Source organism: Flagellimonas iocasae (genome assembly GCF_042682725.1).
Lineage (GTDB): Bacteria > Bacteroidota > Bacteroidia > Flavobacteriales > Flavobacteriaceae > Flagellimonas > Flagellimonas iocasae.
Map to the genome: position 1 here is coordinate 690,945 of NZ_JBHUHU010000001.1, position 230,686 is coordinate 921,630.

At 41.1% G+C, this 230,686-nt stretch carries 198 protein-coding genes and 3 tRNA genes (2 of these 201 only partly in view); 94 read left to right on the forward strand and 107 right to left on the reverse strand.

What is annotated here, in order from left to right; translation table 11 throughout:
- The 7 genes from ACFSJE_RS03110 to ACFSJE_RS03140 all read left to right on the forward strand — a co-directional run.
- Positions 1 to 16, forward strand: partial view of a circularly permuted type 2 ATP-grasp protein gene (locus ACFSJE_RS03110; protein ID WP_379829518.1) — the final stretch only. It extends 1,439 nt beyond the left edge of the window; only the last 16 of its 1,455 coding nucleotides appear in the window; its start codon lies off the left edge, out of view; the stop codon is at positions 14 to 16.
- A gap of 7 nt (positions 17 to 23) precedes the next feature.
- On the forward strand, positions 24 to 971 hold the full coding sequence (locus ACFSJE_RS03115) for an alpha-E domain-containing protein (RefSeq protein ID WP_379829519.1): 948 nt from the start codon (positions 24 to 26) through the stop codon (positions 969 to 971).
- Between the two features lie 38 nt (positions 972 to 1,009).
- The gene (locus ACFSJE_RS03120) at positions 1,010 to 1,876 is read left to right on the forward strand and encodes a transglutaminase-like domain-containing protein (RefSeq protein WP_379829520.1); all 867 of its coding nucleotides are present in this window, start codon (positions 1,010 to 1,012) and stop codon (positions 1,874 to 1,876) included.
- Between the two features lie 48 nt (positions 1,877 to 1,924).
- Positions 1,925 to 3,023, forward strand: a protein-coding gene (prfB, locus tag ACFSJE_RS03125; protein ID WP_379829521.1) for a peptide chain release factor 2 whose coding sequence is annotated in 2 segments (ribosomal slippage) — positions 1,925 to 1,987 and positions 1,989 to 3,023 — 1,098 coding nt in all. Because the reading frame shifts where the segments join, the coding sequence is not laid out codon by codon here.
- A gap of 65 nt (positions 3,024 to 3,088) precedes the next feature.
- Positions 3,089 to 3,430: an arsenate reductase (glutaredoxin) gene (arsC, locus tag ACFSJE_RS03130; protein ID WP_379829522.1), complete on the forward strand. Its 342-nt coding sequence runs from the start codon at positions 3,089 to 3,091 to the stop codon at positions 3,428 to 3,430.
- 24 nt (positions 3,431 to 3,454) lie between these two features.
- Positions 3,455 to 3,928: a hypothetical protein gene (locus tag ACFSJE_RS03135; RefSeq protein ID WP_379829523.1), complete on the forward strand. Its 474-nt coding sequence runs from the start codon at positions 3,455 to 3,457 to the stop codon at positions 3,926 to 3,928.
- 101 nt (positions 3,929 to 4,029) lie between these two features.
- Positions 4,030 to 6,531: a TonB-dependent receptor gene (locus ACFSJE_RS03140; RefSeq protein WP_379829524.1), complete on the forward strand. Its 2,502-nt coding sequence runs from the start codon at positions 4,030 to 4,032 to the stop codon at positions 6,529 to 6,531.
- Between the two features lie 55 nt (positions 6,532 to 6,586).
- On the opposite strand, the gene ACFSJE_RS03145 is transcribed toward ACFSJE_RS03140, so the two are convergent.
- Positions 6,587 to 6,760: a hypothetical protein gene (locus tag ACFSJE_RS03145; protein ID WP_379829525.1), complete on the reverse strand. Its 174-nt coding sequence runs from the start codon at positions 6,758 to 6,760 to the stop codon at positions 6,587 to 6,589.
- 137 nt (positions 6,761 to 6,897) lie between these two features.
- Between ACFSJE_RS03145 and fumC the strand changes: the two genes are divergently transcribed.
- A complete protein-coding gene (gene fumC, locus ACFSJE_RS03150) occupies positions 6,898 to 8,295 on the forward strand; it encodes a class II fumarate hydratase (RefSeq protein ID WP_379829526.1) in 1,398 nt (465 codons plus the stop codon).
- A gap of 74 nt (positions 8,296 to 8,369) precedes the next feature.
- Here fumC and ACFSJE_RS03155 read toward each other — a convergent pair whose 3' ends face one another.
- The gene (locus ACFSJE_RS03155; protein WP_379829527.1) at positions 8,370 to 9,257 is read right to left on the reverse strand and encodes a hypothetical protein; all 888 of its coding nucleotides are present in this window, start codon (positions 9,255 to 9,257) and stop codon (positions 8,370 to 8,372) included.
- Between the two features lie 167 nt (positions 9,258 to 9,424).
- Between ACFSJE_RS03155 and ACFSJE_RS03160 the strand changes: the two genes are divergently transcribed.
- Both ACFSJE_RS03160 and ACFSJE_RS03165 read left to right on the forward strand, forming a co-directional pair.
- Entirely contained in the window at positions 9,425 to 10,225 is an 801-nt protein-coding gene (locus ACFSJE_RS03160; RefSeq protein ID WP_379829528.1) for an MBL fold metallo-hydrolase, read from the forward strand.
- A gap of 67 nt (positions 10,226 to 10,292) precedes the next feature.
- Positions 10,293 to 11,000, forward strand: coding sequence for a hypothetical protein (locus ACFSJE_RS03165; protein ID WP_379829529.1), 708 nt, complete (start codon positions 10,293 to 10,295; stop codon positions 10,998 to 11,000).
- Positions 11,001 to 11,008: 8 nt separating this feature from the next.
- On the opposite strand, the gene ettA is transcribed toward ACFSJE_RS03165, so the two are convergent.
- From ettA to ACFSJE_RS03180, 3 genes are all read right to left on the reverse strand, one after another.
- Complete coding sequence (ettA, locus tag ACFSJE_RS03170) at positions 11,009 to 12,700, reverse strand: energy-dependent translational throttle protein EttA (protein ID WP_379829530.1); 1,692 nt, start codon at positions 12,698 to 12,700, stop codon at positions 11,009 to 11,011.
- Positions 12,701 to 12,733: 33 nt separating this feature from the next.
- Complete coding sequence (locus ACFSJE_RS03175) at positions 12,734 to 12,910, reverse strand: CAL67264 family membrane protein (RefSeq protein ID WP_231562643.1); 177 nt, start codon at positions 12,908 to 12,910, stop codon at positions 12,734 to 12,736.
- 71 nt (positions 12,911 to 12,981) lie between these two features.
- On the reverse strand, positions 12,982 to 13,965 hold the full coding sequence (locus tag ACFSJE_RS03180) for a Gfo/Idh/MocA family protein (protein ID WP_379829531.1): 984 nt from the start codon (positions 13,963 to 13,965) through the stop codon (positions 12,982 to 12,984).
- 66 nt (positions 13,966 to 14,031) lie between these two features.
- On the opposite strand from ACFSJE_RS03180, the gene ACFSJE_RS03185 reads away from it, so the two are divergent.
- A complete protein-coding gene (locus ACFSJE_RS03185; RefSeq protein WP_379829532.1) occupies positions 14,032 to 15,660 on the forward strand; it encodes an acyl-CoA carboxylase subunit beta in 1,629 nt (542 codons plus the stop codon).
- A gap of 11 nt (positions 15,661 to 15,671) precedes the next feature.
- Here the strand turns inward: ACFSJE_RS03185 and ACFSJE_RS03190 are convergent, their stop codons facing one another.
- The 7 genes from ACFSJE_RS03190 to ACFSJE_RS03220 all read right to left on the reverse strand — a co-directional run bounded on the left by ACFSJE_RS03190 (position 15,672) and on the right by ACFSJE_RS03220 (position 24,678).
- On the reverse strand, positions 15,672 to 16,049 hold the full coding sequence (locus tag ACFSJE_RS03190) for a hypothetical protein (protein WP_379829533.1): 378 nt from the start codon (positions 16,047 to 16,049) through the stop codon (positions 15,672 to 15,674).
- Positions 16,050 to 16,198: 149 nt separating this feature from the next.
- Entirely contained in the window at positions 16,199 to 18,364 is a 2,166-nt protein-coding gene (locus tag ACFSJE_RS03195) for a TonB-dependent receptor plug domain-containing protein (protein ID WP_379829534.1), read from the reverse strand.
- Positions 18,365 to 18,366: 2 nt separating this feature from the next.
- The gene (locus ACFSJE_RS03200; protein WP_379829535.1) at positions 18,367 to 20,118 is read right to left on the reverse strand and encodes a carboxypeptidase-like regulatory domain-containing protein; all 1,752 of its coding nucleotides are present in this window, start codon (positions 20,116 to 20,118) and stop codon (positions 18,367 to 18,369) included.
- Positions 20,119 to 20,266: 148 nt separating this feature from the next.
- Positions 20,267 to 21,613 carry a M24 family metallopeptidase gene (locus ACFSJE_RS03205; protein ID WP_379829536.1) on the reverse strand — a complete coding sequence of 449 codons (1,347 nt, stop codon included), beginning with the start codon at positions 21,611 to 21,613 and terminating at the stop codon, positions 20,267 to 20,269.
- A gap of 32 nt (positions 21,614 to 21,645) precedes the next feature.
- Complete coding sequence (locus tag ACFSJE_RS03210; protein ID WP_379829537.1) at positions 21,646 to 22,719, reverse strand: AMP-binding protein; 1,074 nt, start codon at positions 22,717 to 22,719, stop codon at positions 21,646 to 21,648.
- Positions 22,697 to 23,635: a CPBP family intramembrane glutamic endopeptidase gene (locus ACFSJE_RS03215; protein WP_379829538.1), complete on the reverse strand. Its 939-nt coding sequence runs from the start codon at positions 23,633 to 23,635 to the stop codon at positions 22,697 to 22,699. The genes ACFSJE_RS03210 and ACFSJE_RS03215 overlap by 23 nt, the downstream gene beginning before the upstream one ends.
- Complete coding sequence (locus ACFSJE_RS03220) at positions 23,626 to 24,678, reverse strand: o-succinylbenzoate synthase (RefSeq protein ID WP_379829539.1); 1,053 nt, start codon at positions 24,676 to 24,678, stop codon at positions 23,626 to 23,628. Before ACFSJE_RS03220 ends, ACFSJE_RS03215 begins: the two co-directional genes overlap by 10 nt.
- Positions 24,679 to 24,724: 46 nt before the next feature.
- Here ACFSJE_RS03220 and ACFSJE_RS03225 point away from each other — a divergent pair, with 46 nt between their 5' ends.
- Complete coding sequence (locus ACFSJE_RS03225) at positions 24,725 to 25,519, forward strand: SDR family oxidoreductase (protein WP_379829540.1); 795 nt, start codon at positions 24,725 to 24,727, stop codon at positions 25,517 to 25,519.
- Between the two features lies 1 nt (position 25,520).
- Here the strand turns inward: ACFSJE_RS03225 and ACFSJE_RS03230 are convergent, their stop codons facing one another.
- The 9 genes from ACFSJE_RS03230 to ACFSJE_RS03270 all read right to left on the reverse strand — a co-directional run bounded on the left by ACFSJE_RS03230 (position 25,521) and on the right by ACFSJE_RS03270 (position 35,023).
- Positions 25,521 to 27,482 (reverse strand): sensor histidine kinase, encoded by a 1,962-nt coding sequence (locus ACFSJE_RS03230; RefSeq protein WP_379829541.1) that lies wholly within the window; start codon positions 27,480 to 27,482, stop codon positions 25,521 to 25,523.
- Positions 27,483 to 28,011: 529 nt separating this feature from the next.
- Positions 28,012 to 28,767, reverse strand: a complete 756-nt coding sequence (locus ACFSJE_RS03235; protein WP_379829542.1) for a LytR/AlgR family response regulator transcription factor — start codon at positions 28,765 to 28,767, stop codon at positions 28,012 to 28,014.
- A gap of 33 nt (positions 28,768 to 28,800) precedes the next feature.
- On the reverse strand, positions 28,801 to 29,709 hold the full coding sequence (gene menA / locus ACFSJE_RS03240; protein WP_379829543.1) for a 1,4-dihydroxy-2-naphthoate octaprenyltransferase: 909 nt from the start codon (positions 29,707 to 29,709) through the stop codon (positions 28,801 to 28,803).
- A gap of 2 nt (positions 29,710 to 29,711) precedes the next feature.
- The gene (locus tag ACFSJE_RS03245) at positions 29,712 to 30,317 is read right to left on the reverse strand and encodes an SPOR domain-containing protein (protein WP_379829544.1); all 606 of its coding nucleotides are present in this window, start codon (positions 30,315 to 30,317) and stop codon (positions 29,712 to 29,714) included.
- Positions 30,318 to 30,480: 163 nt separating this feature from the next.
- Positions 30,481 to 31,311, reverse strand: coding sequence for a CvfB family protein (locus tag ACFSJE_RS03250; RefSeq protein ID WP_379829545.1), 831 nt, complete (start codon positions 31,309 to 31,311; stop codon positions 30,481 to 30,483).
- Between the two features lie 77 nt (positions 31,312 to 31,388).
- Positions 31,389 to 31,730, reverse strand: coding sequence for a DUF2853 family protein (locus ACFSJE_RS03255; RefSeq protein WP_379829546.1), 342 nt, complete (start codon positions 31,728 to 31,730; stop codon positions 31,389 to 31,391).
- A gap of 37 nt (positions 31,731 to 31,767) precedes the next feature.
- Positions 31,768 to 33,504 (reverse strand): 2-succinyl-5-enolpyruvyl-6-hydroxy-3-cyclohexene-1-carboxylic-acid synthase, encoded by a 1,737-nt coding sequence (gene menD, locus ACFSJE_RS03260; RefSeq protein WP_379829547.1) that lies wholly within the window; start codon positions 33,502 to 33,504, stop codon positions 31,768 to 31,770.
- 54 nt (positions 33,505 to 33,558) lie between these two features.
- Positions 33,559 to 34,620, reverse strand: a complete 1,062-nt coding sequence (locus ACFSJE_RS03265) for a chorismate-binding protein (RefSeq protein ID WP_379829548.1) — start codon at positions 34,618 to 34,620, stop codon at positions 33,559 to 33,561.
- Positions 34,601 to 35,023 (reverse strand): PaaI family thioesterase, encoded by a 423-nt coding sequence (locus tag ACFSJE_RS03270; RefSeq protein ID WP_379829549.1) that lies wholly within the window; start codon positions 35,021 to 35,023, stop codon positions 34,601 to 34,603. The genes ACFSJE_RS03265 and ACFSJE_RS03270 overlap by 20 nt, the downstream gene beginning before the upstream one ends.
- Positions 35,024 to 35,084: 61 nt before the next feature.
- On the opposite strand from ACFSJE_RS03270, the gene ACFSJE_RS03275 reads away from it, so the two are divergent.
- A complete protein-coding gene (locus tag ACFSJE_RS03275; protein WP_379829550.1) occupies positions 35,085 to 35,729 on the forward strand; it encodes an alpha/beta hydrolase in 645 nt (214 codons plus the stop codon).
- Positions 35,730 to 35,731: 2 nt separating this feature from the next.
- Here the strand turns inward: ACFSJE_RS03275 and ACFSJE_RS03280 are convergent, their stop codons facing one another.
- The 3 genes from ACFSJE_RS03280 to ACFSJE_RS03290 form a co-directional block, all read right to left on the reverse strand.
- The gene (locus tag ACFSJE_RS03280; protein ID WP_379829551.1) at positions 35,732 to 36,667 is read right to left on the reverse strand and encodes a hypothetical protein; all 936 of its coding nucleotides are present in this window, start codon (positions 36,665 to 36,667) and stop codon (positions 35,732 to 35,734) included.
- A gap of 86 nt (positions 36,668 to 36,753) precedes the next feature.
- Positions 36,754 to 38,010, reverse strand: coding sequence for an NAD(P)/FAD-dependent oxidoreductase (locus ACFSJE_RS03285; protein ID WP_379829552.1), 1,257 nt, complete (start codon positions 38,008 to 38,010; stop codon positions 36,754 to 36,756).
- Positions 38,011 to 38,236: 226 nt separating this feature from the next.
- Complete coding sequence (locus ACFSJE_RS03290; protein ID WP_379829553.1) at positions 38,237 to 39,163, reverse strand: dihydrodipicolinate synthase family protein; 927 nt, start codon at positions 39,161 to 39,163, stop codon at positions 38,237 to 38,239.
- Positions 39,164 to 39,274: 111 nt separating this feature from the next.
- Between ACFSJE_RS03290 and ACFSJE_RS03295 the strand changes: the two genes are divergently transcribed.
- Both ACFSJE_RS03295 and ACFSJE_RS03300 read left to right on the forward strand, forming a co-directional pair.
- Positions 39,275 to 40,831: a M28 family peptidase gene (locus ACFSJE_RS03295; protein WP_379829554.1), complete on the forward strand. Its 1,557-nt coding sequence runs from the start codon at positions 39,275 to 39,277 to the stop codon at positions 40,829 to 40,831.
- A gap of 208 nt (positions 40,832 to 41,039) precedes the next feature.
- A complete protein-coding gene (locus ACFSJE_RS03300; protein ID WP_379829555.1) occupies positions 41,040 to 42,428 on the forward strand; it encodes a putative metal-binding motif-containing protein in 1,389 nt (462 codons plus the stop codon).
- Positions 42,429 to 42,678: 250 nt separating this feature from the next.
- On the opposite strand, the gene ACFSJE_RS03305 is transcribed toward ACFSJE_RS03300, so the two are convergent.
- Positions 42,679 to 42,754: transfer RNA gene (locus ACFSJE_RS03305), tRNA-His, on the reverse strand.
- Positions 42,755 to 43,136: 382 nt separating this feature from the next.
- Between ACFSJE_RS03305 and ACFSJE_RS03310 the strand changes: the two genes are divergently transcribed.
- Positions 43,137 to 45,158 (forward strand): tetratricopeptide repeat-containing sensor histidine kinase, encoded by a 2,022-nt coding sequence (locus ACFSJE_RS03310; protein ID WP_379829556.1) that lies wholly within the window; start codon positions 43,137 to 43,139, stop codon positions 45,156 to 45,158.
- Here the strand turns inward: ACFSJE_RS03310 and bshB1 are convergent, their stop codons facing one another.
- The 4 genes from bshB1 to ACFSJE_RS03330 form a co-directional block, all read right to left on the reverse strand.
- Positions 45,159 to 45,881 carry a bacillithiol biosynthesis deacetylase BshB1 gene (gene bshB1, locus ACFSJE_RS03315; protein ID WP_379829557.1) on the reverse strand — a complete coding sequence of 241 codons (723 nt, stop codon included), beginning with the start codon at positions 45,879 to 45,881 and terminating at the stop codon, positions 45,159 to 45,161.
- An 8-nt stretch (positions 45,882 to 45,889) separates the two neighbouring features.
- Positions 45,890 to 47,056 carry a trans-sulfuration enzyme family protein gene (locus tag ACFSJE_RS03320; protein WP_379829558.1) on the reverse strand — a complete coding sequence of 389 codons (1,167 nt, stop codon included), beginning with the start codon at positions 47,054 to 47,056 and terminating at the stop codon, positions 45,890 to 45,892.
- 36 nt (positions 47,057 to 47,092) lie between these two features.
- The gene (locus tag ACFSJE_RS03325) at positions 47,093 to 48,505 is read right to left on the reverse strand and encodes an MATE family efflux transporter (protein ID WP_379829559.1); all 1,413 of its coding nucleotides are present in this window, start codon (positions 48,503 to 48,505) and stop codon (positions 47,093 to 47,095) included.
- 171 nt (positions 48,506 to 48,676) lie between these two features.
- Positions 48,677 to 51,841 carry a cytochrome c biogenesis protein gene (locus ACFSJE_RS03330; RefSeq protein WP_379829560.1) on the reverse strand — a complete coding sequence of 1,055 codons (3,165 nt, stop codon included), beginning with the start codon at positions 51,839 to 51,841 and terminating at the stop codon, positions 48,677 to 48,679.
- A 137-nt stretch (positions 51,842 to 51,978) separates the two neighbouring features.
- Here ACFSJE_RS03330 and ACFSJE_RS03335 point away from each other — a divergent pair, with 137 nt between their 5' ends.
- The 6 genes from ACFSJE_RS03335 (at position 51,979) to ACFSJE_RS03360 (ending at position 59,289) form a co-directional block, all read left to right on the forward strand.
- Positions 51,979 to 52,740: a Rossmann-like and DUF2520 domain-containing protein gene (locus tag ACFSJE_RS03335; RefSeq protein WP_379829561.1), complete on the forward strand. Its 762-nt coding sequence runs from the start codon at positions 51,979 to 51,981 to the stop codon at positions 52,738 to 52,740.
- Positions 52,724 to 53,251, forward strand: coding sequence for a KdsC family phosphatase (locus ACFSJE_RS03340; RefSeq protein ID WP_379829562.1), 528 nt, complete (start codon positions 52,724 to 52,726; stop codon positions 53,249 to 53,251). The genes ACFSJE_RS03335 and ACFSJE_RS03340 overlap by 17 nt, the downstream gene beginning before the upstream one ends.
- Positions 53,244 to 53,840, forward strand: a complete 597-nt coding sequence (locus ACFSJE_RS03345; RefSeq protein WP_379829563.1) for a Maf family nucleotide pyrophosphatase — start codon at positions 53,244 to 53,246, stop codon at positions 53,838 to 53,840. The genes ACFSJE_RS03340 and ACFSJE_RS03345 overlap by 8 nt, the downstream gene beginning before the upstream one ends.
- 34 nt (positions 53,841 to 53,874) lie before the next feature.
- Positions 53,875 to 54,831: a septum formation inhibitor Maf gene (locus ACFSJE_RS03350; RefSeq protein ID WP_379829564.1), complete on the forward strand. Its 957-nt coding sequence runs from the start codon at positions 53,875 to 53,877 to the stop codon at positions 54,829 to 54,831.
- A gap of 104 nt (positions 54,832 to 54,935) precedes the next feature.
- Complete coding sequence (locus tag ACFSJE_RS03355; RefSeq protein WP_379829565.1) at positions 54,936 to 57,467, forward strand: PIG-L family deacetylase; 2,532 nt, start codon at positions 54,936 to 54,938, stop codon at positions 57,465 to 57,467.
- A 109-nt stretch (positions 57,468 to 57,576) separates the two neighbouring features.
- Positions 57,577 to 59,289 carry a sodium:solute symporter family protein gene (locus ACFSJE_RS03360; RefSeq protein ID WP_379829566.1) on the forward strand — a complete coding sequence of 571 codons (1,713 nt, stop codon included), beginning with the start codon at positions 57,577 to 57,579 and terminating at the stop codon, positions 59,287 to 59,289.
- Between the two features lie 51 nt (positions 59,290 to 59,340).
- Here the strand turns inward: ACFSJE_RS03360 and ACFSJE_RS03365 are convergent, their stop codons facing one another.
- Positions 59,341 to 60,189: a DUF2911 domain-containing protein gene (locus tag ACFSJE_RS03365; protein WP_379829567.1), complete on the reverse strand. Its 849-nt coding sequence runs from the start codon at positions 60,187 to 60,189 to the stop codon at positions 59,341 to 59,343.
- Between the two features lie 191 nt (positions 60,190 to 60,380).
- On the opposite strand from ACFSJE_RS03365, the gene ACFSJE_RS03370 reads away from it, so the two are divergent.
- The 12 genes from ACFSJE_RS03370 (at position 60,381) to ACFSJE_RS03425 (ending at position 70,665) form a co-directional block, all read left to right on the forward strand.
- Complete coding sequence (locus tag ACFSJE_RS03370) at positions 60,381 to 60,878, forward strand: SRPBCC family protein (protein WP_379829568.1); 498 nt, start codon at positions 60,381 to 60,383, stop codon at positions 60,876 to 60,878.
- A 1-nt stretch (position 60,879) separates the two neighbouring features.
- Complete coding sequence (locus ACFSJE_RS03375; RefSeq protein ID WP_379829569.1) at positions 60,880 to 61,572, forward strand: SDR family NAD(P)-dependent oxidoreductase; 693 nt, start codon at positions 60,880 to 60,882, stop codon at positions 61,570 to 61,572.
- A complete protein-coding gene (locus ACFSJE_RS03380) occupies positions 61,569 to 62,882 on the forward strand; it encodes a cryptochrome/photolyase family protein (protein ID WP_379829570.1) in 1,314 nt (437 codons plus the stop codon). The genes ACFSJE_RS03375 and ACFSJE_RS03380 overlap by 4 nt, the downstream gene beginning before the upstream one ends.
- Before the next feature lie 98 nt (positions 62,883 to 62,980).
- A complete protein-coding gene (locus tag ACFSJE_RS03385) occupies positions 62,981 to 64,414 on the forward strand; it encodes an amidohydrolase (protein WP_379829571.1) in 1,434 nt (477 codons plus the stop codon).
- Positions 64,415 to 64,420: 6 nt separating this feature from the next.
- Positions 64,421 to 65,308, forward strand: a complete 888-nt coding sequence (locus ACFSJE_RS03390) for a VOC family protein (RefSeq protein WP_379829572.1) — start codon at positions 64,421 to 64,423, stop codon at positions 65,306 to 65,308.
- Between the two features lie 2 nt (positions 65,309 to 65,310).
- Positions 65,311 to 66,318 (forward strand): pirin family protein, encoded by a 1,008-nt coding sequence (locus ACFSJE_RS03395; RefSeq protein ID WP_379829573.1) that lies wholly within the window; start codon positions 65,311 to 65,313, stop codon positions 66,316 to 66,318.
- A 17-nt stretch (positions 66,319 to 66,335) separates the two neighbouring features.
- Entirely contained in the window at positions 66,336 to 67,103 is a 768-nt protein-coding gene (locus ACFSJE_RS03400; RefSeq protein ID WP_379829574.1) for an NAD(P)-binding domain-containing protein, read from the forward strand.
- Between the two features lie 210 nt (positions 67,104 to 67,313).
- Entirely contained in the window at positions 67,314 to 68,213 is a 900-nt protein-coding gene (locus tag ACFSJE_RS03405) for a tetratricopeptide repeat protein (protein WP_379829575.1), read from the forward strand.
- A complete protein-coding gene (locus ACFSJE_RS03410; protein ID WP_379829576.1) occupies positions 68,179 to 69,288 on the forward strand; it encodes a sensor histidine kinase in 1,110 nt (369 codons plus the stop codon). Before ACFSJE_RS03405 ends, ACFSJE_RS03410 begins: the two co-directional genes overlap by 35 nt.
- 114 nt (positions 69,289 to 69,402) lie before the next feature.
- Entirely contained in the window at positions 69,403 to 69,747 is a 345-nt protein-coding gene (locus tag ACFSJE_RS03415) for a metalloregulator ArsR/SmtB family transcription factor (protein WP_379829577.1), read from the forward strand.
- Positions 69,728 to 70,177: an SRPBCC family protein gene (locus ACFSJE_RS03420; RefSeq protein ID WP_379829578.1), complete on the forward strand. Its 450-nt coding sequence runs from the start codon at positions 69,728 to 69,730 to the stop codon at positions 70,175 to 70,177. The genes ACFSJE_RS03415 and ACFSJE_RS03420 overlap by 20 nt, the downstream gene beginning before the upstream one ends.
- Complete coding sequence (locus tag ACFSJE_RS03425; protein WP_379829579.1) at positions 70,177 to 70,665, forward strand: SRPBCC family protein; 489 nt, start codon at positions 70,177 to 70,179, stop codon at positions 70,663 to 70,665. The genes ACFSJE_RS03420 and ACFSJE_RS03425 overlap by 1 nt, the downstream gene beginning before the upstream one ends.
- Here ACFSJE_RS03425 and murA read toward each other — a convergent pair.
- The 3 genes from murA to ACFSJE_RS03440 all read right to left on the reverse strand — a co-directional run bounded on the left by murA (position 70,662) and on the right by ACFSJE_RS03440 (position 73,007).
- The gene (gene murA / locus ACFSJE_RS03430; RefSeq protein WP_379829580.1) at positions 70,662 to 71,969 is read right to left on the reverse strand and encodes a UDP-N-acetylglucosamine 1-carboxyvinyltransferase; all 1,308 of its coding nucleotides are present in this window, start codon (positions 71,967 to 71,969) and stop codon (positions 70,662 to 70,664) included. The two genes, ACFSJE_RS03425 and murA, sit on opposite strands and share 4 nt — an antisense overlap.
- 15 nt (positions 71,970 to 71,984) lie before the next feature.
- Positions 71,985 to 72,635, reverse strand: coding sequence for a DUF4290 domain-containing protein (locus ACFSJE_RS03435; protein ID WP_379829581.1), 651 nt, complete (start codon positions 72,633 to 72,635; stop codon positions 71,985 to 71,987).
- A gap of 84 nt (positions 72,636 to 72,719) precedes the next feature.
- Positions 72,720 to 73,007, reverse strand: a complete 288-nt coding sequence (locus tag ACFSJE_RS03440; protein WP_379829582.1) for a DUF493 family protein — start codon at positions 73,005 to 73,007, stop codon at positions 72,720 to 72,722.
- 87 nt (positions 73,008 to 73,094) lie between these two features.
- Here ACFSJE_RS03440 and ACFSJE_RS03445 point away from each other — a divergent pair, with 87 nt between their 5' ends.
- The 5 genes from ACFSJE_RS03445 to ACFSJE_RS03465 all read left to right on the forward strand — a co-directional run bounded on the left by ACFSJE_RS03445 (position 73,095) and on the right by ACFSJE_RS03465 (position 77,632).
- On the forward strand, positions 73,095 to 73,658 hold the full coding sequence (locus ACFSJE_RS03445; protein WP_379829583.1) for an AAA family ATPase: 564 nt from the start codon (positions 73,095 to 73,097) through the stop codon (positions 73,656 to 73,658).
- The gene (locus ACFSJE_RS03450) at positions 73,658 to 75,553 is read left to right on the forward strand and encodes a RecQ family ATP-dependent DNA helicase (protein ID WP_379829584.1); all 1,896 of its coding nucleotides are present in this window, start codon (positions 73,658 to 73,660) and stop codon (positions 75,551 to 75,553) included. Before ACFSJE_RS03445 ends, ACFSJE_RS03450 begins: the two co-directional genes overlap by 1 nt.
- Entirely contained in the window at positions 75,531 to 76,496 is a 966-nt protein-coding gene (fmt, locus tag ACFSJE_RS03455; RefSeq protein ID WP_379829585.1) for a methionyl-tRNA formyltransferase, read from the forward strand. Before ACFSJE_RS03450 ends, fmt begins: the two co-directional genes overlap by 23 nt.
- A 177-nt stretch (positions 76,497 to 76,673) precedes the next feature.
- Entirely contained in the window at positions 76,674 to 76,946 is a 273-nt protein-coding gene (locus tag ACFSJE_RS03460) for an HU family DNA-binding protein (protein WP_207098436.1), read from the forward strand.
- 125 nt (positions 76,947 to 77,071) lie between these two features.
- The gene (locus ACFSJE_RS03465; protein WP_379829586.1) at positions 77,072 to 77,632 is read left to right on the forward strand and encodes a YqgE/AlgH family protein; all 561 of its coding nucleotides are present in this window, start codon (positions 77,072 to 77,074) and stop codon (positions 77,630 to 77,632) included.
- Here ACFSJE_RS03465 and ACFSJE_RS03470 read toward each other — a convergent pair.
- Together ACFSJE_RS03470 and ACFSJE_RS03475 are read right to left on the reverse strand one after the other, a co-directional pair.
- Positions 77,629 to 78,477 (reverse strand): aminotransferase class IV, encoded by an 849-nt coding sequence (locus ACFSJE_RS03470; RefSeq protein ID WP_379829587.1) that lies wholly within the window; start codon positions 78,475 to 78,477, stop codon positions 77,629 to 77,631. The two genes, ACFSJE_RS03465 and ACFSJE_RS03470, sit on opposite strands and share 4 nt — an antisense overlap.
- Before the next feature lie 55 nt (positions 78,478 to 78,532).
- Positions 78,533 to 78,916, reverse strand: coding sequence for an START-like domain-containing protein (locus tag ACFSJE_RS03475; protein WP_379829588.1), 384 nt, complete (start codon positions 78,914 to 78,916; stop codon positions 78,533 to 78,535).
- 138 nt (positions 78,917 to 79,054) lie between these two features.
- Between ACFSJE_RS03475 and ACFSJE_RS03480 the strand changes: the two genes are divergently transcribed.
- Positions 79,055 to 79,128: transfer RNA gene (locus ACFSJE_RS03480), tRNA-Met, on the forward strand.
- Positions 79,129 to 79,193: 65 nt separating this feature from the next.
- Here the strand turns inward: ACFSJE_RS03480 and acs are convergent.
- The 5 genes from acs to ACFSJE_RS03505 form a co-directional block, all read right to left on the reverse strand.
- Positions 79,194 to 81,101 carry an acetate--CoA ligase gene (gene acs, locus ACFSJE_RS03485; protein ID WP_379829589.1) on the reverse strand — a complete coding sequence of 636 codons (1,908 nt, stop codon included), beginning with the start codon at positions 81,099 to 81,101 and terminating at the stop codon, positions 79,194 to 79,196.
- 63 nt (positions 81,102 to 81,164) lie between these two features.
- Positions 81,165 to 82,880, reverse strand: coding sequence for a sodium:solute symporter family protein (locus ACFSJE_RS03490; protein ID WP_379829590.1), 1,716 nt, complete (start codon positions 82,878 to 82,880; stop codon positions 81,165 to 81,167).
- A gap of 20 nt (positions 82,881 to 82,900) precedes the next feature.
- A complete protein-coding gene (locus tag ACFSJE_RS03495) occupies positions 82,901 to 83,158 on the reverse strand; it encodes a DUF4212 domain-containing protein (RefSeq protein ID WP_379829591.1) in 258 nt (85 codons plus the stop codon).
- Positions 83,159 to 83,231: 73 nt separating this feature from the next.
- Complete coding sequence (locus ACFSJE_RS03500) at positions 83,232 to 84,191, reverse strand: phosphoribosylaminoimidazolesuccinocarboxamide synthase (RefSeq protein WP_379829592.1); 960 nt, start codon at positions 84,189 to 84,191, stop codon at positions 83,232 to 83,234.
- Position 84,192: 1 nt separating this feature from the next.
- Complete coding sequence (locus ACFSJE_RS03505) at positions 84,193 to 85,149, reverse strand: PhoH family protein (protein WP_036384373.1); 957 nt, start codon at positions 85,147 to 85,149, stop codon at positions 84,193 to 84,195.
- Positions 85,150 to 85,270: 121 nt separating this feature from the next.
- Between ACFSJE_RS03505 and ACFSJE_RS03510 the strand changes: the two genes are divergently transcribed.
- The 7 genes from ACFSJE_RS03510 (at position 85,271) to ACFSJE_RS03540 (ending at position 92,289) form a co-directional block, all read left to right on the forward strand.
- Positions 85,271 to 86,101 (forward strand): SAM hydrolase/SAM-dependent halogenase family protein, encoded by an 831-nt coding sequence (locus ACFSJE_RS03510; protein WP_379829593.1) that lies wholly within the window; start codon positions 85,271 to 85,273, stop codon positions 86,099 to 86,101.
- Entirely contained in the window at positions 86,102 to 86,404 is a 303-nt protein-coding gene (locus ACFSJE_RS03515) for a putative quinol monooxygenase (protein ID WP_379829594.1), read from the forward strand.
- The gene (gene gldF / locus ACFSJE_RS03520) at positions 86,404 to 87,135 is read left to right on the forward strand and encodes a gliding motility-associated ABC transporter permease subunit GldF (RefSeq protein ID WP_379829595.1); all 732 of its coding nucleotides are present in this window, start codon (positions 86,404 to 86,406) and stop codon (positions 87,133 to 87,135) included. The genes ACFSJE_RS03515 and gldF overlap by 1 nt, the downstream gene beginning before the upstream one ends.
- A complete protein-coding gene (gene gldG / locus ACFSJE_RS03525) occupies positions 87,132 to 88,796 on the forward strand; it encodes a gliding motility-associated ABC transporter substrate-binding protein GldG (RefSeq protein ID WP_379829596.1) in 1,665 nt (554 codons plus the stop codon). Before gldF ends, gldG begins: the two co-directional genes overlap by 4 nt.
- Positions 88,797 to 88,915: 119 nt before the next feature.
- Positions 88,916 to 90,034, forward strand: a complete 1,119-nt coding sequence (dnaN, locus tag ACFSJE_RS03530) for a DNA polymerase III subunit beta (protein WP_379829597.1) — start codon at positions 88,916 to 88,918, stop codon at positions 90,032 to 90,034.
- A gap of 153 nt (positions 90,035 to 90,187) precedes the next feature.
- The gene (locus tag ACFSJE_RS03535; protein WP_379829598.1) at positions 90,188 to 91,303 is read left to right on the forward strand and encodes a hypothetical protein; all 1,116 of its coding nucleotides are present in this window, start codon (positions 90,188 to 90,190) and stop codon (positions 91,301 to 91,303) included.
- Between the two features lie 68 nt (positions 91,304 to 91,371).
- The gene (locus ACFSJE_RS03540; RefSeq protein ID WP_379829599.1) at positions 91,372 to 92,289 is read left to right on the forward strand and encodes a GNAT family N-acetyltransferase; all 918 of its coding nucleotides are present in this window, start codon (positions 91,372 to 91,374) and stop codon (positions 92,287 to 92,289) included.
- Here the strand turns inward: ACFSJE_RS03540 and ACFSJE_RS03545 are convergent.
- Positions 92,266 to 92,628, reverse strand: a complete 363-nt coding sequence (locus ACFSJE_RS03545; RefSeq protein WP_379829600.1) for a DUF4870 domain-containing protein — start codon at positions 92,626 to 92,628, stop codon at positions 92,266 to 92,268. The genes ACFSJE_RS03540 and ACFSJE_RS03545 overlap by 24 nt on opposite strands.
- Before the next feature lie 87 nt (positions 92,629 to 92,715).
- Between ACFSJE_RS03545 and mnmE the strand changes: the two genes are divergently transcribed.
- The gene (gene mnmE, locus ACFSJE_RS03550; protein ID WP_379829601.1) at positions 92,716 to 94,086 is read left to right on the forward strand and encodes a tRNA uridine-5-carboxymethylaminomethyl(34) synthesis GTPase MnmE; all 1,371 of its coding nucleotides are present in this window, start codon (positions 92,716 to 92,718) and stop codon (positions 94,084 to 94,086) included.
- A 1-nt stretch (position 94,087) separates the two neighbouring features.
- Here mnmE and ACFSJE_RS03555 read toward each other — a convergent pair whose 3' ends face one another.
- The 8 genes from ACFSJE_RS03555 to ACFSJE_RS03590 form a co-directional block, all read right to left on the reverse strand.
- A complete protein-coding gene (locus tag ACFSJE_RS03555; RefSeq protein WP_379829602.1) occupies positions 94,088 to 94,720 on the reverse strand; it encodes a hypothetical protein in 633 nt (210 codons plus the stop codon).
- A gap of 120 nt (positions 94,721 to 94,840) precedes the next feature.
- Positions 94,841 to 95,185: a hypothetical protein gene (locus tag ACFSJE_RS03560; RefSeq protein ID WP_379829603.1), complete on the reverse strand. Its 345-nt coding sequence runs from the start codon at positions 95,183 to 95,185 to the stop codon at positions 94,841 to 94,843.
- A gap of 36 nt (positions 95,186 to 95,221) precedes the next feature.
- Complete coding sequence (locus ACFSJE_RS03565; RefSeq protein ID WP_379829604.1) at positions 95,222 to 95,641, reverse strand: GreA/GreB family elongation factor; 420 nt, start codon at positions 95,639 to 95,641, stop codon at positions 95,222 to 95,224.
- 214 nt (positions 95,642 to 95,855) lie between these two features.
- Positions 95,856 to 97,175 (reverse strand): sigma-54-dependent transcriptional regulator, encoded by a 1,320-nt coding sequence (locus ACFSJE_RS03570; RefSeq protein WP_379829605.1) that lies wholly within the window; start codon positions 97,173 to 97,175, stop codon positions 95,856 to 95,858.
- 6 nt (positions 97,176 to 97,181) lie between these two features.
- The gene (locus ACFSJE_RS03575; RefSeq protein WP_379829606.1) at positions 97,182 to 98,276 is read right to left on the reverse strand and encodes a sensor histidine kinase; all 1,095 of its coding nucleotides are present in this window, start codon (positions 98,274 to 98,276) and stop codon (positions 97,182 to 97,184) included.
- A gap of 77 nt (positions 98,277 to 98,353) precedes the next feature.
- Entirely contained in the window at positions 98,354 to 98,587 is a 234-nt protein-coding gene (locus ACFSJE_RS03580; RefSeq protein ID WP_379829607.1) for a hypothetical protein, read from the reverse strand.
- 77 nt (positions 98,588 to 98,664) lie between these two features.
- Positions 98,665 to 99,366, reverse strand: a complete 702-nt coding sequence (locus ACFSJE_RS03585; RefSeq protein WP_379829608.1) for a response regulator transcription factor — start codon at positions 99,364 to 99,366, stop codon at positions 98,665 to 98,667.
- Entirely contained in the window at positions 99,356 to 100,633 is a 1,278-nt protein-coding gene (locus ACFSJE_RS03590; RefSeq protein ID WP_379829609.1) for a sensor histidine kinase, read from the reverse strand. Before ACFSJE_RS03590 ends, ACFSJE_RS03585 begins: the two co-directional genes overlap by 11 nt.
- Positions 100,634 to 100,931: 298 nt before the next feature.
- Here ACFSJE_RS03590 and ACFSJE_RS03595 point away from each other — a divergent pair, with 298 nt between their 5' ends.
- The gene (locus ACFSJE_RS03595; RefSeq protein WP_379829610.1) at positions 100,932 to 101,678 is read left to right on the forward strand and encodes a tyrosine-protein phosphatase; all 747 of its coding nucleotides are present in this window, start codon (positions 100,932 to 100,934) and stop codon (positions 101,676 to 101,678) included.
- Here ACFSJE_RS03595 and ACFSJE_RS03600 read toward each other — a convergent pair whose 3' ends face one another.
- From ACFSJE_RS03600 to ACFSJE_RS03615, 4 genes are read right to left on the reverse strand one after another with little or no spacing between them, the layout of a single operon-like run.
- Positions 101,679 to 104,051: a GumC family protein gene (locus ACFSJE_RS03600; protein WP_379829611.1), complete on the reverse strand. Its 2,373-nt coding sequence runs from the start codon at positions 104,049 to 104,051 to the stop codon at positions 101,679 to 101,681.
- 54 nt (positions 104,052 to 104,105) lie between these two features.
- Positions 104,106 to 104,873, reverse strand: a complete 768-nt coding sequence (locus ACFSJE_RS03605; protein ID WP_379829612.1) for a polysaccharide biosynthesis/export family protein — start codon at positions 104,871 to 104,873, stop codon at positions 104,106 to 104,108.
- 12 nt (positions 104,874 to 104,885) lie between these two features.
- Complete coding sequence (locus tag ACFSJE_RS03610) at positions 104,886 to 106,835, reverse strand: polysaccharide biosynthesis protein (protein ID WP_379829613.1); 1,950 nt, start codon at positions 106,833 to 106,835, stop codon at positions 104,886 to 104,888.
- Entirely contained in the window at positions 106,832 to 107,965 is a 1,134-nt protein-coding gene (locus ACFSJE_RS03615; protein ID WP_379829614.1) for a DegT/DnrJ/EryC1/StrS family aminotransferase, read from the reverse strand. The genes ACFSJE_RS03610 and ACFSJE_RS03615 overlap by 4 nt, the downstream gene beginning before the upstream one ends.
- Positions 107,966 to 108,348: 383 nt before the next feature.
- Here ACFSJE_RS03615 and ACFSJE_RS03620 point away from each other — a divergent pair, with 383 nt between their 5' ends.
- The 19 genes from ACFSJE_RS03620 (at position 108,349) to ACFSJE_RS03710 (ending at position 129,855) form a co-directional block, all read left to right on the forward strand.
- The gene (locus tag ACFSJE_RS03620; protein WP_379829615.1) at positions 108,349 to 109,446 is read left to right on the forward strand and encodes an acyltransferase family protein; all 1,098 of its coding nucleotides are present in this window, start codon (positions 108,349 to 108,351) and stop codon (positions 109,444 to 109,446) included.
- A 1-nt stretch (position 109,447) separates the two neighbouring features.
- Positions 109,448 to 110,473 carry an NAD-dependent epimerase gene (locus ACFSJE_RS03625; protein ID WP_379829616.1) on the forward strand — a complete coding sequence of 342 codons (1,026 nt, stop codon included), beginning with the start codon at positions 109,448 to 109,450 and terminating at the stop codon, positions 110,471 to 110,473.
- Between the two features lie 385 nt (positions 110,474 to 110,858).
- Positions 110,859 to 112,190 carry a UDP-glucose dehydrogenase family protein gene (locus tag ACFSJE_RS03630; protein ID WP_379829617.1) on the forward strand — a complete coding sequence of 444 codons (1,332 nt, stop codon included), beginning with the start codon at positions 110,859 to 110,861 and terminating at the stop codon, positions 112,188 to 112,190.
- A 118-nt stretch (positions 112,191 to 112,308) separates the two neighbouring features.
- On the forward strand, positions 112,309 to 113,640 hold the full coding sequence (gene murJ / locus ACFSJE_RS03635) for a murein biosynthesis integral membrane protein MurJ (RefSeq protein ID WP_379829618.1): 1,332 nt from the start codon (positions 112,309 to 112,311) through the stop codon (positions 113,638 to 113,640).
- Complete coding sequence (locus tag ACFSJE_RS03640) at positions 113,633 to 114,526, forward strand: glycosyltransferase family 2 protein (protein ID WP_379829619.1); 894 nt, start codon at positions 113,633 to 113,635, stop codon at positions 114,524 to 114,526. Before murJ ends, ACFSJE_RS03640 begins: the two co-directional genes overlap by 8 nt.
- Positions 114,523 to 115,617: an O-antigen ligase family protein gene (locus tag ACFSJE_RS03645; RefSeq protein ID WP_379829620.1), complete on the forward strand. Its 1,095-nt coding sequence runs from the start codon at positions 114,523 to 114,525 to the stop codon at positions 115,615 to 115,617. The genes ACFSJE_RS03640 and ACFSJE_RS03645 overlap by 4 nt, the downstream gene beginning before the upstream one ends.
- A complete protein-coding gene (locus tag ACFSJE_RS03650) occupies positions 115,607 to 116,686 on the forward strand; it encodes a glycosyltransferase family 4 protein (RefSeq protein ID WP_379829621.1) in 1,080 nt (359 codons plus the stop codon). Before ACFSJE_RS03645 ends, ACFSJE_RS03650 begins: the two co-directional genes overlap by 11 nt.
- 143 nt (positions 116,687 to 116,829) lie before the next feature.
- Positions 116,830 to 118,272 (forward strand): MBOAT family O-acyltransferase, encoded by a 1,443-nt coding sequence (locus tag ACFSJE_RS03655; RefSeq protein WP_379829622.1) that lies wholly within the window; start codon positions 116,830 to 116,832, stop codon positions 118,270 to 118,272.
- 5 nt (positions 118,273 to 118,277) lie between these two features.
- Positions 118,278 to 119,243 carry a hypothetical protein gene (locus ACFSJE_RS03660; RefSeq protein WP_379829623.1) on the forward strand — a complete coding sequence of 322 codons (966 nt, stop codon included), beginning with the start codon at positions 118,278 to 118,280 and terminating at the stop codon, positions 119,241 to 119,243.
- Positions 119,244 to 119,720: 477 nt separating this feature from the next.
- Positions 119,721 to 121,625 (forward strand): Ig-like domain-containing protein, encoded by a 1,905-nt coding sequence (locus ACFSJE_RS03665; protein ID WP_379829624.1) that lies wholly within the window; start codon positions 119,721 to 119,723, stop codon positions 121,623 to 121,625.
- A 234-nt stretch (positions 121,626 to 121,859) separates the two neighbouring features.
- Positions 121,860 to 122,402 (forward strand): acyltransferase, encoded by a 543-nt coding sequence (locus ACFSJE_RS03670; protein ID WP_379829625.1) that lies wholly within the window; start codon positions 121,860 to 121,862, stop codon positions 122,400 to 122,402.
- 78 nt (positions 122,403 to 122,480) lie between these two features.
- On the forward strand, positions 122,481 to 123,068 hold the full coding sequence (locus ACFSJE_RS03675) for a serine O-acetyltransferase (protein ID WP_379829626.1): 588 nt from the start codon (positions 122,481 to 122,483) through the stop codon (positions 123,066 to 123,068).
- Between the two features lie 137 nt (positions 123,069 to 123,205).
- Positions 123,206 to 124,282, forward strand: coding sequence for a glycosyltransferase (locus tag ACFSJE_RS03680; protein WP_379829627.1), 1,077 nt, complete (start codon positions 123,206 to 123,208; stop codon positions 124,280 to 124,282).
- A gap of 2 nt (positions 124,283 to 124,284) precedes the next feature.
- Positions 124,285 to 125,376: a glycosyltransferase gene (locus ACFSJE_RS03685; protein ID WP_379829628.1), complete on the forward strand. Its 1,092-nt coding sequence runs from the start codon at positions 124,285 to 124,287 to the stop codon at positions 125,374 to 125,376.
- Positions 125,377 to 125,444: 68 nt separating this feature from the next.
- Positions 125,445 to 126,578 (forward strand): glycosyltransferase family 4 protein, encoded by a 1,134-nt coding sequence (locus tag ACFSJE_RS03690; protein ID WP_379829629.1) that lies wholly within the window; start codon positions 125,445 to 125,447, stop codon positions 126,576 to 126,578.
- A gap of 179 nt (positions 126,579 to 126,757) precedes the next feature.
- Positions 126,758 to 127,369, forward strand: coding sequence for a sugar transferase (locus tag ACFSJE_RS03695; protein ID WP_379829630.1), 612 nt, complete (start codon positions 126,758 to 126,760; stop codon positions 127,367 to 127,369).
- Positions 127,370 to 127,394: 25 nt separating this feature from the next.
- Positions 127,395 to 128,279, forward strand: a complete 885-nt coding sequence (locus tag ACFSJE_RS03700; protein ID WP_379829631.1) for a 1-aminocyclopropane-1-carboxylate deaminase/D-cysteine desulfhydrase — start codon at positions 127,395 to 127,397, stop codon at positions 128,277 to 128,279.
- Between the two features lie 9 nt (positions 128,280 to 128,288).
- Positions 128,289 to 129,302, forward strand: a complete 1,014-nt coding sequence (locus ACFSJE_RS03705) for a hypothetical protein (RefSeq protein ID WP_379829632.1) — start codon at positions 128,289 to 128,291, stop codon at positions 129,300 to 129,302.
- A 97-nt stretch (positions 129,303 to 129,399) separates the two neighbouring features.
- Positions 129,400 to 129,855 carry a GNAT family N-acetyltransferase gene (locus tag ACFSJE_RS03710; RefSeq protein WP_379829633.1) on the forward strand — a complete coding sequence of 152 codons (456 nt, stop codon included), beginning with the start codon at positions 129,400 to 129,402 and terminating at the stop codon, positions 129,853 to 129,855.
- Positions 129,856 to 129,862: 7 nt separating this feature from the next.
- On the opposite strand, the gene ACFSJE_RS03715 is transcribed toward ACFSJE_RS03710, so the two are convergent.
- Complete coding sequence (locus tag ACFSJE_RS03715; protein ID WP_379829634.1) at positions 129,863 to 130,198, reverse strand: hypothetical protein; 336 nt, start codon at positions 130,196 to 130,198, stop codon at positions 129,863 to 129,865.
- 213 nt (positions 130,199 to 130,411) lie between these two features.
- Between ACFSJE_RS03715 and ACFSJE_RS03720 the strand changes: the two genes are divergently transcribed.
- Together ACFSJE_RS03720 and ACFSJE_RS03725 are read left to right on the forward strand one after the other, a co-directional pair.
- Positions 130,412 to 132,649 carry a TonB-dependent receptor gene (locus tag ACFSJE_RS03720; RefSeq protein WP_379829635.1) on the forward strand — a complete coding sequence of 746 codons (2,238 nt, stop codon included), beginning with the start codon at positions 130,412 to 130,414 and terminating at the stop codon, positions 132,647 to 132,649.
- A 12-nt stretch (positions 132,650 to 132,661) separates the two neighbouring features.
- Positions 132,662 to 133,036: a heavy-metal-associated domain-containing protein gene (locus ACFSJE_RS03725; RefSeq protein ID WP_379829636.1), complete on the forward strand. Its 375-nt coding sequence runs from the start codon at positions 132,662 to 132,664 to the stop codon at positions 133,034 to 133,036.
- A 71-nt stretch (positions 133,037 to 133,107) separates the two neighbouring features.
- Here ACFSJE_RS03725 and ACFSJE_RS03730 read toward each other — a convergent pair whose 3' ends face one another.
- Together ACFSJE_RS03730 and ACFSJE_RS03735 are read right to left on the reverse strand one after the other, a co-directional pair.
- Complete coding sequence (locus ACFSJE_RS03730) at positions 133,108 to 134,496, reverse strand: tyrosinase family protein (RefSeq protein WP_379829637.1); 1,389 nt, start codon at positions 134,494 to 134,496, stop codon at positions 133,108 to 133,110.
- A gap of 92 nt (positions 134,497 to 134,588) precedes the next feature.
- Positions 134,589 to 136,685: a fibronectin type III domain-containing protein gene (locus ACFSJE_RS03735; protein WP_379829638.1), complete on the reverse strand. Its 2,097-nt coding sequence runs from the start codon at positions 136,683 to 136,685 to the stop codon at positions 134,589 to 134,591.
- 511 nt (positions 136,686 to 137,196) lie between these two features.
- On the opposite strand from ACFSJE_RS03735, the gene ACFSJE_RS03740 reads away from it, so the two are divergent.
- Together ACFSJE_RS03740 and ACFSJE_RS03745 are read left to right on the forward strand one after the other, a co-directional pair.
- Positions 137,197 to 137,841 carry an acetyltransferase gene (locus tag ACFSJE_RS03740; RefSeq protein WP_379829639.1) on the forward strand — a complete coding sequence of 215 codons (645 nt, stop codon included), beginning with the start codon at positions 137,197 to 137,199 and terminating at the stop codon, positions 137,839 to 137,841.
- Positions 137,842 to 138,096: 255 nt separating this feature from the next.
- Positions 138,097 to 139,125: an ATP-grasp domain-containing protein gene (locus ACFSJE_RS03745; RefSeq protein ID WP_379829640.1), complete on the forward strand. Its 1,029-nt coding sequence runs from the start codon at positions 138,097 to 138,099 to the stop codon at positions 139,123 to 139,125.
- A 73-nt stretch (positions 139,126 to 139,198) separates the two neighbouring features.
- On the opposite strand, the gene ACFSJE_RS03750 is transcribed toward ACFSJE_RS03745, so the two are convergent.
- From ACFSJE_RS03750 to ACFSJE_RS03790, 9 genes are all read right to left on the reverse strand, one after another.
- A complete protein-coding gene (locus ACFSJE_RS03750) occupies positions 139,199 to 140,368 on the reverse strand; it encodes an OmpA family protein (protein ID WP_379829641.1) in 1,170 nt (389 codons plus the stop codon).
- A gap of 108 nt (positions 140,369 to 140,476) precedes the next feature.
- Positions 140,477 to 140,869, reverse strand: coding sequence for a hypothetical protein (locus ACFSJE_RS03755; RefSeq protein ID WP_379829642.1), 393 nt, complete (start codon positions 140,867 to 140,869; stop codon positions 140,477 to 140,479).
- A 66-nt stretch (positions 140,870 to 140,935) separates the two neighbouring features.
- The gene (gene bshA, locus ACFSJE_RS03760) at positions 140,936 to 142,078 is read right to left on the reverse strand and encodes an N-acetyl-alpha-D-glucosaminyl L-malate synthase BshA (RefSeq protein ID WP_379829643.1); all 1,143 of its coding nucleotides are present in this window, start codon (positions 142,076 to 142,078) and stop codon (positions 140,936 to 140,938) included.
- Between the two features lie 29 nt (positions 142,079 to 142,107).
- Entirely contained in the window at positions 142,108 to 145,020 is a 2,913-nt protein-coding gene (locus ACFSJE_RS03765; RefSeq protein WP_379829644.1) for a glycoside hydrolase family 3 N-terminal domain-containing protein, read from the reverse strand.
- Between the two features lie 91 nt (positions 145,021 to 145,111).
- Positions 145,112 to 145,594 carry an ABC transporter ATPase gene (locus ACFSJE_RS03770; protein WP_379829645.1) on the reverse strand — a complete coding sequence of 161 codons (483 nt, stop codon included), beginning with the start codon at positions 145,592 to 145,594 and terminating at the stop codon, positions 145,112 to 145,114.
- Positions 145,595 to 145,671: 77 nt separating this feature from the next.
- Complete coding sequence (locus tag ACFSJE_RS03775) at positions 145,672 to 146,463, reverse strand: (Fe-S)-binding protein (RefSeq protein WP_379829646.1); 792 nt, start codon at positions 146,461 to 146,463, stop codon at positions 145,672 to 145,674.
- A gap of 10 nt (positions 146,464 to 146,473) precedes the next feature.
- Positions 146,474 to 147,796: a 4Fe-4S dicluster domain-containing protein gene (locus tag ACFSJE_RS03780; RefSeq protein WP_379829647.1), complete on the reverse strand. Its 1,323-nt coding sequence runs from the start codon at positions 147,794 to 147,796 to the stop codon at positions 146,474 to 146,476.
- 6 nt (positions 147,797 to 147,802) lie between these two features.
- Complete coding sequence (locus ACFSJE_RS03785; protein ID WP_379829648.1) at positions 147,803 to 148,774, reverse strand: MlaD family protein; 972 nt, start codon at positions 148,772 to 148,774, stop codon at positions 147,803 to 147,805.
- 65 nt (positions 148,775 to 148,839) lie between these two features.
- A complete protein-coding gene (locus tag ACFSJE_RS03790; protein WP_379829649.1) occupies positions 148,840 to 150,075 on the reverse strand; it encodes an N-acetylmuramoyl-L-alanine amidase family protein in 1,236 nt (411 codons plus the stop codon).
- 234 nt (positions 150,076 to 150,309) lie between these two features.
- Between ACFSJE_RS03790 and ACFSJE_RS03795 the strand changes: the two genes are divergently transcribed.
- Both ACFSJE_RS03795 and ACFSJE_RS03800 read left to right on the forward strand, forming a co-directional pair.
- Positions 150,310 to 152,898: a putative LPS assembly protein LptD gene (locus ACFSJE_RS03795; protein WP_379829650.1), complete on the forward strand. Its 2,589-nt coding sequence runs from the start codon at positions 150,310 to 150,312 to the stop codon at positions 152,896 to 152,898.
- A gap of 36 nt (positions 152,899 to 152,934) precedes the next feature.
- A complete protein-coding gene (locus ACFSJE_RS03800; RefSeq protein WP_379829651.1) occupies positions 152,935 to 153,315 on the forward strand; it encodes a RidA family protein in 381 nt (126 codons plus the stop codon).
- Here the strand turns inward: ACFSJE_RS03800 and ACFSJE_RS03805 are convergent.
- The 4 genes from ACFSJE_RS03805 to ACFSJE_RS03820 form a co-directional block, all read right to left on the reverse strand.
- Positions 153,308 to 154,159, reverse strand: a complete 852-nt coding sequence (locus tag ACFSJE_RS03805; RefSeq protein ID WP_379829652.1) for an N-acetylglucosamine kinase — start codon at positions 154,157 to 154,159, stop codon at positions 153,308 to 153,310. The genes ACFSJE_RS03800 and ACFSJE_RS03805 overlap by 8 nt on opposite strands.
- Positions 154,160 to 154,229: 70 nt before the next feature.
- Entirely contained in the window at positions 154,230 to 155,231 is a 1,002-nt protein-coding gene (gap, locus tag ACFSJE_RS03810; RefSeq protein ID WP_379829653.1) for a type I glyceraldehyde-3-phosphate dehydrogenase, read from the reverse strand.
- 24 nt (positions 155,232 to 155,255) lie between these two features.
- Complete coding sequence (pfkA, locus tag ACFSJE_RS03815) at positions 155,256 to 156,242, reverse strand: 6-phosphofructokinase (RefSeq protein WP_379829654.1); 987 nt, start codon at positions 156,240 to 156,242, stop codon at positions 155,256 to 155,258.
- A 134-nt stretch (positions 156,243 to 156,376) separates the two neighbouring features.
- On the reverse strand, positions 156,377 to 160,813 hold the full coding sequence (locus tag ACFSJE_RS03820) for a translocation/assembly module TamB domain-containing protein (RefSeq protein ID WP_379829655.1): 4,437 nt from the start codon (positions 160,811 to 160,813) through the stop codon (positions 156,377 to 156,379).
- Positions 160,814 to 160,914: 101 nt separating this feature from the next.
- Between ACFSJE_RS03820 and tsaD the strand changes: the two genes are divergently transcribed.
- The 6 genes from tsaD to ACFSJE_RS03850 all read left to right on the forward strand — a co-directional run bounded on the left by tsaD (position 160,915) and on the right by ACFSJE_RS03850 (position 166,033).
- Positions 160,915 to 161,943 (forward strand): tRNA (adenosine(37)-N6)-threonylcarbamoyltransferase complex transferase subunit TsaD, encoded by a 1,029-nt coding sequence (tsaD, locus tag ACFSJE_RS03825; RefSeq protein WP_379829656.1) that lies wholly within the window; start codon positions 160,915 to 160,917, stop codon positions 161,941 to 161,943.
- 47 nt (positions 161,944 to 161,990) lie between these two features.
- Positions 161,991 to 162,320, forward strand: a complete 330-nt coding sequence (locus ACFSJE_RS03830; RefSeq protein ID WP_379829657.1) for a TfoX/Sxy family protein — start codon at positions 161,991 to 161,993, stop codon at positions 162,318 to 162,320.
- Positions 162,321 to 163,025, forward strand: coding sequence for a 16S rRNA (uracil(1498)-N(3))-methyltransferase (locus tag ACFSJE_RS03835; RefSeq protein ID WP_379829658.1), 705 nt, complete (start codon positions 162,321 to 162,323; stop codon positions 163,023 to 163,025).
- Between the two features lie 64 nt (positions 163,026 to 163,089).
- The gene (locus tag ACFSJE_RS03840) at positions 163,090 to 163,740 is read left to right on the forward strand and encodes a DUF4159 domain-containing protein (protein WP_379830037.1); all 651 of its coding nucleotides are present in this window, start codon (positions 163,090 to 163,092) and stop codon (positions 163,738 to 163,740) included.
- 3 nt (positions 163,741 to 163,743) lie between these two features.
- Positions 163,744 to 164,844: an AI-2E family transporter gene (locus tag ACFSJE_RS03845; RefSeq protein WP_379829659.1), complete on the forward strand. Its 1,101-nt coding sequence runs from the start codon at positions 163,744 to 163,746 to the stop codon at positions 164,842 to 164,844.
- 73 nt (positions 164,845 to 164,917) lie between these two features.
- Positions 164,918 to 166,033 carry a THUMP-like domain-containing protein gene (locus ACFSJE_RS03850; RefSeq protein ID WP_379829660.1) on the forward strand — a complete coding sequence of 372 codons (1,116 nt, stop codon included), beginning with the start codon at positions 164,918 to 164,920 and terminating at the stop codon, positions 166,031 to 166,033.
- Between the two features lies 1 nt (position 166,034).
- Here the strand turns inward: ACFSJE_RS03850 and ACFSJE_RS03855 are convergent, their stop codons facing one another.
- The 6 genes from ACFSJE_RS03855 to ACFSJE_RS03880 all read right to left on the reverse strand — a co-directional run bounded on the left by ACFSJE_RS03855 (position 166,035) and on the right by ACFSJE_RS03880 (position 169,750).
- Positions 166,035 to 166,934: an alpha/beta hydrolase gene (locus ACFSJE_RS03855; protein WP_379829661.1), complete on the reverse strand. Its 900-nt coding sequence runs from the start codon at positions 166,932 to 166,934 to the stop codon at positions 166,035 to 166,037.
- A gap of 45 nt (positions 166,935 to 166,979) precedes the next feature.
- A complete protein-coding gene (locus tag ACFSJE_RS03860) occupies positions 166,980 to 167,687 on the reverse strand; it encodes a M15 family metallopeptidase (RefSeq protein WP_379829662.1) in 708 nt (235 codons plus the stop codon).
- 5 nt (positions 167,688 to 167,692) lie between these two features.
- Complete coding sequence (locus ACFSJE_RS03865) at positions 167,693 to 168,421, reverse strand: carboxylesterase family protein (protein ID WP_379829663.1); 729 nt, start codon at positions 168,419 to 168,421, stop codon at positions 167,693 to 167,695.
- An 8-nt stretch (positions 168,422 to 168,429) separates the two neighbouring features.
- Positions 168,430 to 168,951 carry a 5' nucleotidase, NT5C type gene (locus tag ACFSJE_RS03870; RefSeq protein ID WP_379829664.1) on the reverse strand — a complete coding sequence of 174 codons (522 nt, stop codon included), beginning with the start codon at positions 168,949 to 168,951 and terminating at the stop codon, positions 168,430 to 168,432.
- A 66-nt stretch (positions 168,952 to 169,017) separates the two neighbouring features.
- Positions 169,018 to 169,236, reverse strand: a complete 219-nt coding sequence (locus ACFSJE_RS03875) for a hypothetical protein (protein ID WP_379829665.1) — start codon at positions 169,234 to 169,236, stop codon at positions 169,018 to 169,020.
- Between the two features lie 13 nt (positions 169,237 to 169,249).
- Entirely contained in the window at positions 169,250 to 169,750 is a 501-nt protein-coding gene (locus ACFSJE_RS03880; protein WP_379829666.1) for a DinB family protein, read from the reverse strand.
- 219 nt (positions 169,751 to 169,969) lie between these two features.
- Here ACFSJE_RS03880 and ACFSJE_RS03885 point away from each other — a divergent pair, with 219 nt between their 5' ends.
- The 6 genes from ACFSJE_RS03885 to ACFSJE_RS03910 all read left to right on the forward strand — a co-directional run bounded on the left by ACFSJE_RS03885 (position 169,970) and on the right by ACFSJE_RS03910 (position 177,607).
- The gene (locus tag ACFSJE_RS03885) at positions 169,970 to 170,932 is read left to right on the forward strand and encodes a helix-turn-helix transcriptional regulator (protein WP_379830038.1); all 963 of its coding nucleotides are present in this window, start codon (positions 169,970 to 169,972) and stop codon (positions 170,930 to 170,932) included.
- A 192-nt stretch (positions 170,933 to 171,124) separates the two neighbouring features.
- Positions 171,125 to 172,003, forward strand: a complete 879-nt coding sequence (locus tag ACFSJE_RS03890) for an aminotransferase class IV (protein WP_379829667.1) — start codon at positions 171,125 to 171,127, stop codon at positions 172,001 to 172,003.
- Positions 172,004 to 172,013: 10 nt separating this feature from the next.
- Positions 172,014 to 173,597 carry an N-acyl-D-amino-acid deacylase family protein gene (locus ACFSJE_RS03895; protein WP_379829668.1) on the forward strand — a complete coding sequence of 528 codons (1,584 nt, stop codon included), beginning with the start codon at positions 172,014 to 172,016 and terminating at the stop codon, positions 173,595 to 173,597.
- Positions 173,598 to 173,607: 10 nt separating this feature from the next.
- Positions 173,608 to 174,906 carry a M20/M25/M40 family metallo-hydrolase gene (locus ACFSJE_RS03900; protein ID WP_379829669.1) on the forward strand — a complete coding sequence of 433 codons (1,299 nt, stop codon included), beginning with the start codon at positions 173,608 to 173,610 and terminating at the stop codon, positions 174,904 to 174,906.
- Positions 174,907 to 174,909: 3 nt separating this feature from the next.
- Positions 174,910 to 176,535 (forward strand): serine hydrolase domain-containing protein, encoded by a 1,626-nt coding sequence (locus tag ACFSJE_RS03905; protein WP_379829670.1) that lies wholly within the window; start codon positions 174,910 to 174,912, stop codon positions 176,533 to 176,535.
- A 1-nt stretch (position 176,536) separates the two neighbouring features.
- On the forward strand, positions 176,537 to 177,607 hold the full coding sequence (locus tag ACFSJE_RS03910; RefSeq protein WP_379829671.1) for a serine hydrolase domain-containing protein: 1,071 nt from the start codon (positions 176,537 to 176,539) through the stop codon (positions 177,605 to 177,607).
- Between the two features lie 42 nt (positions 177,608 to 177,649).
- Here the strand turns inward: ACFSJE_RS03910 and ACFSJE_RS03915 are convergent, their stop codons facing one another.
- The 5 genes from ACFSJE_RS03915 to ACFSJE_RS03935 form a co-directional block, all read right to left on the reverse strand.
- A complete protein-coding gene (locus ACFSJE_RS03915) occupies positions 177,650 to 179,461 on the reverse strand; it encodes a sodium:solute symporter family protein (RefSeq protein WP_379829672.1) in 1,812 nt (603 codons plus the stop codon).
- Positions 179,462 to 179,653: 192 nt separating this feature from the next.
- Positions 179,654 to 181,363, reverse strand: coding sequence for a SusD/RagB family nutrient-binding outer membrane lipoprotein (locus ACFSJE_RS03920; protein ID WP_379829673.1), 1,710 nt, complete (start codon positions 181,361 to 181,363; stop codon positions 179,654 to 179,656).
- 10 nt (positions 181,364 to 181,373) lie between these two features.
- The gene (locus ACFSJE_RS03925; protein ID WP_379829674.1) at positions 181,374 to 184,469 is read right to left on the reverse strand and encodes a SusC/RagA family TonB-linked outer membrane protein; all 3,096 of its coding nucleotides are present in this window, start codon (positions 184,467 to 184,469) and stop codon (positions 181,374 to 181,376) included.
- Positions 184,470 to 184,769: 300 nt separating this feature from the next.
- On the reverse strand, positions 184,770 to 185,177 hold the full coding sequence (locus ACFSJE_RS03930; protein WP_379829675.1) for a hypothetical protein: 408 nt from the start codon (positions 185,175 to 185,177) through the stop codon (positions 184,770 to 184,772).
- A 6-nt stretch (positions 185,178 to 185,183) separates the two neighbouring features.
- A complete protein-coding gene (locus tag ACFSJE_RS03935; RefSeq protein ID WP_379829676.1) occupies positions 185,184 to 186,254 on the reverse strand; it encodes a carbohydrate-binding family 9-like protein in 1,071 nt (356 codons plus the stop codon).
- 191 nt (positions 186,255 to 186,445) lie between these two features.
- On the opposite strand from ACFSJE_RS03935, the gene ACFSJE_RS03940 reads away from it, so the two are divergent.
- Positions 186,446 to 187,528: a sensor histidine kinase gene (locus tag ACFSJE_RS03940; RefSeq protein ID WP_379829677.1), complete on the forward strand. Its 1,083-nt coding sequence runs from the start codon at positions 186,446 to 186,448 to the stop codon at positions 187,526 to 187,528.
- Positions 187,525 to 188,256, forward strand: coding sequence for a LytR/AlgR family response regulator transcription factor (locus tag ACFSJE_RS03945; RefSeq protein ID WP_379829678.1), 732 nt, complete (start codon positions 187,525 to 187,527; stop codon positions 188,254 to 188,256). The genes ACFSJE_RS03940 and ACFSJE_RS03945 overlap by 4 nt, the downstream gene beginning before the upstream one ends.
- 49 nt (positions 188,257 to 188,305) lie before the next feature.
- On the opposite strand, the gene ACFSJE_RS03950 is transcribed toward ACFSJE_RS03945, so the two are convergent.
- Together ACFSJE_RS03950 and ACFSJE_RS03955 are read right to left on the reverse strand one after the other, a co-directional pair.
- Entirely contained in the window at positions 188,306 to 189,019 is a 714-nt protein-coding gene (locus ACFSJE_RS03950) for a gluconate 2-dehydrogenase subunit 3 family protein (protein WP_379829679.1), read from the reverse strand.
- Positions 189,020 to 189,022: 3 nt separating this feature from the next.
- The gene (locus tag ACFSJE_RS03955; protein WP_379829680.1) at positions 189,023 to 190,744 is read right to left on the reverse strand and encodes a GMC family oxidoreductase; all 1,722 of its coding nucleotides are present in this window, start codon (positions 190,742 to 190,744) and stop codon (positions 189,023 to 189,025) included.
- 552 nt (positions 190,745 to 191,296) lie between these two features.
- On the opposite strand from ACFSJE_RS03955, the gene ACFSJE_RS03960 reads away from it, so the two are divergent.
- Positions 191,297 to 193,168: a fasciclin domain-containing protein gene (locus ACFSJE_RS03960; protein WP_379829681.1), complete on the forward strand. Its 1,872-nt coding sequence runs from the start codon at positions 191,297 to 191,299 to the stop codon at positions 193,166 to 193,168.
- An 84-nt stretch (positions 193,169 to 193,252) separates the two neighbouring features.
- Here ACFSJE_RS03960 and ACFSJE_RS03965 read toward each other — a convergent pair whose 3' ends face one another.
- The 9 genes from ACFSJE_RS03965 to ACFSJE_RS04005 all read right to left on the reverse strand — a co-directional run bounded on the left by ACFSJE_RS03965 (position 193,253) and on the right by ACFSJE_RS04005 (position 203,911).
- The gene (locus tag ACFSJE_RS03965; protein WP_379829682.1) at positions 193,253 to 194,731 is read right to left on the reverse strand and encodes a cryptochrome/photolyase family protein; all 1,479 of its coding nucleotides are present in this window, start codon (positions 194,729 to 194,731) and stop codon (positions 193,253 to 193,255) included.
- Entirely contained in the window at positions 194,728 to 196,146 is a 1,419-nt protein-coding gene (locus ACFSJE_RS03970) for an SDR family oxidoreductase (protein ID WP_379829683.1), read from the reverse strand. Before ACFSJE_RS03970 ends, ACFSJE_RS03965 begins: the two co-directional genes overlap by 4 nt.
- Positions 196,147 to 196,159: 13 nt before the next feature.
- Positions 196,160 to 196,777 carry a flavin reductase family protein gene (locus tag ACFSJE_RS03975; protein ID WP_379829684.1) on the reverse strand — a complete coding sequence of 206 codons (618 nt, stop codon included), beginning with the start codon at positions 196,775 to 196,777 and terminating at the stop codon, positions 196,160 to 196,162.
- Complete coding sequence (locus tag ACFSJE_RS03980) at positions 196,774 to 198,084, reverse strand: ABC1 kinase family protein (RefSeq protein ID WP_379829685.1); 1,311 nt, start codon at positions 198,082 to 198,084, stop codon at positions 196,774 to 196,776. The genes ACFSJE_RS03975 and ACFSJE_RS03980 overlap by 4 nt, the downstream gene beginning before the upstream one ends.
- A complete protein-coding gene (locus ACFSJE_RS03985) occupies positions 198,085 to 198,741 on the reverse strand; it encodes a TetR/AcrR family transcriptional regulator (protein WP_379829686.1) in 657 nt (218 codons plus the stop codon). It lies immediately after the preceding gene.
- Positions 198,742 to 198,816: 75 nt separating this feature from the next.
- A complete protein-coding gene (locus tag ACFSJE_RS03990; RefSeq protein ID WP_379829687.1) occupies positions 198,817 to 200,229 on the reverse strand; it encodes a TolC family protein in 1,413 nt (470 codons plus the stop codon).
- Positions 200,213 to 201,562 (reverse strand): HlyD family secretion protein, encoded by a 1,350-nt coding sequence (locus tag ACFSJE_RS03995; RefSeq protein WP_379829688.1) that lies wholly within the window; start codon positions 201,560 to 201,562, stop codon positions 200,213 to 200,215. Before ACFSJE_RS03995 ends, ACFSJE_RS03990 begins: the two co-directional genes overlap by 17 nt.
- Positions 201,563 to 201,567: 5 nt before the next feature.
- Positions 201,568 to 203,232 (reverse strand): peptidase domain-containing ABC transporter, encoded by a 1,665-nt coding sequence (locus tag ACFSJE_RS04000; protein ID WP_379829689.1) that lies wholly within the window; start codon positions 203,230 to 203,232, stop codon positions 201,568 to 201,570.
- Positions 203,225 to 203,911 (reverse strand): TetR/AcrR family transcriptional regulator, encoded by a 687-nt coding sequence (locus tag ACFSJE_RS04005; protein WP_379829690.1) that lies wholly within the window; start codon positions 203,909 to 203,911, stop codon positions 203,225 to 203,227. The genes ACFSJE_RS04000 and ACFSJE_RS04005 overlap by 8 nt, the downstream gene beginning before the upstream one ends.
- Positions 203,912 to 204,264: 353 nt before the next feature.
- Between ACFSJE_RS04005 and ACFSJE_RS04010 the strand changes: the two genes are divergently transcribed.
- The gene (locus ACFSJE_RS04010) at positions 204,265 to 205,335 is read left to right on the forward strand and encodes a PAS domain-containing sensor histidine kinase (protein ID WP_379829691.1); all 1,071 of its coding nucleotides are present in this window, start codon (positions 204,265 to 204,267) and stop codon (positions 205,333 to 205,335) included.
- A gap of 37 nt (positions 205,336 to 205,372) precedes the next feature.
- On the opposite strand, the gene ACFSJE_RS04015 is transcribed toward ACFSJE_RS04010, so the two are convergent.
- Positions 205,373 to 206,137 carry an exodeoxyribonuclease III gene (locus ACFSJE_RS04015; protein WP_379829692.1) on the reverse strand — a complete coding sequence of 255 codons (765 nt, stop codon included), beginning with the start codon at positions 206,135 to 206,137 and terminating at the stop codon, positions 205,373 to 205,375.
- A gap of 281 nt (positions 206,138 to 206,418) precedes the next feature.
- Here ACFSJE_RS04015 and ACFSJE_RS04020 point away from each other — a divergent pair, with 281 nt between their 5' ends.
- The gene (locus ACFSJE_RS04020) at positions 206,419 to 206,745 is read left to right on the forward strand and encodes a DMT family transporter (RefSeq protein WP_379829693.1); all 327 of its coding nucleotides are present in this window, start codon (positions 206,419 to 206,421) and stop codon (positions 206,743 to 206,745) included.
- Positions 206,746 to 206,795: 50 nt separating this feature from the next.
- On the opposite strand, the gene ACFSJE_RS04025 is transcribed toward ACFSJE_RS04020, so the two are convergent.
- Together ACFSJE_RS04025 and ACFSJE_RS04030 are read right to left on the reverse strand one after the other, a co-directional pair.
- Positions 206,796 to 207,779, reverse strand: a complete 984-nt coding sequence (locus ACFSJE_RS04025; RefSeq protein WP_379829694.1) for a glycoside hydrolase family 43 protein — start codon at positions 207,777 to 207,779, stop codon at positions 206,796 to 206,798.
- Entirely contained in the window at positions 207,776 to 209,368 is a 1,593-nt protein-coding gene (locus ACFSJE_RS04030; RefSeq protein WP_379829695.1) for a glycoside hydrolase, read from the reverse strand. The genes ACFSJE_RS04025 and ACFSJE_RS04030 overlap by 4 nt, the downstream gene beginning before the upstream one ends.
- A 355-nt stretch (positions 209,369 to 209,723) precedes the next feature.
- Here ACFSJE_RS04030 and ACFSJE_RS04035 point away from each other — a divergent pair, with 355 nt between their 5' ends.
- On the forward strand, positions 209,724 to 210,476 hold the full coding sequence (locus ACFSJE_RS04035; RefSeq protein WP_379829696.1) for a 3-keto-disaccharide hydrolase: 753 nt from the start codon (positions 209,724 to 209,726) through the stop codon (positions 210,474 to 210,476).
- Between the two features lie 104 nt (positions 210,477 to 210,580).
- Here the strand turns inward: ACFSJE_RS04035 and can are convergent, their stop codons facing one another.
- From can to ACFSJE_RS04060, 5 genes are all read right to left on the reverse strand, one after another.
- Positions 210,581 to 211,225, reverse strand: a complete 645-nt coding sequence (gene can, locus ACFSJE_RS04040) for a carbonate dehydratase (RefSeq protein WP_379829697.1) — start codon at positions 211,223 to 211,225, stop codon at positions 210,581 to 210,583.
- A gap of 536 nt (positions 211,226 to 211,761) precedes the next feature.
- Positions 211,762 to 212,418 carry a response regulator gene (locus ACFSJE_RS04045; protein WP_379829698.1) on the reverse strand — a complete coding sequence of 219 codons (657 nt, stop codon included), beginning with the start codon at positions 212,416 to 212,418 and terminating at the stop codon, positions 211,762 to 211,764.
- A gap of 26 nt (positions 212,419 to 212,444) precedes the next feature.
- Entirely contained in the window at positions 212,445 to 214,403 is a 1,959-nt protein-coding gene (locus tag ACFSJE_RS04050; protein ID WP_379829699.1) for a tetratricopeptide repeat-containing sensor histidine kinase, read from the reverse strand.
- 69 nt (positions 214,404 to 214,472) lie between these two features.
- Positions 214,473 to 215,483 carry a hypothetical protein gene (locus ACFSJE_RS04055; protein WP_379829700.1) on the reverse strand — a complete coding sequence of 337 codons (1,011 nt, stop codon included), beginning with the start codon at positions 215,481 to 215,483 and terminating at the stop codon, positions 214,473 to 214,475.
- A 445-nt stretch (positions 215,484 to 215,928) separates the two neighbouring features.
- On the reverse strand, positions 215,929 to 216,939 hold the full coding sequence (locus ACFSJE_RS04060) for a hypothetical protein (RefSeq protein ID WP_379829701.1): 1,011 nt from the start codon (positions 216,937 to 216,939) through the stop codon (positions 215,929 to 215,931).
- Here ACFSJE_RS04060 and ACFSJE_RS04065 point away from each other — a divergent pair.
- Positions 216,938 to 218,722, forward strand: a complete 1,785-nt coding sequence (locus ACFSJE_RS04065) for an MORN repeat-containing protein (RefSeq protein ID WP_379829702.1) — start codon at positions 216,938 to 216,940, stop codon at positions 218,720 to 218,722. The genes ACFSJE_RS04060 and ACFSJE_RS04065 overlap by 2 nt on opposite strands.
- Before the next feature lie 690 nt (positions 218,723 to 219,412).
- Here the strand turns inward: ACFSJE_RS04065 and ACFSJE_RS04070 are convergent.
- The 8 genes from ACFSJE_RS04070 to ACFSJE_RS04105 all read right to left on the reverse strand — a co-directional run bounded on the left by ACFSJE_RS04070 (position 219,413) and on the right by ACFSJE_RS04105 (position 229,111).
- On the reverse strand, positions 219,413 to 220,684 hold the full coding sequence (locus ACFSJE_RS04070; RefSeq protein WP_379829703.1) for a site-specific integrase: 1,272 nt from the start codon (positions 220,682 to 220,684) through the stop codon (positions 219,413 to 219,415).
- 231 nt (positions 220,685 to 220,915) lie between these two features.
- Positions 220,916 to 220,989 (reverse strand) — tRNA-Arg (locus ACFSJE_RS04075).
- Between the two features lie 123 nt (positions 220,990 to 221,112).
- Positions 221,113 to 222,240, reverse strand: a complete 1,128-nt coding sequence (locus tag ACFSJE_RS04080; protein WP_379829704.1) for a hypothetical protein — start codon at positions 222,238 to 222,240, stop codon at positions 221,113 to 221,115.
- A gap of 8 nt (positions 222,241 to 222,248) precedes the next feature.
- Positions 222,249 to 225,428 (reverse strand): PVC-type heme-binding CxxCH protein, encoded by a 3,180-nt coding sequence (locus ACFSJE_RS04085; RefSeq protein WP_379829705.1) that lies wholly within the window; start codon positions 225,426 to 225,428, stop codon positions 222,249 to 222,251.
- A gap of 67 nt (positions 225,429 to 225,495) precedes the next feature.
- A complete protein-coding gene (locus tag ACFSJE_RS04090; protein WP_379829706.1) occupies positions 225,496 to 226,374 on the reverse strand; it encodes a sugar phosphate isomerase/epimerase family protein in 879 nt (292 codons plus the stop codon).
- Positions 226,375 to 226,528: 154 nt separating this feature from the next.
- A complete protein-coding gene (locus ACFSJE_RS04095; protein ID WP_379829707.1) occupies positions 226,529 to 227,128 on the reverse strand; it encodes a YceI family protein in 600 nt (199 codons plus the stop codon).
- Positions 227,129 to 227,211: 83 nt separating this feature from the next.
- Positions 227,212 to 228,474: a hypothetical protein gene (locus ACFSJE_RS04100; protein ID WP_379829708.1), complete on the reverse strand. Its 1,263-nt coding sequence runs from the start codon at positions 228,472 to 228,474 to the stop codon at positions 227,212 to 227,214.
- A gap of 34 nt (positions 228,475 to 228,508) precedes the next feature.
- On the reverse strand, positions 228,509 to 229,111 hold the full coding sequence (locus tag ACFSJE_RS04105) for a YceI family protein (RefSeq protein WP_379829709.1): 603 nt from the start codon (positions 229,109 to 229,111) through the stop codon (positions 228,509 to 228,511).
- A gap of 345 nt (positions 229,112 to 229,456) precedes the next feature.
- Between ACFSJE_RS04105 and ppdK the strand changes: the two genes are divergently transcribed.
- Positions 229,457 to 230,686: the beginning of a pyruvate, phosphate dikinase gene (gene ppdK, locus ACFSJE_RS04110; protein ID WP_379829710.1), read on the forward strand. It continues 1,497 nt past the right edge of the window; the window shows 1,230 of its 2,727 coding nt (coding positions 1-1,230); it begins with the start codon at positions 229,457 to 229,459; its stop codon lies off the right edge, out of view.

Consider the following 230,686-nt stretch of genomic DNA (forward strand, 5'->3'; position numbering starts at 1 on the left):
GGTTTTAAAACATTAAGAACACTATGCTTGCACGAGTAGCCAATAATTTATTCTGGATGGGAAGGTATATTGAACGGGCGGAACATGTGGCCCGTTTTATGAACGTGAATTATTTTTCATCCTTGGATGCACCCAACCAATTGTCACAATCCAGACAGTTTGTACTTAGGTCCATATTATTTATGGTGGGTGACCCCGTCTCTGATGATTCCCTAAAATTGAAAGAGGAAGAAGTACTCTTCAATGTTGGGTTAAACGCGGAAAAAAATTATTCCATCATCAGCAGTATCAAGTTTGCCCGGGAAAATGCCAATAGCTCCCGAGATTTGATTTCAACAGAACTCTACGAAAGCCTCAATAAGTTTTATCACTTTGTGATGAACTATTCCACGGATACCTTCGTTAAAACCAACCTCTATGATTTTACCGTCAACATTACTGAAATGACTGCTGTACTCCGTGGTAAAATAAGGGGAACCCTTTTGCATGATGAGGTGTATGCTATTATTATGATGGGGGTAAACATCGAAAGGGCCATACAGATTACCCGTATCATCAATACCAAATATAATGATGCCCTAATGGCCAAAGGTAGCTACGGAGACCCCATTGGCAATAGTTTTGAGTGGACCACCCTGCTCAAATGTGCCGAATCCTATGATATGATGCGTCGCCTTTATAAAAAATCACCGAACAGTACTTCTACCCTAGAGTTCTTAATCCTCAATGGAAGATGCCCTCGTTCCTTTATGAACTGCATCAATCAAGTGTACAAACATATTTTGGAAATCGATAAAAAGGTGGAATACGCCAAAAGCTCCACTGCATTCATGGTGGGAAAAGTACGTGCGGAATTTGAGTTTAAACAGATTGAAGAGGTACAAGAAGACATTCAGGGCAACTTGGATTTGATTCTTAATAAAATGTTCAAAATTAGTGAGAACATGGAGAAAGAATTCTTCAACTACTAGGGCAATTTGACTAACTTGGTCCGATTGAAATGTTGCCCATGTTCTATGAATATGAAATAGATTACGACACTCAGAATTCCTACGAAAAAGGGTTGAGTGAGGCCTTTTGGCAATTCTTGGTGGTACCAGAAGAGAATGATACCCAAGAGCTTACCTATTGGCATTTTGAGAATGATTTAGGAGAACGCAACAGCGTTTCGGTAAATGGTCTTGGCTTTACAACGGTTCAAGTTCGATCTAAAAAGGAGATTGACCATATTGAATTCAATGCACATTTTAAGTTGGTAAAAAAGGAAATCAACCCGTTTGATTTTGAACTTCCCTTGGACCCGGCAGAAGATTTTGAGACACTCCGAAACCTCGATTTTAGAATTGACCATGAACCCTTCCTCAGAAATACGCGACTGACCCACCTTCCCGAACAATATGCATCCATTTATGTGTTTGATGAAAAAATAAGTCTATTTGAAAATCTCCAGGCGTTGAACCAATGGGTGTTCAATAAAATATTTTTCAAACCGGGCGTGACCGACGTACATACCCCAATGGAAGAAATCATTGAAAAAAGACATGGGGTTTGTCAAGACTTTACCCACCTTTTCTGTGCTATCGCCAAAAAGAATGGCGTTCCGGCTCGTTACGTCTCAGGCTATCTGCACCAAGGCAGCGGATTTTTTGGTGATTCCCAAATGCATGCTTGGGTAGAGGCTTTCGTTCCCAATGCCGGATGGATAGGTTTTGATCCCACCAACAATTTATTGGCCAACCACAACCACATCAAAGTGTGTCACGGAAAGGATTACACTGATTGTGCCCCATTAAAAGGAGTGGTCTACACCCTTGGAAAAAATGAGACCAAGTATACTGTACTGGTCAAAGCGGCACAACAACAGCAACAACAATAGATTATAGAATGTGGTGAAAGAAACTTACTTTTGCCCAAAATTGAATACATGGTAACCACAGATCGACAAAAAGATCTTATTGAGCGCCTTGGTGCGTTAAGGAGGTATCTTTGACATTGATACCAAGCTCATCGAAATAGAAAACGAGGAAGAAAAAACCCTCGAACCTAATTTTTGGGACAATCCCCAAGAGGCCCAAAAGCAAATGCAATCCCTAAAATCCAAGAAAAAGTGGGTGGAAGATTACGAATCCGCCAAAACTTTGGTAGGCGATCTTGAGGTGTTATTGGAATTTCAGCAGGCGGGAGAGATTTCCGAGGATGAAGTTGCTCAACAGTACAAAAAAGCCATTGAAGCCATTGAAAACTTGGAATTCAAAAATATGCTTTCCGATGAAGGTGACGAGCTTACCGCAGTGCTTCAGATAACCGCTGGCGCTGGTGGAACGGAAAGTTGCGACTGGGCATCAATGCTCATGCGGATGTATATCATGTGGAGTGAGAAAAACGGCTACAAGGTAAAAGAACTCAACTACCAGGAAGGCGATGTGGCCGGTATAAAGACTGTGACACTGGAAATTGAGGGTGAATATGCCTTCGGGTGGCTGAAAGGTGAGAACGGGGTACATCGACTGGTGCGCATCTCTCCTTTTGACAGTAATGCCAAGCGCCATACCTCGTTTGCATCGGTATATGTGTATCCATTGGTGGATGATACCATTGAAATTGAAGTGAATCCATCTGATATTGAAATCACCACAGCACGTTCCAGTGGAGCTGGGGGTCAGAATGTGAACAAGGTGGAAACCAAGGTTCAGCTGGTCCACAAGCCCACGGGTATTCAGATTTCCTGTTCCGATTCGCGTTCGCAGCATGACAACCGGGCAACGGCGATGAAAATGTTGAAGTCGCAATTGTACGAAATTGAACTTCGGAAAAAACAAGAGGCACGGGCCGAAATAGAGTCCTCAAAAATGAAGATTGAATGGGGTTCACAAATCCGTAACTACGTGATGCATCCCTATAAATTGGTAAAAGATGTGCGCACCGGAGAAGAAACCGGGAACGTAGATGCCGTAATGGATGGAGAAATCAATCCATTTTTAAAGGCCTATCTCATGATGATGGGGCAAAAGGAGGAGGAATAGCTGGTTTTGGAATGGGTTTCGGGATAAAGGATGAAAGGTAAAGGAGAATAAAGAACAAATAGACCATGATTAAAATATACCACAATCCAAGATGTAGAAAATCGAGGGAAGGGCTGGAAGTCCTTGAGCAATCCGGGCAGGACTTTGAAATTGTAAAGTATCTGGAAGATATTCCCACCGAGGAAGAGCTGAAGACCTTAATAGGGTATTTGGGCATTACTCCAGAGGAATTGGTCAGGAAGAATGAAGCTATTTGGAAGGAGCAATACAAAGGAAAATCGCTCTCGGATGATGAAATTATCACGGCCATGGTGGAAAACCCTAAATTAATAGAACGCCCCATCATTGTAAAAGATAAAAAGGCCGTAATTGGCAGACCCTCGGAAAAAATCAATATCTTGCTATAGTATTACGAACATATTCATTTGGCTATGAAAAGTTTACAGACTGTTATTTTCTTGACCTTTTTAATGGTGTTTTTATCCGCTGGGGAACTGGCGGCCCAATATGGTTATGGATCTCCATATGGATATGGAAATCGATATGGTAGAAGACAAAGTACCATCCCACAAGCTCAGGAAACCCCTAAAGAAGTAACACCGCCTACCGCTGAGGAAGTGGTGGATCAACAAATGCCTTCCATTACAGAAGAATTGGGACTTAATCCATTTGAAGAAGCTGTGGTTCGTACAACCTTGGTGCAGTCCGTTCAACAACGTATAGAGCTTCAAATTTTAGGGTTGGAACCTTTAAAGATGAAGGAGGAATATGAGAAAATTGAGAAGAAACAAAACGAAGAACTTAAAGCCGGACTTCCGGAAGATAAGTACAATGCCTTTCTAGAGCTTCAGGAAAACAGGTTTAAGCCTGAAAAGAAGAAGAAAAAGAAAAAGAAAAAAGATTAACAAATCATTAAGGTCATTCACGGGATCAAGTCTGTTGTTGACGGATATAATTTTCGCTACTACTTAAATTCCTTTCAACTTTGCTAGTCTAAAACCAAACTATGCAAAGAATCATTTTACCGTTGTTACTGTTGGCCTTCCTTTCAGCGAATGCCCAAACGCGGCAGAGTCAAAACTCTATTACCATTTCCGGAACTGTAATTGATCAAGATTCCGGACAACCCTTGGAATACGCAACCTTTGTTTTGCAGGAGGTAGAAAATCCAGATAAAGTCACAGGTGGTATTACTGATTTGGATGGGAAATTTGAGATTGAAACCACTCCAGGGAGATATAATATTAGAGTTGAATACATTTCTTATAAAACCTATTCCTTAACCAATCAAAACTATACCTCTTCCACTAATTTGGGACCTATTGTTTTGGCAACTGACGTATCCCAGCTTCAAGAAGTTGAGGTTGTTGGGGAGAAAACCACAGTTGAGGTTCGGTTGGACAAAAAAGTATATAATATTGGGAAAGACCTTACCACCAGCGGTGGAAACGTTAGTGATGCCTTGAACAATATTCCCTCGGTAAATGTTGATGTTGAAGGTGCCATCAGCTTAAGAGGAAACGAGAATGTTCGTATCCTTATCAATGGTAAGCCATCAGCCTTGGCAGGATTTGGGTCTACCGATATTTTGAGACAATTGCCCGCCGATGCTATTGAAAAGGTAGAGGTAATCACCAGTCCATCAGCTCGTTATGATGCTGAAGGAACCGCGGGTATTTTGAACATTGTTTTGAAAAAGGAAAAGACCTTGGGAATCAATGGTTCGGTGAATTTAACCGGAGGACATCCTTTTAATGCCAGGGCAACCACCAATTTCAACCTGCGAACCGAGAAATTCAACATCTTCAACACCCTAGGATATTATCATAGAGAATCTCCAGGGAATGGATTTAGCGACAACACCTATTCCCAAGGTGAATTTGACCGAATTATCGAAGATCGTGAAACCAGCCGTAACAATGACGGTTTCAACCTTAATATCGGGATGGAATATTTCCTCACGGAAAAATCGTCTATTACAGGTAGTTTCTTCTATCGATACAACAAAGGAGACGATCTAACGGAAAACGATAACCAACGATTTACCGATGCTGCTTTGGCCAGCAGAACCTTTAGGACGGAAAATCAAGGTGAAGATGGCAATAGCCGACAGTTCTCCTTCAACTATACCAATAATATTAATGATGATGGGCACAAATTGACTGCTGATTTTCAGTATTCCTTTGATGATGAATCTACATTTACGGTGATCCAAGAGAACAATATTGTACCCAATACGGATTTGTTGGCATTAGAGAATATTTATGAAGCTGAAAAACAAGATGATATATTGGCGCAAGTGGATTATGTATTGCCCATGGGTGATGCCCAATTTGAAGCTGGTTATCGCGGAACGTTTCAAAAAGAGATCAATGATTATCAGTTAGATCAATTTAACCAAGACACAAACCAATTCGAGACCAACATTGATTTGACCAATACCTTTACCTATCACGAGAATGTGAATGCGCTATATACGCAGTACGGTAATAAATTCGGTAAATTTTCATTCTTGGCAGGTTTGCGATTGGAAAATACGGAGATGAGGGGTGGTGTTGACTCTGATATCGATAGTGAAGCGTTACAAGAAATCCTTGGTGATGATGTTGATCTTAATTTTGACAAAAACTACCTTGGATTGTTCCCTACAATCAACTTGATTTATGAGTTTAAGGGAAATCAGAATGTATCCCTTGGATATAACCGAAGAATCAACAGGCCTAGAGGGTGGTTCATTAACCCATTCCCTTCTAGATCCAGTAGAACCAACGTATTTCAAGGGAATCCCGACTTGGACCCAGCCTTTGCCAATGCATTTGATCTTGGCTATTTAAAGCGATGGGATAAACTGACCTTTACGTCATCCATCTATTATCAAAGAGAGACCAACTCCTTTGAGCGTGTTCAAGAGGAAACGGGAGAGGTTACCTCCGATGGTATCCGTATCATCCGATCTATTCCGATCAACCTTTCCACCAATGAACGAATTGGTGCCGAAGCAGGTATGCTTTACAACCCTGTAAAATGGTTGCGTTTAAATGGTAGTTTCAACTTCTTTAGGTTTAGCACTGATGGAGAATTTAATGGGGTAGATTATAGTGCGGACAATTCAAGCTGGTTTGCTAGATTCAGTTCCAAGTTTACGTTACCCGCAAAAATCGATTTCCAAGCCAACTCCTTTTACATGGGCCCAAGGCAAAATGCACAAACGGATACAAAGGGTATGTTCTCTTTGAACTTGGCCATGAGCAAGGATATTTTCAAGGAAAAGGGAACATTGTCTTTAAACGTGAGCGATGTATTCAATTCCAGAAAACGTCAATCCTATACTGAGACAGCTTTCTTTACTTCGGACAGTGAGTTCCAGTGGAGGGTAAGACAAATCAATCTTTCATTCATCTACCGATTCAACCAGCCTAAAGAGCGAAGACAGCGTGGAGGCGACCGTCAGAATGGTGGCGACGATATGGAAATGGAAGAAGGACAGTTCCAAGGAGGAAAAGGATAATTGATAGAAAGGAAAATATAGGACAAAAAAAAGAAGCCAAATTGGCTTCTTTTTTTTATTCTTCAAGCTCAGCTCGTCTGGCCTCGCGTCTTTCTTTAAACATTTCACGAAGGTTGCCGATCAACCAATATGGCACTACAAAGGTCAATAAGAAAATCATCAACCAAAAACCAATGGTTAAAATCGTTAAAAAAGCTAAAAAACCTAAATATTGGTCAAATTCGAACATTGTACTTTCCTTTTGTTTAACAAAGATACTTCCTTCTCTTTAAAAAATACAAATCTGAATCTAAAAAAGTGTATTTGCCGCTAACAACTACCATATAATTTTGTGAACAATTACCTTTGTAGTATAAATTTTGAAAAATGAGTTTTAGGATTGAAAAAGACACCATGGGCGAAGTTCAAGTGCCCGCGGACAAATATTGGGGAGCCCAAACAGAACGTTCCCGTAACAATTTTAAGATTGGCCCATCAGCTTCCATGCCTTTGGATGTGGTCTACGGATTTGCGTATTTGAAGAAGGCCGCAGCCTTTGCCAACCATGAACTTGGCGTGCTTGCTGTGGAAAAAAGGGATTTGATAGCCCAAGTATGTGATGAAATCCTCGCTGGGAAACTCGATGATCAATTTCCATTGGTTATCTGGCAAACCGGTTCTGGAACGCAAAGCAACATGAACGTCAATGAGGTGATTGCCAACCGAGCACATGAAATTGCCGGAAAAAAAATCGGTGAGGGTGAAAAGACCATCCAACCCAATGATGATGTCAATAAAAGTCAATCTTCCAACGATACGTTCCCAACGGGAATGCACATTGCCGCTTACAAAAAAATTGTGGAGGTTACTATTCCAGGGGTGGAACAACTCAAAAACACGTTGGCAGCAAAATCCAAAGAGTTTAAGGATGTGGTTAAAATTGGCCGTACCCACTTAATGGATGCCACTCCCCTCACCTTGGGACAGGAATTTTCTGGATACGTGGCCCAGTTGGAGCATGGTCTTAAAGCCGTAAAAAATACGTTGGCCCACTTGAGCGAGCTTGCTCTAGGTGGTACTGCGGTAGGGACCGGACTCAACACCCCAAAGGGTTACGATGTTTTGGTGGCCAAATACATTGCGGAGTTTACAGGACTTCCGTTTGTGACGGCCCAAAATAAGTTTGAAGCACTTGCATCACATGATGCCATTGTGGAAAGTCATGGTGCTTTGAAACAATTGGCGGTTTCTTTGAATAAAATCGCGAATGATATTCGGATGATGGCATCTGGCCCACGCTCTGGTATTGGTGAAATCATTATTCCGGCCAATGAGCCTGGAAGTTCTATTATGCCCGGTAAAGTAAATCCAACCCAATGTGAGGCCATGACCATGGTTTGTGCCCAAGTAATGGGGAACGATGTGGCGGTTAGCGTTGGTGGCACTCAAGGTCATTATGAACTGAATGTATTTAAACCATTGATGGCCGCCAATATTTTGCAATCAGCTGAGTTGCTAGGAAATGCTTGTGTAAGTTTTGATGAGCATTGTGCCGTGGGTATTGAGCCGAATCACGAAGTAATCAAACGGTTATTGAACAATTCATTGATGTTGGTCACCGCGCTGAATACCAAAATTGGGTATTACAAAGCTGCTGAAATTGCCAATACCGCCCATAAAAATGGAACTACATTACGTGAAGAAGCCATTAATTTGGGCTATGTTACCCCCGAAGAATATGATGCTTGGGTGAAACCCGAGGATATGGTGGGAAGCCTTAAATAATTTAATCGAGAATTCAATCCATAAAAAAAGCCCGGTCAACAGACCGGGCTTCTTCGTTATATGGATAGTGTGAATTATTTCAATTCGAATTTAGAAGTACCCAACAATTTTAGATTGTTGTCATACACATTTACCATGTAGTTTCCTTTTTGGAATTCGTCCACTGGCTTGTTGATGTAATCACATACGTCCAAAGAACTGTTTTCATAGTAGAAATTGGTTCCTTTGCTGTAGGTGATGGAAGCACCTTCTTCAGTTGTTTTAGTGAAGCTGTCACCCAATACATTTCCTTGAGGACCAAGTACTTCAATAAAGAACTCTCTATCACCAGCCTCAGCGATTACGTTATCGGCAATGGTAAAGCAAACTTTGAATTTATCAGTAGCTCTCGCTCTGGAAGTAGATACCAATTTTCCGCTATTTCTTTCTCTAACAGCATCAACACTGATAGTGGAAAGGTTAAGAGCTGAACCTCTTTCAACGGCATCAGCCAATTGTGTGTTCTGTACGATCAAAGAGTCGTTGAAAACGGTTTGTTTCTCCAATTCAGTAAAAGTACTGTCTCTTTGCATGGCCAACAGGCTGTTGGATTGAGTCAAAGAATCTACTTGCTTCAATAGTTTTTCTCTTTCAGCTTTCAATACACTTACTTGTCTTCTGTATCTGGAAAGAGAAGCGATATCAGCTTTCATACCTTGTACAGAGTCGATGTACTTTGCAATGTTGTCTCTAGCGGCAACCAATTCTTCATTGGTAGCGTTGCTTTCCAAAATAGCTTTGTCGTACTCAGACTTCAAGTTGTTCAAATCTTCAACTACCAACTCTTTTTCTTGTGTTAGAGCCTGAGTAGTTTTTTTCTTGTCTTGATAAAGGCTTACGGTATAAATGATAGTTCCCAAAAGAACCACACCCAATAAACCAGCGATCACCTTCAAACTGTTGTTATTTTTTGTTTCAGTCATAACTTTTTGTATTAATTGATTCTCGTTTAGGTTTTTTAATCAATCGTGTTTGGTTTATATACGCTTTAGATCATCATTTGGATTATTTGGGTTGAAATAATATCGAAAAAAATCTTCATTCTGCCCGATATGCCTTAATTTTAAAAGGATTTAAAAAAGAGGACACTATGAAAAAAAATATAATTTTTATTGCAAGCGCGCTGTTGATATGCTTTGTTTCATGCAAGGAAAAGGGAAAAAAGCAGGAAGAAACTTCCATGGCTCCCGAAGATGAGGCAGTGGTTGTGGATACCCCACCTGCTGCTGCCATAATTCCAATCGAACATGCCACTGCAATCATAAATTGGAATGCAAACACCATATATATAGACCCAGTAGGTGGAAAATCTGCTTTTGAAGGTCAACAAAAACCGGATATTATTTTTATCACCGACATTCATGGCGATCATTTTAATCCCGAAACTTTAAATGAGCTGGATTTGGAAGGTGTTGAAATCTTTGCGCCCGATGCCGTGAAACAGCAAATGGACGAAGAGCTAGCTTCCAAAACAACCATTATAGCGAATGGTGAGAGCAAAGAAATAGCTGGTTTTACCGTAGAAGCAATTCCTATGTACAATCTGCGTGAAGAAGCCAAGGATTTTCATGTAAAAGGCAGAGGTAATGGGTATGTGTTCACTTTAGGTGATGAACGTATCTACTTTTCTGGGGATACAGAGGATATTCCTGAGATGCGTGCCTTGGAAAATATTGATAAAGCCTTCGTCTGCATGAACCTACCTTACACCATGACAGTTGAAAGCGCCGCCGATGCTGTTTTGGAATTTCAGCCCAAACAAGTTTATCCCTATCATTTTAGAGGAAGACCCGATGTGAGCGATGTGGCAAAATTCAAGCAATTGGTCAATGAGGGAAATCCCGACATAGAAGTGGTGCAATTGGATTGGTATCCCAATGATGATTTTTAATCATGTAAAATAAAGTCCTTATATTGCCGTTAAGGTAACAGACTATAACCAATTCAAATACTTAATCATGGCTCCCAAATCCCGTGTTTTAGTACTTGTGGCTTTTCTTTTTGCCATAAATGCTACTTTCTCCCAAGATTGCGATAACTATTATTCCAAAGTGACGTACGCGCTCAACCATTGTAAAAAAGCAATGGAGGCCACCAATTTTGAACATCAAATGTATTATGCCGAGCGTGCTTTGACCGCCATGGAAAAGGCTGATGAATTCAAAGGTGACTGCGATTGTAAAAAAGCGTACGACAAATCATTTGATACAAAGCAAACTTTGGACAAGGCCATTGAACCCGCAGATTGGGAAGCAGGCCGATTTTTCACCAAAAAAGCTTTAGGTCAAATCCATGAGATAATCACGTTTTTAGATGAGTGCACCATAGGTGCTTCCTCATCGATTACCATTGCGGATAGTGGTGCCACTACTTTGGAGCATCAGGCCCATGCCGATGAGAATACAACCGAGGACAACACTGTTACGGTTAGTGACAATTCCATGGAGCTTGAAATGATCAAGGTTTTTGAAAAGCATGCTACCGATAAATTAAGCACTGCTGAAAAAGCTGTTGCCCAATTGGTGGAACTTTCCAAAACCATCGGAGCAAATATTGATGGAGACGCAGTTGAACCCAACAGTCTCGCATCACACCAACAAGCCTATTTGGAAAAGGCAAAAAAAATACTTGAGGAGGGCATCAAAAATCTCGGAGGAGAAGAATAGTTCCTCAATTACCGAATCAATTTTTTATACTTGATGCGCTTGGGCATGATATCCGTTCCCAAGCGTTTCTTTTTGTTTTCCTCGTAATCTGAGAAAGAACCTTCAAAGAAATAAACCTGAGAATCTCCTTCAAATGCCAAGATGTGGGTACAAATTCTATCCAAGAACCATCTGTCGTGGGAAATGATTACCGCACAACCCGCAAAGTTTTCCAAACCTTCTTCCAAGGCACGAAGTGTATTTACATCTAAATCGTTGGTTGGCTCATCCAGCAACAATACGTTTCCTTCTTCCTTTAAGGTCATGGCCAAATGAAGTCGGTTACGCTCCCCGCCGGAAAGCATATTCACCTTTTTGTTCTGTTCACTTCCGGAAAAATTAAATCGACTTAGATAGGCCCTGGAATTCACTTGCTTCCCTCCCATCATCACCAATTCTTGTCCATCACTGAAGTTTTCCCAAATCGATTTTTCTGGGTCGATGTTGGAGTGACTTTGGTCTACATAAGCCAATTTGGCTGTATCACCTACAACAAATTCTCCTTTGTCTGGGGTTTCCTCACCCATGATCATTCGGAAAATGGTGGTCTTACCCGCCCCGTTGGGACCGATAATACCCACGATGCCTGCTTGCGGCAATTTGAAGTTCAGCTCCTCATATAGCAATTTATCGCCATACGCTTTGCTGACCCCTTTCGCTTCGATGACATTCGTGCCCAGTCTTGGTCCATTTGGAATGTATATCTCCAACTTCTCTTCCAATTGCTTTTGGTCTTGGCTAAGTAACTTGTCGTAATTGTTTAAACGGGCCCTTTGTTTGGTCTGTCGTCCTTTAGCCCCTTGTCGAACCCATTCCAACTCTCGTTCCAACGTTTTCTGACGCTTGGAAGCTTGTTTGCTCTCTTGGGCCAAACGTTTGGCTTTTTGATCCAACCAGCTAGAATAATTTCCTTTCCATGGGATACCTTCACCTCTATCCAATTCCAAAATCCAGCCCGCTACATTGTCCAAGAAATAACGGTCGTGCGTTACGGCAATTACGGTTCCTTTATATTGCGCTAAATGATGTTCCAACCAATGAACGGATTCGGCATCCAAGTGGTTGGTGGGCTCATCCAACAATAACACGTCCGGTTCTTGCAATAATAATCGGCATAAAGCCACTCGTCTACGTTCCCCGCCAGAGAGCACTCCAATTTTCTTATCGGATTCAGGGGTACGAAGGGCATCCATAGCGATTTCCAATTTCGTATCCAGTTCCCAGGCGTTGGAGGCATCAATCTGATCTTGAAGTGCCGCTTGCTTGTCCATCAACTTTTGCATCTTGTCCGCATCCTCATAGACTTCGGGCAGACCGAACATATCATTGATTTTGTTGTATTCATCCAGAATGGCGACAGTTTCCGCAACACCTTCCCGAACCACTTCCATTACGGTCTTGTTTTCATCCAATTGCGGTTCTTGCTCCAAATAACCTACCGTGTAGCCTGGGGAGAAAACCACATCCCCCTGATAGTTCTTATCGACACCTGCGATAATCTTCAACAAGGTGGATTTACCAGAACCATTGAGACCCAAAATCCCAATTTTGGCGCCATAAAAGAAACTTAAGTAAATGTTTTTGAGTACAGGGGTATTGGCCGTTTTAAAGGTCTTGGTAACCCCAGACATTGAAAAAATGACTTTCTTATCGTCTGACATGTAGTTGTTCTTTAAATTGAAAAAAGGGGGAATCTAAACCCGACCCTTGAGTGCATTGAATACCCAAGCCACGGCAAAAAAACCGATACCTACTGCACCAAAGCCGTAACCTGCAACCTCGTCATATTTGAAAGCTCCAAGAGCTATCATTCCTATTCCTACAAAAATCATGATCCAAGTGGCCCAAGCGAGCACTGTGTTTTTGTTCATTCCCATATATATCGTTCAGAAGAGCCTCAAATATCGTAAAAAATGAAATAATCCAAAGCCTTGAGCCCGGTTTATCCCTCAAAAGGAAAGGTAATTCCGCATTTTTCACGAATTGTATCCAACAATTCTGCTATATCCAAGCTGTTTTGATGTGACCAAAGGTCACTCTGAAGTTTTTTGGCCTTCAAGCATTGGTGTACTTCTTCAATCTCATACACAAAACCATTCCCTTGACGCGGTAGTGCAAATTCTTGGGTTTCACCGTCCTTTTCCAATCTACAATCATCAGCTTCGTGCCATCTGGGATGGATGAAAATTTCACCTTTGCTTCCTGAAATTTCAGCCTCCATTTTGGATTTGCTGGTCAACCCACTATATAAAACCGCCTGTGCATTTTCATAATGGAACAACATGGACGTTTGCAATTCCGTTCCATTGTCATGAAAATTTGATTTGGCCATAATTTCTGTTGGCATTCCCAAAATCAAATACGCCAAAAAGATGGGATAGATTCCTATATCAAGCAGTGAGCCGGATGCCAAGTTGGGATTCAACAGCCTGGAATCCAAACCCCGGTCCAAAGCATAAAAGGCAAAATCCGCATGAAGATAGCCTACTTCCCCAATAGTGCCATCATCCACTAGTTGCTTTGCTTTTTGAACCGATGGATTGAATCGGGACCAAAGTCCCTCCATCATAAAAACTTGATTCGCTTTGGCAGCGGCCACAATTTCCTCCACTTCTGCCCTGCTTACCCCCAAAGGTTTTTCACAAAGCACATGCTTTCCTGCATTTAGCGCTTGTATCGCAACATCTTTATGGAAATTATGGGGCGTGGCCACATAGACAATGTCAACTGCATCCGAATTAAAAAGCTCGTCGTAGCTTCCAAAAGCATTTGGAATATTGAATCTATCCGCGAACTGCTGCGCTCTTTCCAAATTTCGGGAAGCCACCGCAGCCACTTCCGCATCGGGCATTAACTTTAAATCTTCGGTGAAATCTGTGGCAATTTTTCCAGGGCCCACGATACCCCATTTAATTTTTGTGTCCATATTCCATCAAAAGTAATGATTATAACTCCTTATCTTTAACCGATAGCAAGAAATTGAAAGACACCTATGGATATCAACTTCAACAAAAATGAAGACCATAATAAATTAATGCTTTCCGAGCTTCGGAAAAGACTAGCCACGGTGAAACTCGGTGGCGGTAAAAAACGCATTGAAAAGCATCATGAAAAGGGTAAAATGACCGCCCGTGAACGGATTGATTATCTGCTGGATGCCAAATTGCCATCCATTGAAATCGGGGCGTTCGCTGGTGATGGCATGTATGAGGAGCACGGTGGTTGTCCTTCAGGAGGTGTTGTGGTAAAGGTAGGGTATGTCAAAGGAAAACAATGTGTTGTAGTTGCCAATGATGCCACGGTAAAAGCCGGGGCTTGGTTCCCTATCACTGGAAAAAAGAATTTAAGAGCGCAGGAAATTTCCATCGAAAACAAACTACCCATAATTTATTTGGTGGATAGCGCAGGGGTCTATCTGCCCATGCAGGATGAGATTTTCCCGGACAAAGAGCATTTTGGCCGAATATTTCGAAACAATGCGGTGATGAGCAGCATGGGCATCACCCAAATTGCTGCTGTGATGGGGAGCTGTGTGGCCGGTGGTGCCTACTTACCCATCATGAGTGATGAAGCCCTGATTGTGGACAAAACTGGAAGCATTTTTTTGGCAGGAAGTTATTTGGTGAAGGCGGCTATTGGAGAGAATATAGATAATGAAACCTTGGGCGGGGCCACGACCCATTCCGAAATCAGTGGCGTGACGGATTACAAGGCGAAGGATGATAAGGATGCCTTGGATAAAATCAAGAATATTGTTGATAAGATTGGAGATTTTGAAAAGGCGGGTTACAACCGTTCTGAAGCTAAAGCTCCTGCTGAAAGCCCCGAAGACATATATGGTATTCTCCCGGCTTCCAGAACAGACCAATATGATATGTTGGAAATCATTAAGCGTTTGGTAGACAATTCTGATTTTGAACAATACAAGGAAGGCTACGGCAAAACCATTTTAACGGGTTACGCCCGCATTGATGGTTGGGCTGTGGGAATTGTGGCCAATCAGCGGAAAGTAGTGAAAACCAAAAGCGGTGAAATGCAGTTTGGCGGCGTCATCTATTCCGATTCCGCAGATAAGGCCACCCGATTTATCGCCAATTGCAACCAAAAAAAGATTCCGTTGGTGTTCTTGCAAGACGTGACTGGTTTTATGGTGGGAAGCAAAAGTGAACATGGTGGTATTATTAAAGATGGGGCCAAAATGGTGAATGCGGTAAGCAATTCCGTGGTGCCAAAATTCACGATTGTTATCGGAAACAGCTACGGCGCCGGAAACTATGCCATGTGTGGAAAGGCGTATGACCCTAGATTGATTGTAGCTTGGCCAAGTGCCGAACTGGCAGTGATGAGTGGAAATTCCGCCGCAAAGGTGTTATTACAGATTGAAAAAGCCTCGTTGGAAAAAAGTGGTCAGCCTATTGATGCAGAAAAAGAAAAAGAGCTATTTGATAAAATCAAACAGCGATATGACGACCAGATATCACCTTATTATGCCGCCGCGCGCCTTTGGACCGATGCCATTATAGACCCTTTGGATACCCGAAAGTGGATATCTATGGGTATTGAAGCTGCCAATCATGCGCCTAGCGATAGAAAATTCAATATGGGGGTGCTGCAAGTTTAGATATTGCAGCCCTACTTTTTTCTTTTGTACTTTTCTTCGAGAAAGGCTCCTACGGCTTCACAATCATCAGTTTCATAAAGAAATACGTCTATCACGTTACCTTTTTCATCAACCTGAAACAAGGACCAAAACGGATTGCCATCATAGGATTCTATGTAACAAGAGTAGTCTTCTTCGGTGAGCTCCCCATTTCTAATCATTACATTGGGGTCATATAAATCCAGAACATGATTAAAACAATCCTCCATGTCTTCCAAGCTGATTGGGCCTTCAAAGATTTCATGGTTACTTTCCAACAGGGCATAAATATTAAGTTCCCATTCGCCAACGGTTCTGGCTTGTTTTCTTAGTAAAAAAGCATGGGTGCAAATTTCCTCAATAGTCTTCATTTGGAATACAATTAGTTTTGAAATAAGCCCAAAACTAAGAGATGGCTACAATGTTAATGCTAGGAATTGATGAATGGCCCATATGAATTGTTGGTTGCGGACCTAAAATAAAAAAATGCTGATTCGAAGAAACAGATACGTTAGATATGCTATTCTACTTTAAAACGAGCCAATTGTTGTTCGTCCCCCGGTTCTTGAAGTCGTATCATAAACTCCTCACTGCTTTGATTGGGTTTTCCAAAATTGTACTGCACTGTACACTTTAAAAAAGTAGCCGCTTCGTTTTTTGAGGTTCGATTCCCTAAATAAGTGGCATTCAATATCCATTCACCTTTGGTGTCGGCTCCCACAATTTCAAATTGTTCGCTTGAATTTCCATTTTGAAGCTCATCCATAATCCGATTTCGGTCGCCAACTTCAGTATGCTCCCATGTGAAAAATCGCTTCTGTGGATTCACAAATTGAACTGAAAACTCAGCGTCGGGTACATTCCAATCTAGAATGAGTCGTGCATTATAGGTGAGATTGTTCCTGTACTTCGCATCTACTTTTTCAATATTCAATTTGGCTGCATGCTTATTGACCATATTCCGAAGTTCCGTGCCCACCACCTTTTCCATTGAACCAAAATTCAACTGCGAGTTTGCCTCTCCCGTGAGCATTGCGTTAAGCATGTTTAAAGCTTCCTGAAGATTTCTAGCATTTTTTTGGGCTAAGGCCACATCAAAATAGGATTGTACTTTGTTGGGAAACAACTCCAGCATTTTATCTGCAGCATTGGTGGCCAATCTATGGTTCTCCTGCTCCATACATTTTAGATACATGGCGCGAATGGCTTCATATGAAGGGTTCTCCTCTTCCAAAACATTGGATAAGATGCGTTCGGCCAATTCTGGGCTTGAACCCAAAAAGAAATTGGACACATCCAAAAAATATTCAGGCGTATCGCTGTAAGCATCTCTCTGATTCAGGTAGATGTCATACGCCTCTCTCACATTTTTACCCTTTTTGAGTTCTTTGAGATAAGGTGTTACCAAAGCCTTATTGTCCACTTTAACCTTTTCCTCATAGACATTGTTCTTCAAGCGTGCCATGTCCATTTTTTCTCCTGTCTCCTTTGCGTAGGTTGCGGTTTTTGAGGTAATCAACAACACCCCATTTACACCGAGACTACCGTATTTATTTGTTGCTGCCAATCCTTTTAGCACGGTAATGTCCGCTATGTTTTCTGGATTGATGAAATCAGAACTGAAGACCGTCCCGCTCTTGGAATCGGATTGCCTCAGAGGTACCCCATCAATCACAATTAATCCATAAACATTGCCCAAAAGTGTGTTTCTAGGCCGCATGGTGACTTGGCTTAAATCATCATTCTGCCCTAGGTTGACCCCGGAGAATTTACCCTGTATGGCCATGTCTGGTGTAGTGGCGGCATCCGAAATATCATCACTGGAAATGGACTGGACTGCATACCCCACTTTATCTTTATTCTCCTCACCGTAGCCTGTGGTTATGGTTTCCGCGGGTTCCTTCTTGGTATCGCTTACCACCACTTCCTGAAGCTGAATTCCTTGGTCTTCCAATGAAAAGTTTAGGGTATTTGTTTCTCCCAGCACCTGCTTTTCCATTTTGTTCCCATACATCACCACCAAGGTGTCTCCTACCCTGGCATTTATATTGAAATCACCCTTTGCATTGGATTTCACCCTATCACTCCCATTCCCTTGAACATAAATCTCAGCACCTTCCAGACCTGTCACACCTTCGTAAATGGTCCCTGAATATTGAATTAGGTTATTCATTTGGGCATTGGCCTTCTGTTTTTCATTGAAGTCTACCAGATTCCCATTGTTAACGATGGATAGAAGATTAAGGCTGGCTTTATCAAAACTGGTGCTGCTATTAATGATATAAACCGCTCCATTAAAGTTAGGAGTGCTGCTGCCAAGATTCTGCTTTCCATCCGTGAAAAGCAGAATCTCCCCAGTATGGGCATAATTGCTGAGCGATTCATAGGAAGTAGCTCCATCATATAAAATGCCTTGAAGTTTTTCTTTGATAGCTGACCAATTCCCAGAATTGACCTGATATTCCTCCTTTGACAGCACCTTGTCACTAAACGTTATCAAATTTACTTTGGCGTTTTGGGTTGTTTTAAAGTAGGTGTCCAGAAAGTAAAAATCCTTGTCGAAGTTTCTATCTTGCATGGAAAGTGAGGCATCCCAACAAATGGAAACATTCTTGTAGTCTTGTGCATTAATGCTGATTGCAAGCAACAAGCAAAACAAAGTGACAGCATATTTCAGGAATTTCATCATTAAAAAGTTGCTATTGAGCTTCCATTTTTAATCTGGAAGAGTGATTGATTAACATTTTTGGCGGTCAACTTAAAAACCTTGACTTCCTTAGTTTGACTCTTGGTGCCATAGTTGTAAAAGACCGTTGCCTTCAGATAAGTGGGTGTTAAACTCTTATTTCCGAAATAAGTCGCATTCACAGACCAATGGCCGGTAATAGGCCTGTAAATAAGGTATTCCTGAGTTGCAAAACCATGGATTTTCTCTTCCATAATCCTTTCCGATTCGACCAATTGTGTGTGCTCCCATCGCTGGTACTGGTTTTCTGGCCCTACTAACTGAAGTTCAAATTCGGCCTCGCTATTGTTCCATTCAAAGAGCAATCGCATTCCGTCAAAGTCATTGTCCTCGGTCTTTACAATGGCCGTATTCCCTGTGATGGCCCCGTGGGTTGCCAGTAAATTTCCAAAGTCCCGATTGATAATTTCTGAAAACGTATCCGAGGCACTTATAAGTGAATCTTCCACCAAATGGTTGTACCGCGCATATAAGAAAGCCGAACTTTCAATGGCACCAATATCCTCATAGCTCTGGGCCAAATCTAAATAGGATTGGCCGTAATGGGGCCTCAGAATAAATACCTGCTTATAGATTTCATTGGCCCATTGCTGTTGCTCTTGCTCCTCTAAAATATAGGCGAAGGCTTTGAGTATCATAGGGTCCATTTTGAACTTTTGCTCTATTTCATCTCCTATTTGCTGTGCTATTTGAGTGTCTTTAAATTTAGTTGAGAAAATGGAAAACGCATCCAAATAGAAATAAGGAGATGACCCATATTTGACTTGTAATGCCTTATAGGCAGTCAATGCTTCGGAAATATTTTTCTTGGATGACAATTCGGCAACATATTGTGGTGTGGGTATCTTGGAAATGGGAACCGTACTTCCTTCCTCAAAATAATTATCGCGTCGACGGGCCAAATCGTAAGGCTTGTCTGTTCCAGGCTCGGATGGACTATAATTGGCCGTTTTGGTATTTATGACGATAACACCCCCTGCAGCTCCGGTGCCATATTTGGACGCTCCAGCCAAAGAACCCATCACCGCAATACGCTTTATATCGTTGAGTTGAATGAATAGAGGCGCTTCAATATATATATTCCCATCAACTTCATAAATTGGCTGCTGCCCTAAAAGTCGCTTCATGGAAGATAGGTAGACTACTGGTGTGGCATACGTATGTTCACGAATTACAATCATTCCTGGCACCTTGCTTTGAAGCACACTTATAAAATCAACTGCAGCAAGGTTAAATTTATCTCCATCAAATACTTTCAAAGAATACCCAACTCTATCCTTATCCAAAATACCAAACCGGGTTTTGATTAAATTCTTGTTGGAATTGTATTCCAAAAACAAATCCTTTTGTGATTTACGTTTGTTTTTGCTTTCGGTGACCACTACTTCGTCCAATTTCTGGATATTGTCATATAAGGTAATGTTGAGCACTTCGGTTACATCTTCCACAATGATTTCCATGGATTGTTTCCCAACGTAACTATAAACAAGAGTTTCACCTTCATTGGCATAGATTTCATAGCTACCATTCAATTTGGAAAAAGTGCCCCTATCGGTTCCCTTAACGATAATACTCACTTGTGATAAAGGTTCCACGCCATCTGTAACGATTCCATGAATCTTTTTTATCTGGGTCTGTGAAAAAGCCAAAACGGAGAATACCAGAAAAACTGACAATGCGATTTTGCGTATCATAATGGTCGTGTTTAGGTTCTTTCCTACAAGGTAGTGATTAATTGTAAACAATTTATTACCATGAAGTTAAGTTGCCAAACATCGCATTAAAGCTAATATAACAAAACCATTTAATCCATATTGATGTGTCAGAGGGGTTATAAAACGACTAATACCCTTGCTGCGGTTTTATTCGAGGAATCAACAACAATTCCGTTTGTCTTCCATTGATATACCGAAAACCATTTTCTCCCAAAAAACCGGGTTCTTCCAGCATAATTCGGATGTCTCGTTTCCATTCTGGAATGTTCACCGTGGTATTCAGCTCGATGGCATAAGAGGTGTTTGGATTAATCGGGTAATTGTCGTGGTCATCCTTGCGAAGACCTCCCTGGGCGTCCCACATACCAATGGTAGTTCCGGCGGAATGTCCGTACATTCCTAAAGGATGGGTATAAATTGACGGCCTTAATCCAACATCTTTTGCTTCTTGAAGTGACCTTGCCAAAATTTCATTGCCTGTTCCACCAATGACCATATTCTTGGTCAAGAAATCCTGTACCCGGTTGCCATCGTAAAGGGCATTCACTAAAAAAGAAGGTGCTTCGGTTTCCTCAGGTTTAAGTACATAGGCCAACTCTTGGCAATCGGTATTGAGACGGAGATAGGTGATTCCAAAATCGCAATGCAGTAAATCCCCAGGCATGATAATCATATCATCTGGTCGCCCTGAAAATGAATACAAATGACTCACCAATTCTTCACTGGTACGCTGAATATCAACCGTAGGATGGAACCACGTTTCAAGCCCCAAATCGGTAACTTTCTGCCGCATCCACCATTCCACCTCTGTAGTAGTTGTAATTCCGGGGGTTATCACCTTTTCAGAAAAAGCTTCTTCAATTACAGCGTGGGTGATATCCACCAATTGGTCGAAAATTATCATTTCCCGTTCGGTTCGGGTTTCAATCCAACCAACAGCCAATTGTTCAGCCGAAATCACTTTTGCTTGCTGCTTTTTGGGAAGATTGGCCATGAATTCATCATAATCGGTCTTGTCCAAACCATCAGCGATGTTGTGATCCTTTGAAAAATTGAGGGCTATTTTCTTGGGATTTCGTTCTTCTATAAGCTGTACTAATCGTTTCCACTGGTTAGGCTCTTTTTCCTTGTCCCATGCTGAAACTATGCTCTTGCCAATACTGTAGCGAGCGACCGCTAACTTTTCGATAGTATTTTTTTCTTTATTTCGATAAAACAGAAGTATGGTCCTTCTTCTGGCATTAAGCCATGTGGCCGGAAGCATGGTGCGCAGCACAGGGTCTTCATTATACTCCCTTGAAATGAGCACCCACATATCGATATCGGTATCATCCATAAGTTTTGGTAGCAACACATTGAAGCGTTCTTCCAAAATTTCGTCCACTACTCGAGCGCGTTCTACTTCGGGGAGGATTTGTTGGGCTTGGGTATAGAAAACAGTAAGAAGAGTAAAGGAAAGTATCAGTTTTTTCATAAGGGTTGATTTATCCCGTCAAAATACGAAACTTACTGAATTTGTTCCATGATTTTTTTGCGATGTACTTTTCCACTTTTGGTTTCGGAGAAGGATTTGAGAGCATAAACCGCTTTGGGAATTTCGTACTTATGGACTTCTGGTAATTCTTTTATGTTGTTGAGGAGTTCTTGCGCATCTACTTGAGCTTTTTCAATGACGAGAACCAATTTTTGCCCTAATTTTTCATCTGGAACTCCAGCAACAAAAAATCGCGTATGAATTAAATGGGACAACTTCTTCTCAATCTCTTCTGGTATCAGTTTAATTCCTCCAGAGTTAATAATGGAATCGAACCGTCCCAACCATCTAAATTGATTTTTGCTGACCAACTCCACCAAATCATTGGTCACAATCTTTTCATCTGAAATTTGGGGAGCGTCAATAACCAAGCAACTTCTATCATCAATAGTTAGACTGACATTGGGGAGGGCTTCAAAGCAGTTGGAGACATTGTCTTGTATTTTTTTGACGGCAATGTGGGTAATGGTCTCTGTCATCCCATAGGTCTCAAAAGCATTTACAGCAAGCTCACTCAACCTACTACGTAAATTTGAATCCACCGGTGCCCCACCAATAATCAACGTTCGCACTTTATGCAGCTGTTCCAAGGAGTTTTGCACTTGTAAGGGAACCATAGCCACAAAATCATAGGTTGAATCACCATGAGCCATAGGAGTAGATGACGGCTCAACGTAATCCAATTGCAAACCCAGAACCATGGCTCGGACCAACATCATTTTTCCCGCAATACTTGTGCAAGGCAAACATAAAAGCGCAGATTGATTCGGTTTTAATTGAAAGTATTCGCCAGTAGCAAACGCTGAATTGGCCATGTGCTCCTTTTGCAATACGATTTTCTTTGGTTTTCCTGTGGACCCTGAGGTGAGCACCTCCAAGGTGGGACTGTTTGATGTCCAATCCAATAGAAAATCGCCAATGGCTACTTCAAAAGGCTCTCCTTCTTTGACCAAACTATACCCAATTTCCCTAAGGTCTTCCAAATCATAGGAAGCACCATTGAGCTTGAATTGGGGATGAATGTTATGCCAAATTGGATGCTCCATCTTCTAGGGCAACAAATTCTTCTTTGGTCATTACTTTTCCGAACAATCGGTCCTTCCAGTTTTTCCAGCCATATTTTTTGGAGAAAAAGAGCAAAAGCAATGGGAAAATCACAAAAACGGGGATGACCGCATCCCATCCTAGTGTTGGCTCAGAAATGTCCTTGTAAATGGAATTGGTCTGAAACGCCGTCCAATCGGCGGTAACCAGCAAAGCTGTAATTAAATTATTGGCAGCATGAAACCCTAGTGCCAATTCCAATCCTTCATCCATAAGGGTTAAAATTCCCAAGAAGAAACCCGTTCCAATGTAGTAGATGAGAATTCCAAAACCCAATTTTTCCACTTCGGGGTTGGCTATGTGCATCAAGCCAAACAAAGTTGATGTCACAACCAAGGGTACCCAACGGTTTTTGGCCAAAATGCCCAATCCCTGCATCATGTGCCCGCGAAAAAGATATTCTTCAAAACTGGTTTGCAATGGAATCAGTACCACAGCGATAATGGCGAGAGGAATAAATTTCACCAAATCAAAGTTCCACACATAGTGTTCTGGAGAAAAATAAATATCAACCCCCACTAGAATAACAGTAACGATACTCCAAAGGGCAAAAGAGAAGAAAATACGCCGCCAGTCGACTTTCTTTCGGGAAGTGGTCAATGATGTGATGGATTGTTTGTGAACGATATACGTCCAGCCCAATACCACAAAAAAGCCAACGGCCAAAGGCACCAAAAGAATAATCAATACCAAATTGGAGCCAAATTGAGCGATGATTTGCTCCATGGTATCCTCCACACTCACAGGAGAGTTTACGGTGGCAGCATAGTTGGCAATCATAAATAAGATGAATGCCGTTGGGATGATAAAATACTTCCACAGTCCGATTTCGCCTTTATACCCTTGTTCTATATACATAAATCTTTAATTAAGTTCTCTTGCCAATTCTTATTTGTTTGGTAACTCAGTTCACCATTGGAAACCTCCAACGGACTCTCAAAATTGTTGGTGTATAGACTTCCCGTGCCCAAGCCTTGCGGCATGGAACTGTTCAACGTGTATGTCCATTGTGCAATGGCATTTAATCCAATATTGCTCTCCAAAGCACTGGTTATCCACCAGCCAATATTGTGGTTATCTGCCAAACGTATCCATTCATCGCACCCACTATATCCGCCCACCAAACTTGGCTTTAAGATAATATATTGTGGCTTTATGGTTTGTAGCAATCGCTCCTTTTCTGTTACAGAAAAAATGCCAATCAACTCTTCATCCAAGGCAATGGGTAAGGGTGTGTTTCGACATAGCTCCGCCATACTTTCCCACTGATGGGGTTTTATGGGCTGTTCAATCGAGTGCAATTGAAATGCCGATAGTTGCTCCAGCTTTTTCATCGCATCATCTGGAGAAAATGCACCGTTGGCATCCACCCGAAGTTCAATTTCGGTTGGGGTGAAGTTCGTTCGGATAGCCTTTAAAATGGAAAGTTCCGTTTCAAAATCGATGGCTCCAATCTTCATTTTAATGCATTGGAACCCATCCTTGAGCTTTTGCTCCAATTGGGAGAGCATAAAGGTCTCGTCTCCCATCCAAATTAACCCGTTTATTGCAATGGGTGCTTCCTTTTGAGTGAAGTCTGATGGGAACAATTCAAACGGATTTTTGGAATTCAAGGATAAAAATGCCTGTTCCATTCCAAATTGAATGGAGGGAAACTCCATCAATTCCTTTAGTAGGATTTTCTGTCCCAAGTGAATGTTCTCGCAGACCCATTTTAGCTTTTCCTCATATTGGGGCACGTCATCCACGCTTAAACCTCTCAAAATGCCACACTCCCCTATTCCATAACGGTTTTCATCGGAAAGAATCAAAAACAAAGTTTCCTTCTGAGTCAGAACACCACGTGAAGTTCCACTGGGAATCTTAAAATCTAGGATGTACTTTTTATAGGTAGCTTTCATTCAATGCATTCAAATTTAACTATATTTTGAATCTAAAATGGAACCCATGGCAAGTATCAACGGAAAAACAATTTGGGTAACCGGGGCCTCTTCTGGTATTGGACTAGCTTTAGTGAAGGAACTCAGCAAGTACTCCTGCAACCTTATTATCTCTTCCCGAAGGGAAAATGCGTTGGAACAGGTAAAAATGGCTTGTCAGAATCCGGAAAATGTGGCTGTTCTTCCCATGGATCTCCAGAATCATGCTCAAATGGAAGCAGTATCACAAAAAGCCATCGCCTTTTTTGGCGCGGTGGATATCCTAGTGAACAATGCTGGGGTGAGTCAGCGTTCCCTGATTTTGGATACTGATTTTGAGGTCTACAAAAAACTCATGGATATCAACTATTTGGGAACTGTGACCTTGTCCAAGGCCATTTTACCTCATTTTATTGCAAATAAAAGTGGCCACTTTGTTACCGTGACAAGTCTTATGGGGAAATTTGGTTCTCCTTATCGCTCTGGTTATTGCGGGGCCAAGCATGCCCTGCATGGTTTTTTTGATGTTCTGCGGATGGAACATGAAAAGGATAATGTTAAGGTTACTATGATATGCCCAGGTTTTGTGCAGACCAATGTGGCCAAAAATGCATTGACCGGAAATGGTGCTCCGCAACAGGAGGATGACGTAGCCACTCAAAATGGAATCACGGCTGAAGTAGCTGCAACAAAAATCATCAAAGCCATCAAAAAAGATAAATTTGAAGCTTATGTAGGTGGTAAGGAGGTAAAAGGAGTTTATCTAAAGCGTTTCTTTCCGAAGCTGTTGCACAAAGTGGTCCTGAAAAGCCAAGTGCGGTAACCTAACTGAAATTGAACCAAAAACGCACGCCTTCGGATTGTTTTTCAATGTTCAATTTGGATTGAAGCTGGTTTACCAATCGGTTCATCAAACGGATTCCCATGGAAGAATGGGTGCGCTCCTCCGTATCTTCAGGTAGCCCCACACCGTTATCAGTATATTCAAAATAGCCTTGGTCACCATTCTTACGCAAATGGATATAAATTTTTCCATTTTCATCATTGTCCGGAAATGCATATTTAAATGAATTGGAGACCAATTCGTTCAATATCAATCCAAAAGGAATGGCGCGGTCAATATCAAGTTCGGTTCCTTCGGCATCAATGGTAATACTGATGTTGTGCCCCCCTTTTTTGTATACAGATTGCACACTGTTGATGAGACTCTCAATGTATCCCTGCATTTCAATGACGGATAGGTCATCATTTTGATACAGCTTTTGGTGAATCAAAGCCATGGCCTTCACTCTACTTTTTCCTTCTTCCAAAGCCTCAATGGCAGCCTTACTACGGGTATTCTTGGTTTGAAGGCTAAGCAAGCTGGACACCATCTGCAGGTTGTTCTTCACCCTGTGGTGAATTTCTTTAAGCAAGGAATCCTTCTCTGTCAGGGCATTCTCAATGATGTGTTTTTGCTCTGCGATCAAACGTTGGTTTTTGATACTCTTCAAGTAGGCATACACCAAACCAGCGAAACCAAGCAATGTGAAAATCAAGGAGATGAATACCAGATTGATGCGTTCATCCTTGGCTTTCATTTCGCTACGGGCCAACTCATTGATGCGTTTTTGTTCCTCAATCAAACGCTGCGAATTCTCCAAATCTTCATTGGCCACAATGGTCACCAATTGTTGTTTTATGATGGAAGATTGCTTTTGCGCCATGGAATCCTTGATACGCTCATTGCGTTTGTAGTACATGGCAGAATTCTTGTAGTTTTCTACTCTATCATAGTACGCGGCCAGCAAACTGTTTCGCTTTATTACTTGAAGAATTCCAATATTATCATATTCGATATCCAGATTTCGCTTTGCAGCCAAGAATCGGTCTAATTGCAAATTGGCATCTGCCAAATAGAGGGTGTTTTCCACCATCTCGCTTTTATGGCTGTTTTTGGAGGAGGTATCCAAAACTTCTATACTACTTTCCAAAAGTGGAATAGCCTGTTCGTATTCACCCAACATTACGTGGCACTTTCCAATATTTCCTTCAATTTCGGCCTTGAGTAAATCACTTTCAAAAATTTCATCTTCACTTTTTTGAATGGAGATGTCGTTGAGATAAACGTCCAAATAGGCTTTTGCTTTCTTTAATTCGCTCAAAGCGGTTGGGGCGGAATTATCAAGGCGAAGATAGTTCCCGACCTTACTGTGATATTTTGCAAGTCCATAGGAATCATTATCAGCAATGGTGGGCTTTACCTCCATGATATATTGATTCCGAGCCACCCTGTACAGTCCTAGGTTGCTATAGATATCATAGAAAGAGACATTATCTGTAATGCCCATTTCCTTTTTCTGCTTTCGGATTTCGATTTGCTTGTCAAAAAGCTGTAGGTTGGCATAATTGTCATCCAGTACATCTAACATGGCCACTTGTGTTTCGCGATCCAAAGAATCCTTAACGGCATAGAGCTCTTTGGCCAAGGTGGTACTTTTATCGTACTCCCCTAAGTCATTATAAATCTGAGCCTGCATAATTTGATACAAGCGAAGTGCAGTGGTATCTTCTGTCTTTTGGGCATTGGCCAGATAAATTTTAATGGTATCCAACCAATCGTAAGCGGAGTTTTGATTGTAACGGTCAATAGAGTTGAAAAAAACATTGAACCGTTCTTTAGGTGCGTTGGTGTTTTCGAATTCCTTCAACACGCTCTGTTCATCATCCAACAAGGATTGCGCAGAACCGCTATATAGAAAAACAAAGCAAAATGCAGTGAATAAAAATCTTACGTAACGTCCCATTAATTTACTATATATAGTACTTCAAGAAATTCCTGAACTTCTATAGTATTGTTTGTGCCCTTTATTTCTATTCCCCGTAAGATGATTTCTGCGCTGGATGGATGAAATGATTCCACCAATGGAATCAACGTATGGGGTATATAAAAAACGTTAGTTTGCCGCCAAAATTAAATGCAAAGGCACAGACTTGTTCAGTATTGTTGTGAAACTGCCGATTTCTGTTGTGAAAAGTATCTAGGTGTATGTTAACGCACCTTTTATCGATGTTTTGTGCATTTCATGGATTTGGGAACCCCATAAAATCAAAAAAGGCCTTGCGATTAAACAAGACCCTTTTACGAGAACACTATATGAAAATGAAAAAATTACTTTCTTAATTATTAACACTGCTAAAGTAGATCAGACCTCCAACAGTGAAAAAACATTGTTGTGAACTCCTTAAAAGTTGTGGTAATCCCCAATGAAAAGATTGTGGCATAAAAAAAGCGCCCTAAATGGCGCTTCTTAAATACGTATTGTGCTTTGCAAATCAACTGTTCATCGACGAAAGGATGAACTCCTTGAAATCCTTTGAAATTGGAATCAGGTTATTGTTGATCATAATATCTTTTGAGTTGATGGCATCAATATGGTCCACATTAACAATATAGGATTTGTGGGCGCGGTAGAACTTGTTCTTCGGTAATTTTTCCAAATAATCCTTGAGCGGCGAACGAACCAAAAACTTCTTATCTGCCGTATTGACTTCCAGATACACATTATCCGCTTTGATGAATTGAATATCCGTGAACTGAATTCTGTAGTACAGGTGTTGCTTTTTTACAAAGATGGAATCTTTCAATACGGAGTTTGAGGTAAAGCTCTCCCCTTCTTCTCCATCTTCGTCCCTAATTTCACTTTTCTTATTGTAATTGAAATTGGAAAGTGCAATCTCTATGGACGTATACAAATCTTGCTGCTCAAACGGTTTTACCAAATACCCATCAGGCTTTACGGTTTTTGCATTTTCCACTGTTGCTCTATCGGAGTTGGAGGTCACAAAAATGAAAGGAATATTATAGGCTTCCCTGATGTGCTTTCCTAAATCGATTCCGGTCTTGTCAGAGGCTAGGATGATATCAATCAACACCAAGTCTACATGATTGTTTTTTAATACCTCCACAGCTTGCTCGTAAACAATGACATTGTCCACGATCTCATAGCCGATCTCCTCCAACATGGACTGCATATCATCAGCGATGATCACATTGTCCTCTACAATTAAAATTTTAATCGGTTGTTCCAAGTTCCTTCAAGTTTATTTGGTTGTCTACCAAAATTACAAAAAATTATTAATAGCAATATAGAACAATATCGCGAGTGCAAAGGTGCTGAGAGCCAATTTTTTAAGTTCTCCATCCAGATTCCTTGGTTCTTGGGTTTTCATTACCGTTACCAAATGAATTAAAATGGGAACAAAAGCCAACATAAAATACGTTTTGACCAAACTGATGTTTTCCAATAAGATATAGGAGGTAAAACAGAGCAACGCAACGGAAATCAGAGCAAAATGATAGCGTTTTCCATTCGAAAATCCCATTTTTACCACTAAGGTGTTTTTACCGGATTTTTTATCGGAGACCACGTCCCGTAAGTTATTCAGGTTGAGTACGCCAACGCACAGCAACCCTATGGAAACGGCCGGCAACAACGAAACCCAATCTAATTCTTTGGTGTACAGGAACATGCTTCCCAAAACCCCTAGCAGTCCGAAGAACAAAAAGACGAAAACATCCCCTAACCCCATGTAACCATACGCATTGGAGCCAATGGTATATTTTAAGGCGGCCCAAATACTCAAGGATCCTAATAATAAAAATAAAATAACGTGTAGTAAATTCTCCGTGCCGAAAGCCAAATAAATAAGGGCCATGGCCAGCGCCATGGAAATAAGAATGGAAACAATGATGCCCTTTTTTAAGACAGGTCGGGAAAGTAACCCACTCTGTAATGCTCTTGATGGGCCAATCCTATCTTCATTGTCAGTTCCTTTTACCCCATCACCATAATCATTGGCAAAGTTGGAGGTAACCTGAAACCCAATGGTGGTCAATAAGGCCAACACGAAAATACCCAACTCAAAAAAGCCCTGCTTTCTGGCCAAAGCAGTACCTACAATAATTCCTGATAATGAAAGAGGAAGTGTGCGCAGTCTAGCGGCCTGTATCCAGACCTTAATTTTTCCCAAGATTAATAAGGGTCTTCTATTTGAATTCGTTTTCCGTCTTGATAGGAAGCCACAAAAGCATCCTTAAAGCCCATTTGCACCAATTGCTTTCGGAATGATTGTGCCTCATCCAAAGTCTCAAAGTTACCTAAAGAATAGGCATAGAATGGATTTGTCTTTACAAAAAGGGTGTTGGTCAATGCTTCAGAAGCTAACGTGACATTATTATCCACAAAGGACTTCACTTGGACGGAGTAGATTTTTTCCTTATCAATAAATGCTTTGGCGAGATAAAATTCACGCACTAAGCTAAGTTCTTCGTTTTGCTCCTTAAGATTATCAATTCGGGTTTTAATGGCATCCAAACTGTCAATGGACACCAACAAATGATTATTCTGATTATTCTCAAAAGAATTCTTGCTGCTCAGCCCAGCGGTAAAGGAAGTGATGGCCAAAACACCAATTACGAAAAGACCCGTAATGCCCAATAAAACATTGCGTTGCAACCTTATTTTTCTGAGGTCCTTGTTCTTGTATTTGATTTGGTCTAAAAGTCGTTCGTTGATAATTTGGGCTTTATCTATATCCTTGTGAAGGTCCAACAAGTCACTTTCTTCAATAAAAGGCATACGCTAAGTGGTTATAAATTCTTACAGCCTGCTAAAAGCATAACTGTCAATAAGTTAAATTGATATTATACAAATGTAAAATTTTTGCGTAAAGAAAAAAACTTCCAAGTGTCAAAATACCCCTTCAATAAGAACTATTCAAAAGACTGCAAAATCGGATAACCTAAATTAAATAAATGCCATCATCCTGAATATTAATCTTTCGCTGGCGATACAATATTCCAACTCCTTTTTTAAACGCCTTCTTACTTAAATGGAGTTCCTTTTGAATTTCCTCTGGTGCTGATTTATCATGCAAGGGCAAAAAACCATTGTTCTCGTGCAACTTATCAAAAATTAGCTTTGCTGTCGGCTCCAACATTTTGGCTCCAATCGGCTGCAGGGAAATGTCAATCTTTTTGTCTTCCCGCACATTTTTCACATATCCTTTTAGCCTACTTCCCGTAAAAACCGGTTTAAAGAGGTCGCTGTCAAAAATGAGCCCCTTGTATTTGTTGTCCACAATCACCTCCCATCCCAAAGGGGTTTTTCGGGCTACTAAAATGTCCACTTCGTCATTGACCTCGTAGGCTGCGTCTTCATTGGACAAAAATTTGTTTGTTCGACTAGACCCTACCAATCGGAAGGATTCTTCATCGAGATAACAATGCACAATGTACTTCTTGCCCTCTTCCATGCGTTGGGCCTGTTCCCGAAACGGAACCAAAAGATGTTTTTCCAGCCCCCAATCCATAAAAGCTCCAAAATCCGCAACTTCAGCTACCTTAAGATGGGCAAAACCATTCCGAACAATGTAGGGTTTCAATGTAGTGGCAATGGGGCGCTCATTGTTATCGAGATAGCAAAACACGTCCATTTCGGCATCAATCTGAAAATCATCGGGCACATACTTATTAGGCAATAGGACTTCGGTGCCTTCGTCATCGCCCAAAAAAAGACCAACGCTGGTGCTGCGCAATACTTTTAAGGTGTTATAATCTCCCAGTTTTATCATAGTACAAAGGTAGACTGAAAATGCGGGTATAAAAAAAGCCGTCCTAAAGGACAGCCCTGTTCTGTTGTAAGAATCTATTAATTATAAATGGATTCTTTACCAAAATATTTGGTGAGCATATAGTAAATCACAGCGCGGTACTTGTTCTTATCGGAACGTCCATACCCATCAATTACACTGTTGATTGCGACCATTAGTGCAGGGGTATCTGCCAGTCCCAATTTTTTGATCAAGAAATTGTTCTTTACCGTTTCCAATTCCTTTTCATCGGAACCAGAAACCCGGGATGCATCTAAATTATAGATGGCCGGTCCAAGTCCGACAGCTACCTTGGTGATAAGGTCCATATCTGGGGTTTCGCCAAACTTGCTTTGAATGTCCTCCGCATACTTGGTGATTAATTCGTCTCTTTTACTCATGATTGATTAGTGTTGTTTTATGATTTATACCTTGGTTCTAAGATATGAAATCGAAGTACCCAAGCAAAATTTTATTGTTCACCAAACGTGGTGTAGTGATTTCTAATATTTTGGGCTTAAGCGAAATAGCGTAAAATCCCTCCATTTCTTTGGTCAGTTCTTCCTCGTTTTCTGCGGTACGATGTTCAAATCCGTACATCGCTGCCAAATGTTCTGCCGTAAAGGAATGCTGGGTCTCGAAAAAGGTGGAAAATTCATCCGTATCTTCCTTGCCCGGAAGGATTCTAAAAATTCCTCCTCCAGAATTGTTAATGAGAATTATTCTAAAATCAGTTCGAAGGTGGGCATTCCACAACCCATTACTGTCATAAAAGAAACTCAGGTCGCCCGTGATCAATAATGTGGGTTCCTCAGCATGGATAGATGCACCCACCGCTGTGGATGTACTGCCATCAATTCCGCTGGTGCCCCGGTTACAAAAAACCTTCAGAGAAGCATCCATCGGGAATAATTGCGCATAACGAACAGTGGAACTGTTGGCCAAATGCACCTGATACCCTTTGGGTATGTACCGCAATACTTCATCAAAAACTTTGAAATCCGAAAATGGAATTTCCTTCAAGTATGCCGCTCTTCCGACCTCATATTTTTTCTTGACCTCCTGCCATCCGATTTTGTAAGCACTCTTTTGTGTGTCAGAAGGCAAAACAGCCTTGAAAAAATCATTTGGGGAAGCCTTAACATGTTTTGAAAGACAAAAGAACGTGTCGTATGCCTTTTTCGGGTCGATGTGCCAATGCTCTTTAGGCTGATACTTCCGCAGGAATGCTTTTATTTTTTTGGAAACAATCAGACCTCCAAAAGTGACCAATAGTTCCGGTTGAAGCGCTTTGAACAATGCATCTCTATTCTCGGATTTTTCAATTGGTGCGATAATGCTATCAATGCTCGGGAAAAATTCAGGATGGTGCATGTTAGAGGTCGTTTCGGTAAAAACCAATGTGTTTCCATCTTGGGCCAAGGCCTCTAAAACCTCAGTTTCCAATTCATTGGGTTGTTTAACTCCCACCAAAATCATTTTTCGACCATTGTTCTTCCAAATCGATGCATAGTGGGACCAATCCTCTTGATTGGAATCTACCGGAACATCCATTTTCTTTCCGGAAACTTGAAGAACCGGTTCTTCCACCACCCCATACAAGGGTTCTTCAAAAGGAATGTTGATATGCACTGGTGTGTTTTTCCAACGCGCAATTTGGAGGGCATTTACCAACTCCCTTTCATTATATGCTTGAATCTCCTCTTGCGTTTCAGTAAAAAGTGATTTACCCCATTTTGATACGGTTTCGGCTGCATGCGAAATGTCCTGTTTCAAATTGGCCGAGTATCCAATGTGCTTTTCCAAAACATTAGCCTGACGAATCGTTTGTCCATCCCCAATATCGATACGGTACGTGGGTCTATCCGCCGAAACCACAATCAAGGGGATATCACTATAAAATGCTTCGGCCACCGCTGGGTAATAGTTCAAAAGGGCACTTCCGGATGTGCAGACCACGGCCACCGGCTCTCTCAATTGCTGGGCCATACCCATGGCAAAAAAGGCCGCACAGCGCTCATCTACAACACTGTAACAATTAAAAAAGGGATTCTTGGTAAAGCTAATGGTCAAAGGAGCGTTCCGCGAACCTGGGGAAATTACTATATGCTTCACTCCTCTGGACTTAAAGTACAGGACCAATGTCTGCGCCGAGGGAATATCCGAGTACATCATGGACCACAAAAATACATCTGAATTGCGTATTCCCCTAAATTCCGAAGCACCAAATTATAAGATGTTGAGCATGGTCTTGCTTTTGTTCTGGGTCTCAACCCATTCACTTTCAGGCTGCGAAGCTGAAGTGATTCCGCCTCCTACAAATAAAGTAGCTTTGCTATGCTGCAATTCCATGCAACGAAGATTGACGAAAAGTGAGGCCTCCCCTACCTCATTCAAGTTTAACTCACCCAAAAAGCCAGTGTAAAAACGTCGCTGGTAATTTTCATTTTCCAGGATGAAGGATTTCGCGGCTTGGGTTGGAATGCCGCATACTGCCGGGGTAGGATGCAATGCAGTGATTACTTTTTTTATCCCATTGCCACTGGATAAGGTTCCGGTGACCTCGGACCGCAAATGCCACAAATTTCCAGCTCTGATGGATTCTGCCTCTCCGATATGAAGCTCTTCCATGGCAGGTCCCAATCGTTCTTGAATGTAGTCGGAAACCATACGTTGTTCTTCGATTTCCTTTGTACCCCACTGTGGTTTTTCATCGCCATTAAACGGTAAGGTGGCCGCCAAGGACATGGTTTTTAATTGCCTGTCTTTGATTTCCACCAAGGTCTCCGGGGTTGCACCACACCATGTTCCTATTTTTGGATGATGGAAGATGTAGCAAAACGCGTTGGGATAATTGTTCAGAAGGTTTTGGAATATTTCTACGGGGGATGACGAGGCGTCAACTTCAAGTTTTCGGGACAGTACTACTTTTTTGAGATGGCCCTTTTCTATCTCGGAAATACCTTTTTTCACCAAATTGATATGGGCTTCTTTTCCGCTAGCAGAAAACTCAACTGTGGTACTTTCAGTTTTGACTCCTATTTGAAAAGTGGCCGAAAGGACTTCATCCGGTTGAATCAAAATGGCATTCTCCTTCAAATCGAATGGGGCAAAAACAAAACCTTTACCTTCAAAATCCATCGTTTTGTGCAGCACATCATTCCCTTGAAAAACAGCGGTCACCTGTTTCTGCTTTGGTTTTCGGTACACCGCAAATGGCAAGTCATTTTCCAAACTTGCCTCAATCTTCCTAAAAATGTTCTGGAACTCCTTATTTTCTTGGTAAGGCAATGGTAGTCAATTTACAGTTGGAAATCAGTTTACCTTCCTCGTCCGTTATTTTTATCTCCCAAAGTTGGGTGGTTCTGCCTTTGTGTAGCATGGATGCTCTTGCATAAACAAAACCTTCTTTAATGGATTTTACATGATTGGCGGAAATCTCGATTCCCCGCACAAAAAATTCCTTCGCATTTAAAAAGATATAGGAAGCGGCACTGCCCACACTTTCGGCCAAGGCTACGGAAGCTCCACCGTGCAGTACGCCATCGGGTTGATGCACCTTGGGCGTAACGGGCATACGGGCCAACAAAAAATTCTCCCCTACATCTATATAGGTAATATCCAAGGTTTCCATCAACGTCCCTTTGCAAATTTCGTTGCAAACGGATAGAATCTTTTCTTTATGGGCTTCCATCCTTCTATTTTTTGTAAAATTACACAAAGCTAAAGCAATCGAACAACCTAGAAAGGACTTTATGACCCCAATTGAAAAGTCGGCTACCTACTCGACTCAAAACACCTATCTCACCAAAAATCCCATTACCCAGAAAACTAAGAATGTATGGTTGGTTTTCCATGGAATTGGGTATTTGAGCCGCTACTTCGCCACGTATTTTGAACGCCTGGACCCAGATGAGAACCATATCATTGTACCCCAAGCGCCGTCAAAATACTATTTGAAAAACGAGTACAAATATGTTGGAGCCAGTTGGTTGACCAAGGAGAACACCCCGATGGAAATTGAAAATGTACTCAACTACATTGATGCAGTCTTCGAGGCAGAGGAAATTCCATCGCATTTGAACCTCATTCTATTTGGATTTTCGCAAGGGGTTTCTGTTGCAACACGATGGTTGGTCCACCGAAAAATACAAGTGAAAGGTTTATTTCTTTACGCAGGAGGAATTCCCAATGAATTAGAAAAGAAAGATTTTGAGTTCTTGGACCTGGAAAATACAACTGTGAAAATCATTTATGGAGACGAGGATGAGTTTTTGACACCCGACCGTTTAGTATCTGAAAAGGTGAAGATTGATTCCTTATTTCATGGGAAAGCCGAAATCATAACTTTTAAAGGAGGACATGAGGTAAAGCCGGAGATTATCAGCAACTTAATTTAAGCTTACTTCTTTCTCCCTTCATTTGGTTCGGTAGTATGGTCCTCTTCCGGATAATATTTGATGACACGAGTAGTGTATTCGTTAGCGGGAGTAATGATTTTCTTTACCCAGTTTTTTTCTTCGTGGCTGTCAAACTGAAAAATATAGTTCTCCGCCGATTCTGTAGTCACTGTTTTGGTGACGACTTTATCCAACACCCCGTTGGCATAGTGGTAAAATAATTTTTTCTGGGAAACGAACTCCTTCTCTTCAATATCATATTGAAAATATTCACTGGTCACCAGTTTTTCTGCTGAGTTGAAAACCTCCTCGGTGGCAATATTAGGCTCGCCATCAATATATTCCTTGGTCAATATCACTTTAAGCGTTCCCTTGGGCCCTTTGCGCTCCGAGGTTCTTATGGTCTTTTCAAGAATACCATTGGTAAAAGTACTGGTCGTAAGCTCATTTTTGTACGGCGTATATTCAAAAGTGGTCTCATCAACGCCGTCGGAATTGGAGGTGATGATTTTGCTCAACCTGCCTTCATCATCATACATGTACTCTTGTTGTTCCAAAAACTCCTTGTCATATGAAATGATTTTCTCCAAGACCTTTCTTTGGGGCACCGTGTCAATCTCATAGAAATTGGCCATAGATGTGGATGCATCCAACACATTGTTCTTGTAACTCTCCATGCGACGCTCCACCAGTTCCCCATTATCGTATTTGTAATAAGTGATGTCTTGGTCGGTATCATTGTATTGGGTGGTGGTCTTGGTCAGAATTCCTTCTTTATTGAACTCAAAGGACTCCCGTCCATAATCGGTAATGACCAAACATGTTTTCACCTTTCCATTTAAATCAAAATCCTGCACCGTAAATATCTGAACCTCTTGGGAATGTATTCCAGTGGTAAGTAAAAAAGAAAGTAAGAAAAGGGCAGTGTAGTTTTTCATCATACTGTAAAATTAAACGGAATTAAGGCAACTAAAAAATTTACTGCACACACCATGCCGAATTTAACTTAAAGAAAACAAGGCAATTAAAACTTTCGGTCTGGATTAAAAGGTGATAAATCCATGGAAGTTTGCTTGCCCGAAATCAACTCCGTAATCATTTTTCCGGTTGCTGGTCCCAAACTCCATCCCATCATGGCATGCCCTGTGGCAATGGTAAGGTTTTTAAATCCTTTGGGTCTACCAATGTAAGGTAATCCGTCGGGGGATACAGGGCGCAATCCGCATTGGGCGTTATCCTTGTCTTCTTTTGAAATCTTTAAACCTTTGTAAAAGTTCTCCGCACCTTTAGCAATTGCTTCTACCCTCTCCTTTCGGATGATGTCATTAATTCCAGAAAATTCCATGGTACCGGCGAAGCGGGTAAAACCTTGCATTGGCGTTACCGCCATTTTGGCCTCCATTAAAATGGCAGGCATGGAAATTTGGGTGGGAGCCTCCACATTGATGCGATATCCTTTTCCTGCCTGAAGCGGAAGTTTAATATCAATCTTCTTAGAAAGGTTTGATGTCCAAGAACCTGCCGCAAAAACCACTTCATCTGCCTTGTAGCTGGCTTTATTGGTTGTTATTTCGGTAACAAAACTACTTTCCCAGTTTAAGTCCAGAACCTCTTCGCCTTTATGAATGCTCACCCCTACCTTGGAAAGATATTCCAACAGTTTTGCCATGATTTGCGGCGGAGTGGTATGCCGATCACATTGATAATGAATGGCCCCTACGGCATTAAACTCGACGTTGGGTTCGATTTTTTTGAGGGCATCAGCATCCAAATGACAAGCTTCCAATCCCATTTCTTGGGCTTTTTCCATCACCTCAAGTTCATGGTCCCTTGCTTTTTCGGTTTGATAGACCATCAACAGCCCTTTGTCGTCCAGATGAAAATCACCAAGGTCGCCCGAAGCTTTCATGTCTTCATACAGCCTTCTGCTCAACAAGTTAATGTCCCTAATGATGGGCATGGCCCGCTCCACCTTGGCTTTTGTGGATGATTTTTTAAAATACCAGGCCCATTTCATGAAATCTACATCCAATCTGGGTTTCATATAAAATGGACTGGCAGAATTGAACATGTATCGGATTCCCTGTGAAATCATTCCCGGAGATGCCAAAGGAACAATATGGCTTGGCGTTAAATAACCGGCGTTGACAAATGATGCTCCCGAAGTGATATCGGATTTGTCCAAAACGGTAACTTTATGACCTTCTTTTTGTAAAAAATAGGCAGTTGAAAGTCCTATGATTCCACCGCCTACTACAATCACATTTTTATTTTTACCCATATTCCCAAACTTAAACCCTCGAAAGAAAAATTAATTATTTCTCTTTTTTCAAAAAAGGGAAGGTGTTCAATTTTCCAGCAAATTTAGAATCAAAATAATTTCTACAAATAGAAGTGCCCTCTTATTTTAGCGGTATGGGTAAAAATTTATGCTTTAGGCATTTTAAGGTAGCCCAAGCGCTCTTTATACTAGTATTTCAGTGCTTTTTTGAGAAGAATAAAACCAGCTATACGTTTACCTTGACGTTGACCAAATCCAGAATTGTATGTCTGGTGCGCATACCTTCATCGATAATGGCCATTACACGCTCCCTTTCTTTTCCTTGAAGGGGAAGTCTAGGCAAACGAACGTTTTCTGTGCCAATTCCAGTGGCTACTTCTGCCAATTTAATGTTCTGAACGAGCTGTGGACTAATATCCAACTCCAACAAAGGCATGAACCATCTGTAGATTGCCTTGGCTTCTTTTATTTTGCCAGCTTTGACCAATTCATAAATAGCTACTGTTTCCCTTGGGAAAGCACACACAAGACCGGCAACCCAGCCATCGGCTCCCATGAGCATACTTTCCATGGCAAGAGTATCCACACCACATAAAATACGTAGTCTATCCCCAAATCTGTTGCGCATGCGGGTAACATTAGTAATATCGCGGGCAGAATCTTTAACAGCTTGAATATTATCATGGACCAAAAGTTCTTCGAACATATCCAGCGTAACTTCAATTTTGTAATCCACAGGGTTGTTATAGATCATCATGGGCAGTGAAGTACTCTGAGCCACGGCTTTAAAATAGGCCACAGTTTCATAGTCGGTGGCCTTATATCGCATCGGCGGAAGAATCATCAGTCCTTTTGCCCCATATTTCTCTGCTTGTTCAGCAGCAAGAATCGCTCCTTTGGTGGTTTGCTCCGCAATATTGATTACCACGGGGATTTTACCATCCACCAAATCTACGGTGTGCTGTACTAAGATTTGTTTTTCATCTTGGGTAAGGGTACTGGCTTCCCCTAAGGTTCCTCCCAAAATAATGGCGTGCACACCAGCCTCTAACTGGGCGTTGATGTTTGTGGAGAACATGTCCAAATCCAATTGGTCGTCTTCAGTAAATTTAGTTGTTACTGCCGGCATAACTCCAGCCCAATTCATTTTCATGGATGATCGATTTATTAATAAGTGCGTAATATACACAAACAGATGAAAAGTTAATCCGATCTTTATTAATCTTTTGAGTATTTTTGGGGAATTTTGAAAAAATATTCCATTATGAACAAATTCACCCTGCTTGCTTTGGGTTTTCTAGTTGCCTGTAATTCATCACAAAAAACCGTATCAGAAGCCCCAATATCTGCGGAACAAGCAGACCCGGTCCCTTACGCAAACACCATCACCCAAGAAGAATTAAAGGAACACCTATATACCTACGCCTCTGACGAATTTGAAGGAAGGGAAACTGGAGAGCCTGGTCAAAAAAAGGCAGTGGAATATATTAAAAACGAATATGAGGCTTTGGGGATTCCGGCTGCTAAGCCAGATGGTGACTATTTTCAGGAAGTACCTTTGGAAGTAGCCAAAGTCCCCATGGGAAATATCACCATAAATAATAAAGCCTTTGAAATTGGCGAAGATGTATTGGCCTTTACCGCAGCCAATGGAAAGTTTGACCAAGTCACCTATGTTGGGTATGGCATTGAAGAAGGTGATTATTCCGATTATGGTGGGTTAAATGTTACCGGAAAAGTGGTGCTCATCACATCTGGGGAGCCAATGAACCAAAACGGGAATTACATACTTTCTGGAACTAGCGAAAAATCCGATTGGAGCAATATGTCCGAAGCCATGCAGAAAAAGGGAACTCTCGCCATGGAAAAAGGTGCTAAGGGAATTTTGTACTACGACTCACAAAACTATCCACGATACAAAGGGTATTTTGAGTTTATGAAGAACAATGACAGCGGAAAGATGGAACTGGCCGAGCATAGCGATGAAGGTTTTGTGGTTATTTTGGATGAAGCCGCGGCGGAAGCGCTAATAAAAGATATTGAAGAAGACCATACACCGAAGGAAATTTCGGTTGACCTAGAATTTAATATTGCCAGCGGGAGCAACAAAATAAGCTCTGAGAACGTGGTCGCCTTTTTAAAAGGAACCGAAAAACCCAATGAGTATTTGGTGATTTCATCCCATTTGGATCATGTAGGCGTAAATGCCAACGGAGAAATCCATAATGGCGCCGATGACGACGGTTCTGGAACAGTGGCCCTTCTTGAAATTGCCGAAGCGTTCAAGAAAGCTGCCGATGCTGGCCACGGCCCAAAACGTTCCATTGTGTTCCTTCATGTTACGGGAGAGGAGAAAGGATTGTTGGGTTCACGTTACTACACCGATGTAGACCCTATTTTTCCATTATCCCAGACCGTGGCGGACCTTAATATAGATATGATTGGTCGTATCGACCCAAAACGTAAAGGGGACCGAAACTACGTTTACCTAATCGGTTCTGACAAATTGAGTTCTGATCTTCATAATCTTTCAGAGGAAATCAATGCAAAGTATGCAAACATTGAATTGGACTATACCTACAATGATGAAAACGACCCCAACCGATTTTATTACCGTAGCGACCATTACAATTTTGCGAAAAACAACATTCCCATCATTTTTTATTTTAACGGTACCCATGCAGATTACCATCGCCCAAGCGACACACCCGATAAAATTAACTATGACCTTTTGGAAAACCGCACGCGCTTAATATTCTATACAGCGTGGGAGGTTGCCAATAGACCCAACAAGGTTTTGGTGGACAAGCTGGCCAAGTAATCCGCAGAACCGCTCAGATATAAAAAGCTCTTCAGATGAAGGGCTTTTTTCTTTAGAAATTGTCAGAGATTATAGTCGTTTTCTATATCTCAATTGCCTCATATGGGCTACCCATCAACCCAAATACCACTTCCATCAAATAGGCTCAAATTACCCCTTAGCAGGCCTCTACTTTTACGGAGTATTAACCTCTTTAAAAGTAAATCTGATGAGAAAGAATAATTTTTTTGGACTATTGACCATGGTTATGGGCTTTGGTTTTTTGGTAATGGTATCCTGTAGCAAAGACGACAGTTGTGAAAACAGAACCTGTTATCTTGATAAGGATCTCGACAATTTTGGAGCCGGAGCCGGAACAACAGCCTGTAAACCTCCTTCGTCCGCCTCTGGACAATATGTTCTTAAAAACGGAGATGCCAATGACGAGGACCCCAATGTCAACCCAGGATGTACATTGGTTTTTTATATTGATGATGATGGTGACGGTTTTCCATCATCCGAACCCTTCTATTTTTGTGAAAACCCCGATCCCACCAAGTACACAGACGAAGCTGATACCTTTGACTGTAACGACAATGACACCAGCCTAAACCCAGATGTCTTTATCACCTATTACCCAGATACGGATGGTGATGGATTCGGAGACCCAAATGGAACAACAATGGTGGTTCAAGGGTGTAAACCTGCTCCAGCAAACCATGTGACCAATAGTGATGATTGCGACGATACTGATCCCAATCGTAACCCTGAGGCGGCACAAATTACCTATTATTATGATGGCGACAAGGACGGCTATGGAATAGAAGATGAGTTTGATGTGCGTGATGCCTGTGACCCAGCACCAGAGAACTTCACTTGGTCCTTGCAAGCAGGGGATTGTAATGATAATGATGACACCATTCATCCTGGTGCTGAGGAAATTTCCGATTTTGATGGCATTGACAGTAATTGCGATGGTATAGAAGAAGCGATTCTTTGGGGTGGAGAACCTAAGCTCTTTAGCAAAGCTGCCAATGCAGATTGGGTGGGAGACCCCCAAGCCCAAGATATAATCACCGAAAATGTAGTTTTCACGCGTTCCACTAAAGGATTTGTCACCAATATAGCTTGGTGGCAAAATGAAATTGGGCAAACCCCAACTGAAGATGAAGATTTGGAATGGGAAAGTAAAGGTAGGAAATTCCTTGGTGATCCAGTGGCAAACGTAGGGGAAGCATTGCCCAGTGGTGGTCCTAATGGAGTACGTTGGGCCATTTTGTCTGATGGTGGCGACACCGAGGCTTGGAGTAATTTTGACATGTATGGTACCTTAGGTGATCCTACTAACTTCTATAGTTTTAATAACATCATTGCCATGTGCAGTTTATTGAATTTAAATGAGGGCATTGATCAAGTAACAGATGCTTTTGGAATTATAGGGGTTGCCGAAGATTATCCAGACTATGGAGCTGGTATTAGTCCTGAAAGTTTGGTAGAGGTCAGGTTAGGTGTATGGCTGGTAGAAGAAAACATCTATTTTACCCTTAGGTTCACTGAACTGAGTGATTTTAATTCAGGTGGTGTTATGTCCTACTCTAGATCTACTCCCGATAATTAATCCTACAATCAAAACCAACCTAAGCAAGAGCCCTGGAGAAATCTGGGGCTTTTTTATGGTTCGGAACTAGCATAAACAAAAAATCCCGAACCTTTCAGTTCGGGATTACTTTTGGGTGGAAGACCTGCCTGACGGCAGGCAGGCCGGGTTCACCTCGGCTTCGCTCAGCACAGGCTTCTCACCCTAGTTAACGATATAAAAACAAAAAATCCCGACCAAAAGCTTGACCGGGATTCTTATATAAAATTCTGGGTGGAAGACCGGGTTCGAACCGGCGACCTCTGGAACCACAATCCAGCGCTCTAACCAGCTGAGCTACAACCACCATGTAGCAAAACCTTAACAAAAAGAACAATCGCTAAATTTTGTTCAGGCGGGTGCAAAAATACTTCTTTGTATTGATTCAACCAAAAGATTTTACCACTTCCCTAACTGTAGGGCAACTTTTTTTTCAATCATTTGTTTTTTGTAGTTTTCTAAAACACAAGCAACCTATTTTGGTCATTCGCCGTTTCGTATAAATTATCGACGAAATACCAGTTTTGTCAGACAAAACACACATTTATTTGCTTTTCACAACATTTAATTCCACAGAGACCACTACAAAACTATTTTTACCACTAGTTATTTTAGCGCTTTATGCCTCAACAAAAAGCATGTCCATTACCCCTTAGAATTGTGCTGGGAAAGTTAGCCTTATTCCTTTGTATGATTTTTATTTTCACTCCGGTAAAAGCGCAACTTACCAAAAAGGACAGTCTTACTTTCAAATTAAAGCGATTAGAGTCCACTAACCGATTCAATCCAAAAGATACAACCCATATCAATTTATTGATTGATTTGGCCAAATCATACCATTATATTAATAATGACAGCCTATACTCCATCGCCGAGCGGGCGCTTTCCTTAAGTAAAGCCACAGCTTATCAGCGCGGAGAGGTTCAGGCCATGAGCGCTTTGGGAAGCTATTTTTATGATACCGGCGACCGAAAACGGTCCATGCCTATTTATGAGAAGGCCCTTGCCCTTGCAATTGAAATCGATGACAAAGAAACGGAATTGAACATCATAAACGCCCTGGCCCAAAACTATAGCTTTGAAGGCAACTATGCCGAAGCACTGAATCTCAACCTGCAAGGTATTGATATAGCGAAGCAGATAAATAGTGATGAAATGCTCTCCATTCTCAATGAGAACATTGCAAGCTTATATGCCGAACAAAAAGATTTTAAAAACGCACTTATTTTCTATGATACTGTTCAGAAAATCAATCGTAAAATAGGTGATGAAATCATCCATGCTGAAACTCAGAGCAACATGGCGTCATTGTACAAGGATGCAAAAAACTTTAAGTACGCTATGTTCAATATCAACCAGAGCATCAATACGTTTGAAGCAAATAAAATATACGACTGGTTGGCCTATGCTTTTGAAGTGAAAGGGGATATCTATCTTGAGCAGGAAAAATATCAATGGGCTTTATATTGGTATGATCAAAGTAACATGCTCTTTAAACACGAAATTGAGGATGACCGCATCCGCATTCAATTGTTGAATGGTATGGCCAAGGTCTATTTGGGTCTGGAGCGGGACAGTCTCTCGATGGTTCACGCCAAAGAGGGATTGGAACTATCCAAAAAAATAAAATCCCTACAAGGTCAAATTGACTGTTCAGAAACGTTGTATAAACTTTATAAGAAGAAGGAAGACCCTGTAGCGGCCCTCTCCTATCTGGAAACCTTCAAAAAACTATCTGACTCTTTATTTAAGGACAAAAACAAGCAGAGCTTGTCGCTATTGGAGACCAAATTGCATTATGAGCAAGAAAAGCAAGAGCTCATCGAATCCAACCAAATTGCATTGGCCAAGCAACGGAACTACATCTACTTTTCCATCATTATCCTGTTTATTCTCAGCATCATCATTTTTGTGATTCGACGCAGCGTAAATACCCAGAAAAAACTGAACAAAGAACTTCAGGAAAAATCTGCCGCTGTAAGTGAGCGTGAGGCGCAGCTGGACGAAATCAATAAAACAAAGACCAAACTTTTCTCCATTATAGGACATGACCTACGGGGGCCTATTGGTGCTTTGCAAGGATTGTTAAAATTGTTTACTGATGGTGAAATCAGTAAAAACGAATTCATCTCCTTTATCCCCAAATTAAAGGCAGATGTGGAAAATATTTCATTTACACTCAATAACCTACTTTCATGGGGCCAAAACCAATTGAATGGGGTCGTTACCAAGCCCAAAAGAATTTCTCTGGATAAGCTAGTGGAGAACAACATTCAACTTTTAGCGGAACTGGCCTATAGCAAGTCCATAAAAGTAATTAATCAATTACCCGAAAACACTCAAATTTGGGCCGACCAAAACCAAATTGATATTGTGGTTCGGAACTTATTGAGCAATGCCATCAAGTTCACCCCGGACAATGGATTGATCACTATTGAGGCCAAAGAAAAGGATGGCAAATGGCAGGTTACCGTTCGTGATACCGGAATAGGCATGAATAAGGAAATTCAAAAGAAAATCTTCCAAGATTCAACCAACATTACCACCTACGGCACCAATAATGAGAAAGGTACTGGCCTAGGACTATCCTTGTGCAAGGAAATGGTCTTAAAGAACAAAGGTGAAATTTGGGTGGAAAGTATTCCTCGCAAGGGCACCTCGTTCTTCTTTACGCTTCCAAAAGCGGAAAGCAAGTATCAAAAGGCGGGTTAATCAGATTAGGTCGTCCAGATTATCCACAGCAACATAGCGTTCCACGTTGAAACCCTCTGCGTGCTCCACACCTACCAGTCTTCCTAAATCCCTAGCGCGATAAATGACACTATCTGTAAAGTTTTTGCTACTGATGGGCGTTTCAGGTTCTTTACTCTTGGGATCATAGAATTGTGAGCCATACGCGAGAATGGCTTCTGTCTTTTTTTCAATAAATCCGGAAACATCCATAACAAAGTCCGGTTCCAGATTTTTCCATTGAATAAAATGATACACTCGCTTTGGTCGCCAAGGTTGCTGCCACTCATCATCCCCATCCAACTGGGTGTCAATTTTCACCAATCCACTTAAAAAACAGGCATCGCTCACCAATTTGCTCCCTTTTCCATGATCGATATGTCTATCATCCACAGCATTGCAAATAACAACTTCAGGGCGATATTTTCGGACCATTTTAATGATTTCCATTTGATGCCACTTGTCATTGACGAAAAACCCATCGGCGAATTCCATGTTCTCCCGAACTTCAACCCCAAGAATTTTGGCTGCATTTGCCGCTTCTTTATCTCTAATTTCGGCGGACCCACGAGTACCCAATTCACCACGAGTCAAATCGATGATTCCCACTTTTTTTCCTCTGGAAACTTCTTTGGCTATGGTACCTCCGGCTCCCAATTCGGCATCATCAGGATGTGCCCCAAATACTAAAATGTCTAATTTCATAAGTTTAACTATGCGGAGACGGTCAATGCTTTGACTTTGGCAATGGACTGTTCTATGTCCTCAATTAAATCCTCAATCTCTTCTATTCCCAAAGAAAACCGAATCAAATAATCCTTTATACCCTGCTTTTCACGGTCTTCTGGACTCATGAGTGCATGTGATGTGGTCACCGGTGAAATCATGGTGCTTTCCACCCCAGCCAAACTCATTACCGGTTTTATCAATTTTAGGTGTTTAAAGAACAGGGAAGTATCCACATTGGGCAAATCAAAAGAAAGCATTCCCCCAAACCCGTTCATTTGGGATTTGGCCAGTTCATGATCGGGATGGGTTTCCAAACCAGGATAATACACCTGCTCAACTTCGGCATGTTTGGCAAGATATTCCGCCATTTTCATAGCATTTTCATTCTGTGCCTTAACTCGAATGGCCATCGTTTTAATGCTTCGCTCCAAGAGCCAAACGGTGTACTCGCTCAAACTTCCGCCAAAACAGATAGCGGATTGAAAAACAATATCGATATGCTCTTGAGATGCAGTCACCACACCTGCACAAATATCTGAATGTCCGCCCATGTATTTGGTGGCACTGTGCAAGACCACATCCACTCCAAAATCTATAGGATTCTGGTTGATGGGACTGGCAAACGTATTGTCTATCATGGAAACAATGCCTTTATTTTTGGCCAATTGGGCCACCCCGGCGATATCGGTAATGGTCAACAATGGGTTTGATGGTGTTTCTATATAAATTACCTTGGTGTTAGGTCGAATTTCCTTTTCAAAATCCTCCACGTTCCATCCATCCGTAAAAGAATAGTCAATCCCATATTTGTTCAATTGGGTCACAGCAAAATGATAGGTACCCCCGTACATGGTCTGCTGTAAGACAATATGGTCGCCTGCCTGCAAAAAAGCCATCAATGCCGTACTGATGGCGGCCATCCCGCTACCAAAAATCAAAGCGGCCTCGGCATGTTCCAAGGCCGCCAGTTTTTTGCACAATGCCTCCTGGTTGGGAGTATTGTAATATCTGGGATATCGTTTTATATCAACATCATCAAAAGCGTAAGCCGTGGACATATATAAAGGTGAAACAACCCCTTTAAATTGCTTGTCCTCCAAATCGCCTTCGTGGGTGCACAGGGTGTTCAGCCCTTTTTTGTTGGAATCCATTGCTGTTGTTTTAGAGTGTTAAAGATACGAAACCCGTTATACTTGAACCTGTTTCCAATTTCCTTTTTTGAACCAAACCATAGCGATAATGGCCAGTAGCACTTCGGCGAGGGTAATGGCGATGAAAACACCTTTTGCACCCCAACCCAAAACCATAGCGGCGATGTACGCCAGTGGTAATTGGAACAACCAGAAGGAAATCAGATTGATCTTGGTCGGGGTTTTGGTATCCCCAGCTCCATTGAAGGCTTGGCTTACCACCATGCCGTAGGCATAAAAGATATAACCAGCCGCAATGACCTGTAAACAGAGTGCCCCATTTTCCACCACACTGGGTGTGGTATTGAACCACGAGACGATGCTTTTTGCAAAAATGAGGTATACCAAGGAAACCGTACCCATAAAAATGGCATTGTACTTTCCAGTTTTCCAAACGGATATTTCTGCCCTTTCTGGTTGTTGCGCACCCAAATTCTGTCCCACCAAGGTGGCCGCGGCATTACTCATTCCCCAAGAAGGCATTAGCGTAAACATCATCACACGAATGGCAATGGTATATCCTGCCAATACTTCGCTACCAAATTCGGACATGATACGCATCAGGAAAACCCAGCTTGAGGTTCCAATCAAGAACTGGGCTATTCCACCCATGGAGACCCGAATGAGGTTGTGCATCACTTTAAGGTTCAAGACCAAATCTTGCCACATCAATTTGATTTTACCCCATCCGAAGAACAACATCCCCAATTGAAAAAGCACTGCAGAGCCTCTACCTATATTAGTTGCAATGGCAGCTCCCGTAACACCGTATTCAGGAATGGGTCCCAATCCAAAGATGAAAATGGGGTCTAAAATAATGTTGAGTCCATTTGACAGCACCAGTGTCCACATGGCAATCGATGCATTTCCAGCACCCCTAAAAATGGCATTGATAAGGAACAGCAACATAATGGTGATGTTCCCGCCAATCAAGAATTGGGTATAACCGTATCCTTCTGCAATTAAATCAGGTTCACCACCCATAAGGGCTAAAATGTCCTTCGCGAAAATTATTCCCACGATTCCAAGTACAATGGAGACAAGCACGCCCAAACTTATCGCTTGCACAGCAGCTTCTTTTGCACCTTGAACGTCCTTTGCCCCAATTCTTCGGGCAACAACCGCGGTAGCGGCCATACTTAAACCGATGGCCAATGCATAAACTAGGGTTATCACCGATTCCGTTAAACCGATGGTAGCCACCGCATTCACGCTTACTTTGGAGACATAAGCAATATCCACCAAGGCAAAAATGGATTCCATCAGCATTTCCAAAATCATGGGGATGGAAAGCATAAAGATGGCCTTACGAATACTTCCAGATGTAAATTCTGTTTCCTTACCGCATACAGCTATCCAGAAATAATTGACTAGTTTTTTGAATGATAATGTATTGTTAGATTGTGTCATTTTAAAAGAATTATGTGTAAAACAAAGAGGTAATGTCAACAGACCGAAAAAGAGTTTCGGTTACTTTTTTGGCGTAAAGCCAATGGTGACATCTATAGCGTACATAATTCTTATAACTTCATGATGAGGCAAATATGCAACTTTTTTTTGAAGTGTAAAGTAAAAATTTAATTATTTGGCATAGTGGACTTTATACCTCCAGAAACTGATTCCGCCCAAAATGAATACACCCAAAACGGTATACCAAACAAAACTTGGGGTGATTACTTGATCTCCGCTGGCATAACTGTGCAATCCCACCAAATAAAAATTAACACCAAAATAGGTCATCATAATACTGGCAAAAGCAAGGATACTGGCAAAATTATAGCTCCATTTGCCTCGGAGACCGGGAACCAAACGCATGTGCAGTACAAAAGCGTAAATCATAATGGAAATTAAAGCCCAGGTTTCCTTGGGGTCCCATCCCCAATAACGGCCCCAGCTCTCATTGGCCCATTGGCCGCCCAAAAAGTTACCTATGGTAAGCATCACCAATCCGGCGGTAAGGGCCAGTTCGTTGATTACCGTGAGTTCCTTAATATTTAGATCCATTCGTTTCTTGTTCTTTTCGGTTGTGAGTACCATCAACAATAAGGCGACAACACCCAAAATCATCCCTACGGTAAGTGGACCGTAACTGCCCACAATAACCGCAACGTGAATCATCAACCAATAACTATCAAGGACGGGTTGTAAATTGGCAATGGCTGGATCCACCCAACTTTGGTGGGCAACCCACAAGAGCATGGACGTCACAAAAGCACTTGATGCAATAGTCAATTCACTCTTACGGCCAAGGGCCAATCCAATGCCCATGGTGGCCCAAGCCACATAAAGAATACTTTCATAGGCATCACTCCAAGGAGCGTGCCCTGAAATATACCAACGCAGCACCAAACCAATAGTATGCCAAATAAAGAAAAGGACAATGGTACCTTTCAGCAGGTAGGCACCGGCTTTTAGAACCTCACGATCCTTAAAGATTCGAAAAATCAGAACGATGAACAGGAGCAATCCAACCAGGGCGTAATACTTGAACAAACGGTTGAACAAATCCAATTTGTTGTAGATAATTTCGGTTTTAACCTTGTTGTCCGAAGGCAAAACCTCTGCCCCATGATTATGTTGGTTCTGTTTGAAAGCACTCAACAACTGATCAGGTTGCGAATAATCTCCGGTTGCGATAGAACTTTGCAAGGTCCCCAAATAATATGGCATGGCATTCCGAACAAAATTGGAGTACAGTGAATCTTGAATCTGATATTGCCCAGACCGATACTCCACCGCGGATACCCACTTGTTGTTCTCATCATTCAATAAAGGAAAAATCTTCACAACTTGGCCACTCAATGCGATGTCCAACAAACTCAACCGCTCACCTACTTTTTTAAAGTCTTTTTCAAATTTATTGGTATTGGTCTTGGATGTTGCCTTTTCTAAAAATGGTCGAAGCTTATAATTTCCATCGGCATCAAAAAAATCCGTTGCCTTTACAAATTTTGTGCCTTGGGGAACGCCAATAACCTTACGAATACTATCATTCCCCTTATCACCCAAAGCAATAATGTCCGCAGTATACCAAACCCCAGGGTTCAACATCATGGAAAGTAATACTTGATTGGCGGAAAGGTCTTGGTAGGTATCGTCCCCGCTGAGTTTTCGCAATAATTCAGAAGCGAAGGTATTTACAGGTTTCATTCGGCCGCTTTCATCTTGAAGGACCAGCGTTCCAAACTTTTCGGCGTGTTCCTTGGCAACTGTCGTTGCTTGAATTACAGAATCTATCTGCGCCTGAGTGGGTGACGAAGAATGTTCATGCACCTCTTCTTGGGCATTGGCCGATACTAGGGCAAAGAAAAGTGCTACGCTGGTCAAAGCGGCTTTCTTTTCCTTTATTTTTTCAAGCATTTGCTGCAAATCCCTGAAACGGGTTTTTCCGAAGAACATAATGCCCATCAACCCAATATAGAGTAAAAAATATCCGATATAAGTAATCCAGGTACCCCATTGATCATGGTTGACGGAAAGGACGGTTCCTTTTTCATCCGGATGAAAACTGGATTGGAAGAATCGGTATCCCCTGTGGTCCAATACATGGTTCATATAAATATCATAGTCGAACATACGGTCATCCTCCACGGTAATCTTACTCATAAAAGAGGCATAACCTGTTTCTGTACCGGGATATTTTTCAGCAATAAAATCGTTCAGTTTGATGGAAAATGGAAGTTCGTACACCTTTGAACCGTAGCTGAGTGAGAAATCCAATCCACCAACTTGAATCTTATCCGAAAAATTTGAAGTTCCCTGACCTCCCAACAACTTTACTTCCTTTGTTTCTCCATTTGCGGAAAGTGAAACTACTAGGGCATCCAAGGTATTATCCGTAATTTCTTCATTTGGGACCTTTACAATCCCATAACTTCCTTTCACCAATGGCTCTGGAACCACAAACTGCATTCCCGCCATTTTGTAGAGTGCTCGTAATTGCAGCGTCTGCAAGCTGTCTTGCTGCACTTCACCCTGAAACTGGTCCGCCATCCGCATAAAATTACCATCGAACGGAGATTTTATCTGATACCCTGTGCTATCTGAATGGAAAATATTGACCGCACCATCGGTCTCCTTGTTCAGTGCAAAAAGTATGTTGTGAATGCTGGCCACTTGACCATTTTCCAAGTAATGCTCATGACGTTGACCATTCCCAGCCTCAACAATTTGAAGGTATTCTTTTCCATTTTCATCGGGAATCAACCCCTCCTCTGCCCCATGGATAAAATCCACATAGGAAATGGTAAACGGTTGCCCGTTAAAATCCGATTTCCATGGCAGGCTGGAACGAGAACCTTCTGGGGTAACAATAAGATCATCCTCCAACACCCTCCGTTTCGTTTCACCATTAATATCACCATCAATAAAAGCGGTCAAAAAAGTCTTGTCTGAATAGAATTGATTTTCTGTTGCGCCTTCGCGAATGGGCATCATTCCTTCATAGCTGATGTATCGGGTAACAAAAGCCCCAACGATGATCAAAATCCAAGATAGGTGAAGAATAAGCACAGGCCACTTTTTCCAACTCAACAATTGGTATCGGAAAATATTTCCGAAGAAATTGATCATAAAAAAGACCATGATGGCCTCAAACCAAGTGGTGTTGTAAATGTAAATTCTGGCGGTTTCCGTGCTGTACCAAGTTTCCACAAAGGTTCCCATGGCCATTGCTGCTGCAAAAACCAAAAAAAGAACGGCCATAAGTCTAGTTGAGAAAAGGGTCTTTTTAAGAATGTCAATCATTGAATTCCGATGTGCTATTCAGCATGCAAAAGTACGGCCTTTTTATAACTTCCTTGTTTTCAAACCAAACAAAAAATCCAACAGATTTGTTAATTCTTATGGTTATGCATCATCCGCCAATTTTGTAGTTTTGCGACATGCTTTCCATCATTATTCTCGGAACTGGAACCGTAGCCAAGCACCTTGCGGGAGCACTCGACAAGGCTGAAGGGGTTCAGCTGACCCAAGTTGTGGGCAGAAATCAGAATCAACTTCAGTGGTTTTCCAACCTAGCCTCCACCTCGACTAATTTTTTGGAGATTGAAGAAGCCGATGTTTATCTGATTGCCGTAAAAGATGATGCCATTGTTGACGTTTCAAAATATCTTGTTGAAAAAAAGGGCATTGTGGCCCATGTCTCTGGTGCCACACCAATGGATTATCTTCCCATGGAAAATCGAGCTGTTTTTTATCCCATGCAAAGTTTTACCGAAGGTAGACCGTTGAACTTTAAAACCATCCCTTTTTGCATCGAAGCGAATTGGGAAGCGTCTGCTAAAACCCTGAAAATAGTGGCGAGCCGACTTTCCGATAATGTATACGACATTGACTCCCAACAGCGGAAAAAATTGCATCTTGCAGCTATGTACGTGAACAATTTCTCCAATTATCTTTATGGTGTTGGTGAAAAGCTTTGCTTGGAGGATGGGATTCCTTTTGATTTACTAAAACCCCTGATTTTGGAAACGGCTCAAAAGATTCAGGTGATGTCACCCAAAGAAGCGCAGACTGGTCCCGCAAGAAGAGGGGATGAAAAAACCATGCAAGCCCATTTGAACCTTTTGCATGATGAAAAACAAATAGAAATTTATACGCTGTTCAGCGAAGCCATAAAAAAGGTCTATGAAGAAAAATTATAAAGAGCTCTTAAGCAATATCACCACTTTTGTTTTTGATGTTGACGGTGTTTTTACCGATGGTTCCGTGTTAGTGACCACCACTGGGGAACTGCTTCGTAAAATGAGCGTTAAGGACGGATATGCCATTAAAACAGCCATTCTTAAGGGGTATAGGGTTTGCATTATCACCGGAGGCACCAATGAGGGGGTCAAGGAACGCTTAAAAGGTCTTGGAGTTACCGATTTTTATATGGGTGCCCATCACAAAAAGGAACCCCTGCAGGAGTACTTAGATATATATGGTATTGATCCTGAAACAGTTTTGTATATGGGCGATGACGTTCCTGATATCCCACCGATGAAAATGGTGGCTTTGGCCACTTCTCCTCAAAATGCGGTGCAAGAAGTCAAGGCCATTTCGGATTACGTTTCCCATAAAAACGGTGGTGATGGTTGCGTTCGTGATATAGTGGAGCAAGTGCTGAAGGTACGCGGCGATTGGAACGATAATTTCAGTGCCAAAAATGACTAACCCGCTTCAAGAGAAACTTAACGGATACAAACTTATACTAGGTTCGGGCTCGCCCAGACGGAAAATGTTCTTGGAAGAAATGGGACTGGATTTTGAGGTTCGACCCAAATCTGTGGACGAAGTCTATCCTGACCATTTACAAGGAAAAGAAATTTCAGACTATTTGGCCGAATTGAAAGCAACGCCGTTTAAAAGTGAGCTGAAGCCCAAAGAAATTGTAATCACATCAGATACCGTGGTGTGGCATAAAGGTGCATCACTGGCCAAGGCCGCAAATGCCCAAGAGGCTTTTGATATGTTGAGAACATTGAGCGGTGATTGGCATGAAGTCATCACCTCGGTCTGTTTTACAAGTTTAGATGCCCAAAAAGTAGTGAACTCTACGACCCATGTCAAGTTCATGGACTTCACGGATGATGAACTCAACTATTACATCCAAAAATGTGCTCCTTTTGATAAGGCCGGTGCGTATGGCATCCAAGAATGGATAGGAATGATTGGCATTTCTGAAATAAAAGGTTCGTACGCCAATGTAGTTGGCTTACCCACTCATCTGGTTTACAAAACGTTAATGGATATGGTTTCCTGAGTTGCGATACGTAACTTTACGGAAATCCAGTTTTATGAAAAAGAGATACGTTCATGGCTTTAGGAGCCTTTTCCTGTCATTATTTCTGTTGCTATTGTTGTCGTGTGGCGAAAAAACCAAATCCAACAGCACGGAAATGGCGATGGACCATTCAAAAGAAGCAGCGGTAACAACCAGTCCAAAAAAGCCCCTTTCCGAAGATTTTAAAGCGTATTGGTACGCAGGGGATGCCGAAATCACATCGTACCAATTGGAGCAAGCCCGTTATGGTGAAATGCGTGACGGTCATGCCGTTTTAATCTACGTAACAGAACCATTCTTGCCGGAGATACAGGTTAAAGCCGACCAAAGCAATCCTGATAATGTTTCGGTTTTAAAATTGAATGCTACCAAAAAGTTCTTGACCGGAATCTACCCCTACTCCATTATGAGCAGCACCTTCTATCCCGTTTATGACAACCAACATGCCCTAAAGACCAGTTTGTCCGTACAAGAATGGTGTGGTCATGTGTATTCCCAAATCAACAATAGGGACCAGTTTGAGTTTACCTCTCATTCCTATTTTGAAGGTGAAGCGGACCAAAATTTCAAACTGGACAAACAAATTTTGGAAAATGAACTTTGGACCAAGGTTCGGATTCATCCGGAGGATTTGCCCACAGCAAATCTTTTTGTAATACCTTCTCTGGAGTATCTGCGATTGGCCCACAAAGAACTCAAAGCCTATGAAGCCACGGCTTCAATTTCCACAGAAAATGGAATTACCACTTACATCTTAACATACCCCACTTTGGAACGAATTTTGAGGCTTAATTTCGAATCAAACTTTCCCTATTCCATCGAGAGCTGGTCGGAAGAATTCAAGAGCGGTTTCGGTCAAAATGCAAAAACATTGACCACCAAGGCTACAAAAATAAAGTCATTGAAAACCGCATATTGGGGACAGCACGACAATGATGATTTGATTTTAAGGGATAGTTTGGGATTATAAAACGTTCTATTTGACAAGGAGAAACCCTGTTAAAGATGTTCTAAATTGATTATTCACTGATTTATATCTTTCTATATTTGGCACAACCACTAAAACAACCAACTATGCGATACTTTTGGGTTTGCACGCTGACCTTATTGAGCACATTTTCAACTCTTTCCGCCCAACAACCCAAAAAACCCTCGTCCACAGAAATTTATCACAATCTCCAAAAACTCAATTTTTTGGGCACCGCACTGTATGTTGCAGCTCACCCTGATGATGAGAACACGAGATTGATTTCCTATTTGTCCAACCATGATAAGGCCCACACCGTTTACCTTTCCATGACCCGTGGTGATGGAGGACAAAACCTCATCGGTTCTGAATTGCGGGAACTTTTAGGAGTTCTTCGTACCGAGGAACTGTTGGCAGCCCGAAGCATTGATGGTGGCGAACAACGCTTTACCCGCGCCAATGATTTTGGATACTCAAAACATCCTAAGGAGACCCTAAAAATTTGGGACAAAGAAGAAGTGTTGGGTGATGTTATATGGGCCATTCGAAATATAAAACCTGATGTTATCATCAACCGATTTGACCATAGGTCACCTGGTTCCACGCACGGACACCACACCTCATCTGCCATGCTGAGCATGGAAGCTTTTGACATGGCCAATGACCCCAATGCTTATCCAGACCAATTGAATCTAACTTCCACCTGGCAACCGAAACGCATATTTTTCAATACCTCCTGGTGGTTTTATGGCAGTCCCGAGAATTTTGAAAAGGCTGATAAGTCCAACATGATAAAGATGGATATTGGTTCGTATTATCCACTTTTGGGACTTTCCAATAATGAAATAGCCTCTTTGGCCAGCAGCCAACATTTGTGTCAAGGTTTTGGACGATTGAGCCAACGGGGTTCTGAAGATGAATATGTAGAGTTTTTAAAAGGCGATAAACCCAATAGCAATTATCTATTTGATGGTATTGATACTTCTTGGTCCCGAGTGAAAGGCGGTGATGCCGTCGGCGCAATTTTATATGAAATTGAAAAAAAATTTGATTTTAGAAATCCATCCAAACATATTCCACAGTTGGTAAAGGCATACCAACTTTTACAGCAAATAGAGGATGAGCACTGGAAAACGTTAAAATCCAAAGAACTCAAAGACCTTATTCAATCTTGCGCCGGATTATATTTGGAAGCGAATGCTGCTTCGGCCTCCACTACTCCAGGCAGTGCTGCAAAAGTAAATATTGAGGTCCTGAACAGAAGTTCACAGAACATCACCCTGAAAAAAATTCAATTAGCAGGTGCTACAGGTTCTTTAGCACCCAATGAGCTATTGGCAGACAATGCGGACAAAACTTTTTCAATTGACTTTACCGTTCCCGAAAACGCAAATTATTCCAGTCCATACTGGCTAAATGAACCCGGCACTTTGGGCATGTACAAGGTTGATGACCAAACCTTGATTGGTAAACCGGAGACTCCAGCTGTTTTTCATGCCAAGTTCATCTTAGATTTTAATGGCACAGAAATCGAATTTGAGAAACCTGTAATTCACCGCTTTTCTAAACCCGACAGAGGGGAATTATATGAGCCGTTTGCTGTTCTGCCCGTAGCAACATCCAAAATTGATGAAAAAGTCTTGATTTTCGCTGATGCATTAACCAAAGATATTCAAGTTAAAATTCGCGCAGGTAAAAGCAATGTGTCCGGAACGGTTTCCTTGAACCATCCAATAGGTTGGACCGTTTCCCCCCAGAATTTTCCATTTTCCATTGCACAGCAAGGACAGGAGCAGATTGTAACTTTTAAAGTAACCCCTCCATCAGTGGAAAGTGAAGGAAGCATTACCCCAATTATCACAGTAGGCACTAAAACCTATGGTAAGGAACTCGTGGAAATCAATTACGACCATATTCCCAAACAATCTATTTTACTGCCTTCCGAAGCTAAGGTGGTTCGCATGGACATTCAGAAATCTGGGGAACATATTGGCTACATTATGGGTGCCGGTGACAAAGTTCCCGAAAGTTTGGAGCAAATTGGCTATCAGGTGCACACCATCGACCCAAATGATATCCAAGAAGGGGAACTGGACAAGTATGACGCCATTGTGGTTGGAATTCGGGCGTACAATGTTGTAGATGCCCTAAAATTCAAACAACCCATTCTTTTGAACTATGTGAAAAATGGGGGCAACATGATTGTACAATATAACACTGCCGGAAGATGGGCAGAACAATTCAAAAATATTGCGCCTTATGATTTAACGATTTCCCGGGATCGCGTAACCGATGAAACGGCTGAAGTGAATATTATAGCGCCCAACAATCCTTTGGTGAGTTATCCCAACGCCATCAAAGAAAGTGATTTTGATGGATGGGTTCAGGAAAGAGGACTCTATTATCCAAGCGAGTGGAGTGCAGAATTCACTCCTGTACTATCCATGCATGATGAAGATGATGAGCCATCAAAAGGAAGTCTTTTAGTAGCACCTTATGGAGAAGGTCATTATATTTACACCGGGCTGAGTTTTTTCAGGGAACTCCCAGCCGGAGTTTCGGGAGCCTACAAACTTTTTGCAAATATGCTTTCCATTGGAAAAGATGACGTAAAAAAAGAAAGTAATGTCAAAGGATAACATGAATACCAAAATCGAATGGAAAAAGGAATACACCATTGTGATCCTTTTAAATGCCATTTACGTTTTGGCCTTTTACCTCATCATGATATTAAATAACTAAACCTTAATGGGCTTATTAGATTGGATCATTCTTGGGAGCACACTGCTGTTCATTGTTGGATTTGGCGTTTGGAAAACCCGCGGGAGCAAAAACGTTGATGACTATGTCCGCAGTGGGAACGACGCCAAGTGGTGGACCATTGGGCTTTCAGTTATGGCCACACAGGCCAGTGCCATAACCTTTTTATCTACACCGGGCCAGGCTTTTCATGATGGAATGGGTTTTGTGCAGTTTTATTTTGGACTGCCGCTTGCCATGATCGTCATCTGTATGGTTTTTATCCCCATCTACAAAAAACTCAACGTGTTCACCGCCTATGAAATGCTTGAGGACCGTTTCGATTTAAAGACCCGTAGTCTCACTGCAATCTTATTTTTGGTACAACGTGGACTTGCTGCCGGTATTACCATTTTTGCTCCTTCCATCATTTTGTCCGCTGTTTTGGGATGGGATTTACGCACGTTGAACATTATCATTGGAATTTTAGTGATCATTTACACCGTTTCTGGTGGTACCAAAGCGGTAAGTGTCACGCAAAAGCAGCAGATGTTCATTATAATGACCGGAATGTTCTTTGCTTTTTTCTTTATTCTGGGGTCGCTCCCTACGGGAGTTTCCTTTGGTGAAGCATTGAAAATTGCTGGTGCCAACAACAAATTACAGATTCTGGATTTTACGCTGGATACGGATAACCGCTATACTTTTTGGAGCGGTATCACCGGAGGTTTCTTTTTGGCTTTGGCGTATTTTGGAACAGACCAAAGTCAAGTGCAACGGTATCTTTCTGGAAAATCCGTGCGTGAAAGTCAATTGGGGCTTATTTTCAATGGTATTCTTAAGATTCCGATGCAATTCTTCATTCTATTGGTTGGAGCGATGGTATTTGTGTTCTATCAATACAATGCGTCCCCATTGAATTTTAACCCTGCCGCAACCCAAGCTGTAATGGAATCGGAATATGTGGAGGATTACAAAGCTTTGGAAAAAGACCATATGGAGCTGGAAATGAAAAAAAAAATAGCCCAAAATGCGTTTTCAGCGGCCCTTAAACTAAAGGAATACAATGCCATAGAACAAGCTAAACAGGATATCATCAAAATAAATCAGCGGGAAAGCGCAAGCAGGGAGGCGGCTAGAGAACTTATTGCCAAAGCTGATACCGTTGTGGAAACCAATGATAAGGACTATGTCTTTATCCATTTCATCCTGAACAATCTCCCTGTTGGACTTATTGGATTGTTGTTGGCTGTGATTCTATCCGCAGCAATGTCCTCCACGGCATCTGAATTGAATGCGCTTGGTACTATTACCGCACTTGATTTGTACAAAAGGAACAATAAAAAGGATAATGACGATAAACACTACCTGCTTGCCGCTAAAGGATTTACATTGCTTTGGGGAGTCATTGCCATTATCATCGCCTGTGTGGCCAACCTCTTTGACAATCTCATTCAGTTAGTCAATATCATTGGTTCCATTTTTTATGGCAACGTTTTAGGCATTTTCCTCTTGGCTTTCTTTTTTAAGTTTGTAAGGGGAAATGCTGTTTTTGTTTCGGCTATTGTCACCCAAATCATTGTGATTATTGGCTGGTATTTGGATTGGATGTCCTATTTGTGGTTGAATGCCTTTGGATGTGTTCTCGTAATTCTATTGGCCATAATCACACAAATGTTTGATAATTTCTTGGGCAACTCCCATCCTGAGATTGAATCATAAAAAAAGCCCACTAAAAAGTGGGCTCCTTATTCTGATATGATTTCTAGTCTTTTATTGACCTTCCCATTCTTTCAGGGAATCTTTGTTCATTTTAACGTAATCCATATTACCAGCTTCTTGAGCCAATACCATGGATTTTTTGGCTGCTTCAATAGCACCTTTGGTGTCTCCCACTTTGGCATAGATCAAGGATTGCAGACGTAGCATCCAAAAAGCTTGGTCATTCATGGAAACCGCCTTATCTATCCATTCCTTGGCTTTGCCGATATTCATGCCTTCTTGGTAATAATACTGGGCGGCTGCAAAATAATCATTCACTGAAATTTCAGAACCCGACATGGTCTTATCAATGCTAGCAGTGGCCTTAGCAACCGTAGGAACTACAAACTTAACCCCAACATATGTTTTCTCCCACATCAACCCTAAAGTTCCACCATCGTTATACAAGTCATCAATGGTGATGGTGAACGTTTCAATCGGCATTGGTATTGGGTATACTTCAACCTTAACAGTGGCAGCTACTTTAGAGGCATCCCATTCTGCTGGCAACCCTCCATTTTCAGTGTCGGTGTAAAAAATAACCTCCCAAACGGCTTCATTAGGTCGAGTATAAATGGCATAAGTCCCTGCCTTAAGGTCTTTGCCTTCTACCTTTACGTCATCACTGAAGGTAATTTTGGTATTCATATTGGCACCTGTCCTCCAAATGGCATCATACGGAACCAAATCTCCAAAAATAGTTCGTCCTTTCATGGAAGGACGGGAATACTCCACAGTTACTTCGGTCAATCCAACGGTCTGCTTTAAAACAGATGAAGGGCTAGGTGCAGGCGTCTGAATCTGCGCTTCCAAAGACATGGTAAGCATCGCTACAAACGTAAATAATACAAGTTTTTTCATAGGAAATAGTGTTTAAGATGTTAGCGAAACAAAGCTAACGAGAATGAAAATTAGATATGTTAATATATTCTTAAAAAGATTCAATTTAAGGGTCAGCTACTGTGGTAAACCAATGTTTAAAGTATTAATATATTGTTTAACTTATTTTAAATATAATTAAACATTTTGTATTTTTGAACAAATTAAAAAGAATGAGATTGTATCAACTTCGTGCCAAACAAGTACTACCGCTATCCAAAAAAGAAGCATGGGAATTTTTATCCAATCCCAAAAATTTAAAGACCATTACTCCCCCACACATGGGGTTTCATATCCTATCCGGAGGTGATAAACCCATGTACGCCGGTCAGATTATTCAATATGTGGTGAAACCTTTTCCGTTTGTATCCACAAAATGGGTCACTGAAATCACACACGTCATCCAAGATGAATATTTTGTGGATGAACAACGATTCGGACCTTATGCCCTTTGGCATCACAAGCATTTCATTAAGGAAACTGCACAAGGCTTGGAAATGGAAGATATTATTGATTACAAACTACCCTTCGGTTTTCTTGGTAGGCTGATGCATCCCATCATAGTTAAACCCCAACTCAAAAAAATATTTGAATATCGGAAAGTGAAATTGGAATCACTTTTTGGTACCGTACCGAGAAACGAAACCACACTAGAATTAAAATCCATTTAAATTGAAAAATATCTTGCTTATTGGCGGTTCACACGGTATTGGTTATGAGATTGCCAAACAACTTTCAACATCAAACAATGTATTCGTGGCGTCAAGGACCGCAGAAAAGTTGTCCGATATAAATGTAAACCATATTCCATTTGATGCCTTGACGGAGGATATTTCGGAAAAAAATCTGCCCAATGAAATCCATGGTCTTGTGTTTTGTCCGGGAAGCATCAACCTAAAGCCTTTAAAAATGTTGGATATCAAGGATTTTCAGGAGGATATGGACATCAACTTCTTTTCCTTGGTGAAAGTGGTCAAATCTGTGATTGGCAGCATGTCCGAAGGTGCCAGTTTGGTTTTTTTCAGTACCGTTGCCGTTGATTCAGGCATGGCATACCATACCAGTATCTCAGCAGCCAAAGGAGCTATAGAAGGGTTTGCAAAAGCATTGGCGGCCGAATATGCCCCAAAGATTCGGGTGAACGTGATTGCGCCGTCATTGGTTGACACCCCATTGGCTTCTCGCTTATTGAGTAATGATAAGAAGAAGGAACAAATGAACGACCGACATCCCCTAAAACGAATTGGAAATGCAAAAGACATTGCCAACATGGCCACATTTTTGCTAAATTCTGAAAACTCTTGGATCACTGGACAGGTGATTCGGGTTGATGGCGGAATGTCTACTCTAAATTCAAATTCGTGAAGGATAAAATTTCCATTTTTTGGTTTCGACGTGACCTTCGGTTGGAAGACAATGTAGGGCTCTATCAATCGCTTCAGAGTGAATTCCCGGTTTTGCTCATTTTCATATTCGATCCAGAGATTTTGGACAAATTGCCGAAGGATGATGCTCGGGTGTCATTTATCCATCAGCAAATTCAAAAAATTCAAGATGAACTCAAAAACAAGTTCAAAAGTGGGGTGGCCCAATTCTTTGATAATCCAATTTCCGTCTATAAAACGTTGTTGGAGCGGTATGAAATTAAGGCGGTTTTCACCAATCATGATTACGAGCCGTATGCCCTGAAAAGGGATAATCAAGTTCAGGATTTACTGAAAGAACACGATATTCCCTTTAAAACCTTCAAGGACCAGGTAATTTTTGAAAAGGATGAGGTCGTTAAGGCCGATGGTGACCCTTATGTGGTCTACACGCCTTACATGAGACAATGGAAGGAAAAATTCAATCCATCCATTCACTTGGTGGAGTATGAAATTCAATCACGTCTCGAAAAAGGACTTTATAAAAATTCCGATGTACCAACTCTTGAATTAAGTGATATCGGATTTGAGCCTTCCAAAATCAATGTTCCTGATTACAATGTCTCCCCTAACCTTATCAGCAACTATGAAGCCACCCGAAATTATCCCGCAAAGGAAAAAGGGACTTCAAGATTAGGGCCGCATCTTCGTTTTGGAACGGTTTCCATCCGCAAGATGGTCAAAAAAGCCATTTCGGAAAAAAATGAGACATTTTGGAATGAACTCATTTGGCGCGAATTCTTTATGCAAATCCTATGGCATTTTCCAGATACCGTCCACAAAGCCTTTAAACCCAAATATGACCGAATTGAATGGCGCAACAATGAAAAGGAATTTGAACTTTGGAAATCGGGAAAAACAGGATACGCCCTAGTAGATGCCGGCATGCGGGAACTCAACGCCACTGGATATATGCACAATCGGGTTCGGATGTTGGTGGCCAGCTTTCTCTGTAAACATTTGTTGATTGATTGGCGCTGGGGCGAAGCTTACTTTGCAGAAAAATTGTTGGACTATGAAATGGCCAGCAATGTTGGGAACTGGCAATGGGCCGCTGGCAGTGGTGTGGATGCGGCACCTTATTTTAGAATCTTCAACCCAATGACTCAAGTGGATAAGTTTGATAATGACAAAGCGTATATCAATCAATGGGTGCCTGAATTACAGGAACTTACCTATCCTGAAAAAATGGTGGACCACAAACAGGCCCGCGAACGCTGCCTAAAAGTCTACAAACAGGCCGTTGGTTAATGCATTTTCAGTATTTTTAATACCCGTTTGACCGTTCTCCGTTTTTCCAACATGCCAGAAGCGTCAAACAACTATCTAACTAACTCAAATATTTTAAAATGAAAAAAATTACAATCGTTTTGCTGTTGGGTTTACTTTCCATCAACCTGACCGCACAAAAATTAAGCAAGGACAAAAAATCCGTCATCGCTTCCGTAGAAAACCATAAGGAGAATCTGATTATGCTCAGTGACTCTATTTGGGCGTTGGCCGAAACTGCTTTTGATGAATCGAAATCCGCAGAACTTTTAGCGGACTATGCTGAAAAAAACGGAATGACCGTTACCCGAGGCGTGGCCAACATTCCAACGGCTTTTACAGCCACGTACGGTTCGGGGAAACCTGTAATCAGTGTTTTAGGAGAGTTTGATGCTCTTCCGGGTCTTTCCCAAAAAGCGGTTCCTACCAAAGACCCTCGGATTGAGGGTGCACCCGGTCATGGTTGCGGTCACAACATGTTCGGCGCAGCCAGTTTGGGAGCTGCCATCGCCATTAAAGAGCAAATTGAGGCTGGAACCATCAAAGGAACGGTGAAATTTTTGGGGACTCCGGCCGAAGAAAAATACTTTGCCAAAGTATGGATGGTTGAGGCAGGACTTTGGGATGATGTGGATGTAAACGTAAGCTGGCATCCAGGAGCCAATATTGAGGCCGATGTACAAAGTGGGCTTTCTTTGGTTGATTTTATCGTTGAGTTCTACGGCCAGGCGGCGCACGCTTCAGCCGACCCATGGAATGGACGCAGTGCTTCCGATGCATTGGAACTGTATACCACTGGTATCAATTACTATCGCGAGCATATTAAACCCACCTCTCGAATCCATTACCACATTCAAGATGGAGGTCAGGTGGTTAACGTGGTTCCCGATTATTCCCGCATTTGGGTCCGAGTTCGGGATCCCAAGCGTAAGGTCATGCTCCCAACCTACGAACGAGTAAAAGCAATGGCTGAGGGTGCAGCCATCATGGCCAATGTCGATTATAAAATTACTTTGGTATCAGGTATCTACGAGGTATTGGTCAACCGTGCTGGAGGTGAAATCATGCAGAAAAATTTACAGCTATTGGGGCCTATCACCTATACCGATGAAGAAATTGCCTATGGCAAATCCATCCAAAAAGCTACGGGAAAACCGGAAGTGGGCATGGATAGCGAAGTGAATCCACTGAAAGAAACCGAAGAGCTTCCCGGAGGTGGTTCCACCGATGTGGGTGATGTGAGTTGGAACGTGCCCAACATCAACTTGAGCGTGACCGTAGCGCCAAAAGATACGCCTTGGCATTCTTGGGCCGTTGTGGCCTGTGGAAGTATGAGCATTGGCCATAAGGGACTTGTGTATGCCTCCAAAGCTATGGCCATGACCATGCTGGACCTTTTTGAGGACCCCAAAGCGGTTGAAAAAGTAAAAGAAGAGTTCAAAACCCGAAAAGGGGATGAAAAATACGAACCCATGATTGACGGTCCACCGCCAATCCAAGGAATCGGAGGGTAACAAAATATGATAAGAACAAGAATACTAACGATAAGCCTGCTCCTTGCAGGCTTTTTCAACCTGCAGGCACAAAACAACCTTTCAGTGTTTGAACCTCTTTTGGGAAAAACATGGAAGGCAGAAGGTACTTGGGGGGATGGTTCCAAATTTAAGCAGGAGACCATATTCAAGTATAGCTTGGACAGTACTCTGATTTTGGCCGAATCCAAAGGATTCACCAATCAGGAGCAAACCAAATACGGTCCGCGGAACCATGGTATTCGAAAATTTGATGCAGAAAGCAATTCCCTGAAATTTTGGGAGTTTGATGTTTTTGGAGGCGTTACCACAGGGACGATATCCACTAAAGAAAAGGACATAATTTACACCTATGAGTATGGCGGTTCAACCATTACGGATTATTGGAAATATGTAAATGCAAACACTTATTCCTACACGGTGGGCAGCTATGAAAATGGGACGTGGAATCAGACCTATTTGCAAACTGAGTTCAAGGCCGAAAAAACGGATTTTGGTTTTCAGTACGACCATTATTCCATTGTGGTGACCAAGCTGATTGAAACCGGTGATTTTTATCGAGATATTTTAGGGCTAACGGAAATTCCGCACCCAGACCGAGCTCCCGGTTTCCGTTGGTTCCAGATTGAAGACAACGCCCAGTTGCACCTTATCAAGAAAGACATTGCTGATTTCAGCAAAAACAAAAGCATGCATCTTTGCTTGGCCATCCAAGATTTGGAAGGACTCATAGAACATTTGATGGCCAACAATATCGATTTTTACGATTGGCCCGGCATCAAAAATTCTATTACCAACCGATCGGATGGTGTAAAACAAATCTATATTCAAGACCCCGAAGGGTATTGGATTGAAATTAATACAGCAACACATTAATTATGAGCAACCCCATACTACAAACTTTTCCATTAGGCTTTCCTTGGCAGACCCAAGACCCTTTTTTATTCTGCGTGTATCATTTGGACCACTTCCCAAAGGGAAATGGAGAAATGGGCCCAGACCCTGCCCTACTTAAAGGTAAAAGTCTGGGAAATGATTTTAACCCCAATCAACCATGGCGGATGTACCATGGCCAGACCATTCCTGGGTTCCCGTATCATCCACACCGTGGATTTGAAACCATCACCATTGTGAACAAAGGCTATTGTGACCATTCTGATTCCTTAGGCGCTGCCGGAAGATTTGGTGAAGGCGATGTGCAATGGATGACCGCTGGGCGCGGCGTGCAGCACTCCGAGATGTTTCCCCTACTCCACGATGATGTCGAAAATCCAATGGAGCTTTTCCAAATATGGCTGAACCTTCCTAAATCCGGTAAGTTTGTAGAGCCCCATTTTAAAATGCTATGGCATGAGGACATTCCCGTGATTAATGAAGGGAACGCACAAATAAAAGTAGTTGCCGGAAATTATAAAGGAACCCAAGCTAATGCCCCCGCTCCAGATTCTTGGGCGGCCAATCCAGAAAATGAAGTCGCCGTGTGGAACATTCATGTTGATGCTAATTCAGAATACACTTTGCCCAAAGCCAATTCAGAGGTCACCCGAACACTTTATTTTTATCAAGGCTCTGAAATTTTCTTTGAGGATGGAAAAATCATCCCAAATTTTGGGATTGAATTGGACCCATCCCAAGAAGTCACCTTTAAGGTAGGTGATGAAAAAGCTCATTTCTTATTGCTCCAGGGAAAACCCATCCAAGAGCCCGTGGCCAAGTATGGCCCCTTTGTCATGAATACAGAACAAGAAATACAACAGGCCATGGAAGAATATAGACTTACCCAATTTGGTGGCTGGCCTTGGCCCTATCCAGACAATGTACACGATAAAGATAGGGGACGATTTGCCCTTTACCCTGATGGTAAACTGGTCGAAAAGGATAAGTAAACTTCAAAAATAATTTCATGAGATTAGGATTTTTAGGAATCGGAAGAATTGCAACTTCCGTGATAAAAGGATTATGCACTTCAAGCATTGAAGATGTCACCATACATATTTCTCCACGAAATGAAGAAAACTCCAAATCTTTGGCGGCCGCTTTTCCCAACGTCCATAGGTTGGAAAGTAACCAAGAGGTTTTGGACAATTCCGATTATATTTTTATTGCCCTTCCTGCAAGTAATGCGGTGGAAGTACTGAAAGGGTTAAAGTTTAGGAATGACCACAACGTAGTTTCCTTCATTGCCTTTTTAAAATATGATGCATTGGCCCATGCTGTTGAACCGGCCAAAAAAGTTGGTCGTGCCATTCCCCTACCTACAGTAGAAAAACACAACTGTCCAATCCCTGTTTTTAAATCAGATAAAACAGTCGTGCAGATTTTGGAGCATATTGGCAAACCCATAGTGATTGAGGACGAAACCGAACTACATGCAATTTGGACACTGACCGGGCTAATTGCCCCCTTCTTTGACCTGTGCGGAACACTAAGTGATTGGGCAAAAACCAAGGGGGTTAACCCTGAGGTGGCAAATCCATACATTTTGGATATGTACTGTTCATTAGCCTCACCATCACCACAGGGTGGAACACCAAATTTCGATGGGTTAAAGGAAGAGGCTACCACTCCAAAAGGCATGAACGAGCAAGCTTTGAAGATGATTCAGAGTGAAGAAGCCCATGAAGTTTATCGAAATGCCCTAGAAGCCATTATGTCCAGATTTGATGATTGATGCATCACTTTTTTAATTTCCCATCCATTAAAAAAATAAAATGTAATCAGAGTTAAAAGCGCATTTTTAGCATAAGGATGTAAGAAGTTCAAACATCAAAATAAGGGTAAATCGTTGTTTTACCTTGTTTTTTCCTGAAATTGGGCAATATCCAATACCTGACATAACAATTTCACTAGGTTTACCTTAACTTATAGGTAAAATAGAGCCATGAAATTGCTCCGTTCATTCCCCTTCTTGTTCCTATTTGGCATCTTGGCCTTTTCGACTTCCCACGCCCAAACAAAAAAGATTGACAGTCTTCAAAATCTTTTAAAAACGGCGACCGACACCACAGAAGTTAATTTAATGAACATGCTTGGTGTAAATTTAAGATCGTTCGACAAGGAAAAAGCGCTGGATTGTTTTGAAGAAAGCGTAGAAAAATCCCAAGATATCGGATATGTTCAAGGCGAAATCCAAGGATTGTATTCCATTGCCCTCACCCATGGCATGACGGGTGGCTATGCTGAATCTTTGGATTATTTAAATAGGTGTCTTGTTTTGGCGAAAGAACATAATGACTATGAGAGAATTAATTTTATCTACAACTCCATGGGCATTGTATATAAACGCATTGGCGATTACCCTAGGAGTCAAAGTTATTATTTAAAGCGCATTCAATTGGTGGATTCCCTTCAATTGGATCAGGATCTATCCTCTCCTTACCTCAACCTAGGTGTTATTTATAGTTTAATGGGGGAATATGACAAAGCTGAAGATAGTTATGATATGGCCTTGAAAGCCTACAACGGACCCAATCGTGAGTCTATTGAGAATAATGTACTGTACAATTTAGGGGAAATAGATTTTGAAAAAGGAAACTATGAGGCCGCTCTGGAGAAGCTTTTACGAGCAACAACTTATTTAGAAAAGGTAAGCAACAATATTGATTTATGTACACTTTATTTAAACATCGGAAAGTGCTATCAAGAATTGAGTCAATGGGAATTGGCACAAGATTACTATGTGAGATCATTGGCACTTGCCGAGCAGCTTTCCATTAATCAAGAAATAGCAAGAATCCAATACGAACTTGCCAATCTTATGGCAAAGCAAAAAAAAATATAAAGAGGCCATTGCATATTCCAATCAAAGTCTGGAAGCATTGGATAGTTTAAGCGGTTATAAACTTAAACACGATACACATGAAACGGCTTTTAAAATATATAACGAGATTGGACAGCCCAAAAAGGCCATTTATCATCTGGAGCAAACAATGGCCTATGGCGATAGCCTTTTGAACGAAACCAAGGTAAAGGAAATCCAAAACCTTCAAATACAGCATGATGTATTTCTGAAAGATCGTGAGATTCAACAGAATCAACTGCGGTTAGAGCTTCTGAATGCCCGAGTCTCCTTGAACAACAAACGGTTGATTTATCTTGTGATCATTACCGTTTTACTCATTTTTTCCGCAGTCTTGCTCTTCTTTCGATACCAGAGTAAAAGAAAATCCAACATTGTGCTTCAGCAAAAAAATGAGTTGATATCCAACCAAAAAGTACTCATTGAGGAAATGAACAACCAACTGGAGAAAAAAATGCTTCGGGCCCAAATGAATCCGCACTTTATTTTCAATTCGTTGAGTTCAATTCGGTATCTGGTAAGTACGAATGATAAAAAAGCCGCATTGACCTATTTGAACAAATTTTCCAAGCTGTTACGACAAATTTTAGAGACCTCGGTCAATGTCAGTTTGGTGCTTCATGAAGAGATTGAACTCCTCAAAATCTATGTGGAATTGGAAGCCCTCCGGTTTGATAATTCTTTTAGCTACACCTTCAACATTGATGAAAATCTGGACCTTTATCAGTATGAAGTTCCCATGCTCCTTGTTCAGCCTTACATCGAAAATGCCATTCTGCATGGACTCCTACCCAATGAGGGACCAAAAAAGTTGTCAGTATCGTTCAAGGACGAAAAGGATTATATTGTGTGCATCATTGAAGATAATGGGGTTGGAATTGGAAAAACCAAAAAGGAGACAAAAAAAGAAAGAATATCAAGAGGCATGTCAATAACCGCCCAACGCATTGATGCGCTTAAAAATTTTTCCAGCCAGAAGTTGGTCACAGTGGAAGATTTAAACAGCAATGGACAATCCGGTACCAGGGTGACCATTTTAATTCCAAAGGACCACTAGCCCACTCTTTTTTTAACTCAAGGTAAAACTTTAAGATTTAAAAATATTTGCGTAGTCAAATGACTTCATATATATTTGTAGCCATATAGCTTCATATTTGCATAACTTTTCATGATGAAATTAAGACGAGACCCTTTTCAGGCCATTGCCGACCCCACACGGAGGGCCATATTGGTAATGCTAGCTTCCCAAACCATGACAGCCGGTGATATTGCCGAAAATTTCGATGCTGCCCGTCCTACCATTTCCAAACATTTGCGTATCCTCAATGAATGTGATTTGGTCACATCCAAACAGGATGGACGCGAAATACACTACAATCTAAAGGTGGATAAAATCAAGGAAATTGATTTGTGGTTGGCACAGTTCAAAAAGATATGGGAAGATCGTTTCGACAACTTGGACAGGTATTTAGAAAAACTTCAAAAAGAAAGAAACAATGGAAAAAACGGAAAATAGACAACTATCCATCACTAGAACGTTAAATGCTCCCATTGATTTAGTTTGGGAGGTGTGGTCAAAACCAGAGCACATTGCGCAATGGTGGGGACCCAGCGGATTCACGAATACGATTGACAAAATGGATTTTAAAAACGGTGGTGAATGGAATTTTATGATGCACGGGCCGGATGGCAAGAATTATCCGAACAGAAGTGTTTTTACCGAAATTGTTCCTATGAAAAAGATTGTCTATGAACATTACAACCCTCACTTTACGGCTACCATCCTGTTTGAAGCCATGGAAGAAAAAACGACAATAAATTGGACGGTGGTGTTCGATACCCAAGAAATGCTTCAGACCGTGATCAAAGCCCACAATGCGGATAAAGGTCTGGAACAGAACCTGGAAAAACTTGCACTCTATTTAGCTAAACAAAAAACAATTTGATGAGAACCAATCTATTATTTGATTTTACGGTTGATAAGGAAAATAAGACTGTACATGTAATACGCCAATTCGCGGCAACCAACACAGATGTGTGGAATGCCTTTACCCAACCCGAAATTTTAGATCAATGGTGGGCGCCGCAACCTTGGGTTTCCAAAACCAAATCCATGGATTTTAGGGTTGGTGGGAGACGACTTTACGCAATGTGTGGCCCAGAGGGTGAGGAGCATTGGGCGTTGGCCGACTATACCTCCATCACTCCACAGGCCAACTTTCAACATTTGGATGCTTTCTGCGATGCTTATGGAAATATCAATACGAAATTTCCGCGTTCGGCATGGAATGTTGACTTTATTGCGCAAACGGATTCCACTTTAGTGGACATTCAAATAAAGCACGAGAAACTATCTGATTTGGAAAAAATCATAGAAATGGGATTCAAGGAAGGATTTACCATTGCCTTGAACAGTTTGGACTACCTATTCTAGACCCGAACAATGTTGGCCCCGATAGCCCGCAAACGCTCGTCTATGTTTTCGTAGCCACGATCTATCTGTTCAATATTGTGAATGGTTGAAGTTCCCTTTGCAGATAAGGCGGCTATCAGCAAGGAAACTCCTGCCCTGATATCTGGTGATACCATAGTGGTGGCCTTTAAGGTAGATTTAAAATCGTGGCCTATTACGGTTGCTCTATGGGGATCGCACAGAATAATTTTTGCTCCCATGTCAATCAATTTATCCACGAAGAAAAGTCTGCTTTCAAACATTTTTTGATGGATGAGCACCTCTCCCCTTGCCTGCGTAGCCACAACAAGGATAATACTCAATAAATCCGGCGTTAGTCCGGGCCATGGTGCGTCTGCAATGGTAAGGATGGACCCGTCAATAAAATTTTGGATTTGATACCCTTTTTCGTGCTTTGGGATGAAAATATCGTCATCCTTTCGTTCCACGGTGATTCCCAGCTTTCGGAATACATTCGGGATAAGACCCAAATCATCCCAGCTTACATTTTTAATCGTCAGCTCGCTTTGGGTCATGGCTGCCAATCCAATCCAGCTGCCAATCTCAATCATATCGGGCAACATGGTGTGCTCTGTCCCACCCAAACGCTCAACCCCTTCAATGGTCAACAAATTGGAACCAATTCCGGTTATCTTAGCACCCATTCGGTTCAGCATTTTACACAGCTGCTGCAAATAGGGCTCACAAGCTGCATTGTAGATGGTGGTTGTACCTTCGGCCAAAACTGCGGCCATTACAATATTGGCAGTACCGGTAACAGAGGCTTCGTCCAAAAGCATATAAGTGCCTTTGAGTTTGTTGGCCTCAACTCCGTAAAAATGTTCTTCGCGATTGTATCTAAACTTGGCGCCGAGCTTAATAAATCCCTCAAAATGGGTATCCAAACGGCGTCTTCCGATTTTGTCGCCTCCCGGTTTTGGGATATAGCCTTTTCCAAATCGGGCTAAAAGTGGACCCACCAACATAATGGAACCACGCAATCCTCTACCATCTTCTTTGAATTTGGTGGATTGCAAATATTCCAAGTTGATGTCGTCCGCCTTGAACGTATAGGACCCCTTCCCTTTCTTCTGAATCTTTACACCCAAATCCTCGAGTAGGGAAATGAGTTTGTTGACATCCAGAATGTCCGGAATATTGTTTATGGTGATTTTTTCTTCGGATAGCAATACGGCACAAAGAATCTGAAGTGCCTCATTCTTTGCCCCTTGGGGTGTAATCTCACCGTGCAGTTGGTGTCCACCCTCTATTCGAAATGTTCCCATGGATTGTTCTGGAATTTAGTAGCGTTTTTTTCTGCCTCGTTTTCCTTTTTGACCGTTGTTATTGGTACTTCGGTTGGACTTGGATTGTCTGTTTTTTAGGAATTGACCACTTTCCGTTAGGTTTTCACCATCGGTGGCCAAATCAATCTGACCATCACTCAACTCTTTCAAGTGACCAAAAATTACAGCATCCTCAACGGTATCCTTGTTCCATGTCAAGTAGCACTTTTTCATGTGATTGGCAATGGCGTATTCCAATCCAGAACGCATGTCTCCTTTTTCCCATTTTACGGCTACATCGACCATACGCTTAATGTTGTTTCCGTAAAAACGGTATTTGGGATGGTTCTGTGGATATTCCAAGGGTTCAGGACGCTGTTGCAACACCTCTTTGGAGGTGATCGGGAACGGAGAGTCCACATCCAATTTAAAATCGGACATAATGAACAACTGGTCCCATAGCTTATGCTGAAAATCGGGAACGTCCCTTAAATGCGGCTGAAGATTTCCCATAACGCTAATGATGGCCTGGGCCTCTTTATTGCGCTCTTCCCTGTCCGCTATGGAAACTGCATGATCCACCATTTTTTGAAAATGACGACCATACTCAGGAATAATGAGCTGAGTGCGCTCCGTATTATATTCTAGGTTTTCTACTGTATTCAAACTAAATAATTTAATGAAATTCTATTATTGGGAAGTCTATCCGATAACGCTTGCAAAATAATAAAATTATAGCAATCTATGGGTTTAGAGGGAAATTACCCCTTCCACAACGGCAACTTCCTTGTATTTTGTGATCACTTCATCCGGATTCTGAAGATGAACGGTTATGGAAAGACTGGTATATGTGCCCTTTTTTGATTGTTTGGACTCGATTACCGCACCCGTATTGTCAAAAATATCGTGAATCTGGGAAATGCGTGCCTCGTCTGTAGGAACAATAAATTTATACAGATAATTGGATGGCCATGTAGTGTTCTCCAACAACTGTTCTTTGAGCCTTGCGTAAAACTCATCTGCACTCTCCTTCTCCATTCCTATTTTTTTACAAATATATGGCTTACGCCGCAATTTTTTTTCCTTGGGCCTATTTCATTACTTTGTAGTATTAAATTAAATTGCTTGGGCAAGAACAAAGTAGTCATTACTGGGGCTCCGGGAACCGGAAAAACATCCATTGTAAATGGATTGGAAAGTATGGGTTTTCATTGTTTCCATGAAATTATACGGGATATGACCTCCAAGGCCAAACAAGAAGGTGATTCCGTTGAATTTATTTCCAACCCGCTTGTTTTTGTTGATGATGCTATGCAGTTCAACAAAGATTTGCTGTATGGAAGGGCCCAACATTACAAGGACTCTCTGGATATTCAAGTCCCCATCAGTTTTTTTGATAGAGGCATTCCCGATGTCCTCGCCTATATGGACTTTTTTGGACAAGAATACGGGAGTGAATTTATAAATGCCTGTACAGACCATCGGTATGATACGGTCTTTATTGTGCCACCATGGGAAGAAATTTATGTTTCCGATGGTGAAAGATTCGAAACGTATGAGGAGGCCGAAAGCATCCATCATGCATTGATGAACACGTATACCCAATTTGGCTACCACCCCATCTCAGTGCCAAAAGATGTAATCCAGAAACGGATTGACTTTATTTTGGAAACACTTAATCAACTTTAGTGCGGAAGGAAACCAAAGCTATTTTAAAGGAATTCTGGGGCCACGACGATTTTAGGGGGTCTCAAAAAACCATTATCGACACTGTACTTTCGGGGAAGGATGTTCTGGCATTGATGCCCACCGGTGGGGGGAAATCCATTTGCTATCAAGTGCCGGCACTTTCCATGGAAGGGCTTTGTATTGTGGTATCACCGCTGGTGGCATTGATTCAGGACCAAGTGAGCCAATTAAAGTCCAGAGGCATCAAGGCAATTGCTCTCACTGGTGGCATTCCTTTTCATGAACTTAATGACCTTTTGGACAATTGTCTCTATGGAAATTATAAGTTTTTGTATCTCTCTCCAGAGCGATTGCAGCAATCCTTGATTCAGGAACGGATACAGGAGATGGATGTGAACCTTATCGCTATTGATGAGGCGCACTGTATTTCGCAATGGGGCAATGATTTTAGGCCTGCCTATCTGCAGTGTTCCATTTTAAAGGAACTTTTGCCAAACATACCGATGATGGCACTCACGGCAACAGCCACACCCAAGGTGGTGGATGACATCGTCCAAAATCTGAAATTAGAGGATGTCAGTATCTATAAGGACTCTTTTTCGCGTTCCAATATTGTATTCAAGGTAAAACGAACTGAGGATAAGCTTTATCAGCTCAGAAAATATATGGACAAAATTCCGGGAAGTTCCATCGTATATGTGCGCTCTAGGAAGATGTCCGTCTCACTTTCAGAGTATTTGAACAAGAACGGTTTTAAGGCTTCTTTTTTCCATGGAGGGATTTCAAAATCTGAAAAAGAGGAAAAACTTCAGGATTGGCTGAAGGGTAAAGTCAGTGTGATGGTGGCCACCAATGCCTTTGGAATGGGGGTCGACAAGCCCGATGTACGTTTGGTGGTGCATTATCAGATTCCGGATAGTTTGGAAAGCTATTTTCAAGAAGCGGGCAGGGCCGGAAGGGATGGCAAACCATCCACCGCCATTATTTTGACTACCAAGGAAGACCAAGAACTGGCGAAACAACAATTCTTGTCCAACCTGCCCGATGTCACCTTTATTAAAAAGGTATATTCCAAACTCAACAACTTTTTTCAAATATCCTATGGCGAATCGATTGAGGAACCGATGTCCTTTAAATTCAATGTGTTCTGTAAACGATACGAATTCCACCCGAACATGGCCTTTAATGCACTTCGTATTTTGGACCAAAACTCGGTGATTGCCCTATCGGAGAACTTTCAAGAAAAAACCTCCCTGCAGTTCGTTGCTTCCAAGGCTGGAATTTTTGAATATCTCGACAAAAACCGGAAAACAGCGCCCATCATTCAAACCATATTGCGGACGTATGGCGGAATTACGGAGTACGAGACCAAAATCAATCTTCATTTGCTTTCAAAAAAGACTGTGGAGAGTGAAAAGTCCCTCAAAAAAATATTGAAGCAACTTCACAAAGACGGAATTGCTGAATACAAGAACACCACCAGCGATTTGGAGATCACCTTTTTGGTTCCTCGGGAAGATGACCACACTATAAACCCTTTCGCCAAAAAAGTACAGGATTTTAATCAAGTGAAGCAAAACAACATGGCGGCCATGTTGGGCTACATTAAAAATACGGATGTTTGCCGAAGTGTCTATTTATTGAAATATTTTGGCGAAAACACAGCGGAAAAGTGCGGCACATGCGATATTTGCACCAAGAAGGAAAAAAAGGGCTCTCCTGTTAAACTGGAAGAGCGAATCATTGGTCTTTTGAAGATAAGTCCAAGCACTTCCAGAAAGTTGGAAAAGGCAACCGGAGCGGATGAAAAGACCCTTTTAAAAGCCTTGCAACAGCTGCTTGAAGATGAAGTGGTGGAACTAAACCAAATAAATGAGTACATCCTTAAAGAGTAACCCCTTGCGAATTGTATTTATGGGCACCCCAGATTTCGCCGTGGCGAGTCTTAAAGCCCTCGTGGAAGCTGATTTTGATGTGGTAGGTGTTATCACCGCACCAGATAGACCCGCGGGAAGAGGTAGAAAAGTGCAGGAATCTGCGGTAAAACAGTTTGCAGAAGCCCATCAACTAAAGGTATTGCAACCCACCAACCTTAAGGATGAAGGTTTTTTGGAAGAACTCAAAAGTCTTAACGCCAACTTGAATGTGGTTGTCGCCTTCCGAATGTTACCCAAAGTCGTTTGGCAAATGCCAGAATATGGCACATTTAACCTGCATGCCTCCCTCCTTCCACAATACCGTGGCGCGGCTCCCATCAATTGGGCCATTATTAACGGAGAGACTGAGACCGGAGTCACAACTTTCTTTATAGATGAAGAAATCGATACGGGCAGTATCATTCTCCAAAAGACGGAACAAATAGCAGATGAGGACAATGTAGGTACGCTACACGACCGTTTGATGGAACTCGGCGGAGCACTTGTGGTGGAAACCTGTCGACAAATCGCTTCGGGTAAAATATCTAGCACACCTCAAAAACATTTTGAAGACCTAAAGCCAGCTCCAAAAATCCATAAAGACACGTGCCAAATTGACTGGGACGCTTCTTTGGATGATATCCATAATTTAATAAGAGGATTGAGCCCTTACCCCACGGCATGGAGTTACTTTGTAAATCACGGTAAGGAGGAGAACATCAAAATTTATAGGGCCAAAAAAGAAGTTGTACATCACAATCATCAAATTGGAAAATTGATTGCCGATAAAAAAACTTTGAAGGTTGCCGTCTCAGAAGGGTATCTCCATTTATTGGAAATTCAATTACCTGGCAAACGAAAAATGGAAACTTCGGCGGTTTTAAATGGTCTAGACTTGGATGAAAATGTACACCTCCGCTAATCCCTTGCTATGCTTGGGCTAGCTAAAAGATGTGGTTTTTTTCCGACTTTATCAACAAACACTTCAAGTTATTAACAAAAACCCCTATTTCCCTAGGTTTTACTTGCGTTAATAGCAAATCCATATAAATTTGTTCAGCATTAAAATTATTTTAACAACAATTAATTTAATTCCATTATGAACAAAACAGAATTAATCGATGCTATGGCAGCTGATGCTGGCATCACTAAGGCAGCAGCCAAAAAAGCATTGGAATCTTTCTTGGGAAATGTAGAGGGATCACTTAAAAAAGGGAACAGAGTTTCTCTAGTAGGTTTTGGTTCTTGGTCAGTTTCCAAAAGAAGCGCCAGAGAAGGTAGAAACCCTCAGACTGGACAGACCATCAAAATCGCCGCTAAGAACGTTGTAAAGTTCAAAGCTGGTGCAGAATTGAGCGGTGCTGTTAACTAATCAATTATTTTTTTAATATACGAAAGCACTTCCCACAAGGAAGTGCTTTTTTTATTTTAACAATGCTTTAGGTTTTTGGAAAAATTGTATATTATACAACGATTAGAGGTAATACTTGTATGAAAATGGTAAGCCATAAGCCCAAAAAAGGCAAGTTACTTGTTGCGGAACCTTCCCTTACGGGTGATGTTTCATTCAATAGGTCTGTGGTGTTGCTCGCAGAGCACAACCATGAAGGGTCTGTGGGGTTCATCCTCAACAAACCGTTGGACTATACCATTTGCGACCTTATTTCCGAAATCACCATTCCTTTCAAAGTATTTAATGGCGGGCCTGTGGAACAGGATAACCTTTACTTTATCCATAAAGTTCCTGAGCTGATTCATGACAGCATTGAGATTTCTGATGGAATTTTTTGGGGAGGCAATTTTGACAAAACCGTGGAGCTCATCAACAATGGTGTCATCACCGAACAGGATATCCGCTTCTTTTTGGGATACTCTGGATGGGGTTCCCAGCAGTTGGACCAAGAACTCAATTCCAAATCTTGGGTCGTCATCAAAAATGAATATGAAAGCGGTATTCTGGAGAAATCCTCTAGCGCTTTTTGGAAAGAAAAAATGGTGGAACTGGGCGGCGATTATTTACTGTGGTCCAATTCGCCAGAAAATCCATCCCTTAATTAACTGCCCATTCTGGCTTTTGCATTCAATTTACCCACTAGTTTTTTCGCAATAACATTGGCAAACGTTTTCTTCCGGTATTTGCTGATGGGCTGAATTCCTGTGATGCTGTTGGTAATGAACAGCTCATCCGCTTTTTGAAGCTCAAAGGGTGAAATGGATTCTTCCAACAGTTGAAACTCTTCCGTAGCTTGAATCACTTCCATTAATTTCTTCCGAATGATGCCATTTAAAGAACCATCGCTTAAAGGTGGAGTTTTTATGGTATTGCCTGTCACCAAAAAGAGATTTCCGTTGATGGTTTCCACCACCTCTTTATCCGTATTCACCAAAAGGCAGTTGGCATAACCATTCTCTTTGGCGTAAACGCTGGCGACTACATTTAAAATCTTGTTGGTCGTTTTAAGGTTGGACAGCATGTCCTTATTTACGTAGTAATCTTTGAAGAGCTCCACTTCATAATCTGCCTCATCAATGGTATAAAATGGAGAATCCAAAAGACTGGTTTCAATGCAATAGGAAATCTCATTGGTTTCGGGGGCATACAAACCACCTTCATTTCTGAAAACAGTCAACCGCACCCTAACGGCTTTATCCGTAGCTTGATTTGCCGCAATGGTCCTTTTGATTTCTTCCTCTAGAAATTCCAAAGTGAATTCCATGGGAATTTCCATTCGAAGGATACGCATGGAGGCCATCAGTCTAAAATAATGGTCCTCCCAAAAGAATAGGGTCCCGTTTACACACCGAAGTGTTTCAAAAAGGGCATCCCCGTATTTTAAACCTCGATTGGTGTAGGTGAAAATTTTTTGGTCTTCTGGAAAGAGTGAGCCATTAAAATTGATCATAAAAAAGTCCCGATTTTTATCGGGACCAAAGATACGGTATAGTTGAGAATCCGTTCTAGGTAGATCCCAAGACTTGCTTTAAATCTGAAATTTGGTTTTGCCAAAGCATTTTGGCCTCATCGACTTCATCATCTTCAGCAAAATCGGTGATAAAGAGGGAAACATCTTTGGTAATTTCATCCACTATAATGCGCATTTCAAAAAACGAATCATCCTCGTTATCAACCCAAGTGAATTTAACAAACTCATCACTTTTTCGTTTTAACATTTTGGCTTTTTCCTCAGCCCCATCCCAAATAAAAGTGAAGACTTCACTACGTGAATTCACATTATCGGCATACCATTCAGATAGTCCAGAAGGGGTAGAAATATATTGGTAAAGCAACTGTGGAGAAGCTTGGATAACAAACTCAATTTCAAATTTTACCTTATCACTCATTATAGCGCGCAATTAATCCTTTTCAACAATTGATATAATTTGGGAAGATAAAAAAATAAATATCAAATAATAAATTAATCCTGAATTTTGATTCAGCAAAAATTAAACTCTATATTTGCACCCGCTAAAACGAATCATGGCGAGGTAGCTCAGCTGGTTAGAGCGTCGGATTCATAACCCGGAGGCCGAGGGTTCAAGTCCCTCTCTCGCTACAAAAAAAGACCATTTTGTGAAATGGTCTTTTTCTTTTTATAGCTACCGCTTAAGATACTGAAATCTATAAACTTTCCTCTATAATTTGTTCCACTACTTCTGGGTTTAGAAGGGTTGAAATATCCCCTAAATTATCAGTTTCCTTGGAAGCAATTTTACGAAGTATTCGGCGCATAATTTTACCACTACGCGTCTTAGGCAGTCCGGGTACAAATTGAATCTTATCTAACTTGGCAATGGGGCCAATATGCTCCGTGATCATTTGGTTGATTTCCTTTTTGAGGTTATCACGGTCTCGGGACTCCCCTGTTTCCTTCAGAATGACATAACCATACAAGGCATTTCCTTTTACGTCATGAGGGAATCCAACAATAGCAGATTCTGCCACTGCTGGGTGCTCGTTGATGGCATCCTCAATCGGTGCTGTACCTAGATTATGTCCGGAAACAATGATGACATCATCTACCCTACCTGTGATTCGGTAATAGCCCACTTCGTCTCGTAATGCACCGTCTCCCGTGAAATACTTTCCTTCAAAAGCGGAAAAATAGGTGTCCTTATACCGTTGATGGTCTCCCCAAATGGTTCGCGCTATGGAAGGCCAAGGAAACTTGATGCACAACCGCCCATCTACTTGATTACCCTTGATTTCCTTTCCGTTTTCATCCATTAAGGCAGGTTGAACCCCTGGCATAGGCAAGGTGGCGTAGGTAGGCTTTGTTGGAGTAGAAAAAGGAATGGGTGAAATCAAAATACCACCTGTTTCGGTTTGCCACCAAGTATCCACAATGGGACATTTTTTTTCTCCCACATGGTCATTATACCAGTGCCAAGCCTCTTCGTTGATAGGTTCTCCCACCGTTCCCAATACTTTTAGGCTAGAAAGATCATATTTGGTCACAAAATCCAGATTTTCCTTGGCCAAAGCACGAATAGCGGTAGGCGCCGTATAAAATTGGGTGACTTTGTGTTTTTGTACCACTTCCCAAAACCGCCCAAAATCGGGATACGAAGGAACACCTTCAAACATTACGGTGGTAGCACCATTGGCCAACGGTCCGTACACAATATAGGAATGACCGGTAATCCAACCGATATCGGCAGTACACCAGTAAATGTCTTCTTCTCGGTATTGGAATACATTTTTAAAGGTATAGGCGGTGTAGACCATGTATCCTGCGGTGGTATGCATCATTCCCTTAGGTCGACCTGTAGAACCTGATGTGTATAAAATGAACAATGGGTCTTCGGCTTCCATAATTTCTGGAACACAATCGGAATACGCTTTATCCAATAAAGGGGCTAGCCAATGGTCCCGACCTTCCATCATATCAATTTTCTCTCCGGTGCGTTTGGCAACCAAAACACTTGCAATACCAGGGCACTGTTTTAGTGCTTCATCAACAATACCTTTCAAATCGATGGTCTTGCTACCTCGGTATGAACCATCCGAAGTAATCACCATTTTCGCATCACAATCATTGATTCTAGTGGCCAATGCTGTTGATGAGAATCCTGCAAATACTACGGAATGGATTGCTCCGATTCGAGCACAAGCCAATACCGAAACAGCCAATTCTGGAATCATGGGCAGATAAATCACCACCCTGTCCCCTTTTTCTATGCCTTTCTCCTTGAGTACGTTAGCAAACTTGCAGACTCTCTCATGCAGTTCATTGTAGGTAATGTGTTGTGCTTCTTCTTTAGGATCATTAGGTTCAAAAAGGATGGCGGTTTTATCTCCACGACTTCTTAAATGACGGTCGATACAGTTTTCGGTAATATTGAGCTGGGCTCCATCAAACCATTTGACCTCAGGTTTGGTAAAATCCCACTCCAACACCGAATTCCATCTTTTTCGCCAGTAAAAGTGCTCTTCTGCGACTTCTTCCCAGAACGCTTCTGGATTTCTTACGGATTTACGATAGACCTGAAAATACTCCTCCAAATGTTTAATATGGTAATTACTCATTGGGTTTAATCAATTTTTAGTGAGCCTTAAATTTATGAAAAAGGGGGCAATTAATTTAGGATATCAATGCTCAATAGCATCGCCTGCCCCGCTTGGAATACGGATATTTTCAACGATTTCCTGCACATCTTCCGGAGGATCAGGGGTAAAGGTGTTCACCGCTATGGCCACAATAAAGTTCACGACCATTGCTATAGATCCAAATCCTTCTGGTGAAATGCCAAACCACCAATCATCCTGTAAACCGGCAATGGCTTCTTGTCCTCCATCAAAAATTCCAAATTTAAATTTCAACATATAGAAAAGCATGAGACAGAGTCCTACCACCATTCCTGATATAGCTCCTTGGCTGTTCATCTTTTTATAAAAGATGCCCAAGATAATGGCAGGGAAAAACGATGCCGCCGCCAGACCAAAGGCAAGTGCTACCACCGCGGCTACAAAACCTGGTGGGTTGATTCCAAAATATCCTGCAACAACCACAGCTACTGCAGCTGAAATTCTCGCCGCCCAAAGCTCTCCTTTTTCGGAAAGACCCGGATTAAGGACATTTTTAATTAAATCATGGGATACGGACGCAGAAATAACCAATAACAATCCTGCTGCGGTTGACAAGGCAGCCGCCAATCCACCTGCAGCTATCAAGCCGATTACCCAAGCAGGCAAATCCGATATTTCTGGATTAGCCAATACCATGATATCCCGGTCAACCGTGAGTTCGTTCACTTCTGGTGCGGCCACATATTGGATTTTACCATCGCCGTTTTTATCCTCATGGGCAATGAGTCCGGTAGTTTCCCATCGGCTGAACCATTCAGGCATTTCATCATATTCTTTCCCGCTTACAGTTTCAATTAGGTTTGTTCTTGCGAAAACAGCCACCGCTGGCGCCGTAGTATACAGAATGGCAATAAATAACAAAGCCAGACCTGCTGATTTCCGGGCATCCCGAACCCTTTTTACAGTAAAAAAGCGAACAATTACGTGCGGTAAACCAGCAGTGCCCACCATCAATGCGAGTGTAATGGCAAAAACGTCGATTGTACTTTTTGAACCAGAAGTATACTCCGCAAAACCGAGTTCGGTGGAGAGTCCATCCAATTTATCCAAAAGATAGGTTCCAGAACCATCGGATAAGGTGTCGCCAAAACCAAGTTGTGGGATGGGGTTCCCTGTCATCTGAATTGAAATAAATATGGCAGGTACCATAAAAGCGAAAATCAATACGCAGTATTGTGCCACTTGCGTATAGGTGATGCCTTTCATCCCACCCAGTACAGCATAGAACAAAACAATCACCATACCGATGACCACCCCGGTGTTGATGTCAACTTCCAAATATCTTGAAAACACGATGCCCACACCTCGCATCTGACCTGCTACATAGGTAAAAGAAACAATAAGAGCACAAAAAACCGCCACTACTCGTGCCGTTTTGGAGTAATACCGTTCCCCAATGAAATCAGGTACGGTGAATTTTCCAAATTTTCGAAGATAGGGTGCCAATAACAAGGCCAAAAGCACGTAGCCTCCAGTCCATCCCATTAAATACACTGCTCCATCGTAGCCCGCAAAAGAGATAATCCCTGCCATGGAAATAAAAGAGGCTGCAGACATCCAATCTGCTGCTGTGGCCATTCCATTGGCCAATGGGGAAACGCCACCTCCCGCGACATAAAATTCTTTGGTGGAAGCGGCCCGGGACCAGATGGCAATTCCTATATACAGGCCGAATGACAACGCGACCAACACATAGGTCCAAATTTGAACATCACTCATAATTACGTTTTAGGGATTGGTTATTCTTCGTTGAAGCCGTATTTCTTGTCCAATTTGTTCATCAGTCGGACGTACACAAAAATGAGAATCACGAAAACATAAATGGAGCCTTGCTGGGCAAACCAAAAGCCAAGCTTAAAGCCGCCCATTTTGATGGTGTTCAGCTCATCCACCAATAGGATTCCAAAGCCGTATGAGACCAAGAACCAAATTGCCAATAAGATTGAGAGATATTTTAGATTTTCTTTCCAGTACTTTTTGCGAAGGTCGGTATCCATTTGTTAGGTTTGATTGAAGAAATATATGAAATCCTCAGTTAAAACCACCAAAAATTGGAAAGTGCAACACTTTTTAAGAAATACTGTTCAAATAGTTTGAAACGTTGACGCCTATTCGTTCATGAATATTGGAAACATCGGCTTTTACGAACTCATCCCCTGTAATACTCTCATACAGCTCAATATAGCGTTCTGAAACAGACGCAATGTAGTCATCACTCATCTCAGGAACGGTCTGCCCTTCCAAACCTTGAAATCCATTTGAAATCAACCATTGGCGCACAAATTCTTTAGACAATTGTTTTTGAGGCTCCCCTTTGGCCTGCAATGCCTCATAGCCTTCAGCGTAGAAATATCGTGATGAGTCTGGAGTGTGGATTTCATCTATTAAAACGATTTCACCTTCCTTGGTCTTACCAAATTCGTATTTGGTGTCGACCAAAATCAGTCCGCGTTTGGCTGCAATTTCGGTTCCTCTTTGGAAAAGCGCCTTGGTATATTTCTCCAAAACTTCATAATCGGCCTGAGAAACAATGCCGCGTTTTAAAATATCCTCTTTGGAAATATCCTCATCGTGATCTCCTTTTTCAGCTTTAGTGGCCGGAGTAATAATGGGTTCAGGAAATTTATCATTTTCCTTCATTCCTTCGGGCATGGGTTCCCCACACAACATACGTTTTCCAGCTTTGTACTCTCGCGCGGCATGACCCGAAAGATATCCGCGAATCACCATTTCAACCTTGAAAGGTTCGCAAGCTTTTCCAACAGCCACGTTGGGGTCTGGCGTGGCCATCAACCAATTAGGGACAATATCTTCTGTGGCCTGCATCATCTGGGTGGCAATCTGGTTCAAAATCTGACCTTTGTACGGAATGCCTTTAGGCATTACCACATCAAATGCCGAAAGACGGTCCGTGGCGACCATCACCAAAATATCGTTTTCCAAGGTGTAAACCTCTCTTACTTTTCCTTTATATATTGATTTTTGACCCGGAAAATGAAAATCCGTGTCCATAAGCGTATTCTGCCCCATCTTAGAATTGATTTTGGTGCTCAATGTTTTTGTATGCGTCAATGACCTTTTTGACCAACTTGTGACGGATCACATCCTTATCATCCAAATAAATAATGCTGATACCATCCACATTTTTAAGGATGAGCAAAGCTTCCTTCAAGCCAGAAATTACCCGTCTTGGTAAATCTATCTGGCCAGGGTCTCCCGTCAACAAAAACTTGGCGTTCTTACCCATACGGGTCAGGAACATTTTCATTTGGGCATGGGTGGTGTTCTGGGCCTCGTCCAAAATCACAAAGGCATTGTCCAGCGTTCGACCCCGCATAAAAGCCATTGGGGCAATCTGAATGGTACCATCCTCAATATACTTGGCCAATTTTTCTGCTGGAATCATATCCCGAAGTGCATCATACAACGGTTGCATGTAAGGGTCGAGCTTTTCTTTAAGGTCACCAGGAAGAAACCCTAAATTTTCCCCAGCTTCCACTGCAGGTCGGGTTAAAATAATTCTCCGCACTTGCTTTTCTTTCAGCGCCTTTACCGCCAAAGCTACACCGGTGTAGGTTTTACCGGTACCTGCGGGACCAATGGCAAAGACCATATCATCCACTTTACAAGCATCCACCATTCTTCTTTGGTTCAACGTCTGTGCCTTTATCAATCGACCGCTGACACCATGTACCAACACATCGCCACTACTTTTGGACGCTGTATCTTCTTGTCCATTGCTGGTCAGCACGCGCTCAATCATATTTTCATCGAGCTTGTTGTACTTGGCAAATTGACTTGTGAGTAAATCAAACCGCTTGTCAAACTCTTCCAAGAGTTCCTCATCTCCATACACTTTAATTTTGCTGCCTCGGGCAACAATTTTTAGCTTTGGGAAATATTTTTTAAGAAGTTCAATATTCTCATTGTGTTGCCCAAAAAAATCCTGTGGGCTGATATCCGTGAGTTCTATGATAAGTTCGTTCAAAAAATGCGGGGTATTTTATGTTATTTCTTGAAGATTGTATTCTTCTTTTTTAGTGTAATTTTACTTCACAAACTTAACCAAAAATCAATTTGAGCAGGCAAAAACATATCAACAGTATTGCATGGCAATCATAACCTTAACTACGGATTTTGGAATTAAAGACCACTTTGTTGGTGCCGTGAAAGGGACTATTCTGAGCAACCTTCCCGATGTAAACATTGTTGATATTTCCCATGCCATAAGTCCATTCAACATTCAGGAGTGTGCCTACATCCTTAAAAATGCCTACCGTTCCTTCCCCGAAGGGACCGTACACATTGTGGGTGTGGACTCTGAACTTTCTCCCGAAAACCAGCATATTGTGGTGCAGGTGGACGGCCATTATTTTGTGAGTGCCAACAGTGGGGTCATCTCGTTGATTACTTCTGAAGTGAAACCAGAAAAAGTGGTTGAAATCCGGATTCCCAATGTTATCTCAGGATCTTTTCCTGTGCTGAATGTATTCATCCAAGTGGCCTGTCATATTGCCCGAGGTGGAAAATTGGAGGTGATTGGAAGACCTTTTAATGAGCTTCGTGAACTTAGGGAGTTTGAACCCAGAATTATCGATAATGGAAAGACCATTTCAGGAAACGTAATTTACATCGATAACTACGGCAATGTGGTGACCAATATTCAGCGAAGTCTTTTCAACGCATACCGAAATGGAAGGGATTTTGAAGTTTCTGCGCGAACCACCAAGATCAAGGAAATCCACACCAGTTATAATGGCATCATCAATTTTGATTTGGATAAAAGTCAACGAAAAGGCCCTGGTGATGCTTTGGCCTTGTTCAATTCGGCGGGATATATTGAGCTGGCCATTTATAAAAGTGACCTGAATTCAGTAGGTGGCGCTTCCTCCCTTTTGGGCCTTAATTATAGGGATACGGTAACCATAAATTTTCTGTAAATGCTGATACGCATCGTAAAACTCACCTTTAAACCCGAAAATATTCCTAGTTTTGAGCGAATTTTTAAAGAATCAAAAAACGGAATCTTGGCGTTTGAAGGTTGTAACATGGTAGAGTTGTACCAAGACCCCAAAAATCCATGTGTGTTTTTTACGTATAGTTTTTGGGAAAAGGAATCGGATTTGGAAAGATATAGAGCATCAGATTTTTTTAAAGACGTATGGGGAACAACCAAACAATTGTTCAGCGAAAAACCCGAAGCTTGGAGTGTCAATAAAGTTCAAACTACAAACCCATCTTAATGTTCGCTATTTTTAAGAGAGAGGTACGGTCTTTTTTCACATCACCCATTGGGTATTTGATCGTTGGAGCCTTTTTGTTGCTCAACGGTCTTTTTTTGTGGGTCTTTCGAGGCGAGTACAACATATTTGACTACGGTTTTGCCGATTTGGGCAACTTCTTTTTGCTCGCTCCTTGGATTTTTATCTTTTTGGTTCCGGCCATCACCATGAAAAGTTTTTCCGAAGAACGGAAAATGGGAACGTTGGAACTGTTGCTCATAAAACCTATCTCCGTTTGGAAACTGGTGTTGGGCAAATTTTGGGGCGCTGCCCTGCTTTGCATCATCGCTGTCATTCCAACCATTGTCTATGTGTTTGCTATTTCCAATTTGGGAATGATTGATGGCAATTACGACCTCGGAATGGTTCTCGGCTCCTATTTTGGGCTCATATTTTTGATTTCGACCTATACTTCAATCGGTTTATTTGCTTCTACCCTATCGGATAACCAAATCATTGCTTTTTTAGTCGGTATTTTATTTTGCTTTTTGGCATTCAACGGATTTGATGCGGTTTCTTCGCTGTTTTCGGATGGAGAATCTCAACAGCTGATTCAGAATATGGGAGCAAGATTGCATTTTGATAGCCTAGCGCGCGGGGTTATCGATACACGAGATTTGGTCTATTTTATTTCGATGACACTTCTCTTCTTGTACCTCACTTATCAACGCCTAAAACAATTGCCCCGATGAAAAAGTTTCTTATTTCAATTGCGGTGGCCCTTGTTGCTGTTGTGGTGTTGAACATCGTGGCAAGTTTTGCCTACACTCGCTTTGACCTAACCGAAGACCAGCGCTATACCTTATCAGAACCCGCCATTGAAGTCGCCCAAGAGTTTGATTCGCCTGTAGTGATAGATGTGCTTTTGGATGGCACTATTCCCCCTGAGTTTTCCAAACTCAAGACAGAGACCATTCAATTGCTGGAATCCTTTGCTTCAAAAAACAAAAACATTACCTATAACTTGGTAGACCCCCTTGAGGATGAAAGTCAAGCCGAACAAACTATTGCGGAGCTTCAAAGTTTCGGTCTAAAGCCCGCAAGTGTTCAAATTGAAGAAAATGGAAAGGTTTCCCAACAGTTGGTCTTTCCTTGGGCCATGGTCAATTATGGAAACCAGACGGTAAAAGTGGCCCTACTCAAAAACAAAATTGGGTCATCCGCGGAAGAACGCATCAACAATTCTGTTCAACAATTGGAATATGCCTTTGCTGATGCCTTTACCAAACTGAACATCACCGAAAAGAAAAGCATTGCCGTCATTAAAGGAAATGGAGAACTCCCAGACATCTATTTGGCGGATTATTTGACCACCATTCGCGATTACTACAATATTGCTGCCATTACGTTGGATTCGGTGGCTTCCAATCCGCAAAAAGTGTTGGACCAATTGAAAGGTTTCGACATGGCGTTGATTGCCAAGCCCACCGAGGCTTTCTCGGACCAGGAAAAATATGTGATGGACCAATATGTGGTGAACGGTGGAAAATCCATCTGGTTGGTAGACCAAGTGGCCATGGAAATGGACAGTATTTTGGCTGGTGGTGGAAGTGCCTTTGCCCTTCCCCGTGAACTCAACCTAAAGGATTTCTTTTTTAAATATGGGGTTAGAATAAACCCCGTTTTGGTAAACGACCTATATTTCACCCAAATCGTTTTGGCCACCGGAGAAGGAAATGATTCCCAATTTGACCCGGTACCGTGGTACTACAACCCCATGGTATTTTCAAAAAACGACCACCCCATCAACACCAATATTGAGGCCGTTCGGTATCAGTTTACTAGTCCAATTGAAGTTTTGGAAAATGAATATGATAAGACCATTCTTTTGCAAAGTTCTCCTTTGTCTAAAACGGATGGTACGCCGCGACAAATCAGCTTGGATATTTTGAACAATCCTCCAGACCAAGAAACCTATACCCCAGGAAACATGCCTTTGGCAGTACTGATTGAGGGTGATTTTGTGTCCATGTATAAAAACAGGGTAAAACCACTCAAATTAGAGAATGCCCGAGAAGAAGGATTGGCCAACAAAATGATTGTCATCTCTGATGGGGATGTCATCAAAAACCAATTACGGAACGGTAGACCATTGGAATTGGGGTACGACAAATGGACCAGCAGTTTTTATGGGAACAAGGAATTTTTGGTCAACTGCACCAATTACCTTTTGGATAACGGCGGACTTATAAACATTCGAAGTAAAAAAGTATCCATTCCGTTGTTGGATGTAAAGAAAATTGCCGCTGAAAAAACCAAATGGCAACTCCTAAATATTGGTGTTCCAGTACTCTTGACTTTGCTTTTTGGCGTTTTCTTCAGCTACTACCGAAAGCGCAAATTTGCAACTTAAGTGTTGATAAATTTGTTTCTTTGCTTCGACCTTTTAAGATATATTTGCTTTTATCGATTTATAGGCCCGATTTTACCGACTTCAAGTCAATTGGGCCACAATACTAAAGGATTTCTTTGATGAAGTTTATTGTATCCAGTACATATTTATTGAAACAATTACAGGTTTTGGGAGGAGTTATCAACAATAGCAACACGCTTCCCATCCTCGATAATTTTCTGTTCGATTTAAAACAGAACCAATTGACGGTCTCCGCATCCGATCTTGAAACCACCATGAGCTCCGTGCTTGAAGTTGATTCAGATGCCGAAGGCACTATTGCTGTTCCAGCCCGTTTGTTGTTGGACACGCTTAAGACATTTCCAGAACAGCCCCTTACCTTTGTGGTAGAGGATAACAATACGGTAGAAATTAGTTCCAACCACGGTAAGTATGCTTTGGCGTATGCTGATGGTGCCGAGTTCCCAAAAGCGGTAGAAGTTTCCAATCCAAGCTCCACTACCCTATTAGGCGATATTTTGGCCACAGCCATCAACAAGACCATTTTTGCGGCCGGAAACGACGACCTTCGCCCTGTAATGAGTGGCGTGTTCTTCCAGTTTTCTCCCGAAAATTTGACGTTTGTAGCCACGGACGCCCATAAATTGGTCAAATACCAACGACAAGATGTTTCTGCTTCACAGGTTGCTGAATTCATCATGCCCAAAAAGCCGTTGAATCTTTTGAAGGGTATTTTGGCAGGTTCAGAATCCGAAGTGACCATTGAATATAATGATAGCAATGCCAAATTCATTTTTGACAATTCTGAGCTGATTTGTCGCTTGATTGATGGCAAATACCCGAATTACGAAGCAGTAATTCCAAAGGAAAACCCAAACAAACTGACCATTGCCCGGAATCAATTCTTGAGCTCGGTTAGAAGGGTTTCCATTTTCTCCAACAAGACCACACATCAAATCCGATTAAAAATTGCCGGTGCTGAGTTGAACATCTCTGCAGAAGATGTGGATTATAGCAACAAGGCCGAGGAACGTCTTTCTTGTTCCTATCAAGGAGATGATATGCAAATTGGGTTCAACTCACGCTTCTTATTGGAAATGCTCAACAACTTATCCTCCGATGATGTTTCGTTGGAAATGAGCTTGCCCAACAGAGCAGGAATCCTAACCCCAATTGATGGATTGGACGAAGGTGAGCACGTTACCATGTTGGTGATGCCGGTCATGCTAAACAATTAAGATTTTTCTTTCTGAAATAGGCTAATTCCTACGGTAAATTCAAATGTTAAACCATTTATCGAAGATAATTCGGTTTCAACGTGGTTTAGGTTTAAAAGAGTTTGATTTTGATATCTTTATGAGATTGTCAAAAATAACCTTAAACTTTTGAATATGAAAAAATTAGCACTACCCATTATTGCGATTTGTGCATTAACCTTTTTCTCTTGTGAGGTTGAGTCAGTTGGAAACGAGGACTTGACCACAGTTGATGCCAAAGGAAAAGTCGCAAAAAAATCTGACACGCAGATTGTATTTGACCTATCTGAAGATTGCCAAAAAACAGAAGCTATTCTTTACGCCGGGCAAACCATGGAAGTTGGTAAGATAACCGTATCAGAATCCGGTGGAAATTATATCATTACTTATGAAATCACTAATGAAGAATGGTGTATGACAGGCACCCACTTATCTGTGGTTACAGCACCTGAAGATTTTCCAATGGCCAATTCTGGTAACCCAAAAAATGGTCATTTTGAATACAAGGATACCTTTGACTGTGCAAAAACCGCAACGTATGAAGTTCCAGTGGAAAAAGGACCCTATATTGCCGCTCATGCCGATATGGTGTGTGTTGCAAGCTCACCTGAAACCATAGCTTCCAATCTACCTGAAACAGTGGATATATGTACAACCGAATTCCGCCCAGATAACGGAAATGGAGGATATTTTGCCCTTGATATTTCTGATGGAACTTTGTCCGGTGAAGCCTATAGTGCATGGTGCGTTGATATCGATCAAAACCTAAACCTAGAATGTCTTGAAGGAGTATCGGTTATTTCAACCCTAAGTGATTTACCAGAAGGCTTGTTCGAGAACCCTGGTAACATTGGTGCTGTCAATTGGCTTTTAAATTCAGGGCTTATCGGTGCAGAAAGCTCAGCTTTTGGTGCGTATACCGGAGATGACTTACAAATGGCCATTTGGGTTTTATTGGATGACCCATTGGAAGATTTTGATTCTTTGGAAGATCTTGCTGATGCCGGAAGCCTTGGTACATGGGACATCAACAGATCTAATGAGCTTGTAAACCTAGCTCTTGAAAATGAAAATTTTGTTCCTGAATGTGGTGATGTTATGGGAGTGGTACTATCTACTACAGGAAAACAACCTGTTATCATTACACATCCACTGGAGTGCTCTCCTTGCGGCGAAACTGCATGGGCTGATGGATGCGATTTCCCAGGGGACAACTGGGCAACCTATTTTCAATATGGTAGCGCAGAATAATTCTTAAAATTTATACTTTTACTTTAATATGGGCTTGAAGGTACTATCTTCAAGCCTATTTTTTGACCTTGAAAAAATTTCTCGACCGACATAATTTTTGTTTCGAATTCATTGAAGGCAATAGAATTCCCATGTTCTATCAGCAAGAACAAAATACCTCTATTGCCACGCATTCAACCAAAAATGGCATTATTCCAATGGTTGATTTTATTCCAGACTATATCTCTTCTCATGTACTCATTCCAAAAAAGGAATTTGGTTACTATGAAAAATCGTATCGGGTTGGAGTGGCAATGGATTTAAAAAAAAACTCAACTAGCAACGACTATCTCAGTGAAGTTTTAAGTACAAATTCATTCAAATACCTACGAAGATCCATAAACCGTTTAAATAGGGATGGTGAAATTCAATTAGTCCCATATTATGGATTCATTGATGCGGAAACCTACCATTCGCTGTTCAAACAACTTCAGCTTTTTATTAAATCAAGATTCAACCAAAAAAAAGAGCGCCATGCCGCTCTTGGTAGATGGAAGTTTTATGAGGACACACTTTATGATTTGATTCTTCAAAAAAAAGCCTCCCTTTTTGTGCTCTATGATGGGGAAAAACCAATCAGTATTTCCCTAAACTATCATTATGATGAAAGAGTACTGGATTTGGCCATAAATTCTTATGACATTAGCTATCAAAAATACAGTTTGGGCAGACAAATGATCGTAAGGCAATTGGAATGGGCCTACGACAATAATTATGAACTCATCGATTTAAGATGGGGGGCATTTAGCTACAAAGTCGATTTCTCCAATACGAAATCAAAATATAGAACCCATGTTTTCTATACCCGAAAAAACATTCCGTTACAAATCATGGCATGGTGCACCAGTCTTGGATTTTATTGCAAATATTACCTTTATAACGATTTCCTTGCCACAAGGGCTATTCCCAAGATCAAAGCTCTTTTACGCTATAAACCTGATTGTTAGAAAATAGCTAGGTGACTCCCCATTGGAAGCCTTTACAGCATTCACTATGGGTAGAATAAAGCCTAAAATACCTGTTGCGATCAAACTCAAGATACCCAATCCCAAGAGAAGAATGGCAGGAATACTAATAATGACATACAATATCAGGCTCAATTGTAAATTAATGATGGCCTTTCCGTGTTCATTCATTCCCTCGACCTTGTCTTTTGATGACAACCAGATGACCAAAGGAACTATTAGACTTCCAAACCCAATTACATACGACAATAGCTGGGTCAAGTGTGTAATGGACAACAAGGTGTTGTCCTTCCGCATAACATTTTGATTAACAATTTCCATTTTTTGAACGATTTTGATGATGTACCGTATTAGTATCTAATTTCCCAAAAATGTTACAGCATTGCACTAATTTGTACTTTTGCCCCTATGTCATACATGGATAACATTGTAGCTTTGGCAACGCCGTCTGGTACCGGAGCCATTGCGGTGATTCGCATTTCAGGACCAGATGCCATCGCTATTGCTGATACCATTTTTAAATCGGTTAAAGGGAAAGAACTGGCAAGGCAGAAGAGTCACACCATTCATTTGGGGCATGTTGTTGATGACGGAAAGGTTCTGGATGAAGTTCTAATCTCCATTTTTAAAGGTCCCCACTCCTACACCGGCGAAAACGTAGTTGAAATATCCTGCCATGGCTCACCGTATATCCAACAGCAAATCATTCAATTGATACTGCGGAAGGGATGCCGAACTGCTTCCGCAGGAGAATTTACCCTCCGCGCCTTTTTGAATGGAAAAATGGATTTGAGTCAAGCCGAAGCTGTGGCCGATTTAATTGCCAGCGACAGTGAAGCAGCCCATGATATTGCAATGCAGCAAATGCGGGGCGGTTTTAGCAATGAAATACTAAAATTGCGGGAGGAGCTATTGAATTTTGCTTCGTTGATTGAATTGGAACTGGATTTTTCCCAAGAGGATGTAGAATTTGCAGATCGCACACAATTCAACCAGTTGCTGAATCGCATCAGTGAAGTTCTTAAAAAACTGATAGACTCCTTCGCCCTCGGAAATGTTATAAAACATGGTATCCCCGTTGCCATTGTGGGGCAGCCCAATGTGGGTAAATCCACGTTGCTCAATGTGCTTTTGAATGAGGAGCGGGCCATTGTCAGTGATATCGCCGGAACCACCCGGGATACCGTGGAAGACCAAATCAGTTTAAATGGTATCAACTTTCGATTTATTGATACGGCAGGAATCCGTGAAACGGTAGATGTTGTTGAAAAAATTGGGATAGAACGAACCTTCGATAAAATTGAAAAAGCCCGATTGATCATCTTTCTTTTTGACCGGATGGATTTTGATCGTTCCGAATTGGAGCGTATCAGAACCCGTTATCCCAACAAACAATTGGTGCCCATTTGCAATAAGGTTGACCTTTTGGAGCCAACCCAAATTGAGGCATTGCAACAGGAAATCCCCGAAGTTCTTTTCTTATCGGCCAAGAACAAAACAGGAATCCCTGAGTTGGAGAAGAAGCTTCTCGCCTTGGTGGATTCTGGTGCGCTGAGTGGCGATGAAACCATCATTACCAACAGTCGACATTACGATGCCCTGCTAAAAGCTTTGGAAGAAATCCAGAAGGTAAAAGAAGGCATGGAAGTAGGCCTGGCCAGTGATCTTATCGCTATTGATATTCGCCAAGCGCTTTTTCATTTGGGTGAAATCACCGGAAGCGTAACCACTGATGATCTATTGGGCAATATTTTCTCGAATTTCTGCATTGGAAAGTGAGCTATTGTACTCTTTCCATGAAATTGGTCCCAATCAAAATCATATAGAGTGATATAGCTCCAATAATAACCAGAAAGACCAACTCTATTTTGGAAAGTAGTGCATTCATTCCCAATGCACGGGTTGAACGTTTCGTCATTTGGGCGCCCTCCGTAAATTGCACCCCTTCCAAATCATCCAAATTCTGCCTGATTTCCATCAATTCCATTTGAATGTCTTTTTGGGTACTTATCCTTGGGTAGGTCTGGAGTGAGAACTTTTGCTCAAGTAAGGTCAGTTCCTCGTAATTTTTTCTCAAATCGATGAAAAAATCGGATTCACTTCGGGTCAATTTGGTCTTCTCAAAGCGAGACATCAACACAAGAATGGAATCATTTAAGTAGCCAAGAACCTCTTCATTCGCTCCAATGGAAAACTGTTTTTGATGAAACAGTCCGCTTAGCTGGTAGATGTAATCCTGTGCCACCACACGGTCATCATAAACTGAGTTCACGGTATCCTGCGTTCGCAGAATGTTTCCATAATCCATTGCGTTGGCCACCAGGATTAGGATAAACGAGAAAGCCAATACCAAAATCAATCGAAACCGTTGCTTCTTTTTTGGGTTTTTGGATATGAAGATTGTCTTTAACACCTTTGGTCTCTATTTTTTGAAGCATTAATTTTGGAAGTGAGCCCAGCCCCAATACCACCTATCGAGCAAATCTTGGAACAAGGGAGCTGGGCAAAACACAACCAATCAATTAACCACTACTTAGGCCTTTATAAGCTCACCGGAAGCCATAGCTTCTTTAAAGTCAGCTGCAACTTGCCAATGGCTTCCAAAGAAACGATTGCCATCGGTTCTCTTGATTTTTACTTGTAGGGTGCCATCTTTCTTTTCTTTGACGGAAGTGACCACAACCTTATTTCCTTCCACTCTTTTATAGTTGGCGATTCCACCTCGTTTAATGATGAAATTGGGTCTTGGAAAATCAATATGCTCATATTGTGGGGCATCTGGCCGCCCTATTTCAAAAACATCACCTACAGAAACTTCTTGGGCATTAAGACTAAACGCCCCGATCATTAACGCTACTACTAAAATATATTTACTCATATCTCAAATTAATTAAGGGTTATACAAAGTTTTATGCTATCCATTCTTTACGGAATAGCTGATTTTATTTTTGGGAACCATCCATTCCACCTGTTTTATGGTTATGGGTTCCCTATTGGGAATGCTGATTGTATCACCTACTGAACGCCCCACCAAGGCCGCCCCTAAAATGCTTCGGACCGACACCTTTTCACCATTGTTTTCATCATCTGGTTCCAGTACAAGTTGAAACCTATGCTTCTTTCCAGAACCGAAAACCACGGACACATTGGAGTACAATCGAACAGTTCCTTCAGGTATTTCCGAAGTATCACAGATTTTTGCGCTATCCAATCTCACTTTAAGCATATCCAAGGCTTCTTTTTGCAGGTAGTCATGATAGTGCTTGTGAAAGTTCAATATCTTTTTTAGGGCCAAATAATCCATCTTTTCCATGATCACATCACCAAACTTCATGACTTAGATTTAGGTCTTATTATTCTAATGGACGGCACAAAAATCAACATGGCTACTCTATTTGCCCTAATAAGGCAAAGCCTATACCCAAAAAAAATCTAAGGTGCAGTGATTGAATCAACTAACTGATTATCAGTGTTTTGATTTCGTATAAAATTTTTTAAAAGAAAAGAGATGTGGGTAGTATTTACCCGTGTGGGGAGAAATTACCCAGTTACTTTAGTTTTTCACGAAGCGTTTTACGGTCGATTCCTAAAATACTGGCGGCTTTGGATTTATTATTCCCTGTGGAGGCCAAAACTTTTTGAATGTATTCCTTTTCTACCTGCTTTAAGGGTTTCAAGGATTCTTCTGGGAAATCAATTTTGAACTTGACCTGTTCTGGAAGGTGCTTTACACTTACTTGGCCATCGCACATTATTATGGCACGCTGTATGATATTTTCCAACTCCCGAATATTGCCTGGCCATGAATAGCGCTGGAGTACTTCCAACGCTTCTGGGGTAATGCTTACCAACCTATCCCGATATTCCACGCCATATTTTTGAAGAAACTTGTTCACCAGTAACGGGATGTCGGATATGCGCTCACGTAAGGGTGGTACTTTTATGGACACCACGGTTAAACGGTAGTAGAGGTCTTCCCTAAAGTGTTTACCCTCTATCATTTCCTCCAAATTACTGTTTGTCGCCGCAATAATACGAACATTCAACTTTTCAGGTTTTTGGGAGCCTACCTTCATCACTTCCTTTTCTTGAAGCACCCGGAGTAATTTTCCTTGCACTGCCAGTGAAGCATTCCCGATTTCATCCAAAAAAATGGTCCCATTGTTTGCCGCTTGAAAAAAACCATTTCGGGTTTCATTGGCACCCGTGAACGCTCCTTTGGTATATCCGAAAAGTTCCGCTTCCAACAGATTCTCTGGAATGGCACCGCAGTTAACGGCAATAAAAGGCGCACGCGAAAACGTTCCAGAATAGTGAATGGCGCGGGCCACAAGTTCCTTTCCCGTTCCACTTTCCCCTTGAATAAGGACCGTAGCGTGATTGTCCTTTACCCGTTCAATAATCTCAACAACGTCTTCAAAAGCTTCCGAAGCGCCAATCATTTCCCCATACGCCGTTGGATGTTGCTGCCCTGACTTTGAACTTTTCTTTTTAGGGGAAACGGACTTCAATGCTTTTTCAACCGCATCTTCCAACTCCGCTTTGGTAAAAGGTTTGGTAAGATATTCCGTGGCTCCGGATTTAATCACACTCATGGCATCGTCAATGGATGGGAAACCCGTCACCACCAGCTTGGGCATGTCCGGAAAATGTTCTGCGGTATACTTTATCAACTGTATGCCGTTTATTTCGGGCATATTGATGTCCGTAATAAGAAGGTCAATCTCGGTATCCTTTAAAATATAAAGGGCCTCCTTGACGGAAACTGCGCTGTAAGTGTGGTAATGCATGCCACTCAAATGCCTGTGGAGCAGCTCCAAAATCTGAATATCATCATCCACCAACAGTATATTTTCCTTCTTCAGCATAGGGTACTATTTAATTTTGGGAAGCTCAATGGTAAAAATGGTTCCTTTGGGTTTGTTGGGCGCATGTTCTATACTCCCTTTATGGCTTTGAATGATGCCGTGCACCACACTAAGGCCCAAACCACTGCCCTCTCCTACCGGTTTGGTGGTAAAAAAAGGGTCGAACACACTGTTTGCCTTATCCTTGGGAATTCCAGACCCTTCATCGGAAATTATGAGGTTTACCTTATCCTTCTTATCCGTGACCTTGATTTTGATTGTGCTTTTGGGAGGAGAAAAGTAAATAGCGTTCACCACAAGGTTAAAAATAACCTGGGTCAATTGAATCTTGTCCGTCCGCAATAGTACCTGCTCTGCATTTACCTCCAAATCGCAGGTAACCTCGTTTTTGGCCAATGTGGTACGCAATAGGTCAATGGCATCCTGAATGATGGGAACAATGTCCAACGTGCTGCGTTCTTCAGGCATTTCGCAGGCAAAGAACATCAACTTCTTTACCACTTCGCGGGAAAATATGGTATTCGTGATAATTTTGTCCAAATCCTTAACGGCTCTCGTATCACCTTCCACCCGCTCCCGAAGAAGCTCGGCAAATCCCAAAATATTAGCAAGTGGGGTGTTGAGCTCATGGGCAATCCCTGCGGTAATCTCACCCAAAATTCGCAAACGGTCCGCTTGTTCAACCTGTCGACGAATATTTTCTTGGTTATCTTTGATTTCCTTTCGCTCCAAAAGATTTCCCACCTCCAGACAAACATTGTCCAGCAATTGCTGTTCTTCAACTAGAAAATCATCCAAACTGTATTTTGGTGAAGGATAACCCACACGGATGGCACCTTTCGGCTCATTAAAAACTTTAATTGGTGATTCCAAAAAGACATAGGCTTCTCCCCGTTCTTCTGTATGAATAGAAATAATTGGAGTTTCCAACTCCACGTACGTTTCCTCATCAAACTGCCAAGCTACCTGCAAACAGTTCGCAATGGCCTTCAATACTTCTTCAATCTGTTCGTAATCACTATGGACAATTAAAGATGTGACCTCATAAAGGCAGGTCAATTCTTTAATACGTTCTTTGAGTTTCTGTTCGGCGGTATGCAAGGTCTCCTCTTTGGGTGTAAATTACTAATTTCCCATGTATCCTATAGAAAGGAGTATTTTAAAAGACTACCTATAGTCTATTTCGAGTCCAGTCGTTGAATTTCAAAAGTAGCAGCGCTTATTAAGTCTTTGAGCTGTTCCGAATCGCTTTTGGGGCAGGATTGGGATAATTGGTACTTTGAACTCTCAATAAGTCTTTGGCAGTAGGCTATCTGTTCATTGACCGGCAATTTGGAGATGGTTTTACCAAAAAGGTCATCCAAGCGGCACAATGAAACTTCCTTGGGTTTAAAACGTATAAATTTGAGCATCTTGACAATATAGTTGGTTGGATTATTCTAGAAAGCATCAAAAACCAAGCCATAATTGTAAACGATACGCTTACTGTTTACGCTTCATCAACCTTCAGCATAAAACCCCTCCTGTTCACGTTTACGATACTTATTCGAGGGTCTCTGCTCAAATGTTTTCGTAAATGTGATATAAAAACATTGAGGCTCTTTTTGTTGAAGTAGTCATTTTTGTCCCAAATGGTGGTCAGAATTTCCTTGTGGGTAACCAGTTGGTTGATGTTCATGGCCAACAGGGTAAGAAGGTCAAACTCCTTACCGGTCAACTTAATGCCCTCTCCTTTGTGCTTTAGTTCAAAGCTTTCCGTGTTCAAGGTGTAATTTCCAATTTCAAAACTGGTTTCTTGAGGTTCGGTATCCACATCCGCTACCAATCTTGATAAAAGCGCATTGATTCTTACCACCAATTCTTCCTCATCAATGGGCTTTTTGAGGTAATCCACCGCTCCCATGGAAAACCCTTTGAGAACATCGATTTTTAGGGAACGAGCCGTTAAAAACAGAAAAGGCAGCTCTGGATTAATGGTCTTTATTTTTTGCGAAAGCTCAAAACCATCCATATCGGGGAGCATTATGTCCAAAATAGCCAAGTCAAATGCATTGGTTTCCACTTTTTTTAAGGCTTCCTGTGCATTTTTGGTCCAGGTGACGCTGAATCCCTTCATACCGAGGTATTCTGAAAGTAGGTATCCCAAGGAAGCATCGTCCTCTACCAAAATCAATTTGTATTTATTCTCCATTGTTACTCGTTTTTAAGGAAATTACAAATGTTGTTCCCTCCCCTAATTTACTGTCTACCGTTATTTTGCCATGGTGCATGCTTATGATTTTGTGCACATAGGATAATCCAAGTCCATATCCCTTTACCTTGTGTACGTCACCATTCTTAATTCTATAATACTTTCTAAAAATTCGTTTTTGGTCCTTTTGTGCAATTCCTGGACCATTGTCCGCTATTACAATAAGCAGCTTATCATTTTTAATATGGGCTTTTAAACGAATTATCGGGTCATCAGCATATTTCTTCGCATTTTCCAGCAGGTTCCCAATAGCATTCTCCAGATGGAATTTTTCTGCCCGAACAGGGTAAGCCTCCCCCTCTAAATCATACGAAAAATCAACATCGTCATATTCGGATAATATTTTAAAATCCCGGCAGATGCGTTCCAGCTCAGGTTTAAAGTCAATCTGTGATAACTGTATAATATTTTTTCCAGACTCCAGACTGGCCAGTTCTAAAACCTTGTCTATGTGCGTTCTCAACCTATCCGTCTCGCGGCGAATGAGCTCCAAAACGGGTTTTTTCTCTTCAGAAATACCTTCTTCCAATATTTTACTGGCCAAACCGATAGAGAAAACCGGGGTTTTCAACTCATGGGTAAGGTTGTTGATGAAATCGTTTGTCGTTGTAATAATGCTGCTTTGCCAATAAAATGAGCGTAACACCCAAATTACAACAACGATGATGGCCATTAGGAAAAGAAAACCAGGAATCGTCAATCCGTTCAGTTGACTCAAAAAATACCTGTTGATATCTTGAAAGCCCAGTTCCAAAACCATCTCTTTGTTAATTTGGTTGGGTATGTAGCCCTCAATTTTAATAGGATAGATGAGGATGTCATCTTCTTTTACATGTGGTTTAATGGAGGAAAGATATTGGGTGGAATCGCGTGCGTACAACGAATAGGTAAATGGAGCATCTATCCCCGAAACGCCCAATTGATACGAAATGTAATCGTTCAAATAATACTGAGAAAGCCTTTGAAGACTATCCAAGCTAATCTTTAGTTCGGAGGTATCTTTCTTAACGGTACTCCCCAGCGTATAGGATAGAGAGTTGACTTCTGAAAGTTCGTTGTTAATATTTTCTCGGACATCATCAATTTTTTGAGAGAACTGCACCCGTGCAAGTCCCAAACCAACCCGAAGATATTGGTACTGCACCACCAAAAGCCCAATGACGGACACCACAAAAACAATGACATAAACATTTCTCTTGGTCAGCATAGTGCGAAGTAAACAAAAAAACCAACGCATTTAACCTAATGGTTAGCTCCATTAATCTTTCCTTAATCTTTTTGTTCTTTCGTTAACCTCTTTGCGTCCTTCAATGTTTTACTTTAGCTACTGAGTTTAGTTAGAAATAAGTAGCGTAACATCCGTAAAAGGATTATAAAAAAACCGGCCAGTGGTCGGTTTTTTTATTTTGGGTTATTATGTGGTTTTTTTAGCCGGTGTTAATGTCTTTGGAAAGTTGACTTCGTTAACCACCATATCCATTATCTTTGCAATCCAAATTTTAAGCATGTTCAGTTTTTTTGAAAAGAAGGTTTTCTTGGCCGACTATCTGCATGGTTTGGTGGACATTCATAATCATATTCTACCGGGAATTGATGATGGTGCCAAAACGGTTGATGATTCCATAGGTCTGCTCAAAGGGTTTTCTGAGATTGGGGTGACCAATTTTGTGTGTACGCCCCATATTATGCACAATTATTACGAGAATACCCCAAGTACCATAAAAGATGCCTATCAAAAATTGGAAGCAAAGCTCGCCAAGGATTCAAATTATCCTGATTTAACCTTGGATTATGCGGCGGAGCACATGATTGATGACAATTTTGAGGAACTCTTGGAAAACAAAAAGGTCATGGGACTTAAAAAAGAGTATCTTTTAATCGAGATGTCCTATCTACAGCCTTCTTTTAACTTTGAAATGGCGGTTGACAAAATTGCGCATCATAATTATTTTCCCATTTTGGCGCATCCTGAACGATACATGTACTTTCACCAAAAGTATAAAAAGTATAATGAGATGAAGACGGATGGAATCTTGTTCCAGCTGAATTTGCTCTCCCTTTCTTCTGAATCGTATGGTACCAATGTTCAAAAAATTGCTGAAAAGCTGTTGGCTGAAAATCTTATAGATTATGTTGGGTCAGATGTGCACAACTTGCGTCAACTAAACCTGATCAAGGAAATTAAATTGTCCACCAAAGTGTTAAATCGGCTGTTACCGGTTATTGAAAATACGATTCAAACCTTCTATTGATCAGGAAAAGTTCCACCATTTTTTCACGGTCTTTCCATAACCATAGCCGTATTTTCCACCATATCCAAGATTAGACTGCTTAACATTGTTCACCACAAAGGAAAGGCCATTGAGTTTTCCCTCGTTTTTAAGCTTTAATGGGAATTCCATTACTTTGGTTTCCGTGGCACCTGCCTTGACTACATATAAAATCTGACTGGCATACTCACTGATCAACAAGGTATCCGTGACCACCATTAACGGAGCGGTATCCACAATGACATAATCATAAATTTCAGAGACTTTTTCGAACAATTCGCCCATCCTTTCATTCATGAGCAATTCCGTCGGATTCGGAGGTATTTTACCAGAAAAAATGATATCAATGGTATTTGAATTAACCTGAGTAGGCACAGTGATTTCACTAAGCTTAACAGATGAATCATACAAATACTCCGTAAGTCCGTTCTTTGTGCTCCTTTTAGGCTTTAGTTTTATGCCATCAGAATCCACATCTTCTGCAAAAAAGTTATATAATTTTGGGTTTCTGATATCAGCTCCAATCAAAAGGACCTTTTTTCCAGTACTGGCATAAATTGCAGCCAAATTGGAGGAAACAAATGTTTTTCCCTCCCCTGGAACACTGGAAGTGATAAAAAATAGATTATCGCTTCCATTTTTTGACTTTTTCGATCTTTGAATATAGTTTAAGTTTGTCCGCAATATTCTCAACGACTCAGCCAAGACCGACCTGTCCTCTTTGGTCACTAATTTGTGATCTTTTTTGCCCAATTTTGGAATTTCCACCAATACCGGCACATCATTTCCAATCAATTTTTCCAAATCCAACTTACTGTGCAGCTTATTGTCCAGCAAATCATTAGCATAAATAACTGAAAAAGGAATTAACATTCCCATAATCAATGCTGCCAAATAAACAATTTTGGATTTAGGAGACACTGGAAGGTCTGAACCATAGGCAGAGTCCACAATCTTTGATTTTGGAGCTGCTGAGGCAAAGGTGATTTGCGATTCCTCACGTTTCTGTAACAAATAAAGGTACAAGGATTCTGTAGTTTGTTGCTGCCTGGAAATATCCCTCAATGCTCTTTCTTTACTTGGAGCAGAATAAATTCTGGAGTTTATCTGTGATAATTGCTTGCTTAAACTATTTACTTGTAAATCAAGGTTGTTGGTAACGTTGTTCAAACTCGATTGTATACCTCTTCGCAAGCCTTCCAATTGCTGGTCCAATTTAACGATTACCGGGTTTTTGGCATTGGAACTTTCCAAAAGCCTATTTCGTTCATATACCAGCGCATTGTACTGCTGAGCTGCATTGGCAATGCCTGGATCATCTAATCCCACATTGGCGGGGATGACATCGTATCCATCTTGATCGCTGATCAGGTCCTTCATGGAGTTGGCAATATTCAATTGAATACTGGTTTCCTGCAATTGTTGCTCACTTGCCGCACTTTGGGTAAAGTTCACACTTGATTGTGAGCCTAAATCAGCAATACCCCTGCTTTCCTTGTAGTTTTCCGCTGTTTCATCAACAGAGGAGAGATCAGTATAAATTTCTGCTATCCTATCATCTATAAAGGTTGAGGTCCTATCTGCCATTGCCTTTTTATCGGAAACGGCATTGGCGTTGTTGGTCAATATTAATTCGTCTATAATGTCGATTGCCCGCTTTTGGATAGGATCCGTAAGGGAAATATTAATGATATTCGACATTTCATCTGCCGGGCTTATCAAAATCTGTTCCCTGCGACTTGCGGCCACATCGGGTATTGGATTTATGGCCACCTTCACCCTTTTGCCCTTATAACTTTTCAAGACTTGGGCATTTGGAACAAGTATGAGGTCGCCTATTTTCGTTTCAATATTAGAACCAAAATCAAATTTTTTGAAAGGCGCATCTTCTTCTTCCCCATATTGAAATGAAGTTTCGGAATCCAAGTCCACATAAAAAAGGTGATTTGATTTATTGACAATGGAATCCGGAGAAATAAAATTGATGGTAAATGGAATATTGTCCCCATACAGTTCATTGTCGCGGATATTTCCCAGAACAAAATACCTTACATTCAATTTTAGTTTCTTGACAACCTGAATAAAATTACTCCTGGACTTCAACAACTCAATCTCATCTAGAATTTTAGTATTTCCAGTTGAAAACACATCAAGGTCTTGTAAAACGCTTAATTCTGATGATGCACCTTTTTCTTCCAAAATTTGAATTTTGGCAGAGGCATTGTATTGAGGAATGGTGTACCTTAAATAAAGAGCGGCCAACAAAACTGCAATGATCATGCTCAAAGCGAACCATTTCCAGTGCTTCAAGTAAGAAGACAAAAGACTTTTAAAATCCAATTCAGGTTTATTCATCTATCAATTATGAAAGGATTGACCAACCAATGGTCAATTGATTTATAACAAAGATTAATTTCTGGTCAACAGTACTACTGTGGAGGTGATTAGGATTGAAACTATGGAGATGGCAATGGAAGCCCTCTGATCCAAATTGGATTGTGTCTTGGCCGATTTGTTTGGTTCAACGTAAACAACATCATTTTGTGTCAGGTAATAAACCGGTGATTTTAAAGCATCTTTTTCATTAAGGTTTATCCTATTGTACACTTTTGTTCCATCAAAATCCCTGATTACCAAAACATTATCTCGCCTACCTTTAATATTGATATCTCCGGCATATCCCAATGCTTCCATAATTGTGATTTGTTCCCCATTCACTGGGTAAGTGCCCGGTCTGTTCACCAATCCTAAAACAGTGACGGTAAAGTTTTTGATTCTTATATTAATGATAGGGTTCACCAAATAGTCCGCGAGCTTCTGTTTTAAAAGATCCTGGGCCTCACTTGGCGAAAGTCCGGCAATCTTTATTTTCCCGATAACCGGAAAATCAATCTCACCATTTTTATCCACTAAGTAATCTACTTGTTCTGGTCGGATACCACCTTCTTGGGCACCTCTATATAAGTTAAATGGCGCACTTGCCTCTGGATCCAAAACCGAAACATAAATACTGACCAAATCATCCACTTTAAATTTGGTGGAAAAGGTATTGTCATCAACCAAGGTCTCAAACTGACTGGTATCTTGAAAATATACTACATCTTTGGAAGAAGAACAGGATACGACCAGAGCGGCAACGGCAAAGGTCAAACATGTCAATTTAATTTTTTGGAACATTGGTTAGCGTATTTATTTGTTTAGTTGTGGTATCTCAGTGTCGGCATTCACATCCTGCACTGCTTCTGGATTTTTCTTGGAGTCCAATTTACAAAAATCGGAATTATTGGAGATGTATTCAGGTACAATACTTTTCATGAGTTGAACTACATTATCCTTGAAGAAAAGATTTGAAATACAAAGCTCATCGATCATGGTTTTTGTTCTCGCATAATCGATTTCCCGAACCTTACTGATCATTATCTTATCATGGTATGTAGGAAGCGTATTTTCTCCATTGGCCAATAACTCTTCGTACAATTTCTCGCCAGGTCTCAACCCTGTTATTTTGATATCTATATCATCTGGATAATGAAGTCCTGAGAGTCTGATCATGTTTTTGGCCAAGTCCATGATCTTAACAGATTCTCCCATATCAAAGATAAATATTTCACCTCCTTTACCCATGGCACCGGCCTCCAGAACCAGTTGCGATGCTTCTGGGATGGTCATGAAATAGCGGGTGATGTCCTTGTGGGTAACCGTTAAAGGGCCTCCTTTTTCAATTTGTTTTCTGAACAGCGGTATTACCGAGCCGTTTGACCCCAATACATTCCCAAAGCGTGTTGTAATGAATTTTGTTTTATCTTCTTGTTGTCGGCAACTGATGTACATTTCGGCAATCCGTTTGGTCGCCCCCATGACATTGGTGGGGTTTACGGCCTTATCGGTTGAGACAAACACAAATTTTTCCACTTCATATTCCACGGCAAGGTCAACTATGGTCTTTGTACCGGCCACGTTGATTTTAACTGCTTCATAGGGGTTTTGTTCCATAAGAGGGACATGTTTGTAGGCAGCAGCATGAAATATTCTATCAGGTCTATGCTCCTCAAAAAGAACACGCATTTTGTTTTTGTCCCTAATGTCACTCACAATGGGAACAAAATTGAAAAAACCAACCTGTTTTAGTTCTTGTTGCAAATCATAAAGTGCGGATTCCGCTTGATCAATAACGATCAATGAACGGTAGTTGTATTTACAAATTTGTCTTACCAGTTCACTTCCTATGGAACCGGCACCACCTGTAACCATGATGACCTTGTCTTCAAAGTCCTTCATGACTTTACTGTTCTTGATTTCAATAGGGGGCCTGTCCAACAAATCCTCAATCTGTACCCTTTTAATCTGGGAAACCTTCAATTCTCCATTGATCCAATCTTCAACCGGGGGTACAATCTTCACCTTAACAGGTAAATCCACTATTTCATTCACCAAGGTGCGCAGCTGTTTAGGCCGTATACTTTGAATGGAGAAAATAACTTCCGAGACATTGTTGAATTTTATAAAATCCTCAGTCAAAATAGACTTGCTGAATACTTTTACCCCATTGATCTGCTTACCTACCTTTTGTTGATTGTTGTCCACAAAGCCGACCACCTTCACTTTCATTTTAGAGTGGTTGGTCAAGGTATTGTAGGTGATAATGCCAGATTCTCCAGCACCGTAGATTATCAAATTCTTGGTTGGGATTTCATTTCTGTTTATCAAACTCTCAAAACATATCTTAAAGACATATCGCGCTGCCGTTAAAGCAATAAAGGTCAACAAACTATTAATGATGATGATAGAAAGTGGAATTGTAAATCCTTCCACAATCCCCATAAACCTATTGATCAAAACTGCGGCTATGGCACCAATACTGGCCATACATACGGCGTTAAAAATGGAATAAACATCTTTAATTCCGGTATGCCGAACTACTCCTTTATAACTTCCTGAAATCAAAAAGGAAAACATGAACAGCACTACCACCACCGGCAATTGTGTCCATAATCGTTGAACATCAAAATTAAAGCTCAGGTTAAACCGAATGCAATACGCAATGATAAACGAGACTGCGACAATACACAGATCAATGAACAGTACGGTCCATTTGGATGCATAATGCCTATCATTGTTAAAAATGTATTTCTTTATCATCTAAGCTCGTTTTTTATTATTCTGCAAATTCTTTCCAAATCTTCCCGTTCCATGCTAGATCCACTGGGTAGGCACAATCCTTTTTCAAAAAGTTTTTCGCTGACACCATTGGTGTAATGTTTGGCATTTTTAAAAATGGGTTGTATGTGCATAGGCTTCCACAAGGGTCTTGATTCGATATTCTCATTTTCAAGAGCTATCCTAAGTTTTTCGCGAACTTCATAACCAGGCGTTAAAATACACGTAAGCCATCTATTGGAATAAGCGCCTTCGGGTTCTTCCAAAAAACTTATTTCGGAAAGGTCAGCCAAATGTTCCTTATAATATTCAAAGTTTTGTCTTCTTGCGTTAACTCTATCTCCAAGAACCTCCATTTGCCCTCTTCCAATTCCCGCAAGAACATTACTCATCCTGTAATTATACCCGATATGGGAATGTTGGTAATGTGGAGCATTGTCCCTGGCTTGTGTGGCCAAGAAAACGGCTTTCTCCTTTATGCTCTTATCTTTTGAAACCAAAGCACCGCCTCCTGAGGTGGTTATGATCTTATTGCCATTGAAGGATAGTATCCCTATATCTCCCAAACTGCCACAACCAAAACCCCGGTAGGAACTTCCTAGTGCCTCTGCACTATCCTCTACTACAGGAATATCATATTTTTTTGAAATGGCATTCACCTCATCCACTTTATAGGGCATACCATATAGGTGTACCGCAACAATAGCCTTAGGTTTTTTGCCCATTTCCATTCGTTCTTTTATCGCTACCTCCAAAAGGGTTGGGGAAATGTTCCAAGTATCCTCCTCACTGTCAATAAAAATGGGAGTTGCTCCTAAATATGTTATGGGATTGGCGGAAGCTGAAAAGGTAAAACTCTGACAAAGCACCTCATCCCCTTTTCCAACACCCATAAGCTCTAGGGCTAGGTGAATGGCTGCCGTACCGGAGCTTAAACATGCCGTGTGGGCATTGTTTCCAACAAATTCTTCGATGGCGGTTTCAAAATAGTGCACGTTGGGTCCTAGAGGAGCTATCCAGTTTGAGTCAAAAGCTTCTTTAACGTAGGCTTCCTCGTTGTTGCCCATATGTGGGGGGGATAACCAAATTTTCTTCAAGACTGTGGTTTCCATTTATTAGTTTTGGGTTGATGTAAGTAGGTGAGCTGTTTAATTCTCATGAGTAAAAGTAATAGGAAAATTTGCCCTTGTTGTGATTTGTATCCACTATTCGCCCAAGATGAAAAAAAAATCGATTAACAGTTCGATCACAAATAATCGATTATCAATGTCCTCTTTTATGGTAAGACTTTTTTTTGGTTGAGTATTGAACGCATCATACCATAGTTATTGCTGTTGGAGGTCAAAACCTGTACTTATTACCGGGCATCCTAATCAAAAATCTTTCAATAAAATCAATATTGGACTTAATCGAGTTTTTCGGTAGATAAACATCTTGCTTTGTTCCACACATTTTTTTTTACACATCTTTGCATTAACATGAAAAAACAAGTGAATTGAAAAAAAGGCTATACCACATTGACCTTCTCCGGTTCATCGCTGCTTTGTATGTATTGTTCTATCATTATTGCTTTAGAGGCCCTTCAAAGGATGACTTATCGGTATTGCATTATGCCCCTCTCGAGGATTTTTCAAAATATGGTTATTTAGGTGTGGACCTGTTCTTTATCATAAGTGGTTTTGTCATTCTCATGACAGCACTAAATTCAGATATTACAAAGTTTATGATATCCCGTTTTAGTAGGTTGTATCCGGCCTATTGGGTTTGTTTGACCATTACCGCCATCGTAATTTTCTTTTACGGGGCACCTGAGCTAAAATTAACACTCCCTGAAACGTTGTTCAATCTAACCATGCTGAATGGTTTTTTTGGAGTTCCTTATGTGGATGGTGTTTATTGGTCGTTGCTCATTGAACTCAAATTCTATATTCTTATTGGTATTATTTTACTGTTCAAATCCATAAAGCACATCAAGCTTTTTGGAATGGTTTTATTGGGAATCGCTGTTCTTCAATTATTGTTCCCTTTTAAGATTGCTCCTTTTCCAATCAAAGTCTTATACTTTATGACCTTTCCAGAATACAGCTCCTATTTTATAGCAGGGATGTTTTTCTTCCTCATTTACAAAGATGGGTTTCAATGGAAGTATCTTTTGGCCATAATTTCATGCTATGTAGTTTCATTGCAATACGCCTTTATACGAATAGATTACTTGAATGAAGCTTACATACACCATTTCTCCTATGTTTCCGTTACCTTGTTCATAACAGTATTTTACGTTTTGTTTTATCTCATTAGTGTAGAAAAATTAGGGATTCTAAACCGGAAATATTTCCTTGCCATTGGGGGTTTGACGTATCCACTTTATCTTATTCACCAAAACGTGGGATATACCATCATCAATCATACATCACCATTTGTAAACAAATGGGTTTTGCTTACCCTTTTGATTCTTTTTATGCTGGCTGCGTCATACGCTATACATAAGCTGATAGAAAAACCATTGGGAAGCTATTTTAGGAAAAAATTGACAGAAAATCGGTTTGTCGTGAGCATTCAATCCAAAATAAAGACTAATTACACTAAAATTTAATATGAAAATACTGGTTACCGGCGCGGCTGGTTTTATTGGGTTCCATGTGTCCAGAAAATTAATAGAGCAAGGACATGAAATAATGGGCCTGGACAATATTAATGACTATTATGATCCAGCCCTGAAATTTGCCCGATTAAGCATACTGGGTATTGACAAGGATGAAGCATCAAAATACAATGTGCCTTCCATTTCCAGTAAATTTCCAACCTTCCGTTTTGTGAAAATGGATCTAGCAAATCGTGAAAACATCGCAAATCTGTTCAAAAATGAAAAATTTGATGTGGTATGCAATCTAGCCGCTCAGGCTGGAGTTCGGTACAGCATTGAAAATCCTGAGGCCTACATAGACAGCAACATTGTGGGCTTTTTGAATATTCTTGAAGGGTGCCGTCAGAATCATGTGAAACATCTGGTTTATGCCAGTAGCTCGAGTGTTTATGGTCTCAACAAAAAGATACCTTTTGAAACCAGTGATTCCGTGGATCATCCGGTAAGCCTATATGCCGCTTCCAAAAAGAGCAATGAATTAATGGCTCATACCTATAGCCATTTATATGGTTTTAAGACCACAGGTCTTCGTTTCTTTACTGTGTATGGCCCGTGGGGAAGACCAGACATGGCAATGTTCCTGTTCACCAAAGCAATTTTGGAAAATAGGCCCATCAATGTCTTTAATCGAGGTAATTTAGAAAGGGATTTTACTTATATCGATGATATTACAGAGGGCGTGGTACGTATTATTGGGGATAATCATACTAATGCCTATAACACTGAAAACCTATACCACCTCTATAATATTGGAAACAACAAGTCCGTAAAGCTGCTGGATTTCATTGATTCCATAGAAAGAAAGTTGGGACAAAAGGCCGAAAAGAACATGATGGATATGCAACCGGGAGATGTTGAGAAAACATGGGCCAACGTAGATCCACTGATTCGCGATTATGACTATAGGCCCAATACCTCTATCCAAGATGGGGTGGATGCCTTTATTGATTGGTATAAGGATTTTTACAATGTTTAACCCCTTCTTCCTTTCAGAATGATGTACCGTTTAAAGTCGGTATTTTCCAATAAAAAGACAGTTTGTCCAATATTCATGGAGATTGATACATTTTTTAAGAAATAATACAAATTCTTTTTGAACATTTGCACTCCAAAACTGCCTCATGAAACCGATCAACCTATATTTCAGCCCCGAATTTTCTTTATTTTTTACACGAAGTGCCGAAATTATTCGTTTCACCCTTGGTGAATGGTTTCTTGATAGTGGAAAAAATGGGGATTTGCTTAGTAACACCTTATTAAAGGCGTACTTTCCCTCCACCCCTCTCAAACATGGAGGTTTGTATGATTACATTTCAAAAAAATCATTAGATCATAAATACAATATCAAATAAATTCAAAAAATGAAATTAACAGTTATTGGAACCGGATATGTTGGTTTGGTAAGTGGAACTTGCTTTGCAGAAATGGGTAACACCGTAACCTGTATCGATATAGACGAGAAAAAAATAGAACGCCTTAAAAACGGTGAAATTCCCATATACGAGCCAGGATTGGAACCCATGGTAAAGAGAAATATTGACAACAAAACTCTTTTTTTCAGTACAGATCTCAGTAAAAATCTGGACCAATGTGATGCTGCATTCATCGCTGTTGGAACTCCAATGGGAGAAGATGGTTCTGCCGACCTCCAATATGTTCTAAAAGTAGCGGCCGATATTGGTAAATATATGACCACTCCTTTGGTCATTGTTGACAAATCCACCGTTCCTGTTGGCACTGCGGACAAGGTCAAAGCCACTGTTGCTGCTGAACTGAAGAAAAGAAATGTTGATATCGAATTTCATGTAGTCTCCAACCCTGAATTCCTAAAGGAAGGTGATGCCATCAATGATTTCTTAAAGCCCGATCGTGTGGTAGTTGGTTCCGATGATGAAAACGCCACAAAGATAATGCGTTCGCTATACTCACCCTTTTTTAGAAGTAGCATGGATCGTTTGATCACTATGGATGTAAGATCTGCTGAAATGACGAAATATGTTGCCAATGCAATGTTGGCCACAAAAATTTCTTTCATGAACGAGGTGGCGAACATTTGTGAGTTGGTCGATGCAGATGTGAACAAAGTACGAATTGGAATAGGTTCCGATAGCCGTATTGGTTATAGTTTTATTTATCCTGGAAGCGGTTACGGAGGGTCTTGTTTTCCAAAAGATGTAAAGGCACTAAAGAGAACCGCGGAGGAACACGGTTACACTCCGGAGCTTATAAAAGCAGTGGAGGATGTCAACAATCGACAAAAATTTGTAATCGCAAAAAAAGTTACCGAAAAATATGGTGAAGACCTAAGTGGCATAACATTCACGGTTTGGGGTCTTGCCTTTAAGCCCGGCACAGACGATATGCGAGAGGCTCCTGCAATTTATATCATAAAAGAATTGACCAAGAGAGGGGCAACCATACATGCCTATGATCCAAAGGCCATGGAAGAAGCGCAGCACTTTTATCTGAAGGACACCCCCAACACCAATTATTTCAACTCAAAATATGCGGCCTTGGAAGGTGCCGATGCCATGATACTATTGACTGAATGGAAGGAATTTAGAGCACCCGATTTCGGAGAGTTGAAAAAACTACTGAAATCACCCGTTATTTTTGATGGTAGAAACCAATATGATGATGAAAAATTGAAATCAATGGGGTTTGAATATCATCAGATTGGGAAAAAAGCCTAAAAGTTCCTTATGGGTTTCTAAGAATTGGTGACGGTACTGCACCTAAAACATGATAATTTTCAACCAAACCAAGTAACCTGCTAGACATGTTGTCAAAAGAGATTGTCCAGCGCAAACGATGAAAAAACTCATTCAAAAAATTCTTCGTGGCTTAAACAACCCACTGGTCAAGAATATTCTTTTGGTCGGCGGGCTTACTTTTGGGGTGAAAATTCTGGGCTTTTTAAAGGAATTGGTTACCGCCTATCATTTAGGTCTATCAGAATTGATAGATACCTTTTTATTGGCCCTGTTAATTCCTGGATTGGTCAATACCGTCTTTTTGGGTCCTTATAAATCTGTTTTTGTACCCAATTTTTTAATCGCAAAAGAAAAGGGCGAGAATGTGGATGAATTCTTGACCAAAACCTTGACCATAAGCATTTATGCTGGTCTTTTTTTTGTGATTATCACCTATTTGGTCAGTGATGTCTTTGTGGAATTCCTTTTTAAAGGGCATACACCGGGCTATTATCAGCTTATTAAATCCCAACTTAATTTTCTATTACCCTGCATTCTAATTTGGGCCATTACCTCAGTGCTGAATGGACTCCTAAATATCCATAAAGAATTCCTTTGGTCTTCTTTGAGCGGTATTTTTACGCCAATCTTCACTATAATTTTCTTGCTTTTTTTTAAATCTATATTTGGCAATTTGGTGCTGGCGCTAGGTATGTTTATTGGTGCATCCATCAATTTACTTTATCTGATTTTCATTTGTAGATCAAAAGGAATACTGAAATTAAAATTCACCAAAGGCCGTTCAGCAAGTATAAATCAAATGATTCGCCAAATACCGGCGAAAATAACATCATCATTGATCAATGGCGCCAATGAACCTGTTGACAAGTATTTTTCGGCCCAATTGGCCATAGGAAGTGTTGCTGCTCTTAACTATGCCAACAAATTACCGGCCTTTGCAATAGGTATTTTTGCGATTGCCATAGCGAATGTGGTACTCCCGCATTTTTCTGGAATTGCTGCTAAAAGTCATTCTATGGCATATAAAGGCCTAAAGAAAATGGCCGTCGCCGTTTTTTTGGCAAGCTTAGCCATCGCTTTTGTAATGTTTATTTCATCGGAGTTTTTAATATCACTTCTTTTTGAAAGAAATGAGTTTAAACCAGAGGACACCCAATTTGTTTTTCCCATTCAGCAAATGTTTGTACTTCAAATTCCTTTTTATGCAGTGGGGGTGATTTTCAACCAATTTTTAACCTCTATCAACAAAAATAATTTCCTCGTTATAAGTTCTTCAATAAGTTTGGTTCTCAACGTAGTATTGAATATTGTATTGATTGATTTAATGGGAGTTTCTGGATTGGCATTGGCTACATCTATTGTTTCGTTCACCAATACAGCTGTATTATTTGTTTATATTTCAAAATTAAAATCGGCATTAAATGTTTAGTGTAATAACCCCAACCTATAATAGGGCCCATACTCTGGACAGGGTATACAATTCATTGCGCAACCAAACCAAAAAATCATTTCATTGGGTTATTGTTGACGACGCCAGTACTGATAATACAGAAGAATTGGTTCAACGCTATTTGAAGGAGTCCAACGACTTCAAAATCGAATATCACAAAAGACCCATCAATCAGGGTAAACCAGCAGCTTTAAATTATGGTTTTGAATTTTGTACAGAACCCATCACCGTAATTGCTGATAGTGATGACTCCTTCGTTCCCAATACCATGAGCGACCTAGAAGAAATCTGGAACAGGGTCAATCAAATGAAAAATGGGTCAAAAATAGCAACGGTATGGACGCTTGTTGAAGATGAAAGACATCGTGTTGTTGGCGACTATTTTCCTTATGATTTTTGGCAAGCTAATCTTCACGATAGATTGCTGGAAAAGAATATGCCTGTAAAAGGCGAAAAATGGCATAGTTGGCGTACCAATGTGCTGAAAAAATATCAAATGTACAGTAATGAATTGTGTCACATCGGGGAAAGTGCAACTTGGCATACCATCAATATTGATTTTGATTTTCTCCATTTAAACATGGTCCATCGCATGTATTACGATTCTGAAGATGGCTTGATCAATAAAAAAAGACCGAAATTAAAGTCGGCAATGACAAAATATTTTACCGCCTACCACCAACTCGCGGAGGTAAAACCTTTTAATATCATCAAATATCGATATTATAATAGTCTGGCGTTTAATTATATGAAATCTAAAATATTTTTTGGCTTTGAGCGAAAAAGTCTGAGTTCCTTAAAAAATATAATTTGCTTTCTTATTTTCCTTTTCCTTCTTCCATACACCGTTTTACATAGAAAATGAACAGGACACTAAAATATTTGGCCCTTGGGTTCACCATATTGAATTTTCCAACGATTGGATTATCTGTATTTGGTGGGGCTGTGGGCAGTATTGTTAGTTCCCTGAGTTTCTTGTTGATGATTGCATACGCTGCGGTATCAAAATCAATGAAGCCTTCAAGGTGGTTTTTGCTCATTTGGGCTTCTTATTATGTGATTGCCGGGTTGCAATTCAACCTAAACGTAGGTGCCAGTGATTACATCTCCCGGATGTTCAAATTCCTGATTGTTGCCATTTTTGCAGGGGAAATTCTCAACAATACCAATAAAAAAGAAATGTTTTGGTTTCTCTTTATTGGTGCTTCGTCCGTCATCATAAACGCTGTTTTCTTTCCGGACAACTATGGTAGGTATGGTGGTTTTTATATTGACCCGAATGCCGCTGGCTTTATTTGTATATCGGGCTACGCTTTGACCTATGCCATCCCCAATGCCAGAATACGGATTTTGGGACAGTTTATTTTTAGTCTTGCGGGTTTTTTGACCTTTTCCAGGACCTTTATTCTAATTTGGCTTTTGGTCAATTTAATATCCCTGAAAATCAGTTTGAAAAACGCCAGGGTTTTTATTTTGGGAGCACTGGTGATCATCATCATGATAAGTTTCTCCAAAGAATTGCAGCTTAATGCGATGCGATTTAAACAACTGGAAAATATCGTTTTAAATGAAAAAGTCGATACCAATGAGCTAAATGAGGATTCGAGGACCAAAACTTGGGCTATTTTTTACGATTACATATTGGATAAGCCCATTTTTGGGAACGGATATGGGTCTTTTCAAGGAAATGGAGTCTACCGCATTGGTCCGCACAACACATTTTTATTTATTATAGGTGAAGCAGGTATTATTGCCATTGCAATCTTTTTGGCTTTTCAGTTTGTACTCCTCAAAAAAAGTTTGGAGCATTTTAAGAAAAATCCACAATTCATAATGCTTTTTATAGCGCAATTCCTGTTTTTACTGACCAACCATAACTATTTCACAGCCTATTATTTGTTGTTTGTGACCTTATGGTTTTATATCAACATCAAAAAATTGGAAAATGAAAATTGATTTTGTCATAAGTGGCCTCAATCCAGGCGGCGCGGAAAGAGTGATGGTCATTTTGGCCAATCATTTTTCTGATATTGGCCACGATGTAAGCCTAATTAGCCTTAATGAAGGGGATGCCTATACGATTTCGAGCAATATCAACCGAATAAAACTGCACCATGGCCGTATAAAGGCAGCTAGAATTAGGGGGTTATTCAATCTTATTGGCCACTACAAAGACAAAAAAAACAGACCGGACGTAATGATCTCATTTATTACGTTGATGAATTTATTGAGCATATTTGTTGCCAAGTTATATCGCATTCCAATCATCGTTTCCGAGCACAACAGCTATCTCAGGTACCAAAAACCAAAATGGCTTTGCGATTTTACCAGGACCTTTTTCTACCCAAAAGCCAATTACGTAACGGTCCTTACCTTGTTTGACCTTCCTTATTATAATAAAAAAGGGTGTAAAACAGTTGTAATGCCCAATCCGGCTACGTTTACGCCAATTGCGCAATTACCTGCTACAAGAAAGAAATATATACTTGCCGTGGGCAGTTTGGACCGATACCTAAATAAAGGATTCGATAATCTAATTCGATTGATAGAACCCATCCTAAAAGCAAACAAGGATTGGGATTTAAAAATTATAGGTGGAGGCGATAAAGGCAAACCTATTTTGACCGATTTGGTTGCCAAAAACAATTTATCGGAACGCATCCATTTTACGGGACAAGTGAATAATGTCAGGGATTTAATGGCGGAGTCGGAAATATTTATTTTGCCATCAAGATTCGAGGGATTGCCCATGGTTCTCTTGGAGGCCATGTCTCAAGGAATGGCTTGTATTGCATACGATTGTAAAACGGGCCCATCAGAAATGATTACCCAGGATGTGAATGGTTTACTCATCGATGATCAAAACGAAGAGGAAATGCAAAAGGGATTGACCCGCCTAATGGAGTCTGAGCACTTAAGACGTCAATTAGGGGAAAATGCGCTTAAAAGCTTAGAAAAGTATAGCATTGAGAATGTTGCTAACATCTGGGAAGGTTTATTTCAGGAGATAAAAACAAGATCATAAGGGATTTTTAGGAGCACCAAATTTCGATTGGACTTCTTTTTTTGCTTTATATGGATTATTGATTGAATTTCTATCTACTTAAAATAAATTTGTTAAAAGAAAGTTTTTAACCCCTAAAAAGACTATCCGATCTAGCCAACTATATGTTATTTAATTCCTACGAGTATTTAATTTTTTTACCGCTGGTATTTCTATGTTATTGGTTCGTTGTAAATAGAAATTTAAAGCTCCAAAACTTTTTTATAGTCTGCGCCAGTTATTTCTTTTATGGCCTTTGGGATTGGCGTTTTCTTTCGCTGATTATTTTTAGCACGTTGGTCGATTTTTCAATAGGCCTTCTGTTAAATCATGAGAACAGGCCATCCAGAAGAAAATTATATTTATGGACCAGTATCGTCGTCAATTTAGGTTTTCTCGGGTTTTTTAAATATTACAACTTTTTCATTGACAGTTTTGTAGACCTCTTCAATCTTTTTGGAATCCAAATTCAAGGAAGCAGTTTAAACATTATTCTTCCCGTTGGAATCAGCTTTTATACGTTTCAAACCTTGAGCTACACTATTGATGTGTATAAAAGAAACCTTGAGCCAACCAAAGATGTAATGGCTTTTGCCGCATTTGTGAGCTTCTTTCCGCAATTGGTCGCTGGACCCATTGAAAGAGCCACCAATTTATTGCCCCAATTTTACCGACCCAGAACCTTTGATTATGATAAGGCCAAAGATGGACTACGGCAAATTCTATGGGGTTTGTTCAAAAAAATAGTGATTGCGGACAACTGTGCCACATATGCAAATATCATTTTCAATAATTCGGAGGAATATTCTGGAAGCACACTGTTTATGGGAGCATTCTTTTTTGCTTTTCAGATATATGGCGATTTTAGTGGATATTCAGATATCGCCATAGGTACCTCAAGATTATTTGGGATTGACCTAAAACGAAATTTCGCTTACCCCTATTTTTCGCGTGATATGGCAGAGTTCTGGAGAAGATGGCACATATCACTTTCAACGTGGTTCAGGGATTACCTATATATTCCATTAGGAGGTAGTAAGGGAGGTACCCGAATGAAAATTAGAAATACATTCGCCATCTTTTTGGTCAGTGGGTTCTGGCATGGTGCTAACTGGACTTTCATTGTTTGGGGATTATTGAACGCCCTTTATTTTTTACCATTAATGCTTTCTGGAAAAAACAGAAAGAATACCGATTTGGTGGCTGAGGGCAGACTTTTACCCAGCTTTACCGAAATTGGTCAGATGCTGGCTACATTTTCACTGACCGTATTGGCTTGGATTTTTTTTAGGGCCAATTCAGTTTCGCATGCCATGGAATATCTATCAGATATTTTTACCACCAAACTCTTCGCTGTTCCAGAAGTTTTCTCAATAAGGGCATTTGCATTTATTCTAGTGCTTATAGGGTTTGAATGGTTCAATAGGTCTAAGTTGCATCCGTTGGAGGTCAATGAAGATGCAAAGGCAACTTTTGACATTAAACGATGGGTACTATATTTTATACTGATATTCTCGATCATCATGTTTAATGGAGAACAACAGCAGTTCATCTATTTTCAATTTTAATTGCTATGAAATCATTTTTAAAAAGAGTACTTGTCTTTGGTCTGATGTTCTTCGCCATCAACTATATATTTGATTTCTTCTACAGCATGCCCAATAGGAAGGCAATCGCAAAAGGTACCCACAAAATTGCAAACAAGTGGAAGGACATGCATGACGGTCAAGAAAAGTACGATATATTGATTCTAGGCTCTAGCCGGTCTTTCACGGGCTACAACCCGAAAATTATAGACAGTGTATTGGGTGGTAACTCCTATAATATGGGAACCCCATCCCAAGATATTGCTGAAACCTATTATGTGCTGAAGGAAATTTTGTGCTATCAAAAGCCTAAAGTTATTCTCTTGGATAACTTTATTGAATCTTTAGATAGAAATATAAATTATTACCCGATTCTCAGCAATGCCTCATTTATGGAATGCGATGGAAATAAGTACGGTCTTATCATAAAAGGATTTGGCGTAGAAGGATTGGCAAATGAAATTACACCAATTCTTAAATATAAGTATCACCTTAAAAATGACCTCACCAATTTATTTAAGGGAAAGGGAAAAAGTGTTTCTGAGGACGAAAATAGTTGGTACAAAGGTTTTGAAATAAATTCAACTATCATTACTCCCAAAGAAGTTATGTCACTGGGACCTATCCCAAACTTAACTACAACCAATGTAGACAAAACAAAATTTGAATATTACTGTTCAAAAATTTACCAACTTGCTGAAGAAAACAATGCAAAATTAATTGCGTTGAGAACACCTTACCCTCCACATAGAATGGAAATAAGCCGTGGAGATGATGTTCATGATTATTATGCAGAATTTTATAAATCAAAAAACGTGGTATTTATCGATTTCAACTATACTGCAGAACCCGTGATAAAAAATGAGGACTTTTCAGATTTTCATCACCTCAATATCTTTGGAGCAAATAAGGTTACCCGTGAGCTTTGCAAATTGATTGCCCCTTATTTTTAATTTACCACCCATATTTTTCAAAAAGCATAATTTGAGCATAGGACTAGGGTTATTGTTTGTCCTCCACATTGAATACTTACGGGTAAGTTGCCAAATTGTTGCCATATAAACTTGTTTTCCCTAAACTACATGATATTCCTGTTTGCTGAAAAAACAATATGTCATTTATAAATTTCAATTGTTATTTTACGCTATAGAAAATAAATGGACCAAAACACTTAATTTAATCCAAAAACTAGGATGTAAAATTTTGAAAATCACAAAAAAGCTGCATTATATGCGCTACTTTTTGGTTCAAAAAAGCATCGATAAATAGAGGAAAATTGCGATAAACGTGCATTTCATCGAAAAAAATGAGATTTCACCGATTTATTGTGCAATTGTAATAATTTTGCCTGCCAAGTAGACATTATTTATTATAACCCCTTGATTACCTACATGATGGCACCCCACTTTTGCATGACCCCAAAGCACATGATGTTGCTATTATTTTTTTCGATTCTAACTCTTTCGTGTAGCAAGGACACGGATTTGTTCGCTGATGTTATTCAGGACCAAATAGAGGATCCTATAAAAAACCCGACCACTGGTGAGGAAACCGATGGTAATGGTGAAGAACCTGCTGGTTCCTTTAAACTATCGGATGACACCTTTGTCATTAATGCAATTAACGAGACTTTTCTTTTTGATGTTTTGACCAACGATATCATTCCAGATAATGTTGAAGTAGAAATTGTACAGACTTCAACACCTGCAGAAGGAGAATTGACCATTGGTGACAACATGCTCTCTTACAAGCCAAATATTAGCAGTGATAAAGGTCCTGGAGAAGTTGTCACGGATGAGTTCACTTATACCGTAATGATTACCGTAAATGGGGAAACACAAGAAAGGGAAGCCACTGTTATTGTAAACACGCACTACCCTGGTGGTGACGGTACTTCTCAAAATATGGGGCCCCTTAAAGCGTTTCCAGCTGCCTTTGGCCCTGGTTCTATCGCAACTGGTGGTAGAGGCAAGACTTTGGCCATTGTAAACACTCTGGACCCTTACGCATCTTTAACCTACCATGCAGGTAGTGGCGGCAATGATGAATATTATACTGGAGGTTTTATTTCTGCCCTACAAGAAGAAAAAGTAGGTTACATTGTTTTTAATGTTTCAGGGGATTTGCATATGGGTATCGGTAGAGCTTGGTATGCAGGTTTTAAGAACGTTAACAACAAAACTGTTTTCGGGCAATCTGCTCCACAGGGAGGAATAACACTAACCGAAAGAAGTATAAGGTTCGATGGGAGTACTGGAGACAACCATAACTTAATCTTTAGATATCTAAGAAGTAGACCTATTTACAATCAAGATGGTGCTATCTCTAGCGATGATGACCGCTTTACATGGGGCCTTATGTTCTATGGAGGTGAAGATATAATCGTGGACCACTGTTCTGTATCCTTTGCGCAGGATAAAGCAATGGGCGCCTATATAGACGAAACCCATGCATCAAGAAATATAGGTCTTAGAAATTTGACCTTCTCCCATAACTTTATTCAAGATTCAAACACCGGGGCTTATGTTGAAATAAACCCTAATAGACCTGGTGACCCAGAGGCGTTGGTAGATGCTGTAAGCTGGCATAACAATGTTTTCTCTTCTGTAAATAGAACTCCAAACCTTGCCTTTAGTGGAAGAGCGGAGAAAATCAATAATGTTATTCACAACACGCCATCCAAAAACACCTCCGTTTATCACTCTATGAGACTAAATGCGGAAGGTAACTTCTATCAAAGACAAAGTACAACACCAGATAAAGTTAGGGTTGATGTAAGGGATTCCAACTCAGGAAGTCCCTTGGTATATACCAGCTCAAATGTATTTGACGGTAGAGTTGGAGGAATTTCTGTTATTTTGACAGGAAACCTTTTGGAAAATAACTCCAGAATGTGGTCTACGTTAGATGCCAATACCCTTGCACCATCCTCCTATTTCACGTCTACCAAATTCAATCATGGATTCCCAAATCCTGTTTCGGTAGTATCCGCGGATGAGGCATTCAACTCTTTGGTAAGAAATGGAGATGTTGGAGCCTACAAGTACATCGATGATAATGGTTACGTTAAGACATACCGTGATTCCTTCGATTCAAGTCAACTCACAGTGGTATTGAACAATGTTGATTATGAACCAAAGAATACGGCTAATTGGAGATTACCCAATATCCCTCATAACACCAGACCAAGCTCTTATGACACTGATAATGATGGTATGGCAGATGCATGGGAAATTAGAAGGTTTGGAAATCTAGAGCAAAGCTACAGAGACGATTATGATGGCGATGGTTACACCAACATCGAGGAGTATATGTATCAGGTTGATTTCAATTAAAACCCTCACCCTATTAGATTTTGGTTTAATCAAACAGTCACATTGATTCATTCCTGCTGATTTCAGGATTAATTCTTATTGACAATACAACAAACCTTTTTGTTCATTCGTTTTATTTACTGATTGTTTTTCGAAATTTAATTGCATAATTTTCGCATTGAATTTCCATATCTCTTTTGTGTCACAAAGGTTATTGTGCAGTATACACAGAGGACAATTAGAAAGTTTTACGAAATGGGTTTAAAGAAAATCGTTACTATTTTAAAAAGTCAATACTATAGGATTTCCAAATCTGGGGCTGCATACGCAAGATATGTTGGGGTTGAGGTCGGTGAAAACTGTAGAATATTGACCTCTAGTTTTGGTTCTGAACCATGGTTGATCAAAATTGGAAATAAAGTAACCATCACTTCCGGTGTACGGATCATAACCCATGATGGTGCTACTTGGCTGGTAGAGGATGAAGATGGAAGACGGGAATTCTTTGCACGGGTTGAAATTGAGGACAATGTTTTTGTAGGCCTAAACGCCATCATTATGCCCGGAGTCAAAATTGAAAGCAATTCAATTGTGGCGGCAGGTAGCGTTGTTACAAAATCTGTACCCTCAGGTTCTATAGTTGGTGGTAATCCCGCAAGGATCATTGCCAAAACCGAGGATTACAAAAAACGCGTTTTGGAAAGTTATGTTTCAAAATCGGAAATGGATTATTCCAAACCTTTCAAAGAGCGTGTTTTAGAGGTCGTATCAAACGACTTCAAACCTTTCCTTAAATAACGGATTGCCTTTTGAAGCAATAGTAGTAATATTGTTCCACCAAAAGAATCCTATTTAACCTCCTAGCCCATAAAACCAGTGATTGATTCAAAAAAAAAATACCACGAATATTTAAAAGCCGATAAAGCAGCCTTAAACATCAACGGTACAGGATTTACATTATTTGTTCGTGAATTAATAGCTCCAAACTACATCTGGAAATTTCAGAAAAGATTACGGAAACTCGAATACTACAGGAATTGCAAAAAGGGCATAATCAATAAGCTCTATTATTTTTGGTTAAAATCCAGACATAGAAAGCTTGCCTTAAAACTTTCCTTTTCAATTCCGGAAAATGTATTTGGTCCGGGCCTTTCCATTGCCCATTATGGGACCATAGTTGTAAATTCAAAAGCACGGGTGGGTAAAAACTGCCGAATCCATGTGTGTGTGAATATTGGAGCTTCCGGGGGAATAGCCAAAGCACCGACCCTTGGAGACAATGTTTATATAGGGCCAGGAGCCAAAATATATGGAGACATTTCCTTGGGAAATAATATTGCCATCGCCGCCAATTCCAGTGTGAACAAATCCATTCTAGAAGATAACATCCTGATTGCCGGTTCCCCTGCCAAAAAAATAAAAACCATAGATGTCACCAACATAATACCCAACCTGAAAGATTAGATTTTCAGGAGGTAAATTATTGCGGGAAGCCAAATATATCCTGTTTTACTTCGTTAAGATTTAGACCATTTCATGAAACACACACGCCAGTCATTCATTTTAAGTTAGGGTATATTTGAACAGTATTACGTCTATCTATGCAAAAAAAAAACAAAGTCTTATTTGTTATTCCATCACTAAGGGCCGGGGGCGCGGAAAGGGTAATGTCCTATATAGCCCAAAATCTTGACCCTAATTTGTTTGATGCGACACTATTGGTCATCGGTCACAGCAAGGACCAATCTTATGCCATAAAAGATGCAAAGGTTGTCTTCTTGGAAAAAAGCCGTGTCTTAAATTCATTTTTTTCAATATTTAACTATTTAAAAAAGAACAGGCCAAACATAGTGATCAGTGCCATTGGTCACGTCAACACCTTAATGGCCTTGGAATCGATTTTCTTTAGAAATATCATTTTCATTGGAAGAGAGGTCAATGTAATCAGTGTTCTCAGAAAAATACAGCCTTCCAAAAAAACCTATTTCCCTGTAAATCTGACCAAGTATTCCTATAAATTGCTTGATATCATCCTCTGTCAATCCAAGGATATGGCTCGTGATATGCAGGATAATTTTGGCGTGCCCGAGAAAAAAATAAGAATTATCAATAATCCAATATCCACATCATTTACCCCCAAACCAACTTATCCAGAAAACAAAGTCCCAAAATTTATAACGGTCGGAAGTTTAGTCGAGAGAAAAGGCCATAAAAGAATTTTAAGTGCACTCCTAAAGTTTAATGGTCCCTTTGAATATATCCTTGTAGGTGACGGGAATAGCTCCGAGGATATATTAAGGTTCGCGGAGGAAAATGGAATAAAAGAGAACATAACACATATCCCATTCACCAATACTGTATCTGATCACCTTAAAAAGGCAGATGTATTTTTGCAGGGCTCTTTTGTGGAAGGGTTTTCAAACGCACTTCTTGAGAGCTGTGCTTGCGGCACCCCAGCAGTGGCCTTTAAGGCTCCAGGTGGAATTGATGAAATCGTTGAAGATGGTGTCAACGGCTATATTGTTGAAGATGAAAATGAGTTTGTTGATAAGCTAAACCTACTTCTCGAACAAAAAATGGACCCTGGTGTAGTAAGTTCAGCCGTGTTCGACAAATTCAACAGTCCCAAAATCCTAAAAAGTTATGAGAATCTATTTTTGGAAGTAATGCAAAAGTAACTATGAAAGTTTTACAATTAATCAACTCTTTGGGCGCAGGAGGTGCTGAAAAACTTCTGGTGGATGCAGCCATTACCTATTCAAACTTGGGTATTCAGGTAGATATCTTGATTCTAAAAAAGAAAGAATCACCCTTTATTGATAAGCTCAAGAATCATCCCTCAATCAATCTCTATTGGCTGTCTGAAACAGCCAGTTTTTACAATCCACTTTTACTTTTTAAGCTCAAAAAGCATTTCATCAAATACGATGTAGTGCATGTTCATCTATTCCCTTGTTTATATTGGGCGGGTATTTCGTCCATGCTCCACAAGAGCTACAGGCTAGTCTATACCGAGCATAATACCACAAATAGAAGAAGAGAGTCAACACTTTTTAAATTACTTGATAAAGTAATTTATAGAAGATATGATGATATTGTCTCTATATCGGATTCGGTTGATAAAAGCCTGAAAGAACATTTAGGAAGTTCCTTCCAGAACATCACCAAAATCTATAATGGAATAGACCTCAAGGAAATCACCAAATCCAAACCCTATACAAAGCAGGAATTGGGCCTTACCGATAGCAATGTTTGTTTGATGCAGGTTTCCAGTTTTACAGCGCAAAAGAATCAGAATTTTCTAATCAAATCTTTAACTGAACTCCCTGAAAACTATGTATTATTGCTGGTAGGTGATGGTATGTTGAGAAAATCCTCAGAGGAATATGCAGAAAAAATGGGTGTGGAAAATAGAGTACTCTTTTTGGGTATTAGAAAAGATGTGCCAAGATTATTAAAAAGTGTTGACCTTGTTGTTCTATCATCGCATTTTGAAGGATTGTCCTTATCGAGTGTGGAAGGATTGGCATCTGGCAAACCTTTTCTTGCCTCAGATGTACCTGGACTCACCGAAGTTGTTAAAGATGCTGGGGTACTATTTGAAAATAACAATATGGAAAGTTTCGTAAGTGCAGTTAATGGATTAATGCAGGATGGAGACTATTATAATACCGTTGCAGTGAAATGTCAGGAAAGAGCCAAAAAGTATGATATAGTGACTATGTGCAGTCAATATAAACTCCTATATCAAAAAGGTCAATCCCAAGCATAAAACTAATATCAACGCTTCCCTTTCATGAAATGGAAATTAAATAATACAATAACCTACCCAAAACTATAATGACTAAAAAAAGAATTCTTATTGTTTGCTCATCGGATAGATCTTTGGTAAGGTTCAGAGGGGACTTTATTTCAGATTTGATCAAAGCAAACTATGATGTGTTTACAGCGGCTCCAAATTTAACGCCACCTGTTGTGGAAAAACTCAAATCCTTTGGTGCCACTCCCCTATCCTACGAGCTTAGCCGTGCTGGCTTAAACCCTATTGGTGATCTTAGGTCAATTCAGCAGTTAAAAAAACTAATGTTGGAGAACAACATTGATTTGGTTTTTCCATACACCATAAAACCTGTTATCTATGCCTCTATGGCGGCAAATTCCCTAAATATTCCAGTAATTTCATTAATTACAGGATTGGGTTTCACGTTTACCGGTATTTCCAAAAAGGCCAAAATCCTGCAAAAAGTATCTGAGTTTTTGTATAAAAGGTCCATCAGAAAAAATAAGATCATTGTGTTTCAAAATAGAGATGATGAAAAACTCTTCAGGGAACTCAACATTCTTTTGCCCCAACAGAAGACGGATATTGTTGATGGTTCCGGAATAAATCTGGAGAAGTTTCCCCACCGCATCAATGAAAAGACAACGGAGAACGTGATTTTTATTTTTGTGGCCAGATTGATTATGGAAAAGGGCATAAACCTTTTCATCAATGCCGCAGAAGCAATAAAATCTGAATTTCCAAATGCCGAATTTCACATTCTAGGAGCACCGGATAAAACTCCTTCTGCCATAAAAATGGAAAGGTTAAACCAGCTGCACGAAGAAAACATCATTGTGTACCATGGTATACAGAACGATGTTACTCCATTTCTTCAACAGTCAGATGTCTTTGTGCTTCCAACCTATTACCGCGAAGGTATACCAAGGTCCATTTTAGAGGCACTTTCAATAGGAATGCCCATTATTACCACGGATACACCTGGGTGCAGGGAAACCGTTGAAAACAATGAAAATGGCAAAATCCTTCGTCCTCAAAGCTTGGAAGACCTAATTGATGCCATGAGATTTTTTCTGGAAAATCCGAAGAACATCAAGGAAATGGGGAATCAGAGTAGAAAATACGCTGAAGAGCGATTTGATGTAAAGCTTATCAATAAAAAACTGATTAATTTAATTGATCAAGAAATTTAGTCGACCCGTATATGGTATATGGATTGATGGCCGAAAGGCTTTCTTTTAATCCTTACTATTCAACTTTTTAATAAGCTTTTGGTCTAAAAAAGTGATTTAGAAGACCTAAAATTATTTTTTTCATGCGAGATTTGAAGTAAATAGATACGTACTTTTATAAAGAACCCAATTCAACCATCGTGTATTCCAATTTTTTTAAAAGAATTCTAGACTTTATCCTATCCTTGGTAGGTTTTGTCATTTTGTTGCCCGTATTCATTCTGTTGTATGTGATATTGCTCTTTGTGAACAAGGGAAACCCCTTATTTTTTCAGAGAAGACCCGGAAAGAATGAAAAGGTGTTCAGTATCATGAAATTCAAAAGTATGACGGATGAGCGGGATGCCAATGGCGAATTACTGCCAAATGACATGAGGTTGACAAAATTTGGAACTTTTATCCGAAAAACCTCTTTGGATGAAATTCCGCAATTGATCAATGTGATCAAAGGAGACATGAGCTTGATCGGGCCTAGACCGCTGCGTGTTCATTATATTGCGTATTATTCCGAAAGGGAAAGAACGCGACATTCCGTAAGGCCTGGAATTACAGGGTTGGCACAAGTTTCAGGACGAAATGCCCTGAATTGGGATGATAAATTGGAGTTGGATGCAAAATACGTGGAAAACCTATCATTTGTGAATGATGTCAAAATCCTTTTTCTAACTTTTGTGAAGCTCTTCAATTCATCCAATACGGTGACCAATGCCGAACTTAGAGCATTGGATTATTATAGGGTAAAACAAGGATAGTTCAATAAAATTTCTATTGTAGACTATGATAATCAACGCTATAGAAGACAACATCTTTGTGGTAAGGGATGACCTCTACCCTTCTTTAGGAGGAGGAAACAAAGGCCGAAAAATGGATTTTATCGGTTCCAAAATAAACAAAGACGGCCTTAATGCAATAGTCACAACAGGCGGTATTCAATCCAATCATTGCCGGGCAGCAGCAATCTATGCCGCCCAAAATAAAATGCCCTGTACCTTGGTCATCCATGGTGATGAAAGAAGATTTAGTAAAGAAGGTGGCAATGCAAAATTGATGAGAGATGCCAAGGCAACCATCGTCTTTACCGAAGCCAATGGTATTTCTGATGCTATGGACTCGGCCATGGACCTTTACAAATCAAAAGGATATAGCCCATATTATTTAAGAGGGGGCGGCCATAACTTGGAAGGTGGATTGGCCTATGTTGAAGCTGTGGATGAATTACTTAAAAATTCCAAGATTCGTCCTGACTATATTTTTCTGGCTTCCGGAACTGGTTCAACACAAGCGGGTATTATGGCGGGTATTTCAAAAAATAAGATTGATTGCAATGTCATTGGAATTTCAGTTGCCAGGGAAAGTGGACGTGCCGAAAATATTGTCCGTGAATCTTATGAAGACCTATGCCATTTTTTAAACATAGAGCCCACCCAAAAAAGTACCACAAAAGTATTGGATGATTACCTATGTGGCGGCTATGAAAAATACAACCCCGGAATAAAGGAACTTTCGGAAAATTCCATATCCAAGTATGGGTTCCCACTGGATACCACTTACACCGGTAAGGCATTTTATGGGATGTTGAACCATTTCAACGACAAAAAACTCAAAGGCAACATATTTTTTTGGCATACTGGTGGATTTTTGAATTATTTGGCCCAACCTTAAATCCAGAAGATGATACAAATCATACAAAATGAAAAAGATTGGACCGAGGCATTGCATGCCTGTGGAAACTTTGACTTTTATCACACGTATGAATATCACCAAACAAAACTCAAGGAAAATGAAGAGCCATGGCTGATTCATTTTACCGATGGCAACAAGCATATTGCTATCCCCTTCGTAAAACGCCCCATTTTTGATACTGAATTTTTCGACCTGAATATTGTGCATGGTTATTTGGGGCCAGCCTCAAATTTAGGGTCGGAGCCTTATGATGCTTCAACTTTTCGTGAAATGTTTCAAGATCTGTTGCTTAAAAACAATATTGTCTCCGCGTTCTCCAAATTAAACCCCTACATTGATCATCAGGAGGTTATTTTGGATGGATTGGGCACTATTGAGCAAGTGGGCGAATTGCTGTATATTGATTTGACCACCGATGCAACCCTCCAAAGGCAAACGTACCGTAAGAGTGTTAAAAACGATGTGAACAAACTACGGAGGGTCTTCACCACCAAACTTGCGGAAACCGAAGAAGAACTTGCTGCCTTTAAGAAGATTTACTCAGATACCATGGCCCGGGTTGAAGCTGATGAAAGATTTATCCTAGGTGATGCATACTTTGATATGGTCACTTCCAGTAAAAATTTTGATACAAAAGTTATACTAGTCCTGTCCATTGAAACAGGTGAGATTGTTGCAGGATCCCTTTCAACCATTACCAATGGTATTATTCAAGGAGAACTAATGGGGACAAAAGATGAATTTCTGTATATGAGCCCAGCCAAATTGCTTTATGACGAGATACGATTGATTGGCAATGAACTTAATCTAAAATATTTGAATTACGGTGGTGGTGCAGGTGGCAGAGAAGGTTCATTATATATGATGAAATCCGGTTTTACCAAAAGTCATATTCCTTTCAAAGTTTGGAAATACATTGCCAACCCTGAAGTATATGAGAACCTGGCATCAGCAAAAAAAGTGGATGAAGGGAAAAACTTTTTCCCATTGTATAGAGCTTAAAAGATTTTACAAGCGGTTGCCAATTTTAGAATATTGGAATGTAACTTTAGCTGCTTAATACTATTTCTTAAAAACTAACAGGAGCCAAATGGATTTCGTGCCAACAAAAGACCCTTTTATACTAGCAGAACTGAACAGACCTGTTCAAAATCTTCACCACGAAAAGTATCCTGAATTTTTTAAGGTGTATGATGAGACTGTTTCTATTGCTTTTTTCAAAAGGCAGGTTGAAAGACCCAATTGGAGTGCTTTTTTAGTTCAACTGGATGGCAATAACGCGGGATATGTTTCTTATTTCATAAAGGAATATCATGAGAATCCATTTCGAAAATCCTACAAGGCCATTTATATTGACCAAATCAGCATTTTGGAAGATTTCAAAGGCCATGGAATTGGAAAAAAGGTGATGCTAAAAATAGAAGAGGATGCCAAGATTGCAGGAATAGATCTTATAGAGTTGTCCTATTGGGAACTTAACAAAGAAGCAAAAGGTTTCTACGAACATTTAGGATATCATACCTACACAAGGATTGCAGGTAAAAAGCTGTCCTAAAATAAGTTCAATCCAATTCAATGGAGATGTACACCAGCTTATTTCTAATACTGTCAATGGAATATGTGTAGTTGCCAGAATCTTTATCGGGCATTTGTACATAAGTGGAATGGGTGTAATCATCTTGGGTGCAATAAAGTAAGGAGTCGTCCCTAAAAGGATCAAAGTCCAATATCTTATAATCAGAAACGTTCCCAGGGTTCAACCCTCCAAAATCCATAGAAAACAAAGCTACTCGGGTAAACGCCACATCACTATTGTTTGCTACGCGCACTTTTATGGTCTCCTGCACCGCTTGTCCATTCTTGCATCCTGCTTTGGAAAAGAATAAAAAAAACAACACAAAAATTGATTTATAAACACTCATGGTACAACTTAAAATCATTCATAAACAATTAACTAAGATAAACGTATAGGGACCCGCCAGCTATATTTAAATCTTTAAAGTTCAAAAAAAATCCATGAACTGCATCTCTCTGTTAAAATAAGGGCCTTAATTACACTAAGACCTCTGAAAGTTATAATTTTATGTATAAAATTTAGACCTCGCTTCAGCATGAGATTGTCCCCATTGTTTTGCCTACTATTGTTCGGATATTTTGCACATTCCCAATTTCAAGTTACGGGTAAGGTTGTAGAATACAATGACAAAGGGAAAATTATACCTGTACCCAATGCAAATGTGTATTGGCTCTCGAGTTCCATCGGGACAATTTCTGACTTTGATGGAAACTTTTCAACGCCTTACCAAGCTGCTATTAAAAAACTCGTTGTAAGTTCGGTTGGGTATAGATCGGACACGATTCCTGTAAATAGACCCAACTTAGGGAACATTGTCCTCTACTCTACTGTAGCCTTGGACGAAGTTGTGGTGGAGCAAGAGGTTGCGCCTTTGCAGAAATCACTGTTCAAAGTGCAAAATGTGGTGTCTGTGGATAGCAGGGAAATGCTCAAGGCCGCGTGTTGTAACCTTTCGGAGAGTTTTGAAACCAACCCCACTGTGGATGTCAATGTTTCGGATGCCATTCTTGGTGCCAAGCAAATACAAATGCTGGGGTTGAATAGTCCATACCTTATGTTCACGCAAGAAAACATGCCTTCAATTAGGGGAGCCTCCCAGGTTTTCGGACTTTCTTTTACCCCTGGCTCTTGGATTGAAAGCATCCAAATTACCAAAGGTGCAGGCAGTGTACTCAATGGATTTGAAAGTATTTCGGGACACATAAACAGTGAACTGGTAAAACCGCTTACGGACAAACGCTTTTTCTTGAATGTCTATGGTAACAACTACGAACGGTATGAATTCAATACCCGATTGAACCACAACATTTCTGATAATTTGGGTGTAGGCCTGTACATACATGCCAATCTGCGAAATGGCTACATTGATGAAAATGGAGATTCCTTTTTTGATACGCCACTGGCCCAACAAGTCAATTTTATGAATCGTTGGCAATACCAAAATCCTGAAACGGGTTGGGTAGGCTACGCCAATGTACAGTACCTGTCCGATTCCAAGGAATTGGGTCAGACCGATTTTAACGTGGACACCGACAAGTTCACCACCAACGCATGGGGAAGTGAAATAAATACCTCCCGATTGGATCTTTCTGCAAAAATGGGCTATGTGTTTCCAGAACTGCCGTATCAAAGTTTTGGGTTTCAAACGGCTTACAGCTCGCATGACCAAAACTCCTTTTACGGATTGAATCAATATGACATCAATCAAAATTCGTTCTACTCCAACTTTATTTTCAACAGTATTATTGGGAGTACACAGCACAAATTTAAAACGGGACTCAGCTTCACTCACGATGGATATGAAGAGGTGGTCAACTCCAACACATATGACCGTAACGACAATTCCGTTGGTGCATTTTTGGAATATACTTTTGATAATCTGGAAGGGCTCAGTTTTGAGGCTGGACTTCGCGCAGACCACCACAACAATCTGGGAGATTTCTTAACGCCACGATTCCATTTAAGATACTCCTTGTGGGATAAAGCCAGCTTTAGGGCCTCATTTGGACGCGGAAAGCGTGGGGCCAATATATTTGCCGAAAATCAGCAACTCTTTGCGTCATCCCGACAAATAGTTATCAATGGAACTGGAGGAAATTACTACGGACTTAATCCTGAAAAGGCATGGAACTATGGGGTAAGCTTCATTCAAAAGCTGTACCTCTGGAACCGAGTGATGGATTTTTCCGTTGATTTTTACAGAACTTCTTTTGAAAACCAAGTTGTTGTGGATTGGGAAAATCCGAGGGAAATTTCCTTTTACAATTTGGAGGGAAAAAGTTATTCCAACAGTCTCCAGATTGACTGGAACTATGAAATCCTCCAAAATTTTCATTTGAGGTCCACTTATAAGTTTTTTGATGTGGTCACCGATTACAATAGTGGAGAGCTCAAAAAACCGTTACAACCTTCCTATCGCTTTTTCATCAACCTTAATTATGAGACCCAACCAAAGTTTGAACGTAGGATTTGGCGTTTTGACTTTACTACAAATTGGCTGGGAAGACAACGTTTACCGAATACAACAAGCAATCCAGAAGAGTTTCGGCTTGCTCCGGAATCATCTTCGTATATGCTGATGAATGCACAGGTGACCCGAGTTTTCTCAAAGAAGTTTGAAATCTATATTGGAGGTGAAAATATTGGTAATTTTACCCAAAACAACCCCATATTATCCAGCAATGACCCTTTTGGCACCTATTTTGACAGTACGATTTTATATGGCCCTGTTCTGCCAAGTTTGTACTATGCAGGGTTTAGATACAAAATTTAATCTCAAATAAAAATGAAAACAACACTACTGAGTTTTGTAGCACTTTTAGTAATAAGTCTTGGCCATGGTCAGGATAAGAATAAATCCGTCAGTTTTGAAGTAAAAGGCAACTGCGGAATGTGCAAAAGCCGAATTGAAAAGGCAGCCATTAAAATCAAAGGAGTGAAATATGCTGCTTGGAGTGCTGAAACCAAAGAGTTTCAAGCAATCATTGATGAAAGAAAGTGCGAAATTGACGATATTAAAAAGAGAATCGCGGAAGTAGGACACGATTCTGAAGGGTTTACGGCTCCAGAAGAAGTTTACAACGAATTACCTGAATGTTGTAAGTACAGAGACCCCAACAGCATGCAAATGGATCACAACATGGAAAATCACAAAGACTGAGATATTTGCTTAAATTCAATAAAAAAGGGAGCTGAAATTCAGCTCCCTTTTTTATGTAATAATCTTCGCATTTACATCTTAACAACTCTCTTTACAACCAAAATATTTCCATTGGCATCGCTTACCCTGATAACATAATATCCAGAAGACAATCCAAAAAGATTCTTGATGACCAAGGTATCTGTATTCTGGAATGCTTCTTCCTTGATCAACATTCCCATCATATTAAAAACCTCTATTACGCAATCTTTACGCTTGCTCAGGTTGATTGTAATCTTCTCGGTAAAAGGGTTTGGGGCAGCTGTAATAATAATTGGTTTGTCATCTAATAAATCACCACCTTCTTCCCAAACTATGGGTTCAAACTGTCTTTGATCGTAAGGGTAAGGGTTTTTTTCCCTACCCGCCAATAGTGGTGCAATCTTGCTTGTGTTCCCGTTTTGGGTATCTATGGATGCCTCAAATGAAGATCCAGAAGATGCCTCAAAGCCTGGAACTAAGTTAATTTCATTCACGGATTCGAACCTAGCTACTGCTCCTGCTGGAACTATGAAGTTATTTCCTGCTTCAATTGTGAACTGATAGTAAAATACTTCTTCAGGATGGTACGTATTACTCACAATATAATTATCCATCTCTACCAAGCCATCCTCTGCATAAAACGTCCCGAAAACTCTTCGATCTGTAATATCATTGGGGTCTATTAAAGGTAGGGTTTCTCCATCAAACACATAGGTTCCATCATAACGGATCATGGATGTTGGTATAAAAGTTGAAGTGCCATGTATTTCTTCCCATTGAGACCATACCCAATCAATAAAGGAGTGGTGAAAAAAGAACACAGGATCCCGTGGGGATAGACCAGAATTCATAGCTCCGCCTGTCCACACGTGTCCTCCCCGGTGGACATTTAATCTTTCCATGGTACTTGTAAAGGTCAAGAAATCTGTCTCTGTCAATAGGTTGGCCAATTCAGTGGGAGTGGGTATCCTATTATCCACCCCTAAGGTCCGGCCCAATCCCCAAGCGTCATCAAAACTGCCTAAATAATTTTCATCCCAAAGTGCGTCAGTTGGTGATTGAAAAATGGTAGAATTCCAATACGGTATACTCAATTCTGGATTAATTTCCTGGACCGCTTGTTCCATTTCAAAAGTCAACACTCTATGCCATGCTGCAAATATTTCCCGAGTCGGTTCTTCCGGTGCATTAAAATGGAGGTCTAATCGTGTTGGGTCTGCCGTACCATCAAAATTGAAAAATTCAGCATGAAAATCAGCCATATCATCGAACAAATCAGGCCCGGGACCACTCCTCAACGCATAAAATGCATCGACCAGTTCTGTGATTTCATAATCGGTCATCTCTTGAAAACCTTTCCGAATGCCTTGACCTGCCATAGGTTGATATAGAAGCGCGCAAAGAATCAAACTGACAATTGTAATGTAATTTTTTTTCATGAGATAAGATAAGCTTGGGTATGTTACTAATTTTGTACTATTTATTAATTAAATGATGACTCATAAAACAATTGGGTTGTTTGACCATTAAATTAGTCCAACTGCTTTTTCTCCAATAATTCAAGTCTCTTTAAAACATCATTTAGTATCGCATTCTCATTCTTGAGTTTATTGATTTCCTCATCTTGCGATAGTATATAAAGTGTAAGTTCTTCAATTTTTTGGAGAAGATTGGCATTCATTTTTCCTAAATCAATTCCTTCCTCCTTAACTTTTGCCGCGCTGGGAACATTTGGTAAATGACCATTGGTTTTTATGAATTTCCTTAATTCTTCCAAATCCATTAAATCAAAACTTTCTTCAAAAACAAAATCGGGCCAATTTCCTTGGAGTTCAACTTTTACGCCCTCAGCAATTACATTTCCTGCGACAGCCAATCGATATCCTTGCGTATCGGTTGTTCCAATTCCTACGTTCTGAGTTGCGTACAAATCTCTTGCAGTCCAGTCCACTGTAGAAAGATTGGCATTTTCTGAGGTATAATCCACTATTCCGTTACCCGCAGAGGTAGTTACACTTTCAGTGTTGCTCACGGCTGAAGTGTTACCGGCCGCATCCTCGGCAAACACGGTGAAATTGTAGCTTGTGTTTGGGGTCAATCCCGTGACATTGAAACCAGTGGTGGTACCTGTATTGGCGATACTGACACCGTTTTGGAAAACCTCATAATTGGTTACGCCAACGTTGTCCGTTGAGGCACTCCAACTAAGCTGGGTAGAAGTTGATGTTGTGTTCGATGATGCAAGGTCAGTGATTGCACTCGGAGCTTGGTTGTCCGCAGGGGTCAACGTGTTGACCACGGCTGTATTGCTAACCGTTGAGGTGTTACCGGCCGCATCCTCGGCAAACACGGTAAAATTGTAGCTTGTGCTCGGAGTCAATCCCGTTACATTGAAACCAGTGGTGGTTCCAGTGTTCGCGATGCTTATCCCATTTTGGAAAACCTCATAATTGGTAACGCCAACGTTGTCCGTTGAGGCACTCCAACTAAGTTGAGTGGAGGTTGTTGTTGTGTTCGACGATGCAAGGTCAGTGATTGCACTCGGAGCTTGGTTGTCCGCAGGGGTCAACGTATTGACCACGGCTGTATTGCTAACCGTTGAGGTATTCCCCGCTGCATCTTCAGCGAAAACTGTGAAATTGTAGCTTGTGCTCGGGGTCAATCCCGTTACATTGAAACCAGTGGTGGTCCCTGTATTGGCAATACTGACACCGTTTTGGAAAACCTCATAATTGGTGACGCCAACGTTGTCCGTTGAGGCACTCCAAGTAAGTTGAGTGGAAGTTGTTGTTGTGTTCGATGATGCAAGGTCAGTGACCGCACTCGGAGCCTGGTTATCAGGAGGAGCCAAGGTATTGACCACGGCTGTATTGCTAACCGTTGAGGTGTTACCGGCCGCATCCTCGGCAAACACGGTAAAATTGTAGCTTGTGCTCGGAGTCAATCCCGTTACATTGAAACCAGTGGTGGTTCCAGTGTTCGCGATGCTTATCCCATTTTGGAAAACCTCATAATTGGTAACGCCAACGTTGTCCGTTGAGGCACTCCAACTAAGCTGGGTAGAAGTCGTGGTTGTATTGGAAGATGCCAGATCGGTTATAGTACTTGGAGCTTCAGTATCACCAGCAGTTCCACCTGCTTCAACTATCGTAATATTGTCGACATATATTGTATTTCCCGCAACAAATCTTTGACTATAGGAACTGGTGAATATGCGTATTGTGGGGGTAGCCGTAGTCGCCGTAAGTGTCCACGAATATTGGGTCCACGTAGTTCCAACAATAGGTGTAACAGGAAATGTTTGAAATCCAAACCAGTTGGCAAATGCCGGGTCACTGGACTGAGCCCCTTCCCTTGCCCAGATGGTAATATCATAGTCTTGACCTACCACCGCATTAAACGTATATTCCATTCCCCTGCCATTATTGTTTGTGGAAACGGCACGCAAAGAAAATTGTCCTGATTGGGCAGTGGTATTGTCAGAAAATAACTGAGCGGTATTTGTCCAGCCTGCAGTAGAGTTTGATTCATTGGTGGGTGAGGCCGCATTGGAATCATCATAAAGGTTTTGTGCAATTGCGCTGGAAACCCCAAGTAACAGTACAATTGAGAGTAGTTTTTTAATCATTGAAAATGGACTTTTAAGGTTGATTTAATGGGGAGTTATAAACAAAAATATACCTCTGTCCACCATTTAAATGTTTTTGATCTAAAATATCGATGAAACGCAAAAAAATACTATAAATGTCAACTCAGCCAAAATGTACTTTCCCTAAAATAATGCGCTCATCGAATGATTTTAGAACTGCCATTTCTAGCCAGCTGATTATTAACAGGTAAGCTTTCATGCTCAATTTTAATCATTGGAAGAGTCAATATCTTAATCGCAATAGTTCAAAATTCAGTGTAGTTTCATTTCAGATTTGGGCATTTTTATCGTACTTTGTAATTGCAAAAGATTGTATTCTTTTGGTTTTTGCCCCATTTTATAACCTTAAATCTATTTCTATGAAAACACCTTCAATACAACCCCACCCGAACATTTTACCCTCTTTTAGTTTTTAAGATAGAGGATTTCTCAAGACCCCCTTTTTGAATGAGTTTCAAAAAGAATACAATTAATTTTCATCCCCCGAAAAATGAAAGAAAAATCTGCTATCATTGGTGCTGGCACCTACGGCCAAACCTATGCCTCATACCTCACAGAATCAGGTATTGAAATTATAGGCTTCATTGACGATGACCCTAGATTATGGGGTAGAGAAATAATGGGTATTCCCGTTATTGGAGACTTTGAAAGTCTTAAAAAAAATAGCTTCAAAGAATGGATAAACAATATTTACTGCCCTATTGGCGATAACCTTATCCGAGAAAGATATTTGAGCGAATCAAAGAAATTGGGATACAATATTCCAAATTTCATACACCCTACTGCCGTTGTTGGTCCGGATGTTCAATTGGGCGAAGCCAACTACATATTGGCAGGAAGCGCAATAATGCCACATACGGTCATTTCAGATTATGTGATGGTCAGTATTGGGTCTACTGTTGGACATCATGTGACCGTAGAAAAAAGCGTTTTTATCTCTTCAGGTGTTAATATTGGAGCCAATCTAACACTTAAAGAATTCGCCTATATTGGGATAGGAGCAACTATAATGTCCAATATTGATGAAATTGGAAGAGGAGCGCTTATCGGAGCTGGTAGTGTAATCATTAGAAGTGTTGAGTCCGAAGCTACCATGGTTGGAAATCCAGGACGATCACTGGTTAAACAACATTAAAAATTTCATTGGAAAAAATTCAGTAATCATCAACGAGCTTGCTGGCTTGTGCTAAAAGACAGGTTTAAAAATAAAAGTTATACACTTGTCAAGACACTTTTGTCCGTTTTTTTTACCGTATATCGACCTTGGACAATTGAAAATCAATTATGACCACAAGATTAGTATATTCAAGGTTTCAAAGAAAGGAATCTTGTCTTTTCTTTGCCAAAAGAAACGCAAATCATAATCGATTGGCCAAACAATACTATTTCAATGAAAAAAAACAACATCCTTTTTACCTGTGCAGGTCGCAGAAATTATCTCATCAATTATTTTAAAGATGCTTTACAAGGCGATGGTTTGGTTTTGGCAGCCGATAATCAGCTGTCTGCACCAGCTTTGGTAGATGCGGATGTAGCAATACAAGTCCCTTCAATATACAGCGATGCTTACGTGGAAAAACTCAAGGAATTGATTACATCCTATGATATTAGCGCCATCATTTCGCTTAATGACCTAGAGCTTCCCATATTATCAAAGCATAAAAATGAACTGGAAGCTTTGGGTGCAAAGGTTATCATCTCAAGCCCAGAGGTAATTGACATTGCTTTTGACAAATTGAAAACCTTTGAATTTTTTCAGGAAATAGGTGTGGATACGCCCAAAACCTATATCACTCTACCTGATGCGGAACGTGCACTGAAAAATGACGAATTAAGTTTCCCTTTGGTCATAAAACCAAGATGGGGAAGTGCTTCAATTTCAATAGATATTGTTGAAAATCAACAAGAACTTGAACTCGCTTATCAATTGCAGCGTATTAAGATTCAAAAATCAATATTGAAGGATGCCAGTTCAAACGATATTGAAAAAAGTATCCTGATCCAGCAAAAAATTGATGGTGATGAATATGGAATAGATATCCTAAATGATTTCGAAGGTAACCACTATGGCTCCTTTATTCGAAAGAAGATGGGTATGCGCTCCGGAGAAACGGATAAGGCCATTTCGGTCATCAACGAAGAATATTCGAAAATAGCAAAGACCATTGCCGAAAAAACCAAACATATTGGAAATATGGATTGTGACTTTTTTGTGAGCAACGATAAAGTCTATTATTTAGAAATGAATCCTAGATTTGGAGGTGGATATCCTTTTTCGCACGAAGCAGGGATAAACACCCCCGCCATTTATCTTTCTTGGCTCAATGGTGAAAATTCCGTTGACAGATACAACAATTTTAAGGAAGGACTCATGTTTTCTAAATGTGACCGCATGATGCCTATAAAAAAATGGGAATAACCCCTTACTAGTTTCAAATAAAAAAAGCCGGGCGATAAAGCCCGGCTTTTTATTTAATGCTATGTTTTTTTTCTTAATAGTTGACTATTTCAAATTCAGACCTTCTGTTCTTGGAATGCTTGTCCTCTGTACAATAAACCCCATCTCCACACTCATTCACCAACTGGGTCTCCCCAAAGGCTTCGTGGCTTATTCTATCCGCAGAAATTCCTTTTGATGTAACATATTCCACTGTACGTTCTGCCCTTCGTTCAGACAGCCATTGATTATACGTGGTTGTACCTCTAGAATCTGTATGCGCATTTACCTTAATGCCCAAGTTTGGTTCGCTTTCCATGATACCGACCAATTTATCCAACAATTCCTTGTCTTGGTTGGTAAGGTAAGAAGAGTTCAGTTTAAAATACACATTGCCCAAGGCATTGATTTTGTTTTGAAGTGCAGCGCGTCTGGCATCTTCAGCCTCTTTTTTGGCTTTTTCAGCAGCGGCCAATTCGGCAGCTTCCTTTTCGCGTTGCAGTTTCTCAGCCAACAAACGGGCCTCCTCTTCAGCTTTGGCAATAGAATCTTGCACTCTTTGCTGCTCTTTTTCCATTTCTTCAAGCATGGCAAGCTTCTCCTCCCCTTTTCTGGAAAGTCCTTTCTCCACGTTGAATCGATACGCCACCCCTAAGGCATGCTGAATATGATTTGTAGCATTTTCAGTGCTCATGGCCCACTTACCTGTGGTGTTAAAATCCAATCCCCAATGGTCCGAAAACCAAGTCCTGAACCCCAAAACTGCATTGTAAGTTCCTCTGCCCTGATTGTTGGCATCAGTATATCCAGCCCCAATTCCAATATAAGGATCAAAAAAGCCAGTTTCACCCAAAATCATATTAAGGTCATAACTCACCCTAAAATCAAGACCGAAATAATCAATGTCCTCCGGATTTACAACATTATCGATTATTTTCCCTTCGTTGTACTTGTTATAGGTTCCAATAGCTTCCAGACCAAGACCATTCCTAAAATAGCGCCCAACACTTACTCTTGAAGGAAAAGGAACCATGTTCCAGCCTTCCTTGAAATCGAAAAGGTCACCGAATTCATCGCCTGAATCATCCACAATATTGGTGCCCAAAGTCACTATCCATGAGCTCTGGACAATACTGTCTTTTTTTGTTAATTGAGTTTCTTGGGCAAAAATTGATGACGTGAAGACACAAGCCAAAGCCACAAGAGCTGGTTTTGAAATATTCATTGTAATATGATTTGAGGTTATCAGGAACAAAGCTAGGTCAAGTGTCCATAAAGGGAAACTTTGCACTTTCAAGTGCGCTTATTTTCGATAAGAAGTAAAAATGAGAGTTTACCAGCCGACTTTTTGAAAATTCAAGGTTTTTGACGAAGCTGGCATTTTATAAAGGTAAAATGGATATGAAATAGGCGCGTCTTCATTCTTCTCCTGGCCATCAACTTTAGATAATTCAACGGCTACGGTGAGTTCTTCATTCGTTTCATTGATTTTGGACAGCAATGGCTCCACTAGCCCCTGTTGCTCCCCCATGCAGACCACTATGGCCATTTCATGGGAAAAATCAATCATAGGTACGGGAAGACCTGGTTTTCGGGTCTTATTGATTTGAGAATAGAATTTATTCAAGGATTTTGTATCACGAATGGCCATCACATCAAACTGTGCAATGCCACTGTAACCATCGTTGGTCACAAGAACCAACTCCTCCATTTTTTCTCCAGCCATTTTTTTCTGGGCATTACAAGAAAGTAGACAACAGGCAAGTGATATCAGCAGCAGAAATCTCATGAATCAAAATGTATTCTTGAATCGGGATTTGAATGCCTTCTCATAAAGTTCTTCATAAAGCGGAAGAATATGGACAATATCAAACTTTGAAGCGACATTATAGGCATTTTGTTTGAATTTTTCCAGAACTGCATCATCCCTCAGAATCTGCAACGCTTTTGCTGCCATGTCATCTACGTCACCAACGTTGGACATAAATCCAGAGACTCCATCTTTATTCACTTCTGGTATACCTCCGGTATTACTGGACACAACGGCAACTTTGTTGATCATTGCTTCCAAAGCCGCCAAACCAAAACTTTCCGTTTCAGATGGCAATAGAAACAAATCCGAAAAACAAAGGATTCTATCTATCTCTGTACTATTTCCCAAGAACAATACTTTGTCCTTCATGCCCAGATCATCGCACATTTGTTCAGCCTTCTCTTTTTCTGGCCCCTCACCTACCATAATGAGTTTTGCAGGGACTTCCTTCTGAATCCGATAGAAAACCTTGATCACATCAGGAATACGTTTAACCTTCCTGAAATTACTGATGTGGGTTACAATCCGTTCATTCTCTTTCGCCATCAAGGAACGCTGGCAATCTGTATATTCTGTACTGTACTTGGATTTTTCTATAAAGTTAGGAATGACCTCAATCTCCTTTTCAATATCAAAAATATCCAAAGTGCTTTGCTTTAGAGCTTCAGAAACAGAGGTGACCACATCAGATTTATTGATACTGAAGGTAACCGCTGGCTTGTAAAATGGATGTTTACCCACCAATGTAATGTCAGTTCCGTGGAGGGTGGTAATCATCGGGATAAAAATCCCATATTCCTGAAGCATTTTCTTTGCCATATACCCCGCATAGGCATGGGGAATGGCATAATGCACATGCAGAAGTTCTATTCCATATAGCTTGATGGTGTCCACGAGCTTACTGGACAAGGCCAGTTCATACGGTTGGTAATGAAAAAGAGGATATTCAGGCACATGGACTTCGTGAAAATGAATATTATTCCCCAAAAGTCCCAGGCGCACGGGCTGCCGATAGGTAACAAAGTGTACTTCGTGACCCCGCTCGGCCAAAGCTATACCCAATTCAGTGGCTACAACACCACTACCACCAAATGTAGGGTAACAAACAATTGCAATTTTCATGACTACAAATCTAAGCCAATATTTGTTTTCTAATTTATAATGGAATCATAAATAGCTTGCTGGATCCTGGTTCGCAATCCCGATCTTATCAGCAATGTATTGGTGGCCGATGGGTAGGTACGATTGGACAAAAACACATAAACAAGCTCCGCATCTGGGTCGGCCCAGGTATACGTGCCGGTAAAACCACTATGTCCAAAGCTTTTGGGTGACACACAACCACAGGTTGGCCCACTTTCCTCAAGCTGTGGTTTATCAAAACCAACTCCCCTTCTAACATTCTTATTGCAGAAGTAACAGGTGTTGAATTTTTTAACCGTACGCTCATTCAAAAATTGTTCACCACCATAATAACCTCCCTGAAGATACATCTGCATAATCTTGGCCACATCATTCGCCGTGCTGAACAAGCCAGCATGTCCTCCCACACCACCTTGCATGGCAGCACCCATATCATGCACGTAGCCCTGAATGGTTTGGTAGCGAAAATAATCGTCTTCTTCCGTGGGAACAATTTCATCCTTAGGGAATTTATGAAGTGGATTGAAGGAGGTGTATTGCAGCCCCATGGGCTTGTAAAGAAATTCATCGATAAGTTCATCTATGGGCTTTCCATAGGTATCTTCAATATACTTTTTGAAAACATAGTAGCCAACATCACTATACCGATAGCGGTTGGATTTTAAACTTTGGCGACCAATTCTATCATAAATGGAATCCTTATACGCATTGGTGAGGTACAAATGGTCCGCTACCTGATATGGGAAATCTTGGGAAGGGTTTTGACTGTAAAACTCCGGCGAAGGTTTCCTGTCCTTGGTCAATGTTTCCAAATAAAAGGCAATCCAAGCGGGCAAACGCCCATAATGTGATAGCGCCTTAAGCACAGTGACGTCTTTTAATTCGGTGCTTTCATATTCTGGAACCAGTTCCTTAAAGGTGTCGTTCAGCGCAATTTTCCCTTCTTCTTCCATTTTCATGATCAAGGGCAATGTGGAAAGGATCTTAGTCAACGAAGCCAAATCATAAATGGACTCCTCATTCACTTGTTCTTGTGAATTGTAGGTAGGCTTCCCAAAACTCTTATTGTAGATTACCTTTCCTTTTCTAGCTACCAAAACTTGGGCGCCGGGATACATCAGCGAATCCAGACCATGTTGCACCAACGTATCTACCATGGCCAATTGTGAAGAACTCATCCCCACTCGCTCCGGAATACTGTAACCTAGTCGCTCCAAAGATTTTACATCCACCCCAGAGTTCACAGGAAACTCCCCATGGGCAGAAACTGGAAGTCTTCCCGTTGCACCAATGGCACCAAAAATGACCTCGGCAGCCTTTTCTTGGGCTATTTCACTATTCTGATATCCAACAACAACCCCATCCATCGTGTCGAAATTAAGGACATCCAAGAATGCGTATGGCTTTGCGAAAAGGGTTAAAATGGTATTACTGGTTCGAAGCCTTGAAATTTCCTCCAACCAAAACAATTCGTTCTGGGAAAACTTATATCCTTTCCACGGACTTTCATTGCTTTTGTGAAACCCAATAATGACCAGATTATAATTTGCCAGCTCCTTCTTGTACCCAGCGATATCCTTGGCCTCAATTTTTGTGACCTTGTAATATTTATTGAGTGTCTCATAAAATGTATCCCCTGAATCATCGCCAAAGTGCACGTAGGCAATCTTCTTATTGTCCAATTTTCTGATGGGCATCAAGGAAAAATTGTTTTTGGCCACTGTCATGGCGCCTTCAATCGCCTCTTCGTACACCACATCGTTCTCGATGTCATTCAAATCCTCATAAAGATTGTTCAGGTCGATGGGTTGGTAGTTGTACAAACCTGCTTTATACTTGGCCATCAGTATTTTTTTGACGGAATGGGCCAAACGCTCTTCCGAAATGACACCGGTATTATACGCCTCAATGAGTTTTTTCTTGGCTTCGAGGACATTAATGGGCATCAAAAGCATATCATTCCCTGCCAAAAATGCTTGAAGTTCAACTTCACCATCAGGCGCAAATTGGGAAACCGCCTTCATATTCAGGGCATCCGTAAAAACCAGTCCTTGAAAACCCATTTCATTTTGAAGCAGTCCGTAAACAATATCGTTGGAAAGTGATGAAGGATACCCTTCCCTACTTTCCAAACTAGGCACGTCCAAATGGGCTATCATCACGGAACTCAGTCCGTTTTCCACTGTTTTTTTGAAAGGAACAAGTTCGATGGAATCTAACTGTTCCCTAGTTGAATTGATTATGGGCAATGCCTTGTGCGAATCCGTTGCCGTATCGCCATGACCTGGAAAATGCTTTCCACAAGACAAAACCCCAGCGCTTTCCATTCCTTTTATAAAAGCAATTCCCTTTTTGGCCACGTTTGCCGGGTCTTCTCCAAAAGAACGATTCCCGATAATGGGGTTCTGTGGATTGTTATTGACATCCAAATCTGGAGCAAAATTGATATGTACCCCCAAACGCTTGGCATGCTTTCCTATTTGATACCCGACCTTCTCAACAATGGCATTATCCTGAATGGCGCCAAGGGTCATGTTCCATGGGAAAGCGTACGTAGAATCCAACCGCATGGCCATGCCCCACTCCGCATCAGAACCAATCAATAAAGGAATTTTAGCTTCAGATTGATAAGAATTGGTCAGTTTTGCTTGCTGAACCGGTCCACCTGCCAAGAAAATGACACCACCGATTCCTTCTTCTTTCACCAATTTTTTGACCCTATCTTTTGAAGCTTGATCTTGGTTGGAAGCAATACTCACCATAAACAGCTGCCCGACACGTTCTTCCAGACTCATCCTGCTGTACTGCCCCTTCACCCAATTGGCTTGGGCAATAGAATCACTGGTGACCAATGGATTATTTTGGCCTATTACATGCGTGCAAATAAGTATGAAAATGGGGAAGTAGAACTTTATGCGCATAAATATCTTGTCTATGACATGAACTTACAGCACATAAAAATATTGCATTTCATCGAAGAATGCACAGAAATTAAGATTATTTAAGAAACGGCTATACAAATCGGGCATGCCAACTTTCACTGGCAGGTACTTCCCAATTTTCCAAATATTCCTGTTTGGTGGCCACTAAATTGTTGAAAACCACGGTATTTTTAGAAACCGCCTTTTCTTTGGCCATCTTTTTGAAGTCAATCAATGGCTTATAGGCGATGAACTCACCCTGCTTGAAGGAAACGTTCATTCGGTCCAATAATTCCACTTTGAATTTTTGTTCCAAGCTTTGGATAAAGTGTACGGAAGCGTCAATGGAGCAACCGGAAGCACTTGCATTGGTCTGGTCCAAACCGATAATGATGAACCTATTGTACTTCATTTCAAAACCCGCATGCAATTCAGCACCATGTGCCGTCCATTCTTTTAAAAAAGCGGAGACATTTTGTTCTATTTCCTGTTGCTCTTCTTCAGTGAAGCTACGATTGGATTGGTAAATCCAAATTCGGGATGTATCTGGGAGTGTATTAAAATCTACTAGCATGTTTTTTTCTTTTTTCGAGGAAACACCCCTGTAGTTCCCTACCTACGGCAGGCAGGCCTCAAGGGACAATTTTCTTTTTACAAATTTAAGGAGTTTGCCAATAGTTCAGCAACATCTAAAACTATAACACTATCTTCTTTTTCATGAGCCTTGATACCGTCCGTCATCATGGTATTGCAATACGGACATCCGGTGGCTATGATATTTGGATTGGTCTCCAAAGCATCTTTGGTACGTAGTACATTGATGTCCATATCGCCTTTTTCCGGCTCCTTGAACATTTGAGCGCCCCCAGCACCACAGCAGAGCGCTGTTTTTTTATGACGTTTCATTTCCACCACATCCGCATTGGTTTTGGAAAGTAATTCTCTTGGAGCTTCAAAAACCGAATTGGCCCTCCCCAAATAGCAGGGGTCGTGAAACGTAACACGTTTTCCTTTGTACACCTCCCCCTCTATCGTCAAACGGCCATTGTCTATCAATTCCTTTAAAAATTGGGTATGATGCAGCACTTCATACTTGCCCCCCAACTCTGGATATTCATTTTTTAGTGTGTTGAAGGAATGCGGATCGCAGGTTACAATCCGTTTTATTTTGTAACCATTGAGCAATTCAATGTTCATTAGGGCCTGCATCTGAAACAAAAACTCGTTCCCCGCACGTTTGGCCACATCACCCGTGGAACTTTCCTCAGTACCCAAAACAGCAAAATCAACGTTGGCCTTGTTCAATAACTTTACAAAAGCACGGGAAATCTTTTTGGCCCGATCATCGTAACTACCTGCTGAGCCCACCCAGAACAATATTTCTGGCTGCTTTCCTTCTGCCATAAACTGCTGCATGGTCTTTACCTTCAATTGCTCGCTCATAGTTCCAAATTTATTCGTTCACCCAGTTCAATCGGTCCATTTGATTGTAAGGCCACGGTGCACCGTTATTTTCGATATTGGACATCATATTGTTCAACTCCATCGGTGCAGCGGACTGCTCCATGACCAGATAACGTCTCATTTCCACAATAATAGATAAGGGATCTATACTTACGGGACAGGCTTGCACGCAGGCATTGCACGTGGTGCATGCCCATAATTCTTCGCGGGTGATATAATCATCCAACAATTGTTTGCCATCCGAAACAAATTCGCCTTTATTGGCATCCATGATTTTCCCAACTTCTTCCAAGCGGTCACGGGTATCCATCATGATTTTTCGGGGTGATAGTTTCTTTCCTGTTTGATTGGCAGGACACTCAGAGGTACAACGACCACATTCGGTACAGGTGTAGGCATTCAACAGTTGCACCCAATTCAGGTCCATCACATCTGATGCGCCGAACTTTTCTGGTGGTGGGGCATCCTCTGGCGGAGTTGCATATGGGTCAGCCGATGGGTCCATCATCAATTTTACCTCATTGGTGACGGATTCCAAATTATTGAACTGTCCCTGTGGTTTCACCCTTCCATAATATGTGTTGGGAAACGCCAACAGAATGTGCAGGTGTTTTGAATAATACAAATAATTCAAAAAAGCCAAAATGCCCAAAATGTGCAACCACCAAGCGGTACGCTCAATCAATATCAACGAAGACATAGAAAGTCCATCCAACAACGGCACAATAAATTGACTGATTGGAAAAGCTCCCGCTTCAGTATAGTGGGCAGCTCCCATCTGCTGTAGTTGGGAATCTGCCGCGTTCATCGTCAAAAACAACAGCATCAGCACAAATTCAATATAAAGAATCATGTTCCCGTCTGTTTTGGGCCATCCCTTCATTTCGGGTTTAATGAACCGTTGTAGTTTGATGATATTCCGACGTATCCAAAAAACCACTACGGCCACAATGACCAAAAAAGCCAAAACCTCAAAAGACGCAATAAGAAAATCATACACCCCACCAAGTGGTGAAAACAGTCGATGGGTTCCTAAAACCCCATCCAAGATGATTTCCAATACCTCAATATTGATGATTACAAAACCTACATACACAAAAATGTGCATGAGTCCTGCTATGGGTCGTACCACCATTTTAGTCTGCCCCAGTGCAATACGCACCATGTTTTTCCAACGTAAGGGTTTATGGTCACTTACATCGACATCTTTTCCCAATTTGATGTTTCGGGACAGCTTTTTGACATTTCTTGTAAAGAAACCAATGCCTGCAATCAGGGCTATCACAAAAAGTATATTGGGTATATATTCCATGGTGTCCTAGTTCTGGGTCTGGATTGAATCAGCTGGATCATTCTCTGGGAGCGTGTAGTCCTTTTGCTTTTTCCCAAAAACGGATACGTTGACATATCGTTTGGGGTTAAGCCTGAAATCTTGCAACAAGAGTTCCAATTGCCGTGAAGATTCCGCCAGATTGTCGTACAACGCATCGTCTTTATGAAGTTTTCCCAAAGATCCTTCGCCCTGCTCAATTTTTCCGAGAATGCCGTTAAGCTTGTCCACGGTTTCTTGGAAATTATTTAAGGTTCCCGCTAAATCCACATTGGCCAAGGAATCTGAAAGCTTTGAAAAGTTGGAGGTGATGTTATCCACATTTTTGAGTGAACTGACCAATTGCTCCTTGTTATTTTCCAAGAGCATATTGATTTTATCGGCGCTGCCCTTAAATGCTTTTACCAATGCATTCAAAGAAACAATGGTCTCTTTAAGTTCTTTCTTGGTGGGATCGTCCAAAATCTGGTTGACGTTCATCAACAACGAATCTGCATTGGAGACCGCTCCTTCCACTTTCATCTGCAATGGTGTGAGCTTTTGCTGAACCAACTCTGTAATTCCAGGTTTTATTTTGGATTGCAGGGTATCACCCGATTTTGCCATCGGTGCGCCATCAAAAACAGGAACAATCTGGATTCCTTTTCCACCAATGATTCCTGTATCAAAAAGTTCTGCGATACTGTTTTTGGAGAAATCGAATTCATTGCTCACAGAGAAGGTCACCAACAGCTTTCCGGAATCATCCTTAAAGCCAATACTGGTAACATTGCCCACATTGTACCCATTGATGGATACCTGTGTACCTGCTTGTAGGCCGCCTACATTCTCGTATACGGCATAAAATGTTTTGTTATTATCGAATAATGGGGAGGATTTTAAATAACTCAGCCCGAAAACAAAGGCAAAAATTCCTACGAGTACAATAACCCCGGTTTTAACTTCCCTAGATAGCTTCAAAGGATTCGGTTTATGGTTTAAACAAAATTAGGAATAATTTTTACAAGGGTGCCAAAGATGTTAATCTAGTTCACTGCTTGGGACAAAGGCACCCGTTTGCCATCCTTGTAAGCCACTATATATGAAGTAGTATACCCTTTGGCATCTGCATTGGCCTTTAGTTTTTTGGCATCCTCCAAGGAGGTTGCATTGCCATACATATATCTAAAAAGGTTGTTATATGGTTCTCTAGATAGATTATCCAGCCCATTAAAGTTCTCCCCTTTTAGGGGAATACTCTTGGCACTGGCCAAAAGCTGCACTTTAAAAACAACGCGATTGGTAGCAGGCTCAACGGTTTCCTTCACTTTTTCTTTTGGGGTGGAAACAACCACTGTTACCTCCTCTTTAGGAGTTTCTTTGACCGTTTCTTTGACTACTTCCTTCGTTTCTTCCTTTTCTTCTTCTTTGGTCTCCGCAGGAATATCCACAGCTACTTCATTGCCTTCAATTTCATTGGATATATTGCTGATATCAATCCCTGTATTGATTTCAGATTTATAGGATAACACAGCATCGGCTATGGCCTTGCCCATTTCGCTCTGCCCATTTTTTGAATTTAAATAGGTGCCTTCACTTTTATTGGTCAAGAATCCGGTTTCCACCAAAACACTGGGCATAAAGGTTTGGTGCAATACTATAAACCCGGCTTGCTTTACCTTTCTGTCCTTTCTGTTGAGCCTTTTTGTGAAGTTATCCTGAAGTTTTTTACCTAAAAGAATACTCTGATCCAAGAATTCTTCTTGCATAATGGTCAATCCTATGATTGATTCTGGTGAATTAATATCATAATCAGCATATCGCTTGGCGTAGTCATCCTCTAGATAAATTACCGAGTTTTCCTTTTTAGCCACTTCAAAGTTTCGCTGATTGGCATGCAATCCCAACACAAAAGTTTCCGCTCCATCAGCGTCTGAACTGTGGGAATTGCAATGAACCGATACAAAAAGGTCTGCATTGGCCTGATTGGCTATCTCCCCTCTTTTAAAGAGGTCAACGAAGGTATCATCATCCCGAGTATACAGCACTTGAATGTTTGGATCTTTGGACAGCTCCTTGCCCGCTGCAAGCACCACTTTTAAGGCAATGTCCTTTTCTAAAAACCCATTTCCAATATTTCCTGGGTCGTGCCCTCCATGCCCTGCATCCAAAACCACAATAAACTTATCTTTGGGGGGTAGTTCGGTATCATTTTTGGTGAAAGAGGTCAAGGAAAGGACTACGAAAAGAAAAACTAAAAATGTAAACCGACTTTTATTCATACGAACTGTTAATTATGGTATTCTCTATTGGTTAAAAATATCGTAATCCCCCACAAGTGGAATAAAAAATATATGTAAGTTTGAGCCCAAAAACTGAGCCAAACTAGCACAAAAATAGGATATATCACGTTGCAATCAAACAAACATCTTTTAGTTTTCCTATTTGTTCTTCTATGCGGCAGACTCACCTTAACAGCTCAGGAAGACCCGATTACACCTTTGCCAATCAAGGCTATGAAGGATAGTATCACGGCTCCTTTGATACCTGCCGATTTTCTAAAAGGTCCCAATGAGGTTGATTCAGTCGAGGTAGATTCCGCATCCCAAAAGCAGCCTTTATTGCTGGACAAAATCAAATATAAGGCCAAGGATTACGTAAAACTTAGCCAGAAAGATAACAAAATTTATTTATACGACGAGGCAGAAATTTACTATCAAGATACCGAATTAAAAGCCGGTGTTATTGTTATGGATTATGTGAAGAATGAAGTCTACGCCGGTCGTATTAAGGATGATAAAGGGGAATACACGCAACTGCCTTTCTTTAAACAGGGTGATAATGAGGTAAGACCCGATTCCATCCGTTTTAATTTTGATACACAAAAGGCACTCATCTGGAATTCCAGAACGGAACAGCAGGCCGGTGTGGGGCAATTGGGCAGTGATGCCATGAACGTCTATGCAGAAATTACCAAAAAGGAAAACGATTCGGTGTATTTTTTGAGCGAGGGTAAACTGACGACCTCAAAAGATACAGCTGACCCCGATTATTACATTCGAGTGCGCAAGGCAAAATTTGTTCCCAAAAAGAAAATCATTGCAGGATTTAGCAACATGTACATTGTTGATGTTCCCACACCAATTGCCTTGCCCTTTGCCTATTTTCCGCTATCTCAAGGACGAACGGCGGGATTGATTTTCCCCACCTTCGGAAATGATCCACAGCGTGGTTATTTTCTGCAGAATGGAGGATACTATCTACCCATTAGTGATTATGTGGATTTGAGCGTGATGGGAGATTTTTACACCAATGGCAGCTATGGTTTCCGAGGGCAATCCATTTATGCGAAACGCTATAATTTTAGAGGAAACGTCAACGTCAGCTACGAAAACCTGGTCCGAAGTCAAAAAGGATTTGATGACTACAGCCGCACGAGCAACTATAACATTCGAATATCGCATACCCAAGACCCCAAGGCAAGTCCGTATTCACGATTTTCCGCTTCGGTGAACCTGGGGAGTAGTCAGTACTACACCAACTCACTGAACCAAGTCAACCGAAACAATTCACAGACCAACACTTTTGCTTCGTCCATTAGTTATTCCAAAACATTTCCGGCCTATCCATCCGTCAATGCCAGTTTAACCCTTAGCCATACGCAAAACTCCAGAACGCAAGCCATTAACATGTCCTTGCCGACCCTTCAAGCGAGTATGGAGCGGATTTTCCCCTTTGCCAAAAGAGAGGGTATAAAAAAGGGGATTATTCAAAACGTCAACTTTCAGTACGATGTAAACGCACAAAACAGCATCACGACTACGGAAGAGGATTTCTTCACCAGCAAAATGTTTGAGGATGCCCGAATCGGAGCTCGGCACCGTATTCCTATCGGAACGAACTTTAAGGTGGCCAAGTACCTCAGTGTCAGTATGAACGGGAGTTATGAAGATGTTTGGACACTGGAAACCGTTCGTCGTAGATATGATGCTGAACAAGAAGCCGTGGTTACAGATACCATTCCCGGTTTTGACCGATTTAACCGATACAACCTTGGGGCTAGTATAGGAACAGTGGTTTATGGTACCTTCAACTTTGGTGAGGATAAAAAAATTCAGGCGATACGCCACGTAATGCGTCCCTCCATTGGCTATAGCTACACTCCCTCTTTTGAACAGTTTTATGATACCTACACAGATGAGGATGGCGAAGATGTTCAATATACCCCTTTTGAGACAAGTATCTACGGAAGGCCCTCATTGACCCGTGGAAGCTCACTTAACTTCTCATTACAGAATACCCTTGAAGCCAAAGTACGGGACAAGGATTCCACGGCAACAGAGCCTAAAAAAGTGAGCATTCTTAGCAACTTGACCTTTTCTACCAACTATAATTTTGAAGCGGACTCCTTAAAACTAAGTCCCATCAACATAAGTGGTGCTACTGAAATTATTAAAAATGTACCCATTAACTTCTCGGCAACTCTTGACCCCTACGCCATAGATAATAATGGTAGGCGAATCAATACCCTGAACGTAAAAAATGGTGGTGGTTTGGCACGACTTACCTCGGCCCGTTTAAACACTGGATTCTCCATCAATAGTGAAATGTTCCAGAAAGGAGGAAAAAAGAAGAGCGGTGAGCAACCCATTGAAGAACCTGACTATGGTGCCAACCCATTTGAATTGAAAGGGGCACGAGATGCGGAGCCCCATTTTAAGCAAGGTGATGAGGAAGGTGGTGACGTGGACAACCCGCTCTATAACACCAAAGTCCCTTGGGATATGCGATTGACCTATGTCGCCACTTATGGTAACAGAAACCGTGAAAAAGAGATTACCAACCATTCCCTGATGTTTACCGGGAACATTCAGCTTTCGCCCAAATGGGAGGTTGGGTTTAACTCGGGATACGATTTTAAGAACAAAGGCTTTGCCGATACGCGATTTAACTTTAAACGCGATTTGAGCAGTTTTAGGCTCAGTTTTGATTGGACTCCTTTTGGACGCTATGAGCGATGGTACTTCTTTATTGGGATAAAGAGTTCCCTACTTAGCGACCTGAAATGGGAAAACAGAAGCCAACCTTTTAGCGGCAGACGATAATTTTGAATACCTTCAACATAGAAATAAGCATTAGCTATGAAAAAAATAATCAACACTACCAAAGCACCAGACCCCATAGGCCCCTATAACCAAGCCGTTCTTGTAAAGGACACCCTTTATATTTCTGGCCAGATTGCCCTAGACCCAGCAACCGGAGAATTGATAAAAGGTGATGTGAAGGCGGAGACAAAACAATCGTTGGAAAATCTTAAGGCCATTCTTGAAGCTGCGGATATGACCTTTGAAAATGTGGTAAAGACCTCCATCTTCATAAAAGATATGCATCAATTTGCATTGATCAATGAGGTATATGGCACTTATTTTGACGCGGATACCGCACCAGCGCGTGAAACTGTGGAAGTTGCGAACCTTCCCAAGTTCGTCAACGTTGAAATTTCAATGATTGCAGTTAAATAGTTTCTTTGTGAAACTCAACCAACCCTTCAATAGGTCTTCTTCGGATAACTCCTAAAATTAGGTCGTTTCGCTCCAAACAAGCCGTTAATTCATTTTGAAGGAAATGTGCAATACTGCCCACAAAGCTAATAGGAACTTTGGTGGCCAATTCAAATTGCATAATGTAGTTATTTACGAATTGTTGTAGCCCTTTCTCAATAACACCTTTACAATAGGGGTGTTCCTTGTTTTCAATGATAAATCGGGCAAAAGTGGCCAAATACGTGTTTGGATTGGGTTGTTTGTACAGATGTTCCTTAATCACATCCGCATCCAAATCATATTCCTTGGCGAATTTTATGCCTAAATCCTGTGGCATTTTATGAAAATAGTAGTCACGCAACAACTTTCTTCCAAAGAAGTTACCACTACCATCATCCATTAAAATATAGCCTAAAGAGGTTACTTTTTGAATTAATTGGTGGCCATCGTAATAGCTGCAGTTGGAACCTGTACCTAAAATGCAAACGATACCCTGCCTGCCAATTTTGGTGGTGGAATAAATGGCCGCGAAGGTGTCTTCCCTTACTTCGGCTTTGGCATGTGGAAAAAAGTCCTTAAAAATGGCTTTCAGGAAATTTTTCATTCTATCGGTACCACAGCCTGCACCGTAAAAGTATAATTGACGTACTTCTTCCCTGTTTTTGGAAAGTTCAAAATTGTTGGCCAAACGATCCTCGATTACCTCACGGGTAAGCACTTCTGGACTAAGTCCCAAAGTTTGGGTAAGGAACAACTGTTCTCCCTTATCGCTCAAGGCAATCCAATCTGACTTGGTGGCGCCACTATCCACGATTAAAATCATACGTCAAGTTTTTAGAAAGAAATCCTGAAGAGGGGAACCCCCTTCAGGAAATCCGTGTAAGATACTAAAATTATAGGCTTGCTGCGTGCAATGCCAAGTCAACCAATTTATTGGAATAACCGGTCTCATTGTCGTACCAAGAAACCACCTTGAAGAATTTAGAATTCAACTCGATACCGGCATCGGCATCAAAGATGGAAGTTCTAACGTCACCAACGAAATCTTGGGAAACCACCAACTCATCAGTGTAACCCAAAATACCGGCCAACTCTCCGTCAGCAGCTTTTTTCATGGCAGCTTTGATTCCTTCGTAAGACGTGTCTTTTTCCAATTTTACGGTCAAATCCACTACGGAAACATCAGCAGTAGGAACCCTAAAGGCCATACCAGTCAATTTTCCTTCCAAGGATGGGATTACTTTGGTAACCGCTTTGGCAGCACCTGTAGCAGCAGGAATAATGTTCAATAGGGCACTTCTACCTCCCCTGAAATCTTTTCTTGATGGACCATCAACTGTCAACTGAGTTGCTGTAGTGGCGTGTACGGTGGTCATCAATGCCTCAGCAATACCAAACTCGTCGTTAAGTACTTTGGCAATCGGAGCCAAACAGTTGGTAGTACAAGAAGCGTTGGAAATAATGGTGTCTGATGGCTTTACATCTTTATGGTTTACACCCATAACAAACATAGGAGCATCTTTTGAAGGAGCGGAGATAACCACTTTCTTGGCACCACCATCAATGTGGTACTGTGCGGTTTCCAAAGTAGTGAAGATACCGGTACACTCAGCAACGATTTCGGCACCAACTTCATCCCACTTCAAGTTTTTGGGATCACGTTCTGCAGTGATTCTGATGGTTTTACCGTTTACCACCAAATGGCCGTCCTTTACTTCTACAGTTCCATCAAACAAACCATGTACTGAATCGTACTTCAACAAGTAGGCAAGGTGGTCTACATCCAACAAATCGTTGATGGCCACTACCTCTACATCACCTCTTTTAACGGTTGCCCTAAATACCAACCTTCCAATTCTACCGAATCCATTGATTCCTATTTTCAAATTTGACATTTTTACTTTTTTAAAGTGTTTACATTAAGTTGTCATTATATCGGAAACTCTAATGAGCTCTTCATCTATTTCTGTGTGTGCCTTTATGGCTTCTGCAATGGGTGTCAATACCAACTTGGTGTCTCGTATACCCACCATGTAGTTAGATTTCCCTTCCATTAAACTTTCAACTGCCTTCACGCCCATTCTACTGGCCAAAACGCGGTCAAAACAGCTTGGATTACCACCACGTTGCATGTGGCCCAACACGGAAACCCTTACATCATAAATAGGCAAGTGTTCTTCCACATATTCTTTTAGCTCGAAAACATTCTTACCTGTTTTATCCCCTTCAGCAACAATTACAATACTGGATGATTTTCCAGATTTTTTACTACGCTTCAAGGAATCCAACAATCGTTCAAGTCCCAAGTTCTGTTCTGGTATCAATATTTCCTCGGCACCTGCCCCTACACCTGCATTCAAGGCGATATGACCTACATCTCGACCCATTACCTCAACAAAAAACAGACGGTTATGCGAACTAGCGGTATCCCGAATCTTATCAATGGCATCAACTACCGTGTTGATGGCTGTGTCAAAACCTATGGTATACGAAGAACCTAAAATATCATTGTCAATGGTTCCTGGAATTCCCATGATGGGGAAATCGTACTCTTCGTTAAAGATCATAGCCCCTGCAAAACTTCCATTACCACCGATCACCACAAAAGCATCGATACCTTCTTTAACCAATTGGTCGTAAGCTTTCTTCCTTCCTTCCGGTGTTCTGAATTCGTTGCAACGAGCAGATTTTAGGATGGTACCTCCTTTATTGATGATATTGTTTACACTACGGGCGTCCAAAGTCTTGAAATCGCCTTCAATCATTCCTTGATATCCCCTGTAAATACCTACGCACTCAATATTCATGTACGCGCACGTACGCACCACAGAGCGAATTGCCGCGTTCATCCCCGGAGAGTCTCCACCGGAGGTAAAAACTCCTATTTTCTTTATTTCTGAGGCCATTCAAAATTTTAAAGGGTCAAAACTAGGAAACTTTATCCAAAATATGAATGACATGATAATTTATTTGTTTTCCCTGAAATCCTCAAACGTTTTCGTAAGAAATTCATCAAAAACAGTGAAAAAATTCAGTTGTATCACGGTTGTTTTAACCGCGATTCCTTTTTGGGCATAAAACGAATTAAACTATCCTTTCCCATGGTTTCCAATGGGGCTTCGGGTTGTTCGGATTCCTCCGCCGCTGGAGTAATCTCTACTTTGTCCTTTTTGTTGAATACCTTTTGCATCAACTCCTTAAAGCTGTTGAAATCCACTTGATAGGAAAGACCCACACCTTGGGTATACCCCTGTCTTTCCGCTAAAAATTGCTGAATCTGGTTTTCTCGATTGAAGATTTTTGCACTCAGGGTTCCTTGTTCATTCAATAAAACCTGAACCTCAACATCACCGGCTACCACAGTTTCCGAAACGCCGCCTACAGGAACCCCCACCCTTCCGTTGACCAAGATTCGGTCTGAGATTTGGGTCGATACCGTTACACCAATCCTATTCTCAGTTTTGATATCCGCATTAGGGTCCAAAAGTCCTTGCTCATAGGATAGTCCAAGGTTGAATTTGTCATTATTCCCCGCCAAAATCTGATTAAGAAGTCCTGATGCGGTCTGAATGAGGTTTCCAGTTACCGCCTGTTGGTTGATTCCGGTCTGTGCATTCACAAATGTTCCCTGTGCCAGAAGGAAAAAGGCATTTCGTTCTTTTACCGTTGGGTCTTGCAATCGGTATTCCAATTCTGACTGAACTACGGAGTTGGTTCCCGGAAAATCAATCCCAAAATTAATGTTCGGGCTTTCCAACTCGCCATCCAACCGAACGACAACCTCGGTAGGAATCCTTCCGGTATAGCCCGGATTGTCCAATAGTGGCGCAGGGTTGGCATTAAGCGAATAGACCGCCTCCAAGTTCAATTGGGCTGCCAATGGGTCTCGTTCCCAAAGAATGGTCCCTCCGGGACGTACTTTGAACTTTTTGTCGATGACACCCCCATATTTAAAATTGTACTCTCCCGTTACCGCGACAAATTCCCCATACATGTTGAATTTACCATTGGTATTGATTTCTATCAGCAAGATTCCTTCCCCAGTACCCTTCAAGGAACTTCCTGAACTACGATCTACCACGATTTCTACCTCAGCTTCTGGTGTCACGGCAAGGTCAAATTCCATTTCCAGACCCTGATAATCTTGAAGTACGCGTTCTTCTGTAAAGGATTCTGATTCACCTTTTTCAATAAAATTGATAAAGGAATAGTCGCCAACGCTGGTAACATCACTCAACGGGATTTTTAGCGAAGTACCCCTCGCGGTGGTGGCATCCACTTTGATGGTGAGTGCATCTGTTGGCCCATAAATACTTCCCGTACCATTGATGAACCCTTGACCGTAGTAAAGGGATTCCTCATCGAACTCGGTATTCAGAATCATGAAGCGGTTGTTCTTCGTATCCACATCTAGGCCCAGATACCAATCCTCAAACCCGGTGTGACTTATGGTGCCATCCAGAGTGGCTTTGGTGCCTTCGTCCACATCGGAGAGGCCCACATTTTCAAAATAAAAACTTTGGTCAAACAGGCGGACCCTAGAATATTGTGCAAAATTATAATCCACATTCAGGTAGGGAATCCCAATACCCGCATTGACAAGACTCAAAGACCCATTAATGGATGGATTGTTGACACTTCCGGTAATCTTTGCACTTCCTATGATACTACCTCGAATATTTGATATAATGTCTTCACCCAAAGGAGCAAAGGGTTCCAAGCTGAAATCGGTGAAATTCGCGGACAGGTCCAATTCCTGTTTATTGTTGTAATTGGTCACCTTGCCATTGATGCTCATCTTCTCTTTTCCGTTGTCATTGAGCCATGTGCTCACTCCGAACTGAGTAAGGTCATTATTTCCAAAAATACCTACTTCCAAATCGCCCAAACGAATATCATTGACACTAAAGTCGCTAATGTTAAGGCTGGAGGTGGGCAAATATTTCCCATCTTTCTGTAGAATATTCAAAAAACCATCCACGGAACCGTTGAGCTTGAGACTATCAATGGACGGTGTGATTTTGTTCAGCGAAACAATCTTAAACTGAAGGTCCAAATCCTTATAGGTTGAATCCGCAAATTCACCCCTTAACCGAATCTGCTCCCGGTTATTGTTGTCCATTACCACATCTTCAATTCGAATACTGTCCAAGGTCCTGTTGATGATCACCTTGTTCTGGCTGTTCCCATCTTTATTGAGCACCCAAGTGTTACCTTTAAAGCTAACATCGGATTTCTTAAGGCCGATCACGGACCTGTTGTTTTCATTGAAGGTATGATAGAAATTGAGGTTGTAACTATCATTGTATTCACTACCACCCTTGAACTCTGTTCTAAAGAACAGGGTATCTTTTAAGGTGGTATTGATCAAGCTAAAATCCTTGATGTCGTAATAGTTGGTGGCCATATCCTCAACCGAAACGAAGGTATTGAAGAGCGGGTTCTTATTGTCAATTTTCAGTTCAATGTTGTCGAATGTGTTGCCAAAGGCTACGATGCTGGGTGATTTAAAAGTGAGTTTGAAATCCCCTTCGTCCGAAACAATGTTACCGCGAATAAATGTGTTGGGGTCGAAGGCCACTTCCGGGAAAAAAACATCTACAATTTTATTGTAAATCTTAAAATTGAAGTCCAAATGCTGCCCTTCCGAAATTTCATAAGGTTTGTAGTTGGTGTAAATGCTACCGATGGAGTTCTGCACCAACTTGCCGATCTCATTCACCTTGAACTTGCCTTTTACATATCCGGTGATGATGTCCGGCGAATTGATTTCCACAGTCCGCACCGTATCTTGGTCAAATGAGGAATACACCGAAAAATCCTCAAAGTAGTACGTAGAGTTTTGATTCTGGTAGGTGGTATTGGAAAATCGCATTTGCCCTGCCATATCGTCCAGGGTGCGACCCTCAATATCCATGTTCACATGCCCCTTGAAGATTGAAATGCTGTCATCAATAAAATTGAGTTCCTTTAAATCTGCATAGTCGACTGCCGCAATAAAATTGAATTTGTTCTCACTGCCCCCAAAGTCTGCCAACCCTTTAAAATCGAAACGGAAATTCTCATCATTGCAGAGCAACGTACCATCAAACAATTGGTCCTTGAGAATACCTGATATTTTAATATTGTTGTATTCGTAATTGTTGAACTGCAGTTTGTACACTTCCCCAATGACTTCGGTATTCAGATTTTCCGCAGCGAATCCTTTTCCTTCCACATTCACATCCAAAGAGGTAAGGCCCAGTTCATCATCTTCAATAAAATCCCCTAAATCAAAGTCAATCAATGAAATGAATCCGATGTATGAGGCATCGTTCTTTGCTTGGAGATTGGTCATTTGCACGTCCATATAACTGCTCCCCACGGCAGTATTGAGGTTTACTTTCACATCCAAAGATGTTTCCGTTACCTCGGCATCGCCGCGAACCGTAAATTGACCTAATTTCTGAACGGTTTCTGGAATGTTCCTTCCCAAAATATTGGGTAAGAGCGCCCGCAATTGGTAATAGCTAGAGGTTAGATTGTCAATATCGCCCCGAATAACAAAGGGAGCTTGGTCCGTGAACATGTTATCGAACTCAAAATCCCCACGGACCCCTGTATCGTCCGTAAAAAGAAACAGATTATCTACTTGAAGCTTGTTGAGCACTCCAGAAAAATCACCGGTAAGGGTGACCACCCTATCCTGACCAAATTCATCATAAAAAGTGTTTACCTCATTTAAGGCTACGGTTGATTCGGTAAAATTGGCTTCAAGCTGCACGCGGTCCACAAATTCCGCAAAATCCTCCCGATTGTAATTGAACACCAAATTTCCTTTTAATTCGGACTGCTCCGTGTCAATCAGAAGCTCATCAAACCGCATCTGTTCCTTGGTATACTTAAACTTTGTGGCCAGTTTTTTAAGCCGAAGTCCTCGTTTGGCCTCCATAGAAAGGTCTTTGATGTCCAGTGTGACCTCGGGACCTAAAATTTGAAAATCGTTGGCCAAAATATTCAGTTCGGTAAAGTTCAGGATACCGGGTGATTCCAAATTTTCATCACTCAGCATGAACCTTCCATCATTGATTTGAATCTCATCAGAGGACAAAAAGAAAGGTGGCGTGCCCGGAGGTCTGGGTTTCCCATCATCCAATTTGGCCACGAATACATCCAAATTAGTATCAGATTCACCCTCATAGGTCTTTAAGTTGAAGAAAAGACCATCTACTTCAATATCCCCAAACTCCATTTTGCCGTTGGCCATATTCCGTACGTTCAAAACTGAAGTGGTCAGTTTATTGATGTAGGCCAGCGTATCTTTCTTGTAATCCTGAATGTAAATGCCCTTTACCCCAACATTGAGATTAAAGAGGGAAAGACTTACTTGATCTATCTGAATATTGGTGCCAAACTCCTTATTAATAGTTTCCATGGCATATTTGGCCATCTTGGTCTGCACTGCCGGCATGGATAAAATCAACGAGCCCAGTACCATGATCAGCAAAATTGCCAATAGGAAACGAAGTAGTATTTTCCGAAGTTTTTTGATAGGGCTTTATGTTTTACCTTTGATGTCCAATTTTTGTTCCAAAGCCAGTGGCAAATTCAAAAAATTACATTCTTGCAATTGAATCATCGTGTGATGATACATCAGCCGCCGTTCTCTGCAATACAAAGGTACTGAGCAATGTGGTGGCGACACAAGAAATCCACAAGCAATATGGAGGTGTTGTCCCAGAGTTGGCATCGCGGGCCCATCAACAAAATATTGTCCCTGTGGTACACCAAGCCTTGGCCAAGGCAAATATCGATAAAAAACAACTATCCGCCATAGCCTTTACGCGTGGCCCGGGACTCATGGGTTCGCTGCTTGTCGGCACCTCATTTGCCAAGTCCTTGGCACTTGGTCTGGACATTCCTTTGATAGAAGTTAACCATATGGAAGCCCATATTTTGGCCCATTTTATCGAAGATGAGACACGCACTCCCCCACCGTTTCCATTTTTGGCAATGACCATCAGCGGAGGTCACACCCAAATTGTAAAGGTCTCTGACCATTTTACTATGGAAGTGTTGGGCGAAACCTTGGATGATGCCGTGGGCGAAGCCTTTGACAAAAGCGCTAAGCTTATGGGGCTGCCCTACCCAGGAGGACCATTGGTAGACAAGCACGCCCGACAAGGCAATGCTTTGGCCTATGATTTTCCAAAACCAAAAGTGGATGGGCTCAATTTTAGTTTCAGCGGCTTAAAGACCAGTATCCTATATTTCTTGCAGCGGGAGACCAAGAACAATCCCGATTTTGTTTCACAAAACATTGATGATATCTGTGCATCCGTTCAATATACCATTTTGGAGATTTTGATGGAAAAACTCAAGATTGCCGTTGAACAAACAGGAATAACCCATGTTGCTATTGGTGGTGGGGTTGCTGCCAATTCTGGCATCCGAGGTAGATTAAAAGAGGCTGAAGAAACCCTCGGCTGGACGACTTACATCCCTAAATTTGAGTATTGTACGGACAACGCTGCCATGATCGGAATTGTTGGCTATCTTAAATTTGAAGCTGGTGATTTTACCGACCAGAGTGTTGCCGCCAAGGCCCGATATGCCATAGGAAGTTGACCTAAATCACAATTATTTCCCTACCTTTCCTTTCAAGAAATTGATGTTTGGCTTACAACGACGAAATAGCAAAAAGAATTCAACATGCTCTTGCACTCATTCCCGAAAATTTCACTGAAAAGAAAATGTTTGGGGGCGTCGCTTTCCTGTACCATGGAAAAATGACGGTCGGTGTGGTAAAGGATGAGTTGATGGTTCGTATACTCGACAACAAAATGGAATCCGCATTGCGACAAGAACATACCAGACCCATGGACTTTACGGGAAAACCAATGAAAGAGTTTGTTTTTGTGTCGCAAAACGGTTTTAGGAGTGAAGAACAATTGCAACTTTGGATAGAGTTGGGGCTGGAACATGCAAAAAGTAAACTACAGTAAATGCAGCTCTTTTATAATCCCTCTTTAGATCATAGTGCCACACAGTTTGTTTTTCCTCCTGACGAAAGCAAACATATTGTTCGTGTACTCCGAAAACAAGAGGGAGATGTACTGCACATCACCAACGGGAAAGGGTATACCTTCGAGGCTGAAATTATGGTGGCGGACCAAAAAAAATGTAAAGCCCGAATCATATCCACCAAAAAATCGATTCCCAAACGATTCAATGTACATCTTGCCGTAGCACCTACCAAAATGAACGATCGCTACGAATGGTTCCTTGAAAAAGCCACAGAAATTGGTGTAGATGAAATCACTCCTATTATTTGCGATAATTCTGAACGAAAAACCGTAAAACTAGATCGGATGGAACGTGTGCTTCAATCCGCCATGAAACAGTCCTTACAAACCGTTTTGCCAAAACTCAATCCCCCAACCCCCTTTAAAACATTTATCGAAGGGGAACACACGGGGTTGAAATTTATAGGCCATTGTGATGAGGGAGAAAAAATGGAATTAAAAAGACGAGTGATTGCCGATATGGACGTGACCATCCTAATTGGGCCCGAAGGAGATTTCTCCAAAGAAGAAATTGACCTTGCCAAAGAAAAAGGTTTTGTCCCCATCTCCATGGGAAATACACGTTTGCGAACAGAGACTGCCGCCGTCGTAGCATGTACCACCGTGGCTATCATCAATAGTTAATTAAAAAGCTCCTCCCATTTATTGCTTATGAATCAGTACTTTTGATATGAACAATTTCTCCGTAATGACGCACTATATCAAAATCGTTTCTTTGCTGACACTAATGATCATCGGTTCAGCATCGGCGCAGGAGATTGCCATTCTAAAGTACGGTGGTGGTGGCGATTGGTATTCCAACCCCACAGCTTTGCCAAACCTCATTCAATTCTGCAATGCCAATATTGGCACACGGATAGCTTCCGAACCCGAAACCGTGGAAACGGGGAGCGTCACCATTTTTAAATATCCATTCCTACACATGACAGGCCATGGAAATGTCTTTTTTACAGACGAGGAGGCCGAAAACCTTAGAACCTATCTTCTTTCCGGTGGGTTTCTACATATCGATGACAACTATGGGATGGCTCCGTATTTGGAACGGGAACTGAAAAAAGTATTCCCTGAAAAACAGTTGGAGGAATTAGGTTCCGACCATCCTGTTTTCAATCAAAAATTTAAATTCCCCGACGGACTTCCCAAAATACACGAGCATGATGGCAAAAGGCCTCAAGCCCTTGGCATTTTTGACAAAGGAAGGTTGATACTATTGTTTACTTTTGAATCTGACCTCGGCGATGGTTGGGAAGACCCCTCCGTGCACAACGACCCTGAAGATGTACGATTAAAAGCCCTACAAATGGGTGCCAATATTGTGGAATATGCCTTTAAAAGTTAGTACATGACTTCAAAAACCATAGCCAACGGAATTCTTAGGGCCGTCGCCATCATAGTGGGCGTTTTGTTACTTGCTTATTTTCTGTATAAAATTCAGTCTGTATTGGCCTATTTGGCCATTGCTGCGGTAATTGCTCTTTTAGGAAGACCCGTAGTATTGTTTTTAAGACGAAGATTGAAGTTTCCCAACACTTTGGCCGTGGTGGCCACCATGGTCTTTATGCTTGGGATTTTCATGGGGATATTGGCCTTGTTCATTCCTTTGATCACCGAACAAAGCAAGAATCTGTCCCTTTTGGACATCAATTCATTGAAAGCGGACATCAATGCCCTGTACATCCAAATCTTGGAATACTTCGGAGCCCCCTCGGGAAATATTGAGGATTTAATCAAAGATTCCCATCTTGATGAAAGCATGCTCAAAGATTTGGATTTTGGATTTATTCCCAACTTTCTCAACTCATTTGTGAACACCTTGAGCAATTTTAGTGTTGGATTTTTCTCTGTCCTTTTCATTTCATTTTTCTTTTTAAAGGACAGCAAACTTTTTCAAAATGGCATGCTCACTTTTGTGCCGGACAACAAGGAAAGTAATCTGGTAAAATCGGTTGACAAAATCAACGGATTGCTCTCAAGATACTTTGCTGGAATCTTATTACAGTTGTTCATTTTGTTTGTAATCTATACCATTTCCCTCTTACTGGTTGGGGTAGAAAATGCCATCGTGATCGCCTTCCTTTGCGCTCTCTTCAACATCATTCCTTACGTGGGTCCGATCATCGGTGGAGTCATCATGATCACACTCACAATGACAAGCTATTTGGGGGCTGATTTTAGCACCGTAATTTTACCAAAAGCCTTCTATGTTTTCATCGGTTTGGTGGTGGGGCAATTGGTGGATAATTTCTTCTCACAGCCCTTCATCTTTTCCACTAGTGTAAAGTCGCATCCGCTTGAAATTTTCTTGGTCATCATCATCGCCGGATTACTTTTTGGAGTAGTTGGAATGGTCGTCGCTGTTCCTGGATATACTGCTATAAAGGTGATTTTAAAGGAATTTTTAGCTGAAAATTCAGTGGTAAAGAAATTGACCAGGAACTTATAGCATAAATTTGAATGAACTCATATTAAATACTGGTGTACAGGGTTTTATATCTGAAAAATGGAAAGGTGACATCATGTCAGTTTTGCTTAAAAAACCACTTTTTGACGGTATTTCTCAACAAGAGCTGGCCGAGCAGCTGGAAGCCAAAAAAAAGTGCAAGTACAAACTTCCAACTTGGTTCAATACGCCTCTAATATATTATCCCAATAAACTCAATATTGAGCAAACCAGTTCCGAAGAAACAGCGCAATATAAATCAGATTTGGTCGATGGAAAAACGCTGCTAGATCTCACCGGAGGATTGGGTGTTGACACCTACTTTTTTTCCAAAAAAGTTGACTCGGTTTTTCATTGCGAAATCAATCAAAATTTGAGTGAAATTGCCCACCATAATTTTGAAGTTTTAGGTCAAAAAAACATTAGTTGTATTCCTAAAGATGGCTTGGATTTTTTAACAAAAACTGACAAAAATTTTGATTGGTTGTTTGTAGATCCCTCGCGCCGAAATGACAAAATTGGAAAGGTGTTTTTATTTAAGGATTGTCTCCCCAATCTTCCCGAACACCTCCATCTTCTTTTCCAAAAATCCAAAAATATTTTAGTGAAAGCCTCTCCCCTTTTGGATATAAAACAGGGCATAGAGGAATTGAATTTTGTAAAGGAAATTCATGTTGTAGCAATTCAAAATGAAGTGAAAGAATTGCTCTTTGTTTTGAATAAAGATTATGATGGCCCAATTGTCATCAAAACCATGAACCAAGTCCATGATCAAAAAATGACTTTTAATTTTAGGCTGGAAGATGAAGCAACCGTTTCAGTTGGATTCAATGAGCCAAAAAAGTATCTCTACGAACCCAATTCAGCCATTTTAAAATCTGGGGGATTCAAATCTGTGGCAGATACATTTGGTCTCAAAAAGTTACACCAGCATTCACACTTATACACATCCGATGTTTTGATAGATTTTCCAGGAAGGAAGTTTTCCATTTCCAGAACATTGGCCTATTCCAAAAAAGCTCTCAAAGAATTCACTCATAAAAAGGCCAACATCACCACACGAAATTTCCCTGTTTCTGTGGCTGAAATCCGTAAAAAACATCAAATAAAAGATGGGGGCGACACTTATTTATTCTTTACCAAGACCGCTTCAGACACCTTAACCGTTTTAGAATGCGAAAAATTGGATTGACCTACTCTAGGTTGTCAATCCAGTCATAGAGCAGTGTAATCCAATTTTTGAGACGTTTATCCTGCAAGGCCAAAGAAAATCCATGCCCTCCTTTCGGATATATATGCATGGTTACGGGCACATCTGCCTTTTTAAGGGCACTGAACATTAAAATACTGTTTTCAACAGGTACACCTCCATCATCTTGGGCATGCAATAGAAAAGTCGGTGGCGTATCTTGGGTCACATTTTTGTTCGCAGAAAATCTGTCTGACATTTCATCAGAAGGATTGTCTCCCAACAATGCTCCTCTGGAACCCGTGTGGGTAGTTGATTTTTCCATGGTGATTACGGGATAAATCAACGCCATGAAATCTGGTCGTGCGCTTAGGTCATCTGCATCATCCTGTCTTTCATAAACCTTATCGTTATAATGTGTGCCCAGAGTTGAGGCCAAATGTCCTCCTGCGGAAAATCCCATAATTCCAATCTTATCTTCCTTAATATTCCATTCAGAAGCTTTGCTTCGCACCAAACGCATGGCCCTTTGCGCGTCCTGTAATGGAACCACTTCTTTATCTTTTACAATGGATTTGGACAATGGTAGGCGATATTTTACCACAATCCCTGCCACTCCTCTGGAGTTTAATGCCTTTGCCATATCAATTCCCTCCCAATCGTAAGCAAGACCATAATAACCTCCACCTGGAAAAATAACCACAGCTTGCCCGGTGGCATTGCTTTTTGAGGGCAAATAGACCTCAATGGTGGGCTCTTGCACATTACTGATCCATATGAATCGTTCGGTCTCCACCTTTTCCTTTTCATCGGATGGTTTCTGGTTCGGAATTTCATTTGGCCACAACGGTATAATGGCTTTTTGGGCTGATAGGCCCATGGTGAATAATCCTAAAAAAATCATGAGGAGTAATGTGCGTTTTGACTGTTTCACTTTGTTTGTTTTTAGTTAATTGTTGCAATCCCATTTAAAATTGGTCACCTTATCATTGGAAGCCGCTGATAAATTATAATGCCACCATTCGGTTCGGATAGACCAAAATCCGTGGGATTCCATGGTTTCTTTCAATAATTTTCGGTTGTCCAAAATTTCTTGGGGGAGATCAAAATTATCGTGGTATGCCCTTTTTCCGAAGAAATCAAAATCAGTTCCCATATCCAGTTCATTGCCCTCCAAATCCACCAAGGTGATGTCCACCGCACCGCCTTTATTGTGTATGGACCCTTTTACGGGATCCGCTACATATTGGGGGTTGGGCACGATTTTCCACATTTTGTACTGAACCGAATTCGGGCGATAGCAATCAAAAAACTTTATTTTTACGCCCTCTTTCAAGAAATCGTTGTTGGCTTCAATCAATGCCTTTGCGGTTTTTACCCGAGTGTAGCATTCAGCGCAATCATACACTTTTGCTTTCAAAAAATTATTTTCAGTGGCATAGCGAAGGTCATAGGCGAAATCATCACTGAAATCTGCCAAACGAACAAATGCAGTATCGGCGAGACCTTCAAAAGTCTTTAGCTCTTTAACCGGTTCAACCATGGAATCGACCTGCTGAACAACAATTGGTTCTTGTTCAACAACCTTCTCTTTCTTTTGTTTTTCCCTACAATTGAAAAAGACAAGTGCCATCAAACTAAACAAGAAATATCTCATGCAACTCAATTTATACGTTTTTGCTTGGCCATCCATGTGTATAACGAATCGGTAGTATATGCCCTATCCCATGCATTATGACCCACATCTTGGTATCGGGTGTATTTGACATCATAATTCATTTCCTTGAGCTTTTCCACCATTCTGTCCGATTCCCCAACGCTGATGGTCTCATCTTTATCCCCGTGAAAAACCCAAATAGGCATATTTTTGTCAATCCAATGTGCGTAGGGTAATGGAGCCATTCCGCAAACCACGGCCAGTGCGGCAAATTTATCCGGATACTGCGTGGCCATTTCCCATGCTGCGCTTCCTCCTCTACTGAGCCCTGTGAGATAAATTCGGTTCTTGTCCACGCGATTGGTGTCCACAATGGAATCCAACAGTTGATTGACTGCTTGAGTGTTCCACCATTTTTTCTCGTGTGGATTCTGAGGTGCAAGTATTAAAAATGGAAATTGTTTCCCTTCAACCAAAAGTTTTGGCGGACCATTTTTCTTCACATGGAGCAATTCTCTTCCAGATTCTCCCCCACCGTGTAGAAAAAGCAATAAGCCGAAGTCTTTCTCCGGTTTTTCAAAATAGTCCTCTGGAAAATAAAGATAGTATCGTAAATCCTCCTTGGTAACGGTTTCAACTTCATCCTCAATCAACTGTGATTGTGCCGCGCAAGCTTGAAGAAACAACACTGCACCAAAAAGTGCAATCTTGGAGGTGATTTTAAGAATTTGCATGCTACAAGTTACAAAAGTTTGTCTGCGATTTCTCTCCAATTGTTCGCGCGTTCAAATTCTTTAGTATTTGTATTATGTGGCGAGGTGAACATTATACTCCGTCCATCAAAATTATGGAGGTTCTTGCTACGGTCGTCAATCAGGATATCACCCTTTAAAATAAATTTATCCCCACAAAGAATTCTTTTTTTCCATGGAATGAACGGAAAAAATTCGTCTAACCAGTCCGACTTTTCCTTTAGTGAATCGGGGAACTCCATCGCCGCAGAAGCAATATAGACATCATGTCTTTTGCTCAATTCAAACAGCACCTCTTGGCTATCCGGAATTACTTTTAGGTTTCTAAAATATCCGATTCGCCAATTATGTCCCCTTACGGTTTCTTGATGTTCTTCAGGAACACATTGCCAAGCTTCCTTGCCGTAACAATCCTCCAAAGTAAGATTTGCATTGAACTCGGTATTATACAACTCAAGGTGCGCGCCATAAGCATCGGCAATTACCTCATCCATATCCACAAAAATGGTCATATAAACTGTTTTCTGTGAAGTACGGAAAAACTCAATAAATGGTCAAAAAATAGTTACCGAAAAGCATCAATGCAATTCCTCACAATTAAACCCACTTTTTTGCAAAAGGGATGAAATAGCAGGTGCGGTTAAACTTTGGGTCTCGACCCGGAGGATATTGTCACAATCCTCCAAGTCGAAATTCCAATAGCCGCTTTGGTTTACCAATCGGTTCAGTAAGGGTTTAAGTCTTTTTACTTCGCTTTTACCTGAAACAGATGTTTTAAATACCAATACGTTTTTCATGTTCAATTATCAATTAGCTTCTGTCGTAAAAAAATGGTGGCTCCATACCTAATGAACGTAAATAGACATACCCTTGTCCACGATGATGGATTTCATTGTCGATGAAATAAAAAATTTGCGATTGCACGGTTCCTTCATACTGACCAAACAATTTTACCACCTCCTGAAATTTCTCGACTGGAATTTTAGCCCACAATTCATTGATTTGTTCGGTGGCCTCATCCCACCACTCCAACATTTTGGCCTTACTGTTGTTATGATCCATTTGTTCCTCAAACTTTGAAGTCTTGCCCGACACTATTTCCTGAAGTCCTGGAACCGCTATGGCCAGAAGTTCTGATACCAACCCTGAAAACGGACGCATTCCTCCAATGGAGTGGGTAAAGAACTCCTTTTCTGGAAATGCCTCGATGACCCTGCGGGTTACTCTTCGGTGTCCTTGCCAATGCTCCAAAAGTTGGGAAGACGTAATAACTTGTGCTGTTTCGTTTTGTTGTTCCACTGTGTTTTCCATGATACATTGTTTTTATGTTTTGATTCTGGAACCAAAGGTAAATGGGGGGTGTGACAACCCCGTGTCAGTAGTAAAAAGTGCGGTCAAAATTTTCTTTGCTGACAATACGCTGTCAGTGACCCACCCTAATTTTGAGATGCTAAAACTGAAAGAATGAACCAAAAATGGCCCACCTACCTTGGATTGAAATCATATCTTTGGGAGATAGGTCGCTCTATTATGGGAATGGATACCGCTAAACGTTTTGATAGGATTGTAGCCATCTTGATACAGCTACAGTCCAAACGCATTGTAAAGGCCCAAGAACTGGCCGATCGCTTTGATGTAAGCCTTAGAACCATTTATCGGGATATCCGAACCTTGGAGGCATCGGGTGTTCCCATTGTCAGTGAGGCCGGGGTGGGCTATTCCATTATGGAAGGGTATCGACTCCCCCCTGTGATGTTCACCCGTGAGGAAGCAGGGAGTTTTGTCGCGGCCGAAAAGCTGATGCAAAAATTCACGGACAAATCGCTTGGAACCTATTACGAATCTGCCATGTTCAAGCTGAAATCGGTTCTTCGTGGTAAAGAAAAAGAATGGGTAGAAGCTTTGGAATCGCAAGTGTCCATTTTTCCCGGGCAAGAACTGTTCAACGAAGATATCCCCAATGCCCTTGAAATTCTTTTTGAGAGCATTGCTGAAAAGAAACAGGTATTTTTAAAATACGAATCCCTCCGTGAAGATGACCCATCTGAACGCAATATTGAACCCGTTGGAGTCTTTCATGAAAACAACTATTGGTACATTCTAGGCTATTGTCATCTTAGAAGTGACTATAGACAATTCCGGACAGATAGAATCCTCCAGATTAAACGAACACCTCATAATTTTGCCCTGCAGCATGGTACCATTGATGAATACCGGAGCAAGTACGAAGAAATTCAAAAAACCAAAGTGACCATTTTGGTGAATAAAACGGTGGCAAAATACATCAGCGGTAGCAAAAAATACTATGGTTTTGTGTCTGAAAAAGCAAAAGGCGGTCAGGTAGAAATGACTTTTATGACCACAGATTTAAAAAATGGCTTTGCTAGATGGTACCTAATGTTCGGGGATTATGGCAAAATTGTGGAACCTGAGGAACTTAAAACCAGAATTGCCGAACTCTTGCAAAAAAACCAAGATATGCTTTCAGCATAAGCATCTAAAAAGGCGTCAATTTCTGTTATTTTCTTAAAATCTATCCCCTAAAATAGGATGTATTCAAACTGAAAAAAATCCCATAAGGAAATGGAGCGTAAGGTTTTAATTTAGAAAAATATCCGTTACCTTCACTGGCAGTGCATTAAGGTCTTTCTTAACCTTTTTGCGTATTGAACCAACCCTAAAATTATGCTGCCAAAAGGTAATTTTCCGGAAAAAATCTTTCTGAACGGTGAACTGATTTCAAGCCATGAGGCAACTATTTCTGTGTTTGACCGTGGTTTTCTCTTTGGAGATGGAATTTACGAGGTCATGGTACAGCTGGAAAATGGGTTGTTCTACAAAGATGCGCATTGGGAGCGGCTTCAAAGAAATTTGGATAAAATTGGAATCGCGTATGACGTAACCGAAATGGAAGCACAGTTAGACCCACTTTTAGTGTCCAGTAACCTCACCAACAAGCCCTGTTTGATTTACATGCAAGTAACCCGTGGTGTGGCGCCGAGGAAACATGCTTTCCCAAAAGATGTCCCCCCAACGGTAATGATGTATGCCTTGCCCTATACCCTACCACACATCAATAGCAAAAGCTCACACGCCATTTTACGTTCGGATAATCGTTGGCTCCGCTGCGACATAAAATCCATCTCATTGTTGGGTAATGTCATGGCCAATGAAAGGGCCATGGAAGAAAATGCGGATGAAGCGGTTCTCGTTCGTGATGGATTTATTACCGAAGGTTCGCACACCAACATTTTCTTTGTAAAATCAGGAAAAGTATACACCCATCCGGCCAACCAACTAATTTTGGATGGCATCACACGTAAAATTGTATTGAAACTCTGCGAGGATTTGGACATTCCTATGATGGAAAAGGCCATTGGTGTCGATGAAATTGATGATATGGACGAAGCATTTCTTACGGGAACAACAACCCAAATTGCTTCCATCGCCAAACTGGGTGACCATATCTATCACACTCCTGATGCCATTGGACCCATCACCAAAAAATTACAGCAAGCTTTTGCTGACCTTAAAAACTTAGAGCCCTCAAAGTTGGTGTTATAAACAAAAAAATATGAAAGCGCCCATTAACATTCTCAATAAACTGTTTTTAGGACTTGCATTCATCCTTCTCTTTTCCTGTGGGGGACCTACCTACGACATTCTTATATTAAACGGGTCTGTTTACGATGGTAGCGGTGGCGCTCCCATCAAAGCTGACATTGCCATAAAGGATTCCATAATTGTGGCGGTGGGAAACTTAAGCGATGCCAACGCAACCCGAATCATAGATGCCAGTGGTCTTGCTGTTTCACCTGGATTTATCGATATGCATACCCATTTGGAGCCCATCATGGAATTATTATCGTGTGAGAGTCATGTGAGGCAAGGTGTCACCACGGCTTTAGGCGGTCCAGATGGAAATTCACCTTGGCCTCTAAAATCCCATATGGACAGTCTTGTTGAGCAAGGAATAGGTATGAACGTGGCATACCTTATTGGTCATAATACCGTCCGGGAAAACATCATGGGATTAGAAAATCGTGCCCCAACCGCCGAGGAACTCCACGCAATGGAAGCTGAGATTGACAGTGCCATGCAAGAAGGTGCATACGGAATTTCAACGGGACTCAAATACCTACCTGGTGCTTTTTCTAAGGTAGATGAAGTGATTGCTTTATCTAAGGTGGCTTCAAAATATGGTGGGATTTATACTTCCCACCTCCGGGAAGAAGGTTTAGGTCTATTCGATGCCGTCCAAGAAGCCATTCAAATATCCGCTGAGGCTGATATCCCTGTGGTATTGACCCACCACAAAGCCATCGGAAAACCCATGTGGGGGAAAAGTGTTCGAACGCTCGCGATGGTTGATTCAGCTCGTGCCAAAGGGCTCGACATAAAAATGGATCAATATCCCTACACCGCCAGCTATACCGGAATTTCCGTACTCATCCCTAGTTGGTCCAAGGCAGGTGGTGAAGAAGCCTTTGCTGAACGGACCAAAGACCCTGTGCTGAGAGATAGCATCAAAAACGGAATTGTTTTCAATATCCTAAATGATCGCGGAGGTTCTGATCTAGACCGAATTCAATTTGCCCGTGTGGAGTGGCAACCTGAACTGGAAGGAAAAACCTTAAAATATTGGGCCGAGGAAAAAGGCTTGGAACCAACGGTTGAAAATGGGGCCGATTTGGTCATCGAGGCCCAACTAAATGGGGGTGCTGCCTGCGTATTCCATGCAATGGCCGAAGAGGATGTAACCCGAATCATGCAACATCCGCAGACCATGATTGGTTCTGATGGTCGGTTGGTAGCACCCGGAATGGGTCATCCCCACCCACGTTGGTATGGAACATTTCCTAGAGTTTTGGGGCACTACGTTCGTGAAAAGAAGACGTTGGAATTATCGGAGGCCATTCGTAAAATGACCTTATTGCCCGCCCAAAGTCTGAACATAACCGACAGAGGAATCCTCAAAGAAGGGATGCGGGCGGATATTACCATCTTTAATCCTGAAACCATCATTGATAAAGCCACTTTCGAAAAACCACATCAATATCCAGAAGGAATTGATTTTGTCATCGTAAATGGGATTTTAGCGGTGGATAATGGTGAATTCCATGACGTACGGTCTGGAACAGTATTACGAAAAAAATAGACATTTAGTTATGAAACACATTTTTACGGGCCTTGTATTGGCCACTTTCCTATTTTCAAACCTGAGTTCTGCCCAGGAAAGTCCAGAAATTGATAAAAAGTATACCAAAGAAATTGACAAGTTGGCCAAGGCCAAAAAGGTACAAACCGCCTTTTCCCTAATTACGGAACAAGAAGACCAGACCATGAAAGATTTGGTCACCTTGACTGAGGTACTTGCACCACCCTTCGGGGAAGATAAGCGAGGGAAGGTCTTTGCTTCCATGCTCATGGATGCAGGTATCGACAGCATTTGGACGGATAAAGTGGGCAACGTGATTGGTTTACGGAAAGGTACTTCGGGAGCGCCTGGTTATGTAGGTGTAGATGCCCATTTGGATGTGGTTTTCCCTGAAGGAACCGATGTTACCGTCACCAAAGTGGGTGATACCTTGAAAGCTCCCGGTATTGGAGACGATACCCGTGGACTTACCATGCTCATCAGTATGCTCAAGGCCATGAACAAAGCGGACATCAAAACTGAAAAAGATTTACTCATCGTTGGCACTGTAGGCGAAGAAGGACTCGGTGACCTTCGTGGCATGAAATACATGTTCAACGAATCAGGACTTAACATCGATTCTTGGATTGCCATTGATGGAGGCAGTATCGGTAGAATCAGCAATGCTGGATTGGGCTCCAAACGTTACAAATTGGTCATCAGTGGAAAAGGTGGACATTCGTGGGGCGATTTTGGCCTCGCCAATCCCCATCATGCCCTCGGTAAGGCTATCGATGTCTTTTCGAAAGATGCTTGGGCTTACACCTCTGGCGACATTCCCAAAACAAGTTTCAACGTTGGTCGAATTGGTGGCGGAACTTCGGTCAATTCCATTCCCTTCGAATCTTGGGCAGAGATTGACATGCGTGCCCTCAGCCCAATCAATCTGGATGAAATTGAAGCTATTTTCAAAAAATCCGTGGAAAAAGCCATTGCCGAATACAATGCCAGTGGAGTTAAAGGAGAGGTGACTTATGAATTGGAGCAAATCGGTGATCGCCCTTCCGGCGAGCTTCCCGCTACCCTACCCTTGATTCAGCGAGCGATGGCAGCTACCCAGTATTTTGGCGTAGAACCTTCGTTGGGAAGGGGTTCCACCAACATCAATATTCCGGTTTCCAAAGGAATTCCTTCCATTTGTATTGGCCGTGGTGGACAAGGAGGAGGAGCACACTCCCTTCATGAATGGTATATGAATGATGAGACTGGTGCTGAATCCATTCAATTGGCGTTATTGATCACATTGGCCCAAGCAGGATTAGAAAAATAAAACATGAAAAGAAAAATATTCAGGCTATCCTTTTGCCTTGCTTTTCTATATGCAAGTCTTGTTTCGGCCCAGTTGGACAATATCGCTCAAATTGACAGCCTTTTTCTGGAATGGAACCAACCCAACCATCCAGGAGGAGCTGTGGCCGTCATGAAGGGGGACAGCATTGTTTTTTCAAAAGCATATGGTTTGGCAAGTCTGGAGTATACTATTCCCAATACACCGGGAACCCAATTCAATGTGGCCTCTGTCTCCAAGCAGTTCAGTGCTTTGGGGATTGTATTGCTGCATCTTCAGGGAAAACTTTCTGTGGATGATACCATAGATAAGTACATTGGTGGTCTACCTGATTTCGGAAAACAAATCACTATCCGGCAGATGATGCACCACACCAGTGGACTCCGAAGTCTGCATGCCCTTTTTGCCTTGGCTGGATGGCGAAACGATGACTCAAGGACCAATGCCGATTTGGACCGAATCATACCCATGCAAACTGAATTAAATTTTGAGCCTGGCTCCGAATACATGTATTGCAACACTGGATATATGTTCTTGGCCAATATTATTGAAAAAGTAACGGGCAAAAAATTTGTGGATTATATGAAGGAGGATGTTTTTGAGCCGCTGGGAATGAATGACACTTATGTGGAACCGGACTATGACGCGATTGTTCCCAACAATGCAACCTCCTATTATTCCAAAAAAGAGGGTTTCGTACGTGCCGCGGAATATTGGGGCTATATCGGGTCTGGAAATATGCATACGACCACGAACGACCTACTGAAATACCTCAAAAATTATTATCAACCTCTATCCGGTTGGGAAAAGGCCTTTGAAACTATGTTGACTTTAGACCTTCTGAATGATGGTAGTTTTAGTGAATATGCCTTCGGAGTCAATGTGGATACTTTATACGGCAAAAAAAGAGTGACCCATGGCGGTTCTATTGGTGGTTTTCGGTCCAATGCAGCGGTATTTCCCGATGAAAAAACCAGCATTGCCATCATTACCAATTTTTCTTCGGCTAATCCAGGTGATAAATCGAACCAAATTGCGGGGATTCTTTTTGGAAAGCCCAATTATCACAAACATTTGGAGGTGGCAAAGGTTTCCAAAAGTCGTATGGATTCCTATGCGGGAGATTATTGGGAGCATACCACTTATGAGGAAGAAAAAGTCGAAATAAAAGGGGATACCCTTTTTCTTGGGGCGTCGAAAACACCATTTCTACCCATAAAAGAAAATCTATTTGAAGCTTTGGACCCGCAAAATGGTACTCGATTGGAATTCAGCAATGGACAATTCATTTATCGTCCGTATAATAGAAAAACCAAGATTTTCAAAAAGTTCATTGAGCAACCACTTACTGAGGAGTCTGCAAAAGAATATATCGGAGCTTACTACAGTCCGGAGATTCACACTTCCTATTCCATTTTTTACAGGGAAGGAAAGTTATTTGCCTATCATATCCGGCACGGAGAATTGGAATTAAAGCAAAAATTTGAGGGTTTACTGGTGGGCGAATATCCATTGGATGTTCTAAAGTTTAAACGTGAAAATGGCAACGTCTCTGGAGTGTGGATTTCCAATGGTAGAGCTCGCAACCTTTGGTTTGTAAAAACAGAATGACATGAAATCAATTCCAATACTTTTCTCGCTAGCTTTTCTCCTTAGTTTTTATGCTGTAAAAGCGCAGGTTTTCCCAGACCGGGTCTGGCATTGGGCCTCAGAAACCGAAGCCAAAGCATGGAACAATCCAAAAGCGGAAGCCTTTCATGAGTATTTGGTGGACAGCACAAAAATTACGGGATTGATGATAATCCATAAAGGCAAGGTGGTGTTCGACTACGGGGATGTTGAGGAACTTAGTTACATCGCCTCAATCCGAAAAAGTGTGCTATCTATGCTGTACGGTCAGTATGTCGAAGATGGTTCTATCCGACTTGACAAAACTATCAAGGAACTAGGCATAGATGATGTTGAAGGCATACTTCCCATTGAGCAAGCGGCTACTGTGCGGGATATTATTTCTGCACGTTCCGGAGTGTACCACCCCGAAGGATACGGGGGCGGAATGCAAGAATATGCACCTAAACGCGGTTCCGTTCAACCTGGGTCCTATTGGTTATACAGCAACTGGGATTTTAATGTGGCCGGATACATTTTCGAGCAAGAAACCGGAAAGAACATCTATGACGAGGTAGAGCGACAACTTGTAAATCCCTTGCACATGCAAGATTGGGACCGTTCCTTACAGCATAAAGAGGGAAATACTTCCATCTCTAAATACTTGGCTTACCCTATGTGGTTTTCAACCCGTGATATGGCTCGATTGGGGTTGTTGATGCTCAATAAAGGAAAATGGAAAGATGTACAGGTCATCAGTGAAGCATGGGTCGATGAAATGTTGAAATCCCGAACCTCCCATAAAGAACTGAACAAAAATGTCCCCGTTTTTCAAGGAACGGGGGTAAACTACGGCTATGGTTACATGTGGTGGTTGTGGCAAGATGTTAAAGACCCTCGGTTTGAAGGAGCGTATTCCGCCAAAGGAGCCATGGGACAAAATATTACGGTCTATCCCGCTATTGAAACGGTATTGGTTTTTAAGACAAAAGCGGCTTATGGACGAAGTAATTCTTCAGGGGTACGAATAAAAGTGGCCCAAAAAGCTGCGGAAATCTACATGATGGAAGACTAACACACCTTTGGGCCAACTCTACATTTATCAGTCAATTTTCTACTAGGTAATCGTGGCTTTAATCTGTCTCCATTTTAGAATTAACACGGAACCTGAAAGTATAGCCACTGCGGTCAATATCAGGGCTCCTGTCCATCGACCATAAATCCAATATCCGGTAGCAAACAGCAAACTGTAGATTAAAACAGTACCATACAACATAGCTTGAATACCACTGGGCACACTCCATTTTTCGCCATTGTCCAGTTCGGTGCCCTCTGCCCTAGCCTCTTCCACAATTTTTTTCCAGCCTGGGCCACCTGGATTAATCTTTTTGTAAAAACTGTTCAATACTTCGTTGCTTTCTGGAGCTGTGCTGTAGGTTGCAATCAACCAAGCGGCTGTAGTGATCAATACTACTGTTGGATACTCCATCCAGTCGGGCAGAATACCTATTTCCGTGGCGAACAAATAATCACCCAATGGAGTCAACTTAAACAGTAATGATAATATTCCTGAAACAAACATGGCCGTAATCTCACTCCACGCATTAATACGCCACCAAAACCATCTTAAGATAAAAATCAGGCCGGTACCCGCACCAAATACGAGCAGTACCTCAAACAATTGAAGGGCATTTTGCAACAGCAATGCCAAAAGGGCGCTCAGAATCATTAGACCAACGGTGGAAATCCGCCCAACGGCCACCAATCGTTTTTCAGAAGCATTAGGATTGACCCGTTGCTTGTAAAAATCATAAACAATGTACGAGGAGCCCCAGTTAAGCTGCGTTGAAATGGTTGACATATACGCGGCTACCAGCGAAGCCAAAACCAATCCTAACAATCCAGACGGTAGCTTCGTCAACATGGCAGAATACGCCAAATCATGACCCAGTTTATCATCGGCTACGATAGGAAAAGCCTGTTGTAAACTTTCCAAATCTGGGAATACCACCAGGGACGCAAGCGCAACCAAAATCCAAGGCCAAGGACGCATAGCATAGTGCATAATATTGAAAAAGAAGGTAGCGCCGATAGCGTGCTTTTCATTCTTTGCAGACAACATACGCTGGGCAATATACCCACCACCACCTGGCTCTGAACCCGGATACCAAGAACTCCACCATTGTACTGCCAGTGGAATAATCAATAGGGTTATCAAGGTTTTGGTATTGCTGGTATCTGGTAAAATATCCAGTTTTGCCTTTACATTTTCGTTGGACAGCAACGCTTCCAAACCTCCTACTTCTGGGATATTGACTAGGTAGTATGCCGCACCAATGGCACCACCCATGGCCACAAAGAACAAAAGGAAATCGGTATAGACCACTCCTTTGAATCCACCAACGGCACTAAAAATAACGGTAATAAGTCCAGCACTGACGACGGTCTGCCAAGGCTCCAACCCAAGCATGATACCACCAATCTTTATGGCAGCCAGCGTTACGGCGGACATGGTAATAACATTAAAGATGACCCCTAAATATATAGACCGAAAACCTCTTAAAAAACGGGCAGGTTTTCCACCGTAGCGCAATTCATAAAATTCAAGGTCAGTATTGACGTTGGATTTTCTCCAAAGTCGGGCATAGATAAAAACGGTAAGGAGTCCTGTTAGTAAAAAGGCCCACCAAACCCAGTTTCCCGACACCCCGTTGGTTCGGACAATATCCGTGACCAGATTGGGCGTATCTGTGGAGAATGTAGTCGCCACCATGGATATCCCCAACAGCCACCAAGGCATGGATTTACCGGAGAGAAAGAATTCGGAACTGTCTTTTCCCGAACTTTTGGAAACATACAGTCCAATACCCAAAGTGATGGCAAAAAAGCCAAAGATGATGAGTATATCCCACGTATTTAATGATATCATAATAGTCTAAGTTAAAATCGGAATTAGGTTAGAAAAGTAAAGTACAACAAATATGGCACATCAATTTGGATAAATTTAAGGCCTATAAAAAAGTAAAGGAAGAGCAGCTCTTCCTTTACCTTAATTAACTCAAAATAAACTAACTCAAATTATGAAGTAATCCCAACGGATTGATTCCATAACATCTTTGGCTTATTGTGCAAACCAAAGCGTAGTTCCTTGCATATCGGCTCCTTGAGCGGCATTTGCAGCTTCTGTATTTGGGCCGTTGGTATTGTATGCATTGGTACCGTAACGCATTCTTTGTGGGTATGCACCGTTAAGCGTTCCTGCACTGTATAGGTCATAATCGGAAACTCCTGCAGCCAATTCCGAAGGATATCCACTATCCCTAACAATGGCCCAAGCTTCTGCTCCATCAGTGAAAGCGGCAATCCATCTTTGGATGCTTATCTTTTCAAGATTTTCGTCAGCAGAACCATCAAGTAATGCCATGTTTTCTGTACTGATGAAAGTTTCGATAGCAGCATCGTCAACATTCCAAATTCGCATGGCTTGTCTGATACCTTCTTGATAGAATGTTTGAGCATCACCGGTAGCCAAACCTTTTACAATCGCTTCGGCTTGCAAGAAGTTACCTTCTGCCGCAGTGAAAACAATCTCAGGGAAAATATCGTTCCCTTGGTTTTTGGCATTGATAATAATCGGAGCTGGTCTTGAGAAAAGCGCTTCTTTTACATGGGTGTAAATCAACCCATTTAAACGAGTGGGTTGTCCAACATAATACGGTGTATCAGTTGCTACATCGATAGTAACAGTGGCCAATCCATCTCCGTTGGTGCCATCCACTCTAGTGTAGCTTACACCAGCATTATCCAATTGTTCCAAGATAAAATCTACGTGTTTACCAAAAAGAGCTACACCTTCACCTTCAACAGGTTCTGTGAAAACCACTTCACCACCATCAATAGGTTGTGCGTACATGGGTAATCTTGGATCATTGTTGGCTTGAAGGTAATCCACCAAAGTCTTACCTACCGTCCAGTTGGAACCAACACCGAAGTTGTGCCAAACATCGCCATAGGCAGCGTTGGACCACTGTGAAATTTCGGTATCCTTTTCCATTAAGGCATTGTCGGTATCTGCTACCAAAAGGTCACCGGCCAAAGCTTCATTAATAGCAGCAGTGGCAAAGTCAGCTCCTGGAGCTCCTTGGGCTCTTAGTGCCATTCTTAATTTAAGACTGTTGGCCAATTTCTTCCACTGTTGCAAATCTCCTCCGAAGAAAAGGTCATTCTCAGCCAAAAGCTCTACACCTTCACCAGTAGCACTAGCATCTCCAATAATAGTCATGGCTTCATCCAACTCGGCAATCACACCTTGGTAGATAGCAGCTTGCGTATCATAGGCTGGTGTAATGATCTCTGGATTTAGTGCCTCAGAATAAGGAACCATTCCAAATACATCGGTATAGGTTTGATAATACAGTCCCTTCATGATCAATCCTATTGCATAATAGTTTTGATTTTCAAGCTCACCACCTTCTCCAACAAAGTTCATGAAGGCACTTAGGCTACTTACATAACCTGACAAATAATCGTAGGCGGCATCGGTATATCCAGAATCATAACTGTATCCTAGACCATCGGTCCACCAGCTACCATTGAATCCAAAGCAGAACTGACCTGCAAAACGATCCCAATGGATCAATTGAGCCCTCCAATAGGGGAACCTGTCCGGTGCATATAATCTAATTTGTGTTTCTGTCACAAAATATTTGGCACTGACCTCGTCAGATGTAAAGGCATTTGGCTTTACATTGATATCGTCAAAATCGGAACAACTTATTGCGAACAATAGGGAGGCAACTGCCAATCCTATTTTCATTATTTCTTTTTTCATCATCATTTTTTTATAATTTCAGATTAAGGTTCAAACCAAGGCTCCTGACCGTGGGTACATTGTTAATGGAAATACCCTGTCCGTTCAGTCCAGTACCTAAAGTGGCGTCTGGATCAATATCATCTGCTTTTTTGTAAAGGAAGAACAAGTTTCTTCCAATCAATCCTAAGGATGCAGAATTAAGACCAACTTTCTTAACCAAGTCACTGCTAAAGTTATAGGTCAATGCAAATTCCCTTAATCTTACGTTGGTTTGCTCATATACATAGTTTTCAGCAATGCCAGACATAGCACCCCAGTATTCTTGGGCTGTAATTGCTTCCGTATTTGCTGAACCGGTACCAGAGTTAATGGCATCAACCACAACTCCTCCGTCCCTGAATTCCAAGCTTCTTTCTGAAACACCGGCTCCATCTAGGCTTGCAGAAGTTACAGAATAAATCTCACCACCTACACGTCCATCAATCAAGAATCGAAGGGAAACATTTTTGTATGAAATGGTGTTGGTAAGACCACCAATCCAATCGGGTTGTGCATTTCCTAAAAGTTCTCTTTCAGAAGATGCCAATGGAATACCTTCGGCATTTACCAACCTATTACCAGCATCATCTGTGGCCCAAACTGTACCGTAAATGTCACCGATACCTCCACCTACGTTTGCTGCGATAGCTACGTTACCGGAGTTGGTGGTGTTTAGGATGGTACCATCCAAACCTTCGATCAAGGAATTCACCGTGTTCTTGTTTTTGGAGAAGTTAAAGGAAACATCCCAAGAGAAATTTTCGGTTCTCACAGGCATACCTCCAATCAACAGTTCCACACCTTTGTTCTGTACCTCACCAATGTTTGATTTGTAGAAGTTAAATCCGGTAGCGGCTGCCACAGGCAAATCATAAATCATGTCATTGGTCGTAATGTTATACATGGAGAAGTCGAAATACAAACGATTTTTGAAAAAGCGTCCTTCAGCACCAAATTCGATGGATTTTACGCTTTCAGGTTTCAAATCTTCGTTGTATCTGATGTTAGGTGCACTTAAAGTGGTCAATCCCAAATAACCTTGTTGTGGTACATCAAAAGTTTGGTACAACTGGTAAACACCGGTATCGTTACCTACTTCGGCCCAGCTGGTTCTCAATTTGAACATATCCACTACGCTTCTTTCAGGATCAATGAATCTATCCAATAGTACCGCAAAACTCGCAGAAGGATAAAAATAAGAACGATTGTCAGCCGCCAATGTGGATGACCAGTCGTTTCTTGCTGTTAAATCCAAATACATAAAATTGTCATAACCCAAGGATACGGAACCATACAAAGAGTTCACCTTTTTAGTTTCCATTGGAGTATGTGTGCTGGATTGAATGTTGGTGTTGGCCAACAAAGCACGGGTTGGAATCTTAAATTGTGACCCCACCACACTCATTCTTTCGGCAGTACGCTTGGATAGGTTACCACCCACATTTGCAGAAACATTAAGTTTCTCTCCAAAATCTTTAGTAGCTGTGATCAAGAAGTCAGAGTTCATTTCGGTGAACTTGTCCGTTTTGAACTCAACACGTCCGTATCTGTTGAAGTGATGTCCAACAGGATTAATTAAATCGGTTCTTACATTGGTTACGTCACCACCAACTCTAATGAAAGCGGACAACCAATCGTTGAATTCATAGTTTACTTTACCAAAACCGATGAAACGGTCACGTCTTTGGTCGTTGATATCTTCATACTGAATCCAGTAGGGGTTACCAATACTTTTTCCACTACCAGAATAGCTGATCACATCATATTCACTGATTCCATTACTTGGATCATATAATGAAGGACTATCCATTTGGTAGGTCTTAAGGTCGTTTACATCAACACTTCTAGGCATGTAATAGACATAGCCCAAAACCCCTTCAGAACCTAAATTTACCCTGTTGTTCAAGTCTTGGGTGAAAAAAGTTGCCTTTCCATCAAAACTCAACTTGTCAGAAATGTCCACCAACGTTCTCAAGTTGAAGTTGTGACTGTTCAATTTGGAATTTGGGATGATGGATGTTGTATGGTTATTGGTATATGAAAAACGCATGCTGTAATCCTCACCTCCTTTATCAACGGATACAGAGTTGATCAACTTTTCGCCAGTTTCAAAATAATTCTCAACATTGTTGGGCTGTGGCGAGTATGCTTTTTGCTCTCCGTTAAAATAGATTTGTTGTGAACCATCCATTCTAGCACCCCAAGAGGAAGTTCCCATACCTGCAACATCAGGATAAGGCGCTCCATTGGTACCTTGTCCGTACTGATTCTGAAAATCAGGTAAGAACATTGGGTTTTCCAAGGTTACGTTTGAATTGAAGGAAACGCCAAGGCCTCTTCCTTTGCTTCCTTTTTTGGTAGTGATCAAAAGCACCCCACTGGCTGCTCTAGAACCGTAAAGGGCCGCTGCGTTAGGTCCCTTCAATACCGATACTGATTCGATATCTTCTGGGTTAAGGTCGGTAATACCACCACCAGTTACGCTACTACTGTAAACGCTACCTCCAGATTCGGTATCAGACATATCAATTGGAATACCATCCACGACGATAAGTGCTTGGTTGTTCCCGGTAATGGAATTGTTACCACGAAGTACAATCCTTGAACTGGAACCCACACCACCGGATTGGTTGACCACCAAACCTGCAACCTTACCTACCAAGGAGTTGGCCACGTTGTAGTCTTTTACTGTGTTAATTTGCTCCGATTCCACCTCGGTTACTGCGTAACCCAGTGATTTTTTCTCCCGACTGATACCTAAAGCGGTTACCACCACCTCGTCTAGAAGTTGCGTGTCCTCCAGTAAAGTTAAATCAATCGTTGATCTTCCCGAAACAGGAATTTCAATGGTCTGGTAACCCAAATAGGAAAATACCAGAGTGGCATTGCTACCGGACACTGTAATACTGTAGTTCCCATCGAAATCGGAAGTAACCCCATTACTGGTTCCTTTTTCAACAATGTTGACCCCAGGTAACGGTGTGCCAGCTTCGTCAGAAACCGTTCCGGTAATTGCTTGCGCCATGACTCCTTGAATGGAGATCATAATCGCAAAAACAAATACATACTTAAGTTTTTGAATCATGTTAGTTTATTTGATCGTTAGTAATTAAGAAATACGTTAATTTAAAGTTAACGTATGTAGTGAAAGTCCCCAATTGTTGGGTATTGGAGAAAAAAATTCGACCAACAACAAACGTGAAAAGCCGAAGGGAGGTTTTGTTTGCTGAAAGCAAAACGAATGACGACCAAAAAAGGAAATAGATAAAATAAGCCTGTTTTTGTTATTGGATTTTAAACCAATTTAAAGTTTGGCCGAAAAAAATGCAACAAAGACCTGATGAAGCAATCCAAGTTTTGGACAAATGAGTAAGAAAGTGTTCCGCTATTTTTTGGACAGTGCCGTTTGATCAAAAAAGATGGCTTTTTTAGCTCCATTTTTTTTGGCCTGTTCAATGGCCTCCTGTAAAGTATCAGGATTCATGTTAGGAACATTGAACGCAGTGTGGACCTCCACGCCCTCAGTTTCTGCCAAAACCACCAAATGTTCCACAAAAACAGAATCCTTTCCGTTTTCCACCAAAATAATATGCAATCCTTGGGTCTTGTATTTTTTAAACTCTTCAATGTAGTAGGCATCCTTCTTACTTGAATCCGCGGAAATACAGACCCAATAAGCCAACTCCTTTTCGCCCTTACCCACAATTTTGGCATTGGGCTTTAAACCTATATTATCCATGCAGGAAACCGCGGCTAAAGCTAGAAGTACTATGACGATTTGGGATATTCTCACTACACCTTATTTTACTTGTTGATATTTTCCATCTTCCACAATGGAGTAGGTCTTTCCTGTGAATGGGCTCTTTACCTGAATGGACCACCCCATCCGATGTAATTCCATATCAAGGTCCAGTTGGGTACCATCTTTCAAGACAGGCTCCAATCCAAGTTTCTCCAAACTCGTTGCCCACGAACCATGTTCAGCACGATATTTTTTTTGCCCTCGATAATAACGGTAAAGCATCCAGCGAATCTGTTCATCTTCAGGAATGGTGAAATGGTCCTTCTCTCCCGCAATGTTGGATGAAAAATAAGCATAACCCCAATGTTCGGGTTCGTGCATATTGATGACCCCTTGTGGAGACCATACCCAATTATATTCAGGGAGATATTTCCCGTTTGCGTCCTTTTTTCTGAAATATTTTCCATCAACAAGGTCAAAATCCCAATTCACCCTCGAAAAATTGATTCGCCAAAAATCCCCTTCTGGTATGGCATTCCTCCCACTACCCTCCTTTAATACTTCCCAGGGCATGGCCACTTCAACGCTCCAACTGGTATCCGTGTCAGAAGCATCATTCAAAGTACCCTTCACGTGTACTGCTGATTTCAATCCCAAAATGTCCCAGCTGTCAACAACAGGCGCATTTTCCCGGTAGGGCTTTACGATAAACAAATCCCAAATGGTATTTAGGGCATTCATTTCAAACTCATAATAATTATGGGTATCGCCATCGGGGTCTATGAAAATTTCAAAATCATTATTATAGAAAATGACGGTATCACGTTGTTTTAGGGTCGCCCAAACATGGGGTTCTTCCAATTCAGCAAAAAAGTACAGGTAAGTTTCATCCCATAACATCCGCATATTGGTTTTGTACTTTGGGATTTTTACGCCTTCTATATCGATAAAATCCTTGGAAACCTCTGCCTTGCCCCAAGCGGACTCATTCGCTAATCCATCAATCGTAATCGGTTCATTGGTCTTGTAGACAATAATGGATCGGGGTGTTTCCTTTTGCTGACCAGCACAGGAAACCACGTTTGCCATACACAAACACAACACCACTATTTGAAACATTTTTGACATTGGACCGAATTCAATATTAACGATTCATGAACTTTGCTTTAGTTACATTTGAAGCCGAACTAAACGGTTATAAATCCATTCCATATTTAGTTATTTGTAAAAATTCCTAATTTCATCCGGATTTATGCGCTTTATTAGACCAATGACAGCTAAGGGAAGCCAAATGTTCAAAAAATGTAATCATTAGCCAGATGCAACTACAGAAACAAGTCAAGAATAGATTCTTGGTAAATGCCGCCACGCAGTTCAAAATTACCACGGTACACCATATCATATTCTGGCTTATCTATTTTACCTTCAATTTCTTACGATGGGGCAGCTATTTTAATGATTACCTCTATTCCTTGAAATCCAATCTTTTGGGATTTCCAATCCATATTTTCCTTACCTATTTCACCATATACTATTTGATACCCCGCTTTATTTTTAAGCGAAAAATCATTGCTTTTGTTCTTGTTCTATTTTCCTCCATTTTTGTAATGGTAGTCATTAAATACCTCCTTACCTATTTCTTGATAAGGGAGGATGTTTGGCCTGAAGGCCCTGAAACACATAGCCTTACGTTAAATTACACTATAGTGATGATGCTGGGTGAACTCTATGTGATCACCTTTGTGGCTTCCATAAAATTGACCATTGATTGGCTCAGGGAAACTGGAAGGGCGGCCCGATTGGAAAAAGAACAATTGGAAACAGAACTTCGGTTTTTGCGGGCACAAATTTCACCGCATTTTTTCTTTAACACACTCAATAATATTTATTCCCTTAGCCTAGAGAAATCCGATAAAACCCCAGATACCATCATTAAATTATCGGACTTGATGCGTTACGTACTTTATGAGACCAAGGACAAGAATCAAAGTCTACGCAAAGAATTGATTTTCATAAAAAACTACTTAGATCTTGAAAAAATTCGGTATACCGATAACCTTAAACTTGAGTTTGAGGTAACCGGAGATCCCAAAGGGAAAAAAATTGCACCAATGCTTTTGGTACAATTCATTGAAAACGCCTTTAAACATGGGGCCAACCAGAATATTGGCAAGGTCAGGATAAGTATAAAAGTTCTGATTGAGGAAAAGTTTCTTTACTTTGGTATCAGCAATACCAAACCAAAAAACCACCTAAACAGCAAAGAAAAGTATGCTGGGGGCATAGGGCTTTTGAATGTCGAGAAAAGATTAAAATTGAGGTATGGTGAAGATGAGTACAAACTCGACATACATGAGGAACTGGATGAATATATTGTGAACTTAAAGCTCAAACTCAGATGAATATAAAATGTGTGATTATTGATGATGAGCCGTTGGCGGTAAAAGTCATCCAGAATTATATTGAACAAATCAAGGAATTGGAGGAAATGGCCGTTTTCAACAATGCCATTGACAGCCTTGCCTATTTGCGGGAGAACAAACCCGACCTGCTTTTTTTGGACGTGAACATGCCTATTATTGACGGATTCAGCTTTCTTGACAGCTTGGATGAAAAGCCTATGGTCATTATCACCTCCGCCCATGCAGAACATGCGGCCAAAGGCTTTGACCAAGAAGTTTTGGACTATTTGGTAAAGCCCATTTCCCTACCGAGGTTCATAAAGGCGGTGAACAAGGCCATTGCTAAATGCAAGGACCACCCAAAATGGGATACTACCCGTGACCACATTTTTGTGAAGGTTGACAAAAAGAAGATGAAAAAAATCTACTTGGATGAGATTATCCTTGTGGAAAGCCTAAAAGATTATATCAAAATAATTACCACAAAAGGCAATCATATCGTGCACAAAACCTTGAGTGCCTTTACAGAAGAGCTTTCCAGCGATAAATTTATCCGAATTCACAGGTCGCACACCGTTTCCATCGACAAAATTGACGCTTTGGAAGGCAATAGTGTTGAGATAGCGGGTAAACGCTACGTTATCGGAAGAAGCTATCTGGAAGACGTTAAGGCCAATATTTTGGACCGTTCCATTTCTACTACAGGAAACAAAACCGGACTAGAATAAAAAAGCTTGCCATGTAGGGCAAGCTTTATTTTATATTTCTGCTATTGGATTACGTAATCAGATTCATATCGTCATCCCATTCTGCAATGTCGTTTCGTTTGCTCTGATCCACACATTTGGCAATCCACTCTGGGTCGTAGGAGACCCCATGTTGTTCGAGAACATCATCAGGAACTCCATCCCATACATTGGGCATATTTCCTTTGTAACCCAATTCCTCGATTCCAATTTTTGAGGTGTAAAAACCGGTCATGGTGAGATTTCGAACCAAGGAGAAAAAATTGACTTCAAATGGTCTTTCACTCTCAGGCACTTCTGGGTCGTAAAAAGCTATTTCATCCAAAATGGACTTTTGCTGTTCCTCCGTAGCAGATTTAAACTCCACCTTAAAATCAGTATTGCTCTTATGGTCCAGCCACATGATACCTCCCCTTAAATCGGTTTGCATTTCAGGCAAATCCTTGGCCATAAAATCTATGAAAGAAACCACATCGGCATCGGAAGCACTTTTAAATTCAGAACTTCCAGGCAAGATCAAATCACAGAGAACGGTCATGGTAGCAATTTCATAATTGGTAAAAAACTGTTCTTCATACAGTTTGGCAACTTCCTCATTCTCCCTCTCGGTACGCCATTTAACTGCGGAACTCTCAATGGCCTTTTCATCAATGACTTCTTCAGTTCCTGGCTTGCATCCATTGAGTGCCAGTCCTCCAGCCACGGAGCCCAATACAATCGATTTTAAACTTTTCCTTCTATCCATTGCCTATAGATTTTGCTTTTTCAATTGATCTACAATATAATCTGATGCTCTCCAAGAGAGGGCCAAAATGGTCCACGTACAGTTCTTATCAGCTTGCGAGGTGAACGGTCCTGCATCCACTACAAAAACATTGTCCACATCATGTAACTGCTGATATTTATTCGTCACTGAGGTCTTTGGGTCATCTCCCATTCGCGTGGTTCCCACTTCATGGATGATTCGTCCGGGAACATGAAGACCGTAATCCACATCCTTTCCTGGCTTGTCACCAACAGGCTCGCCGCCCAAGTTGACCAAGATTTCCTCAAAAGTATCTTGCATGTGCTTCGCCTGATTCCGTTCATTATCAGACCACTTATAATGGAAGCGAAGCACGGGAATACCCCACTCATCCACCGTATTTGGGTCGATTTCGCAGTAGTTGTCACGCAGGGCGATGGATTCACCACGACCACTGAGTCCGACCAGTGCCCCATAATATTTTTTGGCATCGCTTCGAAGCATGTCGCCATAACCTCCAACTTTGGTTCCAAAGAATTTATTGAATTCATTTACATTGAATCCAAAACCGTAGCTTGGCATTCCCATTCCTCCCCAAATTTCAATGTGATATCCTCTTGGGAAATCCAACTTGGAGTTGTCACCCCACCATGGCGAATACACGTGCATTCCTCCTACGCCATCTTCATTGTAGGATACTTTTCGGTTCATTAAATCAGGTACGAAGGCCATTCGGTCGGCACCTGTGGAATCATGTAAATATCTACCTACATTGTCACTGCTGTTCCCCAATCCATTAGGATGCTGTGGGCTTTTTGAATTCAGTAGGATTCGAGCTGAACTACAAGCCGAAGCGCCCAAAATCACAACTTTTCCTTTCAGTTGGTATTCCCGTCTATCCTCTTTGTTGATATAGGATACCCCTGTTGCCCTACCTTCATCATCCGTAGTGACTTCGCGCACAACGCAATTGACAAAAAGGTCAACCTGTCCCCCATTCTTTTGAGCGGGAAACACCAAACAAGTTCCTGCGGAAAAATCGGCATACACTTGACAAGCCCTAGAGCATTGTCCGCAATAGAAACAAACGCCCCTATCATTATTTATTCTTTTGGTGAGCATGGACAATCGGGATGGATATACAGGCACCCCGGATTTTTTAGCTCCTTTTATATAGAATAATTCGTGCAGTCTTGGTTTGGGTGGTGGAAGGAAAAATCCATCAGGATCATTATGAAGTCCCTCCTTTGTTCCAAAGACTCCTATCAATTTGTCGACTTTGTCATAGTATGGACTTACATCATCATAGCTAATAGGCCAATCCTCTCCATAGCCATCAAGGCTTTTGTGTTTAAAATCATCTGGGCCAAACCGCAGGGAAATACGTCCCCAGTGGTTGGTACGCCCACCCAACATGTGCGAACGAAACCAGTCAAACTTTGTTCCATCCTTGTGAGTGTAGGGTTCGCCCTCAATCTCCCATCCGCCATAGGCGGCATCAAAATCGCCAAAAGGCCTAACAGTTCCTGCTCCCCTCCTTGGGGATTCATACGGCCATCGTAACTGGGTTCGTTGTTCTGGGTCTGCGGGGTCAAAAAACGGACCTGCTTCTACCACGGCCACTTTGAGGCCTGCATCGGCCAAAACCTTTGTGGCCATACCTCCCCCTGCTCCCGATCCCACTATAATAGCATCGTAGACCGTTGAATTTTCAATTATCTGCATTGTGTTTCAAGCTGTTATTTAACACTGATTAAACTCTTTACCATTTCCAAAAACCAGCAGAATCTAAATTCTGTACAGCACAGTTACATGTGTGTTTTTGGGTGAACGATGAATATTCACAAATTTCAATTTAGAATCCCTAATTTTTAGACCAACGACCCTCTCAAGAAGCTTAATAACAACAAAAAAAGCTTAAGGGTGGCAACCCTTTAAGCCTGTTTTATTTTGATTCTTGATGAATCAATATGTCATTTCCTTATCACGGATAATCTCCGAAATGTGTGTTGATTGCCATTTTCAACCATTCCTTATAAATAGGAATCGATTTACGGTGCTCATAAATATCGTAAAAATTTAAGAACATCCTAACTTCTTTCTTATTTAACGTAAAAAATACGTTTATAAATTTCTCTTCTGCCCTTCTGTCCATCTCATCTACCCAGTTTTAAGAAAAGTCACGTATTTTGTTAAACTTTTTAAAATAATTCTTAAACAAAACTTTTGTTGTTTAACTTTATAATGAAATTGTTAAACATTTTAAACAACAGTCACATGAAAACTTTACTTAGAATAACCGGACGAACCCTGTTACCCTTCTTACTCATTTTTGCTTCATGCTCGGATGATGATGATGGAATGGACCCCCCACCAGAAGTCACCGTAAACATTGTTGAAGCAGCCCAAGCAACTGCAGATTTAAGCTCATTGGTGGCTGCCCTTCAAAAAGCAGATGAAAGTACCAACAACGATTTAATCACCGCACTGAGCGGTGAGGGTCCTTTCACCGTTTTTGCTCCAACCAACCAAGCCTTTGCTGATTTATTGGCACAGTTGGACGGATTTGATTCGCTAGATGATTTTAGTTCCCAAGAACTTCAAGACCTCTTAGCAGTAATTCTAACCTATCACATGGTGCCTGGAGCAGCGGCCATGTCCTCTGACTTGAGCGATGGCCAAACCCTTACCACGCTTCAAGGTTCTTCTTTGACCGTAAGTACTACTGGAGGCGTTTTTATTGATGATGCCACCGATACGGATGCCCAAGTAACTACCGCAAATGTGGAGACCTCCAATGGAGTGGTACATATTATAGATAAGGTACTTCTTCCACAAGCCATTCTTGATGAATTGGCGGATATCATCCTTGTTCCTATCACAGATTTGGCGATGGGCAACGAAAATCTGGAAAATTTGGTGGCAGCCCTTGTTGCTGCTGATGGCGATTTGCCAACGGTTTTGAGAGGCGATGGACCTTTTACGGTTTTGGCTCCAACTGATGCCGCTTTTGAAACCTTCTTGGATGGTGCTTCCTTAGGTGACATTCCAACCGAGGTATTGACCCAAGTATTATTGAACCACGTAATTTCAGGCGAGGTCTACAGCACCGATTTGCAAGGTCTAGGGTCTGGATATACATCAACCTTGGCCACTGGAGCAGGAGATGAAAATATGAGCATATTTTTCGATACTTCTGATGGGGTTACTTTCAATGGAGTTTCATCCGTAGTGACACCTGATGTGAAAGCTCTAAATGGAGTGGTTCATGTGGTTGACGCTGTAATAGATTTACCAAACATTGTAGATCATGCTGTGGCCAATCCAAGTCTGACTTCTTTGGTGGCTGCCTTGACCGATGGAGGCAACACAACATTCACTGACCTTCTGTCCAATGCTGAAGAAGAGTTTACCGTGTTTGCTCCTGTCAATGATGCCTTCGCTGCATTTACAAATCCAAATTCCAATGATATCAATGCCATTTTGGCCAATCATGTGGTGGTGGGTGCATCTGCCTTCTCAACAGGATTGATGAACTCCTACGTGAATACCGCTGCGGAATTCGACACAGATGAGAACTTAAGTCTTTATATCAATACCGATGATGGAGTTACTTTAAATGGCGTGAGTACTGTTGTTATTGCCGATATTGTAGCCACCAACGGGGTGATTCATGCCGTGGATGCCGTAATTGACTTACCTACAGTAGTAACCTTCGCTGTTGCAGACCCTAATTTTTCCACTTTGGTTCAAGCGTTGACAGAGCTTACTCCAAGTACAGATTTTGTGAGTGTGTTGTCTGCCCAAAATGGAGATGGTGCCGACCCATTCACGGTCTTTGCTCCAACCAATGCCGCCTTTGAAGCACTTCCTGCTATTCCAGGCGAAACTGATTTGATTCCAATCTTGCAACATCACGTAGTCGCAGGGGCTAATGTACGTTCTGGTGATTTATCCGACGGCATTTCTGCTACCACCCTTGAAGGTGATGATATCACAATCAACCTGCCTGGCACAGATGATAATATTGCTGATGTAACCGATGGTGCTGGAAATACCGGTATTGGTATTGATGCTGTCGATGTTCAAGCCATTAACGGAGTTATCCATGTACTTGATGGTGTTCTAATTCCAGATACAACGAATTAATAATTAGTTAGTTTCTAGTTTCAAAAAAGCTCCCAAGATGAATTTCTTGGGAGCTTTTACTTTTGTTTCAATTCATACTAAAATTTAAGAAGCATCCAGTTGCTCTAAATACATCTTCGCATTTTGCAGGTGCGTTACTTTGGTTTCGGGTTTCATTCTATCAAAATTGCGGAGTAGCATACCCAGTCTTGGATTCTGCTCAAAAAAAACACGATTCTTGTCCATAAAATTCCAAAAGAGGCCATCCCAAATTTCTTCCCATTTTCCTCCTGCATAATCTCCCATTTTGTTGATGTAATTGCTACTACTGATGTACGGCTTAGTGCTCATAAGTCCTCCATCCGCAAAAAGCCCCATGCCGTAGACATTGGGCACCATTACCCAATCATAGGCATCAATGAACAATTCCATGAACCATTGGTAAATAGCATCGGGATCGAACTCACACAACAACATAAAGTTGCAGAGCACCATCAATCGTTCTATGTGATGCGCATAGCCCGTTTTCAAGACCTTTTTAATGGTAATATCTACAGGTATGATTCCAGTGGTTCCATCATAAAATGACTTTGGAATCTTTCTGGAGTAGCCCCAGAAATTACGGGTTCGTTCTTCGGTTCCTTTTACGTGATACATCCCCCGGATGAACTCGCGCCAACCCATAATCTGTCGTACAAATCCTTCCACCGAGTTGATGGGCACCTTGTGCTCTTCAGCAAATGAAAGCGATGTATGCAAAATAGCTTCAACAGATAGCAAACCCACATTAAGCATAGGGGTCAAAATACTGTGGTGCAGATATGAAGCATCCTTTACCAAGGCATCTTCATAATCTCCAAATTTATGAAACCGGTTTTCCAAAAAATCTTGGAACCAACGTTCGGCCGACTCAAAATTGATGGGATACAACGGTGTTGGTGAAAGTGCTCCAATGTTGTCCTTGTAATGGGATTCGACATAAGCTTTGCCTGCTTCAAAATAAGCATCCGCATCAGGGAAAGAGATGGCCGGAGGGGTTCCATTCTTGGGATATCGCTTCCGATTGTCCACATCAAAAGTCCACTTCCCACCTTTTGGATTCTCACCTTCCATCAAAATATTACGTTTTTGACGCTGCTGTTTGTAAAACGATGTCTGAAAAAAATTCTTCTTGTTGGGTTTGAAGAAATGCGACAAATCATCCGTGGTGTTCAAAAAAAGTGGAGAATCAGACCACTTGATATCGACCCCAGAAGTACTTGATTTAATTCGTTTCTCCAGCCAATTGTCCGTTGGGTCGATAATATGAAACTCTACATATCCTTCAGTTCTCAACTCTTTCAGCAGCACCCTTATGTCCGACTGCTCTTGCTGGGCCTCCACATAATGAACTTTGTAACCGCTTTCAGAAAGGTAATCGGCATAAAATTTCATGCTAGCCCGGTGGAACAAGATTTTCTGCTTGTGAAAATTATATTGATTAAAAAACAAGGTTTCTTCCACCAAAAAAACAGGAGCATCTTTGGGAAGCAAATCCAAATTTTTAAAAAGTTGGTGTGGAAAACGGATACTTGCTTTTTTCATTTGCCCACCAAAGCATTGATCATCCCCCGGAACACAAAAGCATGAAATGGCAGTACCATGTACCAATACAGGCGTCCCCAAAGCCCTTTTGGTCTAAAAACAGCCCGCTGAAACAAGGTGTTCTTCACTATTTTGAACTCCAACCAGGCCTCACCCGGCAACTTCATCTCAGCGAACAGGAGCAATCGTTTTTGTTTTTTATCGGCCAACAAAACCCGCCAAAAATCCAAGGGGTCTCCTGCTTCCAAATTGGTATCGTGTCTGCGCCCTCTGCGAAGTCCCACACCACCAAAAACTTTGTCCAAATACCCACGAATGCGCCAAAGCAGATTAAATCCATACCAACCATTTGTTCCACCAATAGACCAGATTTTATTGAGCGTATAGGTTTCATCCAAAACAGTTTTCGAACGCACGTCTTTAAAACAACCGTGGTTGGGCACCTGAATATGGTCGGACAATTGGTCATGGAAAACTCCGCTGCTGATGGCATCCTTCCAACTGGAAATGACCGAGTTTTGTTCGATTTTTTGAAATGCGAGTCGCACCGCTTCTTTATAGGATAACGGTCGTACTCCTAAAATTCCATTGATTTGACTTGGTTTGGCGATTACCTCCACCTTCATACTATCCACCAATGCCTTGGCTAAATTAAAAGAAGTGGATGTCACAAAATAGAGCCAATAGGATGACAATCGCGGGGTGAGCACAGGCAGGGTAAGAATATATCGTTTTAATCCGCGTACCTGTCCGAATTGATACAACATTTGCTTGTAGGTAAGAATCTCCGGCCCACATATGTCAAAGGATTGGTTCATGACCTCCTCTGTTCCAGCTGCCCGTTCCAAGAAATGGAGCACATCCCGAATGGCGATTGGCTGCGTTCGCGTGTTCAACCATTTAGGAGCGACCATAACTGGAAGTTTTTCCACAATATCACGGATAATTTCAAAGGAAGCACTACCACTTCCCACAATAATACCCGCCCTAAAAGTGGTCAGCGCATACGCATCAGACCTTAAGGTCTTTTCCACGGCCAACCGGGATTTTAAATGTTTGGAAAGGGATGCATCATTCACAATGCCCCCTAAATAAACGACTTGTCGACAAGCTGTTTTTTCAATTAAACTCTTGAAATTTTGCGCACATTGTTGCTCTAGGTCTTCGAAATTATCACCTGTAGCTGCCATGGAATGAATCAGGTAATAAGCAACATCAATGTCTTCAGGAAACACAACGTCCTCCGTTTCCAAAAAGTCCACTTTAATGAATTCAATCCCATTTTTGGACTCAATTTCATCTGGAATCCGGTTTAAATCACGCACACAACAAATGATTTGATGGTCTTTCGCCAGCAGATTCAGTACCAATCGCTTGGCAATATAACCCGTTGTTCCTGTGATGAGAATCCGCATTTATAATGTCTTTTTATTTCTTGGGACGTTGATAGGGATATCTTGTTTGTAGTTGGGGCAAAGTGTATCCATCAAGACCATTAATACTGACAATGTTTCCTTTGGAAAGGTTTACAAATCCATCTTCCTCAAGCAGGTCATCTTGAATATAAACCGAAAGTATTTCACCCACCACTAGGATGGTCCCGTTCAGTTTTATAGGATATTCCTCCGCAAATCTCATGGCCACCTTAATAGGTGCTTGGGCCACAAATGGAGCTTTGAAATCAGCAATATATTCAGATTGTAAGTTGGTCATCTCAAACTCCGATACACCCTTGGGGTACTTAGCCGAAGTATGGTGCCCATCTTCCATAATCTCCTTTGAAATATGGTTTATGCTGTAAAAACCGGTCTGTTTTATATTGTCGTAGGAGTTTCTTGCTACCGTGGTGGGTCTTTGCACAAATCCCAGAACGGCCGGGTCAGAACCCAAATGGATTACCGAACTAAAAACCGCTACGTTCTGATTACCTTGGTCATCCGCAGTTGCGATTAGATTGGCAGATTTAAAACCGGACAGACTATTCACCAAATTTATGCGATACAGCCTGTCCATGGAATCCAAGTCCGATTGCGTAAAACACCTCATAGCGTATTGAAATTATTAACCTGAACATGATTGGCCTTGAGGTCGTGCATGAGGTTGTAGAGTCCAAAGAACGTTCTGTTGATATAAATAAAATGCTTTGAACCACGGTTGGCGTCCATTCGTCGCAGTTCAGTGTTTTGTGCATATTTTTTACCGAGTTCTGTTATTTTTCCAAAAAAGACCTCGTCCGAGAAATCAAAGACCTCATTATGGAACGGTTGGGTAAACAGGCTCAGCATTTCTTGAAACATGGCCGTAAAGAATTTAATTTCTTCGGGTGAATCTTCAGGACGAAGGATTTCCAGCTCAAAGAGTTTCTGTTGAAAAAACTCAGGATTGGAGATGTTTTCCTTTCGGGCCAATTCAAAATAAGGAACGTAAAATGAATCCGGTATCGCTTTGATGCAACCGAAATCCAACACTACCAACTGATTATCCCTGGACACCAAAAAGTTACCTGGATGTGGGTCCGCATGGACTTTCTTCAAACGGTGAATTTGGTACATGTAAAAGTCCCAAAGGGCCTGGCCTAAAACATTGGACACCCCGCTGTCAGTATTGTGTGCTGTAAATTCGGAAAGATGTTCCCCATCCATCCAATCCATCGTTATGATTTTTTCTGAAGAAAGATTTGCATAGTAGGATGGGAATTTGAGATTGGGCAGGTGGCCACAGGCTTCCACAATACTTTGGCTTTGTTCAACTTCCAACAGATAATTGGTCTCTTCCATCAACTTATCCCTGACTTCCTTAAAATATTTATCGCTGTCCTTCCCCTTAATATTGAACATTTTTAGGGCGATGGGCTTTACAAGGGCCAAATCCGTGGCAATACTATCCGAAACCCCAGGATATTGAATTTTTACGGCCAGCTTCTTTCCATCTTTTTCAGCTTGATGGACTTGTCCGATACTGGCACCGTGTACCGCTTCGGGGTTGAAAGCATCGTAAACTTCGGATGGGGACTTTCCAAAATACTTTTTGAAGGTTTTGTTCACCAAAGGTGCGGACAACGGCGGCACGGAAAACTGGGACAAGGAAAATTTTTCTACATAAGCCCTTGGCAACATGTTCTTTTCCATGCTCAGCATCTGCGCCACTTTAAGCGCACTACCTTTTAATTCCCGGAGACTACCATAAATATCCTCTGCATTGTCTTGATTGAGTTTTTCCTTGGCCTCCGCTTCTGAAGTGGCCATCTTATTACCATAGTACTTGATGTAATTTACACCGACTTTGGCTCCAGTTTGTACCAATTTCGTAGCACGCTGGATTTTGGAAGTGGGGATACTATCTATTGTTTTCATTTACGACATCGCCATTTTTTCCTTGAAAATAAACTTCCCCAAGTCCACAAGACTTTGCAATGGGGTCGCTTCCAAAACATCAAAAGAACTGTTCACGGATTTCTCAATAAGGATATCCGTTTTTTCAAAGGAAGGCGAGTTGTCATCCAACCAAAATTTTAGGGTAAACAATAGCTGCCCCCATGCACCTTCTGAAATGGCCTTACGCTGAAACTTTTTTATCTGCTCTTGGTCAATATCCAAGGTTTTTATGTCCAAGCTATCCACATAAGTAGTAAAGCCTTCCCGAAGTTTATGCAGTGTTTTTAGATTGTCCAATACCTGCTTTTTACTTCGTAGGACCAAAACAACATAGCTCCTATTGGCCGTCAAAATCTCAAAAAAGGTATAGTAGAAACTTAATAGCTGATTTCGGGCATTGGAATTGATATACGCCTCATCTTTTTGAAGTAACTCCAAGGTATTATCAAGAAACGTTGAGAATATGGAAGATTTAATCGAACCAAACGACCCAAAGTAGTCATAAAAACTGCTCTCTTCCAGATTGTAAGCCTTGCAAAACTTATATACCGAAGCTGGTTCTTGGTCGTGCTCCAGTACATAATCCATGAACCAGGAGACTATTTGCTGCTTGGAAATATTCTTCTTTTTAGCCATTGTCCTTGTTTTTTGTAAAGATACAAAACGTTTAAGTTTTTTACTTAAACATTAAACATCTTTAACAGGGACTGGTTACAAGTTTTCGGGGTTAATGGCCAGGCTCTTGAACAATTTGGCTTTGGTATGAAAAAATTTGTTCTGCATTTCGTTCCGTTTCAGATATGCATCAATCAACTTACTTTCCCTTGAATTGACCAAAAACAAGGAACTTTCTCCAAAACTGAACTTACGCTCCTCCGCATCCAACATAGTACTGTAATCTTGAACGATATTCGCTATCAATTCATTCTGGGTGATGAACGAGTCCAACTCCCGATAAATAGCAATCACCTTATTCTGAATCTCAACCTGTGCATTGTCGCGTTCAAACTCGGCATCCATTAGCTTGAATTTGGCCAATTTTAGGTCACCCCTTTCCTTCCGCAAAAACAACGGCAATTGAAATGAAACGCCTCCTTTGTAATTCTCGGTCACGAAAGAGTTTATCATATCTGGTGTTTCTGTAAGAAAATTGTATTCCACATCCAGTTTGGGAAGCAATTTATTGGCCTTGAGTCGCTTGTCAACCATAAGGCCGTCTATTTTATATTCCAACGACCTCAATTTGGGATGATTTTCCAGACTAAAACTATCCAGCGGTTTGCCGAGAATTTCTAAGGTTACATCAATCTCACTTTCTATATTGAGGTCCGGGGTCACTTCGTTCTGTAACTCCACCGGGACATCCTCAATCCATAGAAAATTGGAGACTTCGAGGGATTTCTTCATCAATTCCACCTTGGCCTGCTCGTAGCCTAGTTCCCGATTTCGAACAGCTATTTTGGCCTCAACGGTGTCGATAATCGCGATATCACCCGCAAGTGCGCTTTCCCGTATTCCCTGAAACCGAATATCGGCATTGTCCAAAAAATCCTTAAACACTTCGGCATCGCGGTACGCCCTCATCCAATCGAAATAAGCAATGGATGCTTTATATAGCACTTCATTCACCAAGATATCTTGGTCCGCCTTGGATTGCTCCCTAAAAAACTTGGCCTTTCTCAAGGTGGCCATACGCTCGTTGGCCCAAAAACCATCCAGCAACGACATGGACACTCCGGCACTATATAGCCCATCTTCGGGCAAGGTTTCGCTTGCACTGAGGTACTCTCCCTCATTCTGTTGATAATTCCCTTTGAGTTCAATGCCAAACCATGTTGGTATTTTAAAGGTGGTATTGAGTCGGTCCCAATACTCCGTATCCTTGAACTGCTTCCGGTCGTAATCCACTTCAACCTTGGGGTCAAAACCTCCCCTTGCCTTCATGAGGTTGGCCTGCCCAGCGGCGATGGTCAATTGGGCCTGTTTGGCAATGGGATGGTATTTTTTCACATATCCCAAATACTCCTTAAAACCCAAAACCAAACTATCTTGTTGGGCTTGCAAAGCAAAAGCGATGAGGAAAAAAATCCAACATAACTTCTTTGTCCTACTGCTTAGTGCCATCAGTGTTTGAATTTTGAGGTTGATAATAATTGGGTGGGAAACCATTTAGCTGTCTCCACAATTCAAACCAAATCGGAACATCCTCCAACAAGGCCATGGTACTTGCCCCAGAACCTACACGAATATCTTTTGGCCACTCCGCCTCTTCTTCATCTGGAGCCAAGAGTACCCTATATTTTCCATTTGGGCTGATGAAGGTTTCAATGGCCACAATCTTACCCCCAAAAGTACCATAAGAAACATTGGGCCATCCACTGAATACGATTGCAGGCCAACCATCAAACTGAACCCGAACCTTCTCCCCTACGTGAATCAGGGGTAAATCAATGGGGGCCACATAGGTTTCAACAGCCAAATCATAGCTTGCAGGCATAATGCCTACAAGCCTATCCCCTTCTTTGAAGGTCTCTCCAATCCCAGATTGAAGCGCCTTGTTGATATAGCCACTTTGCGGTGCCCTGATGAATTGAAGGCTATTCCGCATTTCGTAGTTGGTGTACTCATTCTCCAACTTGGTTACCTGCGCCTCAGAATCAAATTGATTGGATTGGGCCGAGTACAAGTCACTACGTGCCTTGGAAATCTTGTCGGTGTACTCCGCCTGAACCCGAGTAATTTCAACTTGCGCATTGATGACGTCGTTTTTACTGGCCAATAACTTATTCTCTTGTGAGATAAGCTTTGCTTGCGCTTCTTGAAGCTTCAAACGTTTCTCTTCCAAATCGGTCACAGCCTTCAGTCCTTCCTTTTCCAGTTGGTCCACCCGATCGTACTGTCGTTGTGCTATGGTAATGTTGGTTTTGGCCGCTTCAAGGTCGATACTATCGCTCTTTACCTTGAGTTTGGATTGCATCAATTTATTCCTGGCCTGCTCCAATTTTAACTGAAGTTCTTGGGACAATGCCCCTATCTGGGTCTGCAACGCGCCCACTTTTTCTTGATAGGAGGTCACCGACATTTCCTTGGCCTTAATTTGTTGTCCGGTACGCTCAACCAATCTTGGATCAAAATATTCGCTTTTCACCTCAGAAATTTGAAGAATAGTATCTCCCTTTTCTACATAATCCCCTTCCCTGACGAACCATTTTTCAATTCGTCCCGGGATGGGGGATTGAATGGTCTGGGGTCTTTGGTCCGGGGTCAATGTGGTTAAGAAACCACGACCGGAGATGGTCTGTGTCCACGGTAGAAACAGCACAATGAATCCCATGATAAAAAATACGGCCAAAAAGCGATTGAATTGCTTGTAATGTCGCTTGTGAAAGACTTTACCCGCCTTGTATACCGTAATGTCTACCTTCTGATTTAATTTGTTATGTGATATGTTCAGCATGGTTCTTAGTCTTTAATCAATCTTCCATTTTCAATAGCTATGGTGCGATTGCACAGCCGTTCCCATTTTGGGTTCTCACTCACAATGACCAAGGCCCATCCATTGGACTTGTCGGTTAAAAAGTCCATGATTTGATCAGCTTCCTTGTTCGTAAATTGGTCCAGGGGATCTTTAAGAATCAAAAGTTTGGGTCGATGCACAATACTTCTTGCCAAGACAATCTTTTTGGATATGATGTACGGAATCTTCTTTCCTTCAGGGTACAATATGGTTTGAAGCCCTTTCGGTTGTTCCTTCACGAATTGGGTAAGACCTGTTTTCTCAATGGCCCAGTACACATCTTCCATTGGGATTGACTTGTCGCCAAAGGTGATATTATCCAACATTGTCCCTTCAAAAGGGTACTCTTCGGTAAGGGATTGTCCTAAAAAGGAGCGATATTTATTGAGGTAAATTCCTTTTAAATCAACATTGTTCACATAAATTTTCCCTTCGTCAGGTTCCAAAATACCAGCAATGAGACGAAGTAAAGTGGACCTCCCTGAACCACTAGGTCCTTTTAATAAGATGGAACATTCTGGCGTAATGGTAAACGAAATATCATCTAGGACCTTCTTGTCCCTGCCTGGTACTTTGTAGACCACATTTTGAAGCTCAATCGTCATGCCATCATAGCCATTAAAAGGTGTTTCTCCTTGTTGTGGCTCTAATTCTTTATCAACCACTTGGCCCAATTTTTCCAAAGAGGTAAGTAGGTCATAAAAGGTTTCCAATCCGGTTATCAGTTTTTCAACAGAGTTGATCACCAAAAGAATGATGATTTCCGCAGCTACAAATTGACCTATGTTCATTTGTTGATCCAAAACCAAAAGTCCACCAATCAGCAGTAGGCCAGCAGTCACCAATACCTTAAACCCTATCATTTGGATGAACTGCAGCACAATTACCCTAAAATGACTTTCCCTAGCTTCAAGATAATCTGCTACGAGTGCATCATTTTTGTCCATGGCATGGGACGTTTTTCCCGACAGTTTAAAACTGATAATAGATCGGGCAATTTCCTGAATCCAATGAGCAACTTTATACTTGTTCTTGGATTCATCCAAACTGGTCTCCAAACCTTTTTGCGCTGTAAATTTGAACACCACATAAATCAAAAGGACCAAAAGCAACCCATAAATAATGAAGAATGGGTGGTAAAAGGAAAGGAGCAGCAATCCGAAAATAATCTGGAGCAGGGCCGCTGGAAAATCAATCAATATTTTAGAGAGTGCCTTTTGAATGGTAAGGGTATCAAAAAAGCGATTGGCCAATTCCGGTGGATAATAATTGCTCAATTGGCTCATCTTTATTTTTGGAAATCGATAGGCAAATTCAAAAGAAGATCGTGTGAAAATTTTCTGTTGAACGTTTTCAATAATCCTGATTTGCATCAACTGCAGAGCTCCTCCAAAGGCCACACCAACGGTCACCAAAATTACGAGTATCACCCAAGAGGTGCTAATCTGTGCACCTTGAATTAGGTTAATGATGGCCTGTATCCCCAAGGGAAGTGACAGGTTTACCAATCCCGCGAAAATTGCATAGTAAAATACTTGGAAAATGTCCTTTTTATCCAAGGTGAGCATGCGTACCAATCGTTGCCATGCCGTCAAAATGTCTTTAGTCATTCGTTTTTACATTTAAAGTTCGGTCAATCAAATCTGTGAAATACTCCAGTGGAGTAACAGATTCATTACAGTTGGTAAGAGCTGGAAAATGTTCCTTTAAGAAGTATTGATGTAGAGATCCTTCAAAAATGGTACTAGCCAAGCTAATGGGATATGGATAGGTGCAATCAACGTTAACAATCATCTCGGTAAGCCTATTGACCAATCTTTTGTAAACTAAAAAGTAACCTTCTTTGTTCTCTTTGTCCACTTCCTTGGTCAAATAAGATTTGGAAAATTCATTGATGACTATTTTGTTTAAAATGACTTCGTTGATGTGCGAGAACGTATTGTCTTCCTCTACTTTTTGGGTAAATATCTCTATGGCCTTCTTCAGTTTTTTTACGTCATCCGAAATACCATAAGTAGCAAACACCATTCGATACTCCAACCACCCCCAATACCACGAGGCCAAATAAAGCAAAAGCTTATGCTTATTCTCAAAATACCGATAGATGGAACTTTCATTGGATTGAATGGCTGCTCCCAATTTTTTAAAAGTAAAGCTTTCAAACCCTATCTCATTGATCATCAGAATGCTTTGTTCAATAATTTTCTTCCCCAAGTCTGATGATTCGGGGTCTTTTAAATATAATTTTTCATTAATTCCCATACGAAGAGATTGCATCAATCTTTCCATTTTTATGTGCATTTTGAAATCAACAAGCGCAAATATAAAAGTAATACTATTAATTTCCGATTGTTTAACTTTCAATTAACGATTTTTCCCAACAAACATCAAGGTTTGAAACTCTTTTGATTTAGGAACTGATAATCAAAAAAGTATAACATGAAAACAAAAATTAGAGGAGTAACGAATTTCAATGACTCTGTTGAAGCCACTTATTTTTTAGAAATCAATCCAATATCTGCCTATTTTTGAACGTTAATTAAAACCATTTACAATTGAGGTTTGTAACCGCTTAAGCACATCAAAATAAGCTTGGTCCAGTTCTGACAAAATAAGGAATTAGGCCTGTAAAAACCAATTAAATGAACCTGGAACTAGAGCCCTTTTTTGATCAATCCGTAGATTGTCTTTGTATAGCCGACTATGAGGGGTATTTTGTAAAAATAAATCCTGCCTTCAAGAACCTTTTGGGATATTCCGAAGAAGAACTGAAATCAAAATTAATTTCCGAATTCATCTATCACGAGGATAAGGAACGTACTGCAGCACATCGGGAAAAATTGAAAAACAATGTGCCGCTGGTCAATTTTGAGAATAGGTATGTTAGCAAATCGGGAGAGCTTGTGTGGTTGCACTGGACTTCAATTCCATTGAGAAACGAGCGTTTGATCTATGCTATCGCCAAAGATATTACCCACAGTAAAAAGCTCGAGAAGGAGCGCATCTCCTATCTAAACCAACTCAATGAGGTAAATGAAAAGCTCAAACAACAAAATTATACCACCTCGCACGACCTTAGGTCTCCACTAAACAACCTCATGTCACTTGTCAATTTAATTGACCTTACCAAAATAGACGATGAGGAAACGAGGGAAATTTTTAGTCTCATCAGGCTTTCCGCGGAGGGGGTCAACAATTCGCTGAATGCATTTATTGATTCGTATAAACAAAATGATATTCAGACAGAAAATTTAAAGGAAGTACGTTTTGGAACAGTTCTGCAAAAAGTCCAAAACTCAATAGGGGCACTTATCGATAAAGCTGGGGTTCATTTTCAAATAGATTTTTCCAAATTGGAAAGCACCCAGTTCAAAAGTGATTTCATGGAAAGTATTTTTTTGAATCTCATCACCAACTCCATTAAATATGCAAAACCGGGGGTTCCCCCAAAAATATCCATCACAACCCATCAAACCAATAACGAAAAAACACTGATCTATTCAGATAATGGTCTTGGTATTGACATGGACAAAGTGGGCCATCTTATTTTTAAACTTAATGGAAGGTTTCATGGCAATGAGGACAGCAAAGGGGTTGGACTTTATTTGGTGCACACCCATGTGACCAGTTTAGGGGGTACTATCAAAGTGGAGAGCAAGGTGAACGAAGGAACAACATTCACCATCAAATTCAAGGGAAGAACAAACATTTGAAACCTGCCAAAAGTATTTCAATTTTAAAACTGTAAAATCAAATGTTGATTTTTAATCCTATTGGACAATGGTCCGAGCCATATACATCTGAAAAAATATCTACCGATTCTACTTTCTCCATCAATTGGGGACTGACCAAAAAATAGTCGATTCGCCATCCTACATTTCGTTCACGAGACTTGAAACGATAGCTCCAATAGGTATAGGCCACCTCATTTGGATGTAATTTTCGAAAGGAATCCACAAAACCTGAATCCAAAAAATTGTCCATTCCATCTATTTCGACTTGGGTATAGCCCGCTGTTTTGTTGTAGTTGGACTTGTCGTTTTTGAGGTCAATTGGTCTATGCGCGACATTAAAATCCCCGCAAACGATTACTGGCTTACTTGCCTCAAGTTTTTTGAGATATTTTAGAAAGTCGGCATCCCATGTCTTGCGATAATCCAAACGATCCAACTGTTGTCCTGAATTGGGAACATACACATTGACCAAGAAAAAATCATCGTATTCTGCACATTGAATTCTCCCCTCCGAGTCGTGCTCTGGAACTCCCATATCATTTTGGACCGAAAGAGGTGATATCTTGCTCAAAAGTGCTGTACTGGAATAGCCTTTTTTTTCCGCTGAATTTGAGAAAAGCTTATAATCACCTAAATCTGATAGCTCCTTTTCAGTTTCGTGATCCTGCGCCTTGGTCTCTTGAATGCAAAGCACATCTGGATTCATACTTTCAATATTTTCCAGAAAGCCCTTTTTAGTGATAGCTCGGATACCGTTTACATTCCAGGAAAGAATCAGCATGGTTTTTTCTTTAGGTTGTTTTGTTCCCTAAAGATAAACCTTATGGTGGATTTTAAACAAATTATCCTTTGGTTGGAATCTTGAAGAGTGATTTAATAATTCATATGTAAAAACTCTATTTACAAACGCGATTTATTTTTAATACTTATTTAGAGGGACATCATTTTTTCTATAAAAATGCCGGCATCAATAGTATTTTAGCCAAATTGCCATTGCGTAAAATATTTTCTGTCAGGGCTTAAAAACAATTTTTCATCAAAACATTATTTAAGTAATTGCTTATGAATTGGATACTACTACTAATCGCAGGGCTTTTTGAAGTCGCCTTTGCGGCCTGTCTTGGAAAGGCTAAAGAAACTACCGGAATTGAAACAACCTATTGGTATGGCGGTTTTTTGATTTGCTTGGGCATTAGCATGTTTCTCCTTGTAAAAGTGACCCAACAGCTGCCGATTGGAACAGCATATGCGGTTTGGACAGGCATTGGAGCAGTGGGAACAGTTTTAGTTGGAATTCTGGTATTTAAGGAGCCATTAACATTTTGGAGACTATTTTTCATCACGTCATTGATAGCTTCCATAGTTGGACTGAAAGTAGTTTCGCATTAAAGTGGGGCTCATCAATTTTACCTCTGCAGAGGTTTTTATTTAATTCTTCCTTAATTCTGATAGGACATCGGCTTCCCCCACTTATCAAACAAAAGTTCAAGCTCACTTTTAGTAATCGGCAAAACGGTACCATGTCTTGGATGGAAATCCATGGATATTTGGTCATCAATAATTTCAAACGTTTTTAAATCTGTAGAGCTTGTAAACTGGTAACTGCCTTTTGTGTACATATCGTACAGTAAAATGTAGGTGTCCGAATTGTTTAGTTTGAAAATGGAGGACCCCTCTACCAGCTCAGAAGTCTGTTGTTTGTAGTCGTCTTCCTCTAACCAATCTCCCGATGTTAAATCTTGGGTGGTGGCATGCTTAATACCGTTTCCATGTCCCTCTGTTTTATAAAACAGATGATATACCCCATCCTTTTCAATGATGTCCCCGTCAATGCAAGATTTGCCATTTTTAGGGAAGAACAACTGCTTCGGTTCGCATATCAAATCTGTGAAATCATCATTTGTATAGGCATAGTATATAATATCCGGTCCAGTTCCATGCTTCATGGAAAAATAGACCATATATTTCCCTTCCTTTTTATCATAAATGGTCTGAGGCGCCCACACCCGTTTTAAGTCTTCATGACCATTAAACCTCTTCTGGATATTTACAACACTGGAACGCCAATTCACCAAGTCATTGGATTTCAGCAATACCATGCCCCTGTTTGAATCCCATCCCAAATGGGAAGTCATATCCGTAACCACCATGTAGAATGAATTACCATCTTCGCCCTGTAAAATGTGTGGGTCACGAACTCCACCTGTAGAGCTAATCTTTTTGGAATCCAACACGGGTTTGTTTTCATTTAACGCATAATAATGAAACCCATCCGGACTTACTGCGAAATGAATGGATTCTTCCTCAACGCTGTTCCCAGTGAAATACGTGAATAAATAACCGGATTTTTCCTTTTTAATTTGTGCAGTTGCAGCTAAAATTCCAAATAAAGCCGCTACAATCGCCAATATCCTTTTTTTCATAATTTGTTCTTTTGAAATACCAAGGTCGAAATGGATCTTTTTGGAAGTTCAACAGTCTCCTCCAAATCGCCTTCTTTCGTTTTTTTCAAGTCCATTCCAGTTTCTTCAGTGGTCAAATACTGTTGGAAAAGTTTGTATCCTTTAAGCTGTTCTGTTTCAAAATTCACTGGGATGTCTTCGGAAGAATAATTGATGAGTACCATTACTATTTTTCCATCTTTTTCATCCATGAATGCCGACGTCATTAGTTCTGAATTTAATTCACCCGACAAAATTGGACCCTGTACTTTGATACGCGTCATTCCAGGTCTAACAAAATAACTGTAATGCCCCATGGCCCAGAGTGTTTTTACCGGATAAAAATTTCCATCGGTGTGATCTTCATTGGGTTCCAAGGCCAAAAAGTAATATCTCGTATCAAAATCGGGATTACCTGGCTCCATACTGTTCCAGAATTGCCAAGCACTGGCATTTGCAACCGTGAGGTCAAAATGGATGACCTTTGCCAAAAATAGGGCACAGTCCATTGCAGTTAGTTTTTTCTCTGTTCCTTCTCGAAAACCATCGCCAAGCATGGAATATTCTGATTGCCAAAATGCGATATTATTTTCTTCCGTGACTTGCTTGACTTTTCTACGGATATCGACCATTCTTTCGTTAGAGGTGTCCGTGAAATAACTATGACCAGCGATTAAAGGGGCAACATGCTCCAAGTTTCCAACATAATTGGGACTGGAAGGGTTAAACAGCGCTTCAACTTGGCTGTGGGAGTTTCTTTCACCTTCATATAAAAAGGTTAGCATGGCGGATTCTGAAAGCAGTATTTCGGTTTTCAGGTCGTTCTCTTTAAGGGATTTATCCAATAATTTGGTCAACTTGGCTATATCCTTATTGCTCCACGGACTTCCCTCCTGCTTAGCCTCACCAAATTTACCATACCAATCCCATTGAGGTTCATTTACCGGACTTATATAATCAAAGGTTAGACCCTCATTTTTGAAATGTGAAATCACATTCGCAAGAAATTCTGCGAAATCATCAAACTTGTCTTCTTTTAAATTGGTGGTATAATCTTTTTCCGTTTTAAACCCCCGACCGTTTTTGGTAAAATATACCGGTGGGGAATTGGAAAAGGCAATCAATTTTTCTACTCCGTACGCTTTGGCATTTTTCACCAGCCATAAATATCCTTCCTGCTTGCTCCAATCATAACTGCCATCAGGGTTGATAAACGATTCCACTCTCTTTCTAAAATCCTTGATCCCACTTTCATCGCCTTGCTCAAAGGTTCCCGCACCTATGTTGAATCTCCAAGCTGAAAGTCCAATACCTTCCGGATTTCCCAAGGAGTCCATTTGTTGGCTAAACAAAAGTTTTGCGATTTGCTCTTTCTTTTCTGAGGGCCAATATTTTCCCACTCCTTCACCAAACCAACAGGCCGCTGCACCAAAATTGTCCATGGTTTGAAAGGTCGTTCCGGAATCTATTCCCAAGGTATATTTGGTTTGTGAATAAAGGGATTGCGCCAGTAAAAAAATTGCAAAATATGTCAAACACCAATGGATTGATGGCAATGTTCTATTTTTCATTCATCTTCTTGTTTTGCCGTGTTTATCTGAAAGAAATCAAGCTAAACACCGAGGCCATATGGAACAATAGGGCAATTCGCCCATTCAAATTTAAGTTATCCTTTACTCCTAAGGAAGGGATAGCGTAAAAAGAACACTTATATTTATATGGTCCAGTACAAAGGAAGAAATAAGAGCAAAATTCGTAACGGCAAATGTGAGATACGCTGCAGCAAAATGACGTTGACCGTTCCGCATTATTTCTATCCAAAGAAATACTCAGAATATTTACGTAAGATTACAATCGTAAACACAAAAAACACTGATAAGCAACCCTAAAATGATAAAAAGTAAAAGTTTCTTATACCCAGCTATAATGGCCGTATTCATTTTGACTTGTTCCTGCGCTCGGAAAAAGGACATAGAATGGAAATCAATTTTCAATGGTAAAGACCTTAAAGGATGGTCCACAAAATTCACAGGTCAGGAGTATGGAGAAAACTACCTGAACACTTTCCAAGCAAAAGATGGAAAGTTAATGGTCAGCTACGATGGCTACGATAATTTTGACAACAATTTTGGCCATATTTTCTATCAAGAAAAGCTTTCGAACTACAGGCTGCGATTAGAATATCGCTTTGTGGGAGCGCAAGAGCCGGGCTCGCCATCCTGGGCCTTCAAAAACAGTGGTATTAAAATTCATTCCCCACATCCTTCTGAACTGCCGCTCAACCAAATTTTCTTGGTGGCCGTTGAAGCCCAAATACTTGGGGGTGATGGAGAAACGGAACGTTATACAGGTAATGTGTGCACAGCCGGCACCCATATTGAAATGAATGATAGTCTGATCACCCAACATTGCACCAATTCAAGCTACGCTGCTATTAGCGATTCCAGTTGGGTAAAAATGGAAGTTGAAGTGCACGGGAGTGAAAAAATAATTCATAAGGTCAATGACCAGATCGTTATGGAATACGCCAAACCTCAATATGATGACACCGATGAATTTGCTCGGGAACTTATGGAAAAAGGCCACCCCCGGATTATCAGTGAAGGTTATATTGCGCTTCAAGCGGAAGGTCATCCTGTAGAATTCAGGAATATAGAGTTAATGAAATTGGATGAGTGATTGCTGAACCTACTTGAAATTGGCGAGACATCTACCTTTCCAATTCAAAATTAAAAGAGTGTAATCAGGCTTCGGTTTTATACCCAAAGCATTTGGATGAAATTTTATTCTTTGATTTCCAATCTATAAAATTCCTCCAATTGGGAATTGCAGTTCATATTAACATCAAGGTCCTTAACAATTCCTGTTCCAACTCCATATACCCAACCATGCAAGTGAAGGGCCTGTCCTTTCTTCCATGCCGACTGTACAATGGAAGTTTTGGCCAAATCGAGTACTTGCTCCCGAGTATTGAATTCGACAAAACAGTCAAACCGATGCTGTGGTTCTTGAATTTCTTCCAAGGTTTTTTGATGAAGTCTGTAAACATCACGTATGTGCCGTATCCAATTGTCCACCAATCCGTAGGAATGATTTTCCATCGCAGCCTTTACACCACCGCAGCCGTAATGGCCACATACAATGATATGGTTGATTTTTAGCGCATTGACAGCGTAATCAAGGACACTGAGCATATTCATGTCGGAATGCACAACCATGTTGGCAATATTTCGGTGAACAAACACCTCACCGGGTTGGGCACCAATAATCTCATTGGCCGGTACACGGCTATCGGAACAACCTATCCACAGGAGAGGGGGCTGCTGGCCTTTTTCCAATTTCTTGAAGAATTCTGGATCAGCGGCCAATTTGGAAGCTACCCATTCTTTATTGTTCTCTATTAGGCCTTTGTAAAAATCTGAATTCATGTATTTCAATAAGCTAGTTGTAAAGATGTCAAAACAGGGATAAAATGTAGCCAATTATTTCGTAGGGAACATCCAGTTTAACTGTTCATTTGATAAAATAGCCCCATACTTCCCATTTTTTGTGACTCAAGGTCAGCTTAGTTTCATTGGGTATATTCTCAGTGGGCAAGAATTCTTTGGAAATTTCTTGTGGGTAATTTCCCAGTGGGGGTTTCAAGCGTTGATCGCGGAAGGATTGTATATCCAAAGCGTTCCGTTTTGAAAATCAACACAGCCCAAAACAAAAAAAGCAAGCTTTATGTTTTGCTTGCTTTTGATGTATTCGTGATCGCGGAAGGATTTGAACCCCGTCCGCTAACCCTTAATTTTATTGGGTTTCGCCTTGCTTATGTTTTGTAACTAACCGAATTACAGACCACTATGAGCAATCTCATTTCGTAGGACCCAAAATTAACTATAAAATATTAAACCTGTCCTAAAAATCGGGGTATCTACATTCATGCCCATGAATAAATTCAAAGGTTTGTATGAGTATATTATATGAGGCTTTGTCTTCTAGCCTTTTGAACAGCCTCTAACTTGTTGTGGACCTGAAGCTTCCTATAAATATTCTCGATATGCTTCCTTACCGTACTTGGTGATAGGAAGAGATTATTGGCAATCACCGTATAGCTTAACCCTTCCGCCAGTTGTTCCAATACTTCTTTTTCACGTGAACTTAACGAAACGTCGTCTTCCTGTACGGACAGTGACTCTTGTTTTTCGGGATATCGTAATAATTTAAGGGTCTTTACCGCAATGGAAGGACTCATTGCCGCGCCTCCTTCAATGGTCTCGGTAATGGCGTTGTACAGCTTATGTCCTTCAATCTCTTTCAGCAAATACCCATCGGCACCGGCCTGAATGGCGTTGAAAATATTCTCATCATTATCAAAAACGGTAAGCATGAGCACCTTAATGTGGGGATATTTCTGTTTTACGATACGAACGGTTTCTATACCATCCAGCACGGGCATTTCTATGTCCATAAGCACCAGATCAAGGTTGTGGTTCTTTTCCAATTTGGACAGCAACTCACTACCGTTGTAGACCATGTACTTGATGTCTAAATCCTCAAAATCTGACAACTTCTCTTTTATGGCACGAGCCAGGAATGTATTGTCGTCCACTATGGCCAGCTTGATTTTGTTCATAATCTATACTTTTTATGGTGAAAGAATTATGCTTTTACCTGCAATGTTACCTTGGTGCCTTTATCGATTATACTTTCTTGATTGAAATAAATGCCGGCTTTTTCGGCCCTGTTCCACATTATATGAAGTCCGTTTCCTGTCGACTCTTTTGATGTATCAAAACCCCTTCCAAAGTCCTCTATTTCAATCTGCACCATTTTATCAAAATCAGTAAACCGGACTTCAATATGTTCACTCCCTGAATGTTTTACGGCATTGTTCACGGATTCTTGAATAATCCTGAAAAGATTCATCCCCACAAAGGCATTGAGCACCTTATTGTTTGGGGTTCCCTCAATTTTCACATTGATCTTATCATCCGTTGCCTCATGAACGGTCGCGGCCAATTGCTGGGTACGCTCCTTGATATCCTCCAAACTGATTTCGTCCTTGTTCATGGCCCAAATGGTATCCCGAAGCTCGGAAATAGTAACGAGTGAAAACTGTTTCATTTGGGTAAGCTTTTCCATTAAAAATACTTCTCCCTTGTCTATTCCGCGCTTTGCCGAATCGGTGATCGATGTCAAATAGGTGAGTTGCGAACCAATATTATCGTGTAAATCCCGCGCAATCCGCAAACGTTGCTCCTTAAGGTTTTCCTGTGCCCTGGCCTCTGCCATGGCCTTTTCCAGAGCAGTCTCACGTGCAAAGTTTTTCTCCTTTACCTTTTGCTCACGAAAAATCACAAACCCGACAATGAGCAGTATTGCCAGAAGAGCTCCACTGCCCATAAGCATATTGTTCCGGTTTTTCAGAGCTAGTTCATTTTCTGCCAACTCCTTTTGTTGGCGCAGAATCTCATTTTGCTTCTGCTCCGACTCGTACTTTTCCTTTAGGTTGAACATTTCCCTCGCTTTTTCGGAAAAGTAAAGACTATCTCTTGCCGCCTTATGTTTTTGATGGTAAACATAGGCCTCTTTGAAATCCAGTTTTTCTTCATATATCAGGGACAAGGTTTTGGAAAGCACATCAATACCTGGAAGGTAATCTATTGAATCTGCTTCTTGATATGTGGTCAAAGCCAATTCTTCCGCTCTCTCTACTTTTCCCTGTTTTAGATAGATATTGGCCAAATCGTTTTTTAAGGAAACCTGTGCCAAACGTTCTCCCCTTTCCTCCTGAATGGCTATGGCCTGGTTATAAAAAAGTTCAGCATCATCAAAATTTCCAAGCGCCCAACTTGCCAAGGCCATGTTCGTCAACGGATACCCTGTATCCAATCTCGCACCGATGGTTTTATAGTCCTCAAATGATTTTTTGGCATATTCAAATGCTTTATCAAACTGCTTTTTTTCAAGATAGGCCGCAGCCAAGCTATTATAGGACATCGCCACAAAATAATCGTTTCCTATCTTCCTGTACATAGCCAATGCCTTTTGGTAATATTCCAGTGATAGGTCAGGCTCTTGAACCAGCTTGTATCTGTTTCCTAAATTCAAATAGGATCCTGCAATCCATAGACTGTCCTTCCCTGCAATAAAGTTCTCCAAGGCTTTGAACTGATAATCCACAGCGATGTCAAATTCAGAAAGGGCCTCATAGGCGTTGGATATATTGGTATAGAGACTTCCCAATACATAGTAGTCCTTTGAATTTTCCAAAATGGGCCTGGCCTTCATGTGATATTCCAATGCTTCTTTAGGTCTACCAGCATCCCATGAAAGAATACCGTAGGTCATCCAAATTCTTGCCCTGTAATAATCATCATCCAATGCTTCTACTTCCTTGAAAGCCAAGTCGACATAATATCTGGCACTGTCCATATTGACAGACCGAAACTTCATTCCAACATCTTTCAATGCCAACACTTTCTTGCCGCCCTTCTTCAATTGGGCGGTATCCTTTAGTGCTTTGATTTCTCTTTTAAAATCCTGTGCCAAAATTGACTGTCCTGAGAATATCAAAAAGAATAGAAAGGTGATTGGAAATTTGTAATAAGTGGTCATTAAAGCAAAAAATGGTTGGTGCTTAAAATTAATTCAATTGATTTTATAATTTAAGTCTTTGCAGAAGAATTAATTCGCTTTGTCCACCAACTTTTGGATAGTGGCATCCAGAAACGATTCAATGGCCATTTCAGCACCCCGCTTATATTTTTCCGAATCGCATTTTACGACCGAAACATTGATGTCTTCCTTGTCCTCTACCCTCCAGACATGGAACACCCCGGCATCCATTCCGCGCTTGTCAACATCTGCCCCTTGTGAAGCATCAAATTTTTGCTTTTCCAGTACGCCCTCAACTTCCACTCCACGATTGGAAACCATCTGGCCTATGCCAAACCTGTTGAAACTGGATCCATCAATCTTAAAATCGGTCTCTGCCTTTACCTGTGCGTACCCGGCATGTCTGTTCAAGGCTCTTGTAGTTTCGCTCAATGCATTATCAAAAGAAATAACATTTAGCACTACCTTGTTGAAAATAAAATCATTTTTCTGGTTGGACACCTTCATTTCGACCTGCTCCTCGTAATTGGCAAGCTTTAATGGTCCAGCTTTCTTGTTATCCATATTCTGCTTTGCCACGATAAATTTTTGTCCTGTGGGACGCATTACTATGTCACCGAACTCATCTCCTTTTTCTCCACCTTGACCAGACCTCAAATCCCATCTTTTTTCACGGTTTTTCTCATAGGCACTATGGTTCCATAATTCCTCAATGGGAGCTATTTCAAATCCTTTTGCTGCAAGGTCCGCCTTGTACTCTTCAAAGAGTTTATCGGTAAGTTGTTGAAGGTCTTCAATATTGAGCCCGTCCAGCACCAAGGTCAAGGACGCCTTTGCATCTCCTTTTAATCCGCCTCGCCACATTTTGCCTCCTTTTTTCTTGTCCTCTAACTGCAATGCTGTTTGAAAATTGACCTGAAAATCGGAAATGACGATTCGTTTTGGACTTTTTCTAAAATTCAAGTTGGCCGGTCCCAACATTTTTATTTTATAATCCTTTACATTTTGTGCAATGGTAACTGGCTGTGCACATAATAGGATCAACAGAAAAGATAACATGGGTAAATTGATACGTTTCATACTATTGGTTTAAAGTTTTGAACAAACGTAGTATCCAATGGCTTTGAACTCAATAGGGCAATTGTCGTAAAATGATAGGGAATAGGTGGGCCATGTGTCAAATATCAAAATAGAAAAAGCTTAAAAGCCCTATTACGAATGTTGTCAAAAGCAAAGCCGAATTGATGCGTTGCAACTGTGGGTTTAATTTTTTCAGAGTTGCATAAATGTGCAATGCTAATGCCAAAACAAACGCAGGTAGACTCAAATAGAGGTTGAATAGGTAGAACCACAGCCAACTGGTGCATAGCGCCCATGCTGAAATCGCCGATATTGTCGGTGGTATGCATTGGTTCATACGGCTCACGGCTGTTTCAGGATAACGATAATACAGAATAGTTGCCAAAAGTACCATGGGCCCAAGCATCGCAATCAACAATAGTACACTACCGAACATAAAATGTTTTTATACCAAATGAACTTCCTCACCATTGGGCAGCACAACGCTCAACGGCTGATTGCCATATTGTGTCTTGTAAACGAATACTTTGGCCCCAATAAAAAGTTTGTCGTAAAGGGTTGAGTTTACCAAGAGCGGTCCTGATGTGAGTATGATTCGATTGGAATTGGAATATCGGTTGGAAGTCAGTGCGAATTTATCTTCGACAATGGATGGAACTCCACGTTTATGGGACCTTTCCTTGTTCATGTTATAATTTCGGTAAGCCACATATAATCTATAAAATTGAAAAAGAGGGACAGCCCAAATTGGAAACAATAACACGACAAAACTCCAAAAACCGCTAATGATCATTAAAAAGCCAATACTGATAAATGGACTGGACCTTATTAAACGTTTTTTTATTTCCATTTTCCAAATCCTGTGCAAGGCTTCATAATCTTTTGGGGTATAGCGAGTATGTGGAATGTGTTTTTCCAGAAACTTTTCTTCTTCATCAAGCTTTTGAGCAACATGGGTATCCTCAACTTGCCCCAAAACTTGAAGATCCAGTGTAATTCCTGATTTGGGCGCTCGGTCCAGCTGCACGTCTGTTCCGACCCTGGCTTTTGAGTAATAAGAATAGTCCACCGAAAACTCCTCATCATCTATATAAACATAATATGACCTCCTGGTTCGGGTCCTTGTTTTGTGCCCTTGAACAGGCCTGTCTCCCGTGGTGGCCCAATGCATCCTTTTGTCAGTGATTTTTCCAGAGACCCGAGATTTTACACCTCGTTTCAAATCGATTGCCGTGGATGCAATAATATAGGCTATGACGCTAAAAAATAAGACCGAGAAGGCCACCATCATGTAGATTCCAAAGGAATCATCTGAAAAACCTGAATTGAACATAAACGACAGAAACAACCAGAATATACCGATAACCACTACCGGAAACAACAACATGCCATATAATTGACGTCTGAGCTTGGTCTTATCTCTATGTTCTAAGGGCAATGTTTCCAATTTAGACATGATCTACAGTTTGGTAGAGCCAAAATTAGGGCCTTCCAGAATCCTCACAATAGGGCAATTGTCCTATTGCGCCATGGCATTGCATACAGATAGTTTTGCTGAAAACCAATCCAGCAAAAAAATGAATTCCATTACCAATACCAAAAGACTTTACCCTGCCCTATTTATAATTCTTGCCCACTTTTTTCATTTCCAAGGGTGTGCCCAAAACCTTCACCTCAGCAATTTTGACATCAAATATGGGCAGGTAACAGCGATGTCCATCACCAAATATCATGCTATCGGAGCCCATTTGTACAGTGAGAAGAACCAACTCGTGTTCAACCCCGATGGTTATTTAACAGAGGACAAACTTTACCTGGATAATAATTACGAAAAGCTTACCACTTATGATTACATTGATAATGCGTCAAAAGCCATAGAGAAAAAATTCAATCCATTAGGTAAACAAGAAGGTTTCGATAAAACCCTTTATATCTATGAAACACCCATCGGCATAATTTCGGATGACCTACCCGAAACCGTAAAAAACGATGAAGGTCAATACATTGTTCTTGGCGGTTTAAAATACGGTGCGATCTTTAAGTACAAAAAATACGTGATCGTCTATGAGCTTGCGGAAGCAAAAAATGGAGAAAGCAAGGTGTTCTACTCCAGTGAATATACCTACGATGGACTAAAACTAGATGAATCCTATAATCAAAAGGATATACGTTATTTTAAATACAATGACAAAAAGTTATTGGAGGAAGAATTGGGCATGTCCAAGATTTGGGAAAGCATTTTATATAAGTATGTTTACGACCAGCGTGGCAATTGGATTGAAAGAACCAAATTTAGGGCATCAAACTTTACCGAAACCAAATATCAATGGATCATCGATGAGGTAAAATACAGGACCATCACGTACATAGATGGCACGGCAACAGGTAGCAATGTGCCAAGTACTCCAGAAATCGCCTATTCATCCAACCAGAGCAAATTGAAAGACCTCCCAAAACTCAGCGATCCCATATTGATGTCCAAATCCATGAAATTCCTTCAAGATATCACTAGGCTCAGAAACAAAAACAACGAAGGTACAAGCAACGCAACTAAAAACGAGATTTCCCCAACATGTTTAAACGGTGACTGTTCCAATGGGTTTGGGAAAGCTGATTTTGGGACATATACCATTGAAGGTTTTTTTAGTGATGGCAAGGCCAATGGCCAAGGAACTTTATTCTACAAGGATAATTCAGGATATTATCAAGGCAACTTTGTAAATGGTTTCAGGGACGGATTCGGTATATACACCTGGGTCGGCAGTAAAAACTACTACATCGGACAATGGGAAAAGGGTTTTCAAAACGGATATGGCTACATCAAAAATGGGGGTGAAATATTGCAAGCGGGTAAATATGAAAAAGGGAAATTGACCCAAGACCTACTAACCAATAACTATAAGAACAAAATAGCAAAGGGAAACTGTGTAGGTGACTGTCAGAATGGATTTGGATACTATAAGTATGATAATGGAGATAGCTATGTTGGATTTTTCACCAATGGCAAAAGAGATCATTTAGGTGCTTACTCTTGGAAATCTGGAATGGCGCATATCGGAACAATTGTTAATGAACAGCATAACGGTTACGGTCAAGAATTCTATAGACCTAGCGAACAATATTATTTGGGTGATTTTTCACAAGGAAAACGTAATGGACTTGGCATTTTTTATAACAAAGAGCATCAAATACTACAAAAAGGTATTTGGGATGATGGGCAATTGACCGGAAAGTTCTAGAAAACTTTAGCGCTTTTATGAAAAGCTTAAGCTACTCAAGATTCCTTGAATATTAAAAAATCAAAATTTAGCGAACGGAACGCAGTGAAGTGCTGCAAGCCCCAAATCTTACCCTTAACTAATTTACTGAGCGAGGTAATTCTATCCATCAAACACTTCTCACAGCCTTTGAGATAATCCAAAGGATTGTTTGAATCACGTTTATATTGCTCCAACCTCACCTTCGTTTATTTCAAGCTTTAGATTGCTTTTCCATAGGTCCAATTTATTTTTTCGTCAAATTGCGTCAATTTTTTCGTCAAAAATTTCCAGTGTTTACAGGGCTTCCCAAAGGGTTTACTGTAGATTTCGGAAAAGTCTACTGTAGCCCCTGATTTTGTGCAAAATTCCAAAATCAATTCAATTAACTGGTTTTCAACTTGTTGAAGACCCGAAAACAACTGTGATGGCGCAATCTGCGCATCACCCTCTTGCTATTCGTTTTTTCACGCAAGCGTGAAAACCCAAATACCTTTCTTTTAGTGTATGGAGTATCGATAAACTCTGTGGTTTTTGTCTCTTTGTAGCTGTTGATTGGACTTATCTTCACGAACTATAAAAACAAATTAGAAACCAAATACAGAAGGTGAAGTTCAGACTTGGGACAAAATTTATGATGTGCATTTATGAATGGCTTTTCCGAATTACAAATCAAAAGTCAAGATCTCCAAACTTTTCCCTATTGTCATTTGAATCTGAAAATTTCGAATCCAGAATCGTTTCTAGACCACTCATATCTTCACTTATTTTCTTATCCAATACTCTTGCATAAACTTGGGTAGTGGCCAATTTTGTATGTCCTAATATTTTGGAAACCGTCTCTATGGGAACCCCATTACTCAAAGTAATCGTAGTTGCAAAAGTGTGCCTTGCCATATGGAAAGAAACATTTTTTGGAATGTCACATGCATCCGCGATTTCCTTTAAATAACTGTTCAATTTTTGATTGGAGATTCTAGGGAATAGTTTTGCAGGTTCTCGTTTAGGATGATATTGGTATCGTTTAATAATAGATAATGCTGGACCAACCAATGGAAGCTTAAAACTATTCTTCGTTTTCATCCTTTTTGTGCTTATCCAATATTTTCCATCAATGCCAAGTACAAGGTTATCTTCGCTAAGACCCATTATATCACAATAAGAAATACCAGTATAGCAACTAAATACAAATAAGTCTTTTACTATACGTAACCGTTCAATCCCTGTGTGATATTCTTGAATTTTCTGGAGTTCAGGTAAGTTCAAAAACTCCCTTTCCTTTCTTTCCATTCTAATTTTAAACTTTTGAAATGGGTCTTTATCTATCCATTCATTATCAACGGCTATTCTAATCATTTTTCGTAGACGTTGAATATGCTTCATTGCACCATTGTTTGAAAGGTTAGCGTGATGATTTATGGGATGTAGTTTGCGTAAATATGTTTCAAATCCGACTATAAATTGGTGTTTAAGTTGTGATAGTCTGTAGTCATCACATTTATATTGTTGTTTGATATACTTCAACAGGTACTTCTGACATGTCTTGTAATGACTAAGAGTAGCCTTGCAAAGACTATGTGCATTGTGTGTGTTGTGATACTCAAACAAACTCTTTAAAGTAACTTCACTCACATCTTCTCCAAAATAGTGCGCTTTCACCATCTGTGGAGTGATATGGGACGTTCTAGACCGAAGTTCACGATAGCATTGAAAAAGTTCTGTTTCAACTTCCATCAGATAAGTATTGATTTCCTGAGCTTCTTTTGTTCGCCCCAGAACCTTCGACCCTTTACTGTCCCAGATCTCTTTTGGGATAGTATACTTTAAACTCATGTTTGCCCTTTGCGAATCAACGGTGATTCGGGCATAAATCTTTGCGTTGCCGTCATTTCTTCGGGAAGTACTTATCCAGAAACTGATTGAAAATGTTGTCCGGGTTCTCATAGGTTTTGTGTTAAATTGAACGATAATTACCTACGAAAGTCAAATACTAAGTGATTGTAATATAGTTAATTACATGCTTATTCGGTTAACACTTTGAAGAAAAAAATTTACTAACCGAATTACAAACCAAAACATACCATTTCAAACCAATTCAAATGGGGCTCCTAAAAAATTAAAACCTTGCAAATCAATAAGATATGCAAGGTTTTGTTTTTATTTGAGCTCTTAAAGTGATCGCGGAAGGATTCGAACCTTCGACCGTCTGCTTAGAAGGCAGATGCTCTATCCAGCTGAGCTACGCGACCGTTTTCTTCTGCAAAAGTATAAATCCCAATAAAAACTAGTGGGCACGTTAACCTTTTGCGGGCGCAAAGATATAAAATTGGTTACGTTGAAAAAAGATAAAATTCATTTTGTACCCAATTCTCTTAATTTAATTCCTCCACAAGTAGATTTTTGGCTTCCCAATAAGCATCGTCATGAAAACCATATTGGGTCGGGTTGTATTCCCCCACGATATCAACATCTACGTTTTGCGGTGGTTCTTTGCTTAGCATATAATAGACAGAATTCACAAATAGTCTTCGTACATCTTCATCTAAAAAATCGGTCGCCGCTCCAAGTGTTGATGTCAATGCATCCCCTTTTTTGCCGTTCTTCAACTGATAGGTCTTCAACCAAACAATTGGAGGCATATTTTCATTTGGGTCATAGGTTTTATTATCCCGGCCAGAAATCTTGGCCGTGACGGTATCGGTTTCCCGCATGCCATACAATACATCGGTTTCATCAAAGGAACCAGCTCTTTCAATCGATTTACCATACACAAGTATTTTGGCATCATCACCCATTGGAGTGCGCACCCCATAAACATCCGTAGGTCCCCATAGCGCTCCATCTTCTATCCCATTTAAAATAGGATGGTTTGATGCGCCTTCAGCAACTATTCCTCTAGTACTTTGGTGTTTATGGTTCCCATGGTGTGTATACCAAGTTTCACCCAAAATCTCTTTGCCAAAGCCCCATTTCCAATCTTCATCATTGCCTTCATAGTTCCATCCATAATGGACAAAAGGATGGGTTTTATCTTCAAAATTAAACGCATGCGTAGCGGTGCGAATACCGATAAGCGGCTTTCCTTTCAAAAGGTACTGCTCAACGTATTGCATCTGTTGCTCTGGAAGTTCTCTAAATCGCGTAAACCAGATGACCAAATCGGCATCTTTCAAATGTTCCAAGCCTGGTATATTAAACCGATAATTGGGGTTTACGATTCCAGGTTTGGTTGAATCTTGGGCAAACAACACCTTACAATCAAAACCATGTTTTTGGCTTAAGATTTTAGCAAGTTGGGGCAATAGTTCTTCAGACCGATATTCCTCATCTCCAGAAACCAAGACTATCTTTTCCGATGACTCCTTACCTTCAGCTCCATTAAACCTAAGAAAGGTTACTGTTTCATCCTCCAATGGTTCATCTCCTGTTTTGGCTTTGCTGGCTTCTTTACAAGAGAGTGCCAGCATCAGTGTCAACCCAATAATCCAAAGTTTCCTCATGATTTTCGTTAGTTTACCAAGGCCTTCCCTTCTACCTTTTTATGGGGATGTTGTTTTAGTAATTCTTCTGCTGAATAAAACCCCTCTTTATCCTTGATTTGCTCCCTTACCGTTTTCACTTTATCAGCACTGATGACTGTAGTTTTGTTGCTGAAAGAGTTTCTAACATAAGTCAGCACAGCGGCCACTTCATCATCGTTTAACATTCCCCCAAAAGGTGTCATGGGCACTTGACCGTCATAGTTTAGATTTTGAACTTCTATGGGCCCCATTATGCCCTTAAGGGTCAACTTTATGAGTCTTTCTTCATCTTCTACCACCCATTTTGATTGCCGTAAAGGTGGGTACCCCGTTGCTGCTAGTCCCTCCCCATTTTTTTGATGACACGTAATACAGAATCCTTCACGTTCATATATTTCTTTCCCTTTTACATAGGCCTCACGGTCCGCTCCCTCTAAATGAGTAACGATTTCTTCCGTTTTTGAAGCAAGGTTCTCCCCTTTTAGGTGCGCTATGGCTCGTTCATAAGGAACATTGAGCCATTCATCCATTGGCTGATTACCAACCTTTTGTAAAATCTCCAATCCATCATCCTGCGTCATCCATGACGCAGCTACCAAAACTTCCATTCGTACACGACTATTTGAATCCTCAGCCATTTTCAGCAGTAGTTCTTTTTGATTTTTGATTTGATGTCCAGCATATCCCAATACATGGACGGCTGCTGCACGCACTCTGTAATCCTTAGCACCAAGCAAACGTTCTACTAAATCCACACTGATTTTGTTAGCGCCCCAGCTTACCCACAAAGCCTCCAAAAGATGGTGTTCATAGTTTTCATCAGCAGCATCCAATTCAGAAACCCAATTTGATACAGCCTCCATAACTTCATCCGCATCACGTCCTCTTAACTCTCTTCTGGTTCTATATCGGGTTCTGAATTCTGGTAGTTTTAAATTATTGAGCAGCGTTTCCAAAGAAGCGCCATCAATATCTGCTGGTTCTACCAAAGGTCTGTCGGGATAGGTTATTCTATAGATTCTACCATGCACATGATCACGCAAAGGGTCTCTGGCATTATGCTGCATATGACCAATCAATACATTGTGCCAATCCACCAAATACAATGAGCCATCTGGTGCAAATTCCATATCAACCGGTCTAAAATTTTTGTCTGAACCTTCAACCAAATCCTGCCTTTTTTCCAGTTTGTAACCAGTTCCAGTGTCTGTTACCTTATGTTGACGCATGCCCAAAAACCCTATGGTATTGTTCAGTAGTAAATCTCCTTGGACTTCATCAGGAAAATGTCTGCTTGAAACAAATTCCAATCCCGAGGTAGGCCTTACCATATCTTCTTGTTTCAAGAGACTCGGTCCAAGATCATTGAATTGTCCATATCTATTTTTAATGCTGCCCGGAAGCATCCATCGTACTTCTGGACCGGAAGTTTCCAGAAAAAAGGGTTGTCCCCAACGGTCAAAGGCAGTTCCCCACGGATTTGGAATGGAAACTTGGGCTACACGTTGTAATTTCTTCTGCTGGGGACTATACCGATAAAAACCACCATTTGTAGCACGTACCGGTCCGTATGGGGTCTCTACGTTGGTGTGCAAAAACACTCCCTCTCCCATAATGATTGCCCCCGAAGGATCTGCACAAAATGCACTGATTACATGGTGGGTATCATGGTCATCAAATCCGCTGAGCACAATTTCTATCTTGTCCGCATGGTCATCCCCATCCGTATCTGTCAGTAATTTTAAATTGGTTCCTTGGGAGACATAAACCCCTTCTGGGGCAAGTTCAAATCCAGCTGGAATATGCAAACCTTCGGCGAAAATGGTCTGTTTATCCGCTTTATGATCTCCATCGGTATCTTCCAAAATCAAAAGTTTATCGTTTGGTTTGGGATCCCCAGGTTTATAGTGGGGATATGTCGGCATCACTGCCACCCATAAACGTCCTTTATTGTCAAAAGAAAGCTGTGCAGGGTTCGCTAAATCGGGAAAATCTTCTTCGGAAGCAAATAGTTCAATTTGGTAACCTTTCGCCATTTTTATTGTTTTCAGCGATTCCTCACCATATAAATATTTGGCTTCTCCCCTGCCATAGTCCCCGTTGATGAAGTTGGTTTCAACTTCGGGTAATTTATGGGTTTTGGCATCCGCTGCTGCCAAATCATAAGGTTCGCCCATTGCTGTGCGCCAAATGGCAGTATCGCGAATGGCTGCCATTTCCCGCTTCTTTTGTGTCTCGTCAGGATAGTTCTCTGGGCCAAAAGGATTGTACCTGCGGCCGAAAACATGTACTCCGTTGGGACTTTTGTAATCATCATGCCAGAACCAGTTCTTTTCCAAAACAGCTTTTCGCACAGGTTCCCGGTTTTCTTCCACTATCTTCTGATCATCACCAAACACCATATCAACCAAAAGCTTAGAAAATTTTTCGTATCCCATATCGTTCAATTGAAAACCATCGATGGTAAAATTTTCATCACTGGCAAACCAACTTTTTGTAGGGTGAAAAACATCTACAAATGCCACGTTATTTTTTTCAGCCACTTCTTTTATGGCCTTCGTGTACAATTCCAGATTCTGGTTTTCCACTTCCCCATTTGGCACGTCAAAATCGTTGGACCGGTCCTCAAAGGCAATTGGGGACACCAAAATAAGTTGTGGTGGTGTTGCACCATTGTATTCTTGATTGAGGGTATGGAATACAAAATCAGACAATTCTCCCTTAAACGCCTCCAAACCTTTCGGTCCATTGAATGATTCGTTATACCCGAAAAAAGCCAAAATCTTATCTGCTTTTAATCTGGTCAACCACTGGTCCGGTGTTTCAAAATGGCCTTGGCTGTTGGAGAAGTTTGCCAATTCATCCTGATATTTTTCAGCCCCCGGAAAAGCCCACGGGGAAAATCTACCTGAATGCGCCCTAAAACCTGGGGTATCGCCTCCATCGCACATGTTTCTGATGAACAATTGTTTTTCTGGATTTCTAAGATGCATCTCGGTCTCAAAATGACCAAAGTTCATCATGCGTGAGCCAAGGTTGTTGCCTATGAGAACAATATGCTCCCCTTCACCAACGGTAAGGTTCAATGAATTGACCTCCTTCTTGCATCCAAGGAAAACAAGGGATAAAAACAACAGGGAAAACCTTAGGTCTTTGAGAATTTTCATTTGGTGGTCAAGTGGTTTTGCATTATAAAATAAAGCCCCGCGGAGCAGGGCTATAACTTAAAAAAATTTATTCGAACCCGTATTTGGAGAGCCCTTCATGACTGATTTTAATTGCCTCCAACGGTTGGAGCCCATCAAAGGTTTGGTCTTGTTCAACGAAATAGTAGCGCATACCGGACTTTTCTTGTTCTGCCAATATTTTTCCAAAATCAATGGTACCTTGTCCAACTGGGGCAAAACGGCCCTGCTCATCCATATCCTTTACGTGCCAGGCCTTAAACCTTCCTGGGTACTTTTCAAAATAGGCCAATGGGTCAGCCCCTGCTTTGGTCACCCAAAACAAATCCATTTGGAAGTTTACATATTTAGGGTCTGTGTTTTCCAAAAGGTATACAATCGGCTTAATGCCATCTTCATTGTCCTTGAATTCAAAATCATGATTGTGGTACAAAAGCTTCAACCCCGCGGCTTCACATTTTTTTCCAAGAGTAGTAAGTATTTCTGCAAATTCTTCCATGGAACCCTTCATTCCCATAGTCCTGTTTTCAGGATTAAAGGTAAACATGCCCATAGGTGGAACTGGAATGGTGAAATATTCAAATCCTGCTGCCTTGGTATCTGCAATCAATTGATCTGCATTTTCTAAAGTTACCATACCCATATGAGTGCTAACGGGCTGCAATCCCAAACTTTCCAAATAGGACTTGAACTCTCCTGGCTCCATTCCATAAAACTTTCCTTCATTGTATCCGGCCGCCTCAATGTAAGCGTAACGATCATCGGCTACTTGTTTGAGGGTTGCCTTTGCATCTCCACCCATATCATCCCTAACCGTGTACAATGCAAGTCCTCCAAAGTTCTCTTGGGCACAAGCCTGCAAGGTCATCAGCAATACAAAAAGTCCAAAAGGAGCAATTTTCTTGAATGTTATAAATACCGTTTTCATTGTAAAATTGTTTGTAGTTAATTGTAGTTCTATTAGTAGAGCAATATACTGCTTTCCTAGGGATTATTTTTTTCAGGATTATAATGAATGAAAGTAAAAAGCACTGCCAACAACCCCCTGACAGTGCTTAATCTTATAAAAAACATTATGAATCCTAAGCTTCCTTAATTACTAAGGCTACATTTACTTTTATGTCATTGTCCACTTTGATCATGCCCAAAGCTTTTTTAGGGGGCTCCAGTCCAAAATCGCTTAAACGAAGTTCCAAGGTGCCGTTAACACAAATGTTCTTTTGATCGTCGCATTTTAGATTGGCTTCATACTTACGAGTAACCCCCGCAATGATGATTTCCATTCCCACTGCAATTTCTTTTGATTCTGGTTTTGGAGGCTCAACATACAAAAGCCGTAGTTCCACTTGGGGATGCGTTTCGGTTTTGAGCAACTCCCTAAAATCCTTGTTGATCATTTTTCCTCCACAATCAAAACAATCATTGGCCAACTCCAATTTGGCATTCTGGAAAAGAATGCGATTGTCCCGCTCATCATACACCATTCGAATGGGAAGTTCAAGCGGTTGAAGATTATACTTGCAATTGAAGGAGTTTATATTGGTTGTTCCTGAAATGACCACTTCACTTTCGGAAGCCACGGCAACCTTCATTTCCCGCTCAGGGTCAGAAAAACCCATGGCAAGCAGAAAAATGGAAACTGCCAATAAACTCTTGATGCTATGTGGAACTAAAGGTAACATGATAACTAAATATACAATTTTTTAATGGCAAGACCTAGGACTTTGGTCAACCCTCTGCCCTAGGTCTATGCAATCCATTTGATTTAGAAGCTGATTACTGCTTCAAGAAGAAGTCCTTTAAATTGTCCTTCGTTAAAGATACTTGTTGGGTCAAATCCATCGTATTGTTGGTTGACATATTCTATCTTGGTCAAGATGTTCTTGGTCAAGAAAACACCACCACCTAATTGAAATCTATCGATGGTCACGTCTTCACCAGCAGCAGTTTCTGCATCTACGGTGTTGTATCGAGTAGCTAGGTAGAAGTTTTCGTTGTTTCCGAATCGATACACCAACTCTCCTGCCAATTGTGTTGCTTTTCTGCTGTCTGCTTCGGCATCAGCTTTTCCTTTTGCTTGCTCAAAGGTTCCGAAGAACTCCAATCCTTTATATTTTAGGAAGGGGTTGAACATGAAGGAAGTGATTTCATTGGTCATCCCTGGATCATATCTACCAGATCGGAAGTTGCTGGAAGTTGAAGCTTCAGTATTTTCCATCACCAAGTAGTATCTAGAACCTGAACGGTCTGCACTGTATAGGTATACCCTTCCAGATTTTCCAGTGGAATACAAAGATCCTGTCACTCTCAATCTAAAGTCATCACTGAGTTGTTTGTCATATCCTAATTTGGCCAAGATGGAAGCTCCAGTTGTTCCAGGGTTGTTCACTGCTTGGTTCAATTTACCGTTTGATAGACCGAACATTCCGATGAATCCATTGTTTCTGTAGTAAACCTCACCACCTACTTCTGTAGTGAACGCATCCATGATCAAGTTGCCCACAAATGGGTTGTGCATAGCTTGGGCGTTGTCTGTTCTTCTAAAGTGGGCATCACCATAGTTGTTTTCCATGTGACCTACTTTAATGGTCAAATACTTCATGGCTTCTTCCAAGAATCCGGGGCTGATGAAATCCAAGTTGTCTACTTGAAAATACCCGCCTTTTACGTAAGGTTCTGGGTGGTGTCTTGAAGAAAGATAGGTTCTTAAGTGCATACGTACACCTTTGGCCAAGGCCACGTCCAAATCCAAGTTGGCAGTTGCCAAGTTAAAGTTGTCACCAATTTCAATCAATTCAACGGCACCGGAATTCTCGTGGTCCACCGCTTGAAACTGCAAGGTTGAAGAACCTCCTACCCTTACTTTTACACCATCAAAGGTGCTTGCTGTATCTTTTGGAGCCTCAAAAACGTTGACTCCATTCTTATCGGGCGATCTAAAGTTGTCCAATTGACGACTTTGTGAATACCCCAGTACACCTGCTAAAAACGCAGTTACCATTAATCCGTGTTTTACATATTTTCTCATTGCTGTAGATTTATTAGTTGAGTATTATTTTAAATTATTTCCAAACTGTGTTATAGTGAATCTCAATTTCGTCACCTGTGGTAATTGTTCCCAAAAGTGCTTTTGGAGGTTCAATGTTGTAATCTGTCATTTTTAAGGGTTTCTTGCCTTCCAACATCACCTTACCATCATTAAGGGTCAATGTAAAAGGTAGGTCTATGGTCTTGGTAGTCCCCGAAATGGTCAAACTTCCTGTGGCAACAACTTTATATTTATTGGCTGTGGACACTACGGGTGAAATACTTTTTACTTGCTTCATCTCAAATACAATTTGCTTGTGGTCATCTGTATTGAGGGCTTTGTAGGTATTCTTGTCCATGGCTCCCTTTCCACTCTTCAAACTTTCGGCCTCAACCGTAAATTTTAAGGAATTGATTTTTGGAAGTTCTCCCGAATTGTCCAGAGTGATGGAACCCGATTTTTGCTCTGCCACTTCCTCCCAGTCGTGAAGGGTGGAAGTCCCGGTCACCATAAGTTCCCCTTCGCTGTTGTTTAACTTATAGCTCTGTGCAGAGATTGCTACAGGAAGTAGGCTCAATGCCATTACTAGGATAACTGCCTGCAGTGAAAACTGACGATATTTGTTGTGTGATTGCATAATATTTGGCTTTTTAAATCGAGACAAAGTTCACACACGAAGTTTTCCTAAAAGATGATAAATGTCAGTATTTTCCCAAAACCCTCATTTTTAGTGATTAAAGTCACATAAAATTTATAGTTTGATGATTATTAACCCTTTACACTTCAATAATTTTTATCAAAACCGAGAATAATTCAACTCATCATGACAAATACAAGGTTTTTCGCATTTGCAATGCCTTGAATTTGGGCTCTCCAAAGGTCAATAGGTAAAAGCCTGATTTTTATCATGTTCTGTGGTTTATAGAGCTACTACTTTTACAAGTAGATTTCTAACACCAAGTACAATCTTAATAGATAAATAATGGAAACACTTATTGATAATAATCTAAGCGTGTACACCTTCGGCAACAAAAAAGCTGATGGAAGCCGCAAAATGAAAAATCTGTTGGGAGGTAAAGGAGCCAATTTAGCCGAAATGAGCCGTATTGGAATTCCTGTTCCACCAGGATTTACCATCACCACTGAAGTTTGTACACAATATAATGAAGAGGGTAAGGACGCTGTCATTGCCCGCATTGAGCCCGAAGTACGTGCTGCCATCAACAGCATTGAAGAAACCATGGGTGCCATGTTCGGGGATGATGACAATCCCTTATTGATTTCTGTGCGTTCCGGTGCCCGGGTTTCCATGCCCGGTATGATGGATACCGTACTCAACCTTGGTTTGAATGACGAATCTATAAAAGGGGTCATTAAAATGACCGGCAACGAACGTTTCGCCTGGGACTCCTACCGAAGATTCATTCAAATGTATAGCAGTGTGGTCATGGGTCTTAAGCCTGAATCCAAAGAAGATTTGGACCCGTTTGAAGAAATCATCGACCACTTAAAAGACAAACGAAGAATTGAACAAGACACTCAATTTACCGTTCAAGACCTTCAAGATTTGGTGTATGACTTTAAGGATATCGTTAAAAAAAGAACCGGAAAACCCTTTCCCACCAATCCATGGGACCAACTTTGGGGTGCTATCCTAGCTGTTTTTGATAGCTGGAATGGTGACCGAGCCATCTATTATCGAAAAATGCATGGCTATCCTGAAGATTGGGGTACCGCTGTAAACGTTCAGGCTATGGTATTTGGTAATATGGGTGAGGATTCCGGAACCGGGGTTTGCTTTACCAGAGATGCCGGTACCGGTGAAAATGTGTTCAATGGCGAATACCTCATCAATGCCCAAGGGGAAGATGTGGTTGCTGGAGTTCGGACACCACAACAAATTACTTTATTGGGTTCACAACGTTGGGCCAAACTTGCTCAAATCGAAGAAGAGGAACGAAAAGAAAAGTATCCTTCTTTAGAAGAGCTGATGCCTGAGATTTATAAAGAACTCTTCGAATACCAAAATAAGCTCGAAACCCATTACCAAGACATGCAAGATATGGAGTTCACCATTCAACAGGGAAAACTCTGGATTCTTCAAACCCGCAATGGAAAACGAACCGGTGCGGCCATGGTTAAAATCGCTATGGACCTATTGAAAGAAGGGCTAATTGATGAAAAGATTGCCTTGAATCGCATCGAACCCCGC

What these genes read in the sequence shown, in the direction of transcription:
- ACFSJE_RS03115 (WP_379829519.1), top strand. Translation starts at nt 24, where the DNA reads ATGCTTGCACGAGTAGCCAATAATTTATTCTGGATGGGAAGGTATATT.
- ACFSJE_RS03120 (WP_379829520.1), top strand. Translation starts at nt 1,010, where the DNA reads ATGTTCTATGAATATGAAATAGATTACGACACTCAGAATTCCTACGAA.
- arsC (WP_379829522.1), top strand. Translation starts at nt 3,089, where the DNA reads ATGATTAAAATATACCACAATCCAAGATGTAGAAAATCGAGGGAAGGG.
- ACFSJE_RS03135 (WP_379829523.1), top strand. Translation starts at nt 3,455, where the DNA reads ATGAAAAGTTTACAGACTGTTATTTTCTTGACCTTTTTAATGGTGTTT.
- ACFSJE_RS03140 (WP_379829524.1), top strand. Translation starts at nt 4,030, where the DNA reads ATGCAAAGAATCATTTTACCGTTGTTACTGTTGGCCTTCCTTTCAGCG.
- ACFSJE_RS03145 (WP_379829525.1), bottom strand. Translation starts at nt 6,760, where the DNA reads ATGTTCGAATTTGACCAATATTTAGGTTTTTTAGCTTTTTTAACGATT.
- fumC (WP_379829526.1), top strand. Translation starts at nt 6,898, where the DNA reads ATGAGTTTTAGGATTGAAAAAGACACCATGGGCGAAGTTCAAGTGCCC.
- ACFSJE_RS03155 (WP_379829527.1), bottom strand. Translation starts at nt 9,257, where the DNA reads ATGACTGAAACAAAAAATAACAACAGTTTGAAGGTGATCGCTGGTTTA.
- ACFSJE_RS03160 (WP_379829528.1), top strand. Translation starts at nt 9,425, where the DNA reads ATGAAAAAAAATATAATTTTTATTGCAAGCGCGCTGTTGATATGCTTT.
- ACFSJE_RS03165 (WP_379829529.1), top strand. Translation starts at nt 10,293, where the DNA reads ATGGCTCCCAAATCCCGTGTTTTAGTACTTGTGGCTTTTCTTTTTGCC.
- ettA (WP_379829530.1), bottom strand. Translation starts at nt 12,700, where the DNA reads ATGTCAGACGATAAGAAAGTCATTTTTTCAATGTCTGGGGTTACCAAG.
- ACFSJE_RS03175 (WP_231562643.1), bottom strand. Translation starts at nt 12,910, where the DNA reads ATGAACAAAAACACAGTGCTCGCTTGGGCCACTTGGATCATGATTTTT.
- ACFSJE_RS03180 (WP_379829531.1), bottom strand. Translation starts at nt 13,965, where the DNA reads ATGGACACAAAAATTAAATGGGGTATCGTGGGCCCTGGAAAAATTGCC.
- ACFSJE_RS03185 (WP_379829532.1), top strand. Translation starts at nt 14,032, where the DNA reads ATGGATATCAACTTCAACAAAAATGAAGACCATAATAAATTAATGCTT.
- ACFSJE_RS03190 (WP_379829533.1), bottom strand. Translation starts at nt 16,049, where the DNA reads ATGAAGACTATTGAGGAAATTTGCACCCATGCTTTTTTACTAAGAAAA.
- ACFSJE_RS03195 (WP_379829534.1), bottom strand. Translation starts at nt 18,364, where the DNA reads ATGAAATTCCTGAAATATGCTGTCACTTTGTTTTGCTTGTTGCTTGCA.
- ACFSJE_RS03200 (WP_379829535.1), bottom strand. Translation starts at nt 20,118, where the DNA reads ATGATACGCAAAATCGCATTGTCAGTTTTTCTGGTATTCTCCGTTTTG.
- ACFSJE_RS03205 (WP_379829536.1), bottom strand. Translation starts at nt 21,613, where the DNA reads ATGAAAAAACTGATACTTTCCTTTACTCTTCTTACTGTTTTCTATACC.
- ACFSJE_RS03210 (WP_379829537.1), bottom strand. Translation starts at nt 22,719, where the DNA reads ATGGAGCATCCAATTTGGCATAACATTCATCCCCAATTCAAGCTCAAT.
- ACFSJE_RS03215 (WP_379829538.1), bottom strand. Translation starts at nt 23,635, where the DNA reads ATGTATATAGAACAAGGGTATAAAGGCGAAATCGGACTGTGGAAGTAT.
- ACFSJE_RS03220 (WP_379829539.1), bottom strand. Translation starts at nt 24,678, where the DNA reads ATGAAAGCTACCTATAAAAAGTACATCCTAGATTTTAAGATTCCCAGT.
- ACFSJE_RS03225 (WP_379829540.1), top strand. Translation starts at nt 24,725, where the DNA reads ATGGCAAGTATCAACGGAAAAACAATTTGGGTAACCGGGGCCTCTTCT.
- ACFSJE_RS03230 (WP_379829541.1), bottom strand. Translation starts at nt 27,482, where the DNA reads ATGGGACGTTACGTAAGATTTTTATTCACTGCATTTTGCTTTGTTTTT.
- ACFSJE_RS03245 (WP_379829544.1), bottom strand. Translation starts at nt 30,317, where the DNA reads ATGCCTTTTATTGAAGAAAGTGACTTGTTGGACCTTCACAAGGATATA.
- ACFSJE_RS03250 (WP_379829545.1), bottom strand. Translation starts at nt 31,311, where the DNA reads ATGATAAAACTGGGAGATTATAACACCTTAAAAGTATTGCGCAGCACC.
- ACFSJE_RS03255 (WP_379829546.1), bottom strand. Translation starts at nt 31,730, where the DNA reads ATGAGTAAAAGAGACGAATTAATCACCAAGTATGCGGAGGACATTCAA.
- menD (WP_379829547.1), bottom strand. Translation starts at nt 33,504, where the DNA reads ATGATGTACTCGGATATTCCCTCGGCGCAGACATTGGTCCTGTACTTT.
- ACFSJE_RS03270 (WP_379829549.1), bottom strand. Translation starts at nt 35,023, where the DNA reads ATGGAAGCCCATAAAGAAAAGATTCTATCCGTTTGCAACGAAATTTGC.
- ACFSJE_RS03275 (WP_379829550.1), top strand. Translation starts at nt 35,085, where the DNA reads ATGACCCCAATTGAAAAGTCGGCTACCTACTCGACTCAAAACACCTAT.
- ACFSJE_RS03280 (WP_379829551.1), bottom strand. Translation starts at nt 36,667, where the DNA reads ATGAAAAACTACACTGCCCTTTTCTTACTTTCTTTTTTACTTACCACT.
- ACFSJE_RS03285 (WP_379829552.1), bottom strand. Translation starts at nt 38,010, where the DNA reads ATGGGTAAAAATAAAAATGTGATTGTAGTAGGCGGTGGAATCATAGGA.
- ACFSJE_RS03290 (WP_379829553.1), bottom strand. Translation starts at nt 39,163, where the DNA reads ATGAAAATGAATTGGGCTGGAGTTATGCCGGCAGTAACAACTAAATTT.
- ACFSJE_RS03295 (WP_379829554.1), top strand. Translation starts at nt 39,275, where the DNA reads ATGAACAAATTCACCCTGCTTGCTTTGGGTTTTCTAGTTGCCTGTAAT.
- ACFSJE_RS03300 (WP_379829555.1), top strand. Translation starts at nt 41,040, where the DNA reads ATGAGAAAGAATAATTTTTTTGGACTATTGACCATGGTTATGGGCTTT.
- ACFSJE_RS03310 (WP_379829556.1), top strand. Translation starts at nt 43,137, where the DNA reads ATGATTTTTATTTTCACTCCGGTAAAAGCGCAACTTACCAAAAAGGAC.
- bshB1 (WP_379829557.1), bottom strand. Translation starts at nt 45,881, where the DNA reads ATGAAATTAGACATTTTAGTATTTGGGGCACATCCTGATGATGCCGAA.
- ACFSJE_RS03320 (WP_379829558.1), bottom strand. Translation starts at nt 47,056, where the DNA reads ATGGATTCCAACAAAAAAGGGCTGAACACCCTGTGCACCCACGAAGGC.
- ACFSJE_RS03325 (WP_379829559.1), bottom strand. Translation starts at nt 48,505, where the DNA reads ATGACACAATCTAACAATACATTATCATTCAAAAAACTAGTCAATTAT.
- ACFSJE_RS03330 (WP_379829560.1), bottom strand. Translation starts at nt 51,841, where the DNA reads ATGATTGACATTCTTAAAAAGACCCTTTTCTCAACTAGACTTATGGCC.
- ACFSJE_RS03335 (WP_379829561.1), top strand. Translation starts at nt 51,979, where the DNA reads ATGCTTTCCATCATTATTCTCGGAACTGGAACCGTAGCCAAGCACCTT.
- ACFSJE_RS03340 (WP_379829562.1), top strand. Translation starts at nt 52,724, where the DNA reads ATGAAGAAAAATTATAAAGAGCTCTTAAGCAATATCACCACTTTTGTT.
- ACFSJE_RS03345 (WP_379829563.1), top strand. Translation starts at nt 53,244, where the DNA reads ATGACTAACCCGCTTCAAGAGAAACTTAACGGATACAAACTTATACTA.
- ACFSJE_RS03350 (WP_379829564.1), top strand. Translation starts at nt 53,875, where the DNA reads ATGAAAAAGAGATACGTTCATGGCTTTAGGAGCCTTTTCCTGTCATTA.
- ACFSJE_RS03355 (WP_379829565.1), top strand. Translation starts at nt 54,936, where the DNA reads ATGCGATACTTTTGGGTTTGCACGCTGACCTTATTGAGCACATTTTCA.
- ACFSJE_RS03360 (WP_379829566.1), top strand. Translation starts at nt 57,577, where the DNA reads ATGGGCTTATTAGATTGGATCATTCTTGGGAGCACACTGCTGTTCATT.
- ACFSJE_RS03365 (WP_379829567.1), bottom strand. Translation starts at nt 60,189, where the DNA reads ATGAAAAAACTTGTATTATTTACGTTTGTAGCGATGCTTACCATGTCT.
- ACFSJE_RS03370 (WP_379829568.1), top strand. Translation starts at nt 60,381, where the DNA reads ATGAGATTGTATCAACTTCGTGCCAAACAAGTACTACCGCTATCCAAA.
- ACFSJE_RS03385 (WP_379829571.1), top strand. Translation starts at nt 62,981, where the DNA reads ATGAAAAAAATTACAATCGTTTTGCTGTTGGGTTTACTTTCCATCAAC.
- ACFSJE_RS03390 (WP_379829572.1), top strand. Translation starts at nt 64,421, where the DNA reads ATGATAAGAACAAGAATACTAACGATAAGCCTGCTCCTTGCAGGCTTT.
- ACFSJE_RS03395 (WP_379829573.1), top strand. Translation starts at nt 65,311, where the DNA reads ATGAGCAACCCCATACTACAAACTTTTCCATTAGGCTTTCCTTGGCAG.
- ACFSJE_RS03400 (WP_379829574.1), top strand. Translation starts at nt 66,336, where the DNA reads ATGAGATTAGGATTTTTAGGAATCGGAAGAATTGCAACTTCCGTGATA.
- ACFSJE_RS03405 (WP_379829575.1), top strand. Translation starts at nt 67,314, where the DNA reads ATGAAATTGCTCCGTTCATTCCCCTTCTTGTTCCTATTTGGCATCTTG.
- ACFSJE_RS03415 (WP_379829577.1), top strand. Translation starts at nt 69,403, where the DNA reads ATGAAATTAAGACGAGACCCTTTTCAGGCCATTGCCGACCCCACACGG.
- ACFSJE_RS03420 (WP_379829578.1), top strand. Translation starts at nt 69,728, where the DNA reads ATGGAAAAAACGGAAAATAGACAACTATCCATCACTAGAACGTTAAAT.
- ACFSJE_RS03425 (WP_379829579.1), top strand. Translation starts at nt 70,177, where the DNA reads ATGAGAACCAATCTATTATTTGATTTTACGGTTGATAAGGAAAATAAG.
- murA (WP_379829580.1), bottom strand. Translation starts at nt 71,969, where the DNA reads ATGGGAACATTTCGAATAGAGGGTGGACACCAACTGCACGGTGAGATT.
- ACFSJE_RS03440 (WP_379829582.1), bottom strand. Translation starts at nt 73,007, where the DNA reads ATGGAGAAGGAGAGTGCAGATGAGTTTTACGCAAGGCTCAAAGAACAG.
- fmt (WP_379829585.1), top strand. Translation starts at nt 75,531, where the DNA reads ATGAGTACATCCTTAAAGAGTAACCCCTTGCGAATTGTATTTATGGGC.
- ACFSJE_RS03460 (WP_207098436.1), top strand. Translation starts at nt 76,674, where the DNA reads ATGAACAAAACAGAATTAATCGATGCTATGGCAGCTGATGCTGGCATC.
- ACFSJE_RS03465 (WP_379829586.1), top strand. Translation starts at nt 77,072, where the DNA reads ATGGTAAGCCATAAGCCCAAAAAAGGCAAGTTACTTGTTGCGGAACCT.
- ACFSJE_RS03470 (WP_379829587.1), bottom strand. Translation starts at nt 78,477, where the DNA reads ATGATCAATTTTAATGGCTCACTCTTTCCAGAAGACCAAAAAATTTTC.
- ACFSJE_RS03475 (WP_379829588.1), bottom strand. Translation starts at nt 78,916, where the DNA reads ATGAGTGATAAGGTAAAATTTGAAATTGAGTTTGTTATCCAAGCTTCT.
- acs (WP_379829589.1), bottom strand. Translation starts at nt 81,101, where the DNA reads ATGAGTAATTACCATATTAAACATTTGGAGGAGTATTTTCAGGTCTAT.
- ACFSJE_RS03490 (WP_379829590.1), bottom strand. Translation starts at nt 82,880, where the DNA reads ATGAGTGATGTTCAAATTTGGACCTATGTGTTGGTCGCGTTGTCATTC.
- ACFSJE_RS03495 (WP_379829591.1), bottom strand. Translation starts at nt 83,158, where the DNA reads ATGGATACCGACCTTCGCAAAAAGTACTGGAAAGAAAATCTAAAATAT.
- ACFSJE_RS03500 (WP_379829592.1), bottom strand. Translation starts at nt 84,191, where the DNA reads ATGGGGCAGAATACGCTTATGGACACGGATTTTCATTTTCCGGGTCAA.
- ACFSJE_RS03510 (WP_379829593.1), top strand. Translation starts at nt 85,271, where the DNA reads ATGGCAATCATAACCTTAACTACGGATTTTGGAATTAAAGACCACTTT.
- ACFSJE_RS03515 (WP_379829594.1), top strand. Translation starts at nt 86,102, where the DNA reads ATGCTGATACGCATCGTAAAACTCACCTTTAAACCCGAAAATATTCCT.
- gldF (WP_379829595.1), top strand. Translation starts at nt 86,404, where the DNA reads ATGTTCGCTATTTTTAAGAGAGAGGTACGGTCTTTTTTCACATCACCC.
- gldG (WP_379829596.1), top strand. Translation starts at nt 87,132, where the DNA reads ATGAAAAAGTTTCTTATTTCAATTGCGGTGGCCCTTGTTGCTGTTGTG.
- dnaN (WP_379829597.1), top strand. Translation starts at nt 88,916, where the DNA reads ATGAAGTTTATTGTATCCAGTACATATTTATTGAAACAATTACAGGTT.
- ACFSJE_RS03535 (WP_379829598.1), top strand. Translation starts at nt 90,188, where the DNA reads ATGAAAAAATTAGCACTACCCATTATTGCGATTTGTGCATTAACCTTT.
- ACFSJE_RS03545 (WP_379829600.1), bottom strand. Translation starts at nt 92,628, where the DNA reads ATGGAAATTGTTAATCAAAATGTTATGCGGAAGGACAACACCTTGTTG.
- mnmE (WP_379829601.1), top strand. Translation starts at nt 92,716, where the DNA reads ATGTCATACATGGATAACATTGTAGCTTTGGCAACGCCGTCTGGTACC.
- ACFSJE_RS03560 (WP_379829603.1), bottom strand. Translation starts at nt 95,185, where the DNA reads ATGAGTAAATATATTTTAGTAGTAGCGTTAATGATCGGGGCGTTTAGT.
- ACFSJE_RS03565 (WP_379829604.1), bottom strand. Translation starts at nt 95,641, where the DNA reads ATGAAGTTTGGTGATGTGATCATGGAAAAGATGGATTATTTGGCCCTA.
- ACFSJE_RS03570 (WP_379829605.1), bottom strand. Translation starts at nt 97,175, where the DNA reads ATGCTGAAGAAGGAAAATATACTGTTGGTGGATGATGATATTCAGATT.
- ACFSJE_RS03580 (WP_379829607.1), bottom strand. Translation starts at nt 98,587, where the DNA reads ATGCTCAAATTTATACGTTTTAAACCCAAGGAAGTTTCATTGTGCCGC.
- ACFSJE_RS03585 (WP_379829608.1), bottom strand. Translation starts at nt 99,366, where the DNA reads ATGGAGAATAAATACAAATTGATTTTGGTAGAGGACGATGCTTCCTTG.
- ACFSJE_RS03590 (WP_379829609.1), bottom strand. Translation starts at nt 100,633, where the DNA reads ATGCTGACCAAGAGAAATGTTTATGTCATTGTTTTTGTGGTGTCCGTC.
- ACFSJE_RS03595 (WP_379829610.1), top strand. Translation starts at nt 100,932, where the DNA reads ATGTTCAGTTTTTTTGAAAAGAAGGTTTTCTTGGCCGACTATCTGCAT.
- ACFSJE_RS03600 (WP_379829611.1), bottom strand. Translation starts at nt 104,051, where the DNA reads ATGAATAAACCTGAATTGGATTTTAAAAGTCTTTTGTCTTCTTACTTG.
- ACFSJE_RS03605 (WP_379829612.1), bottom strand. Translation starts at nt 104,873, where the DNA reads ATGTTCCAAAAAATTAAATTGACATGTTTGACCTTTGCCGTTGCCGCT.
- ACFSJE_RS03610 (WP_379829613.1), bottom strand. Translation starts at nt 106,835, where the DNA reads ATGATAAAGAAATACATTTTTAACAATGATAGGCATTATGCATCCAAA.
- ACFSJE_RS03615 (WP_379829614.1), bottom strand. Translation starts at nt 107,965, where the DNA reads ATGGAAACCACAGTCTTGAAGAAAATTTGGTTATCCCCCCCACATATG.
- ACFSJE_RS03625 (WP_379829616.1), top strand. Translation starts at nt 109,448, where the DNA reads ATGAAAATACTGGTTACCGGCGCGGCTGGTTTTATTGGGTTCCATGTG.
- ACFSJE_RS03630 (WP_379829617.1), top strand. Translation starts at nt 110,859, where the DNA reads ATGAAATTAACAGTTATTGGAACCGGATATGTTGGTTTGGTAAGTGGA.
- murJ (WP_379829618.1), top strand. Translation starts at nt 112,309, where the DNA reads ATGAAAAAACTCATTCAAAAAATTCTTCGTGGCTTAAACAACCCACTG.
- ACFSJE_RS03640 (WP_379829619.1), top strand. Translation starts at nt 113,633, where the DNA reads ATGTTTAGTGTAATAACCCCAACCTATAATAGGGCCCATACTCTGGAC.
- ACFSJE_RS03645 (WP_379829620.1), top strand. Translation starts at nt 114,523, where the DNA reads ATGAACAGGACACTAAAATATTTGGCCCTTGGGTTCACCATATTGAAT.
- ACFSJE_RS03650 (WP_379829621.1), top strand. Translation starts at nt 115,607, where the DNA reads ATGAAAATTGATTTTGTCATAAGTGGCCTCAATCCAGGCGGCGCGGAA.
- ACFSJE_RS03655 (WP_379829622.1), top strand. Translation starts at nt 116,830, where the DNA reads ATGTTATTTAATTCCTACGAGTATTTAATTTTTTTACCGCTGGTATTT.
- ACFSJE_RS03660 (WP_379829623.1), top strand. Translation starts at nt 118,278, where the DNA reads ATGAAATCATTTTTAAAAAGAGTACTTGTCTTTGGTCTGATGTTCTTC.
- ACFSJE_RS03665 (WP_379829624.1), top strand. Translation starts at nt 119,721, where the DNA reads ATGTTGCTATTATTTTTTTCGATTCTAACTCTTTCGTGTAGCAAGGAC.
- ACFSJE_RS03670 (WP_379829625.1), top strand. Translation starts at nt 121,860, where the DNA reads ATGGGTTTAAAGAAAATCGTTACTATTTTAAAAAGTCAATACTATAGG.
- ACFSJE_RS03680 (WP_379829627.1), top strand. Translation starts at nt 123,206, where the DNA reads ATGCAAAAAAAAAACAAAGTCTTATTTGTTATTCCATCACTAAGGGCC.
- ACFSJE_RS03685 (WP_379829628.1), top strand. Translation starts at nt 124,285, where the DNA reads ATGAAAGTTTTACAATTAATCAACTCTTTGGGCGCAGGAGGTGCTGAA.
- ACFSJE_RS03690 (WP_379829629.1), top strand. Translation starts at nt 125,445, where the DNA reads ATGACTAAAAAAAGAATTCTTATTGTTTGCTCATCGGATAGATCTTTG.
- ACFSJE_RS03700 (WP_379829631.1), top strand. Translation starts at nt 127,395, where the DNA reads ATGATAATCAACGCTATAGAAGACAACATCTTTGTGGTAAGGGATGAC.
- ACFSJE_RS03705 (WP_379829632.1), top strand. Translation starts at nt 128,289, where the DNA reads ATGATACAAATCATACAAAATGAAAAAGATTGGACCGAGGCATTGCAT.
- ACFSJE_RS03720 (WP_379829635.1), top strand. Translation starts at nt 130,412, where the DNA reads ATGAGATTGTCCCCATTGTTTTGCCTACTATTGTTCGGATATTTTGCA.
- ACFSJE_RS03725 (WP_379829636.1), top strand. Translation starts at nt 132,662, where the DNA reads ATGAAAACAACACTACTGAGTTTTGTAGCACTTTTAGTAATAAGTCTT.
- ACFSJE_RS03730 (WP_379829637.1), bottom strand. Translation starts at nt 134,496, where the DNA reads ATGAAAAAAAATTACATTACAATTGTCAGTTTGATTCTTTGCGCGCTT.
- ACFSJE_RS03735 (WP_379829638.1), bottom strand. Translation starts at nt 136,685, where the DNA reads ATGATTAAAAAACTACTCTCAATTGTACTGTTACTTGGGGTTTCCAGC.
- ACFSJE_RS03740 (WP_379829639.1), top strand. Translation starts at nt 137,197, where the DNA reads ATGAAAGAAAAATCTGCTATCATTGGTGCTGGCACCTACGGCCAAACC.
- ACFSJE_RS03745 (WP_379829640.1), top strand. Translation starts at nt 138,097, where the DNA reads ATGAAAAAAAACAACATCCTTTTTACCTGTGCAGGTCGCAGAAATTAT.
- ACFSJE_RS03750 (WP_379829641.1), bottom strand. Translation starts at nt 140,368, where the DNA reads ATGAATATTTCAAAACCAGCTCTTGTGGCTTTGGCTTGTGTCTTCACG.
- ACFSJE_RS03755 (WP_379829642.1), bottom strand. Translation starts at nt 140,869, where the DNA reads ATGGCTGGAGAAAAAATGGAGGAGTTGGTTCTTGTGACCAACGATGGT.
- bshA (WP_379829643.1), bottom strand. Translation starts at nt 142,078, where the DNA reads ATGAAAATTGCAATTGTTTGTTACCCTACATTTGGTGGTAGTGGTGTT.
- ACFSJE_RS03765 (WP_379829644.1), bottom strand. Translation starts at nt 145,020, where the DNA reads ATGCGCATAAAGTTCTACTTCCCCATTTTCATACTTATTTGCACGCAT.
- ACFSJE_RS03770 (WP_379829645.1), bottom strand. Translation starts at nt 145,594, where the DNA reads ATGCTAGTAGATTTTAATACACTCCCAGATACATCCCGAATTTGGATT.
- ACFSJE_RS03775 (WP_379829646.1), bottom strand. Translation starts at nt 146,463, where the DNA reads ATGAGCGAGCAATTGAAGGTAAAGACCATGCAGCAGTTTATGGCAGAA.
- ACFSJE_RS03780 (WP_379829647.1), bottom strand. Translation starts at nt 147,796, where the DNA reads ATGGAATATATACCCAATATACTTTTTGTGATAGCCCTGATTGCAGGC.
- ACFSJE_RS03790 (WP_379829649.1), bottom strand. Translation starts at nt 150,075, where the DNA reads ATGAATAAAAGTCGGTTTACATTTTTAGTTTTTCTTTTCGTAGTCCTT.
- ACFSJE_RS03795 (WP_379829650.1), top strand. Translation starts at nt 150,310, where the DNA reads ATGAAGGATAGTATCACGGCTCCTTTGATACCTGCCGATTTTCTAAAA.
- ACFSJE_RS03800 (WP_379829651.1), top strand. Translation starts at nt 152,935, where the DNA reads ATGAAAAAAATAATCAACACTACCAAAGCACCAGACCCCATAGGCCCC.
- ACFSJE_RS03805 (WP_379829652.1), bottom strand. Translation starts at nt 154,159, where the DNA reads ATGATTTTAATCGTGGATAGTGGCGCCACCAAGTCAGATTGGATTGCC.
- gap (WP_379829653.1), bottom strand. Translation starts at nt 155,231, where the DNA reads ATGTCAAATTTGAAAATAGGAATCAATGGATTCGGTAGAATTGGAAGG.
- pfkA (WP_379829654.1), bottom strand. Translation starts at nt 156,242, where the DNA reads ATGGCCTCAGAAATAAAGAAAATAGGAGTTTTTACCTCCGGTGGAGAC.
- ACFSJE_RS03820 (WP_379829655.1), bottom strand. Translation starts at nt 160,813, where the DNA reads ATGGTACTGGGCTCGTTGATTTTATCCATGCCGGCAGTGCAGACCAAG.
- ACFSJE_RS03835 (WP_379829658.1), top strand. Translation starts at nt 162,321, where the DNA reads ATGCAGCTCTTTTATAATCCCTCTTTAGATCATAGTGCCACACAGTTT.
- ACFSJE_RS03840 (WP_379830037.1), top strand. Translation starts at nt 163,090, where the DNA reads ATGACGCACTATATCAAAATCGTTTCTTTGCTGACACTAATGATCATC.
- ACFSJE_RS03845 (WP_379829659.1), top strand. Translation starts at nt 163,744, where the DNA reads ATGACTTCAAAAACCATAGCCAACGGAATTCTTAGGGCCGTCGCCATC.
- ACFSJE_RS03850 (WP_379829660.1), top strand. Translation starts at nt 164,918, where the DNA reads ATGTCAGTTTTGCTTAAAAAACCACTTTTTGACGGTATTTCTCAACAA.
- ACFSJE_RS03855 (WP_379829661.1), bottom strand. Translation starts at nt 166,934, where the DNA reads ATGATTTTTTTAGGATTATTCACCATGGGCCTATCAGCCCAAAAAGCC.
- ACFSJE_RS03860 (WP_379829662.1), bottom strand. Translation starts at nt 167,687, where the DNA reads ATGAGATATTTCTTGTTTAGTTTGATGGCACTTGTCTTTTTCAATTGT.
- ACFSJE_RS03865 (WP_379829663.1), bottom strand. Translation starts at nt 168,421, where the DNA reads ATGCAAATTCTTAAAATCACCTCCAAGATTGCACTTTTTGGTGCAGTG.
- ACFSJE_RS03870 (WP_379829664.1), bottom strand. Translation starts at nt 168,951, where the DNA reads ATGACCATTTTTGTGGATATGGATGAGGTAATTGCCGATGCTTATGGC.
- ACFSJE_RS03875 (WP_379829665.1), bottom strand. Translation starts at nt 169,236, where the DNA reads ATGAAAAACGTATTGGTATTTAAAACATCTGTTTCAGGTAAAAGCGAA.
- ACFSJE_RS03880 (WP_379829666.1), bottom strand. Translation starts at nt 169,750, where the DNA reads ATGGAAAACACAGTGGAACAACAAAACGAAACAGCACAAGTTATTACG.
- ACFSJE_RS03885 (WP_379830038.1), top strand. Translation starts at nt 169,970, where the DNA reads ATGGGAATGGATACCGCTAAACGTTTTGATAGGATTGTAGCCATCTTG.
- ACFSJE_RS03890 (WP_379829667.1), top strand. Translation starts at nt 171,125, where the DNA reads ATGCTGCCAAAAGGTAATTTTCCGGAAAAAATCTTTCTGAACGGTGAA.
- ACFSJE_RS03895 (WP_379829668.1), top strand. Translation starts at nt 172,014, where the DNA reads ATGAAAGCGCCCATTAACATTCTCAATAAACTGTTTTTAGGACTTGCA.
- ACFSJE_RS03900 (WP_379829669.1), top strand. Translation starts at nt 173,608, where the DNA reads ATGAAACACATTTTTACGGGCCTTGTATTGGCCACTTTCCTATTTTCA.
- ACFSJE_RS03905 (WP_379829670.1), top strand. Translation starts at nt 174,910, where the DNA reads ATGAAAAGAAAAATATTCAGGCTATCCTTTTGCCTTGCTTTTCTATAT.
- ACFSJE_RS03910 (WP_379829671.1), top strand. Translation starts at nt 176,537, where the DNA reads ATGAAATCAATTCCAATACTTTTCTCGCTAGCTTTTCTCCTTAGTTTT.
- ACFSJE_RS03915 (WP_379829672.1), bottom strand. Translation starts at nt 179,461, where the DNA reads ATGATATCATTAAATACGTGGGATATACTCATCATCTTTGGCTTTTTT.
- ACFSJE_RS03920 (WP_379829673.1), bottom strand. Translation starts at nt 181,363, where the DNA reads ATGAAAAAAGAAATAATGAAAATAGGATTGGCAGTTGCCTCCCTATTG.
- ACFSJE_RS03925 (WP_379829674.1), bottom strand. Translation starts at nt 184,469, where the DNA reads ATGATTCAAAAACTTAAGTATGTATTTGTTTTTGCGATTATGATCTCC.
- ACFSJE_RS03935 (WP_379829676.1), bottom strand. Translation starts at nt 186,254, where the DNA reads ATGTCAAAAATGTTTCAAATAGTGGTGTTGTGTTTGTGTATGGCAAAC.
- ACFSJE_RS03940 (WP_379829677.1), top strand. Translation starts at nt 186,446, where the DNA reads ATGCAACTACAGAAACAAGTCAAGAATAGATTCTTGGTAAATGCCGCC.
- ACFSJE_RS03945 (WP_379829678.1), top strand. Translation starts at nt 187,525, where the DNA reads ATGAATATAAAATGTGTGATTATTGATGATGAGCCGTTGGCGGTAAAA.
- ACFSJE_RS03950 (WP_379829679.1), bottom strand. Translation starts at nt 189,019, where the DNA reads ATGGATAGAAGGAAAAGTTTAAAATCGATTGTATTGGGCTCCGTGGCT.
- ACFSJE_RS03955 (WP_379829680.1), bottom strand. Translation starts at nt 190,744, where the DNA reads ATGCAGATAATTGAAAATTCAACGGTCTACGATGCTATTATAGTGGGA.
- ACFSJE_RS03960 (WP_379829681.1), top strand. Translation starts at nt 191,297, where the DNA reads ATGAAAACTTTACTTAGAATAACCGGACGAACCCTGTTACCCTTCTTA.
- ACFSJE_RS03965 (WP_379829682.1), bottom strand. Translation starts at nt 194,731, where the DNA reads ATGAAAAAAGCAAGTATCCGTTTTCCACACCAACTTTTTAAAAATTTG.
- ACFSJE_RS03970 (WP_379829683.1), bottom strand. Translation starts at nt 196,146, where the DNA reads ATGCGGATTCTCATCACAGGAACAACGGGTTATATTGCCAAGCGATTG.
- ACFSJE_RS03975 (WP_379829684.1), bottom strand. Translation starts at nt 196,777, where the DNA reads ATGAGGTGTTTTACGCAATCGGACTTGGATTCCATGGACAGGCTGTAT.
- ACFSJE_RS03980 (WP_379829685.1), bottom strand. Translation starts at nt 198,084, where the DNA reads ATGAAAACAATAGATAGTATCCCCACTTCCAAAATCCAGCGTGCTACG.
- ACFSJE_RS03985 (WP_379829686.1), bottom strand. Translation starts at nt 198,741, where the DNA reads ATGGCTAAAAAGAAGAATATTTCCAAGCAGCAAATAGTCTCCTGGTTC.
- ACFSJE_RS03990 (WP_379829687.1), bottom strand. Translation starts at nt 200,229, where the DNA reads ATGGCACTAAGCAGTAGGACAAAGAAGTTATGTTGGATTTTTTTCCTC.
- ACFSJE_RS03995 (WP_379829688.1), bottom strand. Translation starts at nt 201,562, where the DNA reads ATGCTGAACATATCACATAACAAATTAAATCAGAAGGTAGACATTACG.
- ACFSJE_RS04000 (WP_379829689.1), bottom strand. Translation starts at nt 203,232, where the DNA reads ATGACTAAAGACATTTTGACGGCATGGCAACGATTGGTACGCATGCTC.
- ACFSJE_RS04005 (WP_379829690.1), bottom strand. Translation starts at nt 203,911, where the DNA reads ATGGAAAGATTGATGCAATCTCTTCGTATGGGAATTAATGAAAAATTA.
- ACFSJE_RS04010 (WP_379829691.1), top strand. Translation starts at nt 204,265, where the DNA reads ATGAACCTGGAACTAGAGCCCTTTTTTGATCAATCCGTAGATTGTCTT.
- ACFSJE_RS04015 (WP_379829692.1), bottom strand. Translation starts at nt 206,137, where the DNA reads ATGCTGATTCTTTCCTGGAATGTAAACGGTATCCGAGCTATCACTAAA.
- ACFSJE_RS04020 (WP_379829693.1), top strand. Translation starts at nt 206,419, where the DNA reads ATGAATTGGATACTACTACTAATCGCAGGGCTTTTTGAAGTCGCCTTT.
- ACFSJE_RS04025 (WP_379829694.1), bottom strand. Translation starts at nt 207,779, where the DNA reads ATGAAAAAAAGGATATTGGCGATTGTAGCGGCTTTATTTGGAATTTTA.
- ACFSJE_RS04030 (WP_379829695.1), bottom strand. Translation starts at nt 209,368, where the DNA reads ATGAAAAATAGAACATTGCCATCAATCCATTGGTGTTTGACATATTTT.
- ACFSJE_RS04035 (WP_379829696.1), top strand. Translation starts at nt 209,724, where the DNA reads ATGGCCGTATTCATTTTGACTTGTTCCTGCGCTCGGAAAAAGGACATA.
- can (WP_379829697.1), bottom strand. Translation starts at nt 211,225, where the DNA reads ATGAATTCAGATTTTTACAAAGGCCTAATAGAGAACAATAAAGAATGG.
- ACFSJE_RS04045 (WP_379829698.1), bottom strand. Translation starts at nt 212,418, where the DNA reads ATGAACAAAATCAAGCTGGCCATAGTGGACGACAATACATTCCTGGCT.
- ACFSJE_RS04050 (WP_379829699.1), bottom strand. Translation starts at nt 214,403, where the DNA reads ATGACCACTTATTACAAATTTCCAATCACCTTTCTATTCTTTTTGATA.
- ACFSJE_RS04055 (WP_379829700.1), bottom strand. Translation starts at nt 215,483, where the DNA reads ATGAAACGTATCAATTTACCCATGTTATCTTTTCTGTTGATCCTATTA.
- ACFSJE_RS04065 (WP_379829702.1), top strand. Translation starts at nt 216,938, where the DNA reads ATGATCTACAGTTTGGTAGAGCCAAAATTAGGGCCTTCCAGAATCCTC.
- ACFSJE_RS04060 (WP_379829701.1), bottom strand. Translation starts at nt 216,939, where the DNA reads ATGTCTAAATTGGAAACATTGCCCTTAGAACATAGAGATAAGACCAAG.
- ACFSJE_RS04070 (WP_379829703.1), bottom strand. Translation starts at nt 220,684, where the DNA reads ATGAGAACCCGGACAACATTTTCAATCAGTTTCTGGATAAGTACTTCC.
- ACFSJE_RS04080 (WP_379829704.1), bottom strand. Translation starts at nt 222,240, where the DNA reads ATGAGGAAACTTTGGATTATTGGGTTGACACTGATGCTGGCACTCTCT.
- ACFSJE_RS04085 (WP_379829705.1), bottom strand. Translation starts at nt 225,428, where the DNA reads ATGAAAATTCTCAAAGACCTAAGGTTTTCCCTGTTGTTTTTATCCCTT.
- ACFSJE_RS04090 (WP_379829706.1), bottom strand. Translation starts at nt 226,374, where the DNA reads ATGAAAACGGTATTTATAACATTCAAGAAAATTGCTCCTTTTGGACTT.
- ACFSJE_RS04095 (WP_379829707.1), bottom strand. Translation starts at nt 227,128, where the DNA reads ATGTTACCTTTAGTTCCACATAGCATCAAGAGTTTATTGGCAGTTTCC.
- ACFSJE_RS04100 (WP_379829708.1), bottom strand. Translation starts at nt 228,474, where the DNA reads ATGAGAAAATATGTAAAACACGGATTAATGGTAACTGCGTTTTTAGCA.
- ACFSJE_RS04105 (WP_379829709.1), bottom strand. Translation starts at nt 229,111, where the DNA reads ATGCAATCACACAACAAATATCGTCAGTTTTCACTGCAGGCAGTTATC.